The following is a 224678-nucleotide window of genomic DNA, read 5'->3' as shown; positions in this document are numbered from 1 at the left end:
CGACCGGCTCGGCCGCGACATCACCTACGTGCGCCGCGCCGACTACTGGGGCGCCGACCTGCCGGTGCGCAGGGGCCTCTTCAATTTCGACCGCGTCGCCTACAAGGTCTACCTGGACGAGACCGCGCGCTTCGAGGGCCTCAAAGCCGGCGAGTTCGACTTCATGCGCGAATTCACCTCCCGCAACTGGGCGCGCCAGTACAAGGGCAAGCAGTTCGACAGCGGCGAGATCGTCAAGCGTGCGTTCGAGAACCAGAACCCCGGCGATTTCCAGGGCTACATCTTCAATACCCGCCGCGACAAGTTCAAGGACGTGCGCGTGCGCCGCGCCATCGGCCTGGCGATGGATTTCGAATGGCTCAACCGGCAGCTGTTCTACGGCATCTACAAGCGCGTGCAGGGCTACTTCCCGAACAGCGAGTTCCATGCCGAAGGCCTGCCCAAGCCCGACGAACTCGCGCTGATGGAGCCGCTGCGCGACAAGCTCCGGCCGGAGGTGTTCGGGCCCGCGGCCGTGCCTGCGAGCACCGAGCCGCCCGGCAGCCTGCGCGACAACCTGCGCCAGGCGAGGGCGCTGCTCGCCGAGGCAGGCTGGACCTACCGCGACGGCGCACTGCGCAACGCGAAGAACGAGCCGTTCACGATCGAGTTCCTCAACGACCAGCCTTCGATGATCCGCGTGGCCACGCCGCTGCAGGGCGCGCTGAAGAAGCTCGGCATCGAGATGAGCTTTCGCACCGTCGACTTCTCGCTCGCGCAGCAGCGCATGGACAACCACGACTTCGACATGACGTCGCGGCGCATTCCGGGCAGCACCGCGCCGGGCGGCGAGCTGTTCGAGCTGTTCGGCGCCAAGGCGGCGGGCACGAACGGATCGGCCAATTCCTGGGGCATCGCCGATCCGGCGGTCGACGCGATCATCGCCAAGGTGGTCGCGGCCACCACGCGGCCCGAGCTCGCCACGGCGATGCGCGTGCTCGACCGCGTGCTGTCGCACGGGCACTATTCGATCCCGATGTACTACGGCGACGCGTTCCTGATCGGCTATCGGCCGGCCGGCGTGGTGCTGCCGCCGACCATCCCGCCGTACTACGATGCCGGCGACTGGGCGCTCTCGACCTGGTGGGCCTCGCCCGCCAACAAGTGAAGAACAGGCATCCTTCCGAATGGCCAGCTACATCCTCAAGCGCCTGCTGCTGATGATCCCGACGCTTCTGGGCGTGCTGCTGGTCACCTTCGCGGTGATCCAGTTCGTGCCGGGCGGCCCGGTCGAGCAGATGGTCGCGCAGCTGCAGGGCCGCGACTCGGGCGGCGAGCGCGCGGCGGCCGGCGGTGCAGGCTATCGCGGCCGCCAGGGCCTGGATCCGCAGCGCATCGAGGAGATCAAGAAGCTCTATGGCTTCGACAAGCCGGCGCACGAGCGCTTCTGGCAGATGCTGCAGTCCTTCGCCCGGCTCGACCTCGGCCAGAGCTTCTACCAGCGCAAGGCCGTGTGGGACCTGGTCAAGGAAAAGCTGCCGGTGTCGATCAGCCTGGGCCTCTGGACCTTCTTCATCAGCTACCTGATCGCGGTGCCGCTCGGCGTCGCGAAGGCGGTGCGCGCGGGGTCGCGCTTCGACTTCGTGACCACGCTGATCGTGCTGATCGGCTATGCCATTCCGGGTTTCGTGCTCGGCGTGGCGCTGCTCGTGGTCTTCGGCGGGCAGCTGCAGTGGTTTCCGCTGCGCGGCCTGACCTCGCCGAACTGGGAGACGCTGAGCTGGGGCGCGAAGATCGTCGACTACCTGTGGCACATCGCCTTGCCGGTGACCGCGATGGTGCTCGGCAGCTTCGCGGTCACGGCCATGCTGACGAAGAACTCCTTCCTCGAGGAGATCCGCAAGCAGTACGTGCTGACCGCGCGCGCCAAGGGCCTCGCGGAGCGGCAGGTGCTCTGGAAGCACATCTTCCGCAATGCGCTGATCCCGATCATCACGGGCTTTCCGGCCGCCTTCATCGGCGCCTTCTTCACCGGATCGCTGCTGATCGAGACGCTGTTCTCGCTCGATGGGCTGGGCCTGCTGAGCTACGAGAGCGTGATCCGGCGCGACTATCCGGTGGTGCTCGGCACGCTGTTCCTGTTCACGCTGATCGGTCTCGTGACCAAGCTGATTTCCGACCTCTGCTACGTCTGGGTCGACCCGAGGGTGAAGTTTGATTGATGCGCCGCCTGTTTCGCTGAGCCCCGGCCGCCGCGCCTGGCGCCGGTTCCGCCGCAATCCGCTGGGCTTCTGGAGCCTGGTGCTGTTCTCCATCCTGGTGGTGCTGAGCCTGTTCGCCGAAGTGCTCTCCACCGACAAGCCGCTCGTGGTGCGCTACGAGGGGCAGACCTACTTCCCGGTGCTGCGCGACTACCCGGAGAAGACCTTCGGCGGCGACTTCGAAACGCCGGCCGACTACCTCGACCCCTTCATCCGCCAGCGCATCACCAGCGGCGACAACTGGGCGCTCTACGCGCCCAACCCCTACGGCCCGCAGACGCTCAACTACTTTGCCAAGTTGCCGAACCCGGCCGCACCGTCGCGCGACAACCTCTTCGGCACCGACGACCGCGGGCGCGACCTGCTGGCCCAGCTGATCTACGGGTTTCGCGTGAGCGTGCTGTTCGCGCTCGCGCTCACTGCCATCGGCGTGGTGCTGGGCATCGCGACCGGCGCGATCCAGGGCTTCTTCGGCGGCAAGACCGACCTCGCGTTCCAGCGTTTCATCGAGATCTGGGGATCGATGCCCGAGCTGTACCTGCTCATCATCTTCAGCGCCATCTTCTCGCCGAGCGTCGCGCTGCTGCTGATCCTGCTGAGCCTGTTCGGCTGGATGGGTTTGTCCGACTACGTGCGCGCCGAGTTCCTGCGCAACCGCCAGATGGACTACGTGCGCGCCGCGCGCGCGCTCGGCGTGGGCAACCTGCAGATCATGTGGCGCCACATCCTGCCCAACAGCATGGTGCCGGTCGTGACCTTCCTGCCGTTCCGCATGAGCGCGGCGATCCTCGCGCTGACCTCGCTCGACTTCCTCGGGCTGGGCGTGCCGCCCGGCACGCCGTCGCTCGGCGAACTGCTGAGCCAGGGCAAGGCCAACATCGACGCCTGGTGGATCTCGCTGTCCACCTTCGGCGTGCTGGTGGTCACGCTGATGCTGCTGACCTTCATGGGCGACGCGCTGCGCGATGCGCTCGATCCGCGAAAGGCCGAGAAATGACGGCGCCTCTACTCGGCACCGGTGAACCCTCGCTGCTGGAGGTGCGCGGCCTGCGCGTTGCCTTCGGCGGCAAGGCGGTGGTGCACGGCATCGATCTCAACATCGCGCCCGGCGAGAAGCTGGCGCTCGTGGGCGAGTCGGGTTCCGGCAAGACGGTCACGGCGCTGTCGCTGCTGCGGCTGGCGCAGAACGCCGAACTGGCCGGCAGCGCGATCCTGTCGGGCGCATCGCCGGGCTCGACGCCGCGCGACCTGCTGTCGCTGCCGGAACGCGAGCTGCGCGGCATCCGCGGCAAGGAGATCGCGATGATCTTCCAGGAGCCGATGACCGCGCTCAACGCGCTCTACACCGTGGGCGACCAGATCGCCGAGGTGCTCGAACTGCACGAAGGCCTCTCGCCGCGCGCCGCCCAGGAGGCCGCCGTGCAACTGCTCGCCGACACCGGCATTCCCGAGCCGGCGCGGCGGGCGAGGGCGTTTCCGCACCAGCTCTCGGGCGGGCAGCGGCAGCGCGCGATGATCGCCATGGCGCTGGCCTGCAAGCCGCGCCTGCTGCTGGCCGACGAGCCGACCACCGCGCTCGACGTCACCGTGCGCGCCCAGATCCTCGAGCTGCTGGCCGATCTGCAGCGCCGCCACGGCATGGCCGTGCTGCTGATCACGCACGACCTGAACCTGGTGCGCCGCTTCGCCGACCGCGTGGCCGTGATGGAGAACGGCCACGTCGTCGAGCATGGCGCGGTGGCAACCGTCTTCGAAGCGCCGCAGCATGCCTACACGCGCAAGCTGATCGACAGCCATCCCGAGCGCCAGGTCGCCCCCGTGGCGGATGCTGGCGCGCGGCCGCTGCTCGAAGCCACCGGCCTGCGCGTGAGCTATCCGGTGCCGCGGCCCGGCGTGGCGGGCTGGTTCCGCAAGGGCGAGTTCGTCGCGGTGCAGGGCGCAGACTTCCGCATCGCGCCCGGCGAGACGCTCGGCGTGGTCGGCGAGTCCGGCTCGGGCAAGTCGACGCTGGCGCTGGCGGCGCTCGGCCTTCTGAAGCACCAGGGCGCGCTCGCGGTCGACGGCAGGGGCTGGGCGGCCGGCCGCAACGCCGACCTCGCGCTGCGCCGCCTGATGCAGGTGGTGTTCCAGGACCCGTTCTCCTCGCTGTCGCCGCGCATGACGATCGAGCAGATCGTCGGCGAGGGGCTGCGCGTGCATGCCCCCGAGCTCGACCGCCGGCAACGCCGCGAACGGGCGCTCGCGGCACTGGCCGACGTGGGGCTCGGCGAGGCGCAGTTTCCCGCGCTGCTCGACCGCTATCCGCACGAATTCTCGGGCGGGCAGCGCCAGCGGCTCGCGATCGCGCGTGCGCTGATCGTCGACCCGCGGCTGCTGGTGCTCGACGAGCCCACGAGCGCACTCGACGTGACGATCCAGAAACAGGTGCTCGGTCTGCTCCAGCGCCTGCAGCGCGAACGCGGACTGAGCTACCTGCTGATCACGCACGACGTCGAGGTGATCCGGGCCATGGCGCACCAGGTCATCGTGATGAAGGACGGCGCCATCCTCGAAGCCGGGCCGGTCGAACGCGTGCTCGACGCGCCCGCGCATCCCTACACGCGCAAGCTGGTGGCCGCCGCGTTGCTGGAATAGAAAAGAAGAACTCCAAAGATGTCGCAGAACGGACAAGGACGGCGCGGTGCCTGGCGCGCGGCGCTGGCCTGCATGGTGACCTTGGCGGTGGCCATGGGGCTGGGGCGCTTCGCGTTCACGCCCATGCTGCCGATCATGCTGCACGAGGGCAAGCTCGAACTCGCGGGCGGCGGGCTGCTCGCTTCGCTCAACTACCTCGGCTACTTCCTCGGCGCCGTCAGCTGTGCCGCGATCGGCATCTCCGCCAAGCGCATGGTGCGCGGCGGCCTCGTCGCCACGGCCCTGCTGCTGGTCGGCATGGGGGTGCTCCACAGCTTCGCGAGCTGGGGCGTGCTGCGCACCGCGGCCGGGGTGATGAGCGCCTGGGTGTTCGTGTTCGCCTCGGGCTGGGGACTGCGGCGGCTGGCGGAAACCCATTCCCCGGCGCTGGCCGGCGTGATCTACACCGGCCCGGGCATCGGCATCGCGATGACCGGCCTGCTGGGCGGCGCGCTGGGGCGCTGGGGCTCGGAAGCGGGCTGGATCGGCCTGGGCGTGCTCGCGGCGGTGCTGGTGGCGGTGATCTGGCGCATCTTCGACGACGGCGAGGCGCCCGCGGCCGGTGCGGCGGGGGGCGCGCCCGCGGCGACGCCGCGTCCGACGGCCTCCGACAGTGCGCGCAGCGATGCGATCTGGCTCGTGGCGCTCTACGGCCTGGCCGGCTTCGGCTACATCATCACCGCCACCTTCCTGCCGGTGATCGCGCGCCAGGCGCTGCCCGGTTCGGTCTGGCCGGACTATTTCTGGCCGCTGTTCGGCCTGGCGATCATTCCCGGCGCGCTGATCGGCGCACGGGCGCCCATGCACTGGGACAACCGGCTGCTGCTGGCGGTGGCGTACGCGCTGCAGGCGCTCGGCGTGGTGCTGTCGGTGGCGTGGCCGACGATCGGGGGCTTCGCGCTCGGCAGCCTGCTGCTCGGCATGCCGTTCACCGCGATCACGCTTTTCGCGATGCGGGACGCCCGCCGCCTGCGCGGCAATGCCGCGGCGGGGCTGATCGGCTACGCCACGGCGTCCTACGGGGTGGGGCAGATCATCGGGCCGCTTTTCGCGGCGCCGCTGGCCCAGCGCACCGGCTCCTTCGAGCTGCCGCTGCTGGTGGCGGCCGGGGCGCTGGCCCTCGGCGCGGCCCTGTTCGCGCTGGTCTGGTCCAGATCCCGGGTGCGGCAGGCATCTTGAGCCGCGGCTGCCCCTTCATTTATCTCGGGAATAGCATATAATTCGAGGCTCACGACCAAACGGGCGGGTACCAACCGCCCGTTTTTTTTGGTCTATCCAATTTCAATGCGTGGCACCCGTGGCGGGCGGGTGGCGCGCATAAGCATTTTTACAAGGCGTCTTCGAACACGTGGCATTGCAGCAGACAGTGGAACAAACCGTTGCCGGACTCGGCTACGACCTGGTCGAGATCGAACGCTCGGCCGGGGGATTGCTGCGCGTGACGATTGATTTGCCCTGGAAAGCCCCCACCTCCGAAGCTGCCGCGGCCGGCGTGCCCGAACCCTTCGTGACGGTCGAGGACTGCGAGAAGGTCACGCGGCAATTGCAGTTCGCGCTCGAGGTGGACGGCGTCGATTACAAGCGGCTCGAGGTTTCCTCGCCGGGTATTGACCGCCCGCTTCGCAATGCGCAGGATTTCGAGCGTTTCGTCGGCGAGGTGATCGACATCACGCTCAAGGCGCCCATGGGTGCCGCGGCGGCAGGGCAGGTGAATGCCAACCGCAAGAAGTTTCGCGGCACGCTCGAGCGTGTCGAGGCGGCCGACGGTGCCGCGGGCTGGCAGATCGTCTGGAGCGATGCGCCCGAGCCCAAGCCAGGACAAAAAGTGAGCAAGAAGCGCGCGCCTGCACCGCTGCATGCGCTCGGCTTCACGCTGGACGAGCTGCGCGAGGCGCGGCTCGCGCCGATCGTGGATTTCAAGGGCCGCAGGGCCAACAAAACCCAGCCGGGTTTTTCGGATATTGATGACGGAACGGCGAACGTTCCGGACTGACTGAAGGAGTGGTGGCATGAATCGCGAAATGTTGATGTTGGTGGATGCGATCTCGCGCGAGAAGAACGTCGAGCGCGACGTGGTCTTCGGCGCGGTCGAATCCGCGCTGGCGCAAGCCACCAAGAAGCTCCACCAGGGCGACGTGGACATCCGCGTCTCGGTCGACCGCGAGAGCGGCGACTATGAAACCTTCCGCCGCTGGCACGTCGTCCCCGACGAGGCCGGCCTGCAGCTGCCCGACCAGGAGATCCTGCTGTTCGAGGCGCGCGAGGAAATGCCCGACATCGAGGTCGACGAGTACATCGAGGAAGCGGTCGAGTCCGTGCCGATCGGCCGGATCGGCGCGATGGCGGCCAAGCAGGTCATCCTGCAGAAGATCCGCGATGCGGAGCGCGAGATGCTGCTCAACGACTTCATGTCGCGCGGCGACAAGATCTTCGTCGGCACCGTCAAGCGCCTCGACAAGGGCGACATCATCGTGGAGGCCGGCCGCGTCGAAGGGCGCCTGCGCCGCAGCGAGATGATCGCCAAGGAAAACCTGCGCAACGGAGACCGCGTGCGCGCCATGATCATGGAGGTCGACCTGACGCTGCGCGGCGCGCCGATCATCCTGTCGCGCGCGGCGCCCGAGTTCATGATCGAGCTGTTCCGCCAGGAAGTGCCCGAGATCGAGCAGGGCCTGCTCGAGATCAAGAGCTGCGCCCGCGACCCCGGCTCGCGCGCCAAGATCGCCGTGCTCTCGCACGACAAGCGGGTCGACCCGATCGGCACCTGCGTCGGCGTGCGCGGCACCCGCGTGAACGCCGTGACCAACGAACTCGCGGGCGAGCGCGTCGACATCGTGCTCTGGAGCGAGGACCCGGCCCAGTTCGTGATCGGTGCGCTCGCGCCGGCCAACGTGTCGTCGATCGTGGTCGACGAGGAGAAGCACGCCATGGACGTGGTGGTCGACGAGGAGAACCTCGCGATCGCCATCGGCCGCGGCGGCCAGAACGTGCGCCTCGCTTCCGAGCTCACGGGCTGGAAGATCAACATCATGGACGCCAACGAGTCGGCCCAGAAGCAGGCGAGCGAAACCGACGCCAGCCGCCGGCTCTTCATGGAAAAGCTCGACGTCGACGAGGAAATCGCCGACATCCTCATTTCCGAGGGCTTCACCAGCCTCGAGGAAGTGGCCTACGTGCCGATCTCCGAAATGCTGGAGATCGAGGCTTTCGACGAAGACACCATCAACGAGCTTCGTTCGCGCGCCAAGGATGCGCTGCTGACCATGGAAATCGCCAAGGAAGAGGGCGTCGAGACCGTCTCGCAGAATCTGCGCGACCTCGAAGGCCTGGACCCCGAGCTGATTCCCAAGCTGGCCGAGGCGGGTGTGCACACCCGTGACGACCTGGCCGACCTCGCGGTCGATGAACTCACCGAGATCACCGGCCACAGCGCCGATGACGCCAAAGCCCTCATCTTGAAAGCCCGCGAACACTGGTTCGCCGGCCAAGAGTGACGGTCATGGAGGCACGAAACCAATATGTCCAGTACCACTGTCGCCGAGTTCGCGCACGAGCTCAAGAAGACTCCCGAAACCCTGCTTGACCAGCTCAAGAGCGCAGGCGTGCCCAAGGCGGCCGCCACCGATGCGCTCACCGAGGCCGACAAGCAGCGCCTGCTCGGCTTCCTCAAGGCCAGCCACGGCACCGCCGAGCCCGAGCGCAAGAAGATCACGCTGACCAAGAAGTCGACCAGCGAGATCAAGCAGGCCGACGCCACCGGCCGCGCCCGCACCATCCAGGTCGAGGTGCGCAAGAAGCGCACCTTCATCCAGCGCGACGACGGCCACCTGGCCGCGCCCGAAGCGCCGCCGGCTGCCGAGGCGCCCGCCGCGGCACCCGCCGCGCCGCGCATCGACGAGGCCGAACTCGCCCGCCGCGAGGAAGAAGCGCGCCGCCAGGCCGAGCTGATCCGCCGCCAGGAAGAGGAACTCGCCGAGAAGCGCCGCCAGCGCGAGGAAGCCGAGGCCCGCGCCCGCGAACAGGCCGAGAAGGCCGAGCGCGCCGAACAGGCCGAGCAGGAAGCCGCGCGTATCGCCGCCGAGAAGAAGGCCGCTGCCGCGGCAGCCGCCGCACCCGCGAAGGAAGCGGCGGCCAAGCCGGCCGCCGCGCCTGCCGCCGATGCGGCCGCAGCCGCTGCCGAGCAGCAGGCTGCCGACAGCAAGCTCGCCGCCCAGGCCGCCGCGAACCAGGCCAAGGAAGACGCCAAGGCCAAGGCCGCCGCCGAATCCAAGGCCCGCGCCGACGAAGAGGCTGCGCGCGCCCGCGATCTGGACGAGCGCCGCCGCAAGGCCCTGGCCGAAGCCGAGGCCATCCGCGCCATGATGAACGCACCGGCCCGCGTGCTGGTGCCGCACAAGGCGCCCGAGAAGCCGCAGCCCGAGAAGGCCGCGGTCAAGGGCACGCTGCACAAGCCGGCCGCGCCCGCTGCGCGTGCCGGTGCGCCGGCCGCACCGGGCGCCGCGGCGCCCGCGGGCGGCGCCGGCGGCAAGGAAGTCAAGTCGGCCAAGCTCTCGTCGAGCTGGGCGGGCGACCCGGCCGCCAAGAAGAAGGAAATCAAGACCCGCGGCGATGCCAGCGGCGGCGTCGGCCGCGGCAACTGGCGCGGCGGCCCGCGCGGCCGGCGCGGCAACGACCGCGGCGGCCACGAGGAGCAGCACGTCCAGGCCGCACCGGTCGAGGCGCGCGTGCTCGAAGTACACGTGCCCGAGACCATCACGGTGGCCGAGCTCGCCCACAAGATGGCCGTCAAGGCGCAGGAAGTCATCAAGCAGCTCATGAAGCTGGGCCAGATGGCGACCATCAACCAGTCGCTCGACCAGGACACCGCGATGATCCTGGTGGAGGAAATGGGCCACAACGCGGTGGTTGCCGCGCTGGACGATCCCGAAGCCTTCACCGACGAGGACGTGTCGGCGCAGACCGCCGAGGCGCTGCCGCGTGCACCGGTCGTGACCGTCATGGGTCACGTCGACCACGGCAAGACCTCGCTGCTCGACTACATCCGCCGCGCCAAGGTCGCCGCGGGCGAAGCCGGCGGCATCACGCAGCACATCGGCGCCTACCACGTCGAAACCGAACGCGGCATGGTGTCCTTCCTCGACACCCCGGGTCACGAGGCCTTCACGGCCATGCGTGCCCGCGGTGCGCAGGCCACCGACATCGTCATCCTGGTGGTGGCGGCCGACGACGGCGTCATGCCGCAGACCAAGGAAGCCATCAAGCACGCGAAGGCGGCGGGTGTGCCGATCGTGGTCGCGATCAACAAGATCGACAAGCCCGATGCCAGCCCCGACCGCGTGAAGCAGGAGCTGGTGGCCGAAGAAGTGGTGCCCGAGGAGTACGGCGGCGACGTGCCGTTCGTGCCGGTGTCGGCCAAGACCGGCCAGGGTATCGACGACCTGCTCGAACAGGTGCTGCTGCAGGCCGAAGTGCTCGAACTCAAGGCGCCGGTGGATGCCGCCGCCAAGGGTCTGGTGATCGAAGCCCAGCTCGACAAGGGCCGCGGCCCGGTCGCGACCGTGCTGGTTCAGTCCGGCACGCTCAAGACCGGCGACGTGGTGCTGGCAGGCTCGACCTACGGCCGGGTGCGCGCCATGCTCGACGAAGACGGCAAGCCGACCAAGGCCGCCGGTCCCTCGATCCCGGTCGAGATCCAGGGCCTGACCGAAGTGCCGCAGGCAGGCGACGAGTTCATGGTGATGGGCGACGAGCGCCGGGCGCGCGAAATCGCGACCTACCGTGCAGGCAAGTTCCGCAACACCAAGCTGGCCAAGCAGCAGGCTGCGAACCTGCAGAACATGTTCACCGACCTCTCGGCCGGCGAAGTGCAGACGCTGCGCATCATCATCAAGGCCGACGTGCAGGGCTCGCAGGAAGCGCTGGCCCAGTCGCTGCTCAAGCTGGCGACGGACGAGGTCAAGGTGCAGATCGTGTACGCCGGCGTGGGCGGCATCAGCGAAAGCGACATCAACCTCGCGATCGCCTCGAAGGCCATCGTGATCGGCTTCAACGTGCGCGCCGACGCCGGTGCGCGCAAGCTGGCCGAAGGCAACGGCGTGCAGCTGAACTACTACAGCATCATTTACGACGCCGTCGACGAGATCAAGGTCGCGATGTCGGGCATGCTGGCACCGGAGCGCCGCGAGGAAGTCATCGGCTCGGCCGAGATCCGCACGGTGTTCGTGGCCTCGAAGATCGGCACGGTCGCGGGTTCGTACATCACCTCGGGTTCGGTCAACCGCAGCGCGCATTTCCGCCTGCTGCGCGACAACGTGGTGATCTACACGGGCGAGATCGACTCGCTGAAGCGCATGAAGGACGACGTTCGCGAAGTCCGCGAAGGCTTCGAGTGCGGTATCAAGCTCAAGAACTACAACGACATCAAAGAGGGCGACCAGCTCGAGTTCTTCGAAATCAAGGAGATTGCACGGACGCTGTGATACGGGCAGCCGAACGCAGAAGTCGCAAAGATTTCGCAGAAGTCGCGGAAGAAGAAAAAGTTCTTTTGCCTTCCTTTCGCGATCTCTGCGCAACTTTCGCGGCCTCTGCGTTCTGAACCCGTTTCCGCTCCCGCATTCCTCACATGCCCAAGAGAAAAGCCGCCGCCCCCAACCGCGCCTTCAAGGTCGCCGATCAGATCCAGCGTGATCTGACGGAGCTGATCGCGCGCGAGTTGAAGGATCCGCGCGTGGGCATGGTCACGATCCAGGCGGTCGAGGTCACGCCCGACTATGCGCATGCGAAGGTGTTCTTCAGCCTGCTCACCGGCGACGTGGCCGAGACCACCGAGGCGCTCAACCAGGCCGCGGGCTTCCTGCGCAACGGGCTGTTCAAGCGCCTGCACATCCACACCGTGCCCACGCTGCACTTCCTGTTCGACCGCACCACCGAGCGTGCGGCCGACATGAATGCGCTCATCGCGCAGGCCGTCGCTTCGCGTTCGAAAGACGACTGACGATGAACGCGCCACGCACACGGGTGCAGCGGCGCCCTGTGCATGGGGTGTTGCTGCTCGACAAACCGCTCGGACTTTCCAGCAACCAGGCGTTGCAGAAGGCCAAGTGGCTGCTGCGCGCCGAGAAGGCGGGCCACACCGGCACGCTCGACCCGCTCGCCACCGGCGTGCTGCCGCTGTGCTTCGGCGCGGCCACCAAGTTCAGCCAGCTGCACCTCGACGCCGACAAGACCTACGAGGCCACGGCCCGCCTGGGTGTGCGCACCGCCACCGGTGACGCCGAGGGCGAGGTGATCGCCGAGCGTCCGGTGCAGGTCACGGCCGACGACCTGGCACGCGTCGAGGCACGGTTCACCGGCCCGATCCGGCAGGTGCCGCCGATGCACAGCGCGCTCAAGAAGGACGGCAAGGCGCTGTACGAATACGCGCGCGAAGGCGTGGAGGTCGAACGCGCGCCGCGCGACGTGGTGATCCACGCGCTGCGGCTCGAACGCACCGGCGATGCCGAAGTGCGCATCGTCGCCACCGTGAGCAAGGGCACCTACATCCGCACGCTCGGCGAGGACATCGGCGAGGCGCTCGGCTGCGGTGCGCATCTGCGCGCGCTGCGCCGCACCGCCACCGGCGGCTTCGTGGAGGCGCAGTGCGTCACGCTCGAGGCGCTCGAAGCCATGGACGAGGACGAACGCCTGGCCCGGCTGCTGCCGGCCGAGTCGCTGGTGGACGGCCACAGCCGCGTCACGCTCGGCACGGAAGATGCGGCACGCTTTCTTTCGGGGCTGCGCCGCCGCGGCGACTGGGCCGACGCCGCGCAGGTGGCGGTGTTCGGCACCGCGCCGCCGGCCTTCCTGGGCACGGCCCATGTCACGGCCAACGAACTGATCCCGGGGCGCTTGCTGAACCCCATCGAAATCCAGCAAATTCTTTTGAACGCACAACAGACCGAAGCGACACCATGAGTACCAACAAGCAAATCCGCAATATCGCCATCATTGCCCACGTGGACCATGGCAAGACCACGATGGTGGACCAGTTGCTGCGCCAGTCGGGCACCTTCGCCGAACACGAGAAGGTGGTCGACACCGTGATGGACAACAACGCGATCGAAAAGGAACGCGGCATCACGATCCTGGCGAAGAACTGCGCCGTGAGCTGGAAGGGCACGCACATCAACATCGTCGACACCCCCGGCCACGCGGACTTCGGCGGCGAAGTGGAGCGTGCGCTGAGCATGGTCGACGGCGTGCTGCTGCTGATCGACGCGCAGGAAGGCCCGATGCCGCAGACGCGCTTCGTGACCAAGAAGGCGCTGGCCCTGGGCCTGAAGCCGATCGTGGTGGTGAACAAGGTCGACAAGCCGGGCGCCAATCCCGACAAGGTGGTGAATGCCGCCTTCGACCTGTTCGACAAGCTCGGCGCCACCGACGAGCAGCTCGACTTTCCCGTGGTGTACGCCTCGGGCATCAACGGCTGGTCCTCGATGGAAGAGGGCGCGCCCGGCGAGCAGTGGGGCCCCGACATGTCGGCGCTGTTCGACACCATCCTGAAGCACGTGCCGTCGCAGAAGGGCGATCCCGATGCGCCGCTGCAGCTGCAGATCTCGGCGCTCGACTTCTCCACCTTCGTGGGCCGCATCGGCGTGGGCCGCATCAGCCAGGGCACGCTCAAGCCCATGATGGACGTGCTGGTGATGGAAGGCCCGGACGGCAAGTCCGTGAAGGGTCGCGTCAACCAGGTGCTGACCTTCCAGGGCCTGGACCGCGTGCAGGCCACCGAAGCCGGCCCGGGCGAGATCGTGCTGATCAACGGCATCGCCGACATCGGCATCGGCGTGACCGTGACCGATCCGGCCAACCCGGCGCCGCTGCCGATGCTCAAGGTCGACGAGCCCACGCTGACGATGAACTTCTGCGTCAACACCAGCCCGCTGGCCGGCCGCGAAGGCAAGTTCGTCACCAGCCGCCAGATCTGGGACCGGCTGCAGAAGGAACTGCAGCACAACGTGGCGCTGCGCGTGAACGAGACCGACGAGGAAGGCGTGTTCGAAGTGATGGGTCGCGGCGAACTGCACCTGACCATCCTGCTGGAGAACATGCGCCGCGAAGGCTATGAGATGGCAGTGTCGAAGCCGCGCGTGGTGTTCCGCACCATCGACGGCGAGAAGCACGAGCCGATCGAGCTCGTCACGGCCGACATCGAGGAAGCCCACCAGGGCGGCGTGATGCAGGCGCTCGGCGAGCGCAAGGGCGAGCTCGTCAACATGGAACCGGACGGCCGCGGCCGCGTGCGCCTCGAATACCGCATTCCGGCGCGGGGCCTGATCGGCTTCACCAACGAATTCCTGAACCTGACGCGCGGCTCGGGCCTCATCAGCAACATCTTCGACAGCTACGAGCCGCACAAGGGCGACATCGGCGGCCGCAAGAACGGCGTGCTGATCTCGATGGACGACGGCGAAATCTTCACCTATGCGCTCGGCAAGCTCGACGACCGCGGCCGCATGTTCGTGAAGGCCAACGATCCGGTGTACGAAGGCATGATCGTCGGCATCCACAGCCGCGACAACGACCTGGTGGTGAACGCCACGCGCACCAAGCAGCTGACGAACTTCCGCGTCTCGGGCAAGGAAGACGCGATCAAGATCACGCCGCCGATCGAACTCACGCTCGAATACGGCGTGGAATTCATCGAGGACGACGAGCTGGTCGAGATCACGCCCAAGAGCGTGCGCCTGCGCAAGCGCTTCCTGAAGGAGCACGAGCGCAAGCGGGCGAGCCGCGAAACGGCCGCCTGATCGTGGCGGGCCTGCGATGCGCCTGACGCACGGCGCCGCCGTGTGGCTGATGGTCGCCGTCACCCTGATGTGGGGGACGGCGGGCGTGGTCACGCGGCATCTGACGCAGGCCCACAGCTTCGAGGTCACTTTCTGGCGCAGCTTCTTCACGATGCTCGCGCTGCTGGTGATCCTGCCGGTCTGGCGCGGTCCGGCCGTGTTCGCGCAGATCCGCCACGGCGGCCGTGCGCTCTGGATCTCCGGCGCCTGCTGGACCGTGATGTTCACGGCCTTCATGGTGGCGCTCACGCTGGCATCGACGGCGAGCGTGCTGGTCACGCTGTCGCTCGGGCCGCTGTTCACCGCGCTCGCAGCGCGCTTCTTCATCGGCCACCGGCTGCCCGCACGCACCTGGATCGCGATCCTGGTGGCCGGGCTCGGCATCGCCTGGATGTACGGCTCGCGGCTCGCGGGCGGCGCGGGCGGCGACTGGCTGCTCGGCACGCTGGTGGCGCTGTGCGTGCCGATCGCGGGCGCGACCAACTGGACCGTGGTGCAGCATGCCCACGCCCAGGGCAACGAGGTCGACCTGGTGCCCGCGGTGCTGATCGGTGCCGTGCTCAGCACGCTGGTCACGCTGCCGCTGTCGCTGCCGTTCCAGGCGAGCACGCGCGATCTCGGCCTGCTGGCCTTCCTCGGCGTGTTCCAGCTGGCGATTCCCTGCGTGCTCTCGGTGCTGTGCGCGCGGGTGCTCAAGGCGCCCGAGGTCGCGCTGCTGGCGCTGCTCGAGGTGATCTTCGGCATCGCGCTGGCCTGGATCGGCGCGGGCGAGCAGCCGGCCCTGAGCGTGCTGACGGGCGGGGCGCTGGTGATCGGCGCGCTGGTGTTCAACGAGCTGCTGGCGCTGCGGGCACGCCGCACGCCCGCGCCCGACGAGGTGCTGCCGGGCGCCCACTGACCGACCGGCCGCAGACGCACGAAAAAAAGCCCCGGCAGCTTGCCGGGGCCTTCGGAGCGGTCAGCGGATCAGGCGATCAGGGACGGGCCACCTTCCAGGCGCCGTTCAGCACGCCGTCGCCGGTCTTGTCGCCCGGCTTGGCATCCTTCGACCAGTAGTAGAGCGGCCAGCCCTTGTAGGCCCACTGGCGCTTGCCGTCTTCGCGCACGATGATGGTGTAGCCGCCCATCGGCCGGGCGGTGTCGGCCACCGGCAGCGGCGGCCAGTTGGTGGCGCATTGGCCGTTGCATGCGGAAGTGCCCGCGCCGGCGGTGTCGCGCGCGAAGGTGTAGAGCGTCATCCCGTTCGGCCCGACCAGCACGCCGTCGGCGGTGCGCGTCGGGGTGTCGGGTGCGCTGGCGGTCTTGTTGGACATGCTGCCGCAGCCGGCAAGCAGTGCGGCCGCGAGGATCGAGGCGCTGAGCAATTTCATGCAGTTTCTCCTTCAGTTGAAAAATCGTCCAAGCAAAGATGGAAGTTGCTTCGGGCGACGCCGGCAGTGTATGCCGGGGTCAAGACAAATCCCGGTAGGCGAGGGTCGCGAGTTTCAGCAGAACCTCGCGTGGCAGCCTGCCCGCGAGCGCATAGCCGAAGCCGTGGTCGATCCAGTAGAAGCTGGGCACCGGACCGTCCGCGGTGAAGCGGAAGGCGGTCTCGCGCGCCGCGGCGGATCCTTCGAGGGTGCCCACGTAGAACGTGACGCGCTCCCCGGCGCCGTTCTCGAACATGAACTGCGCGCGCGCGCCGGTCTCGCCGGGCAGCAGCCGGCCGCCCACCAGCGCGTACCCCATCGGCCCCAGGTCGGGCACCTTGAGCGGCCGGTCGAGCCGCTTCGAGAGCCATTGCACCAGGTGCTGCTGCTCGTTCGCAGCGACCTCGACCGGATGCCGCTTCTCAGGCGCGTACACGGCGTGCGCGACCGAGGCGTCTCGCACGAACTCACGCAGCGCGGGCGCCCGCGCGAGCCGGCCATCGGAAGGGTGCAGCGCGGTCCAGCGGGCATTGCCGAGCCAGCCTGCCGCGAAGGCGACGAGCACGCCGGCCGCGAGGCCACCCCAGCGCGTCCAGCGGTCGCGCCACGCGTGGCGCGGCCGGCGGCGCGCCAGGGTGTCGGTGAGCGAGGCGGGCGGCGGCTCGGCGAGCAGTTCGCCATGCAGCCGTCGCAGCGCGTCGCGCTGGCCCTGCCAGGCGGCCACGCGCGCCGCGAGGGCCGGGTCGCGCGCGAGCGCCTGCTCGACCGCCGTGCGGCGCGCGGGCGCGAGCCGGCCGTCGACCAGCGCATGCAGTTCGTCGTCGGTGGGAGGCGGTGCGGTGCGGTTCATGGGACAGGGCGGTGGTTCTTCACTTGAGGCGGCGCAGGCCCGGGCGCTGCGGGGCGGCGGCGCCGTCGAGCAGCTCCTGCAGCCGGACGCGCGCACGCGAGAGGCGCGACATCACGGTGCCGGCCGGGACGCCGAGCACCTTCGCCACTTCGGCATAGGACAGGTCCTCGAGCGTCACGAGCAGCAGCACGGCGCGCTGCTCCTCGGGCAAGCGCATCAGGCAGCGCTGGAGGTCGAGCGCGGCACCGGGCTCGCGCCCCGGGTCGATGCCGCCGTGCAGCGCGTGGTCAGTGTCGTCGAGCGACACCACGCTGTGCGGTGCCGGCGCGCGCCGCACCTGGCTGGCGAAGATGTTGTGCATGACGGTGAACAGCCAGGCGCGCAGGTCGCTGCCCACCACCCACAGCCGCCATTTGCTGCAGGCGCGTTCGAGCGTGTCCTGCACCAGGTCGTCGGCCGCCCAGGCGTTGCCCGTGAGCGCGCGCGCATAGCGGCGCAGGCTGGGGATGTGGTCGGCGAGCAGGCGGGTGTCCATGGGAAAGGTTCGGCCATCGGCCAAGTCCGATGACACCGCACAAACGCCCGCCGAGGGCGGTTTATTCCATGGCCGCCGAAAAAATCAGCGGTTGCGGCTCTTCATCGCGCGCTCCACCTCGCGCTTGCCTTCGCGGTCCTTGATGGTGTCGCGCTTGTCGTGCTCGGCCTTGCCCTTGGCCAGCGCGATCTCGCATTTCACCTTGCCCGCCTTCCAGTGCAGGTTGAGCGGCACCAGCGTGTAGCCCTTTTGTTCGACCTTGCCGACGAGGCGCCGGATTTCTTCCTTGTGCAGCAGCAACTTCTTGGTGCGGATCGAGTCAGGGTTGACGTGGGTCGAGGCACTCTTGAGCGGATTGATCTGCAGGCCCACGACGAACAGCTCGCCGTCGCGGATCACCACGTAGCCGTCGGTCAGCTGGACCTTGCCTTCGCGCAGCGACTTGACTTCCCAGCCTTCGAGCACGATGCCCGCCTCGAAGCGTTCTTCGAAGAAGTAGTTGTACGCGGCCTTCTTGTTGTCGGCGATGCGGGAGGAGGTATCTTGTTTCTTGGTGGCCATGGCTCGGAGATATGGGGACGCATGGCTTCAATACAATCCGTCGCGCACGCTGTCCCGATTCTATGAAAACAGTCAACAAGTCCGTCCTCATCTGGTACAGCGCCGAAGAGATGTATGCGCTGGTCACCGACGTGGAGAAGTATCCGCAGTTCCTGCCCTGGTGCGACAAGGCCCGCGTCATCGAGGAGGACGAGGCCGGCATGACGGCCGAGGTGGGCCTGGCCTTCGCCGGCCTGCACCAGAGCTTCACGACCCGCAACACGCACCTGCCGGGGCGCGAGGTGCAGCTCAAGCTCGTGGACGGCCCCTTCTCGAACCTCGACGGCATCTGGAAGTTCACGCCCGTGGGCGAGCCCGGCGAGCGTGCCTGCCGCGTCGAGCTGCACATGAGCTACGGCTTCAGCAACTTCGCGCTGCAGGCGCTCGTGGGACCAGTGTTCGACACCGTCGCATCGAGCCTGGTCGAGGCCTTCGTCAAGCGCGCGGAACAGGTCTACGGCGCGACCTGAGGACGATGATCGAGGTCACGCTGAGCTGCTCGACCGCGCCGCGCGAGGTGTTCGAGCAGGTCCTGCAGCTTGCGCCCGGTGCCACGGTGGCCGATGCGGTGCATGCGAGCGAACTCGCCGCGCGTTTCCCACAGCTGGACTGGCGCCATGCGATGACGCCGGGCGTCTGGGGCCGGGAGGCCGCATGGGAGCAGCCGCTCAAGGACGGCGACCGCGTCGAACTCTGCCGGCCGCTGGCCGTCGATCCGAAGGTGGCGCGCCGCGAGCGCTTCCAGCGGCAGGGCGCCCGCGGCACCGGGCTGTTCGCGAACCGGCGCAAGGGCGGCAAGGCGGGCTACTGAGGAGCGGCCCGCGGCGCTCGCGCTACTTGCAGTCGCTCTGGATGATCGACTGAAGGCGCTTCTGTTCCGCCGCGCGTGCGCTGTCGTCGAGGATCTCGCGCTCGCCGCTGGCGTTCACCCGCGCGACGCGGATGCCGCTGTCGAAAGTGGCCTTGGCCTGCCGCGCGCGGTCGCAGTTCTCGGCACGGGCCTTGGCGTTCTTCTCGGCCTCGGCGGCCTGCTTGGCTTTTTCCTCGGCCTGCGCCTTCTTGGCCTTTTCCTCGAGTTCCTTGTCGACGCCAGCGGCCTTCGGTGCAGCGGCTTCGCGCGGCTTGGGCGCGGCGGCGGCCGCCTCGGGTGCCGCTTCGCTGTCGGCCGGCGCCGTCACCGTGGCGCCGCGCGAGGGCGGCATGCCGGCGCGGCGCAGGATGTTCTTCTCGGGCACGTCGGGCGGCGGCGCCTGGTCGCTGAAGACCTTCTTGCCGTTCTTGTCGATCCACTGCCACTGGGCGCTCGCCGTCAGCGGCAGCAGGCAAACCCATCCCAGTACGAGCCAATGCGCGAATTTCATAGCGGCCGAGTTTAGCTGCCCTTACGTTTTGCAACACCGAGGGCGGAGGCTCCGATGACGCCGAGTGGGGAATTGGCGACGTTCACGCGCCTGCGGACCGCGTCTGTGGCCCGCCGAAGCCCTGCGCGCTGCGGGTAAGTACCCGGCGTCGTTACAATCCTTCTTTTGGAGCTTCACCCATGCGCCTTCTCGGCAAAGCGCTCACCTTCGACGATGTGTTGTTGGTGCCAGCGTTCTCCCAGGTCCTGCCCAAGGACACCTCCCTCGCGACCAAACTCTCCCGCAACATCACGCTGAACCTGCCGCTCGTCTCCGCGGCGATGGACACCGTGACCGAAGCCCGCCTCGCGATCGCCATCGCGCAGGAGGGCGGCATCGGGATCGTGCACAAGAACCTCACCGCGCAGCAGCAGGCCGCCGAAGTGGCCCGGGTCAAGCGCTACGAGTCGGGCGTGCTGCGCGATCCGGTGGTCATCACCCCCACGCACACCGTGCTGCAGGTCATGCAGCTGTCCGAGGAGCTCGGCGTCTCGGGCTTCCCGGTGGTCGACGGCGGCAAGGTGGTGGGCATCGTCACCAGCCGCGACCTGCGCTTCGAGACCCGCTACGACGTGCCGGTCAGCGAGATCATGACGCCGCGCGAGAAGCTCGTGACCGTGAAGGAGGGCGCCACGCCCGCCGAGGCCAAGGCGCTGCTCAACAAGTACAAGCTCGAACGCCTGCTCGTCATCGACGATGCCTTCGTGCTCAAGGGCCTGATCACCGTCAAGGACATCACCAAGCAGACCAGCTTCCCCAACGCCGCGCGCGACCCCTCGGGCCGCCTGCGCGTGGGCGCGGCGGTGGGCGTGGGCGAGGGCACCGAGGAGCGCGTCGAGGCGCTCGTGAAGGCCGGCGTCGATGCGATCGTGGTCGACACCGCCCACGGCCACAGCAAGGGCGTGATCGACCGCGTGCGCTGGGTCAAGCAGAACTATCCGCAGGTCGACGTGATCGGCGGCAACATCGCCACCGGCGACGCGGCGCGCGCGCTCGCCGATGCGGGCGCCGACGCGGTCAAGGTCGGCATCGGCCCCGGCTCGATCTGCACCACCCGCATCGTGGCCGGCGTGGGCGTGCCGCAGATCATGGCGGTCGACAGCGTGGCCACCGCGCTGCAGGGCACGGGCGTGCCGCTGATCGCCGACGGCGGCATCCGCTACTCGGGCGACATCGCCAAGGCCATCGCCGCGGGCGCGAGCACCGTGATGATGGGCGGCATGTTCGCCGGCACCGAAGAAGCGCCGGGCGAGATCGTGCTGTTCCAGGGCCGCAGCTACAAGAGCTACCGCGGCATGGGCTCGATCGGTGCCATGCAGCAGGGCAGCGCCGACCGCTACTTCCAGGAATCGACCACCGGCAATCCCAATGCCGACAAGCTGGTGCCCGAAGGCATCGAAGGCCGCGTGCCCTACAAGGGCTCGATGGTCTCCATCGTCTACCAGATGGCCGGCGGCCTGCGCGCGAGCATGGGCTACTGCGGCTGCGCCACCATCGAAGAGATGAAGAACAAGGCCGAGTTCGTCGAGATCACCACGGCCGGCATCCGCGAGAGCCACGTGCACGACGTGCAGATCACCAAGGAAGCGCCGAACTACCGGGCCGAGTGATTCTGGCTAGTTTGAAGATTCAGGCCAAATTTGTATAATTTGGCCTGTTTTTGTTTTCTGGCCAGACCATGCAGACCATCCCCGTTCACCAGGCGAAGGATCGCTTCTCGGCCCTGCTCCAGGCGGTGGAGGCGGGCGAAGAAGTGGTCATCACGCGGCATGGCAAGAAGATCGCACGCATCGTGCGAGAGGCCGATGCGCTGCCCTCCGGCAGCGAACGCGAGCGCCTGCGGCAGGAAGCGCTCGAACAGCTGCGCGCCTTCCAGGCGCGGGTGAAGCCCGACCCCGACTACAAGCCCGGCGACTGGAAGACGTACCGTGATGAAGGGCGGCGCTAGGCCATGAAGCCGATCGTCATCGACGCCTCGGCCGCCGCGCCCTGGTTCATTCCGGAAGAGCGCTCGGCCGTCTCCGAGCAGATCTACGCCGACGTCGCGACCTCGTCGGGCCAGTTCCGCGCGCCGTCGCTGTGGGCTCTGGGAAACGAGCAACATCCTGCTCACGGCCTTCAGGCGCCGTCGCATGTCGCAGGACGAGTTCGACGCCGGCCTGGCCTTGCTCGACGCCTGCCCGATCGAGTTCGAGCCGGTCCCCAATCTCCACTACCGTTCGCAGACCCTGCGGCTGGCCCAGGCCCATGGCCTGAGCTTCTACGACGCGAGCTACCTGGAGCTGGCGCTCCGCCTCAACGGCCAGCTCGCATCGCTCGACCGTGCCCTGGTCACCGCCGCGAAGAACTGCGGCATCCCTTGCCTCGACTTCTGACACCATGCAACACGACAAGATCCTCATCCTCGATTTCGGCTCGCAGGTCACCCAGCTCATCGCGCGCCGCGTGCGCGAGGCCCACGTGCTCAGCGAAGTGCATCCCTGCGACGTCAGCGACGAATGGGTGCGCGAATACGCGGCCGACGGCCATCTGAAGGGCGTGATCCTCTCGGGCAGCCATGCCAGCGTCTACGAGGAGACCACCGACAAGGCACCGCAGGCCGTGTTCGACCTCGGCGTGCCGGTGCTCGGCATCTGCTACGGCATGCAGACCATGGCGCACCAGCTCGGCGGCAAGGTCGAGGGCGGCCACAAGCGCGAGTTCGGCTTCGCGGCCGTGCGCGCCCACGGCCACACCGCGCTGCTCAAGGACATCGCCGACTTCACCACGCCCGAAGGCCACGGCATGCTCAACGTCTGGATGAGCCATGGCGACAAGGTCACCACGCTGCCGCCGGGCTTCAAGCTCATGGCCTCGACCGAGAGCTGCCCGATCGCCGGCATGGCCGACGAGGCGCGCCGCTACTACGCGCTGCAGTTCCATCCCGAGGTCACGCACACCGTGCAGGGCAAGGCGATCCTCGAGCGCTTCGTGCTCGGCATCTGCGGCGCCAGGCCCGACTGGATCATGCGCGACCACATCGCCGAAGCCGTCGAGAAGATCCGCGAGCAGGTCGGCGACGAGGAAGTGATCCTCGGCCTCTCGGGCGGCGTTGATTCCAGCGTGGCCGCCGCGCTGATCCACCGCGCCATCGGCGACCAGCTGACCTGCGTGTTCGTCGACCACGGCCTGCTGCGCCTGAACGAGGGCGACATGGTGATGGAGATGTTCGAGGGCAAGCTGCACGCCAAGGTGATCCGCGTCGACGCCAGCGATCTGTTCCTCGGCAAGCTCGCCGGCGTGAGCGACCCCGAAGCCAAGCGCAAGATCATCGGCGGCGAGTTCGTCACCGTGTTCAAGCAGGAGGCCGCGAAGCTCAAGGCGGGCGGCGGCGGCCACAAGGGCGCCACCTTCCTCGCGCAGGGCACCATCTATCCCGACGTCATCGAATCGGGCGGCGCCAAGAGCAAGAAGGCCGTCACCATCAAGAGCCACCACAACGTCGGCGGCCTGCCCGAGCAGCTCGGCCTCAAGCTGCTCGAGCCGCTGCGCGACCTGTTCAAGGACGAGGTGCGCGAGCTCGGCGTGGCGCTCGGCCTGCCGCCCGAGATGGTGTACCGCCACCCGTTCCCCGGCCCGGGCCTGGGCGTGCGCATCCTCGGCGAGGTCAAGAAGGAATACGCCGACCTGCTGCGCCGCGCCGACGCGATCTTCATCGAGGAACTGCGCAACTTCACCGACCCCGCCACCGGCAAGAGCTGGTACGACCTCACGAGCCAGGCCTTCACCGTGTTCCTGCCCGTCAAGAGCGTGGGCGTGATGGGCGACGGCCGCACCTACGACTACGTGGTCGCGCTGCGCGCCGTGCAGACCAGTGACTTCATGACCGCCGACTGGGCCGAGCTGCCGTATGCGCTGCTCAAGAAGGTGTCGGGGCGCATCATCAACGAGGTGCGCGGCATCAACCGCGTGACCTACGACGTGTCGAGCAAGCCGCCGGCGACGATCGAGTGGGAGTGACCGGCCCTCATACCCGCCGCTTCGCGAGCCGCCGCAGGCGCTGAACGGCGTCCTCCACCAGCCCCGAGCGCCTGCGCCCATCGCGGAACACCGCGAGCGGCAGCCGCAGCGCCTCGGGGTGCGGCCTGATCGGCACGCGCACCGTGCCTTCCACCCGCAGCCCGCGCGACTGCAGCGGGGCCAGGCCCACGCCCAGGCCCGCCGCCACCAGCGAGCATTGGCTGTGCAGCCGGCTCGCGGTCTGCGCGACCACCAGCGCATGGCCCGCGATGCGGCATTGGTCGCGGATGGCGGCGTGGAGCGCGGGCCCCTGCGCCTCGGGGAACAGCACGAAGGGATGCGCCGCGAGCTGCGCGAACGAGACGCTGCGCTTGCGCGCGAGCGCATGGTCCGCGGGCAGCAGCGCGTCGAAGCGGTCCTCGAACAGCAGCTCGCTCTCGATGCGGCCGCGGCCCGCGACCGGCGGATGGCCGAGGCCGAGATCGAGTTCGCCGCGCGCGAGCCGGTCGAACTGCTCCTCGGTGGAGAGCTCCGCGAGCTGCGGCTGCAAGTGCTGGTGCGCCGCACGCAGTTCGCGCAGCAGGGCGGGCAGCAGGTGGTAGAGCGCGGCCGAGACGAAGCCGATGCGGAGCGACCGGCTGTCCTCTGCCGCCGCGGCGCGGGCCAGTGCGCCGGCGCGCTCCCGGCCCCGCAACAGCTCGAGCGCCTCGGCGCGAAAGGCCTCGCCGGCCGCGGTGAGCTGCACCTTGCGGCTGGTGCGCGCGAACAGGCGCACGCCGAGTTCGTTCTCCAGGCGCGCGATCGCACGGCTCAGGTGCGGCTGGGCGACGCCGAGCTGCTCGGCGGCGCGTCCGTAGTGCAGGGTCTCGGCCACGGCGAGGAAATGACGCAGTTGAGTGAATTCCATCGATGCACGTCCTTGCATTGATCGATGCCGATCGATGACATTGATTGCATCACAACCGGCGCCTACGCTCGATGCCATCCAACAGATGGACCAAAGCGAATGAACCTGCAGATGAAATGGACGGCCGCCTGCGTAGGCCTTCTGCTCGCGCTGCCCGCGGCGGCGGAAGTGGTGCGCAAGGACTTCAGCGTGCGCAGCGAGGACGGCCTCTCGATCTTCGTGCGCGAGCTGCGCGACACCGCCGCGCCGGCGGACCGCGGCCCGATGCTCATGGTCCATGGCGGGCGCTCGGGCGTGCTCGCGAGCTGGGACGTCGATGCGCCCGGCAGTTCGGCGGCCGAGGAGATCGCCAAGGCCGGGCACCGGGTCTACCTGATGGACGTGCGCGGCTTCGGCCGTTCCGCATTCCCGCGCGAGATGCGAGATGCGCCCGAGGCGCTCGCCGGTCCGGTGGCCGTGCGCTCGAACGAGGCCGTGCGCGACATCGCGGCCGTGGTGGACGAGATCCGGCGCCGCCATCCGGGCGAGGCGCGGCTCGCCGCCATCGGCTGGGCGACGGGCTCTCAGTGGCTCGGCCACTATGCGTCGCTTCATCCCGAGAAGCTGTCGCACCTCGTCTACTACAACGCGGCCTACGGCGGGCCGGCCGGCGGCTGGGCGCTGCAGGCGGAGTTCGGCGATCCGCAGCGGCCCGCCGAACTCGACCGGGCGCGGCACGGCGCCTACCGCCTCGCCACGGCCGACAACCTCGTGGGCCGCTGGCGCAGCGAGGGCGTGGATGCCGCCTTCCTCGCGCGCTATGTCCAGCTGTCGATGGAAGGCGATGCGAGCGCGGGCGCGCGCCAGCCGCCGAGCTTCCGCTTCCCCTCGGGGCCGACGGCCGACACGCTCAAGCTGGTCAACGGGCGCCAGCTCTTCGACGCCTCGTTCATCCGCGCCCACGTGCTGATCCTGCGCTCGGAGCGCGACTTCTGGTCGCGGCCCGTCGACGTGGCGACGCTGCGCGAACACCTCACGAGCGCGGCCTCGGTGACCGCCGTCGAACTGCGCGGCGCCTCGCACTATGCGCACCTGCAGCCGGGTGCCGAGCGCGCGCGCTTCCTGGCCGCCGTGCTGGCGTTCACCGCGCCGCGGCGGCCGTCATCGGGCGCACCGTGAGCCGAAGGGAAGCGGCGCTCAGGCCTCGACCACGATCGGGAACCGCACCTGCAGCCCGTCGGCGCCGCGTTCGAAGGGCACGGTGAGCGCCTCGCGTGCCGCGGGCGCGAGGTTGCGCCAGAGGTAGTCGCGTGCGTTCCCCGGATCGCCTGCCACGTAGAGCTGGGTGGTCAGCAGTTCGCGCGAGCCGAGCTTCACCTTGACGTGGATGTGCGGCGTGCGGCCCGTGTAGGGCACCGGGCGGATGGTGCGGAAGCGGTAGCGGCCGTCGTCGCCGACCGCGACGCGGCCGAAGCCCTGGAAGGCCGCATCGGCGCGCCCGCCGTCGCCGGGGTGGTGGTAGTGGCCGTTGTGGTCGCACTGCCAGATCTCGACCTGCGCGCCGCGCAGCGGCCGGCCGGCGAGGTCGGTCACGCTGCCCTCGACCCAGGCCGGCTGGCCCTGGCCGTAGTGCAGGCTGCCGTTTCGCAGCAGGTCATGGTCGGTGTCCTGCGGCAGGCGCACGGGGTAGAACGGGCCTTCGGTCTGCGATGGCGTGGCGATGCGCGGGGAGGGCGCCTGTGCGCGGGCGCCGAGCCAAAGCGCCGGGGCGGCGACCACGGCCGCGGCCACGACGGTGCGCCGGGCGAGGCCGGGCGTCCCGGATCCGGTCGGGCGGAGGGCTGGCTCTCTGGCGGCGCGCATGGCGGTGAGAGCCGCGCGGCTCAGGCCGAGTTCCGCGGCCGCTTGAAACTGCCGCGCGCCCGGTCCACCTTCGCGCGAATCACGCAGCCTTCGGCATGGTCGTTGATCAGCCCCATCGCCTGCATGAACGCATACACCGTCGTCGGGCCGACGAATTTCCAGCCCAGCTTCTTGAGCGTCTTCGACAGCGCGATCGAGGCCTCCGAGGTCGACAGCGTCTGCGGCGTGCCGAGCGTCGCGGCATCGGGTTCGTGGCGCCAGAAGAAGGCGGCGAGCGAGCCTTCGCGCGCGACCATCTCCTGCGCGCGCGCGGCGTTGTGGATCACGGCTTCGATCTTGCCGCGGTGGCGCACGATGCCCGGGTCCTGCAGCAGGCGCTCCACGTCCTTCTGGCCGAAGCGCGCGACCTTGTCGAAGTCGAAGCCGTGGAAGGCGGCGCGGAAGTTCTCGCGCTTCGCGAGGATGGTGCGCCAGCTCAGGCCGGACTGGAAACCTTCGAGGCTGATCTTCTCGAACAGGCGATGGTCGTCGGCGACCGGATGGCCCCATTCGTCGTCGTGGTAGCCGAGGAACTCGGGCGCCGAGGCGCACCAGCGGCAGCGGGGTTGGCCATCGGGGCCGTCGATCAGTGGCGTGGTCATGCGAAGGAGGCGAGGGATGAGGCGTCGCATTGTGCCAAGATCGAGCGTTTGGCCGGCTGCGGGACTTTGGTTTCGCATCCGGTGCCCGACACGCCTCATGCCCGAACAGCTCCTTCTTCCCGGCATCGATCCGCCGCCGGCGCCCTTGCGCCGCGCGCGCGGCGCCGCCAAACCCCGGGAGCGCCTGCCTCGCTCGCTCTTCTTCGCGATCCTGCCGCCGCCCGCGGTGGCCGAGGCCGTCGCGGCGCTGGCCGCGCAGCTCGACGGCGCGCATTCGCTTAAGGCCAAGCTGACCGATCCGGAGCGCCTGCATGTCACGCTGCATCACCTGGGCGACTACACGGCCGTGCCGCGCAAGGTGCTGCAGGCCGCGCTCGACGCCGCCGCCACGGTGGCACCGCCTGCGTTCGAGATCGCGTTCGACGAGGCGCTGCGCTTCGACAAGAGCCGCGCCTTCGTGCTCGCGAGCGGCCAGCCGGCGGGCACGGCCGCGCTCGTGGCCTTTCGCCAGCGGCTCGGCGAAGCGCTCGCCGACGCCGGCTTCAAGCCCGAGCGCGGCTTCACGCCGCACATGACGCTCGGCTACACGCCGCGCAAGGTCGCGCTGCAGCCGGTCGCGCCCGCGCTGCGCTGGCATGCCGATGCCTTCGTGCTGCTCGAAAGCCACGTCGGCGAACACATCTACGAACCGCGGGGAAAGTGGCCGGCCTGAGGCTTCAGCCCGCATCCGCGAACTTGTCGAACAACAGCCCGCGCAGCCACTGGTTGCCCGGATCGCGGTGCACCTTGGCGTGCCAGAACAGGTTGATCGCGATCTGCGGCAGCGCCACGGGGTGGGGGCGCCACACCAGCCCGAAAGGCTCGGCGATGCTCTGGGCGAGCCGCTCGGGCACGGTCGCGATCATGTCGCTCGAACGCAGGATGTGGCCGATGGCGACGAAGTGCGGCACCCGCAGCCGGATGCGCCGCTGGATGCCCTGCGCGGCCATCACGTCGTCGGCCTTGCCGTGGCCGGTGCCGGCGGCCTGCACCAGCAGATGGTCGGCCGCGACGAAGTCCTTCAGCGAGACGCTGCGCTTCTGCGCCAGCGGATGCGCGCCCGAGAACAGGCACACGTAGCGCTGCAGGAACAGCCGGCGCTGGAACACGCCGGCCTTGAGCTGCGGCAGCAGGCCGATCGCGATGTCCACGTGCCCGGATTCGAGCTCGTCGCGCAGGCTGGCGGTGCTGTTGCTGTTGTTGCGCACCGTGCTGATCGTCACGCCGGGCGCGGCCTGGGAGAGCAGGTCCATGAGCCGCGGCGTGAAGTAGATCTCGCCGATGTCGGTCATCGCGAGCGTGAAGCTGCGCGTGCTGGTGGCCGGGTCGAACACCACCTGCTGGTTGAGCGCGGTGTGCAGCGCACCCATGGCGTAGGCCACCGGCTCGGCGAGCTGCAGCGCGAACGGCGTTGGCTCCATGCCGCGCGCGGTGCGCAGGAACAGTTCGTCGCCCAGCAGCCGGCGCAGCCGCGCCAGCGCATTGCTGATCGCGGGCTGCGAGAGGCCCAGCGATTCGGCCACGGCCGAGACGCGCTTCTCGGCCAGCATGCGGTCGAACACCAGCAGCAGGTTGAGGTCGATGTCCTTGAGTTGCATGGCCGGGCTTTATTCACGGCAGTGATGTGGCCGATTCACGGGATTCTATTGGTCAATCGGGCAGGGGCGCGCATCATCGCCGCCAGAGAGACAGGCCGGCCGCCCGCCGCCGGCACCCAGAAAGAGCCCACCGATGGACCTGCACATCCACCCGCTTGCCCGCACCCTCGAGGTCCGCCCCGGCGCGAACCTGCTCGAGGTGCTGCGCGAGCACCATGTGCCGGTGTCGTACAGCTGCATGTCGGGGCGCTGCGGCACCTGCCGCTGCAAGGTGGTTTCCGGCCAGGTGCTCGACGCCGGGCAGGATGCGATCCGCCCCGACGGCCCGGCCGAGCGCTACGTGCTGGCCTGCCAGAGCACCCTGACCGAAAGCTGCGCGATCGAGATTCCCGAGCCCGACGAGGTGGTGGTGCATCCTGCGCGCATCCTCAAGGCCACGGTCACGGGCATCGACGTGCTCACGCACGACATCCGCCGGCTGCGGCTCAAGCCGAACAAGCCGCTGGCGTTTTCGCCGGGCCAGTACGCGCAGCTGCAGTTCGCGCCCGATCTCGCGCGACCCTATTCGATGGCCGGTCTGAGCCGCGACGCGGAACTCGAATTCCATGTCCGCCGCGTGCCCGGCGGCCGCGTCACGGCCCATGTGTTCGAGCAGTTGCGCGTCGGCGATGCGGTGCGCGTGAGCGGGCCGCTGGGCACCGCCTACCTGCGCACCAGGCACCGCGGGCCGATGCTCTGCGCGGCGGGCGGCACGGGCCTGGCGCCGATCCTCTCGATCGTGCGCGGCGCGATCGCGGCGGACCTGATGCAGCCGATCCACCTGTACCTCGGCGTGCGCTCGGAAGCCGACGTGTACGGCCTGGAAGAACTGCGCGCGCTGCAGGCGCTGCACCCGGGCCTGAAGGTGCAGGTGGTCGTGGTCACCGGTCCGGCGCGCGAAGGCTGGCGCACGGGCCTCATCACCGACGCGATCCGCGCCGACTGGCCCGCCGGCCCCGAAGGCTGGCGCGCCTACCTCTGCGGCTCGCCGCCGATGGTGGAGGCCGTGACGCAGCTCGTGCGCGCGCGCGGCCTCGCGCCCGAACAGATCCATGCCGATGCCTTTTACCTGCAAGGCACCTGAATACCAAAGAAGAAGCAAAGGAGACCCGCGATGACCACGCAGACCGTGTTCCCCGTCGAACTCAGATGGGAGAGCGACAAGACCAGCCGCATCCCGTTCATGGCCTACACCGACGAGGCGCTGCACCGGAAGGAGCTGCAGCGCTTCTTCTACGAGAAGCACTGGTGCTACGTGGGCCTCGAAGCCGAGATTCCGAACCCTGGCGACTTCAAGCGCACCGCGATCGGCGAGCGCTCAGTGGTGATGGCGCGCGACGAGGCGGGCGCGATCCACGTGTTCGAGAACGTCTGCGCCCACCGCGGCATGCAGTTCTGCCGCGAGCGCCACGGCAACCGCAAGGAGTTCGTCTGCCCTTACCACCAGTGGAACTACACCTTGAAAGGCGACCTGCAGGGCGTGCCGTTCCGCCGCGGCGTGAAGCAGGACGGCAAGGTCAACGGCGGCATGCCGGGCGATTTCAGGACCGAGGAGCACGGGCTGACCAAGCTCAAGGTCGCGACGCGCGGCGGCGTGGTGTTCGCCTCGTTCGACCATGAGGTCGAGTCGTTCGAGGACTTTCTCGGCCCCGACATCCTGCATTACTTCGACCGCCTGTTCGACGGCCGCAAGCTCACCATCCTGGGCTACAGCCGCCAGCGCATCCCGGGCAACTGGAAGCTGATGCAGGAGAACATCAAGGACCCGTACCACCCGGGCCTGCTGCACACCTGGTTCGTCACCTTCGGACTCTGGCGCGCCGACAACAAATCCGAGCTCAAGATGGACGCGCGCGGCCGCCACGCCGCGATGATCTCCACGCGCGGCAGCGCGGGCAAGGCGGCGCAGGTCACGCAGGTGTCGAGCTTCAAGGAGAGCATGCAGCTCAAGGACCCGCGCTTCCTCGACATCGTGCCCGAGCCCTGGTGGGGCGGGCCGACCGCGGTGATGATGACGCTGTTTCCGAGCCTGATCCTGCAGCAGCAGGTCAACAGCGTCTCGACGCGCCACATCCAGCCCGCGGGCCACGATGCCTTCGACTTCGTCTGGACGCACTTCGGCTTCGAGGACGACACCGAGGAGATGACCCAGCGCCGCCTGCGCCAGGCCAACCTGTTCGGGCCCGCGGGCTTCGTCTCGGCCGACGACGGCGAGGTGATCGAGTTCTCGCAGGAAGGCTTCGAGCAGAAACCCGGCCACCGCACGCTGGCCGAGCTCGGCGGCCGGGAGGTCGAGAACACCGACCACATGGTGACCGAGACGCTGATCCGCGGCATGTACCGCTACTGGCGCGAAGTGATGGAGGCGGCATGACGAACAAGCTCGATGCCGACGGCTATCTCGAACTCGCGGCGCTCTACAGCGCCTACGCCCAGGCGGTCGATTCGGGCCGATGGGAACGCTGGCCCGGCTTCTTCACCGAGCAGTGCAGCTACCGCCTGCAGCCGCGCGAGAACCACGAGCGCGGCCTGCCGCTCGCCACGCTCTCGTTCGAGAGCCGCGGCATGCTCGAAGACCGGGTCTATGGCATCCAGGAGACCCTGTTTCACGACCCGTACTACCAGCGCCACGTGGTCGGGCTGCCGCTGGTGCATGCGGTCGATGCCGACGGCACGATCCACAGCGAGGCCAATTACGCGGTGTTCCGCACCAAGCTCGACGGCCCCTCGACGGTGTTCAACGTCGGCCGCTACATCGACCGCGTGGTGCGCACGCCCGAAGGCCTGAAGTTCGCCGCGCGGCTGTGCGTGTTCGACAGCGAAATGATCCCCAACTCCATCATTTACCCCATCTGAACCATGCCCGAAGAAAAAAGAGAACCCGAGACACACGGCGCAGCGTTGCGCCGCTTCACCGATCCCGCCTACGTGCCGCTGTGCGCCAACCTCGCCGAGGTGCGCGAGAACATCGACCGCCTCGACCGCCAGATCGTCGCGCTGCTGGCCGAGCGCGGCCGCTACGTGAAGGACGCGGCGCGCTTCAAGCGCGATGCCTTCCAGGTCTCGGCGCCGCAGCGCCAGCAGGAGGTGATCGACAAGGTGAGGGCGCTGGCCGAGAAGGAGGGCGCCTACCCGGAGGTGGTCGAGGCGGCCTACCGCGCGCTCATCGCGGGCTTCATCGCGCGCGAGCAGCAGGACCACCAGGGCATGGTCGACGTGGAGGCGAAGCCATGAGGCGCGTTCGTCTCGCATTGGCCTTCGCCGCATCGGCACTGGCCATCGCGGCCCACGCCCAGGGCGAGTGGCCGCAGCGCCCGGTGCGCATCGTGGTGCCGTTCGCGGCCGGCTCCTCGCCCGACATCCTCGCGCGCATCGTCAACGACAAGCTCGCCGCGCGCATCGGCCAGCCGCTCGTCGTCGACAACAAGCCCGGCGCGGGCGGCAACAGCGGCACCGACCAGGCCAGCAAGTCGGCGCCCGACGGCCAGACCTTCCTGCTCTCGGTCAACGCGCCGCTGGTCTACAACACCATCCTCTACAAGAACCTGCCCTACGACCCGTTCAAGGACCTCGTGCCGGTGTCGCTCGCGGCCACCACGCCCAACGTGTGCGCGGTGTCGAACAGCATGAACGTCGATTCGGTCCGCGGCTGGCTCGCGGCGATGAAGCAGAACCCCGGCAGGTTCAACTTCGCCTCCACCGGCAACGGCTCGATCTCGCACCTGGGCGTGGAGCTCGTCAAGCTCAAGACCCACTCGTTCGCGGTGCACATTCCCTACGCGTCCTCGGGCCAGGCGGTCACCGCGCTGGTGCAGGGCGACGTGCAGTACGCCTGCCTGCCGCCCGTCACCGTGATGCCGCAGGTCCGGGCGGGCCGGCTCAAGGCGCTGGCCGTCACTTCGGCCGAGCGTTCGGCGCTGCTGCCCGAGCTGCCCACGCTGCGCGAATCGGGCCTGCCGGACATCCAGGCCGTGCCGTGGTTCGCCTACATGGCGCCCAGGGGCACGCCCGACGCGATCGTGCAGCGCATGAGCCGCGAGATCGCGGCCGTGCTCCAGGACCCCGAAACGCAGAAGCGGCTGCAGACCGCGTACTTCGACCCCGTGGGCAGCACGCCCGAGGCGCTCGCGAAGTTCATGCAGGAAGAGCGCACGCGCTGGAAGCCCGTGATCGAACGTGCCGGCCTCAAGCCCGACAACTGAAGCGCCCCGCGCCACACCCACGAAAGCAAGAAGACATGAGCACCACCACCTGGGTCGACGCCGCGGCGGTCGGCGACGTTCCCGCCGACGACGTGATCGGCATCGAGGTGCAGGGCCGCGACATCGCGCTCTACGGCACCGAGGACGGCATCCACGCCACCGACAACATCTGCACCCACGGCCACGCGCGGCTGTGCGACGGCTTCCTCGAAGGCCACGAGATCGAATGCCCGCTGCACCAGGGCCGCTTCGACGTGCGCACCGGCAAGGCGATGTGCGCGCCGCTGACCGAGGACCTGCGCAGCTATCCGGTGAAGATCGAGGGCGGGCGGGTGTACCTAGCGCTCGAGGGCTGAAGCCCCGGCCTCAGGGCGCCCGCTGCTTGGCGGCCGCGGCGACGATGTCTTGCGCGAGCGAGGCGATCGTCAGCGGCGCGCAACCCTCGGCGTTGTTGCTGACCGTGACGTAGGCGCGCTGCCCCGCGCCCGTGGTGCCCGCGATCACGCGCGCGAGCGCCTCGCGCGTCTCGGGATCGGAATCGACGATGCGGTCGAACGGGCCGTAGAGCTTCTCGGCGTCCTCGTAGCCGAAGCGGCCGTGGCGGCGGTGCAGGTTCCAGCGGCAGACCAGCGGTCCGGGCCAGAGCGCGCGCAGCATCGGCAGCTGCGCTTCGATCGGCGGCATCTTGGCATGCAGCCCCATGCAGAAGGTGGCGCCGGCATCGCGCAGCATGGTGGCGAAGGCGGGGCAGAGCAGTTGCGGGTCGCGTACCTCGACCGCGATCACCGCCTCGGGCGCCGTCGGCTGCAGCGCGGGCAGCGATGCGAGCATGGCCCCGATGCGCGCCAGCAGCGCGTCCTGGTCGGCCAGCAGCTGTGAAGGGATCGGGCTCAGCTGGAACACCAGCGCGCCGATGCGGTGGCCCAGGCCCTCGAGCGCGGGCTGCACGAATTCCTGGATCGCGATCTCGCTGTTCAGGAACACCGGATTGGGTTCGGTGCCGCGCCCGCTCTCGTCGCGCACCGTCGCATCGGTCACGAGGCTGGGCGCCTTCACGACGAAGCGGAAGTCGTCGGGCACCATGGCCGCATAGCGCGCGTACTGGCTGGCCGTGAGCGCGCGGTAGAAATTGCGGTCCAGGCTCACGGTGCGAAAGAGCGGATGCCGCGCAAGCGCCGCGAGCCCGTGCTTCGACAGCACCGACTCGGCATGCTCGCCCTCCCACACGAGGCCGGCCCAGCCCGGATAGCTCCACGACGAGGTGCCGAGCCGCAGGCCGGGCGGCAGCGCGGCAGCCAGTTCGACGAGTGCGGGATGGGGGGGCACGGGCGCGACCGTGGCGGTGCGCGGCTTCTTCGGCGCGGCGGGCGCTTCGTCCGGCGGGGGCGCGGCGCGCGGCGCCTCGGGCAGAGGCGGGAGGTCGGGGAAAAGAGAGTCCTGCAGTTCCGTCATGTCTGGGCCCGCATTCTGGGCCAAGGCCGGCGCCCGCGTGGCGCGCGGGCCCAATCCGCGCCATGAAACAGTGGTTGCGTGCGCAGGGTGTCTGGTGGCTGGCGTGGCTGGCGCTCACCGGCGCGGGCGCGGTGTGGCTCGCGCGCGCCGAGCTGACGCAGCTGCAGCAGGCCTTCGAGACCGACGTGCGCATCGCGCACCGGCTCATGAGCCAGCAGATGGTGCAGTACGACGCGGTGCTCGCCACGCTCGCGCTGCTCGAGCCCGGCGCCGGCGCCGAGCATCCCGAGCAGCGCCTGCCCTCGGTCTATCCCTCGATCCTGCGCGTGCAGCGGCGCGAGCGCGATGCCTCCTGGCCCGACGGCGCCCAGGCCGGCGCGCTGGCCGCCGCCGAGGCGCGCTCGCGCAGCCAGCGCCGTGCGGAACTGGCCGCGGTCGACCTCGCGCGCGGCCGCTACCAGCTCGTGATCGGTGCCACGCCGTTCAGCTATGCGCTGGAGATCGACCTGGCCGGTTCGGTGCCGTGGCGCGACTGGCCGATGGACCCGAAGCGCAGCCCGGTCGCGTTGCGGCTGCAGCGCGACGGCCAGCAGTTGCAGATCCAGCCCGGGCAGCCGGCCGCGGGCGGCTGGCGCTTCGAGCTCGCCAAGGCGCTGGCCTCGCCGAGCCAGCCGTTCGAACTGGTGGCGGTGCGCGAGGTCGGCTGGCGCGAGCTGCCGTGGCGCCGCATCGTGCTCTGGTCCGCCGCCGTGGCGCTGCTGCTCGCGGGGCTCTGGGCCGCGCAGCGGCAGCGCGTGGCGCGGCGCCGCGCGGAAGAGCTGCTGCGTCTCGGGCAGGTGGCGCGGCTCAATGCGCTGGGCGAACTCTCGGCGGGGCTCGCGCACGAGCTCAACCAGCCGCTCACTGCCGTGCTCGCCAACGCGCAGGCCGCGCGCCGGCTGCTCGACGACGACCCGCCCGACCTCGCCACCGCGCGCGACGCGATGGGGCAGGCGGTCGAGCAGGCGCGCCGGGCCGCGGGCGTGGTCGGCCGGCTGCGCCGCGTGATCGAGCGGCCCGAGGCCGCGGGCGAGGTCCGGCCGCTGGTGCTGCAGGAGCTGGTGCGCAGCGCCATGCACCTGCTCGCACCCGAGTTCGAGAAGCGCGCGGTCGCGGCGCAGTTCGATGCCGCCGCGCAGGCGCCGGTGCGCGTGCAGGCCGACGCGGTGGCGCTCGAGCAGATCGTCCACAACCTGCTGATGAATGCGCTGCAGGCGCTCGAACGGGTGCCGGCGGCCGAGCGGCGGCTCGCGGTCGCGGTCGGACGCAACGGGGAGGAGGGCGTGCTGACCGTCACCGACAACGGCGGAGGCATTTCGCCCGAGGCCCTGCCGCGGCTCTTCGAGCCCTTCTTCAGCACCCGCGAGGGCGGCCTCGGACTCGGACTGAGCCTGAGCGAGACCCTCGCGAGCGGTATGGGCGGCAGCCTCAGCGCGGCCAACGTCGCGCCGCGCGGCGCGCGCTTCACGCTGCTGCTGCCGCTGGTGGCGGCACCGACGCCGGAGCGTGCGGCATGAGCGGCCCCGTGATCCATCCGCCGCAGTCGCCGCTGATCCACCTGATCGACGACGACCGTGCGGTGCGCGAGAGCCTGGCGCTGCTGATCGGCACTGTCGGCCTGCGGGTGCAGGAATGGGCCGATCCGCAGGCCTTCATCGACGGCTTCGACCGCGCCGGGGTGGGCGCCATCGTGCTCGACGTGCGCATGCCCGGCATCAGCGGGCTCACGGTGCTCGACCGGCTGGTGGCGCAGGGCGTGGACCAGCCCGTCATCATGCTGACCGGCCACGGCACGGTCGAGATGTGCCGCCGCGCCTTCAAGGCCGGCGCGGCCGAGTTCCTCGAGAAGCCGGTGGACGACGAGCAGCTGCTCGAGGCGCTGCAGCAGGCGGTGCGCCGGCACGTGCGCTCGCGCGAACGCGCGCAGGCCGACCAGGCGGCGCGCGAGCGCGTGGCGCAGCTGTCGGAGCGCGAGCGCGAGGTGCTGGCCTTCATCGTGGCCGGGCTCACCAACAAGGAGATCGCGCGCCGGCTCGCGCTGTCGCCGCGCACGGTCGAGACGCACCGCGCCAACCTGTTCGCCAAGCTCGAATGCGATTCGCTCGCGCAACTGATCCGGCGCTATGCGGTGCTGGTGGACGCCGAGGGCTGATCGCCCGCCGGCTCCGTAGAACTACGGAGCGCCGCGCGTAGCCGTACGAATGGCCGCGGCGGCCGGCGTTTTCTACACTGGCACAGCCGCCGGCAACCCGCCGGCGCGATCAACCGCATCACTGGAGAACAACGAACATGCGTTCCATCCTTCGCCTCGGCGCCATCGCCGCGCTGCTCGCCGCCACCGCCGTCCAGGCCCAGACGCCCGCCGCCGCCGCGGTGCGCACCGAGAAGAACATCTCGCTCGCGCTCGCCAACCAGATCGCCGCCGAGGCGGTGGCCGCCTGCGCCGCCAACGGCTACAACGTGGCCGCCACCGTGGTCGACCGCGCCGGCACCGTGCGCGCGGTGCAGCGTGCCGACAATGCCGGCCCGCACACCCTGGCCTCGAGCGAACGCAAGGCATGGACCTCGGCCTCGGCCAAGGCGCCCACGCAGGCCATGATGGAAGGTTCGCAGAAGAACCCCGGCGGCGCGAACCTGGTCTACCTGCCGGGCTTCCTGCTGCTCGGCGGCGGCGTGCCGGTGAAGTCGGGCAACGAAGTGATCGGCGCCGTGGGCGTGGGCGGTGCGCCGGGCGGCCACCTCGACGAGCAGTGCGCCAACGCCGCGCTCGAGAAGGTCAAGAGCCTGCTCTGATGACCGACCGGCGCCGCCTCCTGCTGCTCGGCTTGCTGGCGCTCGCGCCGTTCGCGCGCGCCCAGGTGCCGCCGCAGCCCGCCGAGGCCCAGGCCTACCAGGGCCTGCACCGCGCGGCGTGGCTGGGCGATCTCGCGAAGATGAAGGCGCTGATCGCGGCCGGCGCCGACCTCGAGGCACGCGATGCGCACGGCCGCACGCCGCTGCACGTGGCGGCGCATGCGCGGCAGCGCGGCGCGATCGAACTGCTCGCCAAGGCCGGCGCCCGGCTCGACGCGCTCGAGGTCGACCGCTACGACGCCGTCACGATCGCGGCGGTGGCCGACGACGTGCCGACGCTCGCGCTGCTGCTCTCTCTCGGCGCGAGCGCGAGCCAGGTCACGAGCCGCTATGACGGCACCGCGCTGATCGCCGCCGCGCACCTGGGCCACGACGAGGTGGTGCGCCGGCTGATCGCCGCGGGCGCGCCGCTCGACCACGTCAACAACCTGCACTGGACGGCCGCGATCGAGGCCATCGTGCTCGGCGACGGCGGGCCGCGCCACCAGCGCACGCTGGCCGCGCTCGTCGATGCCGGTGCGAACCTCGCGCTCACCGACCGCCAGGGCAACACGCCGCTGCAGCTCGCGAAGGCGCGCGGCTACACGGCGATGGTGCAGTTGCTCGAGGCCAGGCGCGCGAAGCCGTAGCGGACAGGGCCGGCTCGGGGACAATCGGACCTCGCCACGAGGAAACCGCCCCATGTACATGCCCCCGCAGTTCAATGCCAAGGACCCGGCCATCGCGCTGGACCTGATGCGCTCGCATCCCTTCGCGAGCCTGATCTCGAACGACGACGACGGCCTGCCCTTCGTCACGCACCTGCCGCTGGTGGCCGAACGCCGCGCCGACGGCGAGCTGGTGCTGCTGGGGCACTGCGCCAAGCCCAATCCGCACTGGCGCTACCTGCAGGCGCGGCCGCAGGCGGTCGCCACCTTCCTCGGGCCGCACGCCTACCTGTCGCCCTCGGTCTATCCCGACCTCGCGCGCGTGCCGACCTGGAACTACCTTGCGGTGCACTGCACGGTGGAAGCGCGGCTGATCGAGGAGCCCATGGCCAAGGACGCGCTGCTCAAGAAGCTCATCGGCGAGCATGAGCCCGCCTACGCGCAGCAGTGGCGCGACCTCGGCGAAGAGTTCCAGCACAAGATGCTCGCGGGCATCATGGGCTTCGAGCTGCAGGTGCGCGCGCTGCAATGCAAGGTCAAGCTCAACCAGCATCGGCGCGAATCCCATGCCGCGATGCATGCCGTCTACGGCGCCGGCACGAGCGACGAAAAGGCGCTCGCCGCATGGATGGAGCGCCTCGGCCTGATGGCCGATGCACCCGCGGCCGAAGGACGCTGAGATGCGCATGGTCGGACTGCTCGGCCTGGTGCTGGCGCTCGTGGTCGTCGGGCTGCTCGCGAAGAAGCAGCTCGCCCCCGCCGCGCCCGCGCGCGAGGGGGTCGGCGTCGGCGCGGCGGCCGATCCGCGGCTGCAGGCACGGCAGGCCGAACAGCAGGTCAAGGACGCGCTCGACGCCGCGGCGAAGGCGCGCAGGATGCCCGATGACGAGTGACGCCGTGCCACCCGCGCAGCCTGCGGGCGACGCGCACTGGATGGCGCTCGCGCTCGAGCAGGCGCGGCGCGCGGCCGAGGCGGGCGAGGTGCCGGTCGGCGCGGTGCTCGTGAAGGACGGCCAGCTGGTCGCCAGCGGCCGCAACATGCCCGTGGCACGCCACGACCCGAGCGCCCACGCCGAGATCGACGCGCTGCGCGCCGGCGCCGCCGCCCTCGGCAACTACCGGCTCGACGGCTGCGAGCTCTTCGTCACGCTCGAGCCCTGCGCGATGTGCGCCGGCGCCATGCTGCATGCGCGGCTCGCCCGCGTGGTGTTCGGCGCGCCCGATCCCAAGACCGGCGCCGCGGGCTCGGTGCTCGATCTCTTCGCCGAGCCGCGGCTCAACCACCGCACGCAGGTGTCGGGCGGCGTGCTTGCGGATGAATGCGCGGCGCTGCTGCAGGCCTTCTTCCGCGAGCGCCGCGAGGCCGCCCGCGAGCAGGCCGAGCCGCTGCGCGACGATGCGCTGCGCACGCCGGCGGCGCGCTTCGAGGCGCTCGGCGACTATCCCTTCGCGGCGCATTACGTGCAGGACCTGCCGGCGCTGCAGGGCTGGCGCATGCACTACCTCGACGAAGGGCCGGCCGACGCGCCGCTCGCCCTGTGCCTGCACGGCCCCGGCGAATGGAGCTACTTCTTCCGGCATCTCGCGCGCACGCCCGGGCTGCGCATGCTGGCGCCCGACCTGATCGGCTTCGGCAAGAGCGACAAGCCCAAGCGCGACGCCGTGCACCGGCTCGCATGGCACTGCGAGGTGCTGGTCGAATGGCTCGACCGCATCGGCCCCGCGCCCGCGGTGCTGGTGCACAGCGCCGCCGCCGGTGCGCTCGCGGCGCTGCTGCAGGCCGCGCGGCCGGGACGCTTCGCGGCGGTGCTGTGCGCACCCGATGGCGGCGAGCCGGCGGGCGACGCATGGCGTGCGCCGTTCCCGGACCGCGGCTTCCAGGCCGCGCTGCGTGCGCTCGGCCCCGTGGCGCCGTCGAACGTCTCGGGCCCGAGCGCCGCGCAGGCCGCCGCGCTCGCCCGGCAGGTGCACGACGCGATGGGATACTCGGCGGCGTGACCAAACACATCTACATCTATTCCCCTTCGAGCGCGATCCGCGACAAGGCCGCCTTCCGCCGCGGCGTGAAGCGGCTCCAGGCCCTTGGCCACGAGGTCGAGATCGACGAAGCCGCGCTCTCGGTGCACCAGCGCTTCGCGGGCGACGACGCCACGCGGCTCGCCTCGATCGCACGGGCCGCGGCCAGCGGCGCCGACATCGCGCTGATCGCGCGCGGCGGCTACGGCCTCACGCGCATCCTCGACGCCATTCCCTACAAGGCCATCGCCAAGGCGATCGGCCGCGGCACCGAGTTCGTCGGCCTCAGCGACTTCACCGCGCTGCAGAGCGCGCTGCTCGCCAAGACCGGGGCCGTGAGCTGGGCCGGCCCCGCGGTCGGCGAGGACTTCGGCGCCGAGGGCGGTGCCGACGACATCATGGAGGCCTGCTTCGACGATCTCCTGAGCGGGCAGGGCGAAGGCACCGGCTGGCGCATGCCCGCGCGCGATGCCGAGCTGAAGTTCAAGCCCGTGCACGGCGCCACGCTGTGGGGCGGCAACCTCTGCGTGCTCACGAGCCTGCTCGGCACGCCGTACTTTCCGCAGGTGGAGAAGGGCGTGCTCTTCATCGAGGACGTGAACGAGCATCCCTACCGCGTCGAGCGCATGCTCGACCAGCTGCGCATGGCCGGCGTGCTCGCGCGCCAGCGCGCCATTGTCTTCGGCCAGTTCACCGGCATGCGCAAGGTGCCGGGCTACGACCGCGGCTTCGGCTTCGAGAGCGTGGTCGACCGGCTGCGCCACCTCCTCAAGGTCCCTGTGCTCACCGGCCTTCCTTTCGGCCACGTGCCCACCAAGATCCTGCTCCCCGTCGGCGCCCAGGTCGAACTCGCCGCCGACGGCCGCGATGTCTTCATGGTCTGGGGCCATCGCCACGCGCACGACCACCACGACCACGCCTAAGGAGGCCCCTCCAAAACCGGGAAACACCGCGGAACCGGCTTCGCCGGGCCGCTGGTGTTGCCCCCTCGAGGGGGGAGTCGAGCGACACGAAGTGCGCGAGGGACGGGGGTGGGTCAGTAACTGCGTTGATGGGTGCGAGGGCCCATCGAGCCGGGCAATCCGCCCTTGAACATGCTGTTGATGGCTTTCATCTGCCGCCGCGCGGCGGCCTCGCCGTCGATGGCGCTCAGGGCCACCATCACGTCCTGGCGCAGGTACCAGAGCGATTCCACGTCGTTGGCAAAGCGCACGCGCTGCGCCACCCGCTGCACCGAATGTCCGCCGTGGGCCTGCAGCACCGACAGCATGGCCGACCGGATCCGGCCCAGCTGATGCTCTCCCACCCGCGGGGATCCGAGACCGGGAACTCCGAGAAGCCGGAGAAAGCGACGGAAGAACGACATGGAAGGCAGGAAGCGCAAGGGCCGAGAGGACAGACGATTGCTACCTTAAGCCTCACCCATGTAAATCACAAGTCGGCAAACACTGCTTCTTGTTTGTAAACAACAAACTTTACGTTGCATCTGAAGTAAAACTGCAACAGTTAAACCGAAAGTAATCACAACGCCGGGCCGGGAGCGCGATCGCCACACGCCGCGCGACTCATCAGGGGAAAATGGCCGCTCACCCACTCACTCATCCAATGGACGTCCATCCCACCGTCGTTTTCGCAGACCTGACCGACAGCTCACGGATCTTCGAAGCCATGGGCAATGCGCGGGCAACGGAAACGGTGACGCGGCTCATCCAGTGGATCGGCGGCATCTGCCAGGCGCATGGCGGACGGGTCGTGAAGTCGCTCGGCGACGGCGTGTTCGCGATCTTCTCGAACGCCGCGCCGGCCACCCATGCGGTGATCGAGCTGCAGCGCTACCACCAGAAGCGCCTCATGGCCTGGCCCGCGCCGCTGCGCATGGCGCTGCAGATCGGCGTGGCGAGCGGCGAGGTGGTCGAGGTCGAGGGCGACTGCTTCGGCGACGCGGTGAACCTGGCCTCGCGCCTGAGCGACCTGGCCGGGCCGGGACAGATCTGGGCCACCGACGCGGTGATCGCGCAGCTCAGCGAGGCCGGCGTGCGCCACCGCGACCTGGGGCTGATCACCATCCGCGGACGCAGCGAGATGTCGGCGGTGCACCGCATCGACTGGCAGGAGGAACTGACGGCCTTTCTCACGGTGCCGGCCTCGCTCACGCCGATGCGCATGCCCGATTCGTCGTTCGGGCGCATCGAACTGGCCTGGCTCGACGTGCGCTCCACCTTCCGCACGGACCAGCTGCCGATCCACCTCGGTCGCGTGAACGACGCGCAGTTCGTGGTCAGCGATCCGCGCGTGTCGCGGCTGCATGCGCGCATCGAGCTGCGCCACGGCAGCTGCGTGCTGACCGACCTGAGCACCTACGGCACCTGGGTGCGCTTCCACGGCAACGGCGCGCCGAGCCAGGAGATCGCGCTGCGGCGCGAGGAATGCGTGCTGCACGGCCGCGGCGAGATCGGCCTGGGCGCCCCGCTGAGCGACTTCACCGCGCCCACCATCGCCTTCGATACCGCGGGCGCCGAGGTGGAGCTGTCGCGCCGCGAGCCGGCGCGCTGAACCACGCCGCCGGCTCAGCGCGCGGCGGCCAGGATGCTGGTGAGCTGGCCGATGTCGATCGGCTTCTGCAGGTGGTGGTCGAACAGGTTGCGCGCGGCCGCGCCGGGCGCGTCGTCGGCCGAGAAGCCCGAGATCGCCACCAGCAGGCGCGGCCGGTCCTGCGACGGCTCGGCGCGCAGCCGGCGCGCCACCTCGGTGCCTGGGAAGTCGGGCAGCGTGAGGTCGATCAGCGCCGCGTCGAAGCGTTCCGCCGCCGCGGCGTCGAGTGCCTGCTGCGCGGTGTAGGTGCAGCGGGCGGTGTGGTCCTGCAGGGTCAGCAGTTCTCGAAGCAGGTCTGCGGCAGCTTCGTTGTCGTCGACGATCAGCACGTTCACGGAGGCGGTTTCCAATCAGGCGGAAGAAGACCCCGCAGTATCCCGGCCCGCGGCGCCCGCGGCCGTAGGAGGGCGCCTACGGTTGCGCGGTTTCCGCCACGCGGGCGTCGGCATGCAGGGGCAGCACCACGCGGAACAGCGCACCCTCGCCGGGCGTGCTTTCCACCTCGATGCGCCCGCCGTGCAGGCCCACGATGCGGCGCGTGATGTAGAGCCCGAGGCCGAGGCCGGGCGCGTGCTTGCGGCTGTCGTCGGTGCGCTCGAACTGTTCGAAGATGCGCGCCTGGTCCTCGGGCGCGATGCCGATACCCTGGTCGCGCACCGCGATGTGCGCCATGCCCTCGGCCTCGCGCAGCACCATGTGCACGGGCTTGCCGCTGCCGTAGCGCAGTGCGTTGGTCAACAGGTTGGTCAGCACCTGTTCGATGCGGAACTCGTCCCATACGCCGTGCAGCGCGTGCGGCGCCTCCAGCGCGATGGACGAGCCCGCGGCGTCGGCCTGCTGCCGCAGCCCTTCGACCACCGCGCGGGCGAGCGCCGCCAGGTCCACGGGCTTGGGCCGGATCGACAGCGCATCGCGGCGCAGCCGCGTCACGTCGAGCATGTCGTCGATCAGCCGCACCATGTTGCGGATCTGCCGCTGGTCGCGCTCGATCATCGCGGGCAGGCGGTCGGCCGCGAAGGATTCGAGGTTGCCCTTGGCCACGTGCAGCTGGCGCAGCTGGGTCTCGAGGTAGAGCGTGTTGAGCGGCGTGCGCAGCTCGTGCGAGACCATGGACATGAAGTCGTCGCGCATGCGCACCGCATGCTCCAGCTCGCGCTGCGTGTGGCGCAGCCGGCACACCAGCTCTTCCTGCTTCTGGTTGGCGGCCGCGAGCGCGTCGCGCTCGTGCCGCAGCGCCTTGCGGTGGCGATGCAGGTCGACGAACACGCTGACCTTGCTCGCGACCACGTGCGGATCGAGCGGCTTGTGCAGGAAGTCGACCGCGCCGCTTTCGTAGCCCTGGAAGGCGTAGTTGAGCTCGCGGCCCGCGGCGCTCACGAAGATGATCGGGATGTGCCGCGTGCGCTCGGTGCCGCGCATCAGCTCGGCCAGCTCGAAGCCGTTCATGCCGGGCATCTGCACGTCGAGGATGGCGAGCGCGAACTCGTGGTCGAGCAGCAGCGCCAGGGCTTCCTCGGCCGAGGTGGCGCGGTGCACCGCGCGGCCCGGGCCGCGGATCAGCGCTTCGAGCGCGAGCAGGTTCTCGGGCAGGTCATCGACGATCAGCAGCTTGCTTTCGACGTCAATGGGCATGGGCGGACTCCAGTTGCAAGAGCAGCGCGCGCAGTTCGCGCAGGGAAAGCACGTGATCGGGGCGGTGCAGGGCGATGGCCGCTTCGGGCATGGTGGGAACCTGTGCGTCGTGAGGGGCCTGGACGGCGGTGAGCCCGCCGGCCAAGTAGATGCGGTGCAGGCCCTCGGCGCCGTCGTCGTTGGCGCCGGTGAGCAGCACGCCGGCGAGCGCGCTGCCGTAGGCGTCGGCGGCCGAGGCCATCAGCACGTCGATCGAGGGCCGCGAGAAGCGCACCGGCGGCTCGCAGCTCAGCGAGAAGCAGCGGTTGCGCTCGATCGACAGGTGATAGCCGGGCGGCGCGAAATACACGGCGCCCGCGCCCACCGGCATCTTGTCGGCGGCCTCGTGCACCGGCACCTGCAGCCGCTCGGCGAAGATCTCGGCGAGGTGGCTCTCGTGGCCTTCGGGCAGGTGCAGCACGATCACCACCGGCAGGCGCCAGGGCGGCGCGAGGCCGTCGAGCAGCGCCAGCAGCGCCTCGATGCCGCCGGCCGAGGCGCCGAGCACGACGGCTTCGATGCGCCGTTCGGAAAGGAAGGTGGCCTTCGGCGTCATGAGGCCTTGCGGTAGATGCGCTCGGGCCGCGAATGGGCCTCGAAGCGCTCGGCGTAGCTCGAGAAGTCGATGCTCTCCTTGGCGCCCAGGCCCAGGAAGCCGCGGTGGCAGAGCGATTCGTGGAACAGCCCGAGCGCGCGGTCCTGCAGCTCGCGGTTGAAGTAGATCAGCACGTTGCGGCAGGAGACCAGCTGCGTCTCGGCGAACACGCTGTCGGTCGCGAGGCTGTGGTCGGCAAAGATCACGTCGGCGCAAAGCGCCGGGTCGAAGCGGGCGGCGTCGTAGGCGGCCGTGTAGTAGTCCGAGAACGAACCGAGCCCGCCCGCGCGCTGGTAGTTGGCCGTGTAGCCGCGGATCGCGTCGATCGGGAAGATGCCCTGGCGCGCCTTCTCGAGCGAGGCGGGGTTGATGTCGGTGGCATAGATCTGGGTGCGCGCGAGCAGGCCTTCCTCGCGCAGCAGGATCGCGAGCGAGAACACTTCCTCGCCGGTGCTGCAGCCCGCCACCCAGACCTTCACCGAGGGATAGGTGTGCAGGATCGGCACCACGTGCCGCCGGAGCGCGAGGAAGTACGCCGGGTCGCGGAACATCTCGCTGACCGGGATCGTCAGGTACTGCAGCAGCCGGCCGAACAGCATCGGGTCGCGCAGCACCTTCTCCTGCAGCGCCGAGATGCTCGGCAGCCCGAGCTGCGCGAGCGCATGCAGCACGCGGCGCTTCTGCGAGGCCAGCGTGTAGTTGCGGAAGTCGTAGCTGTACTTGAGGTAGATCGCCTCCATCAGCAGCCGCAGCTCGATCTCCGTGTTGCTCAGCACGGCGGGCAGGGGCGGTGGCGTGGCGGCGGGCTTCACAGCCGCTCCATCTTCGGCATCCACACGCGCAGCAGCGAGAACAGGCGCTCCAGGTCCACGGGCTTGGCGAGGTAGTCGCTCGCGCCCGCGGCCAGGCACTGCTCGCGGTCGTCGCGCGTGGCCTTGGCGGTGATCGCGATCACCGGCAGCTTCTCGAAGCGCGGATCGGCACGCAGCCGGCGCGTGGCTTCGAGGCCGTCCATCTCCGGCATCATCACGTCCATCAGCACCAGGTCGATCTCGCGCACCTGCTCGAGCTTGTCGAGCGCCTCGCGGCCGTTGCGGCCGATCTCGACCGCGGCGCCGCGCTGCTCCAGCGCGCTGGTGAGCGCGAAGATGTTGCGCACGTCGTCGTCCACCAGCAGCACGGTGCGGCCCTCGAAGATGCGGTCGCGCCCGCGCGCGGCCTTGAGCATGCCCTGGCGCTCGCTCGACAGCTCGGCCTCCACCTTGTGCAGGAACAGCGTCACCTCGTCGAGCAGGCGCTCGGGCGAACGTGCGCCCTTGATGATGATCGAGCGCGAGTAGCGCTGCAGCTCCGCCTCCTCGTCGCGCGTGAGGTTGCGGCCGGTGTAGACGATCACGGGCGGGAACGAGACGATCTCCTCCGCCGCCATCCGCTTGAGCAGCTCGCTGCCCTGCATGTCCGGCAGGTGCAGGTCGGTGATCATGCAGTCGAACACGCGCTGGCGCAGCAGCGCGAGCGCCTCTTCGCCCGAGCCGACGGCGACGATCTCGATGTCCTCGTCGCCGATGAGCCGGATCACGCTCTCGCGCTGCAGCTCGTCGTCCTCCACCAGCAGCACGGTCTTGACCTTCTGCGTGAGCTTCTCCTCCAGCCGCGCGAACACCTGCATCAGCTCGGCCCGCGTGGCCGGCTTCTGCGCGTAGCCGATCGCGCCCATGTGCAGCGCGGCGGCCTGCGCGTTCTCGGCCGCCGACACCACGTGGATCGGGATGTGCCGGGTCTGGGGCGAATCCTTGAGGCGCTGCAGCAGGTCCAGCCCGGTGCTGTCGGGCAGGCGCATGTCGAGCAGGATGGCATCGGGCACGAACTGCTGTGCCAGCTCGAAGCCGTCGGCCGCGCCGTGCGCCACCAGGCAGCGGTAGCCGAGCTCGTGCGCGAGGTCGTAGAGGATGTGCGCGAACTGCGGCTCGTCCTCGATCACCAGCACGCGGCGCACCTGGTCGGCCGGCAGCGCGCGGTCGTCGGCGAAGAGCGGCGCCGGCACGGGCGCGCGCGGCGCCGGTGCGGCGGGGACCTGCGGGGCAGGGGAGGCCGCACGCGGCGCCGCCGGCCGGATGGGCAGCGCGGGCGCCGCCGGAGCCGGGACGGGTGCGGGCGCCAGGCCCTGCGGCGCCACGGCCGGCAGCTGCAGCGTGAAGGTGCTGCCGCGCCCCAGTTCGCTCTGCACCGAGAGCGTGCCGCCGAGCAGCTGCGTGAGGTCGCGCGAGATCGACAGGCCCAGGCCGGTGCCGCCGTAGCGCCGGCTCGTGGTGCCGTCGGCCTGGTGGAAGGCCTCGAAGATCAGCGCCTGCTGCTCCGGCGCGATGCCGATGCCGGAATCGGAGACGGCGAAGGCCGCACCGCCGTCGGGCGCGGCCGAGACCACCACCGAGACCTCGCCGCCGTCGGTGAACTTGAGTGCGTTCGACAGCAGGTTCTTCAGGATCTGCTCGACGCGGTGCCGGTCGGTGACCAGCGTGGCCGGCACGTCGGGCTGCAGTTCCATGCGGAAGCCCAGGCGCTTGTCGGCGGCCAGCGGCCGGAAGGTGTCGTCGAGGCCCTGCACCAGCCTGTCGAGCGCCACCTCCTCGACCACCACCTCGAGCTTGCCGGCCTCGACCTTGGAGATGTCGAGGATGTCGTTGATCAGCGTCAGCAGGTCGTTGCCCGCGGCGTAGATCGATTCGGCGAACTTCACCTGCTCGGCGCTCAGGTTGCCCTGCGGGTTGTCGCCGAGCAGCTTGGCGAGGATCAGCGCGCTGTTGAGCGGCGTGCGCAGCTCGTGCGACATGTTGGCGAGGAACTCCGACTTGTAGCGGCTCGCCCGCTGCAGCTCGTCGGCGCGGTCCTCGAGGTCGCGCTGCGCGCGGCGCAGCGCGGCATTGCGCTGGTCGAGCGCCTCGGTGCGCTCCGAGAGCTGGCTGTTCGTCTGCTCGAGCTCGGCCTGCTGGTTCTCGAGCATCGCCTGCGAGGCGCGCAGCGCGCGCGACTGCTCCTCGAGCTCCTCGTTCGCGGTGCGCAGTTCCTCCTGCTGCACCTGCAGTTCCTCGTTGAGCTGCTGCGTCTCGGTCAGCGCGTCCTGCAGCTGCTCGCGGTAGCGGGCCGCCGCCAGCGAGGCGCCGATGTCCTCGGTCACCAGGTCGAGCAGGTCGTTGGTCCGCCCATCGGGCGCGCGCGGCAGGCCGAGCTCGACCACGCCGTTGACCAGGCCGTCGCTCACGAGCGGCACCAGCAGCACGGCCGAGGGCGACATCTCGCCCAGGCCGGAGTTCACCTTCAGGTAGTCGGCCTGGATCGGCTCCACCAGCATGCGGCGGCGCTCGGCGGCGGCCTGGCCGACCAGGCTCTGGGTGGGCGAGAACACCTGCGGCGAGGCCTCGGCCTCCATCGAGAAGCCGTAGCTCGCCGCGCGGCGCAGGCTGCCGTGGCGCTCGCGCACGTAGAGCGCGCCCACCGCGCTGCCGAGGTGGCGCGAGAAGAAGGCCAGCACCTTGCGGCCCACGTCGCTGGCGCTCAGTTCGCCGACCAGCTCGCCCACGAGCTCGGTCTGCAGGCTGCGCAGCCAGGCCTGCTGCGCGAGCCGCTCGGCGTGGTTGGCCTGTTCCTGCAGCACCACGTCGTAGCTCTGCGACAGCCGCATCAGCTGCCGGCGGCCGAAGTAGGCCACCAGGCCGGTGAAGACCACCGTGAAGAACAGGAACACGCCGACCACCATCCAGCTGGTGCGGTTCGCCTCCTCGTTGCGCTGGAAGCGCAGGCCCTGCTCGGTGTCCATGAAGGCGGCGAACTCGGCGCGCACGCCGTCGCTGATCTGCTTGCCGCGGCCCTCGCGCACCGCCTGCTGGTAGTCGGCGCCGGCGCGGCGCGCGGCGATCTGCTCCTGCGCGAAGCGGTTCCAGTCCTCCTGCAGCGCCGCGATGCGCTCCACCCGCTCGGCCTGCTGGCGGTTGTCGGACACCAGCTTGCGCAGCGCATCGATGTCGCCCTTGATCCGGGGCAGTGCGCTCTGGTAGGGGTCGAGGAACCGGTCCTCGCCCGTGAGCAGGAAGCCGCGCAGCCCGCTTTCCATGTCGGTGCTGCGGCGCTGCAGCTCGCTCGCGGCCCGGGTGACGCGGTCGCTGTGCTCGACCCAGCGGATGGTGGAGAGCAGGAACACGATCAGCCCCGTGAACACCAGGGCGCCGATCAGGCCGCCGAGCAGCGGGAGCTTGAGGTTCCGGCTGAGCAGGCGGTCGAAGTCGTCCGGGTCGATCGCGGTCGGGGTTTTCATTCGTTGGCTATTTGTAAAGGCTATTTGTAAGCAAAACCTTTGAAGTCTGGCCGAAATGGCCGCGGCACCGTGTCGGAGAAGGCGCCGACCCGGCTCGGGGGCGAAGGAGCGGTTGATATACTGTTGTTTTGTACAGCATTCCCGTGGCCACGGTTCCTTCCACAACGCTGCCGAATCCGCCGCCCGACGCGGCGGCCGAAGGCCGAACCGTGTCCGTCAAGGCGCTGTGCGCCTTCGCCGCCAAGGCCGGCGACCTCGACCTGCGCTTCGTGCCCGCGCCCAGCGCGCAGGAGGGCATGGCCGGCCACGCGCTGGTGCAGGACCGGCGCGGCGAGGGCTACCTGAGCGAAGTGCCGCTCGTCTCGCGCTGCGGCACGCTGCGGGTGCGCGGCCGCGCCGACGGGCACGACCCGCGCGAACCGCGCGTGGAGGAGATCAAGACCTTCCGCGGCGACTTCGACGCCATCCGCGCCAACCACCGCGCGCTGCACTGGGCCCAGGCACGCACCTACGGCTGGATGCTCTGCGAGCAGCACGGCTACGAACGCCTCACGGTCGCGCTGGTGTACCTCGACCTCGGCAGCGGCGAGGAAACCGTGCTCGAAGAGCCGCACAGCCGCGCCGAGCTGCAGGCGCACTTCGAGGCGCTGTGCGGGCGCTATGCCGCCTGGGCCGACAGCGAGGCCGCGCACCATGCCGCGCTCGGCGGGGCGCTGGCGCGGCTGGCGTTCCCGCACGGCGCCTTCCGTGCCGGCCAGCGCGAACTGGCCGAGGCGGTCTACCGCGCGGCGGTGAACGGGCGCTGCCTGATGGCGCAGGCGCCCACGGGCATCGGCAAGACGCTCGCCACCCTCTTTCCGCTGCTCAAGGCGCGCGCCGCCGGGAAGATCGACAAGATTTTCTTCCTCACCGCCAAGACCTCGGGGCGCGCCGTGGCAATCGATGCGCTGCGCCTGCTCGACGGCGGCTGCGCGCCGGCGCGGGTGCTCGAACTCGCCGCGCGCGAGAAGGTCTGCGAATACCCCGACCGCGCCTGCCACGGCGAGGCCTGCCCACTCGCCAAGGGCTTCTACGACCGCCTGCCGGCCGCGCGCGAGGAGGCGGCGCGCGCCTTGCGGCTCGACCGCGCGGCGCTGCGGCGCATCGCGCTCGCGCACGGCGTGTGCCCCTATTTCCTGGCGCAGGAGATGGCGCACTGGTCCGACGTGATCGTGGGCGACTACAACTACTACTTCGACGGCAGCGCCTTCCTGTTCGCCACCATGAAGGAGTCCGATTGGCGCGTGGCGGTGCTGGTGGACGAGGCGCACAACCTGCTGGAGCGTGCGCGCGGCATGTACAGCGCCGAACTCGACGGCCCCGCGCTCGAGGAGGCCCACCGCGCCGCCCCCGCGGCCGTGCGCGGCGCGCTCGCGCGGCTCTACCGCGAGTGGGACACGGTGCAGCAGGCGCAGACCGAGCCCTACGACACCTGCGACGAGATTCCCGAACGCTTCGCGCGCACCCTGCAGGCGGCCAACGTGGCGATGGGCGAGTACTTCGCCGCCACGCCCGATGCCGCGCAGGGGCCGCTGCAGCGCTTCTTCTTCGATGCGCTGCAGTTCGCGCGGCTGGCCGAAGCCTTCGGCGACCATTCGGTGTTCGAACGCACCCTCGGCCCGGCCATCGACCGGCAGCAGCGCAGCCTGTCGATCCGCAACCTCGTGCCCGCGCCGTTCCTGGAGGCGCGCTTCGCCGATGCGGCCTCGGTCGCCTGCTTCTCGGGCACGCTGTCGCCGTTCGCGTTCTACCGCGATGCGCTCGGGCTGCCGGCGGAGACCGCGCTGCTCGACGTGGCCTCGCCGTTCGCGAGCGAGCAGCTGCACGTGGAAGTGGCAACGCACGTGTCGACGCGCTTTCGCGATCGTGCGGGCTCGCTGCGCCGCGTGACCGCCATCATCGCGGCGCAGTTCGAGCGCCGGCCGGGCAACTACCTCGCGTTCTTCAGCAGCTTCGACTACCTCGAGCAGGCCTTCGCGGCCTTCCACGCGCGGCACCCGGGCGTGCCGGCCTGGGCGCAGACGCGCGGCATGGCCGAGGCCGACCGGCGCGATTTCGTCGCGCGCTTCGAGGAGGGCGGCCACGGCATCGGCTTCGCGGTGCTCGGCGGCGCGTTCGGCGAAGGCATCGACCTGCCAGGCAGCCGGCTCATCGGCGCCTTCATCGCGAGCCTGGGCCTGCCGCAGTACAACGCGCTGAACGAGATCACGCGCGAGCGCATGCAGGCGCGCTTCGGCAAGGGCTACGAATACACCTACCTCTACCCCGGGCTGCAGAAGGTGGTCCAGGCCGCCGGCCGCGTGATCCGCACCGAACAGGACACCGGCGTGCTGCATCTGCTCGACGACCGCTTCGCGCGCGCCGAGATCCGCGAGCTGCTGCCGCGCTGGTGGACGCTGCGGCTCGGCGATGCGCCAGCCGACATGGCACGGGGAGGCGCCGATGCGCGCCGCTAGGCAGGTCCGGCTCGCCGACCAGGCGGACCTGTTCGGCGAGGCACCGGCGACCGCCATCGAAGGCCTGCGCTACGAGCGCGAATTCCTGAGCCGCGAGGAAGAGGCCGCGCTGCTGGCCATTGCGCAGGGCTTCGAGCTGCGCGAGATGCGCTACAAGGCCTACACCGCGCGCCGCCGCGGCATCGGCTTCGGCGGCAGCTACGACTTCGACAACCACCGGCTGCGCCCGGGCCCGCCGCTGCCCGAATCGCTGCATCCGCTGCGTGCGCGCGTGGCGGCCTGGATCGGCATGGCGCCCGAGGACTTCGCGCATGCGCTGCTGTCCGAGTACCGGCCCGGCACGCCGCTCGGCTGGCACCGCGACGTGCCGGAGTTCGAGGACATCGTGGGCGTGTCGCTCCACGGCCCGGCCGTGCTGCAGCTGCGGCCGTATCCGCCGTCCAGCGCCAGCGCGCCCGCGAGCCTGCAATTGCTGATCGAGCCGCGCTCCATCTACATGCTGCGCGGTCCGGCGCGCTGGGCCTGGCAGCACAGCATCGCGCCGACCGAGGGGCTGCGCTATTCCATCACCATGCGCACGCGACGGCGCGCGTGAGCGGCGGCCGCGGGGCGCCTGGCGGGCGATTCCGCCGCGGTCTCGTCCTTCCTGTTCTTCATCAGCGGCGAGGCGACGCGCAGGTCGGCGAGCCAGGCCTTCCATGCGGCCTCGCGCTGTTCGGGGTCGCCGCGCAGCAGTGCCGAAGGATGCAGGGTCACCAGCACGCGGCGGCCCTGCGCGTCGTCATGCCACTGGCCGCGTGCCTTCATCACCGGCACCGGGCGCCCGAGCAGCGCGCGCGCGGCCGTGGCGCCGAGCGCGATGAAGGCATGCGGCTGCACATGCTCGATCTCGCTTTCCAGCCAGTGGTGGCAGGCCTCGACCTCGCGCTGGCCTGGGGTCTTGTGGATGCGGCGCTTGCCGCGCAGCTCGTACTTGAAGTGCTTCACCGCATTGGTCACGTACAGCCGCTCGCGCGACCAGCCGAGCTCGGCCACCGCGCGGTCGAACAGCTTGCCGGCGGGCCCGATGAAAGGCCGGCCCGCCAGGTCCTCCTTGTCGCCGGGCTGCTCGCCCACCACCATCAGCACCGCGCCCACCGGGCCTTCGCCGAAGACCGACTGCGTGGCATGCGCACCCAGCGGGCATTCCCGGCAGGCGTCGGTGGCGATGCTCAGGGCCTTGAGCGCGGCGGTGGCTTCGTTGCGGTGCGACATGGCGTCGTGGCGGTAGGCTGGAACTCTGTTTGTCCGCGCCGTGCCTCGCCGCCGATGTGGGAATAGACCCACGGCCCGCGTCGTCCAAGCCGGGCGCGCGGGGCGCCGCGGCCCGGGTAATTTCTGCAGCCATGCAGACATCCATCCATTTCCCCTTCGGCCCGGCCGTCGCGCGGAGGCGGCCATGAGGCACGTGGTCCTGGGCGCCACCGGGCATGTCGGCTCCGCGCTGGTCTCGGCGCTGCTCGCGCGCGGCGAGGCGGTGACCGCCGTCACGCGCGATGCGGGCCATGCCGAGGCGCTACGCCGGCAGGGCGCCGCCATCGCCGAGGCCGACGTGTTCGACGTGCCGGCGCTGCGCCGCGCGATCGAAGGCGCCCAGCGCCTGTTCCTGCTCAACCCGCCCGCGCCGCCCGACACCGACACCTCGGCCGAGGAGCGCCGCAGCCTGCGCTGCATCCTCGGTGCGATCGAGGGCCTGCCGCTCGAGAAGATCGTGGCCGAATCGACCTACGGCGCGCAGCCGGGCGACCGGCTCGGCGACCTCGACGTGCTGTACGACATGGAGCAGGCGCTCGCGGAGCAGCCGGTCCCTGTGAGCGTGATCCGCGCCGCCTACTACATGAGCAACTGGGATGCCGCGCTCGCGGGCGCGCAAGGCGAGGGCGTGGTGGAGAGCCTGTTTCCCGGCGACTTCGAACTGCCGATGGTCGCGCCCGAGGACCTCGGCCGCTATGCGGCGCGGCTGATGTTCGGCGCCGCGGAATCCTCGGGCCCGCACTACGTCGAAGGCCCCGAGCGCTGCACCACCGCCGACGTGGCCGCGGCCTTCGAGGCGGCGCTCGGGCGCCCGGTGCGGCTGGTCGAGGTGCCGCCCGCGCAGTGGGAGGACTGGTTCCGTCGCGCGGGCTTCTCGGCGGCCGGGGCGGCATCGTATGCCGCGATGACGCGCGCCACGCTCGACAACCCCGCGCGGCCCGCCGCGCCGGAGCGCGGCAGCGTGTCGCTGAAGGACTACGTCGCGGCGCTGGTGCGCAGGCAGGCGGGCTGAACGAGGCGGACCTTCACCGCGCCGTCACGCGCGATCCCTAGCATCCGGCGCTTCGTTCCACAGCGCTGCGCCCGATGCCCACCCCGTCTGCAACTTCCCCGACATCCTCCTTCATCCGCACCCTGGTCGCCGGCGGCTGCGCCGTTGCCATCGGCGCCGCGCTGCACGGCTGCGGCGGCGGCAGCGACCCGGCCGTGCTGCCGCCGCTGCTGCCGGTCGCACCGGCGCCTGCCCCCGCACCCGCACCCGCGCCCGCGCCCGCACCGACCCCCGCGCCGCCCGCGGAGCGCAGCGTCCAGAGCGTGCGCCTCATCGGCGAGAAGGTGCTGGCCAACGACATCCGCATCGACGGCGTGCTCGTCGGCGGGCTCTCGGCGGTCGACTACGACCCGGCCACGCAAATCTGGTACTTCCTGAGCGACGACCGCAGCGCCTCGCGCTTCCACACGGCGGAGCTGCAGTACGACGCCGCCGGGTTCCACGCGGTGCGTTTCCGCTCGACCGTGGCCTTGAAGGACCTGGGCGGCAAGCCCTATCCGAGCAGCGACCCGGCGCCCGGCGGCACGTCGGCCGACCCCGAATCCTTCCGCATCGATCCGCAGGGCGGCGGTCTCTGGTGGGGCAGCGAGGGCGATCGCGCCCGCGGCCTCGATCCCTTCGTCGCGCGCATGGGCGCCGACGGTCAGGCCCAGGCGATCCTGCCGACGCCGGCCATGTTCAGGATGTCGCCCGCGCAGCCGCAGGGCTCGCGCAACAACGCCACCTACGAGGCGCTGAGCTTCTCGGCGGACGGCAAGAGCCTCTGGGTCGGCATGGAGGCGCCGATCCACGAGGACGGTCCGCTGCCCACGCCGACGAGCGGCGCCGTCTCGCGCCTCACCGAATACGACCGCAGCGGCACCGTGCTGCGGCAGCTCGCGTACCCGGTCGATGCGATCCCCGCGGCGCCGGCGGCCGGCAGGAACGCCGACAACGGCGTGACCGAGATGCTCGCCATCAACGACCACCAGTTCCTGGTGATCGAGCGCGCGGGCGTGCAGGGCGCCGACGGCAACTACGCCAACTACATCCGGCTCTACGAGATCGAGACCGAGGGTGCCACCGACGTGCGCGGCCTCGCGAGCCGCGCGGGCGCGAGCTACCAGCCGGTGCGCAAGCGCCTGGTGCTCGACCTGAACACGCTCGGCCTCGCCAGGATCGACAACATCGAAGGCATGAGCTGGGGGCCGAAGCTGCCGAACGGCAACGACACGCTGGTGCTGGTGTCGGACAACAACTTCAACACCGCCAGCCAGATCAACCAGGTGCTGGCCTTCGAGGTCGCGCCCAGGAAGTAGGGCGCCTGCGGCTCAGCCGCGCCTGAGCGCCTCGGCCAGCTTCTGCGCGCGGTTGCCGCCCTGGCGCTCGAGCATCCAGCCGGGGTACTCGGAAGGCAGGGCGCTGACCTTGTCGATCGCCGCCAGTTCCTCGGCCGTGAGCCGGATCGACGCGGCGGCGATGTTGTCGTCGAGCTGCGCCACGCGCTTGGCGCCGACGATCACGCTGGTCACCACCGGCTGGTGCAGCAGCCACGCGAGCGCGATCTGCGCCACCGAGACCTCGCGCGCCTCGGCCAGGCCGCGCATCACGTCGATGCAGTCGTAGGCGCGCTCCACGTTCACCGGCGGAAAGTCGAAGGTGGTGCGGCGGCTGCCTTGCTCGGCCTCGGTGTTGCGGCCGTACTTGCCGCTCAGCAGGCCGCCCGCGAGCGGGCTCCAGACCATCAGGCCCACGTTCTCGCTGCGCAGCATCGGCACCAGCTCGCGTTCCAGGTCGCGGCCCGCGACGGTGTAGTAGGCCTGCAGCGACTCGAAGCGCGCGAGCCCCTCGCGCTCGGCGATGCCCAGCGCCTTCATGATCTGCCAGGCGGCCCAGTTCGAGACGCCCACGTAGCGCACGTGGCCCTGCTGCACCAGGTTGTCGAGCGCGCGCACGGTCTCCTCGATCGGCGTCACCGGGTCGAAGCCGTGGATCTGGTAGAGGTCGATGTGGTCGAGCTGCAGGCGCCGCAGGCTGGCCTTCACGCCGTCCATGATGTGGTAGCGCGAGGCGCCGGCCGAGTTCGGGCTCTTGCCGGTCTCGCCGAGCACCTTGGTCGCCACGACCACGTTCTCGCGCGGCACCTTGAGGTTGCGCAGCGCCTGGCCGGTGATGGTTTCGGAGCGTCCCTCCGAGTACACGTCCGCGGTGTCGATGAAGTTGATGCCGGCGTCGATCGCGCGGCCGATCAGGCCTTCGGCCTCCGACTGTTCCAGGTTGCCGATGTGGCCCCAGATGCCGCTGGAGCCGCCGAAGGTCATGGTGCCGAGGCAGAGCTCGGAGACGAACAGGCCGGTGCGGCCGAACTTGCGGTATTGCATGGAGGTTTCCTTTGCGTGGTATGGGCAAAAGTATCCCGCCGCGGTCTTTGGCGCCGCGAGCGCGTTCCTGCAAAGTATTTGCCTGATTCTCCAGACCTCCGGCAGGGGCACTGCGAAGCGGCGGGTGCGGCGCTAAGCTTCGGGCACCCGATCCTCCGTGGCGCCCGCCGCCATGGTTTCATCCGTCACAAGGCTGGAACATGTCCGACAAAACACCCGAAACCGCCGCCGCCATCGCCCCGCCGATGCCGCTGGAGCCCGAGCTCGACGAGGCCAGGAAGGAACTGGTCGCGCTGATCGAGCACATCACGCGCGGGCAGGACGGCAGCATCGAAACCCCCGTGCCCGGCCTGTACGTGCACTGCATCAGCAAGCCCGACGGTCCCAAGCATGCGCTGCAGACGCCGGCCTTCGGCCTGATCGCGCAGGGCTCCAAGCGCGTGATGGTGGGCGACGAGATCTACGTCTACGACCCGATGCACTACCTGGTCAGCTCGGTCGACCTGCCGGTGTGCGGCCAGGTGCGGCTGACGCCCGACAACAAGCCCTACCTGGGCGTGCGCCTCGATCTCTCGCTCGACGAGATCGGCGACCTGATCCGCGACGAGAAGCTGCCTGCCAAGGCGAATGCGCCCGCGTCGCGCGGCGTGTACGTGAGCCGCATCGCGATGCCGGTGCTCGAGCCGGTGCTGCGCCTGCTGCGGCTGCTCGAGACGCCCGAGGACATCCCGATCATGGCGCCGATGATCAAGCGCGAGATCTTCTACCGCCTGCTGGTCAACGGCGAGGGCGCGCGGCTGCGCCAGATCGCGCTGCAGGACAGCCACACCCAGCGCATCGCCAAGGCGATCAGCGCGCTGCGCGTCAACTATGCGCAGTCGCTGCGCATCGAGGACATGGCGCGCGCGGTGCACATGAGCGTGTCGTCGTTCCACCACCATTTCAAGGCGGTGACGGCGATGAGCCCGCTGCAGTACCAGAAGCAGCTGCGCCTGCAGGAGGCGCGGCGCCAGATGCTGATGGCCGGTGCCGACGTGGCGAGCGCCGCGCACAGCGTGGGCTACGAGAGCCCCTCGCAGTTCGCGCGCGAGTACGGCCGGATGTTCGGCGTGCCGCCGCTGCGCGACAAGCGGCGCTGGCTCGCCGAGGTCGAGGCGCAGAACGATGCGCTCGGCGCCGCCTCCCAGGCGGCCTGACAACGGCCACCGACGAAGCGCCGCTCAGCGCAGCACGAGCACCGGGAGCTTCGACTCGGCCAGCACATGCTGCGTCTCGCTGCCGAGCAGCAGCCGCTGGATGCCCTTGCGGCCGTGCGAGGCCATCACGATCAGGTCGGCGCGGTGCTTGCGCGCTGCCGCGATGATCGATTCGGCCACGCGGTCGGAATTGGCGACCACCGCCTTCAGCTGCACGCCCGCCGCCGTGGCGCGGGTCTCGATGCCGTCGAGCATCGCCTGCGCCTTGTCGGCCCACTGCTTCTCGACCCGCGCGATGTCCTCGGGGGAGAAGGCCATCGCGCCGTCGAGATAGCTCTTCGGATAGCGCGGCACCACGGTGAGCGCGACCAGTCCGGCCTCGTGCGCGGCGGCCAGTTCGATGGCGCTGGCCACCGCCTTCTTCGAGAGCGTGGAGCCGTCGGTGGCCACGAGGATGCGCTTGAACATGGGTTTCTCCAGCAAAGGTGTGCCGTGAGCTTAGGCAGCGCGGCAGGCCGGGCGCTTGATGCAGATCAAACCGGCGCCGTGCGGGCCGCCTTAGCCTTGCGCGATGCAAGCTGCGCTCGCTTCTTCCTTTTCCCCGTCCGCTCCCGCACCGGCGCCTGCGCCTGCGTCGCGCGAGGCCTGGCAGGTGCTCGACGACCCGGCCGAATGGCCGGCCTTCGGCCGCGCGCTGGACGACGGTCCGCCCGCCGCGGCCGGCTGGGAGTCGCAGGTCGCGGTCGAGGGCATGCACTGCGCGACCTGCAGCCTGGCGATCGAGGAGGCGCTGCAGCGCGTGCCGGGCGTGCGCGAGGTGCAGGTCAATGCCGCCAGCCGGCGCGCCCGCGTGCGCTGGTCGGCGGCGCAGACGCGCCCCTCGCAATGGTTCGAGGCGGCCGAAGCGGCCGGCTACCGGCTCGTGCCCGCGGTCGACAGCTCGGCGCGCGAGCGCCGCGCGCGCGAACTTCGGCTGGCGCTGTGGCGCTGGCTGGTGGCGGGCTTCTGCATGATGCAGGTGATGATGTACGCCTACCCGGCCTACATCGCCGAACCCGGCGAGATGACGGCCGATGCCGCGCAGCTGCTGCGCTGGGCCTCGTGGGTGCTCACGCTGCCGGTGCTGTTCTTCTCCTGCGGGCCTTTCTTCCGCAGCGCCTGGCGCGACCTGCGCCACGGCCGCATCGGCATGGACCTGCCGGTCGCGTTCGGCATCGCGATCGCCTTCGCCGTCAGCAGCGCCGCCACCTTCGACGGCGAAGGCGTGCTGGGCCGCGAGGTGTACTTCGACTCGCTGACCATGTTCGTCTTCTTCCTGCTGACCGGGCGCTGGCTCGAGGCGCGCCTGCGCGACCGCACGGCCGGCTCGCTCGAGGCGGTGCTGAACCGGCTGCCCGACAGCGTGGAGCGCCTTGGCGCGGACGGCGCCTGGGCGCGCGTCTCGGTGCGGCGGCTCGCGGCCGGCGACGTGGTGCGCGTGCGCCCCGGCGAAGCCTTTCCGGCCGACGGCGTGCTGCTCGACGGCGGCACCAGCACCGACGAGGCGCTGCTCACGGGCGAATCGCGCCCGGTGCCGCGCGCCCGCGGCGAACGCGTGCTCGCCGGCAGCCACAACCTGTCGTCGACGGTGCAGGTGCGCATCGTCTCGGTGGGCGAGGGCACGCGCTTCGCGCAGATCGTGCGGCTGATGGAGAACGCCGCGCTCGGCAAGCCGCGCTGGGCGCTGCTCGCCGACCGCATCGCGCGGCCGTTCCTGGTGCTGGTGCTGGCATCGGCCGTCGGCGCCGCGGCGGTCTGGTGGCAGGTCGATCCTGGCCGGGCGCTGATGGTGGCGGTGGCGGTGCTGATCGCGACCTGTCCCTGCGCGCTGTCGCTCGCCACGCCGGCCGCGATGCTCGCGAGCGCGGGCGCACTGGCGCGCGGCGGCGTGCTGACCGCGAACCTGCAGGCGCTCGAGGCGCTGGCCGCGGTCGACACGGTGGTGTTCGACAAGACGGGCACGCTCACCGGCGACACGCCCCGCCTCGACCGCGTGTACTGCCGCCAGGGCCTGCGCCCGGGCGACGCGCTGGAGATCGGCGCCGCGCTCGGGGCGCATTCGCTGCATCCGGGCGCCCGCGCACTCGTGGCCGCCTGGCAGGCGCAGTTCCGCGCGCCGCCCGCCTGGGAGGTCGCCGAGCCGACCGAATCCGCGGGCCTGGGGCTCGAGGCCCGCATGCGCCGCAGCCCGGACGATGCCGGTGGCTGGCGCCGCGTGCGCCTCGGCGCCGCGGGGCATTGCGGCGTGGCGCCGCTGGAGATTGAGGCGCCGCAGGTGCACCTCGCCGACGAACAGGGCTGGCTCGCGAGCTTCGTGCTCGCGGAGGAACTGCGCCCCGACGCCGCCGCCGCGGTGGCGGCGCTCGAGGCCGAGGGCATCACGGTGCGGCTGCTCTCGGGCGACCGCGACGGCGCGGCGCGCGAGATCGCGGCGCAGGCGGGCATCGCCTTCGCGCAGGGCGGCTGCACGCCGGAGGACAAGCTCGACGTGCTGTGGCGGCTGCAGGCCGAAGGCCGGCAGGTCGCGATGGTCGGCGACGGCCTCAACGACGGACCTTCGATCGCGCGCGCGAACGCCTCGTTCGCCTTCGGGCATGCGGTGCCGCTCTCGCGGGCGCGGGCGGACTTCGTGGTGCCCGGCGATGCGCTCTCGGCGATCCCGCGCACCATCGCGCAGGCGCGGCGAACGGTGCGCGTGGTGCGGCAGAACCTCGCCTGGGCGGCCAGCTACAACGCGCTGTGCGTGCCGCTCGCCGTGGCGGGCTGGCTTCCCGCCTGGCTGGCGGGACTCGGCATGGCCGCGAGCTCGCTCGTGGTGGTGCTCAACGCGGCGCGGCTCGCGGCGCGGCAACCGGAAAGCGCAGGCGCCTGATGGACATCCTCTTTCTCCTGATACCGCTCTCGGTGGCGCTGGTGCTCGCCATCCTCGCCGGCCTGTGGTGGGCCATCGAGCGTGGGCAGTTCGACGACATCGAGATCGAAGGCGACCGCATCCTGCGAAGCGATTGATCTGCATCAAACCCGCGCCGGGGTGGCGCGGGGAAACTGCCTCCATCCACCAAGAGGCAGCACGATGCAACAACCCAATTCCCCCGCGGCGATCTACGACGACACCGCCGTCCGGCAGTTGACCCTCATGTCCGTGGTCTGGGGCGTGGTCGGCATGCTCGTCGGCGTTTTCATCGCCGCCGAACTCGCCTGGCCCGACCTCAACCTCGGCATTCCCTGGCTCAGCTACGGCCGCCTGCGGCCGCTGCACACCAACGCGGTGATCTTCGCGTTCGGCGGCTGCGCGCTCATGGCCACCAGCTTCCACGTGGTCCAGCGCACCTGCCAGGTGCGGCTGTTCGCGCCCCGGCTCGCGTCCTTCGTGTTCTGGGGCTGGCAGGCGGTGATCGTGGCGGCGGCGATCAGCCTGCCGCTGGGCTACACCACCGGCAAGGAATACGCCGAACTCGAATGGCCGATCGACATCCTGATCACGCTGGTCTGGGTGGCGTATGCGATCGTGTTCTTCGGCACCGTCGGCATGCGCCGGGTGCGCCACATCTACGTGGCCAACTGGTTCTACGGCGCCTTCATCATCGCGGTGGCGCTGCTGCACCTGGTCAACAGCGCCGAGATTCCGGCCGGCTGGATGAAGAGCTACTCGGCCTATGCCGGCGTGCAGGACGCCATGGTGCAGTGGTGGTACGGCCACAACGCGGTCGGCTTCTTCCTCACCGCCGGCTTCCTCGGGATGATGTACTACTACATCCCCAAGCAGGCCGAGCGGCCGGTGTATTCGTACCGGCTCTCCATCGTCCACTTCTGGGCGCTGATCTTCACCTACATGTGGGCGGGCCCGCACCACCTGCACTACACCGCGCTGCCCGACTGGACCCAGTCGCTCGGCATGGTGTTCTCGCTGATCCTGCTCGCGCCGAGCTGGGGCGGCATGATCAACGGCGTGATGACGCTATCGGGCGCCTGGCACAAGCTGCGCACCGACCCGATCCTGCGATTCCTGATCGTGGCGCTGTCGTTCTACGGCATGTCGACCTTCGAGGGTCCGATGATGTCCGTGAAGACCGTCAACGCGCTGAGCCACTACACCGACTGGACCGTCGGCCACGTGCATGCCGGCGCGCTGGGCTGGGTGGGCTTCATCACCATGGGCTCGCTGTACTACCTGGTGCCGCGCATGTACGGCCGGACCACGATGTTCAGCATCAAGGCCATCGAGGCGCATTTCTGGATGGCGACCATCGGCATCGTGCTCTACATCGCCGCGATGTGGATCGCCGGCGTGATGCAGGGCCTGATGTGGCGCGCGATCAACCCCGACGGCACGCTCACCTACACCTTCGTCGAGAGCGTGAAGGCCACCTTCCCGTTCTACGTGGTGCGGCTCGCCGGCGGCCTGCTGTACCTGGCCGGCATGCTGGTGATGGCCTGGAACGTGTGGATGACCGTCATCTCCGGCCGCTCGGTGCAGGCCGCGATCCCGCCCGCCGCCATGGCTCACGCCTGAGGAAGAACAGACCATGAATGCAAGACCCGACGACAACCGCGGCTTCACCCACGAGAAGGTGGAGACCAACAACCTGCTGATGATCGTGCTCATTCTCGTGGTGGTCGCCATCGGCGGCCTGGTCGAGATCGTGCCGCTGTTCTTCCAGAAGTCGACCACCGAGCCGATCCAGGGCCTGAAGCCGCCCACCGCGCTGCAGCTCGCGGGCCGCGATGTCTATCTGCGCGAGGGTTGCTACAACTGCCACTCGCAGATGATCCGCCCGTTCCGCTCGGAGACGCTGCGCTACGGCCACTACTCGGTGGCGGGCGAATTCGTCTACGACCATCCCTTCCAGTGGGGCAGCAAGCGCACCGGACCCGACCTGCACCGCGTGGGCGGCAAGTACAGCGACGAGTGGCACCGCATCCACCTGAACAACCCGCGCGACCTGGTGCCGGAATCGAACATGCCGGCCTACGCCTGGCTCGAGAAGAACACCGTCGACGCCGAGGCGATCCCGCGCCACATGCGCGCGCTGCGCCAGGTCGGCGTGCCCTACACGGACGAGGAGATCGCCCGTGCCGCCGATGACGTCCGCGGCAAGACCGAGATGGACGCGACGGTGGCGTACCTGCAATCGCTGGGCCTCGGGCTCAAGTAAGGAGCAACGGACATGATCGACCTCACCACCCTGCGCATCGCCGCGACGCTCGCCTGCTTCGCGCTCTTCCTCGGCATCGTCGGCTGGGCCTGTGCCCGGCGCAACGCCGCGCGCTTCGAGGAAGCCGCCCGCCTGCCGCTCGAGCAGGACTAGACCGAAGAAGGAAAGAGGGACCCACGATGAGCGATTTCATCAGCGACTTCTGGTCGAACTACATTGCCGCGGTCACGGTGCTGAGCATCCTGGGCTGCATGCTGCTGCTGTGGCTCACGGCGCGCAAGCGCGTGCCGTCGGACGCGGACAACACCACCGGCCACGTCTGGGACGAGGACCTGCGCGAAGCCAACAACCCGCTGCCGATGTGGTGGGTGGGGCTGTTCGTGCTGACCATCGTCTTCTCGGTCGGCTACCTGGTGGTGTTCCCGGGCCTCGGGAGCTTCGACGGCCAGGCCGACTGGAGCGCGAAATCCGAGTACGAGGCCGAGCTGGCCAAGGCCGCGCGCGCGCTCGAGCCCGTGTATGCGGGCTACGCCGACATGGCGCCGGAAGACATCGCCCGCGAGCCCAGGGCCATGGCCATCGGCGAGCGGCTCTTCATGAACAACTGCTCGCAGTGCCACGGCTCCGATGCGCGCGGCAGCAAGGGCTTTCCGAACCTCACCGACAAGGACTGGCTGCACGGCGGCACCCCCGAGAAGATCGTCGAGTCGATCACCAAGGGCCGCGTCGGCGTGATGCCGCCGATGGCCGCCGCGGTGGGTTCGCAGGACGACGTGAAGAACCTCGCGAACTACGTGCTGAGCCTTTCGGGCGCGCCGCACGATTCGCTGCGCGCGGGCCTGGGCAAGTCCAAGTTCACCGCCTGCGCTGCATGCCACGGCATCGGCGGCGTGGGCAACCAGGCGGTGGGGGCGCCCAGCCTCGCCGACAAGGTCTGGCTGCACGGCTACGGCGAGGCGGCCATCGTGCAGATCGTCAACCAGGGCAAGCACAGCGAGATGCCGGCGCAGGAAGGGCGGCTCACCGAGGCGCAGATCAAGCTGCTCGCGTCCTACGTGTGGGGCCTGTCGAACGCGCCCGTGGCCGGGCCCTGAGCGAGGAAGAAAGCGCATCATGAGTTCGTCCGCGCCCCGCAAGACCATTCCCATCGTGCCCGTGCCGGCCGAAGGCGGGGGTGAAGCGGTGGGGCTCTACCAGGCCTCGAAGAAGATCCATCCGCGCTCGATCCAGGGGGTGTTCGCGCGCTGGCGCTGGGCGCTGGTGTTCCTGACCCAGCTCGTGTTCTACGGCATGCCGTGGATCGAGTGGGGCGAGCGGCAGCTGGTGCTGTTCGACCTGGCCGCGCGCCGCTTCTACATCTTCGGGCTGGTGCTCTATCCGCAGGACCTGATCTATCTCTCGGGCCTGCTGGTCATCAGCGCGATGTCGCTGTTCCTCTTCACCGCGGTGGCGGGGCGGCTGTGGTGCGGCTACGCCTGCCCGCAGACGGTCTACACCGAGATCTTCCTGTGGGTGGAGCAGAAGATCGAAGGCAACCGCTCGGCGCGCATCCGGCTCGATGCCGACGCCATGTCGCTCGAGAAGCTGGTGAAGAAGTGGTTCAAGCACCTGGTCTGGATCGGCATCGCGCTGTGGACCGGCTTCACCTTCGTGGGCTACTTCACGCCGATCCGCGAGCTGGGCATGGCCTTCCTGCAGACGCACATGGGCTCGTGGGAGGTGTTCTGGGTCTTCTTCTACGGTTTCGCGACCTACGGCAACGCGGGCTTCATGCGCGAGCAGGTGTGCAAGTACATGTGCCCCTATGCGCGCTTCCAGAGCGCGATGTTCGACCGCGACACGCTGATCGTCAGCTACGACCCGCAGCGCGGCGAGCCGCGCGCGCCGCGCCGCAAGGACGCCGATCCGAAGCGCCTGGCGCTCGGCGACTGCATCGACTGCGGCCTGTGCGTGCAGGTGTGCCCGACCGGCATCGACATCCGCCAGGGGCTGCAGTACGAATGCATCGGCTGCGGCCTGTGCGTGGACGCCTGCGACACGGTGATGCGCAAGATGGGCTATGCGCCGCGGTTGATCCGCTACGACACGCAGAACGGCATGGAGGCCGGCTGGTCGCGGCGGCAGCTGCTGCGCCGCGTGCTGCGCCCGCGCGTGCTTGCCTACGCGGCGATCCTCGCGCTGCTGGTGGCGGGGCTGCTCGCGAGCCTGGTGGTGCGCACGCCGCTCAAGGTCGACGTGGTGCGCGACCGCGCCTCGCTCGCGCGCATCGTCGAGGGCGGGCGGCTCGAGAACGTCTACCGGCTGCAGATCATGAACGCCACCGAGGCGGCGCACAGCTACCGCATCGCCGCGCACGGGCTCGACGGCCTGGCCGTCGCGTCGGACGACCGCGTGACGGTCGGCCCGGCCCAGTCGCGCTGGGTGGCGGTGCGCCTGCAGCTGCCCTACGGTGCGGCGCCCGCGGGTTCGCACCCGGTGCACTTCGACATCCGGGAAGAGGGAGACAGCGGCGTGCAGGTGTCGGAGAAGGCGGTCTTCCTGGTGCCGCGCTGAAGCAATAAGGAGAAATGCAATGAACGCAACGATCGATGGCGGCAACGCCCCCGCGGCAACGGCCCCGGCCGACGCATGGTGGCGGCATCCGCTGCTCTGGATGGTGATCGCCGGCCCGGCGCTGGTGGTGGTGGCGAGCTTCGTGACGCTCTGGTATGCGCTCGCGACGCCCGATCCGCTGGTGTCGGCCGACTACTACCGGCGCGGCATCGAGATCAACCGCACGCTGGCCGACAAGAAGCTGATGCCGGCGGTGGCGGGCCGCAACCATGCGACCACGCCGGTCGAGGCGGTGCCGCTGCCGCGCCCGGAGGCCGGGCGATGACCTCCGCGCGCCAGCTCATCGGCATCCTGTGGCCGGCGTTCCTGCTGGCCTGCGTGCTCGAGATCCTGGTCTTCTCGCTGGTCGACCCGGCCGACCTGCACTGGGGCGGCGATGCGCTGCGCCTGTCGCGCCAGGGCGTCTACAGCGTGGCCTTCTTCGTCTTCTGGGCGCTGGCCGCCGCATCGAGCGCCTTCACCGCGCTGCTCGCGATGCCGCTCGCGGGCGAGAGGCCGGAGCATCCGCAGTGAGCCGCGGCTCCGCGCCAAGTTGAAACCATGCAGACCGCACTTTCCGCCGCCGCGCTGCTGATGGGCCTCGCGGCCGGGCCGCACTGCGTGGCGATGTGCGGTGCCGCGTCGGCTGCCGTGATCCGCATCGTGCCGGTGCGGGCCCTGGCGGGAGCGCAGGCCGCGGGCGGCACGGCGCCCGGTGCGCTGGCCGCCTTCCATCTGAGCCGCATCGCGAGCTATGCCGTCGCGGGCGCGCTGGCGGCCGCGAGCGTGAACGGGCTCGCGCAGGCCGGCACGCAGGTGGCCGCGCTGCGGCCGCTGTGGATGCTGCTGCATGTGTTCGTGTTCTCCTGGGGCGCGATGCTGGCGCTGGCCGGACGCCAGCCGGTGTGGACGCAGCGCATCGGCCGCATGCTGGAGGCACGGCTGCGTCCGCTCGGTGCGGCCACGCCGCTCGGCGTGCTCGCCACCGGCGCGCTCTGGATCGCCATGCCCTGCGGGCTGCTGCACTCGGCGCTGCTGCTCGCGAGCCTCGGCAACGGCCCCTGGCAGGGCGGGTTCGCGATGGTGCTGTTCGCTGCCGGCAGCGGGCTGTCGCTGGTGCTCGGGCCCTGGCTCTGGCAGCGGCTGCGCTGGGGCGGCAGCGGTGCGGTGCAGGCCTGGGGCGCGCGGCTCGCCGGCCTGCTGCTGGCCGCGGTGGCGCTGCAGGCGCTCTGGGCCGACCTGGGCCCGCGCATCGACGCCTGGTGCCGCTGAGCGGCGGCGGCTCAGGCGATGCTGCCCAGCAGCAGCGCCTGCAGCACGAAGCGCCGGTTGTCCGACGGCGAGGTCCGGTCGTCGAGGCGGTCGGCGAGCCGGGCGATGGGATGCGACGCCTCCGCCGCGCCGTCGTACACCGGAATGCCGGCATGCCTGCCGATCTGGCGCACCGTCTCGGGCGGCAGGCCCAGGCACTCCACCGCATCGTAGAAGCGGCCGAGCATGCGCGCGGCGTGCGCGATCTCGTCGGGATGGCCGGGGTTGGAGAACGCCGGGCGGATGGTCGCCACCTGCGCGCCGAGCTCGGCCGCGGCGCGCTCGAACAGGGCGCGGCCCTCGCGCGTCGCCTCGCCGTCGCCGCAGAGCATGCCCAGGTTCTTTCCCTTGAGCCGGGGCAGGGGCGCCGCCCGCAGCGAAGCCGCCTGCAGCAGGCGGGCGGCATTCAGCAGGGCCGCTTCCTCCTGCGGAGAGAGCTGCTGGAAGGCCGAGGCATTGTGGATCTGGAAGGAAAGCATGGATCTCCCGATGAGACCCCGCAAGGCTAGACGCGCCGCGCCGTCCGGGCTTGATGCGGATCAAGCCGCGGCGCGCAAAGCCATGCCCTTACACGCCGGACACAGAGCGTTCACCGAGCGTTACCGAGCGATGCCGGCCGTTGTCACTGTGTTCTTGCGCAATTTTTAACATTTGCGCATCAAAAACGTGAGAAGCCCGCAGGAGTTTTCAAAATGCTCGACCCGATCCGCACCACCGCCACGCCCGCCGCAGCACCGTCGCTCCATGGCTTTGCCACCCGCCGCGAACTGCCGCCCGTGAGCGCTCCGGGCCACGAGCGCGCGAGCCAGAAGCTCGCCGAAACGCAGAAGCTGCTGCAGGAGCGCCTCGCGCCGCAGCGCCGCGTGGTGCATGCGGGCGAGGTGATCTACCAGGCGGGCGAGCGCTTCGGCAACCTCTACATCCTGAACTCGGGCTTCTTCAAGATCGTCAACCTCTCGGCCGACGGCCGCGAGCAGGTGGTGGGCCTCAAGTTCCGCGGCGACTGGCTGGGCTTCGACGGGCTGGCGCGCAACCACTACGGCTGCGATGCGGTGGCCATGGACACGAGCGAGGTCTGGGTGGTGTCGTACGCGTCGCTGCTCGCGGCCTGCCTGGCCGAGCCGGCGCTGCTGCAGGTGTTCCACACCGCCATGAGCCGCGAGATCGCGCACGACCGCGATTCGCTGATGTCGGTCTGCACGCTGCCGGCCGACGCGCGGGTGGCCGACTTCCTGCGCTACTGGGCCGAGTCGCTGGCCGAGCGCGGCATGCGCGCCGACCAGATCACGCTGCGCATGACGCGCGCGGAGATCGGCAACTACCTGGGCATGACGCTCGAGAGCGTGAGCCGCGCGCTGTCGCGGCTGGCGCGCGACAAAGTGATCGAGTTCGTGGAGAAGGGCCGCCGCGACGTGCAGATCCCCGACGTGGGCGCGCTCTCGGCCTTCGTGCAGCGCTGCCTCGCGCCGGCGCCCGCGATGCTGCAGTGAACCTGCCTCAGGCGCGCGCGGGAAGCACCCGCGCCAGCGCACGTGCGAGTTCGGCCCGCGTGTAGGGCTTGCGCAGCAGTTCCCAGCCCTGCAGGGCGTCGCGATCGGCTTCGAGCAGTTCCGACGAGAAGCCCGACATCAGCAGGATGGCGAGGTCCGGAAAGCGCCGCTCGGCCTCGGCCGCGAGCCGGGTGCCGCGCATGCCGGAACCGAGCGCGATGTCGCTCAGCAGCACGTCGAAGCCAACGCCGTCGGCTTCCATGGCGAGCAGCGCCTCCTCGGCGTTGGCGGCCGAAGTGACGCTGCAGCCCAGCGCGGCCAGGAAGGCCTGCACCACCTTGCGCACCTCGGCGTCGTCCTCGACCAGCATCACGCGCACGCCGGGGCGCAGGCTGTGGTCGCCGGGCGCTTCCTCGGCGGGCGGCGCCGCCGCGTCGTCGAGCTGCGGCAGGTAGAGCGTCACCGTGGTGCCGGCGCCCGGACGCGTGGCGATCGCCACCGCGCCCTTCGACTGCTTGGCGAAGCCATAGACGGTGCTCAGGCCCAGGCCGGTGCCGCGGCCGGTGTCCTTGGTGGTGAAGAAGGGCTCGAAGGCGCGCTCCTTCACTTCCTCGGTCATGCCGGTGCCGCTGTCGGCGATGGCGATCGCGACGAAGCGGCCGTGCGCGTCGCGGCCGCTCAGCTCGTTGCGCACCTCGGGCGGCAGCGCGGCGCAGGCCTCGGTGCGGAAATGCAGCGTGCCGCCTTCGGGCATCGCGTCGCGCGCATTGATGGCGATGTTCAGCAGCGCGGATTCGAGCTGCCCCGGGTCGGCCAGCACCGGCGGACAGTCGGGCGCGGCGTCGATGGTGATCGCGATGCGCTGGTCGAGCGTGCGGCGCAGCATGTCGGCCAGCGACTGGAGCAGCGCCTGCGTGTCGACCGCATTGGGCTGCAGCATCTGGCGGCGCGAGAACGCGAGCAGCTTGCCGGTGAGCTCGGCGCCGCGCCGGGAAGCGCGCGCGGCGGCGGCCACGAGCTGCTGCGCATAGGCGTCCTGCGCGAGGCCGGGCAGATCCTCGAGCACCTGCAGGTTGCCCTGGATGATGGTGAGCAGGTTGTTGAAGTCGTGCGCGATGCCGCCCGTGAGCTGGCCGACGCTCTCCAGCCGCTGGGCGTGGTTGAGCGCCTCTTCGGTCTGCACCCGCTGCAGGCTGGTGGCGAGCAGGTTCGAGAGCGACTCCAGGAAGCGCAGTTCCTCGTCGCCGAAGCGCTTGGCCTCGCGCGAGCGCACGGTCAGCACGCCGGTGAAGCGGCCGCGGTCGTAGAAGGGCACCGCCAGCGCGCTGACCAGCCCCGCATCGAGGTACGCCTGCGGCACGGCGAAGCGCCGCTCCTCGCGGTAGTCCGACACCACCACCGGCCGGCCCTCGGCGAACACGAAGCCCGGCGGCGTGTGCGGATGGCTGGGCAGCCGGGCGCCGATCTCTTCGCCCGGCATCAGGCCGACGCCGCTGGCGACGCGGAATTCGAGCCGGCTGCTTTCGAGCAGCAGCACCATCGCCAGGTCGACCTCGAGCGCCTCGGCGGCGATGGCCGGCACATGGTCGAGCACCACCTGCAGGTCGCGCGTGTCCACGGCCAGCCGGCCGAGCTGCGCGAGGTAGTCGCTGTAGCGTGCGCGCTGCAGCGCCTGCTTCACGCGCGGGTAGGCGCCGATGTCTCGGATCGCGGCCACCACGAAGGGCAGGCCCTGGTTCTGCAGCGGGCTCAGGGCGATCTCCACCATCACCTCGCTGCCGTCCTTGCGCTTGGCGACCAGTTCCATCTGCGTGCCCATGGGCCGCGCGCGCGGCGCCTGGCCGTAGGCTTCGCGGTAGGAGGCATGGCGCGGGCGGATGCTGTCGGGCACCAGCGCATCCACGCTCAGGCCCGTGAGTTCCTCGACCGTGTAGCCCAGCAGCGTGGCCGCCGAGGGATTGGCCAGCACGATGCCGCCGGCCTGGTCGACCAGAAGCAGCGCATCGGGGTAGGCGATGAAGAGCGAGCGGAAGACGCTGCTTTCCTCGATGCCGGAAGGCAGGCCGGGGAGGGCGGCGGTACCGGGCGTCATCGCATCAGCCCGGGGCGACCGGCGGAACGAGGATGTAGCCGGCGCCGCGCACGGACTTGATGATCTGCGGATCGTCGGCGTCGGCCTCGATCTTGCGGCGCAGCCGGCCGACCTGCACGTCGATCGTGCGGTCGAAGGGCGCGGCCTCGCGGCCGCGCGTCTGCTCCAGCAGGAAGTCGCGCGAGAGCACGCGCCCCGGGTGGCGCGCGAAGGCGCACAGCAGGTCGAACTCGCCGCCCGTGAGCGCCACGTCCTGCCCCTGCGGGTTCGACAGGCTGCGCGCGGCGGTGTCGAGCCGCCAGCCGGCAAAGACCAGCCGCGTGGCGGCGCCGGCCGGCGCGGGCGACGGAGCGGCGGCGGTGGCAGGCGCGGATGCCGCAGCGGCGGCTAGAACGCCCTCTGGCGCCAGGCGGCGCAGCACGGCCTTGATGCGCGCGACCAGCTCGCGCAGGTCGAAGGGCTTGGTCACGTAGTCGTCGGCGCCCACCTCCAGCCCCACGATCTTGTCCACCGCGTCGCCGCGGCCGGTGACGATCACCAGCCCGCAGCGCCAGGTCTCGCGCATGCGGCGCGCGATCGCGAAGCCGTCCTCGCCCGGCAGGCCCAGGTCGAGCAGCACGAGGTCGGCCGGATCGGTGTTCATCAGCGCGGTCAGGGCGCGGCCGTCGTGCAGCTGCGTCACCCGGAAGCCGTGGCCTTGCAGGTAGTTGGCCAGCAGCAGCGTGATGTCGACCTCGTCGTCGAGAACCGCGATGTGGAAGGCGGAAGTCATTCAGGAAAGCAGGAGTGGGGCGCGTGCCGGCGCGGGGGGCGCAGGCACCGTGTAAGCGTATCACGCACCAATCAGGGGTTTTTACCTTCAGCGCCCCAGCGCCAGTCCTCGATCTCGGGCATGTCCTTGCCGTGCACCGTGATGTAGGCGCGGTGCGCTTCGAGCCGCTCGCGCAGGTGCTGCTGCGCGGGCGCGGCGCGCTCGCCCAGGCGCCCGGCGCGGGCGATCGCGTCGGCGGCGAGATGGAAGCGGTCGAGCCGGTTGAGCACCGTCATGTCGAAGGGCGTGGTGGTGGTGCCTTCCTCGCAGTAGCCGTGCACGTGGAAGTTGGGGTGGTTGCGGCGCTTGTAGGCCAGCCGGTGGATCAGCGAGGGATAGCCGTGGAAGGCGAAGACCACGGGCCTGTCGGCGGTGAAGACGGCGTCGAAGTCGGCATCGGCGAGGCCGTGCGGATGCGCGTCGGGCGACTGCAGCGCCATCAGGTCGACCACGTTCACCACGCGCACCCTGAGCTCGGGCACCAGCCGGCGCAGCAGGTCGACGGCGGCCAGGGTCTCGAGCGTGGGCACGTCGCCGGCGCAGGCCATCACCACGTCGGGCGGGGTGCCGTCGTCCTCGTTGCCGGCCCAGTGCCAGATGCCGAGGCCGGCCGCGCAGTGGCGCGCGGCCGCCTCGATGTCGAGCCACTGCGGCCCGGGCTGCTTGCCCGCGACGATCACGTTCACGTAGTTGCGGCTGCGCAGGCAGTGGTCGACCACCGACAGCAGGGTGTTGGCATCGGGCGGCAGGTACATGCGCACCACCTCGGCCTTCTTGTTGGCCACATGGTCGAGGAAGCCTGGGTCCTGGTGGCTGAAGCCGTTGTGGTCCTGCCGCCAGACGTGGCTGGTGAGCAGGTAGTTGAGCGAGGCGATGGGCGCGCGCCAGCCGATGCCGCGGGCCACCTTGAGCCACTTGGCATGCTGGTTGAACATCGAGTCGACGATGTGGATGAAGGCCTCGTAGCACGAGAAGAAGCCATGCCGGCCGGTGAGCAGATAGCCTTCGAGCCAGCCCTGGCACAGATGCTCGCTGAGCACTTCCATCACCCGGCCGTCGGGCGAGACGTGGTCGTCGCCGGGCAGCAGTTCGGCCACGGAGGTGCGCGTGGTCACCTCGAAGAGCGCGCCGAGCCGGTTCGAGGTGGTCTCGTCGGGGCCCATCACGCGGAAGTTGCGCGCGGCCGCGTTGCGCTGCATCACGTCGCGCAGGAACAGGCCGGCGACGCGCGTGGCCTCGGCATCGACGGCGCCGGGAGCCTCGACCGCCACGGCATGCGCGCGGAAGGGCGGCATGTCGAGCGGCTTGAGCAGCCGCCCGCCGTTGGCATGCGGACTGGCGCTCATGCGCTTCTCGCCGCGCGGCGCGAGCGCGGCGATCTCGGCGCGCAGGGCGCCGTCCGCGTCGAACAGTTCCTCGGGCCGGTAGCTGCGCAGCCACGCTTCGAGCAGGCCGACGTGCGCCGGGTTCTTCGCGAAGCCGGTGAGCGGCACCTGGTGGGCGCGGAAAGTGCCTTCCACCGGCGTGCCGTCGACCTGCTTCGGGCCGGTCCAGCCCTTGGGCGAGCGCAGCACGATCATCGGCCAGCGCGGGCGCTCGCGGAAACCGTCCCGGCGCGCGGCGGACTGGATCGCGCGGATGCCGTCGAGCGCGCGGTCGAGCGCGGCGGCCATGGCTCGGTGCATCGCGGCCGGCTCGTCGCCGCTCACGAAGTACGGTTCATGGCCGTAGCCGCGCAGCAGCTGCGTGAGCTCCTCCTCGCCGATGCGCGCGAGCACCGTCGGCCCGGCGATCTTGTAGCCGTTGAGATGCAGGATCGGCAGCACGGCGCCGTCGGTCGCCGGATTCAGGAACTTGTTGGAATGCCAGCTCGCGGCGAGCGCGCCGGTCTCGGCCTCGCCGTCGCCGACCACGCAGCAGGCGAGCAGGCCGGGGTTGTCGAACACCGCGCCGTAGGCATGCAGCAGCGAGTAGCCGAGCTCGCCGCCCTCGTGGATCGAACCGGGCGTCTCCGGCGCCACATGGCTCGGGATGCCGCCCGGGAACGAGAACTGCGTGAACAGCCGCTTGAGCCCCGCGGCGTCGCGGCCGACCTCGGGATAGACCTCGCTGTAGGTGCCTTCGAGGTAGGTGTTGGCGACGGCCGCCGGGCCGCCATGGCCGGGGCCGGCGATGAAGATCGCGTCGAGATCGCGCGCGTTGATCGCGCGGTTCATGTGCGCATAGATGAAATTGAGCCCCGGGGTGGTGCCCCAGTGGCCGAGCAGCCGCGGCTTGATGTGCGGGAGCTGGAGCTTCTCGCGCAGCAGCGGGTTGTCCATCAGGTAGATCTGCCCGACCGAGAGGTAGTTGGCCGCGCGCCACCAGGCGTCGAGGCGCTCGAATTCGGGGTCGACCCGGGTCGGGGAGGGCACGGCGGACATCGGCTTTCCTTCCTGCATCACGCCGCGGCCGTCAGGCGGTTCACCACCGGGCCGATGCCTTCGGCACGGCGCACGGCGCGCTCGACGGCGGCCTTGAGCGCCTCGCTCGCGAGCCGGCCGGACAGCGTGACGACGCCGTCCTTCACGCTCACGTCCACGTCGCAGCCGCAGACGGCCGGGTCCCAGTTGAGCTGGGCGAAGACCTCGTGCCTGAGCTGCACGTCGGGGGGCATGTCGGGGTTCATTTCAGACCTTCCTTCCGGGGGAAAAGGGGGTTCCGCCAGCGTCGCGCGCATGCAGGCGCCCGGGCCCGCACGGCCGTGTTGTTCCACATCTTCGGCGCGGGTGCTGTCGGTGGGTGCCCCATTCTTCGGCCGGCTGGCTGCAGCGGGCTTGCGCTGCATCAAGGCCGCGGGCGGCGCCGCTTCGCAGAATCCGGCGATCGCGTTCCAAAGGTGCCTATGCCGTCTTCGTTGTTCTTTTCCGGTGTTTTCGATCTTCCCTGGTGGGGGCTGGTGCTGGTGGCGCTCGCGCTGACGCACGTCACCATCGCCTCGGTCACCATCTTCCTGCACCGCCACCAGGCGCACCGGGCGCTCGACCTGCATCCGCTGGCGAGCCATTTCTTCCGCTTCTGGCTCTGGCTCACCACCGGCATGGTGACGAAGGAGTGGGCGGCGGTGCACCGCAAGCACCATGCGAAATGCGACACGCCCGAAGACCCGCACAGCCCGCAGGTGCTGGGCATCCAGCGGGTGCTGTGGCGCGGCGTGTTCCTGTACGTGCGCGAGGCGCGCAAGCCCGAGACCATCGTGCGTTACGGCCACGGCACGCCGGACGACTGGATCGAGCGCCACGTGTATTCGCGCCACAAGATCCTCGGCATCGTGGCGATGGGCGTGCTGGACATGCTGCTCTTCGGCGTGCTGCCGGGCGCGCTGATCCTGCTGGTGCAGATCGTGTGGATCCCGTTCTGGGCCGCGGGCGTGGTCAACGGCATCGGCCACTACTGGGGCTACCGCAACTGGCCGGCGCCCGACGCCAGCACGAACATCTCGCCGATCGGCATCCTGATCGGTGGCGAGGAACTGCACAACAACCACCATGCCTTCCCGTCGTCGGCCAGGCTGTCGTACAAGTGGTACGAGTTCGACGTGGGCTGGCTCTACATCCGCGTGCTGCAGGCGCTCGGCCTCGCGACGGTGAAGCACGTGGCGCCGACGCCGCGCTTCACGGCGGCGCCGCGGCCCGTGGTGGACCCCGACACCGTGCAGGCGGTGATCCGCTGCCACTACGACGTGCTCACGCGCTACGGCCGCTCGCTGAAGCAGGCCTACGCCGAGGAGCTGGGCCGGCTGCGCCGCGTGGCGCCCGAGGATGCGCGTGCGCTGCGCGGCGTGCGGCGCTGGCTGGTGCGCGACGAGCGTGCGCTCGACGCCTCGCGCCGCGAGCGGCTCGCACGCGCACTGCGCGGCTCGAAGGCGCTGGACACCATGTATGCGATGCGCGGCGAACTCACGGCACTGTGGTCGCGCTCCAGCGCCACGGGCGAACAGCTCGCGCGCCAGCTGCAGGACTGGTGCCAGCGCGCCGAGGCGAGCGGCATCGCACCGCTGGCGGCGTTCTCGCGGCGGCTGCGCTGCTATGCATGACCTTGCCGCGGCCGCGGCGGCAGGTGACAGCGCGCGCGGGCGGTGATCGAATGGCGCCTGCGCCGCAGATCCTTCTTTTCCTTCCCTCCTTCTTCCTTCCACCCCATCCGAAAGGAGAACACATGGCCAGCAATGCTCCCGTGGCACCGACGTGGTTCGACACCTACCTTCGTTCGCTGCTCGACTGGCAGGCCGCCTGCAGCGCGAGCGTGCTGCAGGCGCAGCAGTACCAGTGGGGCATGCTGGCCGCCTGCCAGCAGTCGGCCAAGGCCGTGCAGCAGGAACTGTGGGACGAATGGACCTGCCGCTTCGGCGGCGGCGTGCCGCTCGACGGCTGAACGCCCGCCCGCCCGCCGGCGGGCAGGCCGCCTACTGGCTGGCCACGGCGCCGCGCGGCATCGCGAAGCGCTCCGCATCCGCCCGCGCATGGTGCTCGGGCGCGCGCACGAGCAGCACCGGCACGGGCGCGGTGCGCAAGATCTTTTCCGCGCTGCTGCCCATGACGAAGCGGCCGAGGCCGCGGCGCCCGTGCGTGCCGAGCACGATCAGCTCGGCCGGCCATGCGGCCGCCTCGGCCGCGACGCGCTCGGGGACGGCGCCGCGGAAGTTCTCGCACAGCACCGCCTCGGCCGTCACGCCCTCGGCGGCGGCACGCGCCTTGGCCTCTTCGAGCAGGTGGGTGGCTTCGGCGCGCATTTCCTCGAGCCAGTCGCCGGCGCGGCCCGCGTAGGCGTCCATGGTCAGCGCGAAGGAGAGTTCGTCGATCACGTGCATCAGGCGCAGCCGGCCGCCGGTGACCTTCGCGAGGCGGATGGCTTCGGCCAGGCCATGGCCGGAAGTCGAACTTCCATCGATGGGCACAAGAATCTGCTGGTACATGGCGTCCTCGCTTTCCTGGAGTGGGTGGAGCGGACCAGTATGCGGACGGCGGGCGCGCCGGACTTGATCTGCCGCAAGCCCACGGGCGGCGGAATTTGAGACCCTTGGCGCCTGCACAGGAGCTCTCATGACACACGCCACCATCCGCATCATTCGCCAGGAGCACGCGGCACTCGCCGCGATGCTGCGTTCCGTCATCATGCTGCTCGACCAGTACCGCCGCAAGGGAAGCCCGCCCGACTTCGCGGCCTTGCGCGCCATGCTTTTCTACGTCGACGAGTTCCCCGAGAAGCGCCACCACCGCAAGGAGAGCGAGCTGCTGTTTCCGAAGCTGCGGGCCCGCACGCCGATCTCGCGCGAACTGATGGATCGGCTCGACAACGACCATGCCTGGGGCGAGCGCAGGATCCGCCACGTCGAGCATGCGCTGCTGGCCTACGAGATGCTGGGCAATGCGCGCCGGGCCGCGTTCGAACGCGCCATGGGCGAGTACGTCGATTTCTACCTCGACCACATGGCGATGGAAGAACGCGAGATCCTTCCGCTTGCCGAGAAGGTGCTGACGCGGGACGACTGGGAAGAGCTCGACGAGGCCTTCGGCCGCAACCGCGATCCGCTCACCGGGCATGCGCCGGAGCGCGAGTACGAAGCGCTCTTCACGCGCATCGTGAACATCGTGCCGGCGCCGATCGGGCTGGGCGCGGCCGCCTGAGCGCGGCGCCGCCGCTCAGCGCCGGCCGGTGGAGGGCTGTTCGAAGCTCACGCGGCGGGCGATCAGCACGCCTTGGACCACCGCGTCGCCCACGACGCTGACGCGGCGGCCGTTGCCCAGGTCGGCGACCGTGCCGTTCTCGAACACGGTGAAGGGACCGCCGGCGTTCACCGCCCGGCCCTGGACCATGAAATTGGATGCCGACTGGTAGCTGCCGATGGCGCCGATCAGCGTGAAGTCGACCGGCCCGCCCACGCCGGGAATGTTGCGGATGCGCAGCTTCTTCGCCACCAGCACGCCGCCGGTCATGATGCCGTCGACCTCGACCTTGACGCCGTTGCCGACGGAGCTCGGCAGCCCGCCGGTGACGAGCGCGCCCGAGGCGTCGACCGGCGTGCCCAGCAACCTGAAGCTGCCGAGCCCGGCGTAGTCGGTGACGACGCCCGCGAGCTGCACCGCCGCGGCATTCTGCTTCGGCACGGCATACCAGCCCTGCACCCGGCTGGCGTCGAAGATGCCGAGCACCGGGGCGGTGGCGCCGCGTACGCGCACGATCGCGCCGTCGGCCAGCGTGCTTTCGTCGATGCCGCCCGAGAAGGCGGCGCCGGCGTAGCGAACGGTGAGTCCGCCGAGCGTGAAGGTCTTGCCAATGCGGTCGAGGCTGCTCACCGCGCCGGTGGCCAGCGGCTCGGACAGGGCGGGGCGCAGTTCCACCCGGGTGGCGCGCAGCGTGCCCGGCGCCGACGGCAGGCCCCAGACCTGCACGGTGGTGCCGTCTACGGCCTGCGCGAGTCCGGCGGCATCGCCCCAGACGGTGGCGTTGTCGGTGCTGACCGCGGTGCCCATGACCATGAAGCTGCCGGACGCCAGGTTGATGGCCGAGATGGCGCCGCGCAGCTCGGCCGCGGAGGTCACGCTCTGCGCCGTGGCGGTGGTGAATTCGCTGTCGATGTCGCCGGCGATGCGCACGCTCATGCCGATCTGCAGTTCGGTGGTGTCCTCAATGCTGCGGTTCGCCGTGTCGGTGTTGTAGCGCACGCCGTTGAGGATCACGCTGCCGATGCCGCCGACCGAGCCGATGCCCGCGTCGGCGCTCACGCCGGTGCCGCCCGAACCCACGCCGGAGCCGTCGCCGGTGCCGTTGCCCGCGGTCGAGGTGCCGTCGCCGCTGCCGCCACCCCCGGTACCCGTGCCGGTGCCGGTGCCGCTAGAACCCCCGTCGCCTCCGCCCCCGCCATCGGCGGTGCCGGTGCTGCCGCCTGCGCCGGTGCTGTCGCCGCCCACGCTGGCGGCCGTGCCGCCACCCACGCCCAGGCCGCCCGCGGAGCCGCCGCCACCCCCGCCGCCGCACGAAAGCAGCAGCGCCATCGCTCCGGCGAGCAGGATGCCGCGCATCCAGGGTTGAGGGGCTTTCATCGTGTTCCTTCTTTGCGCCGTGGGGCCGCGGCCGCCGTCGGCACCGCAGGCGTCGACTCGTCTTCGTAATAAGTGTAAATGCCAACGCGGATCCGGCCCTTGCCGCCGCTGGGCGCCCGGTTGACGGCGCGGGTCATTTCGCCGGTCAGCTCGAGGTGCAGGGTGGACCAGCGCTCGCGCACGAGCTGGTGGATCTTTTCGCAATCCTCCAGGCTGAGGCCGCGCGCATACACCGCGCGTTCGAGCAACCTGGGCTGCTCGCCGAGGGTGTTGGAGACCGCGGCCAGCAGGTGGTCCCGGCCGTTGTCACCGAGGAAGGCGAGCATCGACCGCAGGTCGTCCGCCGGCACGAAGCCGTCGACCTTGAGCTCCGCGCAGCCGTCCTGCTCGGCCACCATGTTCAGGCGCACCAGCTCGTCGAGGATGGTCCGGTGGTGCACGTTGCCGCGGCTGCCCAGCCGGGCGACGGTCTCGAACGACGGGGCGTCCTCGCCCTCGGCCGTGATCGGCAGGCGCTGGAAGGCCTGGTTCTCGGACACCATCTGCAGCCAGAGCGTGAAGGTCTTGGCGGCGGCCGAGAGTTCGGTGTGGGGCAGGGCGTCCGCGGTGTCGCGGACCTTGGCGGTCACGGCCTTGCGGTTCAGGCCGGTGGTGACCGAGAGCTGGCTGATGTTGGGCTTGGCCACGCCCTGGCGGCGCCAGGAGCGGACGGCTTCCTCGAGCAGCACATCGCGCAGCAGCACCTCGAGGTGGGGATGCTTCACCCCCATCGCCAGGGCGAGCCTGACCATCGGCCGCAGGATGCGGGCGCAGGCGGCGAGGGCCCAGTCGAGCTGGTTTTCCATGGAGTGAAGCGTTTCTACTACTGATCTATCGCTGCGAAGGAGCGGCCTGGGCCGGCGTGCCGGGAGCCGGCGCAGTGCACTATTGTCCTCGCGGCCGAGGATCGCACAAAAAAGGTCTCATCAGGTGGTGCCACAAGTGCCGGTTGCCGTCTTGGCGATCGAGCTCCGCCCGGTGGCGCTGATCTTGACCACCCGCTCCTGCGAGCCCACGGGACTGGCGCGGCAGACCGTGAAGCTCGCCGCGGTGGCGCCGACGCCGGTGCCCTCGAAGCGCAGCGCACTCAGGCCTGCGCCGTCGCGGATGCGATAGCCGCTCGCGGCGGCGGATTGGCGCTGGATCACCTGGGTGCCGCTGATGACGATCCAGCCGGCCTCCCACTGGCCGTCGCCGGCGCAACTGGTGCCGTTGGCCGATGCGCACAGCGTCACGGCCGCATTGCGCTTGATGGCCTCGCTGCGGGCGAGCTGGCTGCCCGCGACCAGGTCGGTCGCGTAGGCGCCCAGCCGGTTCGACAGCCGCACGTTGTCGAAGGACGGCACGGCGATCATCGCGAGCACGACCATCACCGCGATGGTGACCATCAGCTCGACGAGCGTGAAACCGCGGTGGTCGCGCATGGCTGCCAGGGATCGCTGCTGCACCGGCGCGCCTTACTTCTGGATGAACCAGTAGACCCGGCCCTTGGGCTGGGTGAACGCGGACTTGACCGCCGCGCCCTTCGGGCTCAGGAACGAGTCGGGGTTGGCGCCGATCACCACGTCGCGATAGGTGTTGCCCACCTGCACGCGCCCGACCACGGGCGAGGGCGCGAGGCCGCCGCCCACCACGTTCTGGAAGCGGGTGCCGTTCTGGCCGGTGGCATTGAGGTAGGACACGTTGTAGACGTTGGCCGTGCCCAGGTCGGCGCGGCAGGACTGGCGCACCGCCGGATCGGTCGGGGTGTGGGTGTTGAAGGTGGTGTTGCCGTAGGCGGTGACCGAGGAGGTCACGACCTGCTCGCCGGGCGCGAGCACGAGGTACCAGCCCTTCTTGGCCGCCAGGTCGGCGGCCGACGGCGTGGCGGTACCGGTGATGCCGAGCAGCGATCCGTGGCAGAGCACGTTCGCGCCGTCGCAATGGCTGGCCTCCGAACTGAGCCAGGTGGCGTCGTTCGGCTTGTCGACCATCATGTAGAAGCGGTTCGAGACGCCCAGCGCGCCGCCATAGCTGCGCAGCGGCTTCTCGCGGTCGCCAGAACCGATCAGCAGGACGTACAGGCCGTTGTCCTCGACGACGTCGGGACCGAACATGAACTTGCGGTTGGGCGTGCAGGTCGCCGTTGCCGTGTCGCAGCCGAGCGCCGCGATGCGGGTCATGGTCCAGCTCTCGGGCGCCGCGCCGCCGATCGCGATGCGGTAGACGTTGCCGCCGAGGTCGGCTGCGTAGGCGATCTTGGCCAGCCCGGCGCTGTCGTTCACCACCGTCACTTCGCCCGTGACGCCGCGCGCGGTCGTGAAGGTGTTGAGGATGGTGCCGCTGTCGGCGTCCATCACGTAGATCCTGTTGCCCTTCGCGCCCGTTCCGCAGGCCTGGTTGGGATTCGTGGTGTCGACGTCCTCGCACTTGTCGTAGCCGCCGCCGAACATCAGGAGCGGCGTGGCGCCCGCACCGTAGCCGCTGGCCTTGACGATCTTCGGCGCCGACCAGGTCTGGCCGATACCCGACAGGCCGGTGTCGCAGCCGGTGTCGTTGTCCTGGTTGGGGCAGCCTTTGCGCCACTTCAGGCTCGGCGCGGCGGGGTTGGACACGTCGAAGGCATAGACCAGGCGGCCGCCGCGACGCATCGTGGCATAGAGCCAGGCGGTGTTGCCCTGGCGGTAGGCGGCCATCGGGCCGTCCATGCCGTAGGGCTTGGGGGCGGTGGCACCCACGCTGACCGGGATGTTGGGGAAGTTGATGCGCGTGCTGTTGTCGTACAGCCGTTTGATGCTGCCGTAGAACTCCGGCGGCACGAAGGCCCAGAGTTCGCTGCCGGGCGCGGCAGCGCCGATGGCGGTGGTCTGGTTGCCGTTGACCGCGCGCAGCACGCCGTCGTTGGCGCCGTAGAAGACCACGACCTGGGGGTCCCTGTCGGTGCCGTAGTTGACCGCCACCGGCCGCGAGTGCACCACGTCGCCGTGCACCGAGGGTCGCATCGCGGTCGAGGTCAGCGGGTTGCCCGCCGCATCCCTGCGCTCGTCGCCCTTGTTGTCCAGGCCGCGCAGCCAGTTGATCAGCGCGGTGCGCTCGGTGGTGGTCTGCGCGCCGAGGGCGGTCGAGGTGATGTCCGCATTGCCGTCGGTGAAGCTGGTCAGTGCGGTGCAGGCGCCGGGCGTGCAGGTCTTGACGTTGCGATCCGCCACCGCGAGCTGCCGCAGCATGTAGCCTTGCGCGCCTTTTTCCACCACGTTGCCGTCGGGGCTTTCGGCCGCCTCCTTGCCCAGGCAGTCGCCGGACTTCCGGAAGCTCCAGTAGGTGTCGTTGTCGCTGGGCAGCGGCGTCCAGAAACTTCGGGCGCAGGGCGCGATGAAGCCGGTCTGGTTGTTGACGGCGTTCTTGTCCGCGGCATCCTGCAGGATCAGCTGGTTGTTGCCGTCCAGGCCGAGCTTGTATTGCTTGAGGTTGCCGTTCCAGCGCGGATAGGCGCCATCGTCCGGCCGGAACATGCCGACGAACACCTGGTTCAGGTAGGTGCCCTGGGTGTTCACGCTCACCGGCAGGCTCACGGAAGAGAACACGCTGTTGACCGACTGGATCTTGCTGAAGATGTCGTCGAGCGCGCCGCGCAGCGCCGCGCCCAGGTTCACCTCGGCGGTGATGTCGTAGTACTCGCCCTTGCTCTGCGTCGCCATGCTGTTGAGCAGCGCACTCCAGCCCGGACCCTGTCCGCCGGTGGCCTTGGCGGCCTCGATCGTGTAGACCTTCACGCCCATGCTGGTCTGCAGGAACTTGGCCCATTCGTCGGCCATGTTGTCCTGCGAGCCGCTCGGGTTCAGCGGGATGGTGGTGGTGCTGCCGCCGGCATCGCGCAGGGCGCCGGCCGAGATGGTGGTGTCGCTGCTGTTGTCCTGCGCGGCGCCGTTGCTGATGTAGATGACGTAGGTGCCGATGCAGTTGGTGGTGTTCGGGCCGTTGTAGCGGGTGCTGTTGACGGCCGAGAGCGCATTGCCCGGCAGCGCGTAGATCGCCTTCGACTCGGGGGTGCCGAAGACGTTGCCGGCGTAGTCGGCCTTCGCCTTGTTGTTGCCACCGATCGGCGCGCCGCTCGCGAGGTAGCGGTAGACCTCGGCCATCATCTTGCCGGCCTTGCCCCCGTTGGACTTGTCGCCGTTGACGTTGAAGCTCTGGATCAGGTCGCGGTACTTGAGTTTGGTGGCATCGTCGAGCATGCGCACGCCCGCGCGGAGGTAGGCGCCGTCGATGTTCGAGTTGCCGCCGCCGGTCTCGCTGAACAGCATCACGCCGACCTTGAATTTGTTGGTGGGCAGACTTTCGAAGGCCGCGGCCAGCGCATTCATCTCGGCCGCGAACAGCGGCGTCCAGTTGGCGGTGTTGTCCACCACGAACAGCACGTTCGGCGCATCCGTCGCGGTCTGGTTGTAGCCCACGAACAGGTCGATGTCCTCCGCCTGCGCGGTGGAAAACAGCCCGAGCGCCAGCATCGCGGCGGTGCAGAAGGAACGAAAGATGTTCTTTTTCATGGTGCGATCCGTTCGTTGGTCGTCGTGATCGTTAGGGGGTGGCGCACAGCGCCTCGAACTGTTCCTTGCTCATCAACGCGCGCACGCCCTGGCGCACCGCCGTGGTGGTACCGCTCTTGGTATCGACCACCGAGGTGCTGATGTCCCACACGGCGTTGTATTGATCCGGCAGGGCATTGAGGCCCGAGCCGGTGGTCGACGAGCCGCCGCCGATGCCGCCCGGACCGCCCGTGCCCGTGCCGCCGGTGCCGGTGGCCTTGGTGGCGCGCACGCAGGTCGGCGGGGCGACCTGCACCTCGTAGTCGGTCGTGCCGTCGTTGTCGATGTCGACCCGGCTCACCGTGCGCTGCGGCATCGCGAGCGACGGAGAACCGTCCGCGCCCGGCAGCAGCAGCGAGCTCGCGACTTCCTCGATCGCGCGGTTGGCCGCGGCCACGGCCTCGTTGCGGTTCTGCATGTTGCCCACTGACTTGAGGTTGGTGTTGCTGAGCGTGAAGCCGGCGGTCACGGCCAGCGTGATCAGCACCAGCATGATCAGCCCGACGATCAGCGCCGCGCCGCGCTCGCGCGCGCGCATGGAAAGCGTCGATGGCTTCACGGCGTCTCCCTGCGTCCGGCGACGTTGACCATGCGCACCGTGGTGGTGAACGCGTGCCGCTTGTAGCGGTCGTTGAAGGGGCCGAGGGTGGCCGAACCGAGGTTGTAGGTGCGGGTGTCGGTGTGGCCGGGCGAGGTCTCCAGGCTGCGCGCCACCACGTAGAGCTTGACCGTGACCACGTTGATCAACTGGTCCGCGGTGCAGGGCGAGGCAGTGCTGCAGTGGACGAAGTTGCCGTCGGGGCTGCCGTCGCCGCGATTGGTGGGCGTGGAATGGTTGGCCGGGTCGGCCCAGCTGATCGCGGCGGCGTAGTTCACCGCCGCGCCGGTCTTGCCGAGCGTGTCGAGGCCGAGTTCGACGCGGAAGCCCTCCACGCCTTCGATCAGCGGCACCGGCGGCTGCTGGGCGAGGCCGGTGGGCAGGAGGTCGAAGCGCGAGCGCGCCAGCGTCGGGATGCCGTCGCCCACCGTTTCGGCGTAGTCGCGCACGTAGTAGATGTCGGAGACGAACTTGCGCTTGGGCGAGCGCGTGGTGCAGTCCTTGCCGGTCATGTTGGTGAAGCCGGCAGTCGAGAGGTCGAAGTCCGACGGCTTCTGCGTGCCGCAGAACGACGACTGGAAATACAGCTTGCCGGCGATGTCGGCTTCGCAGTTCGGCGTGCCCGGCAGGCAGGTCTCGGCATGGCGCACCACCAGCACGTCGGTGTTGGCCTTCTTGTTCGTGAGCAGGCCGGCGCAGCTCGCCGGCACGGCGTCGTAGGCCTGCACGGGGATGTCGAGCAGGCTGCGCTTGTAGTCGTCGGTCCAGTTCGCGGCGGAGTAGGGCAGGCAGGGATCGGGCGCGGCGCCGGTCGGCACCTTCTCGGGCACGCCGCCGACCGTGAGGTCGTCGAACTGGGGCATGTAGTTTTCCCAGAAGCCGGCGTGCGAGACCTCGTTCTCGAGCACGAAGACGCTCAGGCGCCCGCCCTCGATCTGGCGGTTGACCTTGACCATCTCGCGCTGGGTGCCGTTCACGTTGAGGAAGAGCGCGATCAGGGCGGCCAGCACGATCAGCATGATCGTGACGGACACCATCAGCTCGATCAGCGTCAGGCCGCGCTGCCGGAACGATGCGCTGCGCACCCGGGTCATGAAAGCGTCCCGATGCGGACCAGCGTGGTCACGGTGCGGCGGCACCTGTCGGCCGAGCAGGGCGGCGCCGGCACCGAAGCGGTGGGCGCCACGTCGTACAGGTCCTTGCCGCAGCTCACGCCCTCGGGCGGCGCGGCAATGGGCACCAGCCCCTGCCAGGCCACGGTGACGAGGTATTCGTTGTTGCCGAGGTCCTGCACGCAGCCGCGTCCGCCGATCATCGCGCCGAGCTTGGTGTCGCCCGAGGTTTCGGCCGCGCCCTGCAGCGCGTTGCACCACTCCATCGCATCGATCTGCTGGCGCGTCGCCGTGCCGGTCGGGCAGGCGGTGCTGCCGCCGAGCGGCGTGGCGGTCACGTAGCTCGACGCCATGCGGCGGTTGATGGCGATGCGGTTCGCCATGTCGTTGAGCAGGATCAGCGCCTGCGAGCGCTGATAAGACTCCATCTCGGACGACTGCATCCGCGCCTGCAGGCCCACCAGCCCGAACAGCCCGAAGGCGACGATCAGCAGCGTGACCAGCACTTCGATCAGCGTGGTGCCGCGCTGCGCACGGGCGGTGCCGGCGCGACGGCGGGGGGCGGTCACCATTTGTCGGCCGGCGTCTTCACGCCCTGGTTGTCGAGGGTGAGGGGGCCGTCCGGCTGTTGCGAGCCCGTTGGCGTGAAGGTCAGCAGGTAGCCCGGGACTTCCGTGGCGGCCGGCAGCGTGATCGTGTAGCCGTAGTTGGCCGCGACGTCGGCGGGCAGCGCATAGCCGCTGGCGGTGAGCATGTCCTTGTCCGCATAGCGCCGGTTGGCCATCAGGAACTGCTGCTGCCGGTTCGCGATTTCCATCATCTGCGACTGGGCAGCGGAGCGCTTGGCGCGCATCACGTAGCGGGAATAGCTCGGGATCGCGATCGCAGCCAGGATCGCGACGATGACGACCGTGATCATCACTTCGATCAGCGTGAAGCCATTGCGCTTTTGCAAAAATGAAGTATTTTTCATTCAGCCGAGCCCGTTGTTGAATGTTTCATATTGTTATAAATGTGAATTTATCACATCAGAACGCGCCGTAGTGGACTGCGTGCGGAACTTCCGCATTGCCGCGCCGCAACCGTTGCGCGCCCGCGAAACCGGTGCCTCGACGGATTCAACACCCGCCTCGCAGGCGAGGGGCGAGGATGCTTCCGACTAACGGACGCTGGCGCCGTCCTACGCCGGGTCCGGGCGGCGCACCCAGAATCGATTCATTCTTCGACCATGCGCTTCGACGCGCAGGAGCCAGACGACATGAGCAGAGCACCCGGAAACATCGGTTCAGGCGACGGCACCCGTCCCACCACGGACGGCGGCGTGGACAACATCGGCGCCGGCGAGAAATTCGCGACGGGGTCCTCCGCGGCCGGCGAGCCGGATTCGGCGCCAGCGCCCGCGGAACGCATGGCCGGCAAGCGCAAGAACGCCGAGGCTTCCCGGCACGACGGCTCCGCGGCCTTCGGGCTTCGGGAGAACTTCGAATCCGAAACCAATCAGGAGCCGTCCAAGCCCTAGGAGGAGCCCGCATGACCACCGAAAAGACCTCGGAAAAAGCCTTTCCCTTTCCCACCGCCGAGAACCACGCCAAGCAGCCGGCCGAGCCCGCCAAGCCGACCGAGCAGGCGCCGAGCGAAGAGGCCCTGGACAGCGGCGTGGAGGAATCCTTTCCCGCCAGCGACCCGGTCTCCGTGACCGTGACCAAGGTCAAGCTGCCGAAAAATCCCGAGGACGAGAAGCGCACGAGCGACGGATCGGCCACGGGTGGCCAGTCCTCGTAGCGCGCGTGCGCGCCCGGCTCGGGCGCTTTTGAGAAATAAGTCTCATCGACGGAGCCTTGCGATGTAACTCGCGTTGAATGAGTCGCGAACTAGCAGTCGACCGCGCAATCCGTGCGGTTGCATGTTCAACACTCATCTTCGGAGCTCATCCATGATCAACCGTCCCCTCGCCATCACCGCTCTCGCGCTCGGCGCCCTCTCTGCAGGTGCAGCCATCGCGCAAGACAAGCCGATGGCCGACAAAATGGCCAAGATGGAGAAGTGCTACGGCGTCTCGCTGGCCGGCAAGAACGACTGTGCCGCCGGTCCCGGCACCACCTGCGCAGGCACCTCCAAGGTCGACTACCAGGGCAACGCATGGAAGAACGTGCCCGCGGGCACCTGCACCACGATCAAGACGCCGAAGGGCATGGGTTCGCTGGCACCGATCAAGTCCTGATCGGAGCCGCGCCGCCATGTCGAACGTTCTCACGGCCGGTGTCGGGCTGAAGCCGGCGCACTACGAGTCCGCCCTGGGCGCACGCGCCGAGGGCCTGTGGTTCGAGGTGCATCCCGAGAACTACATGGTGGCCGGCGGCCCCCGGCTCGCATGGCTCGAAGCCATCCGGGCCCGGCATCCGCTGTCGCTGCACGGCGTCTCGCTCTCGCTCGCAGGCGAAGCCGAACCCGATGCCGCGCATCTGCAGCGGCTTGCCGAACTGGCCCGGCGCATCGGGCCCGCGCTGATCTCCGAACACCTCGCCTGGTCGGCATGGGACGGGCGCTATTTCCCCGACCTGCTGCCTTTTCCACGCACCACGGCCGCGCTGCGCCGCACGGCCGCCAACATCGCGCGCACGCAGGATGCGCTCGGCACTTCCATCGCGATCGAGAACCCGTCGCACTACCTGCGCATCGACGGGCATGAATGGGACGAGATCGATTTCCTGCGCGAGCTCGCGCGCCGGACCGGCTGCACGCTGCTGCTCGACGTCAACAACGTCTACGTGTCCGCGCGCAACCTCGGGTTCTCGGCCGATGCGTGGATCGACCGCTTTCCGACGGCGCTCGTGAGCGAAGTGCACCTGGCGGGGCACAGCTGCGATCCGGCGCTGGGCGATGCCTTGCTGATCGATTCCCACGATGCGCCGATCGACGCCGAGGTCTGGCAGCTCTACCGCCGCTTCATCCAACGCGCCGGGCCGCGGCCCACGCTGATCGAGCGCGACGGCAATGTGCCGTCCTTCGAGGAGCTGATGGCCGAGCGCGCACAGGCCCTCGCCGAATCGGCGCCCCGCGTGCGCGAGGAAGCCCTTGCATGAACGCACCCCGCGAACGATTCCACCAAGCCTTCGCCGAAGCCCTGTTCGCACCGCCGGAGCGCATGCCGACCGCGATGCGCGCGCTGGCGAGCCAACCCGCATTCGCGGTGTACCGCAATACCGTCATGAAGGCCTGCATCGACACGCTGCAGGCGAATTTCCCCGCCGTGGCGCGTCTCGTGGGCGAGGACTGGTTCCGCGCCGCCGCCGCGCTGTACGCGGCGCAGGAGCCGCCGCGCGACGGGCGTCTGCTGCACTACGGCGAGGGCTTTGCCGAGTTCCTGCGCAGTTTCGAACCGGCCGCCGAACTCGTCTACCTGCCCGGCGTGGCGCAGCTCGATGCCCTTTGGCGCGAAGCCCATGCGGCCGCCGATGCGCCCGTGGCCGACGCCGGATGGGTCGCCAGCCGCGATCTTGCGACGCTGGTGCTGCGGCCGCATCCGGCCACGCGCTGGGCCTGGTTCGGCGAGCTGCCGGTCTACGGCATCTGGTCGCGCAACCGCACGCAGGCGCCCGTCGACGAGGAACTGGTCTGGCACGGCGAGGGCGCCTTGCTCACGCGGCCGGATGGCGCCGTGCGGTGGCAGGAGATCCACCAGGCCGACTGCGTCTTTCTGGATGCCTGCGCCCAGGGCGCCAACCTGGCCGATGCCGCCGAGCGCGCCTTGCTGGCCGACCCCGGCGCGGACATCGCCGCCACCTTCGGCAGCCTGCTGCGTGCGGGCGCATTCGCCAGCAGCGCGTTGCCATCGCCCACTCTCGAACGGAGCACACCATGAACACCCGCACCCGACCCCATGCCACGCCTGCTTCTCCCAACCAGGCCGGCGGCCTGCGCGAACGGTGGAACGTGATGACCGAGCACCTGGATCGCATCGTTGCGCACGACCTGCTGGCGCTCGCCGTGCGCGTGGCCATCGCAGCGATCTTCTTCCTGTCGGGCCGCACCAAGGTCGAGGGCTTCCTGTCGCTGACCGACAGTGCCTACGATCTCTTCAGAACCGAATACAAGCTTCCGCTGATCCCGCCCGCACTGGCGGCCCACCTGGCGGCCTATGCGGAGCATCTGTTCCCGCTGCTGCTGGTGCTGGGCCTGTTCACGCGCCTGTCGGCGCTGGCGCTGCTGTGCATGACGCTGGTGATCCAGGTCTTCGTCTACCCCGACGCATGGCCGACCCATCTCTCGTGGGCCGCGCTCACGCTGTACTTGGTCGGACGCGGCGGTGGCCGGTTCTCGCTCGACCACGCACTCGGCATCCGCTGAGACCCTCGCTCAGCCGCGCAGGCTGATCACGCCGAGCAGCGCGATGAGCGCGAGGCTCGACGCCAGCGTCGCGCATTTCCAGAACATCAGCGGGTTCTTCTCGACGAGCGGCGTGCCGCGCCGATTCAGAAACTCCGCGCGCGGCCGCCGCAGGTCCTCGACGAACTCCGACAGCGCCTGGTGGCGCTTGAGCGGGCTGGGATGCAGCGCCTTGCGCAGCACCTCGTCGATCCATGCGGGTACGGGCCGCTGCGGATCGCCGAGCGCCGAGCGGTACTGCAGCCGGCGCAGGTCCGCCCGCGTGCGCACCGTGCGCGCGACCTCGGCACCGTAGGGCAGGCGCCCGGTCAGCATCTGGTAGACGATGACCGCGAGCGAGAACAGGTCCGAGCGCGCCGAGCCGCCTTCGCCGAGGAAGTATTCGGGCGCGGTGTACTGCACCGTGCCGAGGATGCGCCCCGGATCGGCCGGCGTGCGCTCGTCGAGGCCCGCCACCCACGCCGAGCCGAAGTCGATGATCCGCACCGTGCCCGTGTGGTCGATCATCACGTTCTCCGGCCGCAGGTCCTGGTGCAGCATCTCGAGGCGGTGGAAGGCCTGCAGGCCGCGGGCGAGCTGCTCGACGATGCCGCGCACCGTCTCCAGCGTGGGCCGCGGGTTGTCGACCATCCATTGCGCCAGCGTCTGTCCGTCGACGAACTCCATCGCCACGTAGAGGTGGTTGCGCCTGCGCGGCGGCACGTGCGGCTTGAGCACGTGCGCGCTGTCGATGCGCCGCGCGACCCAGTCTTCGAGCAGGAAGCGGTCGAGCAGCGCTTCGTCGTTCTGCAGGTCCACCGACGGCGTCTTGAGCACCACGGCCTCGCCCGTGTCGTCGTCCACCGCCAGGCAGATGTGGCTGCGGTGGCTGTGATGCAGTTCGCGCACGATGGTGTAGCCGTCGAAGCGCATGCGCGGCGCGAGCTGCGGCGGCCATGGCAGCGCGGCGCGCTGCGCCTGGAGCTCGTCGAGCTCGCCCTCGGGCAGCGCATCGATGCGGACGATCTGGACCGTGAGGTTGTCGGGGCTGCCGCGCTGCAGCGCCGCTTCGACGATCGCCCACGCCGCCGCGTCGAGGTCGTCCGGGTGCGCCGCGAGCGCGGCGCCGATGGCGGCGGCGTCCACATGCTCATGGACGCCGTCGGAGCTCAGCAGGAAGACGTCGCCGCGCTCGACCGCCACGGCGCGGTAGTCGATCTCCACATGCGCGCCCATGCCCAGCGCACGCGCCAGGTAGCTCTGGCCGCCGCCGATCCAGACGCGGTGGTCTTCGGTGAGCGGCTCGAGGCCCGACGAATGCCAGCGGCACACGCGCGTGTCGCCCACGTGGAAGACGTGCGCGGTGGTCGAGCGGAGGACCAGCGCGCTGAAGGTGCAGACGTAGCCGCGGTCCTTGTCGAAGCGGCCGCTGCCGCGCTGCGTCTGCGCGTGCAGCCAGGCGTTGGCGGCCGTCAGCACGCGCTGCGCCGAGCGGCTCACGCTCCATGCGTCCGAGGTGCAGTAGTAGTCGGTGAGAAAGCTCCGCACCGCGGCTTCGCTGGCCGCATGGCTCACCTCGCTGCTGCTGATGCCGTCGGCGACCGCGAGGGCCACGCCCTTGGCCGCGAGGCCCGGCGCGTCCGGCAGGGCGGCGCCGTGGAAGTCCTGGTTGGCCGCCTTGCGTCCCTTGTCGGAGTGCTGGCCGATCGAGACCGCGAGGCCGGAACGCATCGTGGCGGGCGGTTCAGCGCACGGCGCGCTTGGGCGCGGTCCTCACGTGCGTGGCGTAGAGCGTCAGGCCGGTGAACGACAGGCCGCCGATCAGGTTGCCGAGCACGGTCGGGATCTCGTTCCAGATGATGTAGTCCATGATCGAGAAGTTGCCGCCCATGAGCAGGGCCGACGGGAACAGGAACATGTTGACCACCGAGTGTTCGAACACCATGAAGAAGAACACCATGATCGGCATCCACATGGCGATGACCTTGCCGGAGACCGAGGTCGAGATCATCGCACCGACCACGCCGGTCGAGACCATCCAGTTGCACAGCATGCCGCGCACGAAGAGCGTGAGCATGCCCGCCGCACCGTGGTCCGAGTAGCCCACGGTGCGCGCTTCGCCGATGGACGCGATCACGAGGCCGACCTTGTCGGGCGGGCTCGTGAAGCCGAAGGTGAAGACGATCGCCATCAGCACCGCCACGGTGAACGCGCCGAGAAAGTTGCCCACGAACACCAGGCCCCAGTTGCGCAGCACGCCGCCGATGGTGACGCCGGGGCGCTTGTCGATCAGCGCCAGCGGCGTCAGCACGAACACGCCGGTCAGCAGGTCGAAGCCCAGCAGGTACAGGATGCAGAAGCCCACGGGAAAGAGCGCCGCGCCGATGATCGAGTAGCCCGTCTGCACGTTCACCGTGACCGCGAACACCGCGGCGAGCGCCAGGATCGCGCCCGCCATGAAGCCGCGGATGAGCGTGTCGCGCGTGGACATGAAGATCTTGGATTCGCCGGCGTCGACCATCTTGGTGACGAATTCGGAAGGCTGCAGGTAGGCCATGGGTGGTGTGCTCTGGATGAAGGAAAGAGGAGGGGAGAAGAAGAGGAGAAGCGACGCCGCTTCAGGCCGCGCGTGCCAGCGGGGGCTGCGCGTGGGCAGGCGCGCGTGGCGACGCGGCGGCAGCGAGCCCTTGCAGGACGTCGCCGACGACGATCACCGAAGGGCTGCCGAGCGCGTGCTCGGCGATCGTGCGCTGCAGCGTCGCGAGCGTTCCGACCGCGTGCCGCTGCGAGGGCAGGCTGGCGTTCTGGATCACGGCGATGGGTGTCGCGGGCGGCAGCCCGGCCAGCAGCTCCTGCTCGATCGCGCCGGCGCTCGACACGCCCATGTAGATCACCAGCGTGAGCCGCGCCGCATGCGCCGTGGCGGCGAGCGTGCGCCAGTCGGGTGCGGGCGCGCCGGGCTTCGCATGCCCGGTGACGAACACCACCCCCTGCGCATGCGCGCGATGCGTCAGCGGCACCCCGAGCGAGCTCAGGCCCGCGAGCCCGGCCGTGATGCCGTTGACCACCTCGACCTGGATGCCGGCTTGCGCGAGGTGCTCGACCTCTTCGCCGCCGCGGCCGAAGATGAAGGGATCGCCGCCCTTGAGCCGCACCACGTGTTCGCCTTCGCGCACGGCCATGATCATCAGGCGCTCGATGAAGCTCTGCGGCGTGCTCTTGCAGCCGCCGCGCTTGCCGACATGGATCACGCGCGCGGCGGGCGCGGCCATGGCGACGATCTCGTCGGACACCAGGTCGTCGACGAGCAGCACGGTGGCGGACTGGATGGCCTTGAGCGCCTTGAGCGTGAGCAGCTCGGGGTCGCCCGGCCCGGCGCCGACGAGCGTGCAGCGGCCCTGAACGGGCGTGGCGGCCGGCTTCGTTGCAGGCACGAAAGGCGCCGGGGTGGCGGAGGAGGGGGTGAGTGTCAGATGCATGTCGGCTCGCTCGTTCAGACCAGCGCGTCTTCGGAGGGCTCGCAGGCGCGGCCCGAGGGTCCGGCGGCGGGCCGCTCCAGCTCCACTGCATGCGTCGCAAGCTCGTTCGGGTCCATCCACACCTGCCCCTCCCGCACCTTCACCGCGAACCTCGGCGTGCAGCCCTCGTCGGGCGACTTCGCGCAGCCGTCGTCCAGCCCGATCGCCCAGTTGTGCAGCGGGCAGGCCACGCTGGTGCCGAACACGATCCCCTGGGAGAGCGGCCCGCCCTTGTGCGGGCACCGGTCCAGCAGCGCGAAGACCTGATCCTCCGCATTGCGGAACACCGCCACGTCCACCCCCACCGGCCGCGCCACCCGGCGCGCACCGAGCTTCGGAATGTCCTCCACCCGGCAGATCACCTGCCAGCCGTGGTTGTTGTTGCTGTCGTTGTTGCTGTTGTTCATCGTTCGCTCCTTGTGCTTGTCACGCCGTCTGCGGCTCCACCACCGCCACCGGCGTGAACTGCCGCACGTCCACCGACGCCTCCGCCGAGGCGAACCACGGATCGGGCTCCCCGTCCAGCGCGAACTGCAGCCGCTCCCACAGCGCCTTGCGCCCGGCCTCATCCTCCAGGATCTTCTTCTTCACGTAGTCCAGCCCCACGCGCCCGATGTAGTGCACCGTGCGCTCCAGGTACCAGCCCTCCTCGCGGTAGAGCTGCAGGAAGGCCCCCGAGTACTCCATCACCTCCGCGGCCGTCTTCACCTTCACCAGGAACTGCGCCACCTCGGTCTTGATCCCGCCGTTGCCGCCCACGTACAGCTCCCAGCCCGAATCCACCCCGATCACGCCCACGTCCTTGATGCCCGCCTCCGCGCAGTTGCGCGGGCAGCCCGAGACCGCCAGCTTCACCTTGTGCGGCGCGTACATCGCCCACAGCGCGCGCTCCAGGTCCTTGCCCATCTGCGTGGAGTCCTGCGTGCCGAAGCGGCACCACTCGCTGCCCACGCAGGTCTTCACCGTGCGCAGGCTCTTCGCGTACGCGAAGCCCGAGGGCATGCCGATGTCCTTCCACACCCCGGCCAGGTCCTCCTTCTTCACCCCCAAGAGGTCGATGCGCTGGCCGCCCGTCACCTTCACCGTCGGAATCTTGTATTTGTCGGCCGCATCCGCGATGCGGCGCAGCTCGTCGGGCGTGGTGTGGCCGCCCCACATGCGCGGGATCACCGAGTAGGTGCCGTCCTTCTGGATGTTCGCGTGGCTGCGCTCGTTGACGAAGCGGCTCTGCGGATCGTCCTTCGCCTCCTTGGGCCAGGTGCTGATCAGGTAGTAGTTGATCGCCGGGCGGCAGGTCGCGCAGCCGTCCGGGGTGCGCCAGCCCATGCCGCGGTACACCGCCTCGTGGGTGAGCCAGTGCTCGCGGCGGATCGCCTCGCGCACGTCCTGGTGGCTCGCATCGGTGCAGCCGCAGACCGCCTTCTTCTTCGGCGTGGCCGAGTAGTCGCCGCCGGCGGTGAACATCAGGATCTGCTCCACCAGCCCGGTGCAGGAGCCGCAGCTCGCGCTCGCCTTGGTGTGCTTCTTCACCTCGTCGAGCGTGAAGAGGCCCTTCTCCTTGATCGCCTTGCAGATCGTGCCCTTGGTCACACCGTTGCAGCCGCACACCTCGGCCTCGTCGGGCATGCTGGCGGCCTTGTTGTGGCCCTCGTGGCCGGTGTCGCCGATGTTCGACTCGCCGAACATCAGCTTGTCGCGGATGTCGCTCACGCTGCGCCCGTCGCGCAGGAGCTTGAAGTACCAGCTGCCGTCCACCGTGTCGCCGTACAGGCAGGCGCCCACGAGCTTGTCGTCCTTGATGACGAGCTTCTTGTAGACCCCGCCGAAGGGGTCGCTCATGACGATCTCCTCGGTGCCTTCGCCGCCCATGAACTCGCCCGCGGAGAAGAGGTCGATGCCCGTGACCTTGAGCTTGGTGGAGGTGAGCGAGCCCAGGTAGCGGCCGATGCCGAACTGCGCGAGGTGATTGGCTGCGACCTTGGCCTGCTCGAAGAGCGGGGCGACGAGCCCGTAGGCGATCCCGCGGTGGGCGGCGCATTCGCCGACCGAGTAGATGCGCGCATCGGTCACGGTCTGCATGGTGTCGGTGACGACGATGCCGCGGTTGCAGTGCAGCCGCATCTTCTCGGCGAGTTCGGTGTTGGGGCGGATGCCCACGGCCATGACGACGAGGTCGGCGGGCAGCTCGGTGCCGTCCTTGAAGCGGATGGCCTTGACGCGGCCGTCCTCGCCACCCACCAGCTCCTGCGTCTGCGCACCCATCATGAACTTCAGGCCGCGGTCCTCGAGCGACTTCTGCAGCAGCCGGCCCGCGACGTCGTCGAGCTGGCGCTCCATGAGCCAGGGCATGACGTGCACGACGGTGACGTTCATGCCGCGCAGCATGAGGCCGTTGGCGGCTTCGAGGCCGAGCAGGCCACCGCCGATGACGACGGCGTTCTTGTGGGTGCGCGCGGCCTCGATCATGTAGTCGGTGTCGGCGATGTCGCGGTAGGCGATGACGCCCTTCAGGTCGCGGCCGGGCACGGGCAGCATGAAGGGGTTGGAGCCGGTGCACAGCAGCAGGCGGTCGTAGGCGGCCTCGGTGACGGCGCCTTCGGCGTCCACGGCGCGCACGATCCGCCTGACGCGGTCGACCTCGACGACCTTCTTGCCCGCATGCAGGGTGATGCCGTTGTCGCGGTACCAGGCCCAGTCGTTGAGCACGATCTCGTCGAGGGTCTGCTCGCCCGCGAGCACGGGCGACAGGAGGATGCGGTTGTAGTTGGGATGCGGCTCGGCACCGAAGACGGTGATGTCGTAGAGCTCGGGCGCGAGCTTGAGCAGCTCCTCCAGCGTGCGCACGCCGGCCATGCCGTTGCCGACCATCACGAGCTTGAGCTTTTGAGTCATGGGGTGGGGCCTTTCGAAGGGAATCGGTCGAGTCGGATCTGAATGCAATGCCGCGACGCAGCCTGCGGCGCATCGAGGGACGGGTTCTGGGGGGAGGGGGCCTCAAGAGGCGGAAGCTGCCGACGTTCTCCACGCCGGTCCGCGGAGCCGCGGAACTTCACCAAAACGGTGCTTCGTTACACCGCGCTGGCAGGCACATGCAAAGAGCATGCCTGCCGATGAATGGCGCGCGGCTTTACACGCGCGCCCAGGTGCGCGCACCGCGTCGGCATCGTTGAGGAGCGGCTACGGCGAACGGCCGGCCGCAGGTGGCTGCAGCGCCAAGCCGGCTCGAGCCCGACGTGCATCGATCGCGGTCGGGCAATGCGCGCCGCTGTTCTCGCCGGGCGCGCAATCGGCGGGAGCGGCTATTCGAGCGTGAACCCGATCTTGACCGTCACCTGCCAGTGCGCGACCTTGCCATCGACCACATGGCCGCGCGTCTCGCAGACGCTGAACCACTGGATGTTGCGCACCGTCTCGTGCGCCTTGGCGATCGCGGTCTGCACCGCATCCTCGATGCCGATCGGCGACGAGCCCGTGAGTTCGAGCGACTTGTAGACGTGGTTCGACATGGCTTTTGCTCCTGAAGGTGCCGGGCCTGCCAGCGTAGTCGATGCGCGGGCAGGGCGCTTGCCTGCTTTCCCGCGCACCCGCCGACGCTACGAACCGATGAGGTGCGCCACCACCTGCCGCCGGTGCGGCCGGCTGCGGTGCTCCCACAGGTAGACGCCCTGCCAGGTGCCGAGCGCCATGCGGCCATCGAGGACCGGGATCGACAGCTGCACGGCCGTGAGCGCTGCGCGCACGTGCGCCGGCATGTCGTCCGGGCCTTCGTCGCGGTGCCTGAATAGCGGATCGCCATCGGGCACGAGCCGCGCGAAGAAGCGCTCGAGATCGGCCTGGACCTCCGGATCGGCGTTCTCCTGGATCAGCAGGCTCGCCGAGGTGTGGCGCACGAACAGCGTGAGCAGGCCGGTCTGCAGGCCGGTGCGTTCGATCCAGCGGGCGACGGCGGGAGTGATCTCCTGCAGGCCGCGGCCGGGGGTGTCGATGTCGAGGGTGGTGGTTTTCTGGTCAAGCATCGACGGGCCTCCGGCGGGTACATGCATCAGTCATTTAACATAATGCACATTGTGTTCCGCAGGGGCGGCAGAGCTAGGCAGCGGGATCATCGAAAAAATCGCCAGTGCGACGGCTCCAACGAAACCGCCTACCGCGCCAATCGCTAGCGAAGGCTTTCCCAAGGCGCGCATCAGCTTGTCACCCATGGCAGTGCCTTCATGCTTCTCCACGAGCGCGCGTGCGGCAACCTGTTGTGCGTCGAAGCCTGCGATTGCGGCCATGAGGACCTGATGTTCTGGCGGGCATGGTCGGGTGCCCTTGCGCCAGTCGCTGACGTTGCCTCTGCTGGCGCCGAGTGCAAGGGCAAGTTTTGCATCGCTTCCCGCAATCGCGCTGGCAGCGTCGATTAGCAAATTCAATTCCTGCAAGTGTTTCATTCTGTTCTCACTGTGAGTACTATCGTAACGTTCTCAATTTGAGAACTTTACCGCCCCGTTGGGCATAGGAGCACATTTTGAACGCAACCAGCAAAATCCAAATCCTCAAGGTCGGTCCCGTCCTCGACAAGAGCTATGACGGCCGCTCGTATCAGGTCCAAGAGGCCGAGTGCGTCATGCTGAATGACGACGGCTCGGTCGAAGGCGTGGCGGTGCTGCGCCTCGGCGAGAAGATGCGCGGCGACAACGCGCCCAAGCCGGGTTTCTTCACGGCGGCTTTCACCTTGCGTGCGAACCCCAAGGATCGCCGCCTCGAAGCGTCGCTCGCCGGCCTCACGCCCTTCGAAGTCAAGACCGCCCGCCCGGCCGCCTGACCATGCTCGTTGATGGCGTGATGGGGTTCCTCTCGACCCTGGGGCTGTTCGGCGGCATCGCGGCCGTCGTGGCCCTGGTGCTGTGGATCGATGCGCATGCCCGCCGCGGCGAGCGCATCTACCGCGCCCGCCACCGCGACCACTCCAAAGTTCCTCCGATCAAGTGATTTCAGCGGATAGCTCTCCAGCGTCGCGAGACGTCGAGGGTCTTCCGGTGCAATCCCGCACCGACAACCGGAGTTGATCCACATGAACCGCAAGAACCTCGCGCTGCGTCTCGCAGCTCTCCCCACCGTCGCCCTGGCCGCCATCGGCACGGCCCACGCAGCGCTGCCCGAAAACGTCAGCACGGCCGTCACGGCCTACCAGACCGACGCGACCACCGCCATCGGCCTCATCATGGCCGCAGGCGTGACCATCTGGGGCCTGATGAAGCTGGCCTCCAAGCTCGGCTGGCGCTAAGCGCAAGGGGGCAAGCATGGCCGAGCAAACCATCGAGTGCGGCGCGCAATGCGCGGTCACTGTCCAGCTTGCCCCCGCCCCGCCTTCGTCCGACAACATCACGGACATAGGGCTTGTCTTCTCCCTCTTTCTCGGTGCAGCGGTTGTCGTGTTCTGCGCCCGCGCGCTGCTCGATCTCTTCCGGGCGCCCGATGAGAAATAACCATGCCCTCTTCCATCGAACTCATGTTCGCGCTTGGCTCGTTGCTGCTGCTCTGGGTGGCCTTTCGCTGACCCTCGGCGCGGCGCCGATAAACAAGAACAACATCGGCCGCGCTGGTATCACGCAGACCGGTCGCACCACTACGATCACGCCGGGCGCGCCGCCAACCAACAGCGGCGGCAGCACGATTCCGATCTCGCCGAACATGGGTGGTTGGACGCAGGCCGGCAACTACGGCATGCCCCCTACACCAACGGGCCAGACAGTTGGGCACGTGGGATTCAATGGCGGCTTCGTGGTCGGCGGCTCCGGTGCTGTGAAGTACCCCGTTTCGGGTAGCTATCAAATTCCGTGGGGCACCGTTGCACCGGTCGCGGCCGGCATCGTGTGCGCCGTCGCAACTGCGGGTTGGTGTGGCATCGCGAGCGGGGTTGCTGCTGCTTCGCCGTACATCATCGATTGGATGGGGCGCGCAGGCATGACGCGCAACCCAGCGACGGGCAACATTGAGCGGCCGGACGTTGACCCAAGTTGGCCTCAGTCCGATGGGTGGATGTACTACACCACCGGGTTGCAGCCAAAGACGACGCGCGAGGATTCGTGCCGGCAGTACGTTGCTTACCAAGAGGCGTCAGGCAACACCGTCTATCGCTATGAGTATTCGCATGTCACGACAACTGGCGGGTCGGGCAATGTCGGTTACTGCTGGTACAGGCAGATTCGGAAGTCGAACGGCGTGGTGGAGAACACCTACGGCGAGACGCTCTACAAAGGCACCGCGTCGAACTGTCCGGCGACGTGGTGGGTCACGTCGAACGGCTGTGTGTCCGGTGCCAATCTGCCCAAGGTCAACGTGCCCGCCTCGGAGATTCCCGGCCGGCTCGGCTCGGTGGTTCCCGATCCGCGTGTGTGGGGCGAGGTCATCGACAAGGGCGGCACGATCGAGATGCCGAACCCGACTGTCAGCGGCCCCACATCGATCCAGGGCCCGGAGACCGTGAAGCAAAACCAGGACGGTACTCGCGAGGTCTCGCGCACCACCTACAACTTCACCACCAACGGCAATACGGTCACCAACACGACGAACGTCACGACGACGAATTACTACAACAGTTCGAACGTCCAGACCGGCACCAGCACGACCACCACCACACCGAGCGACAGCACGCCAGGCGCGACGACAAGCGAGGAACCGGAGGACGCCTGCACCAAGCATCCCGAGGCGCTCGGCTGTCAGAAGATCGATTTCGACACCCCGGACGGCGAGATTCCGCGCGAGTCGAAGGACGTGACGTTCCAAGAGGAAAGCGTGCTCGGCGGTGGAAGCTGCCCGGCCGATGCCTACGCGAGTTTCGGCAGCACGGGCCAGACCCTCAAGGTGTGGGACTGGCAGGCCACGTGCAGCTACTTCCTGCCGATCCGATTCATCCTCATGGCCCTGGCTGCGTTCTCGGCCGTCCTCATCATCCTGCCCGGAGGGAAAGACGCATGAAGTTCGGCACGTTTCTGCTGTCGCTCGCGCAACCGATCCTCGCGAAGATCCTGCTCGCGCTTGGCTTCTCCGTCATCACGGTGGTCGGCGTCGAGGCGGCGATCACGCAGGTCAAGAATCTGTTTATCGCCAACCTCGCGGCGCTGCCGGCCGACATGCTCAACCTCGCGCTGTACCTCTGGGTTGGCAAGGCGGTGGGCATCATCTTTGGCGCGGTGGCCACGAAGCTGCTGCTGTGGTCGATCCAGAACGCGACCAGCATCATCGGGAAGTCGCCGCAGTGATCACCGTCATCACAGGCACGCCAGGGGCCGGCAAGACCCTGTACACCGTCAGCAAGCTCTTGCTGTCGCTTGTCGGCACGACGATCAAGCAGGAAGTCGATGGCGAGGTGGTCGAGTACCCGCGCACCATCTACACCAACATTCGGGGGCTGATGATCGATCACGAGTTGATCGATGGCTCGGCCAGCGGTGGGCTGCGCAACTGGCACGAGTGGGCAAAGCCCGGCTCGGTCATCGTGTTCGATGAGATTCAGAAGGTGTGGGAGCCGCGCGCCAACGGCTCGAAGGTGCCCGACGACATCAAGGCGCTCGAGACGCACCGGCACATGGGCGTTGACTTCATTCTCATCACGCAGGGGCTGATGCTCACCGAGCGAAACCTCGCAATGCTCTGCAACCGCCACTTGCACGTGCGGCGGGTCGGCAACATGCCGTTCGCCATCGTTTACGAGTGGGACCATGCGAGCCGCACGCTGATGTACAGCAAGGCCATCACGAAGGCCCCGTGGCGCTACGACAAGAAGGTCTTCAAGCTCTACAAGAGCGCGGACCTCCATACGAAGCAAAAGCGCAGCATCCCCACGCTGCTCTACTTCGTGCTGGCCGGCGTCGCCGCCTTCGCCATCCTCGCGCCGACGCTCAAGGCCCGCATGAGCGAGCGATTCGGTGACCCGAAGGCTGTCCAGTCCTCGGCCGCAAAGCCCGGTGCGCCGGCGACCATGGCGCATCCGGCCGCCGCGCAGGCCGACGCCGGCAAAGCCGATGCCACGAAGGCCGGCCCGCCGATCGATGACACGAAGGATTGGGTGCCGCGCGATCCTCTGCGCCCGGAGAGCGCGCCGGTCTACGACAGCCTGCGCCGTGTGGCCGTCATGCCGGTCCTCGTCGGTTGCATGTCGATGGGCAAGCGCGCCCAGTGCTACACCCAGCAGGGCACGGTGGTCGAGGTGCACCCGGACATGGCGCGCTCGCTGATGGATCGCCCGCGCTTCGATCCCTATGAGCCGCAGAAACGGCCCGAGGCCACTACCCCCTTGCCCTCGCCCCAAAACGCGCCTGACGGGCTCGCAGCGCCCCGGCTCGTGGTCATTGATGGCCCGGGCTGGCGCGACCCGCAGGGCATGCAGTCTGCGCAAGGGGGCAGGCGGTGATTCGGGCCTACAGCGGCATGAACGCCTCCGCGATGCAGCTCACGTGCCCCTGCCTCTGCGCTCGCACTACTGCTAAGCAAACGCCGGAGCGAAGCGCAGGCACGTCTCGGACTGGCGTGGTGTGGTTACGTGCCCCGGCGACAGTGCCCAACGTGAAGGAAGACGCACGCGGCCGCGTGCTCCTGGCTGTGGTGCTGCATGAGGGTCGATTCGGTACCGCGTTGTGCGGGCCGCAGGCGGGCAAGCTTGCGCCGCACGCCGCAGGCCCGCGCGCAGCGCGGCCTCAATTTATTACTAAGACACATCACGACAAGTCCCTCTGTCGCTACCTTTTCTTTCGGGGTTGTATGGGCTATTTGAATCCTCTTTTGAAGTTGCCCGCTGTCGATGACCTCATCGCCAAAGGCCGTGCTCTTTCACCTGGTGAACGCGAGTTCTTGATTGACTTGTTCACGCAGATCCGTCACCAGGCCAACCGCGAAGCTGAGTCCTCGTGGAAGCGGCGAAAGGGGCCGCTTGCCTTGTACTGGCGTTGGGCATCGACGTATGCCCGCCATATCGCTCACCTGGTCAAGCAATTGAATTGTTGACCTGGTGAAAAAGAAAGACCCGGCGCAGCCTGCCAGCCGCCCGGGTCGTGATCACTGCCTTATCTTTGGGGAACAGCGATGCAGCGCATTGTGGACGGGATTGCCTATGAGGGCAAATACATCGAGAACGCATTCGATGTTCGGGTGTGGGAGTGCAACGGCCATCGGGAGATTTCCGCGCAACGTGTAGTCGAATGGCGCGAGGTCGGTCCCGCGCCCGACTGGTCGCACCTTGCCGACGAAGCGAAGCGTGCCGAGTGGGCAGAGCTCGATGAGGCCGAGCGGAAGGAGAAGAACCTGCGTCGTGCCGCGCTGCGCGCCAAGACGGCCTGTAGGCGCTTCATCAAGTCGATGGGCTTCGATGAACTGGCCACCCTTACCTACCGCGAGAACCAGACCGATGAGGCGCTCGCAAAGGAGCATTTCTCGAAGTGGGTCCGTCGCATGTCCGACCTGATTCCGGGCTTCGCCTACTGCGCCGGGTTCGAGCCGCAGACCCGTGGCGCGTGGCACGTGCATGCAGCCATCTACCGCCTCCCACAGCACGTTGAAATGAAGAAGCGCATGCCTGGGGGTGAGTGGCGCACGTTTCGCGTCCGTGGGCGCGATATCGGGACTGTCGTGTGGCGCGGCATCGTTGGGAAGGACAACGGCCTGTGCTTCATCGGCGGCAAGAAGAAGATCCGCCACTCGCCGGCGAAGATGGCCGGCTACGTCTCGAAGTACATCACGAAGCACTATGAGCTCGTGCCCGAGGGCAAGAAGCGCTACACCCACTCCGAGGGCGTTGCGGTGCCCAAGTGCGTCGTGGAGCGGTTCGTGGGCCTGAGCCTCGCCGAGTTGATCGGCCGATGCTTCTGGCTCGATGACGGTGAGGATGTGGTGCAGCACCGCGTCGGCCGGTGGAAGGACAGCTACTACCTCAGCACCGAGTTACAGCCACCTGGGGGCGATGGGCCTATAGGCCTAGCAGGCGAATCAGCATGATCGCGAGCACTGCGATGGCGAGCCACACCAGCAGCTGGAGGCTCCAGTGCCAGTCGGCGCCGATGAGCTTTGGTGGGCCGCCCTCGCCTGCTGCTCGGCGCTGCTTGCGACTCGTGTTGGCGTTAGCTTCCTCGCGGGCCTTGCGCTTGACTTCCTCGCGGTACCAGTCTCGATCTTGAATTCCCATGAAAAAGGCCTCTGTGGTGAAGGCCTGATTGTGTCTGGTAGTCTTACCCGGAATTACAAAAAATCAAGCAGGAAACGCTTGACATAAGTCCCGTTGTATCTCCTGAATTTGGGCTTATGCACATTGTGTTCTTCAAATGGAGGTCGACCAGGGAGCGCCAGACCCTCAGGACCCCATCGGACTGACCGAAGCCATCGTTGGATCAAAATCCGCTTCCACGCGCCCCACGTCAGGCACCCGCGGATACCGCAGCACGCGGTAGCCGGCTTCGATCAGCAGCGCGTGCTTGTCGGCATCGCGCTGCGACGGCTTGCCCTTGCCGCCGTTCTTGTCGCCGAGCTCGACCACGGCGACGACCTTGAAGGAACGGTCGCAGACCACGAAGTCGGCGATCTTGCGGCTGAACGAACTGCGCGCGGCACGGGTGCGGGCCGTGAGCAAGGCGCCGAAGCTGACCTGCGGCAGCACCACGAGGTCGGGCAAGGTCTGGACCAGACGGTTGTACATGGCCTGCTCGCGCGGCGTGAGCGGCGGCCTGGCCTTGGGCTTGTCGACGAAGCCGCTGGTGCTGCGCTGCGATCTCCGGCCGGCGGCAAACCAGAGCGCGAGGCCGCCGATGGCCAGCAAAACGACCATGAGTAGGAACGTATTCATCTCTGCTTCTCCTTCTCCACGGAGTCTCGCACGAGTGCCGGCGCGCGCATTCCGGGCGTTTCCCGGAGCCGGCTGACGCAGGTGGACCAGCCCTCAGCCGGTCACCATTTGCCGTCCTTGGGGATCGGCTTGGGGCCGTTCTTCGCCCCGCTCGCAGCCGCGATCAGCTGCGCGGCTTCGGCGCGGTTGGCCTTGGTCGCGAAATCGACCGCGGTCATGCCGAGCTGGTTCTTCATCGCCGTGTCGGCGCCTTCGGCCAGCAGCAGCTTCACCGCCTCGGTCGAGCCGTACATCGCCGCCATCATGAGCGGCGTGGTGCCGTTGGGCGACTGCGCGTCGATGAACGCATGCTGGTCGAGCAGCACCTTCATGATGCTCAGCTGTCCGCTCGTGGCCGCATAGTGCAGCGGGGTCCAGCCGGTCTTGTTGACCGCGGCGTCGCGCTTGAGCAGCTGATTCACCACGTCCTGCTGGCCCTTGATGGCGGCCAGCATCAGCGGCGTCTCGTCCTTGGCGTTGGCGATGTCGACGTCGGTCTGCGGCGATTCGAGCAGCACCTGGATCACCTTCGGCGACGGCTCGCGCAGCGCGATGATCAGCCCGGTCTGGCCGTGTTCGTCGCGCGTGTTGGGGTCGAATCCGCGGTTCAGCAGGGTTCGCACGCCGCTCGCATTGTCGGCCCGCACAGCGCGGAAGAAGTCCTCGAACGAACCGGCGTGGGCAGCAAAAATTGCTGCTGCGACAGCGAGATACAGGAACTTCTTGATGTAATTTCTCATGTTTTGACTCCCTGGAACAACGTTTCGAAATTGGCGCTCGTGGCCTCGGCGACCGCCTCGATCGGCAAGCCGCGCAGTTCGGCGATCTGCTTCGCGACGAAGGGCACGTACGACGGGTTGTTGGTCTTGCCGCGGTACGGCACCGGCGCGAGGTACGGGCTGTCGGTCTCGATCAGCATCCGGTCCATCGGCACGAAGGCCGCGACCTCGCGCAGTTCCTGGGCCTTCTTGAAGGTCAGGATGCCCGAGAAGGAGATGTAGAAGCCCAGGTCGAGCGCCGCGCGCGCCACCTCGGCGGTCTCGGTGAAGCAATGGAACACGCCCCCGGCCGCCCTGCCGCTGCCGTCCTCGCCCTCCTCCTTCAGGATCGCGAGCGTGTCGGCCGAGGCTTCGCGCGTGTGGATGACCAGTGGTAGGCGCGTCTGCTGCGCGGCGCGGATGTGCACCCGAAAGCGGTCGCGCTGCCATTCGAGGTCAGCCACGCTGCGCCCGCCCTTGCGCTCTTCCATCTGGTAGTAGTCGAGCCCGGTCTCGCCGATCGCCACCACCCGCGGCAAGGCGGCGCGCCGCACCAAGTCGTCGAGCGTCGGCTCGGCGATGTCCTCGTTGTCCGGATGCACGCCCACGCTGGCCCAGAAGTTGTCATAACGCGCCGCGAGCGCCTGAACGTCGTCGAATTCCTCGAGCTTGGTGCAGATGCACAACGCCCGGTCGACCTTCGCCTCGGCCATGGCCGCGCGGATCTGCGGCATCTGGTCCGCGAATTCGGGAAAAGTAAGGTGGCAGTGGGAATCGGTGAACATGAAGTCTCAAAAAGACAACGGCCCACGCCAGAGATACCGCGGAACCGGCTCCGCCGGTCCGCCGGTATCGCCCCCGGTAGGGGGTTGGCGAAGCGACACGCAGTGCGCGCAGCCTGGGGGCGAGCCTAGATCGTTTGGGTCGGCCGGTCGGAAGCCATCGAACCGCCCAGCGCCGCTTCGATGCGGGCCTTGAGCTGGCGCGACTTCTCGTCGGACGGAAAGCGGATGCCCACGCCCGGTGCCCGGTTGCCGGCGGCGCGCGGCGGCGTGATCCAGGCGACCTTGCCGGCCACCGGATAGCGCTGCGGGTCTTCGGGCAGCGTCAGCAGCACGTAGACGTCGTCGCCCAGGCGGTATTCGCGCGTGGTGGGAATGAAGATCCCACCTTCCGCGAACAGCGGAATGTAGGCGGCGTAGAGCGCGCCCTTTTCCTTGATGGCGAGCTGGATCACGCTCGGCCGTTGAGGCGTTGCGGCGGCGGCGGCAGGTGCGGCGGGTTGGTTCATGGGCGGCGAGGGGCAGAGTTTAGGGTGGTTCGCGCTTCGCTCACAAGCGCTTCCAGCATGAGCCCCGCGTTGAAGGGGTGTTCGGCGGTGCGGGCCGCGGTCGAGAGCGACTTCGACCAGCGCGCCAGTGCGAGGTGCGAAGGCACGGCCGCGGGCAGGTCGGCGGCCTCGAAGAAGCGCGGCGGTGCGCCGCTGCCCACGGCCATGAGGTCGTGGCAGAGCTTCTGCAGCGCACCGATGGCCTGCGACGGCGGCTGATCGGCCAGCGCGGCGACCTCGCCGCGCGCGATGGCCTTGGGCAGCAGCGACCACGCCTTGGGCGACTGGCCGGCGCGCGCGAGCCGCAGGGCGTCGCTCGGCCGTCCGCCGGCCGCGCGCAGCAGCGCAGCGGCGTCCGCGGCGGGCACGTCCTGGGCAGCGAGCCAGGCTTCGGCGTCGGCCGTCGCGGGCCACGGCAGCGTGAAGCCCAGGCAGCGGCTGCGGATGGTGGGCAGCAGTTGCCAGGCCGCTTCGCTGGCCAGCACGAAGCGCACGTCGCCGACGGGTTCCTCGAGCGTCTTGAGCAGCGCATTGGCCGTGATGGTGTTCATGCGCTCGGCGGGATACACCAGCACCACCTTGCCGCGGCCGCGCGCGCTGGTGCGCTGCGCAAAGCCGACGGCCTCGCGCATCGCCTCGACGCGGATCTCGCGGCTGGGCTTGCGCTTCTTGTCGTCGATGTCGGCCTGGGCCTTCTCGTCGAGCGGCCAGCCGAGCTCCTGCATCGCCACTTCGGGCATCAGCACGCAGAGGTCGGCATGGGTGCGCACCTCGATGGCGTGGCAGCTCGGGCAGTGGCCGCAGGCGGTGCCGCCCTCTTCCGACGGCTGCTCGCAGAGCCAGGCCGCCGCCAGCGCGAGCGCGAGTTCGTACTGGCCGAGGCCCGAAGGCCCCTGCAGCAGCCAGGCATGGCCGCGCTGGCGCAGCAACTCGGCGAGCGGCCGGCGCAGCCAGGGCGACAGCGAGGGGGCTGCGCTCATGGTGCGGCTCCGGTCGTCGCGAGCGCGAACGCCCCGCGCGCCACCAGCGCGGCTTCGACCTGCTGCCAGACGTCTTCGCGCGTCCGGCTCGCATCGATGCGCACGAAGCGCGCCGCATCGGCCGCCGCGCGCACCGCGTAACCGCTCGCCACGCGCCGGAAGAACTCGACCGGCTGCGATTCGAACTTGTCCGGCAGCCGCGCACCGGCCAGGCGCTCGGCCGCGATCTCGGGCGCGAGGTCGAACCAGAGCGTGACCTGCGGCTGCAGCAGGCCTGCCACTCCCCTGCCCTGCACCCACGTTTCGAGCGTCGAGAGCACGGCGGCGTCGAAGCCGCGGCCGGCGCCCTGGTAGGCGAAGGTCGCGTCCGTGAAGCGGTCGCAGAGCACCACGTCGCCGCGCGCGAGCGCGGGTTCGATGACGCGCGTCACATGGTCGCGCCGGGCGGCGAACACCAGCAGCGATTCGGTCAGCGGGTCCATCGGCTGCTCGAGCACGAGGCCGCGCAGGGTCTCGGCCAGCGGCGTGCCGCCCGGTTCGCGCGTGCGCACCACCGTGCGACCGGCCGCCTGGAAGCGCGCCTCGATCGCATCGAGGTGGCTCGACTTGCCGGCGCCGTCGATGCCCTCGAGCGTGAGAAACAGGCCTTCGAGGCTCATTGGGCCACTTTCGGTTTGGGCTCGCCGCCGCCGCGCTGGTAGCGGTTGACGGCGCGGTTGTGGTCGTCGAGCGAATTGCTGAACTGGCTGGTGCCGTCGCCGCGCGACACGAAGTACAGCGACTTGCTCTGCGCCGGCTGTACCGCCGCCAGCAGCGCGGCCTTGCCCGGCATCGCGATCGGCGTGGGCGGCAGGCCGCCGCGGGTGTAGGTGTTCCAGGGCGTGTCGGTCTGCAGGTCCTTCTTGCGCAGGTTGCCGTCGTAGGCCGTGCCCAGGCCGTAGATCACGGTCGGATCGGTCTGCAGCGGCATGCCCACGCGCAGGCGGTTCACGAACACGGCCGAGATCTCGGCGCGGTCCTGGGCCTTGCCTGTCTCCTTTTCGACAATGCTGGCCAGAATCAATGCCTCATCGGCCGATTTGAGCGGCAGGTCGGACGCTCGCGCGGCCCAGGCGGCCTCGAGCTTCTTGTCCATGGCCCGCATCGCGCGCTGCAGCAGCGCGAGGTCGGTCGAGCCCTTCGAGTAGGTGTAGGTGTCGGGGAAGAAGCGGCCCTCGGGGTGCATGCCCGGCCGGCCGAGCTTGGCCATCAGGGCGTCGTCGGGCAGGCCGATGGTCTCGGGCTTGAGCTGCTCGGCCTTGGCGAGCGCGGCGCGCACCTGGCGGATGTTCCAGCCTTCGACCAGCACCAGGCTGCGCGTGGCCTCCTCGCCGCGCACCAGCACGTTGAGCAGCGTCTTGGGCGTGATGCCGCGCTCCAGCTCGTAGCTGCCGGCGCGGATCTGCCGGTCCTGCCCCGACAGGCGGAACCAGAGATAGAGCAGCTGCGGCTCCACGTCGGCGCCGGCGTCGGCCACGGCCTGCGCGACGCCGCGCGGCGTGGTGCCGGGCTCCACCGACAGGTCGAGGCTGGGCGCGCGCAGCTTGAGCGGCTGGTGCACCCACCAGAGTCCGGCAGCGCCGAGGCCGAGCGCGGCCAGGGCGGCGAGCAGAAAAAGCGTAAGGAAGAAGCGGCGCACGGGTCCGTGGAAATAGCGGGACTTGGAAAACGGTTCAGGATGGTCGGCCAGTGGCCCTGCGGGAACCGGGGCGGGATTTCCTGCGGGCCGGACGAAACGGCCGCGACCATGATAATTCAGCGATGACCCCTGTCGTTCTCAATGGTGTTACCGCTCTTTCACACCTCGGCGTGATCCGCGCCGAGGGTCCCGACGCCGCCAGCTTCCTGCATGGCCAGCTCACGCAGGACTTCGCGCTGCTCGGCGCCGCCGAGGCCCGGCTTGCGGCGCTGTGCACCGCCAAGGGCCGCGCGATCGCGAGCTTCATCGGCATCCGGCCGCAGCCCGAACTGGTGCTGCTGGTCTGCAGCCGCGACATCCTGGCCGCGACGCTCAAGCGGCTCTCGATGTACGTGCTGCGCGCCAAGCTCAAGCTCAGCGATGCCACCGGGCAGTTCGCGCTGTACGGTCTCGCCGGCACCGCGCTGGCAGCCAACGGCCTCGACGCCGCGGCGCCCTCGGGCCAGCGCACCGCCATCGGCGAGGCCACGAGCGCGGTCTCGCTCTACCCGGCCGACGGCGTGCCGCGCGCGCTCTGGATCGCGCCGGAAGGCAGCCCCGCGCCCACCGGGCCGGCGCTCGATCCGGCGCTCTGGCTCTGGAGCGAGGTGCGCAGCGGCATCGTGACGCTGACCACGCCCGTGATCGAGGCCTTCGTGCCGCAGATGATCAATTACGAATCGGTGGGCGGCGTCAACTTCAAGAAGGGCTGCTATCCGGGCCAGGAAGTGGTGGCGCGCAGCCAGTTCCGCGGCACGCTGAAGCGCCGCACGTACCTCGTGCAGGCCGACGGCCCGGTCACCGCGGGCCAGGAGGTGTTCGCCGCAGGCGATGCCGAGCAGCCCGTGGGCACGGTGGCGCAGGCGGCCGAGGCGCCCGGCGGCGGCTGGGCGGCGCTGGTCTCGATCCAGATCTCGGCGCTCGATGCGGGCGGCCTGCGCGCCGGTGCGGCCGACGGGCCGGCGCTCACGGTCGAGCCGCTGCCCTATCCGCTGCTCGAGGACATCTAGGTTTTTCTCCGACCCCCGGCGTCCGAACGGACGCTTGGCGCTGCCTTGCAAGGGGCAGCGCCATTTTTTTTGCGCGCGTCAAACCCCGTCCGAACCACCGGCCCGTAGAAGCCCGACCGATCCACTCCGGCCAAGGAAAGACACCATGCAGCGCAGACACTTCTTCTCGACCGCCATCGCCCTCGCCTCGCTCGCGGCGTGCGCGGACAGCCCGGCGCGCCCTTTCGCGACGCCGTCGCCGCAGGACCGCATCGGCGCGCTGATGCAGGTCAGCGTGATCGACCGCGCGAGCGGCCGCGAACTGCCGCTCTACCGCCACCGCGGCGAATACTGGGTGGCCGGTCGGCCCGGCGCCCGCTACGCGATCCGCGTGCGCCATCCGGGCGGCGAACGCATCATGGCCGTGATGTCGGTCGACGGCATCAACATCGTCACCGGCGAAACCGCGGGCGTGCTGCAGAACGGCTATGTGTTCTCGGACGGCGAGCGCAGCGACATCGCGGGCTGGCGCAAGAGCGATTCGCAGATCGCGGCCTTCGAGTTCACCTCGGTCGGCCAGTCGTATGCGAACCGCACCGGCCGGCCCGACGACGCGGGCGTGATCGGCGTCGCGATGTTCCGCGAGCGCCGGCCGTCACCGCCGATCGCATTTCCGCGCCGCGACCTGGAACAGCGGCGCGGCGAAGCGCCAGCCGCCGCGGCCGAGTCGTCCGCCGTGCCCCAGTCTCGTTCGGCCGACAGCGCCGCCGAAGCCGCCCCGCCCGGCGCATCGGCCAAGGGCAGCCTCGCGCGGCAGGCGCCGAGCCTCGGCACGGGGCACGGCCGGCGCGAGACCTCGCACGTGGGCCACACCACCTTCGAGCGCGCGCAGTCCACGCCCGACGAGGTGGTGCGCATCCGCTACGACAGCCGCGAGAACCTCGTCGCGGCCGGCGTGATTCCCGTCCCACCGCCGCCGCCGCGCTGGCCGCGGCCCGAAGGGCCCTCGGCATTCCCCGGCTCGGAGGCGGGCTACGTGCCCGATCCGCCGCCGCGCTACTGAAGAAGAACGGCGCGGCTCAGCCGAGCGCGCGCCGCATCTCGATGTGCGGGATGCCGGCTTCCTCGAAGGGCTCGCCGTGCACCTGGTAGCCGAGCCGCGCATAGAAGCGCTCGGCGCTGCGCTGCGCATGCAGGCCGATCTCGCGGTCGCCGCGCGCGCGGGCCGCCTCTTCGAGGGCCTGCATCACCGCCGCGCCGTGCCCGCCGCTGCGCAGTGCGCGGTGCACCGCCATGCGACCGAGCATCGCGGTGCCGTCGACCGCATTCAGCAGGCGCCCGGTCGCGATCACCTGCCCGAGCCGGTTGCGCGCCACCGCATGCAGCACCACTTCGTCGTGCGCGTCCCATTCGAGTTCCTTCGGGATGTTCTGCTCCTCGATGAAGACCGCGCGGCGCAGTGCGCTCGCGCCTTCGCCGAGCGTCTGCCAATTGCCGGTCTCGACCGTGCGCATCGGCTCGCCGGCCTCGAAGCCGAGCAGGATCTCGCGCAGTGCCGCCGGCACCGGCTTCGAGGTCTGGGTGGCCGGATCGGCGAACACGTAGACCAGTTCGCAGCCCACCAGGTACTGGTCCTGGCGGAACAGCGCGCCTTCGAACACGATCGACGAGTTGCCGATGCGCGCGCATTTCATGCCCACGTCGATCACGTCGTCCATGCGCGCCGAGGCGCGGAAGTCCACCGTTGCCTTGCGCACGTACAAGTCGCCGCCGAGTGCATGCATCGCCTCCTCGTAAGGCAGCGCGAGTGCGCGCCAGTAGTCGGCGATGGCGGTGTCGAAGTACATCAGGTAGTGCGCGTTGAACACGATCTTCTGCATGTCGACCTCGGCCCAGCGCACGCGCAGGCGGTGGAAGAAGCGGAAGTCCTGGCGTCGGGGAATGGCTGTCTCTGTCATGGTCTCAGTGCTTCATGGAGTGCGCGCGCGGCATCGTCCTGCGCCTGCAGCGCTTCGGGAATGGCGCGACCCATCTTGAGGAACTCATGGATCACGCCGCGGTAGATCTCCAGCTCGACCGGCACGCCCGCGGCGCGCAGCTTGTCGGCATAGGCGATGCCTTCGTCGACCACCGGATCGCATTCGGCCAGGCCGATCCAGGCCGGCGCCACGCCGTCGACGTCGTCGGCCAGGAGCGGCGCGAAGCGCCAGTCGTCGCGGTCGGCCGGGGTGCGCACGTACTGGCCGAAGAAATAGTCGATCAGCGCCTTGGTCAGCAGCGGGCCGTCGGCAAAGCGGCGGTGCGAATCGGTGTCCTGGTGCGCCGCGGTGCCGGGATAGATCAGCAACTGCAATGACAGCGGCAGCCCGGCGTCGCGCGCGAGGATGGCGCACACCGCCGCCAGCGTGCCGCCCGCGCTGTCGCCGCCCACCGCGAGCCGGCCGGCGTCGATGCCCAGCCGCGCGCCCTCCTTCGCGACGAAGGCGAAGGCATCCCAGGCATCGTTCGACGCGGTGGGAAACCTGTGCGCCGGCGCCAGCCGGTAGTCGACCGAGATCACCGCGCAGCCGCTCTTCGCGCTCAGCACCCGGCACAGCGTGTCGTGCGTGCGGATGTTGCCGACCGTGAAGCCGCCGCCGTGGAAGTAGATGAGCGCAGGCAGCGTCGCCGACGAGGGCGCATAGAGCCGCGCGGGCAGCGCGGCGCCGTCGCGCGCGGCGATGGTGAAGTCCTCGATGCGCGCGAGTTCGGGCTTGGGCACTTCGAGCACGCCGGCGCCCTTCTCGTAAGCGGCCTTCGCTTCCTCGGGCGTGAGCTGGTCCAGGCCCGGATGCCCCGCGCGCGCCATGCGTTCCACGACGCCGGCCATCTTCGCGGTCAGCGATGTGCCGGACGCGACACCGCCAAGGGTTTTGTTCATGTGCAAGACTGTGTGCTCTTGTTAGATTCGACGGTCGGCAATCGTACTGCCCCACGCATCCACGCCCATGGCCCTCATCCAATACCTCACCCAGATCCAGTTCGAATTCGGCGCGATCCAGCTGCTTTCCGGCGAGTGCGCGCGCATCGGCATCCAGCGCCCGCTGATCGTCACCGACGCCGGCGTGCGCGCGGCCGGCGTGCTGCAGAAGGCGCTCGACGCGATCGCCGATCTCGAGGTCGCGGTGTTCGACCAGACGCCCTCCAACCCGACCGAGGCCGCGGTGCGCGCGGCCGTCGAGCTCTACCGCAGCGGGCGCTGCGACGGGCTGATCGCCGTGGGCGGCGGCTCGGCGATCGACTGCGCCAAGGGCGTGGCGATCGCGGCCACGCACGAGGGCCCGCTCAAGACCTACGCCACCATCGAGGGCGGCTCGCCGAAGATCACCGAGCGCGTGGTGCCGCTCGTCGCGGTGCCCACCACCAGCGGCACCGGCAGCGAAGTCGCGCGCGGCGCGATCGTGATCGTGGACGACCACCGCAAGCTGGGCTTCCACAGCTGGTTCCTGATGCCGAAGGCCGCGATCTGCGATCCCGAGCTCACGCTCGGCCTGCCGCCGCGGCTCACGGCCGCCACCGGCATGGACGCGATCGCGCACTGCATGGAGACCTTCATGTCGGCCGCCTTCAACCCGCCGGCGGACGGCATCGCGCTGGACGGCCTCGAGCGCGCCTGGGGCCACATCGAGCGCGCCACCAGGGACGGCAGCGACCGCGAGGCGCGCCTCAACCTCATGAGCGCCTCGATGCAGGGCGCGATGGCATTTCAGAAGGGCCTGGGCTGCGTGCATTCGCTGAGCCACAGCCTCGGCGGCGTCGATCCACGGCTGCACCACGGCACGCTCAACGCCCTCTTCCTGCCCGCGGTGATCCGCTTCAACGCCGGCGCCGAGTCGGTGCAGAAGGAGCAGCGGCTGCAGCGCATGGCGCAGGCCATGCACCTCGACTCGGCCGGCGACCTCGGCGAGGCGATCCGTGACATGAACGCGCGCCTCGGCATGCCCAAGGGCCTGGCGGAAGTCGGCGTGACGCCGGCGATGTTCGAGAAGATCATCGACGGCGCGATGGCCGACCACTGCCACAAGACCAATCCGCGGCTGGCCACGCGCGACGACTACAAGGCCATGCTCGAAGCCTCGATATAGCCCCCGCGCCAGAGGGGCGGCACCCCTCGCGTCATGTATATGACATAAGCAGTTTCTAAACTGTTACCGAAGGCGCTGCGATCGCAGACGCCCTAAACAGTGTCAGGGAAACTCGAATGACGCGCACCGTCCAGGTCCACACCGTCCTGTCCGCCGAGCAGCTCAGGTTCCGCGCGATGCGGGGGCACGAAGGACTCTCGCAGCTGTTCGAGTTCGAGGTCGACATGGTCAGCACCAGCTTCAACCTCGACCTGAAGCAGCTGCTCGGCACCTCGCTCAGCATCGAGATCACCGACGGCAGCACGCCGCGCTTCCTCAACGGCACCGTGGTGCGCTTCGAGCTTCTGGGCCGCGCCAACGAGACCGCCCGCCACTACGTGTACCGTGCGCTCGTGCAGCCCTGGCTCTGGTACCTCACGCGCACCACCGACTGCCGCATCTTCCAGAACAAGAGCGTGCCCGAGGTGCTCGACGAGGTGCTCGGCAAGTACGGCTTCGAGTTCGAGAAGCGCCTCACGGGCAGCTACCGGCCCTGGGAGTACTGCGTGCAGTACCAGGAGAGCGACTTCGCCTTCGTGAGCCGGCTCATGGAGCACGAAGGCATCGCCTACCACTTCGAGCATTCGAAGAACTCGCACCTGCTCGTGCTGGCCGACGACAGCGGCAGCTACGCCAAGCTGCCGGGCTATCCGAGCATCGCCTACCGCCCGCGCGACCGCGTGCTGAATGCAATGGAGCCTTGCATCGACCGCTGGCGCGTGGCCGAGCAGATCACCTCCGGGCGCGTGATGCTCGACGACTTCGACTTCAGGAAGTCGCGCGCCTCGCTGCAGAGCGTGCGCCAGGATCCGAAGCCGCACGACCATTCGACCTACGAGGTCTACGAATGGCTCGGCGGCTACAGCGACCACGGACAGGGCGACGCCTACGCGAAGATCCGCCTGCAGGAACTGCAGTGCGCGCACGAGCTCGCCGCAGGCCACACCAACGTGGTCGGCATGGCGCCCGGCTACCTGTTCGAGATGACGCACTGCCCGCGCGAATCGGACAACCGCGAGTACCTCGTCACCGAAACGCGCTACGACCTGCAGGAACCCGACTACTCCACGGGCGCGACGGAGTCCGTCTGCCAGTTCGACTTCACCGTGCTGCCCTCGGCCGTGCCGTTCCGCCCCGCGCGCAGGACGCCTAAGCCGCGCACCAGCGGCCCGCAGACCGCCACCGTGGTCGGCCCCGAGGAGATCTGGACCGACCGCTTCGGCCGCGTGAAGCTGCAGTTCCGCTGGGACCGCTACGGCCAGGCCGACGAGAACAGTTCGTGCTGGGTGCGCGTGTCGAGCAGCTGGGCCGGCGCCAACTTCGGCACCATGCACATGCCGCGCGTGGGCCAGGAAGTGATCGTCGATTTCATCGGCGGCGAGCCCGACCGGCCGATCGTCACCGGCCGCGTCTACAACAACGACCAGATGCCGCCCTGGGAACTGCCGGCCAACGCGACCGCGAGCGGCATCCTCACGCGTTCGAGCAGCGGCGGCGCGGCCAACCAGGCCAACATGCTGCGCTTCGAGGACCGCACCGGCGCCGAGCAGATCCTGCTGCATGCCGAGCGCAACTTCGACGTCGAGGTCGAGGCCGACGAGACCCACACCACCGACGGCACCCGCACCACCCTGATCAAGGGCCACGAATCGGCCACCTACCAGAGCGGCGAGACGCGTGACATCACCGCAGGCGCGAGGGAAACCATCACCGGCGGCGACACGCGCGACGTGACCGGCGGCTTCAGCGAGACCGTGAGCGGCGGCGTCACGCAGACGATCACGGGCGGCAAGACGCGCACGCTCAGCGGCGGCCTGAACGACACCATCACCGGCGGCGTCAACCTCGCGATCACGGGCGGCTTCCACGGCACGATCGACGGCCAGGAGATCCGCTTCGTGAGCGGCGGGCGCAACGACACCATCAACACGATCAACAACGTGACGGTCAACGGCCCGTCGAACACGATCGTGACGGGCCCGACGGTGCACACCTCGCCCGACGTGACCTTCAACACCACGAACCACATCCACAACACGACGCAGCACGTCATCAACACGAACGTCTACAACACCACTTCGAACACCTACAACAACACGACCAACAACTACACCAACAACTCCACGGTCTACAACAACAACTACGCCACCAGCGGCGACTGGCGGCTCTACCGCTCGGGCGGCGTGGGCTTCCGGCTCAGCCTGGTGGGCATGTCGCTCGACGTGTGGGGCGCGCGGCTGCAGTACTACGCGGCGCTCAATGCCCAGATCGCCACCGTGAAGATCGACGTGGCGGTGTTCTCGCTCAAGAACAAGCCGCTCGAGGTCAGCGCCAAGGGCCTGGCGATCGCGAACAAGGGCATGCTGATCGCCACCGGCGGCCTGGCGGCGAAGTTCAAGGTGCTGACGCTGGTGGCCTGAAGCGGCAACGATGGAAATCATCCTGTGGATCGTCTTCGCGGTGCTGATGGGCTCGATGCTGGTGGTGGCCGCATCGGTCGTGATCGTCGCCACGCGCGAGAACCGCATCTATTCGGCCGAGGAAAAGACCTGGAAGCGCCTCGCCCGGACCGGCGTGCCGGCCGAGGCGGTGGTCGAGTCGCTCAAGCGTTCGGAGAACGAGCTCTCGCGCGGCGGCTCGCAGGGCCAGACCGTGTACGCCGTCGAGCTGGCGCTGCGCATCGTCGATGCGGGCACCCCGCCGGCTGAGCGCCCCGCCATCGTGCGAACCCTGATCGACGAGAGCCTGGTGCCGCAGTTCGCGGTGCCCGGCAAGCCGGTGCATCTGCTGCGCGACCCGCACGACGCCTCGGTGCTCGCCATCGACCGCTCGCGCACGCCGCTCGAAATTCCCCGCGCCTCCGCGTGAAAACCGTCAAACCCTTGCGGCTGAGCGTGATCACGCGGCCGTTCCTTCGCAGCGGCCATCAGCGCCTGGCGCTCACGGTGATGGGCATGGTCTCGATGGACGCGGCACCGGTGCTGCTGCCCGAGACCGAGTTCTGGAAGACGGTGTCCGAGGAGCTCGGCCCCACCGGCGCCATCGACCTCGGCATGCCCAAGCCCTGCGCCGAGTTCCTCGCCACCGGCCATGCCTACACCCGGCACCAGGACGAGAAGACGGCCTGCGCGGTGTCGTTGCGCGTGGGCGCGCTCGAGCGGCAGTTCGTGGTGTTCGGCGACCGCTACTGGATCGACGGCCGCGCGAGCGCGCCGCAGCCCTTCGAGTCGATGCGCCTCGACTGGACGCGCGCCTACGGCGGGCCGGCCTTCGCCGAGAACCCGCTCGGCATCGGCCACCAGCCCGAGCGCGTCAACGGCCTGCAGGTGCAGCGGCTGCCGAACGTGGAGCATCCGAATCGCCGCATCGACCATCCCGGCCGTGTGCCCGAGCCGGCCTGCCCCGGCGCCATCGACGTGAGCTGGCCCCAGCGCATGCGCCTGATCGGCAGCGACTACGGCGCCCACTGGCGCGAAAACCTGTTTCCGGGCTTCGCCGAGGACATGGACTGGCGGCTTTTCAATGCCGCGCCGCCCGCGCAGCGCTGGGCCGAGGCCGACCGCATTCCCGGCGGCACGCCGTACGAGATCTGGAACATGCATCCGGACCAGCCCGTGCAGCGCGGCCAGTTGCCCGACTGGCGCGCGCGCGGCTTCATCGCGCGCAAAGTCGGCGGCGGCAGCGCCGAGCCCGAGCGCTTCGAGGAGGTCGAGCTGCGCCTGACCACCGCATGGTTCTTTCCGCACCGCGCGCAGATCGCGCTGATCTTCCACGGCGAGACCGCGATCGCCGAGGACGACGCCGCCGACGTGACGCACGTCATGCCCGCGATCGAGCACGCGGCCGAGCCGCCGCGCGCACTCGGGCACTACTTCGAGATCCTGCAGCGCCGCTGCGACACCGAGTCCGGGGCGCTGCACGCCTTCCGCGACGAGCAGCTGCTGCCCGCGGAGAGCATCGGACCCTGGATCGACCAGATCGAAGACGAAGAAGACGAATCGCCGCGCCTGCGCAACATGCGCGAACGCGCACGCCTGCTGCGCGAGGAGATCGCGCAGCAGGGCATCGCCGCAGGCCGCAAGCCGCGCCATTTCAAGGAACGCCCGGTGCCCGAGCCGTTCACGCGCATGCCCACGCTCGCCGAGCTGCCCGAGTTCATCGAGCGCACCAAGGCCTACGAGCGCGAGCAGATGCAGAAGCTCGAGGAAGGCCGCGGCGAGCTGGCCCGGCTCGGCGAAGCCAATGCGGTCGAATCGCGCAAGGTGGGCTTCGACACCGGCCGCATGGTGGGCGACGCGCAGCGCACCGAGGTCAAGGGGCCGCCCGCCTTCGATGCGAAGACGGTGATGCAGGGCATGCTCGGCATCGCGCCCGCCACGCGCAGCCCGCAGATGCCGCCCGAGCAGCAGCGCGAGCTCGAAAAAGCCGCCGAGAACGGCCGGCGCGGCCTGATCGACATGTACCGCCTCGGCGCGCAACACCAGGCCGCGGCCGACACGCTCGACGGCGAACGCGCCGCCGAGCTGCGCGAAAAGGTGCGCGGGATCATGGCCGGCACGCGCGACCTTTCGGGCATGGACCTGACGGGCGCGGATCTCTCGGGCCTCGACCTGCGCCGCGCATCGATGCGGCGCACCCTGCTCGAAAGCGCGAAGCTCGCGGGCGCACGCCTCGACGGCGCCGATGCGACCGAGGCCGTGCTGGTGCGCGCCGACCTGTCGCAGGCCTCGCTCGCCGGCTGCACGCTGCACCGCGCCAACCTGAGCCTCGCGCACTGCGCGCACACCGACTTCGCCGGCGCCGCCTTCGAGGAAACCACGATCGAGAAGACCCGCTTTGCGCATTGCAGCTTCGAGGGCGCGACGCTCGCGCAGCTGAATCTCTTCGGCATGCACTTCGAGGCCTGCCGCTTCGACGGCGCGCGTCTCGACTACGTGACGCTGCTCGAAGGCACCCGCCTCGTCGGCTGCAGCTTCCGCGGCGCCACGCTGCACAAGTTCGGCTTGATCTCGTGCGAGGTCGAGCGGCTCGACTTCTCCGGGGCCTCGCTCGAAGCCTGTGCCTGGGTCCACACCGCCGGCGACAGCGGCGTGGTGTTTCGCGATGCCGCGCTGCGCACCAGCTGCTTCGTCGGCAGCAGCAGCCTGCGCGACGCCGACTTCGAGGGCGCCACCCTGCACCACTGCAGCCTGCGCGAGATGCCGCTCGAAGGCGCGCGCTTCGTGCGGGCCACGCTCGACACCTGCGACCTGTCGTCCTGCCTGCTCGTGGGCGCCGACCTGGGCGCCATCGACGCACCCGACAGCCTCTTCATCCGCGCCGACTTCACGCAGGCGTCGCTGCGGGGCGCGAACTTGATGAATGCGCATCTGCAGAAATCCCGCTTCGTCGGCACCGACCTGCGCGAAGCCAACCTGTTCCGCGCCGACGTCTCGCAATCGACGATCGACACCGTCACCGAGACGCACGGCGCCTACCTCGAACAGGCCAAGACCCTTCCGCGCCGCCTGGCGGACCCGGTGCAATGACGCCGGAGACGCTCGCGCAGAAACTCCGCACCGGCGAACACATCCAGGGGCAGGACTTCCAGGGCATGAACTTCGACGGTCTCGACCTGCGCGGCGGCGCGCTGCGCGAATGCGACTTCTCGCAGGCCAGCCTGCGCGGCGCGCAACTGGGCGAGTCGGCCTTCGATACCTGCCGCTTCGACGGCGCGGACCTCGAAGGCGCGGACCTGCAGCGCGCCGCGTTCCATCTGTGCAGCCTCCGGGCTGCACGCTTGCGCGGCGCCGCGATGGGCCGCGTGGCCTTCAGCGCCTGCGATCTGCGCGAGGCCGACTTCGACGAGGCGCAGGCCGGGCTCGCGGCCTTCCACCAGAGCCGGCTCGACGATGCGCATTTCGCGCGCGCGGATCTCACGAAGGCGGTGTTCGGCGAATCGCAGCTCGCCGGCACCCGCTTCGACGCGGTGGCGCTGGACACCACGGTCTACTACCGGGCCGCGCTGCGCGGTGCGCATTTCAGGAACGCGCGCTTCCACAACGTGATCTTCAGCGAGGCCGACCTGGCCGGGCAGGATTTCTCGGGCCATTTCTTCCTGCGCTGCCAGTTCATCGACGCCGACCTGCGCGGCTGCAATTTCGATCGCGCGCACCTCGCGCAGTGCAACTTCAAGGGCGCGAAGCTCGAAGGCGCGGCGCTCACGGCCGTCGAGGCGCCGCAATGCCTCTTTCCGGAGGCCGACCTGCGCCGCGCCGACGGCCGCGGCGGGCGCTTCGACCAGAGCCTGTGGATCGACGCGCGGCTCGACGAGGCCGACTTCTCCGGCGCGCGGCTCGAACAGTGCGTCTTCCACCGCGCCCGATGCCGGCGCACCTCGTTCGCGCGCAGCCATCTGGTCTATGCCGATTTCTCGTATGCCGACCTCGGCGATGCCGACCTGCGCGGCGCCACCTTCCAGCGCACGCAGACCCACCGCGCGCTGCAGGCGGGGACGCGCTGGAGCGACCGCATCGGCGTGCTCGATGGCGACCCGGCGCTGTTCGAGGCCGAGCGCTTCTCGGCCGCGCGCAGCCTGCGGCCGCAGCGCGAGGGCCGCGACACTTTCGGCCGGCCGCTGCCGCCGGCCCCTTCCGAGGACACCCGCCCATGAAACAACGCGCCGCTCCGCCGCAAGATGCCGGCACGTCCGACGCCATCGCAGGGCCGCACGAGATGCACGCCCTGCTCCACCGGCCGCTGCCCGCCGCGCCCGCCGCCTGGAGCGGCAGCGCGATCGGCGTCGTCGTGCAGGCGCTCGCCGACGACGTGTTCATCGTCGAACCGCAGGCAGGCGGCGAGCGCTGGCGCTGCATGCGCGCCGCGAGCTGCCTGCTGCAGCCGGGCGTCGGCGACACGGTGCTCGTGGCCGGGCCGCAGCGCGATCACGTCTACCTGATCGCGGTCGTCACCCAGGCCGACCCCGCGCATGCGCAGCTCGTGGTGAACGGCGACCTGACGCTGCGCACGCGCCAGGGCGGCATCGCGATCGAGGCCGGCACGCGGCTCGCGCTGCGATCGCCCGAACTGGCGCTGCAGGCGCAGAAGGCGCAGGTCGAGATCGCCGACATGGACTACCGCGGCGCCGAGGTGCGCGTGACCACGCTGGTGGCGCGCTTCGTCGGCCGCACGCTCGAGACGGTGCTCGACCGGCTCAGCGTGCTCGCGCGCTCCACCTTCCGCATGACCGAGGAGGTCGAGCAGGTGCGCGCGGGCCAGATCGACATGCAGGCTCGCGAGACCCTGCGCCTGCATGCGAAGAACACGCTCGTCACGAGCAAGGCGATCGTCAAGGTCGATGCCGAGCAGATCCACATGGGCTGAGGCCCGCACGCAAAGAAGGAACCCCCCGATGTTCGCCAATGCACAGATGATGGGCGTGGACCTCGCCTTCCCCGACGTCTGCAAGACGCCGCCCGCGCTGCCCATCCCCTACCCCAACTTCGCCCTCGGCCCCACGGCCATTCCCAACGCCTGGAACATCCTCTACGGCGGCACGCCGGCGCACAACATGGCGACCACCACGCCGATCACCAACGGCGACAACGCGGGCGTGCTGATGGGCGTGGTGTCGCAGACGGTGATGGGCCCCTCGCGCCACATCACCGGCGCCTTCACGGTGCTGCTCAAGGGCACGCCGTGCACGCGCATGACCAGCCTGTCGGTGCAGAACCGCTGCAACATCGTCGGCATGCGGATCGTGCCGAGCCAATTCAAGGTGCTGGTGCTCGCCGCCTAGCTATTCGAGCTTCACGCCCGCGGTGCGGATCACCTTGGCCCACTTGGCGGTTTCGGCGGTGATGAAGGCATCGAATTCCTCGGGCGTGCTGCCTGCGGGGATGGTGCCCATGGCGTCGAGCTTGGCGCGGGTCTCGTCGCTCTTGATGATGCGCGCCACCTCGTCGGACATGCGCTTGACGATCTCGCGCGGCGTGCCCGCGGGCGCGATCATGCCGGCCCAGGTGCTGCCGGTGAAGCCGGCGAAGCCCTGCTCGATGAAGGTCGGCACCTCGGGCGCGGCCGCGAGGCGCCTGTCGCCCGCCACGCCGATCAGCCGCACCTTGCCGGCCTTGGCCTGGTTGATGAGGCCCGTCGGCGCATCGAAGAAGAGCTGGATCTGCCCGCCCATCAGGTCCGTGAGCGCGGGCGCGGCGCCGCGGTACGGGATGTGGATCATGTAGGTCTGCGTGAGCGACTTCCAGAGCTCGGTCGTCAGGTGCGCGGCCGAGCCGTTGCCCGAGGAACCGAAGCTCACCTTGCCCGGGTGGGCGCGCGCATAGGCGATCAGCTCGCGCGCGTTCTTGAACGGCGCATCGACGTTGATCGCGGCCAGCAGCGGCGACACGCCCATCAGCGACACGCCCGTCAGGTCCTTCTGCGGGTCGTAAGGCAGCTTGGGATAGAGCGTGGTGTTGGCGGCATAGGCCGCGATCACCACGCCGAAGGTGCTGCCGTCGGGCGCGGCCTTGGCCACCGCGTCGACGCCGATCAGGCTGTTGGCGCCGGGCTTGTTGTCGATCAGCACCGGCTGGCCGAGCCGCGCCTGCAGGCCGGCCTGCACCAGCCGCGCCATCTGGTCGGTGAAGCCGCCCGGCGTGTAGGGCACGACCACGCGGATCGGCCTGGTCGGCCAGCCGCCCTGTGCGAACGACGGAAGGGCCAGGCTGCCCGCTGCGGCAGCCGTGGCGAGCGTGAAGTGGCGGCGTGAGATGCGGGTCTGCGGCATGAAGGCGGCTTTCTCTGCGTGAGCGGGAATGAGCGGCTCATTCTCGAAGCGCCCGCGCGCCGCGGAGGTCAGGGTTTGCCCCCGCGGCTTCAGAGCGGAAGAATCTCGCGCGCGCGGTCCGGGCCCGCATCGAGCCAGGCCTCGAACTCGTCCGACAGCCGCTGGGCCTCGCGCGTCGCGCGGCTCCATGCCCTGATGCGCGCCGGCGCGTCGTTCGCGAAGTGGATGAAGTCCTTGCGGTCGGGCAGCTTGCCGTTGGGCAGCGACCGCACCCACTCGGGGTCGGGTGCGAGCACCACCATGCGGTCGAGGAAGCCGGTCGAGCGGTGGCGCCAGCGCAGGCCCTTGTCGAGCCAGCCGGGCACCACCGCGCGCTGAAAATGCGGGTACAGCACGATGCCTTCGCCGCTCGGCTGGTAGTCGAGGTGCAGGTGGTAGTCGGTGATGCCGCCGTCCCAGTAGGCGCCGCGCGGCGCGCCCGGAATGTCGTGCACCGCGGCGAGCAGGAACGGGATCGAGCACGAGGCCTGCAGCACCAGGTTGAAGTTCTCTTCGCTCAGCGCATGCTGGCGCGTGCGGAAGTCGCGCGTGCCGAAAGGCAGCGGCGCGCCCGGCGTGGAGAACACGCAGCGCTCCAGCCACGCACCCAGGCCCTTGCGGTAGACGCTGTTGGTGGCGAAGGCGCCCAGGTAGCCGAAGGGCGTGCGCGCCCTGCCCTCGCGCCCGAGGATGTGGCGCCCGCGCGAGGTCACCACGTGGAGCCGGTAGCGCGGATGCGCGAGCACCTCGCCGATGCGCCCCCCGTAGAAATCGACCAGGCTCTGCGCGAAGCGTTCGCTCAGCTGCTGCGGGCTGAGCCGCTTCTGCCCCGGCGGCACTTCGAACTGCTGGCGCACGTAGTCGTGCTCGAAGCGCTCGAAGGCCTTCTGCGGATCGGCCAGGCAGGCCGTCGAGAGCCGCCATGCGCCGATCGACGCGCCGACCAGGTGCACCGGCTGGCTCGAGCGCGGCAGCCAGCGGCCGAAGATGAAGCGGTCGAGCGCGCCCAGGATCAGGCCCTTGGGGCCGCCCGCCGCGCCGGGGATGGTGCGCACGTCCTGCGGCTGCAGGCCGTGCTGTTCGATGTGCCGGCGGGCCGAAGGGCCGGCGTAGATGCGCAGTGCTTTCATTGACCGCTCGATTGTGCAGGAGAGACCGTCATGAAGCACCGGCCCGCGGCCCGGCGGCACTTACGCCTTCACGAGCGCCGCCGCATTGATGCAGTAGCGCAGGCCGCTGGGCTCCGGTCCGTCGGGGAACACATGCCCGAGGTGGGCGTCGCAGACGTTGCAGGTGGTCTCGACGCGGCGCATGCCGTGGCTGTCGTCCTGGTGGTAGGCCACCACGCCGGGCGCCAGCGGCCGATGGAAGCTCGGCCAGCCGCTGCCGCTCCTGAACTTGCTGTCCGCATCGAACAGCGCGGTGCCGCAGCACACGCAGTGGTAGCGCCCGGGTTCGAACAGCGCACACATGGACGAGCTGTGCGCGCGCTCGGTGCCCTTCTGGCGGGTGATGCGGTACTGCTCCGGCGTCAGGCGTTCACGCCAGGCGGCATCGTCGCGTTCGACGCGGCGCGGGGGCGGCGGATTGCCGTCGCGCGCGAGCTTCAGCACGCCGCCCCAGTCGAGCGTTTCGCCCGCCTCGCGCGAAGGCGATGCGGCCGCGGCTTCGAGCCTCTGCGTCAGCCAGTTGGCATCGACGTGGAAGCCGTTGAAGATCACCACGCCCTGCGGATCGATCAGGATGAACCACGGCGTGCCGCCGTTGCGGAAGCGCTGCATCAGCACCGAGCCGTGGTCGGGACGGCCCTCGCCCGCGTCGTGGCCGAAGACGATCGGCAGCGCATAGCGGCGCTGGTCGGCGCGCATGTTGTCGTAGCTGTTGGCCTCGAAGTCCTCGAAGACCGTCTGCACGGCCGCGAAGCCGACGATGTCGCTGCCTCGGAACCGGTCGATCAGCTTCGACAGCGTGGGAAAGCCGCGGACGTGGCAGCCCGGGCAGGCGTGCTGGAAGCAGAACACGAGCTTGTAGCGGCCCTCGATCTGCTTCCAGTCGAAGCTGGCGAGCGGTGCGCCCGATGCGTCGACCCATTGCCGCACGCCCAGTTCGGGCGCCAGGCGATCCAGGATGCCCGGCTCGCCCTCGAAATCTTCAGTCATGTGGTGCTCCCCTTTTTGCGCCGCTCATTGTGGTTGCGGCTCGGCGGAGGCACCAGGACAAACCGCACGCTTGCGGCCGTCGTGGCGGCGGCGGAAGCTTTCGCCCTATGACTTGCGCAAGTCCTGCAGCTTGGCGAAGGCATTCGCCATCTGCCCCGCCGGCTGCGGCGCGTTGTTGCGGCGCTGTGCATGCTGGCCCTGGCCTGCGCCTTCGAAGCGGTTGTCGCGCGGACCGTCGCGGCGCGCGGGTGCGGCGTCGAGCTTCATCGACAGGCCGATGCGCTTGCGCGCGACGTCGACCTCCATCACCTTGACCTTGACGATGTCGCCGGTCTTCACCACCTCGCGCGCGTCGTTCACGAACTTGTGGCTCAGCTGGCTCACGTGGACCAGGCCGTCCTGGTGCACGCCCAGGTCGACGAAGGCGCCGAACTGCGCCACGTTGCTCACGGTGCCTTCGAGGATCATGCCCTCGACCAGGTCGGCGATGTCGTCCACGCCGTCGTTGAAGCGCGCCACCTTGAAGTCGGGGCGCGGGTCGCGGCCGGGCTTCTCGAGTTCGCCGAGGATGTCCTTCACCGTGATGACGCCGAACTTCTCGTTCGCGAACAGCTCGGGCTTGAGCGTCTTGAGCATGTCGGCGCGGCCCATCAGCTCGGCGATGGGCTTGCCGGTCTTGACGATGATCTGCTCCACGAGCGGATAGGTCTCGGGATGCACGCCGGTGATGTCCAGCGGATCGGCGCCGCCGCGGATGCGCAGGAAGCCCGCGCTCTGTTCGAAGGCCTTGGGGCCGAAGCCCGTCACCTCGAGCAGCTGCTTGCGCGTGGAGAAGGCGCCGTTGGCCTCACGCCAGCGCACCACTGCCTTGGCCACGCTGGCCGACAGGCCCGAGACGCGGCTCAGGAGCGGCACGCTCGCGGTGTTGAGGTCCACGCCCACCGAGTTCACGCAGTCTTCCACCACCGCCTGCAGCGTGCGTGCGAGTTCGCTCTGGTTCACGTCGTGCTGGTACTGGCCCACGCCGATGCTCTTCGGGTCGATCTTCACGAGCTCCGCGAGCGGGTCCTGCAGCCGGCGCGCGATGGAGGCCGCGCCGCGCAGGCTCACGTCCACGTCGGGCATCTCCTGCGAGGCGAACTCGCTGGCCGAATACACCGAGGCGCCGGCCTCGCTGACCACCACCTTTTCGACCTTGATCTCGGGCGCGCCGGCCTGGGCGGCCATCTTCGCGAGCAGCTTGATCAGGTCGGCCGCGAGCTTGTCGGTCTCGCGGCTCGCGGTGCCGTTGCCGATCGCGATCAGGTTCACGCCGTGCTTGGCGCAGAGCTTGCCGAGCGTGTGCAGCGAGCCTTCCCAGTCCTTGCGCGGCTCGTGCGGGAACACGGTCGCGGTCTCGACCAGCTTGCCCGTGGCATCGACCACGGCCACCTTCACGCCGGTGCGGATGCCGGGGTCCAGGCCCATGACCACGCGCGGACCGGCGGGCGCGGCGAGCAGCAGGTCGCGCAGGTTGTCGGCGAAGACCTTGATCGCGACCTTCTCGGCCTCTTCGCGCAGCCGCGTGAAAAGGTCGCGCTCGGTCGAGAGCGCGAGCTTCACGCGCCACGTCCAGGCCACGCACTTGCGGATCAGGTCGTCGGCCGGCCGGCCTGCATGGCTCCAGCCCAGGTGCAGCGCGATGCGGCCCTCGGCGATGCTCGGCTTGCCCGGCTCGGGCTCGACCGGCAGCGCGAGCTTGGCATCGAGGATCTCGAGCGCGCGGCCGCGGAACACCGCGAGCGCGCGGTGCGAGGGCACGCGGCCGATGGGTTCGTCGTAGTCGAAGTAGTCGCGGAACTTGGCCACGTCGGCGTTGTTCTCGTCCTTGCCGGCCATCAGGCTGGACTTGAGCAGGCCCTCGTTCCAGAGCCATTCGCGCAGGCTCTGCACCAGCACGGCGTCCTCGGCCCAGCGCTCGGAGAGGATGTCGCGCACGCCGTCGAGCACCGCGGGCACGGTCGAGAAATCGGGGCCCGGCTTGCCGTCGTCGAGCGTGGTCGCGGGCTGCAGGAAGGCCTTGGCCTCCACCGCGGGATCGAGCGTGGGGTCGGCCAGCAGCTTGTCGGCCAGCGGCTCGATGCCGAACTCGCGCGCGATCTGGCCCTTGGTGCGGCGCTTCTGCTTGAACGGCAGGTACAGGTCTTCGAGCTCCTGCTTGGTGGGCGCGAATTCGATCGCGGCGCGCAGTTCGGGCGTGAGCTTGCCCTGCTCGTCGATGGCCTTGATCACCGCCACGCGGCGGTCTTCGAGTTCGCGCAGGTAGGCCAGGCGCGCTTCGAGTTCGCGCAGCTGGGTGTCGTCGAGCCCGTCGGTGGCTTCCTTGCGGTAGCGGGCGATGAACGGAACCGTGGCGCCGCCGTCGAGCAGCTCGACGGCGGCCTTCACCTGATGCTCGCCCACTTTGATCTCGGCGGCGAGCTGGCGAATGATTTTCTGCATTGCTGAGTGGCGTCCCTGTCGCTGCAACCGGCCCGGCCGGTCGCGTTGGTCGAATGAAGCGCGGGAGTTTGCCATAGGGGCACGAGGCGCCCGGCCGCGTTCTTTTTACCCGGGTATATTGCGAATTCCTATTTGATCCGGGTAAAATGCGGCGATGCCTGCTTCGCCCTTTGCCTTCCTGTTCCTTGCGGCACAAGAAAATTCAGGTCGACTTCATTTTTCCCGGGTAAATTACCGCTCCCCCACGATGACTTCCGAACATATTCAGGCCCCCGCTGCCGCCGCCTCGGCGGCTGGCGCACCCGCCACCCTGACCGCGTTTGCCGGCTTCCGGCGCATCGCGCGCGGTTCGCGCGCCGAGCTGATCGCCGCGCTGCGCGCGCGCACGGACGACGCACCCTGCCTCGTGTTCGACGACCGCACCGGCATGCAGGTGGACCTCGACCTGCGCGATGCGCCACCGCCCGCGGCCGCCGCGTCCGACGAGCCACCGCGTGGCGTCGGGCGGCCGAAGCTGGGCGTGGTCGCGCGCGAGGTCACGCTGCTGCCGCGCCAGTGGGAATGGCTCGCGCGCCAGCCCGGCGGCGCGTCGGTCGCGCTGCGCCGGCTGGTCGACGAGGCGCGGCGCGTCCATGCCGGGCGCGACGCCGCGCGCGCGGCACGCGAAGCCGCCTATGGCGTGATGACCGCGCTCGCCGGCAATCTGCCGGGCTTCGAGGAAGCGGCCCGTGCGCTCTTCGCGGCCGACCGGGCAGGCTTCGAGGAACGGCTGGCTGCCTGGCCCGAGGATCTGCGGGCCCACCTCCACGAACTGGCCGGCGCAAGCTGGCCCACCCCGGAATGAACGACAACACGAACACCGCCCCCCGCCCCAGCGGCCTCCAGGGCACGCCCGTCGCGCCGGTCGGCGCGCCGCGCGCACTGTGGAAGACCTTCCTGTTCTTCCTCGCGCCGATGCTGCTCAGCAACATCCTGCAGTCGCTCTCGGGCACCATCAACAACATCTACATCGGGCAGATGATCGGCGTCGGCGCGCTGGCCGCGGTGTCGAGCTTCTTCCCGGTGCTGTTCTTCTTCATCGCCTTCGTCATCGGCCTGGGCGCCGGCGCTTCGGTGCTGATCGGCCAGGCCTGGGGCGCGCGCGACGCGGCCAAGGCCAGGGCCGTGGCGGGCACCACGCTGACGGTCGGCATCCTGATGGGGCTGGTGATCGCGGTGTTCGGCGGCGCCTTCACCACGCCGATGCTGGCCGCGCTGGGCACGCCGCCCGACGTGCTGGCCGATGCCACGCGCTACGCCCGCATCATGCTGATCGCAATGCCGGGACTCTTCGTGTTCCTGCTCTCCACGGCCATGCTGCGCGGCGTCGGCGACACCATCACGCCGCTGCTCACGCTGATCATCTCCACCGCGACCGGGCTCGTGGTCACGCCCGCGCTGATCCGCGGCTGGGGCGGGCTGCCGCAGCTCGGCGTGGCGAGCGGCGCCTGGGCCAGCGTGCTGGCCTTCGTGCTGGCCACGCTGTGGCTCGGCTGGCGCCTGCACCGCCGCGGCAGCCCGCTCGCACCCGACAGGGCCTTCCTGCGCAGCATGCGCATCGATCCGAAGCTGCTGAAGGCCGTGCTCAAGGTCGGCGTGCCCACGGGCGTGCAGATGATCGTGGTCGCGCTGTCCGAGGTGGTGCTGCTGTCGCTGGTCAACGGCTACGGTTCGAGCGCCACCGCGGCCTACGGCGCGGTCAACCAGGTGGTGGCCTACGTGCAGTTCCCGGCCATCTCGATCGCGATCACCGCCTCGATCCTCGGCGCGCAGGCCATCGGCGCGGGCCGTGCCGACCGCCTCGGCGCCATCGCGAAGACGGCGCTGATGATGAACCTCGCGCTCACCGGCGGGCTGGTGCTGCTCGGCTACCTGTTCTCGCGCCCGCTGATGGGCTTCTTCATCACCAGCGCGCCGGTGATCGAGGTCGCACAGACGCTGCTGCACATCATGCTGTGGAGCCTGGTGATCTTCGGCATGGCCTCGGCCCTCTCGGGGATCATGCGCGCGAGCGGATCGGTGCTGGTGCCCACGGCGATCTCCATCGTCTGCCTGATCGGCGTCGAGGTGCCGGTGGCCTGGTTCATGAGCCACCGCATCGGGCTGAACGGCATCTGGTATGCGTACCCGGTCACCTTCGGCGCGATGCTGCTGCTGCAGACGGCCTACTACCGCCTCGTGTGGCGCAGGAAGGCGATCCGGCGGCTGGTGTAGCGGCGGCGGCTGGGGTCAGGCGCCGTCGAAGGCCTTCTGCACGGCGGCCAGGTCGAGCTTGACCATCTCCATCATCGCCCGCATCGCGCGCGCGGCCTTGGCCGGGTCCTTGTCCTGGAACATCCGGATCATGGCCGTGGGCACCACCTGCCACGACACGCCGAAGCGGTCGGTGAGCCAGCCGCACTGCACCGGCTGGCCGCCGCCTTCGAGCAGCTTCTCCCAGTAGCGGTCGACCTCGGCCTGGTCCTTGCAGTGCACGAGCATCGAGATCGCCGGCGTGAACTTGTACTGCGGCCCGCCGTTCAGCACCATGAACGACTGGCCGTCGAGTTCGAAGGTGGCGGTGAGCAGCGAGCCCTTGAGGCTGGGGTTCTCGTCGCCCCAGAGCTGGGTCTCGGTCACGCGCGAGTTCGGAAAGATCGCGGTGTAGAACCTGAGCGCATCCTCGCCGTTGCGGTCGAACCAGAGGCAGGGAACGATCTTCTGCATGGGCATCTCCTGGGTTTTATGTTGAACCTGTGAGTTCAGTATCGAGGTGCCCCGGGGTGCCTGTCAACCCCCGTCCGGCTTCGCACCGCCGCGGCGATCGATCATCAGCCAGGCGCTGGCGGCACTGAGCGCGGCCAGCCCGGCGCAGATCAGCATTACCCAGCGGAAGCCCGCGACGAAGGACTCGGCCACCGCGCGTTTCAGCACCGCGGCGGCCGCCGCATCGGCGCCCGGCGGGAGCGCGGCGCCCGCGAGCTTGCTGCGCTCGGCCTCGAGGAACGCCGTGACCTCGGCCGAGGCACCCATGTCGTGCAGCCGCTCGGCCAGCACCGCATCGAAGACCCGCGCCATGACCACGCCGAAGACCGCGATCGCCAGCACCGCGGCCGCGCGCGAGACCGCGTTGTTGACGCCCGAGGCCACGCCCGCCTGCTCGGGGCCGACGGCGTTCATCACGGTGGTGGTGAGCGGCGCCACCGTCACCGTCATGCCGAAGCCCAGCACCACCACCGCCGGCAGGAAACCGCTCCAGTAGCTCGCGCCCACGCCCGGCAGCGCGAACAGCGCGAAGCCCGCGGCCGCGATGGCCGGGCCGACGACCAGCGGCAGCCGCGGCCCGAAGCGGTCGACCAGCTGGCCGGCCCAGCCCGAGAGCGCGAACATGATCAGGATGAACGGCAGCAGCGCCGCGCCCGCGACCGTGGCCGAGTAGCCCTGCACCTGGATCAGGTTGAGCGGAAAGAAATACAGCCCGCCGCCGAGCGCCGCATACAGCAGCAGCGTCAGCAGGTTGGCGCCGCTGAAGTTGCGGATGCGCAGCAGTTCCAGCGGCAGCATCGGCGTGCGCGCCCGGCGCTCGACCGCGAGGAAGCCCGCGCTCGCGGCGATGCCGATGGCCAGCGCCGACAGCACTGCGGGCGAGCGCCAGTGCTGCGTGGGCGCCTCGATGAAGGCGTAGACGATGCCGCCCAGGCCCGCGGTCGCGAGCAGCGCGCCGTAGACGTCGAGCCCGCCGCTCGCGGCGGAACCGCGGCTCTCCGGCACGTGGCGCCAGGCGATCCACAGCACCAGCAGCGCCATCGGCACGTTGATGTAGAAGGCCCAGGTCCACGAGAAATGGTCGACCAGGAAGCCGCCGAGCACCGGCCCGACCGCGGCCGTGATGCCGCTGAAGCCCGACCAGGTGCCGATGGCCTTGCCGCGCTCCTTCTCCGGAAACGAGGCGCTGATCAGCGCGAGGCTGCCGGGCACCAGCAAGGCGCCGCCGATGCCCTGCACCGCGCGCGCCGCGATCAGCTGCTGCACGCTGGCCGCGAGACCGCAGGCCACCGAGGCGATCGCGAACAGGCCGACGCCGAGCGCGAACATGCGGCGCCGCCCGAAGTGGTCGCCGAGCGCACCCCCCACCAGCAGCAGCGCGGCCAGCAGCAAGGCATAGGACTCGACCACCCACTGGGCCTGGAAGGCGGTGGCGCCGAGGTCGCGCTGGATGGCGGGCAGCGCGACGTTGACGACGGTGCCGTCGATGAAGGCCATGCTCGAGCCGACGATGGCCGCGGCCAGCACCCAGGGCTTGGAGGCTTCGGGGCAGGCTGCTTCATCCGCCTTCGCGCCATGGAGGATCAGCGCGTTGTCGCAGGGCGGCTTGCCGATCTGGGTCATCGGAGGTCTCCGGTTTTTCTCCTTCCCCCGCTGGGGGAAGGTCGGGATGGGGGCTGCCCGATTGTGAGGCGGACGGTCGGCGTCGCCCAGGCCGCCGTGCCCCCACCCCTGCCCTCCCCCGGCGGGGGAGGGAGAAAGAAGTTCAGAGCGCGCAGGCGGTGGCCGCCGCATTCGCCTGCGCGGCGCTCACGCTGCGCGCGATGGCGGCGGCCGCGGCGGCGGTGACGCGCTGCGCACCCTGCGCGAGCGCATCGATGCCGCGTGCGACCGGCTCGCCGACGTTCAGCTGGCACGACAGGATGCGCGCCTCGTCGGCACGCCGCAGCGTCCAGCTGAAACCCGCCTCCACGCGGCCGCCGTCGACCGCGTCGAACTGCCGCACCTGCACCGCGATGCGCCACACCGGCTGCGCGCCGGGCCGGCCGGCCTTGGTGACGTCGATCGCGCCGAGCCGCTCGGCGATGCCGCTCGAAAGCGCATCGCGCAGCTCGTTCTCGAACGACGCGGCCCAGCGGTGCTGCTCGAGCACGTCGACCTGCACGCCGCCGCTCGCACGGCCCACCACCATCTGCGGCCGCGCCAGCCGCTCGGGCACGGCCACGGGCGCGAGTTCGATGTAGATCGGCGCGGCGCCCGCGGCCGGCGGTGCGGCCTCGGCCACCGGGCTTGCGAGCGTGTAGTAGTTGTCGGGCTGGCTCGCGCAGCCCGCGAGCGCCAGCAGCGCCGCCGCGGCGGCCGGCGCCCAGGCCGGGGGGAACCCCGTCGTTGTCTTCTGATTCATTTCTTCCTGTCGTCCGGTTTGCCGCGCAAGAGCGATTCGGGATGGCGCTCGAGGTAGTCGGTCAGCACGCGCACCGAACCCGCGGCGCGCGTGAGTTCGCGCAGCGTCTGGCGCATGTCCTGCTGCAGCGGCGAATCGTCGGCCAAGGTGCGCTCGGCATTGTTCACGGTCTTGCGCACGTCCTTCATGGCCGCGGCCAGCTCGGGCGTGACGTCGTTGTTGATCCGGCTCACCGCCTGCTCGGCGGTCGCGAGCGTCTTGTTGAGCGTGTTGAGCGTGGTGCGCAGGTCGGCCGCGATCTGCTCGTAGGGCACCTTGTTGAGCTTGCTCGCGATCTCCTGCACCTGCGACTGGATCTCGTCGAGGCTGTTGGGCATGGTGGGCAGCTCGACCGGGTTCTTGGTCACGTCGATCTTCGCGGGCGGCGCCTTGGGGAAGAAATCGAGCGCCACGTACACCTGCCCGGTCAGCAGGTTGCCGTTGCGCAGCTGGGCCCGCAGCCCCTTCTCCGCGAGGAAGCGCAGGCGCTCCTGCTGCGTGGCGTGCGACTCGGTGCCGCGCTCGCCGGCGCGGCGGCGCAGCCGGTCCGGGTAGACCTGCACCAGCACCGGCATGCGGAACTCGCGCTCGGCGCGGTCGAACTCGACGCCGATCGACTTCACCTCGCCGATCACCACGCCGCGGAAGTCCACCGGCGCGCCCGGCGTCAATCCGCGCAGCGACTGGTTGAAGTACATCAGCAGGGTCTGCGGCGGACCGTCCGGTTCCTTCATGGCCGTGGTCTCGTCACCCGCGAGCACGAAGGCCGCGTTCTCCGCTGCGCGCGGGCCCATCGCGTCGTCCGGGGCGCCGAAGGCGATGCCGCCGAGCAGGATGGTGGCGAGCGACTGCGTGCGCAGCGTGAAGCCGCTCGCGCTGAGCTGCGCGTCGATGCCGCTCGCCTGCCAGAAGCGCGTGTTGACGCCGACGAACTTGTCGTAGGGCGCGTTGATGAAGACGCGCAGCGTCACGCCGCGGCCGTCGCCGTCGAGCTCGTAGGCCGCCAGCTGGCCCACCTTGATGCGGCGGAAATAGATCGGCGAGCCGACGTCGAGCGAGCCGACGTCGGTGGCGCGCAGCAGGAACTGCCGGCCGTTCGCGTCGCGGGTCACGATGGGCGGGTCTTCCAGGCCCTTGAACTCACTCGCGGTCTCCTTCGACACGCCCGCGTCGGCGCCGATGTAGGCGCCCGACAGCAGCGTGCCCAGTCCCGAGATGCCCGAGGTGTCGAGCCGCGGCCGCACCACCCAGAAGCGCGAGTCCTCGGCGGTGAAGCTCTCGGCATCCTTGTTGAGCTGCACCGTCACGCGCACGTGCGAGCGGTCGCGCGCGAGCCGCAGGCTCTGCACGGTGCCGATCTGCACGTCCTTGTACTTGACGGCGGTCTTGTTGGCTTCGAGGCCTTCGGCCGTGTTGAAGGTGAGCACGATCTCGGGACCGCGCTCCATCAGGATGCGCACCACCAGCATCACGCCGACCAGGGCCGCCACGATCGGGATCAGCCAGATTAGCGAGGGCAGCCACTCGCGCCGCCGCACCACGCGCGGCGCGGGCAGCTCCGGCGGCGCCGGCTTGTCGTTGGGGTTGGCTTCGTCGTCACTCATGCTGGTTTGGCTTCCCTGTCGTCACTCGATGGTTGTTCCCGTCGCTCGCGCTCCGCCTGCTGTTGCGCCCTGCCGTCCCAGGTGAGCCTCGGGTCGAAGCTCAGCGAGGCCAGCATGGTGAGCACCACGACCGAGCCGAAGGCCGCGATGCCCACGCCCGCGTGGATCACCGCGAAGCCCTGGATCTGCACCAGCCCGGTGAGCAGCGAGACCACGAACACGTCGAGCATCGACCAGCGGCCGATGATCTCGACGATGTGATAGAGCTTCGCCCGCTCGGGCCGGCGCCAGTCGCTGCCGCGCTGGGCCAGCAGCGCGAGCAGGATCAGCACCGTGAGCTTGAACAGCGGCACCAGGAAGCTCGCGATGAAGATGATCGCCGCCAGCCCGTAGGCGCCCGAGACCCAGAAGTAGATCACGCCGCTCAGGATGGTGTCGTACTGCGCGCCGAACAGCGTGCGCGTGATCATCACCGGCAGCAGGTTGGCCGGGATGTACATGATGCAGGCCGCGATCAGGAAGGCCCAGGTGCGGCTCAGGCTGTAGGGCTTGCGCGCGTAGAGGCGGGTGCCGCAGCGGCCGCAGGGCTCGCCGTCGGCCGCGTCGCGCCAGACGGCGTCGCAGTGCGGGCAGGCCAGCAGGCCGAGCGCGGCGGCGGTGGGCAGCGGCGCGTCGCCATTCTCGGCCTCGTGGCCGTGCGCATGCCAGGGGCCGATCACGCGCCCTCCTCCTTCGGCTCGCCGGGCGGGCGGAAGGTCATTTCCCAGAAGGCGTTCGGGTTGAACGAGAGCACCGCGGTGAGCATCACCGTGAGCGCCATGAAGGCCCAGAGCGCGGGGCCGGCCACCACCGTCGCCATGCTCGAGAGCTTGACGATCGCCACCAGCACGCCGAGCAGGAACACCTCGATCATTCCCCACGGGCGCAGCATCTGCATCGACCGCACCAGGATCGCGAAGCCCGGCGCCCGGCGCTCCTGCCGCAGCGGCACCAGCAGGTAGGCCAGGATGCATAGCTGCAGCAGCGGGAACAGCAGCGTAGTCGCCAGCACCAGCAGCGCCACCACCGACATGCCCTCGCGGCTCAGCACCACCACCGCGCCCGCCAGCGTGGTCTGGCTGCGCAGGCCCTGGAGCTCGATCTCGACGATCGGGAACAGGTTGGCGATGGCGAACATGATCAGGCAGGCGAGCGTCAGCGGCAGGATGCTGCGCTGCAGGTCGCCCGGGTGGCGGTAGAGCTCGGTACCGCAGCGGGCGCAGCACGAGACCTCGCGCCGCGCGAGCGGTGCGCGGCTGAAGACCGCGTCGCAGCCCGGACAAACCACGGTTTCAGGTACTTCCGTCATGGGGCCGTACCCTAACCGATTCAGCCGTGGTGCCCCGTCGTCCGGAGCCGCAGACTGCTGAAAACTGCCGCCACCCCGGCGAAACAGGCCGCCAGCACCAGCGCCACCACCGGCCCATGCCCGCCGTGCGGGCTCCAGACGCTGAACACCCCCGCCAGCACCACCGCGCCCAGGGTCTGGCCCGTGAGGCGCGCGGTGCCGAGCATGCCGCTGGCCGCGCCGCTGCGGTGCGCGGGCGGCGAAGTCACGATCGTGTGGTTGTTGGGCGACTGAAAGAGCCCGAAGCCCAGGCCGCACAGCGCCATGCGCCAGGCGATGTCGGCATTGCCCGGATGCGCCGGCAGCGCGGCCAGCAGCGCCAGGCCGGTCGCGAGCAGCGCCAGCCCGATGCCGCCGAGCAGCCCGTCGGGGTAGCGGCCGATCAGCCGGCCGGCGACCGGCGCCATCGCGACGATCGCGAGCGGCCAGGCGGTGATCAGCAGCCCGGCCTCGATGTGGCTGCGGCCGTACACCTCCAGCAGCAGGAAGGGCAGCGCGATGTAGGCCAGCATCTGCGCGCAGAAGGCGGCCACCGAAGTGCCCATCGACAGCGCGAACACCGGGATGCGCAGCAGGTCGATCGGGAACACCGGCACCGCGAGCCGGCGCTGCCGCCGCAGGTAGACGAAGCCCACGGCCACGCCGGCCAGCAGGATCGCCCAGGCCGACCACGGCGCGCCGGCACCCGCCGCCGCCGGGTCGCGCACGCCGAGCCGGTCGACGCCGAGGAACACCAGCGCGAACATCAGCACGTTGAGCGCCACGTCCACCGGCGAGAAGCGCAGCCCCGCCGCGGGCGGCACGCGGTTGAACGGCAGCGCCTTCATGCCGAGCGCGAAGACCAGCAGCCCGAGCGGCACGTTGATCGCGAACAGCCACGGCCACGAGGCCACCGACAGGATCGCCGCCGCCACGGACGGCCCGGCCACCGAGGAGGTGGCCACCACCATCGAGTTGATCGCCATGCCGCGCCCCAGCAGCGCCGCCGGAAAGGTCAGGCGCACCAGCGCGGCGTTCACGCTCATGATGCCGGCCGCGCCCAGGCCCTGGAAGGTGCGCGCCGCGATCAGCGTGCCGAGCGAGTTGGCGAAGGTCGCGCCGATCGAGGCCACGGTGAACACCGCCATGCCCACGAGGTACACGCGCCGGTAGCCGACCAGGTCGCCGAGCGAAGCCAGCGGCAAGAGCATCACCAGCGTGGCGATCTGGTAGGCGTTGACCACCCAGATCGCATGCGAGGCGCTGGCCTGCAGCTCGCGCGCGATGCCCGGCAGCGCGAGGTTGACGATGGTGCCGTCGAGCACCGCCACCATGATGCCGAGGATGATCACCAGCATCGCGCGCTGCCGCGCGGGCTGCGGCAGGCCGTCCATCGGCTGCCCTGCCCCGCCGCCTGCGCCGGCCGGGCTTGCGCCGCCGGGTCCGAAGTCCGTGGTGGCTCTCACGCCCGCTGCGCCCCGCGGCCGGGCTGGGAGCGCACGCGGCCCAGCGTGAGCCAGGTGAGCGCCAGCGAGACGAAGGCGCCCGCGGCCATGCCGGTCACCATCGGCAGCGGGCGGCCGTCGGAGAAGAAGCCCACCACCGCCATCGCCAGCGCGCCGGTCAGCATCTGCAGCGTGCCGAGCAGCGCCGAGGCGGTGCCCGCGATCGCGCCGTGCATCTCGAGCGCGAGCACGCCGGTGGTCGGGATCACGAGGCCCATGAAGCCCGAGGCGATGAAGTACAGCACGACGAGCACCCAGAGCGCGTCGCCGCCGCCCGCGAAGTACGCGAACATCGCCAGCATCGTGAGGCTGGAGGCCACCACGCCGAACTTCACCAGGCCCACCAGGCCGTAGCGCTCGCCCAGCGGCCCGGTGAACTGCGAAGCGCCGATGAAGGCCGCCGCGTTCACGCCGAAGGCCACGCTGTACATCGCGGGCGACAGGCCGTAGTGGTCGATCATCACGAACGACGAATTGGCCAGGTAGGTGAAGAAGCCCGCCATCGCGAAGCCGCCGATGAACACCAGCCCGAGGTAGTGCCAGTCGCGCAGCAGCAGCGCGTACGCGGACAGCGCACTGCCGAGGCTGCTCTCGACGCGCTCCGCCGGCGGGCGCGTTTCCTCGAGCTGCATGGCCATCATCGCGAGGCCCGCGGCGGCGGCGATCGTCACCGCCCAGAACACGCCGCGCCAGCCCGCAACCGCGATCACCGCGCTGCCCGCGAGCGGCGCGAGGATCGGCGACACGCTGAACACCAGGATCAGCAGCGACATCAGCCGCGCCGCGTCGGTGCCGGTGTGCAGGTCGCGCACGACGGCGCGCGGGATCGCCATGCCGGCCGCCGCGCCCAGGCCCTGCACGAAGCGCAGCGCGATCAGCGTGTGGATGTCGGTGGCGAGCGCGCAGCCCACGCTCGCGGCCGCGAACAGCGCCAGCCCGGCATAGAGCGGCGGCTTGCGCCCGACCATGTCGGATACCGGACCGAACAGCAGCTGGCCCGCGCCCAGCGAGAGGAAGAAGGCCGTGAGGCTCATCTGCACCGCGCCGATGTCGGCGTTGAGCGTCTGGCCGATGGCCGGCAGCGCCGGCAGGTACATGTCGATGGCGAACGGGCCGATGGCGGAAAGCAGGCCCAGCAGCAGGGCCATCCTGAAGAACGGGGAAGAAGAACGCATCGCGTCGATTGTCGCCAAGGGCGCCTTTCGGTGCAGGCGTGGGGTCGACGGCGCGCATCGGCTTACGAACTTCGTATTCATGCCTGCGACAAAGCGCGGTCGAGGACGCGAATTCGCGTGCACGGCGCCGCGGTCGGCCGCTACGCTACGGCCTCCGGAGAGTTCCATACAACGACCACAACAGGCTTCGAGGAGTAGCAAGACCATGGCCCCTGCACGCACGATCCACGGCGATCTCTTTCGCGTGTTCCTTCTGACACTGGTGTCGCTGTTCGCCATTCCGGCGGCGACGCTGGCCTTCACCACCTATGCGCAGCGCACCCAGGACGCCGATTTCCTGCGGACGATCGAGGCGCGCATCGCCGCCGACGCGCGGCTCTCGGCCAACGACAAGGCCGAGGCCGCGGCCTTCTACCGCAGCCATCCGCTGTCGCAGGCCTGCACGGCCACCGCGCCGGAGGACAAGGACTTCCACGACCAGGTGTGCGAGCCCTACGGCATGCATTGGCAGTTCCACTGGGCGGAGCGCGCGGCCGTCGGCACCCTGCTTCTGGGCGCGGCGCTGCTCGCGGCGGCGCTGGTGCTGGGCGCGCTCGCCTTCGTGAACCGCGGGCTGCGCTACGCGAGCTTCGTCGCGGGCTGGCGCCTGATGACGGTGTCGAGCGCGGCCGAGGTAGTGCTGCAGAGCGCGATGCTGGTGTGGCTCTCGTTCTGGCTCACCGCGTATTTCTGGCACAGCTACTACGTCAAGCTGATCGCGCTCGCGGGCATCATGGCCGCGGCGGCGGTGTTCTACGCGGTCTACACGCTCTTCAAGAAGCTGCCCTCGGGCTGGGAGATCGAAGGCGAACTCGTGGCCGAGGCCGACGCGCCGCGCCTCTGGGCGCGCGTGCGCCAGCTCGCGGCCCGCGTGAAGACCGCGCCGCCGGACCAGATCATGGCCGGCATCGACACCAACTTCTTCGTCACCGAAGCGCCCTGCGAGGTGGCCGGCCGCGCGCTGCAGGGCCGCACCCTGTTCGTGAGCATTCCGCTGCTGCGCGTGCTCGACCAGTCGGAGGCCGACGCGGTGCTCGCGCACGAACTCGCGCACCTGGGCGGCGGGGACACCCGCAGCAGCGCCCTGCTCGGTCCGAAGCTGCAGCAGTTCGATGCCTACACCTGGCAGATGCGCAGCGGCGGCCTGACCATCGTGGCGCACTACCTGCTGCGGCTCTACCGGATGATCTTCGCCTTCGCGCTGGCACGCGACAGCCGCGAGCGCGAGTACCTGGCCGACCGCGTGGCCGCGGGCCTCACGGCGCCCGGCGCCATCGTGCAGTCGCTGATCAAGATCTCGGCCTATGCGCGCTACCGCAACGACGTGGAGCGCAGCCTCTTCGCCCACGACCGCCAGCATGCCGGCGCGCTCGGCATCGCCGGCTTCGTGGCCGAGGGCCTGTCGCCCTACGCCCTGTCGGAAGCCTTCCTCGAAAGCATGAAGACCGCCGACGTGCCGCATCCCTACGACAGCCATCCGCCGCTGGCCGAGCGCATGCGCAACGTCGGCCACCACGTGCCGGAGAGCGCCTACGGCAGCATCGTCGCGGCCGCGCCGCGGGCCTCGTGGGCCGACGAGATCGAAACCGCGCCGGACATCGAGCAGCGGCTCTGGAGCGCCTACGAGCAGCGCTTCGTGCAGAACCACGAGCTGAGCCTCGCCTACCGCTACGAGCCCGCCACCGAGGAGGAGCGCGAGGTGGTGCTGCGCCATTTCCCGCCGCTCGCCTTCGCGCTGAAGGACGGCGAGCGCATCGAGGTCAGCCACGAAGGCCTGCGCACCAGCGCCGAGGGCGGCTCCGCCGTTGCATGGGACGAGGTCAAGAACCTCAGCTACCAGGACAACACCTTCGGCGACTTCCTGACCGTCACACACCACGACAAGGGCATGCTCGGCGCGCGCACCACCAAGCTCAAGCTCAAGGGCATCGGCAAGCAGAAGGAAGACTTCAAGGCCGTGCTCGGGCGCTACTGGCAGCGGCACCAGATCATGCGCGCGCAGCAGCAGGCCGAACAGGCCGCGCCCGCCTGAGGGCGCCGCCGCGCAGCCGCCGCCGTTTCAGTACAGCGTGGCGCGCTGCCGCGCCGGCAGCGCGCGGTCGTAGCCTTCGCCGTCGAAGGCCGCGTCGGTCAGCGCCGACAGGATGGCGCCCGGCGTCGGTACCGGCCGTGGCCCCTGGGGCACGGGCGCCCACAGCTGCGAGCGCTGGATCGCACGCGCGCACTGGAAGAACACCGTCTCGACCGCGATCTCGATCACGCACTGGGGCGGCTTGCCCTCGACCGCGAAGCGCGCGAGCAGTTCGGGCGTGGCCCTGATGCGCGCGCGGCCGTTCACGCGCAGCGTCTCGCCCACGCCCGGAATGAGGAACAGCAGCGCCACGCGCGGATCGGCCACGATGTTGCGCAGGCTGTCGATGCGGTTGTTGCCGCGGCGCTCGGGCAGCAGCAGGGTCTTCTCGTCCTGCACCGCCACGAAGCCCGGCGGATCGCCGCGCGGCGAGGCATCGAGCCCGCCGGGCCCGAGGGTGGCGAGCACCGCGAAAGGCGACGCAGCGATCAGCGCTTGGTAAGTCGGATGCAGGTACGGCACCTCCTTCTTCAACGAGGCTTCGCCCGGCTGGCCGAACAGCGCTTCGAGCTGCGCGAGGGTCTGGATGGCATGCGGATCGTCGGTCATGGCGGAATGGCGGAAGAAAGGTGATCGAAACAACGCGGAATCGGACAGGAACACGCGCGCATCAGTCGGCGGCACGGACCGCGCGCGAAGCGCTCCGGCCGCAGCCCAGGGCGGCCGCCGCGAGCAGCAGCGCGGCCGCACCGTAGATCCATGCGGCCGGCGCCACCGGCAGCAGCAGGCCCGCGAGCATCGGCCCGGCGCCGGCGCCGATGTCGCGCCAGGTCGAGCGCGCCGCCAGCGCCTGCAGGCGTTGCGGCCCCGGTGTGCGGTGCGCGACGATCGGCGCCACCAGCGGCAGCTGCAGTGCGCGCAGCACCACGATCATTGCCGCGCAGCTCCAGAGCCAGCCGAGGCCGAAGCCCACGAGCGCGATCGCCGTCGCGAGCGACAGGCCGACCAGCAGCCGCTCGGCGCCGAAGCGCTCGGCCATGCGGCCGCCGGCCGGGCTCAACGCGATCTCCGACAGGTAGCGCATGGCCATGAGCAGCCCGGCCACCACCACCGCCGAACCCGGCAGCAGGTCTTTGCCGAGGTACGACAGGCCGACGATGAACAGCCCGTCGAGCGCGAGGCCCTCCATGAACGACCAGCCGTCGAGGCTGTTGGGCCGCTGGAAGCGCCGCACCGGCGCCGCGACCGAATGCGGCGTGGCCGGCAGCCGCCGCGCCGCGACCAGGCCGAGCAGCGCCGACACCGTGAGCAGCCAGAAGATCGCGCGCGGTCCGCTCCACTGCGCGAGCAGCGCGCCGAGCGGCAGCGCCAGCACCGGCCCCATCGCGATGAAGGCGCGCGAGCGTCCGCTGCGGCGCGCGACGCCGATCGGGTCGGCGGTCGCCAGCGCCTGCGTCGAGAGATTGAAGGCCGCGAAGCACAGCCCCCAGAGCAGCCGCAGCGGCAGCAGCGCCCAGAAGCCCGAGAGCACCGCATAGCCCAGCCCGCAGCCCACCGCGCCCGCGACCGCCAGCGTGCAGGTGCGGCGGTCGCCGTGGCGCGCATAGAAGTCGGCCACCCAGCCGTAGCCCGCGATGCGCACCAGCCGGTTGGCCGCCAGCAGCACGCCGGCCTCGGCCAGCGTCACGCCGAACTGCGGCGCGTACATCGGCAGCAGCAGGTAGAGCAGCACGTCGGTCGGCAATGCGAGGCCGAGCGCGAGCGCGGCGTGGCGGGAATGGCGGTCGGTCGGATCGGGCGGCATCGGCACGCATCGTGCGCCCTGCGCGCGGCGCCGACAAACGACATTCGCGCGCGGCACGCGTGAGAAAATCGAACGCATGCCGCCTCGCGAGCCTCCCCTGAACGCCGTGCGCGCCTTTGCCGCGGCGGCGCGCCACCTGAGCTTCACGCGCGCGGCGCACGAACTCCATGTCACGCACAGCGCGATCAGCCGGCAGGTGAAAAGCCTCGAGGACTTCCTCGGCGCCGCGCTGTTCGAGCGCCGCGTGCGCCAGGTGGCGCTCACGGCCGAGGGCCAGCAGTTCTTCGCCGAGGTCGAGCCCGCGCTCGCGCAGGTCGGCGCCGCGGCGCGGGCGCTGCGTGCCGAGACGCCCGCGCGCGCCGTGCGCATCGACGTGCGGCCCTCGTTCGCGGTGCGCTGGCTGATTCCGCGCCTGCCTTCCTTCGCGCTGCACTGCCCCGGCATCGAGCCGCGCGTGGTGACCAGCACCGTGCCGCCCGGCCAGGCGGCCGAGGGCTTCGACATCGCCGTGCGGCGCGGGCGCGAGGGCTGGCCGGCGTCGATGCGGCCGCATCCCTTTCTGGAGGACGAGGTGCTGGTGGTCGGCGCGCCCGCGCTCTTCGCCGCCAAGCCGCTCGACACGCTGAAGGCATTGCCGGCGCACGTTCTGCTCTCGGCCCGCACGCGCAGGGACGACTGGGACGCCTGGAAGAAACAGGTCGGCGCCCCGCGCGCGCGGCCCGCCGGGCGGCTGCAGTTCGATCACCTGCATTTCGTGCTCCAGGCCGCGATCGACGGGCTCGGCATCGCGCTCGCGCCCACGTCGCTGCTGGCGCACGACCTCGCATCGGGCCGGCTGCAGTCGCCGCTGCCCGCCCTGCGCATGCCGCTGGCGCGCTACTACTACGGCCTCTCGCCCGATGCCTCGCCCGAGGCGCGGCAGGTGGCGGCGTGGTTCGAGCAGATGGGTCGCGGCGCAGGCTAGAAGAGCGGCAGCGTCCCGCCCGGCGTCGCGCCTTCGATGTCGAGCATCTTCAGCTTCGTCAGCGCACCGCCGCCCGCCGAAAAGCCGCCGGGCTTGTTGCCCGCCGCGAGCACGCGGTGGCAGGGCACCACGGGCGCGAAGGGGTTCAGGCCCATGGCCTGGCCGACTGCGCGCGACAGGCCGAGGTCGCGGAGCTCGGCCGCGATCTCGCCGTAGGTGCGCGTCTGCCCCGGCGGGATGCGGCGCGCGATCTCGTAGACGCGGCGATGGAAGTCGGAGACGCCGCGCATGTCGAGCATGATGTGGCGCAGGTCGTCGTGCGTGCCGTCGAGCAGCGCGCGCACCGCGTCGATGGCATGTCGGGCGCTTGCGGGCGGCGTGGTTTCGGCCAGCGCGGGAAAGCGCTGCCGCATGCGGCGCCGCGTGGCCTCGGCATCGGGCACGTCCTGCGGCAGCTGCACGCCGACCAGGCCGTGCGGTCCCCATGCGAGGCCGCACACGCCGATGGCGGTGTCGAACACGGCGAAGCCGGCGTCCGGTTGGTGGTCCGGCGGCGACGAAGCGGCGTTCATGGAGGCGGTCATGGCGCCATTCTCATACGGCTTGCCGCAGCGCGCGCTGGCGCGAGGCCAGCAGCGCCCCGGCCCACAGCACGACGGCCGAGGCCACGAGGCCGCGCGCGAGGCCGCCGGGCCCATCGGAGATCCAGCCCGTGGCCGTGGGCCCGACGATCTGCCCGAGCGCGAACACGATGGTGAAGGCGCTGATGCCCTGCGCCCATTGCACGCTCGGCAGGTTGTGGCGCACCAGCGCCGTGGTCGAGGCCACGACCGAGAGGAACACCGCGCCGAACAGCAGCCCCGAGACCAGCGCCACGCCCGCCGATGCGTTCAGCACCGGCAAGAGCGTCGCGATGCCGAGCAATCCGTTGAGCAGCGCCTGCGGCTGGCCGCCGCGGTAGCGGTCGAGCAGCCCGGCCCACAGCCGCGAGGACGCGATGCAGGCGATGCCCAGCAAGGCGTAGAACAGCGTGACGAACGCGGTGCTCGCGCCCTGCTCGCGCAGCAGCGCGATCACGAAGGTCATGTAGCCGATGTAGCCGACGCCGAACAGCGCATAGCCCGCGAGCGCCCAGCCGAAGCGGCGCAGCGCCACGGCGCCGCCGGCCGTGCCCGCGCCGCCCGGGGAAGCGACCGCGGCCGGTGCCGGCATCGCGCGCGCCGCCCAGCCCAGCAGCCAGGTCGCCGCCACGCTCGCGAGCGCCAGCGCCCACCAAGCCCAGGCCCAGCCGTGCGGCCGGTCCGCGGCGGCGCCGAGCACCTGCGGCACCAGCAGCGCCGACAGCAGGATGCCGAAGCCCGTGCCGCCGTAGTAGATGCCGAGCAGCAGCCCGCCGCGCGAACCGGCCGCCTCGCCGAGCCGCGCCGCCATCAGCCCGCCGGCGACGAAGACCCAGGCGCTCGCGATGCCCGCCAGCAGCCGCTGCAGCAGCAGCGCCGGCGCGGCGGTCACGAAGCCGCTGCCCGCCATGAACACGCTCGCGAGCACCGCACCGACCATCAGCAGCCGCGTCGCGCCGAAGCGGCGCATCAATGCCGGCGTGACCAGCGCGCCGAGCAGGTAGCCGACCGCGTTCGCGGTGTTCATGCCGCCGGCCAGCGCATAGCTCCAGCCGAGGTCGGCGCGCATCGGCGGCAGCAGCAGCGCGTACGAGAAGCGCGTGATGCCGAGCGACACGGCCGCGCCCATCGAGAGCGCGAAGGCGAGCCGCAGCGCCGTCGGTGCGGAGGGGGAAAGTGCGGAGGTGGTCGACATCGATGCAGGCCCACGGCCGGCGGCCATTCTGGCGCAGCGGCCGCACGGCTGCCCGCGGGCCGCCGATTCACCCCGCGGCGGTCTGCGCCTCGGGCTTCTTCAGCAGATGCCGGTCGAGCAGCACCGCCACGTGCACCGCCTCGCGCGCCGCGCCGTCGGCGATCTGGTGGCGGCAGCTGGTGCCGTCGGCCACCACGACCGCGTCGGGCCGGGCACGGATCGCGGGCAGCAGGCTGGCCTCGGCCATCTGCATCGACACCTCGATGTGGCGCGCCTCGTAGCCGAAGCTGCCGGCCATGCCGCAGCACGAGCTCTCGATCAGCTCGGGCTCGGCGCCCGGAATGAGCCGCAGCACCTCGAGCACCGGGCTCACCGCGCCGAAGGCCTTCTGGTGGCAGTGGCCGTGCAGCAGGATCGGCGTGGTGGCGGGCGCGAGTGCGAGCGCGAAGCGGCCCGCCTTGCACTCGCGCGCGATGAATTCCTCGAACAACAGCGCCTGGCGCGCGACGGCCTCGGCCTTCCTGCCGAGGCCCATCACCAGCGCCTCGTCGCGCAGCGTCAGCAGGCACGAGGGCTCGAGCCCGACGACCGCAATGCCGGCCTCGGCGAAGGGCTGCAGTGCATCGATCAGCGCACCGGCGCGCTGCTTCGCCTGGTCGACCATGCCGCTCGCGAGGAAGGTGCGGCCGCAGCAGTGGTGCCCGCCGCCCTTCTCCACCGTGTGCAGCGTGTAGCCCGCGGCCTTGAGCACGCGCGCCGCGGCCAGCGCGTTCCCGCTCTCGAAGGTGCCGTTGAAGGTGTCGACGAACAGCACGGCAGCCTTGCCGCCGCTGGCCTGCACCGACAGCACCGCCTCGCGGCTCGCGAACAGGCCCGGGCTGTCGGCCTTGATGCGCCAGAAGGTGTCGGTGCGCCATTCGGGCAGCGAGCGCTTTGCCGAGAAGCCGAGCAGCTTCTCGCCGAGCCAGGCCGCACCGGGCAGGCTGTTGCGCAGGTTCAGCAGCCAGGGCACGCGGCTCGCGCGGTGCGCGTAGTCGGGCAGGCGCGCCACCAGCCTGTCCTTCAGCGTGTGGCCGTGGCGCTTCTTGTAGTGGTCGAGGAACTCGATCTTCATCTTCGCCATGTCCACGCCCGTCGGGCAGTCGCGCTTGCAGCCCTTGCAGGCCACGCACAGGTCCATGGTCTCGTGCATCTCCTCGCTGGTGAAGGCGTCGGCGCCGAGCTGGCCCGAGAGCGCGAGCCGCAGCGTGTTGGCGCGGCCGCGCGTGAGGTGCTGTTCGTCGCGCGTCACGCGGTAGCTCGGGCACATGGTGCCGGCGTCGAACTTGCGGCAGTGGCCGTTGTTGTTGCACATCTCCACCGCCTTGGCGAAGCCGCCGGTCACGTCGCCGCCGGTGCCGGGCGCGCTGGTCTGCTCGGTCACCGGGTCGGCATTCACGTTCCAGGCCGACCAGTCGAGCACCGGCTTGAGTTCGATGCGGCGATAGGGCTTCGGCGCATCGGGCGGCGCGAAGCGGAACAGCGCGGCATCGTCCATGCGCGGCGGATCGACGATCTTGCCGGGGTTGAAGAGCCCGGCGGGGTCGAGCTTCTGCTTGATGGCGCGGAAGGCCTCGTTGATCGCCGGCCCGAACTGCCATTCGATCCATTCGCCGCGGCACAGGCCGTCGCCATGCTCGCCGCTGAAGGCGCCCTTGTACTTGCGCACCAGCGCCGCGGCCTCCTCGGCGATCGCGCGCATCTTGGCGGCGCCGTCGGTGCGCATGTCGAGGATCGGCCGCACGTGCAGCGTGCCGACCGAGGCGTGGGCGTACCAGGTGCCGCGGCTGCCGTGGCGCGCGAACACCTCGGTCAATGCATCGGTGTACGCGGCCAGGTGCTCGAGCGGCACCGCGCAGTCCTCGATGAAGCTCACCGGCTTGCCGTCGCCCTTGAGGCTCATCATGATGTTCAGGCCGGCCTTGCGCACTTCCCAGAGGTTCTTCTGCCGCGCCTCGTCGGGCATCTCGACCACGCTGCCGGGCAGGCCCAGGTCGCCCATCAGCTCGACCAGCCGCTTCAGCTGCGGCAGCAGCGACGCCTTCTCGGCCCCCGCGAACTCCACGAGCAGGATCGCCGCCGGCTTGCCGATCAGCGCCGTCTGCACCGTGGGCTTGAAGGCCGGGTTGGCGAGGCTCAGCTCGATCATCGTGCGATCGACCAGCTCCACCGCCGTCGGCCCGAGCTTGACGATGTGCTGGGCCGCGTCCATGGCCGAATGGAAGGTCGGGAAGTTCACGATGCCGAGCACCTTGGCGCGCGGCAGCGGCGCGAGCTGGAGCTTGAGGCTCTTCGTGTAGGCCAGCGTGCCCTCGGCGCCGATCAGCAGGTGCGCGAGGTTGACGCTGCCGTCGGCGGTGTAGGGCCGCTCGTTCTGGTTGTCGAAGATGTCGAGGTTGTAGCCCGCCACGCGGCGCAGCACCTTGGGCCAGTGCGCGCGGATCTGTTCGCGGTGCGCCTGCGCGAGCCCGTGCACGAACTGCGCGATGCCGGCCGCGCGCGCATCGAGCGAAGCCACCGGCCCGAAATCCACCAGCTCGCCGCTCGAAAGCCAGGCGCTCGCGCCGAGCACGTTGTGCACCATGTTGCCGTAGGCGATGGAACGCGAACCGCAGGAGTTGTTGCCCGCCATGCCGCCGAGCGTCGCCTGCGCACTGGTCGACACGTCGACCGGAAACCACAGGCCGTGCGGCTTGAGCTGCGCGTTCAGGTGGTCGAGCACCAGTCCGGGCTCGACCGTGGCCGTGCCCTCCTCCAAGTTCACGTCGAGCACGCGGCGGAAATGCTTGCTGTTGTCGATCACCAGCGCCGCGCCCGTGGTCTGGCCGCACTGACTGGTGCCGCCGCCGCGCGCGAGCACCGGCACCTTCAGGTCGCGCGCGATGTCGATGGCGGTGGCGATGTCGCGCTCGTTCGTCGGCACGAAGGCGCCCACGGGCATGATCTGGTAGATCGAGGCGTCGGTGGCATAGCGACCGCGCGAGCCGCTGTCGAACAGCACCTCGCCCTCGGTCTCGGCGCGCAGCCGGCGCGCCAGCGCTTCGCAGGTCTCGTTCGGCGGCAGGACGGTGCCGGCCGGCTGGATGTGGCTCGCGGGATCGATGCGCATGAAGGCCTCAGCTCGAACTGGCTTGGGGATAGATCTCGCCGGCGCGCATGAGCGCCAGCACCGTGTCGCGCTTGCGCATCAGGTGCGAGACCAGCACCTTGCGCATCGCGGCCGCGTCGCGCGCGGTCAGCGCCGCGATCATCTGCTCGTGTTCCTCGACGGCGTGCTTCCACTTCGCGTCGTCCTGGTTGGTGCGAAAGCGCAGCGACTGCACGCGCGCGTTGATCGAGCGGTAGGTGGCCGACAGCACCGGGTTGCCCGCCGCGTCGTTGATGGCGCTGTGGATGCGCGCATTGAGCCGGTAGTAGCCCGAGAGGTCGTGCCGCGCGAAGCAGGCCAGCATCTCGTAGTGCAGCGCGCGAACTTCGGCCAGCGCCTCCTCGGTGATGCGCTTGGCCGCGAGCTCGCCCGACATGCCCTCGAGCATCGCGAGCACCTCGAAGGTGTCGAGCACGTCGGCCTCGGTCAGCTTCACGGCCACCGCGCCGCGGTTGGGCAGCAGGTCGACCAGCCCCTCGGCCGCGAGCAGCTTGATCGCCTCGCGCAGCGGCGTGCGCGAGACGCGCAGCTGTTCGCACAGCGCGCGCTCGTTGAGCTTGGCGCCGGGCGCGATGTGGCCCTCCACCAGCATGGTGCGCAGGCGCGCCGCGACCTGGTCGTGCAGCGCGAGGCGCGAGATCTCGATGATGTCAGCGGTCATGTTCGTTTCCCTTGAATGCATTTTGAATGCAAAAAACAACAGCAACAACCGCTCTTATTAAGGGTAAACCATTACGACAAATTCTATTTTGAATGCAAAACTGGAAGCGAAAGGACAGTCCATGCTGCAACTCGACATCCATCCCACCGGCCGCCACTTCCTCCAGATCCCCGGCCCGAGCCCGGTGCCCGATCGCATCCTGCGGGCGATGAGCCTGCCCACCATCGACCACCGCGGGCCGGAGTTCGGCACGCTCGGCCTGAAGGTGCTCGGCGGCATCCAGCAGATCTTCAAGACGCGGCATCCGGTCGCGATCTATCCGGCCTCCGGCACCGGCGCCTGGGAGGCCGCGCTCGCCAACACGCTGAGCCCGGGCGACCATGTGCTGATGTACGAGACCGGCCACTTCGCCTCGCTGTGGCAGAAGATGGCGACGCGGCTCGGCCTCTCGACCGAGTTCCTCGCCTGGTCCGGCAAGGACGAGCACCTGCCCGCGGCGGCAGGCTGGCGCCGTGGCGTGCAGGCCGACCAGATCGAGGCGCGCCTGCGCCGCGACACCGAGAAGAAGATCAAGGCCGTGTGCGTGGTGCACAACGAAACCTCCACCGGCGTCACCTCCGACATCGCCGCGGTGCGCCGCGCCATCGACGCCGCGGGCCACCCCGCCCTGCTGATGGTCGACAGCATCTCGGGCCTCGCGAGCGCCGATTTCCGCCACGACGAATGGGGCGTGGACGTGACCGTGAGCGGTTCGCAGAAGGGCCTGATGCTGCCGCCCGGCATCAGCTTCAACGCCCTCTCGCCGCGCGCGCTCGAGGCCTCGAAGACCGCGAAGCTGCCGAAGGCCTTCTGGGCCTGGGACGAGATCGTCGCGATGAACAAGGACGGCTACTGGCCCTACACGCCCAACACCAACCTGCTCTACGGTCTGTCGGAGTCGCTCGACATGCTGCTCGGCGAAGGGCTCGACAACGTCTTCGCGCGCCACCAGCGCTGGGCGGCCGGCGTGCGCGCCGCCGTCAACGCCTGGGGCCTGCCGATCCAGTGCGCCGATCCGGCCGTGTACTCGCCGGTGCTCACCGGCGTGATCACGCCCGAAGGCGTCGATGCCGACGCGCTGCGCCGGCTGATCCACCAGCGCTTCGACCTCTCGCTCGGCACGGGCCTGGGCAAGCTCAAGGGCCGCATGTTCCGCATGGGCCACCTCGGCGACAGCAACGACCTCACGCTCGTGGCGATGGTCGCGGGCGTCGAGATGGGCATGAAGCTCTCGGGCATCAAGCTCGCCGGCAGCGGCGTGCAGGCCGCCATGGACCATTTCGCGAGTCATGCCGCGCCGGCGGCCTTGGAGCAGGCGGCCTAGCCGCCACCGCACCTGCACGGCACTCGCACCGCGGCCGCAGCGCATCGCTCGAACGATGCGGCGGCCGCTCCCGCATCGGACCCCCAACCCACTCGGAGACAAAGATGATGCAGAGACGTTCCCTCCTCCAGGCCGCGGGCGCCGCGGCCGCCACGCTGGGCATGCCCCGGCTCCACGCGCAGGACTGGCCCAGCGGGCCGGTGCGCATCGTGGTGGGCTTTCCACCGGGCGGCGGCACCGACGCGCTCGCGCGCGTGGTGGCGCAGAAGCTCACCGTGATGTGGAACCAGCAGGTCATCGTCGAGAACAAGGGCGGCGTGGCCGGCGTGCTGGCCGCCGAGTACGTCTCGCAGCAGCCGAGCGACGGCAGCACGCTGCTGATGGCGCACATCAACAGCCATGCGCTCGCGCCCAGCCTGCAACCGAAGCTGCGTTACAGCGTGGAGCGCGACTTCGTGCCGATCGTGCTGGTGGGCGTCACGCCCAACCTGCTGATCGCGAGCCCGGCGCAGAAGGCGCTCACCACCCGGGACATCGTCGCGCTGTGCAAGGCCGCACCCGGCACGGTGAGCTTCGGCTCGGCCGGTGCGGGCTCGGCGCAGCACCTGGCGCTCGAGATGTTCAAGCTGCAGGCCAAGGTCGATGCGCTGCACGTGCCCTACAAGGGCAGCGGCCCGCTGCTGGCCGACCTGATGGGCGGCCAGATCCAGTACAGCTTCGAGACCATGACCGCGGCCACGCCGCACGTGAAGAGCGGCCGCGTGCTCGCGGTGGCGCAGACGCGCGCGAAGCGCGCCAAGGGCCACCCGAACGTGCCGACGATGCAGGAACAGGGCTTCGCAGGCTTCGAGGCCACCACCTGGTACGGCTTGGCGGGCCCGGGCAAGCTGCCGCAGGCGGTGGCCGACAAGGTCAACCGTGACGTGAACACGGTGCTGGCGATGCCCGACGTGCAGGAGAAGCTCGACACCTACGGCGCGGAGGACGGCGGCGGCTCGCAGGACAAGTTCAAGCAGTTCATCGCGAGCGAGATTGCCAAGTGGGGCAAGGTGGTCAAGGACGGGAAGGTGCACGTCGATACCTGACGCATTTTTGCTCCTGCGGCTTCTTTGGGGCGCGCTCGTTCGGGGCGCGCTCCCGCCGACGGTGGGCTCCCCTCCGCGAATGTCCCCCGGCCTGCGGCCTCCTCCTTTATTTCGCTGCGGGGAGCCCACCATCGACGGGAGCGGATCAGAGCACTGGTTGATCGGCCGCAAACCACGAGCGTGCCCTGTGCACAGGGCACCGGGTGCTCCCCGCAGCGAAATAAAGGAGGAGCCGAAGGCGGGGGACATTCGCGGAGGGGAGTACCCGGTGGCCTGTGCACACGCCCCGAACAACCGCCCCGAACAACCGCCTCGAAACAAGCACCCCGAAACAAGCACCGAACAACACAAAGAACCCAACGAAGACAATCCCCCAATGACCCCTTCAACGACAGCCCTCGCCGAAGCGCTCGCAAACGCGCGCCGCACCCACCAGACCCTCGACGCCACGCCCTGGCTCGCCACGCTCGAGAACGCCGACCAGGCCTACCAAGTGCAGGACGCCGTCGCCGCGTCGCTCGGCTGGTTTGCCGATGAAAGCGCACCGCGGACCTGGAAATCCGGCGGCGCATCGCGCAACGCGGTCCTCACGCATGCGCCGCTGCCGCCCGCCGGCGTGCGCGCCGCGCCGGCCGATTTCAGCGACCTCGTCTTCCATGTGCCCGGCATCGAGTCGGAGATCGCATTGCGCCTCGGCCGCGAGGTCACGCCCGCCATGGCCGCCGCGCTCGACCATGCCGATGCCGCAGCGCTCGTCGACGCCATGGCCGTCTCGGTCGAGATCGTCGATTCGCGCTGGCAGGACCTCGCCGCCACGCCCGCGCTGCTGCGCCTGGCCGATTCGCAGGTGCATGGCGCGCTGGCCATCGGCGAATGGAAGCCCTATGCCGCCATCGACTGGACCTCGCAGCGCTGCGAGACGCGCATCGGCAGCGCCGAACCCGTGGTGCGCCAGGGCACCCACCCCATGGGCGATCCTGCCTGGCTGCTGCCGGTCTGGCTGCGCCACCTCACGCGCCATGGCCGCACCGTGCCCGCGGGCACCGTGGTCACCACCGGCTCCTGGGTCGGCATCCTGCCTTGCCGGCGCGGCGATCAGGTGACGGTGGCCTTCGACGGCATCGGCGCGCTGCGCCTGAGCGTGTAGCGCCCGCCGCCCACGCCGGAATTCGCCACCAGGAAGTCGAGCACCGCGCGCACCCGCGCGGGCAGCGTGCCGGCCTTGCCGATGTACACCGCGTGGATCGGCTCCACCTCGCCCGGATTGAATTCGTCGAGCAGCGGCACCAGCCGCCCGGCGTCGATGTCGGCCTGCACGTGGTAGAGCGAGAGCCGCGCGATGCCCGCACCCGCGAGCGCGAGATGGCGCAGCGTTTCGCCATCGGCCGCGCGCACCGGGCCGGCGACCGGCAGCCCGATCGTCCGTCCGTCCACGCAGAGCGGCCAGTCGGGCGTGTTGCGGCGGTAGCTCCAGCCCAGGCGGTTGTGGGCTTCCAGCTCCTGGGGCGTGTGCGGCGTGCCGTATTTCGCCAGATAGGCCGGTGAGGCGACGATCGCCTGGCTGGTCTCGCCCAGGCGGCGCGCCACCAGGTCGGACGGCGGCAGCTGGCCCCAGCGGATCGCGATGTCGGCGCGCTCGTCCATCAGGTCGACGATGCGATCGGTGAGCGCGATGTCGAGCGTGATCTGCGGATGCGCCTCGAGCAGCTTCGGCACCAGCGGCACGAGCCGGTGCTGGCCGAAGGACACGCTGGCGTTGATGCTCACGCGCCCGCGCGGCGCGGCGCCCGCGGCGGCGCAGCGCTCGGCCTCTTCCATGTCGGCCAGCACGCGCGTGCTGCGCTCGTAGAAATGCAGCCCCTCAGGCGTGAGCTGCAGCTTGCGCGTGGAGCGGTGCACCAGCTGCACGCCGAGCCGCTGCTCGAGCCGCGCCACCAGCTTGCTCACGGCCGAAGGCGTCATGTCGAGCAGCCGCGCCGCGGCCGAGAAGCCACCGGCCTCGACCACCTGGACGAAGGCTTCCATCTCGCCCGAACGGTTCACATCGAAGCGCGGCATGGCGATCTCCTAGCGTGATTTTGTGTGAATTGAATTCACAGGTGAATGTCCGGGCGGCATTCTAGTCATCGAACGGGTTCGCCGCCAAAGTACAGGGCATGCCCATCGCCCTTCTTGCCCTCACCGCCGGTGCCTTCGGAATAGGCACCACCGAATTCGTCATCATGGGCCTGCTGCTGCAGGTCTCGGCGGATCTTCACGTCTCCATCACGGCCGCCGGCCTGCTGATCTCGGGCTATGCGCTCGGGGTCGCGGTCGGCGCGCCGCTGCTCACCATCGCCACCCGCGGCCTGCCGCGCAAGACGGTGCTGCTTGCGCTGATGGCGATCTTCACGCTCGGCAACCTCGCCTGCGCGCTGGCGCCCAGCTACGAGCTGCTGATGGCCGCGCGCGTGGTCACCTCGCTCGCACACGGCACCTTCTTCGGCGTCGGCTCGGTGGTGGCCACCGGCCTGGTGGCGCCCGAGCGCCGCGCCTCGGCGATCGCGATCATGTTCACCGGCCTCACCGCCGCCACGCTGCTCGGCGTGCCGGCCGGCGCCTGGCTGGGCCTGCATTTCGGCTGGCGCGCCGCCTTCTGGGCCGTGACGCTGATCGGCGTGCTGGCGTTCGCGGTGCTGGCGCTCTTCGTGCCGCGCGTCGAGGGCGAAGGCAAGCCCGCGCCGCTCGGCGAGGAGATCGCCGTGCTCGGCCGGCCGCAGGTGCTGCTCGGCCTGGCGATGACGGTGCTCGGCTATGCCGGCGTGTTCGTGGTCTTCACCTACATCCAGCCGATCCTGACGCGGCTCACCGGGCTGTCCGAAGCGGCCGTGTCGCCGATCCTGCTGGTGTTCGGCGGCGGGCTCGCGGTGGGCAACATCCTGGGCGGCCGGCTGGCCGACCGGGCGGTGATGCCCGCGGTGCTCGGCACGCTGCTGGCGCTGGCCGTGGTGCTCGGCGCGATGCAGTTCGCCATCGGCACGCCGGTCGCGGCCGTGGTCTTCGTCGGCCTGCTCGGCATTGCCGCGTTCGCCACGGTGGCGCCCATGCAGCTGCGCGTGCTCGAGAAGGCCGCGGGCGCGGGCCAGAACCTCGCCTCCAGCCTCAACATCGCGGCCTTCAACCTCGGCAACGCACTCGGCGCCTGGGTCGGCGGCGCTGTGATCGACCATGGCCCAGGCCTGCGCGCCCTCGGCTGGGTGGCGGCACTGCTCACGCTCGCGGGCCTTGCGATCGCGCTCTGGAGCCGTGCGCTCGACCGGCGCGAAGGCCGCGGCAAGGCCGCGAGCGCCGACTGCGCCTCGGCACGGGCCTGATCCTTTTTCTTTTCTTCTTCTTCCTCCTCACTCGAAAGACAACACCATGGAACAACGCTTTCTGGGCCGCTCCGGCTTCAAGGTTCCCGCACTCGGCTTCGGCGCCGGCACCTTCGGCGGGCAGGGCCCGCTCTTCAGCGCCTGGGGCAACACCGACGTCGAAGGCGCGCGCAGCATCGTCGACCTCGCGCTCAACGCGGGCGTGACGCTGTTCGACACCGCCGACGTCTACTCGAACGGCGCTTCCGAATCGATCCTCGGCGCAGCCCTCAAGGGCCGGCGCGACAAGGCCATCATCTCGACCAAGCTCGCGCTGCGCGCGGGCGACGGGCCCAATGACGTCGGCGCCTCGCGGCACCACCTGATCGCCGCCACCGAGGCCGCGCTCAAGCGCCTGGACACCGACTACATCGACATCCTGCAGCTGCATGCCTTCGATGCGATGACGCCGGTCGAGATGGTGCTCGACACGCTCGACGACCTGGTGCGCGCGGGCAAGGTGCGGCTGATCGGCGCGTCGAACTTCTCGGGCTGGCAGCTGATGAAATCGCTCGCCGCCTCCGACCGGCTCGGCCTGCAGCGCTTCGTGGCCAACCAGACCTACTACTCGCTGATCGGCCGCGACTACGAGTTCGAGCTGATGCCGCTCGGCATCGACCAGGGCCTGGGCGCGATCGTCTGGAGCCCGCTGGGCTGGGGCCGGCTCACCGGAAAGATCCGCCGCGGCCAGCCGCTGCCCGAAGGCAGCCGCCTGCACGAGACCGCGGGCTTCGCGCCGCCGGTGGACGACGAGCGCCTCTACCGCGTGGTCGACGCGATGGACGCGGTGGCGGAAGAAACCGGCAAGACCCTGCCGCAGATCGCGCTCAACTGGCTGCTGCAGCGGCCCACGGTGTCGAGCGTGCTGATCGGCGCGCGCAACGAGGCGCAGCTCGAACAGAACCTCGGCGCACTCGGCTGGCAGCTGAGCCCGGCGCAGATCGCGCGGCTCGATGCGGCCAGCGCCGTGACGCCGCCCTACCCCTACTACCCGTACTGGAACGGGCAGTTCGCGGAGCGCAGCCCGGTGGCCGTGGCCACCTGATCAGAAATCGCTCAGCACGCCAAAGTCGCTGTCGCTCTGCTGCACCGCGTTCACCAGCTGCACGCGGTTGCGCGCTGCGAAGCGGCGGCGCAGCTGGCGCATGTGGTAGTCGACCGTATGCGCCGAGAGGTCGAGGTGGTTGGCGATCTCCTTGTCGCTGCGGCCCTGCAGCAGGTGCTGCAGGATCGACTGCTGGGTGCTCGAGATCTCGATGCGCGCCGCCGCGCCCGCCTCGCTCGGCATGCGCGAATGCCGCGACAGGTACTCGTGCAGGCTCAGGCCGAGCGTGAGCGCATGGCCCACCACGTCGTCGGTGATCCAGCGGCGGCCCGGCTCGCTCGACTGCAGGCTGATGACCGTGTACAGGTTCACCTGCGTCGGTGATGCGAGGCGGAACATCAGTCCGCTGTGGATGCCGCTCAGCCGCAGGTCGTCGACGAAGCGCTGCCGCAGGCCCGCCGGATCTTCCGCCGCCGAAGTGGCTGCGGACACGGGCATGGCCTCGATCTGCTCGACGTCCCACACCAGCGGCAGGCTGGACGCCGGCACGCCCGGCTGGCGCAGGTCCATCTCGTAGAGGCGGTGCGAAAAGTAGCGCTGCGTCCATTCCGGGTTGGCGTGCGCGGTGTAGAAGCTCAGCGGCCACCAGCGCCCGCGCAGGTAGGTGACGGTGCCGTAGGCGAGCCAGTCGAAGCCGAGCGCATCGAGCAGGTCCTGCACGAGCTCGCGCCGCGCCTCGGCGTCGCGCGCATCGAGCAGGTCGCCGACGATGCCAGGCGCACCGTCGGCGCGCCGGTCCGCGGAGGGCGGCAGGTACAGCTGCTCTTCCGAATAGAGCTGCGGAAAGGGGCCGTCGAGCGGCAGCTCGGCCGACTGCCTCGGCGGCAGCGCCGGGTCGATATCGCGCGCGTCCGGCAGCGATGCCGCCGCGTCCAATGGCAACAGGTTCGAAGAAATCATGAGAGGGCTCGTGGAGATGCCGCGCGCCGCGTTCCACAACGCTGCCGCGGGCAGTGGCCCAAGCTACCAAAGGGCTGCGATGCCGCCTTGTAGATTCTTAGCTTCGGAGGCCTGGGGAGCCAGGAAGAAAGGCCCCCGCATACCGCGCCGAGGCCCGACTGAGTACCTTTGGATGAAGTTTGCACCCGGTGCTCGCCGCGCCGCATGAGGGACACTCGGACAAACAGATCGCGCACTGGCATGCGGCTTGCAGCCCTGCGCACGACAACATTCGAGGGACACCGCTTTTGATCGAACTCCTGGGCACCCGCTACTGGCGCGACGCCGATCTCACCGGCCTGCAGCTGACCTCGAACCGCCTGTCGGAGCGCGAGATCCGTCCGCACCGGCACGTCGGCTACACGCTCGCAGTGTCCGATGCCGAGCTGCATGTCCGCACCAGCGGCAACCGCGTGAGCGTCGTGCCGCCGGGCACGCTGCTGCGCATCGCGCCGCAGGTCTGGCATTCGGTGCAGGCCCGCAGCACGCCCTGGCGCGAGGACGCGATGTACTGCAGCCCGGCCGTGGCGCGCTGCATCAGCGCCGCGCACGAGAGCACGCCGCTCGCGCGCGTGGAGGACGACGACGGCGTCGCGGTCTTCCTCGACCAGGCCGAGGCGCGCGACTTCCTCGAATGCCACCGGCTGCTGTCGGAGCCCACCGGCATCGGCCGCGACGACGACACCGAGGAGAGCGCCGCCGGCCGCGCGCTGCTGCGGCAACGCCTCGCGCGCTGGATTCCGCTCGCGCCGCAGCCCGCTCGCAGGCTCGACGGCGGCGACGACCGCATGAACCGGCTCTACGCGCTCATCGCCTCGGGCTTTCAGCAGCGCCTCACGCTCGACAGCCTCTCGGCCGCGGCCGGCCTGCATCCGGTGCATGTGCAGCGGCGCTTCAAGGGCGCCTTCGGCTTCACGCCGCACGAGATGCTGGTGGGCCACCGCATCGAGTACGCACGCGACCTCATCGCCGGCGGCGCGCGCGTGACCTATGCGGCGCACGCGGCGGGTTTCACCGACCAGAGCCATCTGCACAAGACCTTTCTCGGCACCTATGCGGTGATGCCGGGCGACTACCGCAGGCTGTCTGCGCTCGATGCGTTGCAGCCGGCTTCGGCGAGGAATGGCATCAGCGGCTAGCACGGCACGGGGGCTTCGCATCGCAGGCTACCCCTTCTTCAGTTGCAGCTTCACGTGCGCCGCCACGGCGCCGATCGTGGACTCGAGGCACTGCTGCAACGGCGCAAAGCCGTCGTTCGGTTCGCGCGTCTTTTCGTTCATGTAGATCGGCCGGCGGATCTCGATCTGAAGGCTGTGCCGCCGCTTGGCCGGATTGCCGATCTCGGCGATCAGCGCCACGCCCTTGTACGGGTCGTTGCGCGCCACCGTGTAGCCGTGCGCACGCACCGAGGCTTCCACCACGTTCAGCAGCGCGGGCTCGCAGGTCGTGCCTTCCCGGTCGCCGAGCACGAAGTCCGCGAGCGGCCGGGTCGATGCGATGCGCAGCTTCTCATAGGCATTGCCCGGCATCGAATGCAGGTTGAGATGCCACAGCGCACCGAAATCGGTCAACGCGCGCTGCACCGCGGTGGAAAGCGCCGCGTGGTACGGTTTCCAGAACCGGTCGATGCGCCATTGCACCGCGGACGGCGCAAGGGGCTGGTCGTACAGCGGCTGGTCGGCCGCGATGCGGCTCCACACCAGACCGTAGCCCAGACGCGATTTTTCGCCCGGCTTCAGCGGGGACGGCCACGGGCCGTCGAGCAGCTCGGGATCGAGGTCGTCGATCGCGCGGTTGGGATCGATGTAGGCGCGAGGAAACTGCGCGCTCACCAAGGTCGCGCCGTGCCGCGGCGCGGCGGCCCAGAGCGCGGCAACGTGCGTGTCTTCAGCCTGGCGCAGTTGCGCGAACGGCACACGGGTGACGAAGTCCGCCGGGTAGCGGGTGCCGCTGTGCGGCGAATCGCACACCAGCGGCAACCGGGCCACGTCGCTCGGAGGATCGGCGACAACGACGACGGGGTCGGTGTCCTGCATGTGGTGCGGGCCCGTCACAGCTTGATGTTCGCCACCTTGGCGATGCGTGCGTACTTGTCCATCATTTCGCGGATCTGCTGCGCGAACTGCGCCGGCGTGTTGGCCATGGGCACGCCCGAGATGTCGATCGTGCGCTGCTTGAACGCCGGGTCCTGCATGGCCTGGTGCGCGCTGGTCATGAGCTTCTCGATCACCGGTGCGGGAACGCCCGCCGGGGCGACCAGCCCGAACCAGCCGCCTTCGCTCATCGATTCGAAGCCGAGTTCCCGGTAGGTCGGCACGTCGGGCAGGAGCGGCGAACGCTCCGGTGACAGAACCGCCAGCGCACGCAGCTTGCCCGACTTGATGTGCGGCAGCGACGACGGCAGGTTGTCGGTCATCGCGTCGACGGTGCCCGCCAATGCGTCGGCAGCCGCCTGCCCCGCGCCCTTGTACGGCACGTGCGTGAGCCGGATGCCCGCGAGGTCCATGAACTGCTCGACGTTGACGTGGCCGAGCGAGCCGTTTCCGGGCGAAGCGAAAGTGAGCTTGCCCGGCGAGGACTTGGCGAGCGCGATGAACTCCTTCATGTTCTTCACCGGCAGCTTGGGACTCACGACGAACACGCTGGGCACCGACATCACGTTGGTGATCGGCTGGAAGTCCTTCACCGGGTCATAGGGCAGCTTGCTGTAGACGGCCGGGTTCGCGCCGTGCGTGCTCACCGTGGCCATGCCGATGGTGTAGCCGTCGGGCTCGGCGCGCGCCACCGCCGAAATGCCGATGGTGCCGCCCGCGCCACCGCGGTTCTCCACCACCACCTGCTGCCCCAGAACCACCGACATCTTCTCGGCAAGCAGCCGCGCGACGAGGTCGGTCGAGCCGCCCGGCGGGAACGGCACGATGAGCTTGATGGGCCTGTCGGGAAAGGCCGAAGAAGCATGCGCATCGGTGCTCGCCATCGGCAGCCCGAAGGCGACGGCGGTAATGGCCAGCAGGAGGTCTCGGCGGTTGTTCATTGCGATTAAGTCGAAAGGAATATCCAGGTGGACGATGCGCACGGAAGTGCCCCAAAAGTGCGGCGATTATGTGAAGCGCCCTCTGGTCTTTGGGGTGACAATTGCGCCGCCTGCTATGACCAGTGCGCATAGCAAGCCACCACACCCTCCATGCGAATCCGTTCACCGTCGCTGCATGAGCTGCATGCCTTTGCCAGCACTGCGCGCCTGGGCAGCTTCTCGAAAGCGGCCGAGGAGCTGTGCGTCACCCAAGGGGCGGTCAGCCGCGCGGTGGCACGGCTCGAAGCGGAACTGGGCGTGCGATTGCTGGACCGCCACGGCCGCCTCAGCACGCTGACCGAGGCGGGCCGTGCCTATCTCGACAACGTCGCGCCGGCACTGCAGCAGCTCGAGGCGGCCGCCAATGCCGCGGGCGCGCAGCACGGGCCGCACACCTTGCGCCTGTCGGTACCGCCGACGCTGGCCACCAAGTGGCTCATTCCACGGCTGCCCGACTTCCGCCGGCGCCATCCGGACGTCGCCATCTCGTTCGCGCCCTACCGCCGCGACGATCCGCTGGACATGCCCGACATCGACGGCTGGATTCGCGTGCGCACCGGCGACACGGCGTGGCATCCGGCGGGCATCCAGTCCGACTACCTCGTGGGCCGCGAGATCGTGCCGATCTGCCGCCCCGAGGACCTGCGCGGCCCGCGTGCATTGCACACGCCGCGCGACCTGCTGCAGCGGCCGCTGCTGTTCCACGCGAACTACCCTGACAACTGGCGCCTGTGGTTCGACACCCAGGGCGTGCCCGACGCCAACCCGCGCCCCGCAGCCGACTTCGACCAGGTCGTGATGCTGGTGCAGGGCGTGATCTCGGGCCTCGGCCTCGCGGTGGTGCAACGCTGCCTGATCGAGGACGAGCTCGCCGCCGGCCGCATCGCGATCCCGATCGACCAGGCTGCGCTGACGCCGCGCGGCTACTACGTCTGCGCGCCGAAGGGACGGCGCGAGACGCGGGGGATGCGGGTGTTCAGGGACTGGGTGCTGGCGCAGGCGGCTGCGCCAGCACCGTCTGCCCCCGCGGCCTAGGTACTCGCCGCGCCCTTGCTCGAGCCCGGGTCGTCCCTCTTCCGCCCGAGCTTGCTCAGATCGATGAGGCCTTCGGGAATCTGCCGGCCGGGCCCACCGCTGCTCGCGCGAAAACGCACCGTGGAATCGGCGGTGAAGCGGCCGAACGCGTCGACCTGCCGCCCGGCAAGAATGGACGCCAACGGGATCGTGCGCGAGCCGTCCGCGGCCACCTGTACGCTTTCGCCTTCGGTCGTGTAGACGTAGGCAGCGCTCTCGGTCCCGTCGCGCTCGAACGGTGCCGGCATGGGTTCGATCGCAGCCCACTTGGCACCGGCCACCGTGGCATGAACGCCACCGGGGCCCGGCACTTCCAGCCCGCCCGCCTCGATGACGCGCTCGGGTGCAGGCCCGGCCACGAACTGCACCCTGCCCGCGTCGGGCCTGTCGGGCGCCGGCCGCTGGGCGGCGTTCTGGCGGCCGGTGCGCGCCAGCTTGAGTGCTTCGCCCTCGTGATAATTCCGGGCCAACTCTCCGCTGGATACTTCGAGCGGATCGAATCCGATCACCGATCCATCCGGCTCGATCAGGTGTTGCGGATCGCCCGGGAATCTGTCCACGGCATTCAGGCGCTCGGTGAGAGCGCCCGCGGTCCGCGCGGTACGTTCGTTGAGCAGTTCGCTGCCTTCCCCCGAATAGGTTCGCGTGTCCAGGTCCAGTTCGAGCCTGTTGCCCGCGAACGGATGCCGGGGCATCACCAGCGCCAGGCGGTCGCCCACCAGGAACGGTCCCTTGACGCTGACGAACGCCGACTCGCCTGCCGCGCCTTGGAGCGCCCTCACCGCACGCACTTCGCTCGCCGCGGTCGCCATGCGCGGATGGATCTCAGCACCGTCGGGCAGTTCAACGAGCAGATGCGACTGGTCCGGGTCGGGCTCGCGGGAGTTGCGGTAGATTTTGATCACCTGTCCTTCGCCGAACGGGTAGACGTCGGCGGAACTGCCGCGACCCAGCAGGTCGGGCCCCGTCATGCGGAGCACCTCCGCCCCGGTCATCGGCCGCCGCGTGCCGTCGGGCTCGGTCACCATCAGTCGGTGGACGGAGAGTCGCTCCCCGTCGCTCGTTCTCACCGCGACCGGTTGCGCGTCCTCGAAATCGATCGTGGGATGCTGCGCCGCGTTCTTGCTCGCATCCACCCCCATGTCCGCCTCGGTGAAGATGCGGTCCAGCGTTCTGCCGGGCAGCGTCTCGGCATACCCCATGTGCATGCCGACGCCTTTCTCGCCGGCGCGCTTGGGGTGCGGGATGTCCGCCAGCCCGTGCGCCCTCGCATAGTCCGCGATGCGCCGCCCGGCCGCGTCGAGCGCACCGCGCAAGCTCGCCTCGTCGATCTGCCCCACCACCGCCGCAGCCAGTTCGTCGCCGCCGGTGCGCAGCGGAACAACAGTGGCGCCGGTGCTCGAAAGCGCATCGGCCAGCAGCGTCGCCATGGCCTTGAAATGCACGTTGGCCCGTTCGGCCACGTTGCCCATCGCGTGGTTCAGTCCGCCCAGGTTGGCGATGTCGGCGGACACGTAGAAGCCGTTGTCGTCCGAGTTGGCGACGAGGTCCTGCATCCGGCGCACCGTGTCGGCTTTCACGCCGGATTGGCGCGCGTCGTAGAAGCCGGTCACGCTGTCCTTCGGCGAGATGCCGTAGTGCAGCAGGCCGGTGAACTGCTCGGTGTTGAGGCCTGCTTGGTGGGCCGCGGCGGCAAAGTCCTGCTTCCTGACCGCGTCAGGATCGATGGTCGCGTGTTCGTGCGAACCGGTGGCGAAGCGCGTGGGGTGGTCCGGCGTCAGGACTTCGGCGGCGTCTGCCCGCGACGCGCCGCGCGCTGGGCCTCGAGCGCCGCCTTCGCCTGCTGGCGTTCCTGGTCGATTTCCTGTTGCAGTTGCTGCAGGCGTTGCTTGCGCTGTGCCGGGTTCAGCCCCGTCAACCCCAGTCGTTCGTCCCTCGTCTGTTGTGACATGTTGCTTGCTCCTGTCGACGCCTTGGTCGGCCTCGGTAAAGATGTGGTCCAGGGTCTTGTCGGGCGACACCGATGTATACCCGATGTGCAGGCCGACGCCGCGCTGGTCGCCGTGCTTGGGATGTGGAATGTGGTCCAGGCCGTGCGTCTGCGCGTATTGCGCGACCTGCCGTTGCGTCGCCTCGACGGCGCCCGCCAGCGTGGGTCCGTCGATGCCCGCGACCACCGCGCCGAGCTCGTCGCCGCCGGTGCGCATCGGCACCACCGTGGCGCCGGTGGCATCCAGCTGCGTGGCGAGGATCTCGGCGAGTCCGCGGAAGTGGACATTGGCCGCCTCGGCCACGTTGTTCATCGCCGCGTTGAGTCCACCCAGGTTGCCGATGTCGGCCGATACGTAATGTGCGTCGTCGCCGCTGTCGGCGACATGCGCCTGCGTGCGCGTCACGGTCTCGGCCTTCAGGCCCGACAGCCGCGCATCGTAGAAGCCGGTCACCGCATCGCGAGGCGCCGTCGTCCAGCCGCGCATGGCATCGGCCTGCGCATCGGTCAGGCCCAGTTCGCGTGCGAGTGCGTCGTAGCTCTCGCGGGCGATGCTGTCCGGGTCGATGGCGGGCGCGCTTCGCGAAGGAAGGTCTGCGCTCGCGGCGGCACGGCTCACGGTCGGACCGGATGCGCCCGTGTCCTGCGCCGCCCCCAGCCACGAACCCGGGTCCGGGTGATCGTCGATCAGCTTCTGGATATCGGCTGTCCATTTCTCCCGCCCCGGCCCACCGGGCAGGTAGAGCCCGCGGTCGGTCTCGAAGATCAGCACATAGCGGTCGGCGCCGCCGGTCACCGGCGAGCCCTGTTCCAGGCCCACCGCGATGGGGCCCCGCCGCGCCATCGATTCCTGGCCGAACAGGCTGGGTATGTTGGGTTCGACGTGCGGTGCCATCAACACCAGTGGCCCGCCGCCGTGCACCCGCGCATAGAAGGCCAGGATCTCCTCGCCGCGCCGCTGGCCCTCGGCCGCCGCCTCCTCGATGGTCAGCATCTTGCCGGCCTTGTTGGTGCCCGGCACCTGCTTCGCGTCGGCGTTGAGGTAGGTCGAGAACTGCCAGACGTCGCCGCGTGCGAGCAGGTCTTCGCGCGACACCTCGCCGGCCTCGAACTTGCCTGCGCGGTAGTACGACGCGGGCAGCGTCTTCACGTACTTGTCGTCGATCAGCGCCTCGCGATGGAGCGCGATGATGCCCAGCGGCTTCTGGCCCAGCGGCGAACCTTCGGCCGGGTAGACGACGTAGGCCATACGGGTGCCGTCGGCCATCTCCTGCTGCCATTTGCGCGCCATGCCTTCCGGCCCGAGGCTGTTGAAGTCGGGGCTGACGGCAAGCTGCCTGGTCAGCGAGGCCAGCACCGCCGGCGCGTTGCGATCGCCGAACTGCTCCAGCCGCACCACGCGCTCCTCGATGCCGAGCACCATCGGGTCGATCCAGTTGCCCTCGCCGACGCGCGCGCCCATGTTGCGCACTTCCGCGCCGAAGGGGGCATCGACCCGCTCGCCGCGGCCATTGGGCGCGAGCCAGTAGCGCTGCTGCGCATCGAAGTTCTCGCCCGGGCGCATGCCGCCGTTCGAGACGTCGATCAGCGGCAGCTTCGGCTGCGCGGTGCCGACGCGGCCTTCGCCGAGTTCGATCTTCGCGCCCAGCGTGATGGTGCCTTCCACGGCATGCACGCGCGCACCCAGCATGTCGCCGAGCTGCGACGCCACCGATTGCGGCACGGGCGCCGACGGGTCGTCCGTCTTGAGGCCGAAGCAGAAGCACAGCGCCACCTCCTGCCCGTCCGTGTAGCCGGCGGCGCGCATGTCGGCGGCCAACTGGTGCAGGTTGGGCAGTTGTGCCGCTTCGGCCATGACGGTGAACGCCTTCTCGGGCACCGCCACCTGGATCAGGCTTGCCGGCACCGGGCGGCCGTTCACCATGGCATCGCCCTGCAGATAGTTCAGATCGGCGAGGCGGTGCACCAGCGGCTTGCCTTGCCACTCTTTCGGCGCGAGCCAGGGCTCCGACGGGTACTTGCTCGCCTGGGCCTCGATCAGCGAGCGGTAGGCGGCCGTGCCGCCACCGTCTTCGGCATAGAGGCCCACCGGCGTCTCGAAAATGGCGACGTAGCGGGTGGGCGTGGTGCCGTCCTCGAGCGGCGGTCCCTTTTCGTGCACCACGGCCACCGGCCCGCTGTCGGCCATGCGGGCCTGGCTGTTGAGGCTGTTTGCGTTGGCGGTCTTCGGCCAGCCGAGCGCGGGCACAGCCTCGGGCGCGCCGGCGTGCACCCGCGCATAGAAGGCGTCGATGGGCTCGCCGCGGCGCGCCAGTTCGGCCATCGCGGCATCCATCACCTGCTTCTTGGCGGCCGAATTCACCACGCCGCCGGGGAACGACGAATCCGGCGACTTAGTCGATGTCCGGGCCCCGATCAGGTAGGTCGAGAACTGCCACACCTCGCCACGCTGCAGCAGTGCCTCCTTGCTGGCCGCACCGGCCGGCTTCTCGCCGGCGTAGTGGGCGGGGGCCAGCGTCTCGATGTAGTTGTCGCCGACCAGCGGTTCCTTGTGCACGGCGATGATGCCCAGCGGCCGCCGCTCGGCCGCCGAGCCGGAAGCCGGATAGATCACGAAGGCCATGCGCGTGCCGTCGTTGATCTGATCGATCCATTTCCTGGTCATGCCCTCGGCCTTCAGCTGCATGAAGTCGGGGCTGTACTTCAACTCCTTGGTCAGGTGTGGCAGCACGTCGCGTGCGTGCTGCGCGTCGAACGGCACCAGTTCCACCGAGCGGTCCTCGATGCCGGGCCGCGGCGAGGTCGATGGTCCTGTCTCCCACCGCCGTCCCCTGGTCGAGCACCTTCTGCGAGAACGGCGCCTGCGCTTCCTGCGTGCGGCCGCCCGGCGCGAGCCAGAAGCGCTTCTGCGCATCGAAGTCCGCATCGGTCACCGGGTGCGGCGCGTTCTGCGAAACGTCCGTCAACGGCAGGTTCGGCCGCTGCACCACCGGCGTTCCGCGCGCGGTGTTCCGCGGGCCGAGTCCGACGTCGCCGTCCACCACATGCACGCGCGATCCGCGCAGGTTGCCCAGTTCGCGCGCCAGCGCCTCGGGCGTCGGCGTGCCCGGCCGGACCGACGGTTCGCCCTTGAAAAGATAGAGCGCCACGTCCTTGCCTTCCGGGTGGCCGGCCGCGCGCAGGTCGGCGGCAATGCGCTCGGCACTCGGCGGATTGCCGTGCTCGGCCACCACCAGGATGCTGTCCGGCGGTACCGCCAGTTCGATCTCGGCTGCCGGCATCGGGCGGCCGTTGACCATCACTTCGCCCACCAGGTAGTTCTTGTCCGCCGTGCGCATCGGCGACAGCAGGCTGCGCGAGCCGGGCACCTTGTCGAAGGCCTCTTCGATCTTGCTGCGCCACTTCAGCGTGCCCTTGCCCTCCGGCCCGTAGAGGCTCGCATCGGTCTCGTAGATGTAGATGTGGCGCGCCGGCTCTCCGTCCGGATAGTCGGGGCTCTTGAACGGCGAACTGTCTTCATAGCCGACGGCGATCGGTCCGCGGCCGACCGTCTGCGATTCCTGGCTGAAGGAGCTCGCCACGTTGAACTCGTGGCCCTTGAGCAGGACCGTGACGCCGTTCGAATCGGTGATGAACGGCGCGCCGCCGCTCACGCGCGAATAGAACGCCTCCACCGGCGCGCCCTTGGCGGCCTCCTGCCGCATCACGTCCTTCATGAACTGCATGCGCGCGGCCTTGTTGATCACGCCGCCCGGATAGCGGTTCTTGTTCGAGCCCAGGTAGGTCGAGAACTGCCAGACCTCGCCGCGGGCCTGCAACGCCTCCTTGCTCGTCTCGCCCGCCGGCTTGCTGCCGCGGTAGAGGGCCGCGGGCAAGGTGTTGCGATAGCTCTCCCCGAGCAGCGCCTCCTTGTGGACCGAGATCAGGCCGATGGGCGCGTCGGAGACCGGCGTCGAGCCGGGCGCCGGATAGATGACGCGCGCGTAGCGCGTGCCGGCGGCGATCTCGCCGAGCCACTTGTCGATCATGCCCTCCGCGCCGAGCGCGTTGTACTCGGGGCTGACGCCCATCTGCCGGACCAGCAGCGGGAACACCTCGCGTGCGTTCTGCGCGGTCATCGGACGCATGTCGACCACGCGGTCCTCGATGCCCAGGTGCAGCGGGTCGATGGACTTGTCGCCCACTTTCGCGCCCTGGTCGAGCACCTTCGGCGAGAACGGCGCCTGGGCCTCCTGCGTGCGCCCGCCCGGCGCGAGCCAGAAGCGCTGCTGCGCGTCGAAGTCCGCATCGGCCGCCACCGGGTGCGGCGCCTTCTGCGACACGTCGGTCAGCGGCAGGTTCGGCCGCTGCACCACCGGGGCGCCGTCGACCGTGGTCCTGGCGCCGAGCACGATGTCGCCGTCCACCGCATGCACGCGAGCGCCGAGCCTGTTGCTCAGCTCGCGCGCCAGCGACGCGGGCACCGGCGCGTCGGCCCGCGCCGGCGTCGCGCCTTCGCAGAGGTACAGCACCACGTCCTTGCCCTCGGGATGGCCGGCCGCGCGCAGGTCCGCCGCGATGCGCTCCGCGCTCGGCGGGTTGCCGCGCTCGGCCAGCACCAGGATGCTGTCGGGCGGCACCGCCAGCTCGATGTCGCGCGCCGGGACCGGCCGGCCGTTCACCGTCGCCTCGCCTTCGAGGTAGTTCAGGTCCGCCGGGCGCATGCCGGCCGTCCGTGCCGCGGCCGGCGCGGCGAGCGGCGCTGATTCGCCGGGCTGCCCGGCCAGCAGCGGACGCGAGCCGGGCTTGGCGCCGGGCTTCAGTCCCACCAGCAGGCTCACGATGTCCTCGGCCACCGGCTGGCGCAGGAACTTCCCGTCGCCGACGGCAGCGTCCTTGCCGGTCATGTGCTTCTCGCGCAGCGCCGTGAGCGCCGCGCCATCCTCGGCGCCCAGGTGGGTCTGCAGCTTGTCGAGGAAGGTGGTGAGCTGCGCGGTCCCGCCCTTGGGCACCACCGGGGTCGCGCCTGTCAGGGAGCGTTCGAGCAGCTTGGGGAACCACTGGGGCACGTCCACGGTGCGGGTGTCGTCCGGCGACACCTTGAAGTCCTGCATCCTGCCCTTCCTGACCGACTTGGCGGCCGAAGGCGCATCCAGCCCGAGCTGCACGCGGAACTCCACGCTGGTGCCCAGCACCCCCACGTCGAACAGTGTGGGCAGCGCGGCCACCGCGGTGAGGCGCCTGGAGCTGTCGGCGTTGGGCCGGCCCCTGCCGCCCGTCATGGCATCGATCAGGTTGCCCGTGCCCACCAGGTGGTGCGGCGATGGCGCGGAACGCTGCAGGCCGGCGGGCAAGGCGCCGTAGACGACCTTCTTCACGCCGTAGATGCCCCGCTGCAGCGTGCGTTCGAGCCCGTTGTCGGCAAAGATGATCCAGACGTTGCTGGTCGACTTGTTGGGCACGCGGCGCTCCTTGCCCGTCAAGTCGGTGAAGGCTTCCGTGAGCGGCTTGCCGGGCACCGACGTGCGGTGATGATTGCCGCCGCGGTTGGGCACGAAGAACAGCGCCTTGTCAGGATCGGCACTCACGTAACCGTGTTCGACCAGCGCCTTGAACCCGGCCACGTCGGGCTTGGCGAGGAAGTTGCGAACCGCGGTCGCGGCCGGGTCGCGGCCGAAGCCGGGCAGGCGGTCGGGCACCACCACCTGCACGCGGTACTTCGCATCGCCGAAGGTCTTCCTGAACTGCTCGAAGAAGCGCGTGGGCACCACGTCGCCCGCGCCGATCACGTCGTTCAGCAGCATCTGCGAACGCCGCTCCACCGAGGGCGTCACCGGCAACGGATTGCCCACCAGCTTCTTGACGATCGGCAGCAGCGGCGCGATGCGGAAGTCCTCGATGACGCGGTCGAACATGAGGCTGCTGGGAACCTTCACGTGGCCATCGGGCGAACTCGACGCCTTGCCGCCGAAGAAGTCCTTCTCTCCTTCGGCCAGCTGGACCTTCTCGCCGTCGAGCTTGACGCTGATCTCCAGCTCGACCACCCGGCCGGAGCCGTCGGCAGCCGGTCCGATGTCCGTGGCCGAACGCACGTTGACGCCGTAGCCGGGGGTTCCCTCCTTGCCGAACAGTTCGGTCTTGGCGGTGTTGATCAGGTCCTTCGCGAACACGGTGAAGATGGTGTCGCGCGACATCGGGCTCACGCCCCACTGCAGCATGCTGGTGCGCCGGTACTCGTCGGGCCGCACGGCCACCGACAGCTCGCGGCCCAGCGCGTCGCGGATCGGCACCGTGGAGCGCCAGCGGATGCTGTCCATGACGCCCGTGGCGATGGCGCGCAGGTTGGAGCGGGTGCCGATCCCGGTGCTCACCGACTGGAGGGTCGGCGACGCCAGCGGCGCGTACTCGCCCACGTTCAGGCGCCCGCGCGCGGTGACGCCGAGGCGCATGTCGGTGCGGGCCGAGCGCGCAGCCGCACGGTCGGCCGCCACCGCAACGGGGTCGGGCCGGGTGCCGGAGCCGTACAGCGCCACCATCTCGGCGCCGCTCAGGTACGACATGCGCTGGTCGTAGCCGTCGTAGGCCGGCCGCAGCAGCGTGTCGCCAGACAGGGGTGCCTTCAGCGGCTTGGTGCCAGTGACGACGATCTCGGGCTGCGCCTGCCCGTCGGCGCCCGGCTTGCGCGCGATCTTGACGTTGTCGAAGCCCGCAGCGCGCATCCGCACCTGGATGGCGGCGTCCTGCGCGGCCTCGACATCCTTGGTTTCCTGCGCATCGTCGCCCTTGCGCCGCACGCCGCCGTCGTTGTCGCTTTCGCTCGAACGCTTGCCGGTGCCGGCGGTCCTGCCCCGGGTGTTGCCGGCACCGCTGGCGGCCACGCCCTCGGCGGCCGATGCCACGGCCTTCTGGGTGTCGATCGCCACACGGAACTCGACCTCGCCGCCCGGCGCCGTTGCTTCCGAAGCACGGGTCTGCACGTCCAGGCCATTCGTCAGATCGTCGAGCTTCACGCCGCCCACCCGCAGCGTGGTGGCATCGCGGCCCGCAAGCCCTGGCAACGCATCCACCGGCGCATCGATCTTCACCGGCTCCAGCGCCACCGGCTTCACATCCGGCGTGCCGCGCCCTGCCGTGGGCGGCGGCTGCCGGTTGGCCGCATCGTTGCCTGCCTGCGCCCGTGCGCGCGCCGCCATCATCGGATGCAGTGCGATGTTGTTGAGCGTGCCGGGCAAGGCCTGCAGCGAGGCGGCGATGAACTCGCCCTTGTTCATTCCCCGGCCTTCGTTCAGGTACGAAATGAGCTGGCCGGTGCCGATCGACCCCGCGCCGTCGGTCACGAACTGGCCGGAGAAGCCGGCGTAGGACATCTTCTGCGTGCCTGCGGTGGTGCTGGAGGCGGTGTTCGCCGCCGCGCTCGTCGCCGCACTGCTGGCCGCGCTTGTCGTCGCATTGGTGGCGGCGTCCGTCGTCGCATTGGCGGCCGCGTTCGTCGTCGCATTGGCGGCCGCGTTCGTCGTCGCATTGGCGGCCGCGTTCGTCGTCGCGTTGGCAGCCGCGTTCGTCGTCGCATTGGCGGCCGCGTTCGCCGTCGCATTGGCGGCCGCGTTCGCCGTCGCGTTGGCGGCCGCGTTCGCCGTCGCGTTGGCGGCCGCGTTCGCCGTCGCGTTGGCAGCCGCGTTCGCCGTCGCGTTGGCAGCCGCATTCGTCGTCGCGTTGGCGACCGCGTTCGTGGTCGCATTGGCGGCCGCATTCAACGTCGCGCTGGCGGCCACGTTCGTCACCGCATCGGCAGCCACGTTCGTTGTCGCGTCGGCGGCGGCATTCGTCGTCGCGTTGGCAGCCGCATTCGTCGTTGCGTTGGCAGCCGCATTCGTCGTTGCGTTGGCAGCCGCATTCGTCGTCGCGTTGGCAGCCGCATTCGTCGTCGCGTTGGCAGCCGCATTCGTCGTCGCGTTGGCAGCCGCATTCGTCGTCGCGTTGGCAGCCGCATTCGTCGTCGCGTTGGCAGCCGCATTCGTCGTCGCGTTGGCAGCCGCGTTTGTCGTTGCGTTGGCAGCCGCGTTTGTCGTTGCGTTGGCAGCCGCGTTCGTCGTCCCGCTGCTGGCGGCGGCCGGTGCGACCTTCCACAGGGGGATCGCACCCGAGGCGCCACCCGTGAGCGGTGCGCTGACGAGCCCGGCCGCGGAACTGACGAAGGTGGCGCCGATGCGCTTGTTGCCCTCCTCGGTGCCCCACTTTCCGTCGAGGCCGACGCGTCCGCTTTCCACCGTCACGCGGCCCACTCCGTCCACGGCTTGCGAAGTGATGCCGGCGCGGGCGCCGACCAGCGCGCGGCCGCCGAGGTTGAGCACGCCCTCGCTCTTGACGAACGCCTCCTTGGCCAGCAGCCGCGTACTCACCGCGGCACTGGTCTTGATGCCGGCGCCCACGCCGGTGGCCGTCACGATGTTGCTCGCCGCGTCGATCGCCTCGTCCTTCAGCGTGAACTTGACGTCTTCCCAGCTCGCATTGCCGGTCAGCGCCTTGCCCTCGAGCGTCCAGAGCGAGGTGTGGCCGTCGGCGTAGATATCGCGCCCCTGCGCGGCGGCGACGACGTCGCCCGTGGTGTCCCAGACTTCGCTCACGAGCATCGCCGTGCCGAAGCCCACCGCCACGTTGCCGCCCGAGGCGATGGTGGCGGCAATGCCTGCCGCGGCGGTGACCGTCATGCGCACCGCTTCGTCGACCACGCTCCAGGTGCCATCGGCGTCCTGCACCTTCTGCGCCAGCTCGGCCGACTTCACGTCGTAGCCGTCCATCAGGGCGTCTTCCTCGGTCGAGTACTTCGACACGGAGATCTTCCCCGCGGCAAGGTCCTTGCGCAGTTGATCCGATTTGGCGAGTCGATCCTCGGTGTAGTCCTTCGCCTCGTCAGCCGAGTCGCCGAACATCGCGCCCCAGGCGTCGCGCACGAAGGTGTGCTTCTCGATGCCTTGGTTGATGCCCTCCAGGTCCTTGCTGATCTGCGCGCTGTCGTTGTCGCCCACGCCCATGTACTCGCCCTTGACGGCGTAGTTCATGTCCATGGCGGACAGCCGCTGCCGCCCCTGCTCGCTGGCCGACAACAGCGATCTGATCTGGTCGCTGCGGTATTCCGCAGCGCGGAGGCTGCGCTGGTCCTGGTCGGTCCCCAGCGCATCGAGCTTGCGCTTGAGGTCCGGATTGCGTTCCTCCCAGTCCTTGATGTAGGCATCGACGGCCTGCGCCCTGTCGTCCAGGGCCTGGCCGGACAGGTCCTTGATCTTCGCCTTCAGCTGGACGTTGAAGTCGCTGTTGTCCTTCGCGTAGGCCTCGTCGGCCTCCTTCATCGCCTCGGGGTCGGCCCGGTCGGCCGCGGACATGTCTTGCAGGTGCTGCGTGTACTTTCTGTCCGCGCCGATCTGCAGGTCCTTGATCTTTCCGTCGGCCACGCCCTTTTGCAGCAGGTCGAGCGTTGCCTGGTTCTCCTTCTCGCCGGGGCCCTGGAAGTTCAGCGAGAACAGCGTCGGGTTGGCCTTGATCCAGGCATCCTTCTTCTGCTGCAGGCGGTCGAGGTCGCCCTGCGTCAGGTGGGTGCCGGCTCGGGTGCTGGCGCTCAGCGCGTCGTTGTAGCGCAGGTCGCTGGCCACCGCGTCGTCGCTGGTCCTGTTGCGCGCCAGCCAGGCATTGCGCGCGGGACGCTCCTCGGGCGTGAGGTAGTCGTCGCCGTACTTGTCCATGTCCGTCTGCTGGGAGACGAAGGCTTCCCAGGCCGCGTCGTTCTCCTGCTTCATGTCGGGGTACATGCGCATCGTGGGCACCTGGCCCTCGGCCTTCATCTTGTCGGCCGTCTTCTTGTCGATGCCCTGCCACATCCAGACGTCGTCCTTCCATTTCTGGAATTGGGTCTGCAGGTCGGCGTCGGCGTTGGCCTTGGCGGTGTCCTTGATCTGCTTGTCGAGTCCGGCCTTGGCGAGCGTCACGTCCTTGTTGGCGAGGTCGACCAGCCGATCGACGTTGTCCAGCGCCGCAAGCTTGATGTCCAGCACGGCGGCCGCATCGGCCTTCTCCTGGCTGCCCGGGCGTGCATAGGAATGGTTCTGGTAGGCGATGGCGGCCTGCTTGTCGAGCACCACCTGCTGGTTCTTGGTGAGCGCGGCGGTGTATTGCGCGCCGGCGACCGTCGCCTCGCCCTTGGCGGCGTCCTGCTTCTCCACCAGCGCCTTGCGCTCGGCGCGCAGATCGGTCGTCGATTCGCCCATGCGGTTGTACAGGCGGATGTTCTTGTCGATGTTCGCGATCTGGGTGCCGTAGCCGGCGGCAAAAGTCGGCCTTGTCCTCGGCCTGCTTCTGCAGGTAGGCCAGCCCGCCGCTCTTTTCCACGGTCACCGGCTGCTTGGTTTTGGGGTCCGTGTCGTGGACCTGGTAGGTGGACTTCTCGTCGATGACCTGCACGCTCACGTGGTCGTGCTGCCAGTCGTGCGACTCGACCACCACGCGGTCGGTGACCGGGTCGTACATCGTGCGCGTCTGGACATCCCCGTTGTCGGAGGTGGGCTCGGTCACCTCGACGGTCCCCTCGGGCAGCGCGGCCAGCACCTGTTCCTCGCTCAGCCCCATGCTCCTGGCCACTTCGGCCAGCGGCTTCCGGTCTTCGAAGATCGCCTTGCGCGCGGTCTCGCCCGGGCCGCTGCGGTCGTCCGGCTTGCCTTCGAGCACCGTGCGGCGCCCGCTGGCCGAGGTCGCCACCGCCTGCACCGAGCCGTCGCTGGCAACGGTCCGTTCCAGCGTGGTGCCGTCCTTGTTGTAGGTCTTCACGGTGGTGGTCACGTCCGACACCACCAGCTCCTGGCCGGGTTCGAGCGGCTTGCCGTAGTCCACCGTGGGATTCAGCGTGAACAGCTGCTCGGGCGTGCGCCCCACGGCCTTGGCGAATTCCAGGTAGCCCTCGCGCTCGCCCACGGGACGCGTGATCTTCGCGCCGGTCAGCGAGGTGGTGGTGTCGACGCGCAGGCCGTTCTTGTCGACCACGCTCTCGGTCCGGGTGCCGGCCTGGGGGTCGATCGTGACGGTAGTGGTCGTGCCTGCCTTCTCATCCTTGGACACACGGCTGTAGCGCCCCTTGCCGTCTTCCGTCGCCTCGAAGGTCTTCCTGCCGCCGGGCGCAGTAGGGTCGGCGATGTCGCCCTTCACCGTGAGGGTGTCCTTCTTCGCGTCGTGCGTGTAGGAGAGCGATGAGTCGCCCTTCTTCACCGTCGTGACCTGCGCATCGCCGCCGGGCTTGCCCGACTCGATGCGAATGCCCGCCGCATTGGCCTCGGCGATCACCTTGTCGACGCCGATGTGGCGGTCCTTTGCGATCTGGTCGACGGTCTTTCCGTCGGCGATGGCGCTCAGCGTCTTCGAGACCTCGGGCGTCACCGCCGCCGGCTTGGGCTGGAACAGCCCGTTCAGCGGCGCGGTGGACGAATTGCCGCCCGTGCCGAGCGCCGGCCCGTTCAGGGTCGAGGGGAAGGTGGTCGGTCCGTGCAGCGGAGCGTTCGGTGCGGTCAGTGTCAGCGAGGTCAGCGGCAGGTTGTTGGTGGTGCCGGCGATGGCGTCCAGCCCGGAGCGCGGCTGCACCTGCAGCAGCTGCAACAGCGGCGAATGCAGCGGATCGGTGGGCATCGGCGGCGTCGCCTGCACCGTGGGGAACGGCTGCGTCACGGCCTGGCTCGGCGGCGAACTGCCGTAGAACTCGGTCTGCGCATCGGTACCGACAGCGTCGGCGAATTTCGTGTGCGCTGCGTCGGCCTCCCCGCGCAGCTTGGTGGCGGCGGTCTGCGCGTCGGAAAGGTCTGTGCGCTCCTTGTCGGTGATGACGGACTGCGGCTTGCCGGGGGGCGGCGTCAGCTCGACCACCTTGGCCTCGGCATCCTGCGCCTTGCTCTCCTTTTCCTGCGCGTCGAGATTGAGCTTCGAGAGCTCGTTGGTCTTCTGCGCCTGGTCGCGCTCGCCCTGCGCGTCGGCCACCTTCTTGTCGCCGGCGGCCGAGGCCTTCGCCTCGGGGCTCTTCTTCTGTTCGCGCTTCTGCTCGATCTGCGCATTGAGCAGCGTGACGTCCTTGTCCTTCAGGTCGGCCTGGGCGCTCGCCTCCTTGGCGCGTGCATCTTCGAGCTTGGCCTCCTGCTGCGCCTTCCTGGCCTTGTTGGCCTCGGCGAGGTCCTTGGTCTTCTGGGCCTGCGCCTCCATCTTCTCGGCATGCTCGCGGGCCTCGCGCGCCTTGCGCTGCGCCTCGATCGCGCGCTTGCGGGCTTCCTCGGCCTGGCGCTGCGCCTCGCGCAATTTCTCGAGCAGGGCTTCGAGCTGGCGCTGCAGTTCGCGCGCGCGCGCCGCGGCGTCCGACTCGGCCGATGCCGCCGCGGGCTGCGGCGTCTGTTTCACGGGGTTGGGTACGTTCACCGGCACGCGTGCGCTGCCGCCACCATCCGCAATCAACATGGCTCGTTCCTTTCGATCATCGGTTTCACTCGCCGCCCTGCGCCCAGCGCAGCAGCTTGGCCACGGGGGCGTAGAGCGCCCGCGGAATCGGCTGGTCCTCGGGCACCTCGTCGTAGAGGCGCTCGGCCAGCGCGGGCTCGAATTCGGTGGGCACCAGGCCCTCGCCGGCAAAGCGGCGGATCTGCGCGGCCACGTCGCCCTCGCCGCGCGCGATCACGCGCGGCAGATCGGTCTCGCCCAGGTATTGCAGCGCCACGGCCACACGCGGCGAATGGATCACGGCCGAGGCGGCGCGCACGCGGTCGTTCAGGCTCGCATACACGGCCTCGAAATGGGCCGAGCGCCGGCGCGAGCGGTTGATGGGGTCGCCCTCCATCTCCTTGTATTCCTGCCGCACTTCCTGGATGGACATGCGCTGCTGCTTCATGAACTCGTGGTGCTCGTGCGCGTAGTCGACCATGGCCATCACCGCGTAGATCAGCACCGCCCAGCCGAACGCGACCAGCACCATGTGGGCCGCGGCCGTCATGATTGCCTCGGGCCGCGCGTAGCCGAGCTTGAGCGCGGTGTCGACGAACCCGCGCACCACCACGAACATCAGCACCGCGAGCAGCGCCGTCTTGGTGCTCATCTTGAGCAGGTTGATGAGGTTGCGGCTCGAGAAGATGCGCTTCAGGCCCTCGGCCGGGTTCATGCGGTTCACGTCGGGTGCGAGGCGCTCCCAGGCCGCCACCCCACCGACCTGGAACAGCGAGCCCACGATGCCGGCCGCGGCCGTGATCGCCATGATCGGCAGCGTGCCCCAGAGCAGCGTCTCGCCCGTGTGCAGCAGCAGCTCGACGAAACGGTCGTCCGGTGCGGTGAGCAGCGTGGTGCTGGTCGCATGCAGCCAGAGTTCGCGCAACAGGTTGTAGACCAGCTGCCCGCCCAGCCACAGCGAGACCACGACCACCACGAACACCACGGTCGAGGCCACGTCGGTGCTGAACACCACCTCGCCGCGCTTGCGCGCATCGCGCAGGCGCTTGGCGGTGGGGGCCTGGTCCTTCTCCGCCATGGGCTACAGCGTCGAGCGCAGGAAGTCGAGCACCCCGTTCTCGGGGCGCAGGAAGTCCTGCAGCGACTCGTACACGAAGAACAGGAACAGCAGCATCATCAGATGGGCCAGCAGGCTCTTGAGCGGCTGCGCGAAGACGAACACGTTGAGCTGCGGCGCCACGCGGCCCACCAGGCCCACGCCGAGCTCCACCAGCAGCAGCACCACGATGACCGGCGAGGCCAGCTTCACGATCCAGAGGAACAGCGTGTCGCCCTGGCGGATGGCGAACTGCTCGAGCACCAGGCCGAGATTCGGAAAGAAGGAGCCGACCGGCCAGAGGCGGTAGGAGTCGACGATCACGCCGAGCATCGCCAGCAGGCCGCCCGCCGACACGAAGAGCGTGATGACCATCCAGCCCAGGAACTCGCTGGTGGCGCCGTTCTCGTGCCCGGCCACGGGGTCGAAGAAGGAGGCGTTGCTCGACCCGGTCTGGAAGTCGATCAGGTCGCCCACGCTCTGGATCGCCCAGATGAAGATGCCGAAGCCCAGGCCCAGCAGCACGCCGATCAGCGCCTCCTTGCCGGCGATGAACACCCAGGTCGCCATCGATGCCGCCGGCACGTCGCCCGCGACCGGCGACATGAAGATCGCGAGCATCAGCAGGATGCCGTTGCGCACCGTGCCGGTGATCATGCCGCCCGAGAGGAAAGGCACCACCGCGAAGATCGCGAACAGCCGCGGCAGCGTGAGCACCACCGCCGAGAAGAACTGCTCCATGTTGCCGAGTTCGAAGCTTTCCATGGCGAATCCCTTCGCAGCTTCTCAGGCCGGCCGGCGCATGGCCCAGGCCTGCGCGGTGCGCTCTTCGTTGCCGTCTTCGAGCCGCTGTTCCTGCAGCTGCAGGCGCTCGCTGCGTGCGCGCTGCTGCATCTGCTGCGCCTTCTCGAGCTCGCCGTGGGCGGCGCGCAGCTGGCGGCGGCTCTGGTCGAGCACCTGCTCGCGCTCGGCATGCGCCTGCGCAGCCTCTGCGGCGGTCTGGCCGGCCTGGGCGATCTGCGCATCGAGCGCGCCGCTCCAGGCGCCGGCGTGGCGGAACTCGGCCACGCTGAGCTGGCCGCCCGAGAGCGCGCCGCGCGTGGCTTCCCAGTGCTGCGCCTTGTTCTGCACCTGCTGCTGCCGGGCAGCCTCGGCCTCGCGCCATTGCGCCTGGCTGTGCTCGGCCGCGGCGCGGTCGCGTGCGACCACGCCCATCGCCACGGTCTTCTGCCGTTCGCGCACGTCGGCCAGCAGCTTCCAGTCGATGCTCATGCCGGCCTCCTCGCTGCCGGCGTGCAGCGCAGCAGCGCCGCCAGCGATTGCGCGAAGTCCTCGCTCGTGCCCGGCGGCTGCGCGAGGAAGTCCAGCATCGCGGGCCGCGCGCCGATCGCTTCGTCGGCGAGCGCATCGCTGCCCGGCCGGTACTCGCCGATCTGCACCAGCAACTCCATCTCCTGGTACTTGGCGAGCAGGCTGCGAAAGCGCGCCGCCGCCGCGCCGTGCTCGGCCGTCGTCACCAGCGGCATCACGCGGCTGATGCTCGCGAGCACGTCGATCGCCGGATAGCGGTTGGCCGCCGCGATCTTGCGCGACAGCACGATGTGGCCGTCGAGGATCGAGCGCACCTCCTCGGCGATCGGGTCGTTCTCTTCGTCGCCCTCGGTCAGCACCGAGTACACGGCGGTGATGGAGCCGGTCCTGCCCTGCCCCGCGCGCTCCAGCAGCTGCGGCAGCATCGAGAAGATCGAGGGCGGATAGCTGCGGCGCGTGGGCGGCTCGCCGCTGGCCAGGCCGATCTCGCGCTGCGCGCGCGCGAAGCGCGTGAGCGAATCGACCAGCAGCAGCACCTTCTTGCCCTGGTCGCGGAAATGCTCGGCGATGGTGGTCGCCACGTAGGCCGACTTGATGCGCTCCATCGGCGGGCGGTCGGAGGTCGAGACGACCATCACCGTCCGGGCCAGGCCCTCGGCGCCGAGGTTGTGCTCGAGGAATTCCTTCACCTCGCGCCCGCGCTCGCCAATCAGCGCGATCACGTTCACGTCGGCCGTCGAACCGCGCGCGAGCATGCCGAGCAAGGTGCTCTTGCCGACGCCGGGCGGTGCGAACACGCCGATGCGCTGACCTTCGCCCACGGTCAGCAGCGCATCGACCGCGCGGATGCCGGTGGCCATCGGCGCATCGATCATGCGGCGCGCCAGCGGGCTCACGGGCTCGCGATGCACCGGCAGCCGCGTGTGGACCGCCAGCGGGCCGAGCGCGTCGATCGGCTGGCCCAGCGCATCGAGCACGCGGCCCAGCAGTTGAGCGCCCACCGGGCAGGCATGGCCGCGTCCGGTGGGCACCACCTCGGTCAGCGCCGAGATGCCGGTGATGGACCCCAGCGGCGTGAGGATGGCCGTGTTGCCGCGGAAGCCCACCACCTCGGCGAGCAGCGGCGGCTCGCCCGGCGTGACCAGCTCGCAGAGTTCGCCCACGTGCGCCTGGATGCCGGTGGCGTCGATCAGCATGCCGACCGCCTTGCTGACGCGCCCGCGCATCGCCACAGGGGTGACGTGCGCAAAGGCCGCCTCCAGTTCGGCGACGATGTCGAGCGCCGCGTCGGACATGCCCGCGCCCTGCATGGCCGTGGCCGGCGGGTTCATCGGCTTCTCCCCGGCACCGGCATGCCGCCCTGCTCCACCGCACGACGGAAGGCCTCCAGCTGGGCGTCGACGCCGATCTCCAGCACCCCGGTGGAGGTCTGCACCAGGCAGGCGCCGGCCGGCAGCTCGGGATCCGGCGTGAGGGTCATCGCCATGGTCCAGTTGGCGTCGGTGCGCAGCCGGTGCAGGGTCTCGCGCATGTGCGCCTCCTGCGCCGGCGCCACGCGCACGGTGATGAACGACTCGGCGCGCAGCAGCGCCTCGACGCGCTCCAGTGCCGAACGGAACAGCACCGCGGGATCGGCCTCGGCCAGGAACTGGCCCACCGCCTTGACGACGATCTGCGCCATGGACGTGCGCAATGCGTGCAGCTGCCGCTCGACCGCCATGCCCTGCGAGACGAGCTGCGTCGCGTACTCGGCGCGTGCCTGCGCGAGCCCTTCCTCGTAGCCCTTGCGGCGGCTCGCCTCGGCACCGGCCTCGGCGCTCGCGGCGATGCGCGCGGCCTCGCGGCGCACCGTGTCCAGCACCGCCGATGCATCCAGCAGCGCCGCGTACTCGTTCTCCTTCAGCACCTTGCGCTCGCTCAGCAGCTGCAGGTTGTCGGTCGTGATCAGAAAAGCCAGTCCCATTGCGGCAGTCTTTCGGGAACGATGCAGGAGAGCATCAGTTCATGGAGTTGCAGCGTCTGGCGCGGTGCCAGCGCCGGCACGCTCAGGGCGGAGATGCGCCGCGGCAGCTTGTGCTGCAGGCGCTGGCGCAACAGCGCCCCTTCGGGCGCGGCGGCGCCGAGCAGCAGCCGGTAGCCGCGGTCCAGCACCACGCGGCCGGTGGCCAGCGGCCGCGCCTGCACGGCGGTGCTGTCCATGTGCAGCGCGGTGAGCTGCGGCACGCGGTCGAGCACGAAGTCGACCGCATCGCGGTCGAAGCGGCGCGCCTGGCGCCGGATCTGCGCGCCTGCGCCGCCGCGCAGCCTGAACAGCGGCAGGTGCGCGCAGAAACCGAGGTAGGCCGCGAGGCGGCGCAGCGAGGCGGCATCGAGCAGCGCGAGGCGCTTGAGCCGCGAATCGAAGTTGTAGTCGCCCCCCGCGCGCAGCGGCTGCAGCTGGCTGCGCGCCTGCTGCTCGCGCAGCATCGCGGCCAGCACCGCGCGCCCCGCGGGGCCCAGGCGTGCCACCGAACGATGGTGCGCCGGCCAGTGGGCGGGCAGCCAGCTCGGATGCAGGCCCTCTTCCGGATGGAGGTTGAAGCGCATCACCAGCCGCACCAGGTCCATCGGGCCGGGCACGGCGGCACGCGGTGAGGTGGCTTCGGCGGCGGCTGCGGGCATCGTCGGGTCGGCGCTCGCTCAGCGCTTGTTGTGCAGCACCTGGCGCCGCATCCAGGTGCGCCAGTCCTGGCCCTGGCGGCGCAGCAGCGCCGGCAGCGCCATGAGGCAGACGGCCGCCAGCAGCAGCAGGCCCAACAGCACCATGGCGGTCTGCTGCGGCAGCACGCCGAGCACCAGCGGCGCGCCGCCCGGCTGCCCGGCCGGAACCGCGGCCGCGGTGCGCCGCGCCTCGAACAGCGACAGCGAGACCTGGTCGTGCGTGAGGCCCTCGATGCTGTGGGCGACCATGTCCTTCACCGCGGGCGCCAGCAGGCGCAGGTCGACGTCGGGCCGGTGCTTGATGAACACCGCCGCCGACGAGGGCCGGATCTTCTCGCTCAGCGGATCGTTGGCCGGAATGACCACGTGCACGCGCGCCGACACCACGCCGTCGACGTTGCGCAGGGTCTGCGACAGCTCCTGCGAGATGGCGTAGATGTAGCGCATGCGCTCCTCGGACGGCGTGGACACCAGGCCCTGCTTCTGGAACACCTCGCCCATGCTCACGTAGCGCTCGGCCGGCAGGCCCTGCACGCGCAGCACGTCGAGCGCCTGGCTCAGGCGGTCTTCCTCCACCTCGACCTGCCAGGTGCTGCCTTCGAGCCGGGTCTTGGCCGCGCCGATGCCTTCGGCCGACAGCGCCGCGACGATCTCGTTGGCCTCCTGCTCCTTCAGGTTCGAATAGAGCGCGACCTTGCAGCCGGAAAGCGCCAGCAGCAGCGCCAGCATCAGAAGCCAGCGCGAACGTGGGTATGACGCGCTCATTGCTGGTTCTTCAGCAGGCTGCCGAACAGGCTGGTGGCGGCGCTGGCCAGCCCGGTCGAGATGTGCATGCGCGCGAACATCATGTTGGCTTCCATGGCGTGATCGGTCATCACGAACATGGTCTTGATCGGGTCCGCGAAATCGATGGACTCGAGCATGCTCTTGCGCATGTCCTCGATGGAGCGCACGTTGCCCGAGAGCTGCGCGGCCAGCGACTTGGCGGCGTCGCCGATCGCGCTCGGCGCGGCGGTGCCGCCCGTGGCCTGCATGCCCTGCATCATGTTGGCGAACATGCGCGTCTCGCCCGGATCGAACTGCGACGGACCCGCGGAGGGCGGCGCCGCGGCCGACGGGGCTGCCGTGGCGGCCGATGCGGCTTCGGGCGGCAGCGCGCCGGCGGCAGCCGACGATGCGACGGGATCGGTCATGTTTCACACTCCTCGAAAAGAAAAAAGGGCCGCGCGCGAAACCCGTGGGGCCGCGCGCGGGGCCTCCCCGTCAGTTCTGCTTGGCGGACTGGCGGATGTCGTTGCCGGTGGACTTCGCCACTTCGGTGCCGGCGGCATTGGCGCCGTTGACCGTCTGGGCGGTGGCCGCGGCGCCGGAGATGGTGGCGCCCGCCGCCATGCTGACGCTCATCAGGCGCGCCTGGTCGGCCGCGGCTTGCTGCATTTGCTGGATCGAGGTGTCGACTGCGCTCATGGGAAACTCCTGTCAAAGGTTGGTTGAGGTTTTTCGCTTGCGGATCAAAGCGCTCCGTCTCCGGCGTGGAAGACGAAGCCATTCCACGCGCCGCACCGGTGGCGTCGGCGCATGAAATCGGGTCGGCGAGGCAGCAGGCGGCTCGGCACGCTGCTCACCTCGCGGGTTTTCTCTGGTTGTTGGGCACGCCGCCGCTCAGGACGAGTCCGTCGGCGTCAATGCGCTTGAGTTCCGCGCCCGAGCGCAGCACCGAGCCCTCGTAGTAGCGGTTGCCGTTCGACAGCTGGATGTGGCGCAGGCCTTCGCCGTCCTCGGTGATGCTCACCATGCGCGCGGGCAGCACGCTCTGCCAGGCGTCCCACTGGGCGCGCACGTCGGTGGTCTCGGGCTCGGCCTTCGGCTTTTCGCGGTACTGCACCTTGTCGGACACCAGCACCGACGGATGCAGGTCTTCGCCGAGGCGCTGGATCTTGCGGCGCACGCTCTCGTCCTCCACCGTGCCGCTCAGCACCAGGCGGCCCTGGCCGGTGTAGGTCACGGCCACGCCCGGGTCGCCCACGTAGCGGCGCGCCTGCTCGACCATGTCCTCGGCCGCATGCACGTTGACGCTGACCTTGCTGCCGAAGCGCGCCATCGCATCCTCCAGCGTCTTGCGGCGCTGCTTCGATTCGACATAGCCCTTGACGCCGAACTGCCCGCCGGGCGCCGCGATGACTTCGACTTCGGGGAAAGGCACCAGCGCCTTCTCCACCTCGGCGAGGTTCACGCTGCCGCCCCCTGCGGCGCCGGTGCCACTGCCGCCGAGCGACACGGCCGCGAGGCCGAGCACCGCCAGCAGCGCGAACACGCCGCCCACCCAGAGGCCGAGCCGCTGCGCCGGCGAGGCCGGCGGCCGCGCGAGCGCCTCGCCCTCGGGCAGCGCGCCGTGCGCGGGCGCGAACATGCGGTCTTCCTGCGGGCTCGCGGGATAGGTGCGGTCGAGCTGGATGTCGATCTGGCCGACGCTCACGATGTCGCCCGCCACCACGCTCTTGCGCGGCTGCTGCATCTCCTCGCCGTTCAGGCGCGCCGAGGCGGTGCCCAGCCGCTGCATCGACACCACCAGTTCGCCCACGGTGAACGCCAGGTGGCGCGGCAGCACGTCGCCGCCCGGCAGCATCACCTCGCACTCGCCGCCCGAGCCCAGCACGTTGATGCCGGGCCGCAGCACGATGGTGCGGCCCTTCACCGCGCCGCTCAGGAAGCGCAGGCACCAGCCGGCGGCCTGTGCGTGCGCGTGCGGCGCATCGGCCGCGGCGCGCGCGCCGCTGGCGTCGTCGGCGCTGCTGCCGTCGACTTCCTCGTTGTCGCGGTCGAACGGAATCTCGGCGTCCATGCTCAACCTCCGGGCTCCGGCAGCGGCAGCATCGGCACCGAGGCCGTGGAGCCGGGCGTCACGAGGCGCGGCGTCAGCAGGTAGAAGCGCTCCATGTTGGCCTGCTTCTTGTCGGTGTACCTGAAGAGTCCGCCCACGCCCGGAATGTCCTTGAGCAGCGGCACGCCGGTGATCGCGTTGCTCTTCTCCTCCGACGAGTAGCCAGCGATCAGCAGGCTCGCGCCCTCGTCCACCAGCGCCTGCGTGTTGACCGTGCGGCGCCGCACGATCGGAATGCGGTCCACCGACTGCGTGCTCAGGTCGCCGTCGACGATGTCGATCGACATCATCACGCCGCGGCTCGCCTTCTCGTCGATGATCAGCGGCGTCACGCGCACCGCGGTGCCGGCGGTGATGCTGAAGAGGCCGGCATCCTGGAAGCCGTCCACGCGCACATAGAACTCGCTCAGGTTCTCGAGCACGGCCTCGGTGTTGTCGAGCGTCATCACCTTGGGGCGGGCCACGAAGTTCGCGCTGCCGTTGGTGGCGAGCGCGGTCACGCGGGCCAGCAGGTAGTTGCGCGCGCTGTTGCCGATGGCCGCGGTGAACATGCCGCCCAGCGGCGTGAGCGGATTGCCCGAGGTGTCGGTGCTGCCGATCTGGCCGGCCTCGCTGCCGGTGCCGCCCCAGGTCAGCGGACCGCGGTCGCCGCGGCCGGTCTGGAAGTCGGCATGCCGGCCGTGCAGCCGCCAGTCCACGCCCAGGCTGCTGAGCGTGTCGGAGCTGATGTCCATGATGGTCACCTCGATCTCCACCAGCCGCGGGCGGGTGTCCATCGATTCGATCAGCTTCGCGTACTGCGCCATCTTGTCGGGCATGTCGCGCACCAGCACGGCGTTCAGGCGCGTGTCGGCCTGGAACTGCGGCAGCTCGTTGCCGACGAGGCTCGACATGCCGCCGAGCGTGGTGGTGTCGGTGGAGCCCGCGCCCGCGATGTCGATCTTGGGCGCGTTGATGGTCTCGCCGCTGCGCAGCTTGATCTGCCGGTTCGGCCCCACCGAGAGCGTGCCGTTGCTGCCCCGCGCGCCTCCGCCGCCGCCAGGCGACGCGGCATTGCCGCCGCGGCCGTAGAGGCTGCGCAGCACGTTCGCCACGCCGGGAATCACGGTCTCCTTGCCCGATCGGTTGATGCGGAAGTCGGACGCCCAGGCGTACTTGAGCGGGAACAGCCGGATCTCGGCGCCCTCGGCCATCGCGGTTTTCTGGTCGGCCAGCTTGACGGCCTGGCGCACCATCTCGACGTAGCGGCGCGGGCCGGTCACGTACACGCTCGCGTCGCGCTCGCTGATGCTGAGCGGATAGCGTTCGTCCGAGATGTGCAGCCGCACCAGCGTCTCCGCGATGCGCCCGGCGTTCTCCGGCGCGATGGGAAGCACTTCGCTCTTGGCATCGGCCGCGAGGTCGACGAACAGGAAGGCGCCGTCGTAGTACCAGGTGAGCCCGTTGACCGCGCACACGCTGTTGAGGATGTTCTTCGCCGGCCCGTCGAACTTGCCGCTGATGACGCCGTTCACCTTGGGATCGATCACCGCGGTGATGCCCTGCGAGGACGCGAGCTCGCGCAGGAAGTCGCCGAGCGGCTTCTCGTTGGCGATGATCTGGAACGGCCGGTTCTGCCAGCGGAACTCCGCCGCCATGCCTTGCTGCACGAAGAGCAGCATCAGCACGGCCGCGCCGAGCCGCATGAAGGCCTGGCGCCGCGCGAGAACAACACGTGCAAGCGTCGTCATCGCGGCGCTCATGACAGCGAGGTGAGCGAGAGGAAGGCCCGCTCGGCGAAGCGCATCACGTCGCGGCCGAGCCAGCCGGCGGTGGCGATGATCGCCACCATCACCGCGATCAGGCGCACCGACTGGCCGATGCTCTGGTCCTGCACCTGCGTCACCGCCTGCAGCACCGCCACCACCAGCGACGACAGCGTCGCCACCACCACCACGGGCAGCGAGATCCACAGCACGAGCAGCAGGCCCTCGCGCGTGATGTCCAGGATGTTCTGCGGTGTCATGGCTGGCTTCGGCTCCCTCGGGAAACAGGTCGTTGTCGTGGTCGGCGTTCATCAATGCGCCTGGGGGTTGGTGATCCAGCCCACCGGCTGCAGGGCCACGTCGTCGTCGATCTCCTGGTAGGAGAGCACCGCCATCTGCGGCGCCACCGGCTCGATCAGGTTCTTGATGTAGCGGCGCACGTCCGACGAGGCGATGGCCACCACGCGCTGCGCGGTCGAGCCGAGGATGCGGCGCAGCTGTTCGCGGATGTCCTGCGTGACGGCCGGGCTCAGCAGCAGCAGGTTGCCGCGCGGCGAGCGCTCGATGGCGTTCTGCACGCGGTCGAGCAGGCTCGACTCGAACAGGATCGCTTCCAGCTGCCGGTTCGGCCCCACGTAGCGGCTCGTGATGTAGCGCCCGAGGTGGATGCGCACCAGCTCGGTCAGCGCAATGCCGTCCTGCTCCTTGGCGGCCCACATCGTCAGGCTCTCGAAGATCGCGTGCAGGTTGCGGATCGGAATGCCCTCCTGCAGCAGCCGGCGCAGCACCTCGGCGATGCGCTGGGCCGAGGCCACGCGCAGCACCTCGACCGCGAGTTCGGGCGCATCGCGCTGCACCGAATGCAGAAGGCGCTGCACCTCCTGCAGGCCGATCAGGTCCTTCACGTGGCGCCGGACGGTGTGGTCCACATGCAAGCCCACCACCTCCGCGCCGGTCCATGCCGTCATGCCGGGCTCCGCGCCCGGCACCCACACCACGCGCGGGAACGGGCCGAAGGGCTCGGCCACCTCGGCGCCCGGCGGCGGGGTCACGGCCTGTGCCGGGTCGAGCAGCAGCCAACCGGGCTTGAGCGCGCCGCGCGCCACCGCCACGTCGTGCACCAGCACCTGGTACTCGTTGGCCGCGAGGCTGTCGACGTAGTGCAGTTGCAGCCGCGGGAAGATCGGCCCGAGGTCGGACTCGACCGCGTTCTTGACCTGCGAGAGGTGCTGGTCGAGCACGAAGCGATCGACCGGCATGCGCAGGCTCGAGGACAGGCGCACCGCGAGCGGCGCGGCGATCGCATGGTCGGTGTCGGTCTCTTCCGAGGCCACGCCGTCGCCGTGCGAGATCCAGCCCGGCGTGTTGCGCTGCTTGCGCAGCATGCGCATGGCCAGGCCCAGGCCGAGCAGGATCGCCGCCAGCAGGCCGAACACCCATTTGGGAAAGCCCGGCACCACGAGGAAGCTCGCGACCGCGATGCCCGCGATGATGAGCGCGCGCGGATGCGCCATCAGCTGATCGCCGATCTGCTGCGCGAGCTGCGCGTCGCGGCGGTCCCCGGTGCTCACGCGCGTGATGACGATGCCCGCGGCGATCGACACCAGCAGCGACGGGATCTGCGACACCATGCCGTCGCCCACCGTGAGGATGGCGTAGCGCTGCAGCGCGCCGCCCAGCGTCATGTCGTGCATCAGCGTGCCGATGGCGATGCCCGCGAGGATGTTGACCAGCGCGATGACGATGCTCGCGATGGCATCGCCCTTGACGAACTTCATCGCGCCATCCATCGCGCCATGCAGCTGGCATTCCTGCTCGAGCTGCTGGCGCCGCTTCTGCGCCTTGGCCGACGAAAGCACGCCGGCGCGCACTTCGGCGTCGATGCTCATCTGCTTGCCCGGCATCGCGTCGAGCGCAAAGCGCGCGGCCACCTCGGCCACGCGCTCCGAGCCCTTGGCGATCACGATGAACTGCACGATCGCGATGATCAGGAACACCACGCCGCCCACCACCACGTTGTTGCCGACGATCAGCTTGCCGAAGGTGTCGATGATGTGGCCCGCATGCGCCTGCAGCAGGATGAGCTTGGTCGATGCGATGTTGAGCGCCAGGCGGAACAGCGTGGTGAACAGCAGCAGCGAAGGAAAGGTCGAGAGCGACAGCGCCGAGGGCACGTACATCGCGACGATCAGCAGCACCAGGCTGATGGCCAGATTGCTCGCGATCAGCAGGTCGAGCAGCGGCGTCGGCAGCGGCAGCACGAACAGCGCCACCACCACCACGAGCAGGCCCGCGAGCAGCAGGTCGTTGTAGCGGCCGGCACTGCTCAGCAGGTCGCGAAAACTGCCGCGGTACGTCTGAAAAAGAGGCCCTGGGGAACTCGCCATTGCGTCCTTGTCGGGGTGAATTTCTTGGTGTTGTTGTGAGAGCCGCCGCAATGCCATCGCACTGCGCGCCGCACACCGGACGTGAGGAAGCACACGTCGCGGTGGACTCTAAGCGTCGCCCTCCTTTCACGGCAACCACGAGTTCTCGTAAGTCCAGGGCGCTTGTGGCGTGCGCGGCACTACGCTTTTGCGTACTACCTGCGAAGAGCCCCTTTCGCTAAGCTGCGCCGACCCCGATGTGCAGGTCCTCGCATTGCTTCAAGGTATGTAGACAGTGACAAGACGTAGCAGTTGTTCAGACGAAAGCATGCATGCCCGCGCACGCTGCTGACGTGGTGACGGAACTCGGCGAGGCCCGCGCATTGCCTCGCGCCGATGCAGCCAACGTGCGTGCGCTCAACCGCCTGTATGCGCGCGTACCGCTCGACGGCGTGTCGGCCCTGGGCACGACATACCGGCTCGCATGGCAGCACGACGAGGCCTTCGCCCGCACCTCGCGCGAGCGCTACAGCTTCAGGCTCGGCGCGCACGTCGGCCATCTCGCGATGGATGCGCCCAGCATGCAGGCACTGCTCGGCGAACGCCGCATCGACCTGCTGCCGCGCGACCTGCGCTACATCCTGCTGGCCGATGCGCTGCATCCGGTGATCGACGCGCTAGAGAAGGCGCTGCGCCTGCACTTCGAATGGCAGCCCGCGGAGGCCGAAGGCGTCGAGCGGCCGCGCGAGCAGGCGCTCGTGCATTGCGACCCCGAGCGCGCCGCCTTCTTCGTGGCCACGCCTTCCGATGGCGGCGCGATGCTGCGCGGTTTCGTGCAGTTCGAGGACGCGGCGACGCTCGATGCGCTCGTTCCCGCCGCCACCGGGCCCCGTCATGCGGCACGCACGAGCGGCGCCTTCGATGCCCTGCGCATGCCGGTGAGCTTCCGGCTCGGCAGCACGCCGATCCAGCTGCGCGAGATCGGCAGCATCCGCCCCGGCGACATCGTGAGCATCGAGCAATGGAGTTCTTCGGGTGCCGCGATCGTCGTCACCGCCGAGCTGGGCGGCCCTGCCGGCCTGCACATTTCCGCGGTGGCCGAAGGCTCGCGCATCACCGTTCAGCAATCGAGAGACAGCGCCATGAAGCCAGACACGCCCGCCGATCCCACCGCGTCCGCCGCGGCGGAGAACCTCAACCTGCCGATCGACCGGCTCGATGCGCTCGAGGTGACGCTGCGCTTCGAGGTCGGCGAGCTGTCGCTCTCGCTCGGCGAGCTCAAGAGCATCCGCGCGGGCCATGTGTTCGACCTGGCGCAGCCGCTCAACCGCAGTCCGGTGCGCATCCTGGCGCACGGCAACGTGCTCGGCAAGGGCTACCTGGTGGCGGTGGGCGACCGCCTCGGCGTGCGCGTGTCGGAGTTCGCCCCGGGCGAAGTCTGAGCCGCGACCACGCAAGCAAGCAGCAGACAAGCGAGCAGCACATGCAAGGCGGCATACCGGAGCCACTCACACTCGTCGCGGTCATGGTCGCGTTCGGCTTCGCGACCTTCGCGGCGCTGATGGTCACGAGCTACACCAAGCTGGTCATCGTGTTCGGCCTGCTGCGCACCGCGCTCGGCCTGCAGCAGACGCCGCCGAACATGGTGCTCAACGGCATCGCGGTGATCCTCACGGTCTACATCATGGCGCCCGTGGGCATGGACATCGGCGACACGCTGCGCAACCGCAGCTTCGGCGCCAAGGGCGAGAGCATGGGCGACATCATGGCGGTGATCGATGCCGCCAAGGTGCCGGTGAAGGAGTTCCTGCAGAAGCACACGCACGAGCGCGAGCGGCAGTTCTTTCTGAAGTCGGCCTCCAACATCTGGCCCAAGGCACGCGCCGAGCAGCTGCGCGACGACGACTTCATGGTGCTGGTGCCGAGCTTCACGCTGACCGAGCTCACGCGCGCGTTCCAGATCGGCTTCATCATCTACCTGGTGTTCGTGGTGGTGGACCTGATCGTCGCCACCGTGCTGCTGGCGCTCGGCATGTCGATGATCGCGCCCACCACCATCTCGCTGCCGTTCAAGCTGCTGCTGTTCGTGATGCTGGACGGCTGGACGCGGCTGGTGCACGGGCTGGTGCTGTCGTACCGCTGAGTTCATCCACCAGCCGGTCGACCGCCTGCTCCGCACGCGCGAGCGACTGCGCGAGCTGCTCGCCGCCGAATTCGTCGCACTCCACGGCGGCTTCGTGCACCTCGGTGATGCCGATGTAGCCGAACACGGCGCGCACGCTGCTTTCGGTGTGGTTGAGGTGGGCGATGCGGCCGCCGGGGTCGTAGCCGTGGTCGCCGCGCGCGCCCAGCAGCACCATGCGCTTGCCCGCATCGGCGAGCATCGGCCAGTACGGCACCGCGCCGCGCGCACGGTCGAAGCCGAAGGTGCGGCCCACGCGCACGATGTTGTCGATGTACGCCTTGAACTGCGCGGGCACGCTGAAGTTGTACATCGGCAGACCCACCACGATCAGGTCCGCGGCCACGAGCTGGTCGACCAGCCGGTCGCTTTCGGCCAGCGCCTCGGCCATCCAGGGTTCGCGCGCGGCGGGCGGCGTGAAGGCGGCATGGATCCAGCGCGCATCCACGTGCGCGGGCGGATGCTGTCCCACGTCGAGGTGGTCGATGCGGTCGTCGGGCCGGGCCGCGCGCCAGCGTTCGACGAAACGCGCCGAGAGGCGGCGCGTGTGGGAGCCGTGCGGGTCGATGCCCGAGCGGCCCGGACGGGCGCTGGCGTCGATGTGGAGAAGGTTCAATGTCGGCTTGTTCATGGATGAGATTTCCTGATTCGTCGGGCGCTGCCACAATGGCTGCGCAGGCCTTGAATCTAGGGATGAAGGCCGCTGCCCACAAACGATCATTTCTCCTTTCATGCAAGAGCCTGGCTCATCCGTCCGCCCTGCCCGCCGGCTGCCGCCGCTGCTCGGCCTGCGCGCCTTCGAGGCCGCCGCCGCGCACCTGAGCTTCCAGCGCGCCGCGTCGGAACTCTCGGTCACCCCGTCGGCGATCAGCCATCAGGTGCGCGCACTCGAGGACGCGCTGGGCCAGCCGCTGTTCCGCCGCCTCACGCGGCAACTGGTGCTCACGCCCGCGGGGCACCGCCTCTTCGACGACCTGCGCATGGGCTTCGACCTGATCGAGGCCGGCGTCGACCGGCTGCGCCGGCCCGCCGCCTCCAAGGCCGTGACGCTGACCACCAACACCGCCTTCGCCGCGCGCTGGGTGCTGCCGCGCATGGAGGCCTTCCGCAAGGCCTGCCCCGACGTCGAGCTGCGGCTGCATGCGGGCGACAGGCTGGTCGATCTCGCGCGCGGTGATGCCGACATCGCCATTCGTTCGGGCCGCGGCGAATGGCCCGGGCTGGTGACGCGCGAGCTGATGCGCGAGCGCTACGCGCCGCTGTGCAGCCCGATGCTGGGCCTGAAGCGCGTCGCCGACCTGCCGAAGCACCAGCTCATCCACTGCGACTGGCAGCCGCATGCGCTCGCGCCCGCGGTGTGGCCGCGCTGGTTCCGCGAGGCCGGCATCGCGCCGCCGCGCGGCCGCGCGATGAAGTCGCCGGGCCTGTCGTTCTCCGACGAGACGCACGCGATGCTCGCCGCGCTGGGCGGCCACGGCGTCGCGCTGCTGAGCCTCACGCTCGCGGCCGAGGAGATCGCCAGCGGCGCGCTGGTGCAGCCCTTCGGGCCGGCGCTCGACACGGGCAGCTATTTCCTCGCGGTGGCCGAAGGGCGCGAGAACGAGCCGGCGATCCGCGCGGTGTGGGCGTGGATCGCGGCGCAAGCAGTTGCCGGTTGAGGCGGCGGCGCGTCGCGCGTACCGCCTGCCGCCCCCGCGGTAGCGAATGCGGCTACCACGCACGATTTCGGTTCCGATGAACGCACGACCAGCGCGGAGAATGGCGCCCGCCGCAATCCTTCTTCCATCTCATGAACCTCCGACTTGCACTCTACGACCTGGCGCGTGCCCACCACCTGCCCCCACCACGCATGCGGGCGCTGTTCGCCCTTGTTGAACTGGATGCACCGCCGCAGCACCTGCCGCAGCGCTTCTGGCGCATCGTCGCGCTGCTGGCCGCAGGGCTGGGCGGCTTCGGCATCGTGATGTGGATCGCGGCCAACTGGGACGACCTGGGCCGCGCGGGAAAGTTTGCGCTGCTGCAGGGCTGGGTGCTGCTCACGGCGCTCGCGGCCTGGCGCAGCGCGGCCCTGCGGGCACCGATGGGCCTGCTGTGCCTGATGGGCACGGGTGCGTTGTTCGCCTTCTACGGCCAGACCTACCAGACCGGCGCGGATGCGTGGCAGCTCTTCGCGCTGTGGGCGTTGCTCACCCTGCCCCTGTGCCTGGGGGTGCGCAGCGACGTGTTGTGGTTCCCGTGGGTGATGGTGGCCAGCAGCGCGATCGGCCTTTGGGCCCATGCGCATGCGGGATACCGCTGGGCGGCGGACAGCCGCGACCTGCCGGTCCACCTGGCGAGCTGGGCCTTGGGCGCATTGCTCGTGCTCGCGTTGAGCCCGTGGACCCAGCGATGGGTCGGAACCGCGCACTGGGCGCGCCGGCTCGCGCTCCTGGTGATGGCCACGAGCGTGACGCTGGCCGCACTCGGCGGCCTCTTCCTGGGCACCGGCGGCATGCCGCATTACGTCCTCGCGCTCGCACTGCTCGGCGCCGCGAGCGGCCTGCTGATGCAGCGGCGCTGGTTCGACATCGTGGGCTTGAGCATCGTGATGCTGTGCGTCGACACCCTGCTCGTGGCTGGCCTGGCGCGCCTTCTTTTCGAGAGCTCCGGCGACGCGATCGGCCGCCTGCTGCTAATCGGCCTGGTGGCGGCCGGAATACTGGCGGCCTCCGTGGCCTGGGTCATGCGGCGCCAGACCGCAGTGCTCGCGGCTGCGCCGCGCGGAGAAGGCGCGTGAGCACCCCGTCGCAACTGATGCGCCGCGCGGTCGACCAGGGGCTGCTGCCGCCGGATGCCCAATGGCCGGCCGAAGCGGCCCGCCCCTGGCCCGTGCTGCTGCTGACCGCGCTGGGTGCCTGGCTCGCCGTGCTGCCGCTGCTCATCGTGGTGGGCCTGGCCTTCGGCGAAGCGCTGCTGCGCGAGGGACTTGCGCTGTACGTTCTCGGCCTCGGCCTGTTGGCGGTGAGCGTGCTCGTCCTGCGCCAGCGCGCCATGGGGCCGTTCTTCGAGCAGCTGTGCCTGCCGGTCATGGCGCTGGGTCTTTGCTGCCCGGGGTGGGCGCTGTTCCGCGACGCATCGATGGTGACGGCCGCCCTCGCGATGTGCGTCGTCAGCGTCGCGCTGGCCGGGCTCGTGCCCTTGCACTGGTTGCGCGCACTGATGGGCCTGACGCTGGGCCTGTTCCTGCTCGTCGCCACGATCGGCGGGTCGAACGGCGACAAGGCGTTCTGGGACCTGTTCTGGCTCCCGCGCATGCACTCGACCTGGTGGCTCTACGCCCATGCCGGCATGGCCGTGTGGCTCGCGCTGCTGTATCTGCTGCCGCGGCTGCCGGGCGCGCGCATCGGCAGCCTGCTGACGGCCCTGGCCGACGGCTGGTGCGTGCAATTGCTGATGACGCTGGTGCTGGTGTCGGGCGCCACCTTCATGCTGGGCGGCATGGTGCCAGGCAGCGACATCGGACAGGACTTCGCAACTGCGGGCCCAGGCACCGTCGACAGGCTCCGGACCGTTGTGTCGGCGCTGGGCGCGGTGGGCGCGGCCGTGCTGCTGGGCCGCTGCTGGCCCGCACTGCGCCAGTCACCCGTCCTCGGCCTGGGTGTGGCGCTGCTGCTGGTGCTGCTGTGCGCATTCGTGCCCACCCTCGGCGCGGCCTGCCTCTGCACCGCGGCACTGGCCGTGACGCGGCGCTGGCGACTCGCCGGCCTGGGATGCGCGGCGAGCCTGTGGATCGTGGGCAGCTTTTATTACCAGCTCGCGTGGCCGCTGGCGGACAAGGCACTGCTGCTGGTTGCCATCGGTGCGGCGCTGGGCGCGCTGGCCTGGGTGGCTTCACGCAAGGCATCGGCGGCGCATGCCTCCGACGCGCCCGATCCGTCGGCTGCCGGCCGCGCGAAGAAGAACTGGCAGCGCGCCGGCATCGTGCTGACGGGCGTGGCCGCGTTGATGGTGGCCAACGGCGCGATCTACGACAAGGAGAACGTCATTCGCCATGGCCAGCCGGTCTTCGTGCGGCTGGCGCCGGTCGATCCGCGATCGCTCATGCAGGGCGACTACATGCGGCTCGACTTCGCGCTGCCGGACGCATGCTGCCGAGAGGACTCAGCGGATCGCGGGCCCCGCCCGACCGTGCTGGTGCGCCCCGATCCGGCTCGCCCCTCGACCTACACCTTGCATCTGCCCTCGGCCGGCGAAGCACGCCGCGCCGGCGAACTCGAAGTCCCGCTCAGCGCTAAGGACGGCGGCTGGGTCTTCGTCACCGATGCCTGGTTCTTCAAGGAAGGCGACGCGCAGAAGTTTTCGCATGCGCGGTACGGCGAGTTCCGCATCCTGCCCAACGGCGCGGCCCTGCTGGTGGGCATGGCCGATGCGCAGTTGCAGCCGATCCGCTAGGCGCCTGCGCGGCGGTCGGCGCAGCGCTTCGAGGCTCAGCCCGCGCGCAGCTGCTCGCGCAGCTTCTGCCCGATCTCGGGCCGTTCGAGAAAGGGATCGGCCGGGTTCGTGATGGAGACGATGTTCTCCATGCGGCTCTTCACGTTGCCCAGCGCCTTCGGGTGGCTGAAGACGTAGAACTGGTTGGCGCTGATCGCGTCGAACACCATCGCGGCGACTTCGGCGGCGCTGATCTTGCCGCTGCTCACGGCCTTGTTGCTCATGGCCTGGCCGATCAGCTGGCTCTTGGTGAGTTCGCTCTCCTTGGGCGCGTTGGGGCGGTTGCGCTCGCTGCTGGTGATGCCGGTGGGCACGAAGTACGGGCATAGCAGGCTCGCGCCGATCTGGTCGGTCACGAGGTTCAGGTCCTGGTAGAGCGTTTCGGTCAGGCTCACGACCGCCGCCTTGGCGGCGTTGTAGATGCCCATGTTGGGCGGCGTGAGCAGGCCGGCCATGCTGGCGGTGTTGGTGATGTGGCCGCGCCAGGCCGGGTCCTTGGCGGCGGCCTCGAGCATCATCGGCGTGAACAGGCGCACGCCGTGGATCACGCCCCAGAGGTCGACGCCGAGCACCCATTCCCAGTCGGCCACGGTGTTCTCCCACACCAGGCCGCCCGCGCCCACGCCGGCGTTGTTGAACACGAAGTGCGGCGCGCCGAAGCGTTCCTTCACGGCGGCTGCGAGGGCCTCCATCTGCGCGGCATCGGACACGTCGACCTTGCGCGCCATCACCTGCGCGCCGGCGGCTTCCATCTCGGCCTGCGCGCGGTCGAGCGCGTCCTGCTGCACGTCGACCAGCACGAGGTTCATGCCGCGCGCGGCGCCGATGCGCGCGCATTCGAGGCCGAAGCCCGAACCCGCGCCGGTGAGAACGGCGGTCTTGCCCTTGAAGTCCTGAATCATCGAATGCTTTCCTTTGGGTTGGCTCTGCGCCGCCATTAGAGCGCCTTGCGCGGAGGCGGTCTGTCGTTCGCGCGACGCGCGGCGAAACCGTCGCGCCGCTGTCTCCGACGCTACACACAAGCTCCCTATAAACGCCGGCTGTCGATCCGTCCCGTTGAGCTTTTGTTCTTACACATTTCAGGAAGCCACGCATGATCCATCCGGCATCGAAGCCTCTCCGGCTCCCCCAGACCCTGGCGCTGGCCATGGTCGTCGCGCTGTCAGCCTGCGGCGGTGGCGGCAACGGCGGCGGCGGCGGCTTTGCGCTCGTCCCGCCCGTCGCCGGCACCGCGTCGCCGGAACCCACGCCACCTGCCGCCACGCCACCGGAGACGACGCCGCCCGCCACGCCACCGGAGACCCCACCCGTCACCCCGCCCGTGACGCAGCCGCTGCCCACCTGCACCACCGCCGTGCCGGCCCTGGCGCCGCTGACCGCGATCCCGGCGATCCAGGGCACGGGCCATCTGAGCCCGATGGCCACGCAGGCCGTGACGGTGCGCGGCGTGGTGGTCGGCGATTTCCAGAACACGGGCACCACGAGCGTGAAGCTCAACGGCTTCTTCGTGCAGGAACCCGTGCCCGATGCCGATCCGATGACCTCCGAAGGCATCTTCGTCTATGCGCCGGACAACGCCACCCGCGTGTCGGTCGGCGACTTCGTCCAGGTCACGGGCACGGTGAGCGAGTTCGGCCAGACCGCCGGTGCCGGCGCCGCGCCCGACAGCCTCACGCAGATCACCGGCAAGACCGGCGAGCCCGTCGCCATCTCCATCTGCGGCAGCGGCATCGCGCTCGCGCCGACGCCGATCTCGCTGCCGGTGGCCGACGCATCGACGCTCGAGCGTTACGAAGGCATGCTGGTCGAGATCGCGCAGCCGCTCGCGGTGACCGAGCTGTTCGAGCTCGGGCGCTACGGCCAGATGGTGCTCGCGCTCAACGGCCGCCAGTTCAACCCCACCAACGGCAACGCGGCGGCCACGCATGCGCAGAACCTGCTCTCGCGCATCGTGCTCGACGACGGTTCCTCGCGCCAGAACCCCAACCCGATCCCCTACCTGAGCGCCGCCGGCACCGAGGGCACGCGGCGCATGGGCGACACGACGCAGAAGCTCACCGGCGTGCTGAGCCACAACTTCGGCGCCTACCGCATCCAGCCGACGGTGGCGCCCATGTTCGCGCAGGCCAATCCGCGCCAGCCCGCCGCGCCGGCGGTGGCCGGGTCGCTGAAGGTGGCGAGCTTCAACGTGCTCAACTACTTCACCACCTTCCAGGACGGCACCAACGCCGCGGGCCAGACCGGCCAGGGCTGCTCGTTCGGCACCGGCCCCGCATCGGCGGCCAACTGCCGCGGCGCGAACAACCGCGCGGAGTTCGATCGCCAGCAGGCCAAGATCGTGGCCGCGATCGCTGGCCTCGATGCCGACGTGGTGGGGCTGATGGAGATCCAGAACACCGACATCGCGACGCAAAACCTCGTGGCGGCGCTCAACGCCAGGCTCGGCGCCAACACCTATGCCGCCGTCCACAGCGGCGTGTTCGGCACCGACGCGATCAAGGTCGACATCCTCTACAAGCCCGCGAAGGTCCAGCGCGTGGGCAACACGGTGCTCCCGACCGGCAGCGACCTGAGCGACTACACCGCCGCGAGCGGGCGCCCGCCGCTGGCCCAGCGCTTCAGCGCGGTCGGCAACAACGGCGGCTTCTGGTTCGTGGTCAACCATTTCAAGAGCAAGGGCAGCTGCCCCACGTCGGGTGACGTGGACATGGGCCAGGGCTGCTTCAACCTCGCGCGCACCCAGCAGGCGAAGGCGCTGAACAGCTTCGTGGCCAAGCTCAAGCAGACGGGCGAGCCGGACGTGCTGATGATGGGCGACTTCAACAGCTACCTGCTCGAAGACCCGACCAAGGAACTCGAAAGCGCGGGCAACGAGAGCCTGCTCAAGCGCATGCCCGCCGGCGACCGCTACACCTACGTGTTCGGCGGCGAGACCGGCGCGCTCGACCATGCCTATGCCTCCTCGACGCTGGCCGCACAGGTCGGCGGCGTGGGCGTGTGGCACATCAACGCCGACGAACCCACCGCCCTCGACTACAACACCGACTTCACGACCGACGACCGCTATGCGCCGACGCCGTTCCGCGCCTCGGACCACGACCCGGTGCTGGTCGGCCTCACGCTCGCGGCCGATGCCGCCGTGACGATGCCGATCGTCAACGCGACGATCCCCGCGAGCGCGAAGGCGGGCGAAAGCTACAGCGTGGAGATCGTCGAAGCCGAGCCGGGCGGCTCGACCACGGTGGCCTCGCTCTCGGTCGACTGGGGCGACGGCACGCCGCCGACCTCGGCCTCGGGCACCGGTCCGGTCATGCACACCTATGCCGCGGCGGGCAGCTTCCAGGTGGTGGTCACGCTGACCAACTCCAGCGGCCAGACCGCGGCGGAATCAGGCAGCGTGAACGTCGGCGGCCCCGTGGTGGTGGTGCCGCCGGGCGGCCCGGAGCTGTTCTTCAGCGAATACATCGAAGGCAGCTCGAACAACAAGGCGATCGAGATCTACAACCCGACCGCGTCGGCGGTGGATCTGGGCCTCTACACCGTGCGACTGTATGCCAACGGCGCGGCCACGGCGACGGCGACGCAGGTGCTCAGCGGCACGCTGGCGCCCGGCGAGGTGGTGGTGCTCGCGAACGGCAGCGCTGCCGCGGCGTTCCGGCCTGCGGGCAGCGTCGTGAGCGGCGTTGCCAACTTCAACGGCGACGATGCGCTGACGCTCGAGAAATCGGGGGTGGTGATCGACCGCTTCGGCCAGCGCGGCGTGGACCCGGGCAGCTACTGGTCCGGCGGCAGCATCCGCACCCAGGACCAGACGCTGCGCCGCAAGGCGGGCATCACCTCGGGCGACGCGGACGCCGACGCGGCCTTCGATCCGTCGGTGCAGTGGGACGGCTTCCCGATCGACACCGCCGACGGGCTGGGCATGCACGCGGTCCACTGACCGCCGCGCCGGGGGCGCAGCAGCGGCCTCAGCCGCCCTCGGCCTTCTTCAGCACGTAGCCGATGCGCGGGAAGTGCACGTGCACCGTGCCCACGCGCTCGCTGCTGCGTTCGAGCGTGTAGTGGGTGCGCGTGGCGGCCACCAGCGTGCCGGGCGTTTCCTCGACGCCGAAGCTCTCGGCGCGGATGGTGACGGCGCTGCCGAGCGGAATGCCGTGGTCGTCCTGGAAGGTGCTGTCGGTCAGCAGCGTGTGCGGGACGGCGGCCTTGGCGACGGCAATCGCCTCCTCGGCGCTGAACTTCTCGATCTCGCCGTGGCCGATGGCGGCCATGCGGTCCATCCAGTCGAGCACCGCGGGCGTCAGGTCGAGGATGGTGCGGACCGACTCGACGCGGCGCGTGTACCAGAGCGGGTGGTAGACGGAGAAGTCGGCGATGCACGGCACCTCGCCGAGCAGGAAGGGCTTGTCGTCGAGCATGTCCGAGAGCCGGCGCAGGTACGACTTGTAGGCGCTGGTGGCATCGGCCGGGCGCAGCCGCGTCATGTTGCCTGCGCTCATCTTGGCGCGGTCCTCGCCGAAGGCCTTGGCGGCCTCGGGCGGCGCCTTGGCGAACACCTCGGCCGCGCCGCGCGGCTGCAGGTTCCAGGCCATCGCGGCCCAGAACAGCGTGGTGTCGGCCCACTGCGCGAGGATGCGCGACATGCCCTTCTCGGGCTCGGGATAGAGCGTCGCCTCGGGCTGCAGGTGCTCGAGCACGTCGGCGATCAGCGCGCTGTCGCAGTACACGTCGGCGCCGATCTGCAGGAACGGCGTCTTGCGGTAGCCGCCCGTGAGCGCCTCCACCTCGGGCTTGGGCATGATGGCCGGGATCAGCACCGACTTCCACGGCAGCTTCTTGGCGCCGAGGATGAGCCGCACCTTCTCGGAGAACGGCGAGGTGTTGTAGTGATGAAGGATGAGTTCGGCCATTGGCGTCCTTGTGGTTCCTGGTTGAAGGGGGCGTGCCGCGCTCAGCGCGGGCGGGCGCGTTCGATGATCGCGTCGAAGCCGGTGCCCGCGCCCAGCGTGCCGAAGGCATGCCCCCAGTCGCCGCCGAGCCGCGAATTGCAGAAGGCGCCGGCCACCTCGGGCGGTGCGGTCTGCACCAGGAGCGCAGCCTGGACCGCGAGCGCGACGTCCTGTGCCAGACGGCGCGCCTCGGCCTCGGAGGCCATTGCCTCGACGCGCGCGGGCAGCGCATCGGCCAGGCGGTCGAGCGCGGCATGCTGGCCGCGCGCCGGCGCGAGCTCGGCCGCGAGCGCGGCCACCGCGTCGCCCTTGCGCAGGCCGCGCAGCAGGTCGAGCGCCATGATGTTGCCCGCGCCCTCCCAGATCGAGTTGAGCGGCATCTCGCGGTAGATGCGCGCCATCGTGCCCTCGCCGCCCTCCTCCACGTAGCCGTTGCCGCCAAGGCATTCCATCGCCTCCTGCGCCAGGTGGCTGCCGCGCTTGCAGATCCAGAACTTGGCGACCGGCGTGAGCAGGCGCGCCATCAGGCGCTCGTGTTCGTCGTGCGGCCGGTCGAAGGCGCGCGCGAGGCGGACCGCGAGCGCCGTGGCGGCCTCGCTCTCGAGCGCGAGGTCGGCCAGCACGTTCTTCATCAGCGGCTGCGCGATCAGCGGCTTGCCGAAGGCGCTGCGCTGCGCGGTGTGGTCGATGGCGAGCGCGAGCGCCTGGCGCATCAGGCCGCTGGTGCCGAGCGCGCAGTCGAGCCGCGTCATCGTGCCCATCTCGAGGATCTGCGGGATGCCGCGGCCCTCCTCGCCCACGAGCCATGCGGTGGCGCCGTGGAACTCGACCTCGGAGCTCGCGTTGGCCTTGTTGCCGAGCTTGTCCTTCAGGCGCTGGATGCGGATTGCGTTGCGGCTGCCGTCGGGCCGCACGCGCGGCAGGAAGAAGCAGCTCAGGCCCGCGGGCGCCTGCGCGAGCACCAGGAAGGCGTCGCACATCGGCGCCGAGAAGAACCACTTGTGGCCGGTGAGCGCATAGCGCCCGCCCCAGGCATCGCTGCCGTCGCGCACCGCCTGCGTGGTGTTCGCGCGCACGTCGGAGCCGCCCTGCTTCTCGGTCATGCCCATGCCCATGGTCACGCCGGGCTTGTCGGCGACGAAGCGCAGCACCGGGTCGTAGTCGCGGCTGCCGAGCTTCGCGCCCCAGTCGGCGTACACGGCCGCATTGCCGCGCAGCGCGGGCGTGGCGGCGTAGGTCATCGAGATCGGGCACAGGATCGAAGGCTCGAGCTCGGTGAAGAGCATGAAGCCCGCGGCGCGCAGCACGTGCGGCGAGGCCGATCCGCCGAGCCACGGCGTGCCGTGCAGCCCGGCGCCCACGGCCGCGGCCATCAGCGCGTGGTAGCTCGGATGGAACTCGACCTCGTCGATGCGGCGGCCGTAGCGGTCGTGCGTGTGGAGCGCGGGCGTGTGCGTGTTCGCGAGCCGCGCATGGGCCTGCATGTCGGCCGTGCCGGCGATGGCGCCCAGCGCCTGCAGCGGCGCGGTGTCGAGCGCGGGCGCGTTGAAGGTCAGCGCGTCGCGCAGCGGCCGGTGGGTTTCGAAGAGGTTGTAGCCCGTGAGGGGTGCGGGCTGGTTGAACACCTCGTGGGTCGCATCCATTCGGTACCTCCGTATGTCGCGGCCGCCTTGCCGCGCGGGTTCAGACGAGCTTGACGAGCTGCTTGCCGAAATTCTTGCCCTTGAGCAAACCCAGGAAGGCTTCAGGGGCGGACTCGATGCCCTGCGCCACCGATTCGCGCGGCCGCAGCTTGCCGCTCGCGACCAGCGCGCCGAGCTCGGCCAGCGCCTCGGGCCAGACCTCCATGTGCTCGCTGACGATGAAGCCCTCGATCTTCATGCGGTTGATGAGGATCAGCGCGGGGTTCGCAAGCGGCAGCGGCTGGCCGTCGTAGCCCGCGATCATGCCGCACAGCGCGACGCGCGCGAAGGCGTTGGCGCGCAGCAGCACCGCGTCGAAGATGTAGCCGCCGACGTTCTCGAAGTAGCCGTCGATGCCCTTCGGGCAGGCTTCCTTGAGCGCCGCGCTCATGCTCTTCACGTCGGGATGGGCGCGGTAGTCGATGCAGGCGTCGAAGCCGAGCTCCTCGGTCACGTAGCGGCACTTCTCGGCGCCGCCCGCGATGCCGACCACGCGGCAGCCGCGCGCCTTGGCGAGCGCGCCGAAGGCGCTGCCCACGGCACCGCTCGCGGCGGTGACGACCAGGGTCTCGCCGGCCTTCGGCGCGATGATCTTCACCAGGCCGTACCAGGCGGTCACGCCCGGCATGCCGACGGCGCCCAGGTAGTGCGACAGCGGCACCTGCGTGGTGTCGACCTTCTTGAGCGCGCCGGGCTGCGAGGCATCGACCACGCTGTACTCCTGCCAGCCGCCGAAGCCCACCACCTTGTCGCCCACGGCGTACTTGGGATGGCGGCTCTCGACCACCTCGCCGGCCGTGCCGCCCTGCATCACCTGGCCCAGCGGCTGCGGCTGGGCGTAGCTCTTGGCGTCGTTCATGCGCCCGCGCATGTAGGGGTCGAGGCTCATGTAGTGGTGGCGCACCAGCACCTGGTTCTCGGCCAGCGGCGGCGTCTCGGCGCTCACGAGCTTGAAGTTGCTCGCGACGGCTTCGCCCTCGGGGCGGTTGTCGAGGTGGATCTGCTTGTTGACGGGCATGGGGATCTCCGTGGGATCAGTCGGTGGACGGCGGCCGCATCGCGTTGGCGCTGGCGGGGCCGGTGGGCAGGCGGCGCTTCACGTACTTGAAGGTGCCGGTGGCATGGGCGCAGACGCGCTCCTGTTCGTCGTAGATCTTCGCCTCGGTGAAGGCCAGCGTGGCGGTGCGGTGGATCAGCGTGCCGCGCGCATGCAGCGGGCCGACCGAGGGCTGCATGAAGCTGGTCTTCATCTCGATGGTCACCACGCCGGTCTCGGGCGCCACGCTGCGTGCGGCCGCGGCCATGGTGATGTCGAGCAGCGTCATGCAGGCGCCGCCGTGCGTCACGTCGAAGGTGTTGAGGTGCTCGGGCTTCGCGGTGTAGCGGATCTCGGACTCGCCACCCTCGAACTTCGTGAGCTCGAAGCCGAGGTGGCGCGCGAAGGGAATCTGGCTCGTGTAGGAGCGGATGTTGATGTCGTCGGAAGGTTCGGTCATAGGTGGTTCAGGCCGCGCCGAGTACGACGCTCACGCCGCCGTCCACCGCGAGCCACTGGCCCGTGATGTGCTTGCCGGCATCGCTCGCGTAGAGCAGCGCCACGCCCTTGAGGTCTTCGTCGTCGCCGAGGCGGCCGAGCGGCGCCTGCGCGGCCATCTTGTCCTCGCCGAGCGACTTGATGAGCCCGGCGGCCATCTTCGTCATGAAGAAGCCGGGGCAGATCGCGTTCACGTTGATGCCGTGGCGGCCCCATTCGGCCGCGAGCGTGCGCGTGAAGCCGATCACCGCGGTCTTGGAGGTGTTGTAGGCCAGCGTGCGCATCTCGGGCGGGTTGCCGTTCAGGCCTGCGATCGAGGCGATGTTGATGATGCGGCCGGCTTTCTTCGGGATCATGTACTTGTTGGCCACCTGCTGCGACAGGATGAAGTAGCCGCGCACGTTGAGGTTCATCACCTTGTCCCAGGCCTCGACCGGATGGCTCTCGGCCGGTGCGCCCCAGCTCGCGCCTGCGTTGTTCACGAGGATGTCGATCGCGCCCATGCGCGCCAGCGTTTCGTCGGCGAGGCGGCGCGTCTCTTCCTCCCTGGCGCAGTCGGCCGCGATCCAGCGCGCGTCGATGCCCGCGGCCTGCAGTTCGGCCGCGGCCTGCTCGAGGTCTTCGGCCTTGCGCGAACTCAGCATGATCTTCGCGCCCGCCTCGCCGAGCGCATGCGCCATCTGCAGGCCGAGGCCGCGCGAGCCGCCGGTGATCAGGGCGGTCTTGCCCTTGAGGTCGAAGAGTTGCTGGACGGTGCGTGCGGTCATGGCGAGAGGTCTCCTGTGGGCGCTGGTTTTTCAGGTCGGGGAATGCCGCGGAACCGGCTTTGCCGGGCCGCAGGCGTTGCCCCCTGCAAGGGGGTTGGCGAAGCGACACGAAGTGCGCGCAGCCTGGGGGTGAGTCATGCCACGTAGTCCATGCACTGGCGCGCTTCGCGGACGGCGCCGATGAAGGGCTTGAGCGCGACGTGCTGCGGATGGTCGGCATAGTCCGCGAGCGCGGCGGCGTCGGTGAATTCCGAATAGAGCACCAGGTCGTAGGTGGCCTCCAGCCCGGGCTGGGCGATGGCGACCTCGAACTTCAGCGTGCCGGGCGAGAGCTTCGCGCAGGCGTCGAGTAGCGCCTTGGCCTTGCGCAGGTTGGTGGCCTTGTCGGCGCCCTCGGCATGTTCCTTGAACTTCCACATCACGATGTGCTTGAGCATGGTCGGTCTCCTGGCGTCTGGCCTACTTGAGTCGGGAACGCACGTAGATGAGCACGAAGCCCACCAGCGCGGCCACGCCGCCGGGCGTGGCGATCGACCAGCCGAGCGCCGGTTCGGTGCGGCCGGTGGCGATGCCGAGGATCACGGCGAACAGGCCGCCGTAGATCAGGATCCAGATCCATTTCTCGAGCCGCGCATGCGGCTTGGGCGTATCGGCGGAAGGGTTGCTGGGGGTGTCGGGGTTGGCGTCGGCCATTGTCAGAAAGCGTCCTCGGGCAAAGCGGTACAGGTGGGGTCGCGGCTTTCGACCACGTTGAGCCAGGCGCCGATCTTCGGCAGCTCGTAGTGGAAGAAGTAATCCGTGGCGCCTATCTTGCCAGCAGTGACCGCCCTCGCCTTCAGCGCGTCGATTTCGAGCGCGCGCACGGCCACGTCGAGCCAAATCCAGGCCAGCACCGTGTGGCCGAAGGCCTGCATGTACGGCACGGCATTGGCGAGCGCCTCGGCGGGGTCGCCGGTGGACCACGCGGCCTCGGTGGCGCTGCCGATGCGCTGCAGCGCGGCGCCGAGCGCCCGGGCATGCGGCGCGAGCGCCGGCACCTTGCCCGCGCGGCCGATGGTCTCGCCCATGCGGCCGGCCAGCAGCTGCAGGCCGCGGCCCTTTTCCATCAGCACCTTGCGCCCCAGCAGGTCGGCCGCCTGGATGCCGTGCGTGCCCTCGTGGATCATGTTCAGGCGGTTGTCGCGCCAGTACTGCTCGACCGGGAAGTCGCGCGTGTAGCCGTAGCCGCCGTGCACCTGGATCGCGAGCGAATTGGCCTCCAGGCACCATTCGCTGGGCCAGCTCTTGGCGATCGGCGTGAGCACTTCCAGCAGCAGGCGCGCGTCGTCGGCGGCCTGCGCGTCGCCGGTCTTCTGCTCGTCGACCAGTCGCGCGCAGTACAGCTCGAGCGCGAGCGCGCCTTCGCAATAGGCCTTCTGCGCGAGCAGCATGCGGCGCACGTCGGCATGTTCGATGATGCGCACCTGCGGGCCGGCCGAGTCCTTGACCACCTTGGCATCGCCGGCCGCGCTGTCGGGCTTCTTCACCAGACGGCCCTGCGGCCGCGTCTTCGCATACTCGAGCGAGGCGTGGTAGCCGGCCATGCCGAGCATGGTCGCCGCCGTGCCGACGCCGATGCGCGCCTCGTTCATCATGTGGAACATGCAGTGCAGCCCCTTGCCCGGCGCGCCGACCAGGTAGCCGACCGCGCCGGCCTTGCCGTCCACCGGATAGCGGCCCTCGCCGAAATTGAGCAGCGTATTGGTGGTGCCGCGCCAGCCGAGCTTGTGGTTGAGGCCCGCGAGCGCCACGTCGTTGCGCTGGCCGGTGAGCTCGCCCTGGGTGTTCACCATGCGCTTGGGCACGATGAAGAGCGAGATGCCGCGCGTGCCGGGCACGAGCCGGCCGTTCTCGTCGGGGATCTTCGCGAGCACGATGTGCACGATGTTCTCGGTGAGCTCATGGTCGCCCGAGGAGATCCACATCTTGTTGCCGGTGAGCCGGTAGCGCGGCCCGAGCGGATCGCTCTGGAAATCGTCGCCGTCGGGCACCGCGCGCGTCGCCACGTCGCTGAGCGAGGAGCCGGCCTGCGGCTCCGACAGGCACATGGTGCCGGCCCAGCGGCCGGAAAACTCGTTCTTCGCGAACACCTCCTTCTGCATCTCGGTGCCGTGCACCATCAGCAGGTTGGCGTTGCCGCTCGTGAGCATGTTCGAGCCGATGCTGACCGAGGCCATCGCGAAGAAGCTGTTGGCCGCGGCCTGCAGCGTGTAGGGCAGCTGCATGCCGCCGATCTCGTAGTCCTGCGCGGCGCTCATCATGCCGGACTCGACGAAGGCCTTGTGGGCGTCATGCGTGGCCTGCGGCAGGATCACCTTCTCGCCGTCGAAGTGCGGCTCCTGGGTGTCGACGGTGCGGTTGAACGGCGCGTACTTCTCGCGCGCGATGCGCTCGCAGGTGTCGAGCACCGCATCGAAGGTCTCGCGCGAATGGTCGGCAAAGCGCGTGCGCTGGTTGAGCGACTCGGCGTCGAGCCAGTCGTAGAGCAGGAAGTCGAGGGTGGAACGAAGGCTCATGGGGTTCTCCGAGGAATCGGGATCGGACAGCCGAACGCAGAAGAAATACAAAAGCGACGCAAAAGTCGCAGAGAAAAACCAACAAGGATTCTGGTTTCCCTTCTGCGACTTCTGCGTAATCTTCGCGACTTCTGCGTTCGGAAGTCCGACTTCAGCGGCTCAGGAGATCAGAGCACTTCGAACACGCCCGCGGCACCCATGCCGCCGCCGATGCACATCGTCACCACGACCTTCTTCGCGCCGCGGCGCTTGCCTTCGATCAGCGCGTGGCCGGTGAGGCGCTGGCCGCTCACGCCGTAGGGGTGGCCGACGGCGATCGCGCCGCCGTTGACGTTGAGGCGGTCGCCCGGGATGCCGAGCTTGTCGCGGCAGTAGATCACCTGCACCGCGAAGGCTTCGTTGAGTTCCCAGAGGTCGATGTCGCCGACCTTGAGGCCGAGCTTGTTGAGCACCTTCGGCACCGCGAAGACCGGGCCGATGCCCATCTCGTCGGGCTCGCAGCCGGCGACGGCGAAGCCGAGGAAGCGGCCGAGCGGCTTCAGGCCCTTGCGTTCGGCGTAGGTCTCGTCGACCACCACGCAGGCGCCGCCGCCGTCGGAGAACTGGCTCGCGTTGCCGGCCGAGATCAGGCCGCCGGGCAGCGCGGAGCGGATGCCGCTGATGCCTTCCTTGGTGGTACCCGGGCGGATGCCTTCGTCGTTCTCGACCGTGACTTCCTTGGTGCGCAGGCCCATCACCGGGTCGGCCACGCCGGCCAGCACGGTGATCGGCGCGATCTCGTCCTTGAACTTGCCGGCTTCGAGCGCGGCGGTGGCGCGCTGCTGGCTGGCGGCGCCGTACTCGTCCATCGCGTCGCGGCCGATGTTGTAGCGCTTGGCGACCTGCTCGGCGGTCTGCAGCATGTTCCAGTAGATCTCGGGCTTGTGCTTCACGAGCCACGGGTCGGCCAGCATGTGCTTGTTGGCCTCGTTCTGCACGCAGGAGATGCTCTCGACGCCGCCGGCCACGTACACCTCGCCCTCGCCCGCGATGATGCGCTGCGAGGCGGTGGCGATGGTCTGCAGGCCCGAGGAACAGAAGCGGTTGATGGTCATGCCCGAGGTCGTGATCGGGCAGCCGGCGCGCAGCGCGATCTGGCGCGCGATGTTGGAGCCGGTGGCGCCCTCGGGCGTGGCGCAGCCCATGATCACGTCGTCGACCTCGGCCGCCTCGATGCCGGCGCGCGAGATCGCATGCTGCACCGCATGGCCGCCGAGCGTGGCGCCATGCGTCATGTTGAAGGCACCCTTCCAGCTCTTGGCGAGCGGCGTGCGGGCGGTGGAAACGATGACGGCGCTGGTCATGGTGAAGTCCTTTGAAGATGGAAGGGAAACGGTGGTGTCGTCATTGCGCCGGCGCAGCGTGGGTGTTGCGCAGGAGCTGGTGGTAGAAGCCGATCATCTCGCCGTAGTTGGCGATCGCGAGGCGCTCGTTGTTGCCGTGGAAGCGCGCGAGGTCCTCGCTCTTCATGCGGTAGGGCGAGAAGCGGAACACCGCGTCGCTCACGAGGCTGAAGTGGCGCGAGTCGGTGGCCGCGGTCATCAGGCCGGGCGCCACGAGCACGTCGGGGAACGACTGCCGCACCGCCTGCGCGATCGCGCGGTAGCCGGTGCTGTCGGTCGGCGAGACCGGCGAGGCCTCGGAGTTGCCTGGGTAGCGCTTGATCTTGATCTCGTCGTCGCCGAGCTGCTTTCGCAGGTGCGCCTCGACGCTGTCGATGGTGTCGCCCGGCAGCACGCGGAAATTGACCGCCGCCTCGGCGCGGCCGGGCAGCACGTTGTCCTTGTTGCCGGCGCGCACGATGGTCAGCGCGGTGGTGGTGCGCAGCATCGCGTTGCTGCTCGGGCTCTTCTCGAGCTGGGCGCGCACCAGCGGCTCGGTGAGCCAGAGGTTGGACAGCATCACGCGGTTGACGCCGCTCATCTCGGGCGCGAGCGTGCCGAACATCTCGCCGGCCACGCCGCGGATGCCGCCGGGCATCGGGTTCGCCTCCAGCCGTGCGAGCGCGGCGCTCAGGCGGCCGATGGCGCTCTTCGCGGGCGGCATCGACGAATGGCCGGGCGCGGTGTCGAGCGAGAGGAAGAAGGTCGCATAGCCCTTCTCGGCCAGGCCGATCAGCGCCGCGGGCTTGCCGAGCCCGGGCAGCACGCCGTCGAGCACGAGCAGGCCCTCGTCGAGCACCCATTCGAGCCGCACGCCGCGCGACTTGAGCAGCTCGGCGATCGGCTGCGCGCCGCGCAGGCCGCTGACTTCCTCGTCGTCGCCCATCACGAGGTAGACGGTCTGCCGCGGCTGGAAGCCGCTCGTAACCAGCAGCTCGACGGCTTCCATCTGCGCGAACAGGTTGCCCTTGTTGTCGAGCGTGCCGCGGCCCCAGACGAAGCCGTCCTTGATCTCGCCCGAGAACGGGTCGACGCTCCAGGCCTTCTCGGTGCCCGGCGCGATCGGCACCATGTCCTGGTGCGCCATCAGTGCGATCGGCATCGCCTTGGGGTCGCTGCCGGTCCAGGTGTAGAGCAGCGCCTTCTGGCCCACCACCTCGCGCTGGAGCGTGGCATGGAGCTTAGGGAACTGCTGCTGCAGGTAGGCGTGCAGCTTGTCGAACTCGGCCAGGTTGGCGGCCGGATCGTCGAGGCTCGAGACGGTGCGGATCGGGATCGCGCCTGCGAGCCGTTTCGCGGCGGCCTGCAGGTCGATCTCGGGCTTCGGCGCGGGCGCCACCGCGAGCTGGCGCGAGGGCGTGGTCCAGGTCTTGACCGCCACGGCCGCCACCAGCGCGACGAGCACCAGCAGCAGCCCCAGGAGGATGCGTTTCAACATGGGCGGCCGTGGCTCCGGTCGGTCAGCTGAAGGACTTACCTTCGGCCACGAGCTTCTGGATCAGCGGCGCGGGCTGCCAGAAGGCCGCGTCGTCGCGCGGGTTCTTCGCGAAGCGCTTCATGGTCTCGGCCACGTTGTAGAGGCCGACCTGCGAGGCGTAGTGCATCGGGCCGCCGCGCCACACCGGGAAGCCGTAGCCCGTGAGGTAGACCATGTCGATGTCGCCGGCCTTCGAAGCGATGCCGTCCTCGAGGATGTGCGCGCCTTCGTTCACCAGCGCGTAGACCAGGCGCTGCACGATCTCCTCGTCCGAGATCTTGCGCGGCGTGATGCCGAGTTCCTTGCGGTGGTCCTCGATCATCTTGTTGACCAGTTCCGACGGGATCGCATCGCGCTTGCCGGCCTGGTAGTCGTACCACCCTGCCCCGGTCTTCTGGCCGAAGCGGCCGAGCTCGCAGAGCTTGTCGGCGGTGCGGCTGTACTTCATGTCGGGGTGCTCGACCGCGCGGCGCTTGCGGATCGCCCAGCCGATGTCGTTGCCCGCGAGGTCGCCCATGCGGAACGGGCCCATCGCGAAGCCGAACTTCTCGATCGCCTTGTCGACCTGCTGCGGCGTCGCGCCTTCGTCGAGCAGGAAGCCGGCCTGGCGGCTGTACTGCTCGATCATGCGGTTGCCGATGAAGCCGTCGCACACGCCCGACACCACGGCCGTCTTCTTGATCTTCTTGGCGATGTCCATCACGGTCGCCAGCACGTCCTTGCCGGTCTGCTTGCCGCGCACCACCTCGAGCAGCTTCATCACGTTGGCCGGGCTGAAGAAGTGCATGCCGACCACGTCCTGCGGACGCTTCGTGAAGGCGGCGATCTTGTCCACGTCGAGCGTGGAGGTGTTCGAGGCCAGGATCGCACCCTGCTTCGCGACTTCGTCGAGCTGCTTGAACACCTTCTCCTTCACGCCGAGTTCCTCGAACACGGCCTCGATGATCAGGTCGGCGTCCTTCAGGTCGTTGTAGTCCAGCGTGGTGCTCAAGAGCGCCATGCGCTGCTCGTACTTGTCCTGCTTGAGCTTGCCCTTCTTGATCTGGCCTTCGTAGTTCTTGCGGATGGTGGCGATGCCGCGGTCGAGCGCCTCCTGCTTCATCTCGAGGATCTTCACCGGGATCCCGGCGTTGAGGAAGTTCATCGAGATGCCGCCGCCCATGGTGCCGGCGCCGATCACGCCGACCGACCTGATCTCGCGCTTGGGCGTGTCCTCGGGCACGTCGGGAATCTTGGAGGCGGCGCGCTCGGCCATGAACAGGTGGCGCAGCGCCAGCGATTCGGGCGTGAACATCAGCGCGGTGAAGATGCGGCGCTCCTCGGCCATGCCGTCGTCGAACTTCATCCTGGTGGCGGCCTGCACCGCGTCGACGCACTGCAACGGCGCCGGATAGTTCTTCGACATGCCGCCGACCATGTTGCGCGCGAACTGGAAGTAGGCGTCGCCCTGCGGATGCTTGCACGGCAGGTTGCGCACCAGCGGCAGTTCGCCTTCCTTGCCGGCAACCGACTTCGCGAAGGCCACAGCCTCCTCGAACACCGATTCGGGCGAGGCCGCGAGGCGGTCGAACAGCTTCTGGCCCGGCAGCGAGGCCAGCAGTTCGCTCTTCACCGGTTCGCCGCTCACGATCATGTTGAGCGCGGTTTCCACGCCCAGCACGCGCGGCAGCCGCTGCGTGCCGCCGGCGCCCGGGATCAGGCCGAGCTTGACCTCGGGCAGCGCGACGTTGGTGCCGGGCGCGGCCACGCGGTAATGGCAGCCGAGCGCGAGTTCGAGCCCGCCGCCCATGCACACCGAATGGATGGCCGCCACGATGGGCTTGGCCGAGGCTTCGAGCGCGAGGATCACGCTCAGCAGGTTGGGCTCCTGCAGCGCCTTGGGCGTGCCGAATTCCTTGATGTCCGCACCGCCCGAGAACGCCTTGCCGGCACCGGTGATGACGATGGCCTTGACGGCATCGTCGGCATTGGCCTTCGACAGCCCATCGGTGATGCCGATGCGGGTCGAGAAACCGAGACCGTTGACCGGGGGATTGGTCATGGTGATCACGGCGACATCGCCGAGCACTTTGTATTCAGCCGTCATGCTGCATTCCTTGGTGGATGAAGAAAGATACGAAAAAGCACGAGTGTTCTTTTCCGGCGGATTCTAGGCGTTTGGCGCACCGCAACAATGGCACGCAGTCGCTGTAGAGACAAGGGGTGGAAGCGGGTTCAGAACGCAGAGGGCGCGAAGGTTCCGCAGAGGTCGCAGAAGGGAAAACCAAAAAAAATTGTTCTGGGTCTGTTCTGCGACTTCTGCGTAACTTTTGTCTTCCTTCTGCGTTCGGCTGTCCGGCTTCTACGGCCTCAAACCTCCAGCCACTCCTTGCGCGTGCCCGCATCGGCGCGCAGGCTGTCGGGCGTGCCGTCGAAGACGATGCTGCCGTGGCCCATGACGAGCGCGCGGTCGGAGATCTGCATCGCGATGGTGAGCTTCTGCTCGATCAGCAGCACCGAGATGCCCTTGTCCTTGAGCGTCTTGAGGTACTGGCCCACGAGTTCGACGATCTTCGGCGCGAGGCCCTCGGTGGGCTCGTCGATGATGATCAGGTCGGGGTCGCCCATCAGCGTGCGGCACAGCGTCAGCATCTGCTGCTCGCCGCCCGAGAGCACGCCGGCCTCGGTGTGCTGACGCTCCTTGAGGCGCGGGAACATGCCGTACATGTCGTCGAAGGACCAGCGGCTGTCCTTGCCCGATCCCTTCTGCCCCAGCAGCAGGTTCTGGTGCACCGTGAGCTTGGGGAAGATGTCGCGGTTCTCGGGCACGTAGCCGATGCCCAGGTGCGCGATCTCGTAGGCCTTGCGGCGCAGGATGTCCTCGTCCTTCCAGCGCAGCGTGCCCTCGGCATGGACCAGGCCCATGATGGCCTTGGCCGTGGTCGAACGGCCCGAGCCGTTGCGCCCGAGCAGCGCGACGATCTCGCCGGGTCCGACGGTGAACGAAACGCCATGCAGCACATGGCTCTTGCCGTAGTAGGCGTGGATGTCGTGAAGCTTCAGCATGTCAAATACCCAATTCGGACGTCCGAACGCAGAGGACGCGAAGGTTTCGCAGAAGTCGCAGAAGGGAGAACCAGAAATGTTCCATGTCTTTTTCTGCGACCTCTGCGTCGCTTTTGTCTTTCTTCTGCGTTCGGCTGTCCGGTTTCAATGCCCCGCCTGCGCGTCGGCGACGGTGGAGCCCAGGTAGGCTTCCTGCACGCGCGCGTTCGAGCGCACGGCCGCGGGGGTGTCGAACGCGATCACCTCGCCGTAGACCACCACCGCGATCTTGTCGGCCAGGCCGAAGACCACGCCCATGTCGTGCTCCACCGTGAGCAGCGTCTTGCCGGTGGTGACCTGCTTGATCAGCGCGATGAAGTGGGCGGTCTCGGTCTTGCTCATGCCGGCCGTGGGCTCGTCGAGCAGGATCACGCCCGCGCCGCCCGCGATCGTCACGCCGATCTCGAGCGCGCGCTGCTCGGCGTAGGTGAGGTTCACCGCCTGCACGTCGCGCTTGCGCTCCAGGCCGATCTGGCGCAGCAGCTCCTCGGTGCGCGCATTGGCGTCGTCGAGGTTCGAGAGGAAGCGCAGGAAGGTGTACTTGTAGCCCAGGCTCCAGAGCACGCCGCAGCGCAGGTTCTCGAACACGCTGAGCTTGGGGAAGATGTTGGTGATCTGGAAGCTGCGCGAAAGGCCCAGCCGGTTGATCTCGTAGGGCTTCTTGCCGTCGATGCGCTGGCCGTTCAGCAGCACCTCGCCGCTCGATGGCGCAAGGCGCCCGCTGATCAGGTTGAACAGCGTCGACTTGCCCGCGCCGTTGGGGCCGATGATGGCGATGCGCTCGCCGGCCTTCACGGCCAGGTCGACGCCGCGGATGATCTCGGTCTTGCCGAAGGCCTTGCGCAGCGCCTTCAGTTCCAGTGCGTATTGCGCGCTCATTTATGCGGCCTCCCGGCGCTTGATTTCGGCTTCGATCTCTTCCTGGGCCTGTCCCCAGACGCGGACGAAGCGGCGCCGCGCCACTTCGAGCGCGGCCACGCCCACGGCGAGGATCGCGGCGGCGCCGATCCAGCTCGTGGCCGTCGAGGTGTCGAGCGCCACGCCGAAGAAATTGAGCTGCGGGCCGAGCGCCGCATTGAGCTGGATGTGGTAGATCATCTCGATCAGCGCCGCGGCGCCGATCACCACCGGCACCAGTGCGACGGCGAGCGCGACGTACAGCAGCCAGAGCCGGTTGAACTTGCCGAACTTCGCGACGCGCAGGTTCATCATCACCAGGCTCGCGATGCCGCCGGGCGCGAACATCACCATGAAGACGAACACGAGGCCGAAGTAGAGCTGCCAGGCTTTGGACAGTTCAGAGAGCAGGATCGAGGCGAACACCAGCAGCACCGCGCCGATGATCGGACCGAAGAAGAACACCGCCCCGCCGAGGAAGGTGAACAGCAGGTAGCCGCCCGAGCGGATGGCGCTCAGGCTGTCGGCCGCGTTCACGATCTCGAAGTTGATGGCCGCCAGCCCGCCGCCGATGCCCGCGAAGAAGCCCGCGATGATGAAGGCGAAGTAGCGCACGCGCTGCGTGTTGTAGCCGACGAACTCCACCCGCTCCGGGTTGTCGCGCACCGCGTTGAGCATGCGACCCAGCGGCGTGCCGGTGAAGGCGAACATCAGCGCCGTGCAGACGAAGCAATAGGCGGCGATCAGGTAGTAGACCTGGATCTGCGGACCGAAATCGAAGCCGAAGAACTTGCCGCCGTAGACGCGGTTGGTGGTGATGCCGCCCTCGCCGCCGAAGAAGCTCGGGAACATCAACGCCATCGCGGCGACGAGCTCGCCGATGCCGAGCGTGATCATCGCGAAGGTGGTGCCCGACTTCTTGGTGGTGACGAAGCCGAACAGGATCGCGAAGAACATGCCGGCCAGGCCGCCCACGAGCGGGATCAGCACCAGCGGCACCGGCAGCGCGCCCTTGCCCGCGAGGTTCATCGCATGGATCGCGATGAACGAGCCGAGGCCGACGTACACCGCATGGCCGAAGCTCAGCATGCCGCCCTGGCCGAGCAGGATGTTGTAGCTCAGGCAGATGATGATGAGATAGCCCATCTGCGAGAGCATGGTCAGCGCCAGGCTGCTCTTGAACAGGTGCGGCGAGACGATCAGCGCGATCGCGAACAGCGACCAGATCAGGAAGCGCCCGATGTTCCAGGGCTTGAAGCGGTAGTAGCGGGTGGTGGTGGGCACGGTGGTGGCGGTCATGCGTCAGTCCTCCCGCGTGCCGAGAAGGCCCTTGGGCCGGAAGATGAGGATCAGCACCAGGAACAGGTACGGCAGGATGGGCGCCACCTGCGAGATCGTGAGCTTGAGCAGTTCGTAGCCGAAGGTCTGATCGGTCACCTGGACGCCGAGCATCTGCAGCCCGCCCGCGAACGAGTTGTCCATCGCGACCGCGAAGGTCTGGATGATCCCGATCAGCAGCGACGCGAGGAAGGCCCCGGCCAGCGACCCCATGCCGCCGACCACCACGACCACGAAGATGATCGAGCCGACCGAGGCCGCCATCGCGGGCTCGGTGACGTAGGTGTTGCCGCCGACCACGCCCGCGAGGCCCGCGAGCGCCGCGCCGCCGCCGAAGACGAGCATGAAGACGCGCGGCACGTTGTGGCCCAGCGCCTCCACCATCTCGGGATGCTTGAGCGCCGCCTGGATCACCAGGCCGATGCGCGTGCGCGTGAGCAGCAACCACACCGAGATCAGCATCAGCACCGCCACCAGCATGATGAAGGAGCGCGACTTCGGGAACTGCGTGCCGTAGAGCGTGAAGAGCGGCCCCTGCAGCTGCGTCGGCAGGCCGTAGGGCACCGTCGAGCGGCCCCAGGCGAGCTGGACCAGTTCGAGGATCAGGTACGAAAGGCCGAAGGTCACGAGCAGTTCGGGCACGTGGCCGAACTTGTGCACGCGGCGCAGGCTGTAGCGCTCGAAGGCGGCGCCGAGCAGGCCCACCAGCAGCGGCGCGATGAAGAGCGCGGGCCAGAAGCCCACGATGCCCGACAGCGTGTAGGCGATGTAGGCACCGAGCATGTAGAAGCTCGCGTGCGCGAAGTTCAGCACGCCCATCATGCTGAAGATCAGCGTGAGGCCGGAGCTCAGCATGAACAGCAGCAGCCCGTAGCTGACGCCGTTGAGCAGCGAGATGACGAAGAATTCGACGTTCATCGGTCTTTCGTGGCAGGGGGAAAAGAAAAAGGCCCGAGCGGTGAAGTCGGGCCTTGACCAGTCAGGGCTCGAATCAGGAGTTCGGCCGCTTCATCTGGCAGGTCGTGGGCGTGCTCGCCACGTAGGCCTCGTAGAACTTCACCGGTGCCAGGGTGTAGCCGGTGTTCTCGGGGCTGTAGGGGTTCTTGGCATCGGCCTTCTGCCAGCGCGTGATCCACAGGCCCTGCTGCAGCTGGTGGTCGGCCTTGCGCATCTCGACGTCGCCGTTGAAGCTCTTGAACTTCATGCCTTCCATCGCGGCCGCGACCTTGACCGGATCGGTCGACTTGGTGCGCACGAAGGCTTCGCTCAGCATGGCGTACACCGTGTAGATGTCGGTGGTGTACATGTCGTCGTTGAACTTCTTCTTGAACTCGTTCATGAGCGGCTGCACGGGGCCCGGGGCGTTGTAGTGGCTGTAGCCCACCTGGTAGACCTTGCCGTCGGAGGCCGCGCCCATGGCGGTGGGCGTGCCGTTGGTGACCGCGTAGTAGGTGTAGAACTTGACGTTCAGCCCCGAGTCGTTGGCCGACTTGATGAGCAGCGCGAGGTCGGAACCCCAGTTGCCGGTGATGACCGAGTCGGCGCCCGAGGCCTTGATCTTGGCGATGTACGGCGAGAAGTCGCGCACCTGGGCGAGCGGATGCAGGTCGTCGCCGACGATCTCGACGTCGGGGCGCTTGGCCTTGAGGTTGTCCTTCGCGAACTTCGAGACCTGCTGGCCGTGCGAGTAGTTCTGGTTGATCAGGTAGACCTTCTTGATCTCGGGCTGGTCCTTCATGAAGGTGGTCAGCGCCTCCATCTTCATCGAGGTGTCGGCATCGAGGCGGAAGTGCCAGTAGCTGCACTTGCTGTTGGTCAGGTCGGGATCGACGGCCGCGTAGTTGATGTAGACCACTTCCTTGCCGGGATTGCGCGCGTTGTGCTTCTCGAGCGCATCGATGATCGCGAGTGCGGGGCCGGAGCCGTTGCCCTGCACCACGTAGCGCGCGCCCTGGTCCATGGCCGAGCGCAGTGCGGCGGTGGTCTCCTGCGGGCTGAGCTTGTTGTCGATGCCGATGATCTCGAACTTCACGCCGGCCGCGTTCTTCTTGTTGAACTCCTCGGCCAGGAACTGGAAGGTCTTGAGCTGGTTGGTGCCGACCGCGGCCATCAGGCCCGAGAGCGGATCGAGCCAGGCGATCTTCACGGTTTCACCCTTCTGGGCCAGGGCGCCAGTGGCGGCGGCGGAAAGAATGGCTGCAGTAGCGATTTTGAGAGCGAACTTCACGATCTATTTCTCCTGATCAAACCGATTCAAAGGCCGCACGAGAGTACAAGCGTTTAGACCCCCTCCCCTCAGGGAATGCCCGTAAGGAGGCGGCCGCAGGGCCCGTTTCTATCGCGCAGGTGACACTGGAAAACCCAGGTTGCTACCGGCGGGTAGGCTTCTTTCTACCCGCCGGTAGGAAACGCATTGCGCATGAAGCTCACGGACGCTTCATCTGGCAGGTGGTGGGCGTGCTGGCCACATACGATTCGTAGTACTTCACGGGCGCGAGCGTGTAGCCCGTGTTCTCGGCGTCGTAGGGAAACTTGCCGCCCGCCTTCTGCCACTTGGTGATGAAGAGGCCCTGCTGGAGCTGGTGATCGGACTTGCGCATCTCGACGTCGCCGTTGAAGCTCTTGAACTTCATGCCTTCCATCGCAGCCGCGACCTTCACGGGGTCGGTCGAGCGGGTTCTCGCGAAGGCGGTGTCGAGCATGGCGAAGACGGTATAGATCGAGGTCTGCACCATGTCGTCGCCCATCTTCTTCTTGTACTCGCCCATGATCCGCTGGATGTCGCCGCCCATGTTGTAGTGGCCGTAGCCGACGGTGTAGACGCGGCCGTCGGCGCCGGTGCCCATGGCGGTCGGCGCGCCGGTGCCGTAGGCGTAGTAGGTGAAGAACTTGACGTTAAGCCCTGCGTCGTTGGCCGACTTGATGAGCAGCGCGAGGTCGGAGCCCCAGTTGCCGGTGATGACCGAGTCGGCGCCCGAGGCCTTGATCTTCGCGATGTAGGGCGAGAAGTCGCGCACCTGGGCGAGCGGATGCAGGTCGTCGCCGACGATCTCGATGTCGGGGCGCTTGGCCTTGAGGTTGTCCTTCGCGAACTTAGAGACCTGCTGGCCGTGCGAATAGTTCTGTCCCAGGATGTAGACCTTCTTGATCTCGGGCTGCTCCTTCATGAAGGTGGTCAGCACCTCCATCTTCATCGAGGTGTCGGCATCGAGGCGGAAGTGCCAGTAGCTGCACTTGCTGTTGGTCAGGTCCGGATCGACGGCCGCGTAGTTGATGTAGACCAGTTCCTTGCCGGGATTGCGGGCGTTGTGCTTCTCGAGCGCATCGATGATCGCGAGCGCGGGGCCGGAGCCGTTGCCCTGGATCACGTAGCGCGCGCCCTGGTCCATCGCCGAGCGCAGCGCGCTGCTGGTCTCCTGCGGGCTCAGCTTGTTGTCGATGGCGATGAGCTCGAACTTCACGCCCGAGGCGTTCTTCCTGTTGAATTCCTCGAGCAGCACCTGCGTGGTCTTGAGCTGGTTGGTGCCGACCGCGGCCATGAGCCCGGAGAGCGGATCGAGCCAGGCGATCTTCACGGTCTCGCCCTTCTGGGCGAAGGACGCCGCGGCGCCGAGCAGCATGGCACAGGAGGCGACTGACTTGATCACAGCATGCATGAGGAGGTCTCCGGTTGGGTTGAGCCGCAGCGTACAAGCGCCCATTTCTTCGCCGCACAGGGAATGCCCGCAAGAAAGACCGCGCAGGCGGCCTTCCTATCGCCTGCGCGACAGCCGCGGCTCAGGGCGCGGCTGTCGGCAGCTTGTAGTCCTTCAGCGTCTCCCGCAGCCGCGTCTTGAGGATCTTGCCGGTGGCGCCGATCGGGATCGCCTCGACGAAGACCACGTCGTCCGGGATCTGCCACTTGGCCGTCTTGCCCTCGTAGAAGCCGAGCAGTTCCTCGCGCGTGAGTTCGGCATTGGGCTTCTTCACCACGGCGACGATGGGCCGCTCGTCCCACTTGGGATGCGGCACGCCGATGCACGCGGCCATCGCCACGGCCGGATGGGCGACGGCGATGTTCTCGATGTCGATCGAGCTGATCCATTCGCCACCGGACTTGATCACGTCCTTGCTGCGGTCGGTGATCTGCAGGTAGCCGTCGGGATCGATGGTGGCGACGTCGCCCGTGGGGAACCAGCCGCGGCCCTGCGCGTCTTGCACGAGCGGATCGCCGCCCTCGCCCTTGAAGTACTCCTTCACCACCCAGGGGCCCTTGACCAGCAGGTCGCCGAAGGCCTTGCCGTCCCAGGGCAGTTCCTCGCCCTCGCCGTCGACGATCTTCATGTCGACGCCGAAGATCGCGCGGCCCTGCTTCTGGCGGATCGCGACCTGCGCCTCGGCGGGCATGGTGAGGTGCTTGTTCTTGAGCGTGCACAGCGTGCCGAGCGGGCTCATCTCGGTCATGCCCCAGGCATGCAGCACCTCGACCTTGTACAGGTCCTGGAAGGCGCGGATCATGGCCGGCGGGCAGGCCGAGCCGCCGATCACGGTGCGGTCGAGCGTGGAGAACTTCAGGTCGTTGGCCTGCATGTGGCCGAGCATCATCTGCCACACCGTCGGCACGCCGGCCGCGAAGGTGACACCCTCGGACTCGATCAGCTCGAACACCGACTTGCCGTCGAGCGCCGGGCCGGGGAACACGATCTTCGCGCCCGCGAGCGCCGCCGAGTACGGGATGCCCCAGGCGTTGACGTGGAACATCGGCACCACGGGCAGCACCGCGTCGCGCGCGGAGATGCGCATCACGTCGGGCAGCGCGGCGGCATAGGCATGCAGCAGCGTGGAGCGGTGGCTGTAGAGCGCGGCCTTGGGGTTGCCGGTGGTGCCGCTCGTGTAGCACATGCTCGAGGCGGAGTTCTCGTCGAAGCTCGGCCAGTCGTAGCTGTCGGGCTGGCCGCCGATCCAGTCCTCGTAGCTCACCAGGCCCGGAATGCCGCTGTCGGCGGGCAGCCGGTCGGCGTCGCACAGCGCGACCCATTTGCGCACGGTGCCGCACCGGGCGTGCACCGCCTGCACCAGCGGCAGGAAAGTCAGGTCGAAGCAGAGGATCTGGTCCTCGGCGTGGTTGGCGATCCAGGCGATCTGGTCGGGATGCAGCCGCGGGTTGATGGTGTGCAGCACCCGGCCGGTGCCGCTCACGCCGTAGTAGAGCTCCAGATGGCGGTAGCCGTTCCAGGCCAGGGTGGCGACGCGGTCGCTGAAGAGCAGCTGCTCGCCGTCGAGCGCATTGGCCACCTGGCGCGCCCGCGCCGCGATCCGGCCCCACGAGCTCCGGTGGACATCGCCCTCGACACGGCGCGAGACGATTTCGGCGTCGCCGTGGTGGCGCTCGGCGAACTCGATCAGCGACGAGATCAAAAGCGGTTGGTCTTGCATCAAACCCAGCATCTGGCGGCTCCTTCTTTCAACGATTTCAGCGGTTTCGAACAGTACGGCGATTCACGCAATGTTCGTGGGTTCGCACAATGACAGAAACCCGCACTGGCCGGCGCCGCGGCTGTCATGCGCACGACAGCCGCGGCGGAGCGTCGTTGCCTGCACCTGCCCTCCTCCGCACCGGGTTAACCGGAATTCCTGGGTCTGTTCCCGGCGCCCATACTGCGGCGCGCCGAACCCGAGGAAAAATTCTAGGAACGGGTGGCCCATTCCCAGCTATCGCAAGCGAGCCAATCGAATGACTTCAGGAGCCTCCCACCCTCGACCCCTGCGCCGGCCGCTGCGCCGCCCGGGCTGCATGCCGCAACCCGAACTGCGCACCAGTTCGGCCGCCTGGCTCGAAGGCGTGCTCTCGATGTTCGAGGCCGAGGGGCTGGACGTTCCCTCGCTGCTGCGGGACGCCGGTTTCGATCCCGACTCGCTGCACCGGCAGAACGCCCGCATCCCGGTGGACGAGGTCAGCGTGCTCTGGCAGCTCGCGGTGGCGCGCGCCGGCCGGCCGACGCTGGGCCTGCACCGCGACCTTGCCGCCACCCACAGCAAGCTCGGCACCGTCGGCCATGCGATGGCCTGCAGCGCCGACCTGGGCGCCGCGCTCGCGCGGCTCGCGCGCTACATGCCGGTGATCTCCGATGCGACCGGCTTCTCAGTGCAGCCCGAGGCGCGCGGCGCCTGGATGGTGATGGAACACACCGGCGGCCGGCTGCCCATTCCGCGCCAGCGCGTCGAATACGCCCTCCTGACCATGCTGATGCAGTGCCGGTGGCTCACGCGCCGGGCGCTGCAGCCGCTCGCGATGGAATTCGCCTATCCCGCGCCCGCCGACGCGCGCCTGCATCGCGAGGCCTTCGGCTGCGAGGTGCGCTTCGACGCGCCGGCCAACCGCATGCTGATCGCCGCCGCCGACCTCGGGACGCCGCTGCCGACGCACCATCCCGAACTCGGCGGCATGCAGGAACAACTGCTCGACAGCCAGCTCGACCGGCTCGGCCAGACCACCACCAGTTCGCTGGTGTGCGCCGAGATCGCGCGCCGCCTGCCGCAGGGCGAACCACGGCGCCAGGACGTGGCCGCGGGCCTGGGCCTCGCCGAACGCACGCTGCAGCGCCGGCTGCAGGAGGAGTCGGTGTCCTTCCAGGCGCTGCTCGACCGCACCCGGCGCGAACTCGCGCAGCAGTACCTCGCCCAGCAGCGCCACACGCTGACCGACGTGGCCGACCTGCTCGGCTTCGTCGACAGCAGCAACTTCTTCCGCGCCTGCAAGCGCTGGTTCGGCGTGCCGCCGGCGCAATACCGCACCCGGCTCTGGCGCGCGGACTCCGCGGCCGTACCGCGGCTCCCCGCCGCCGCCTAGCGGGCCGAGGCCCCCCGGCAGAAGGGGTCTCGCACTCTGCCGGACAATCGGTGCATGACGCCCACGAGCCTGCCCGCCGACGAGACCGGCACCGAGACCTCCGCCGACATCGCCGACCTGGGCCTGGCATGGGTGCCCGGCTTCTCGACGCTGGGTCCCCGCTTCTTCACCGAACTGCGCCCCACCCCGCTGAGTTCGCCCACGCCGCCGTACTGGGTCGGCCACAGCGAGCGCGTCGCGCGCGAACTGGGATTGCCCGCGGACTGGCGCACCGATGCGGTGCTCGAGGCGCTGAGCGGCAACATCCCGGTCGCGGGCACCACGCCCCTGGCCACGGTCTACAGCGGCCACCAGTTCGGCGTGTGGGCGGGCCAGCTCGGCGACGGCCGCGCCATCCTGCTTGGCGAGACCGCGGGCGGGCTCGAAGTGCAGCTCAAGGGCGCGGGCCGCACGCCGTATTCGCGCATGGGCGACGGCCGCGCGGTGCTGCGTTCGAGCATCCGCGAATTCCTCTGCAGCGAGGCCATGCACGGCCTGGGCATCCCGACCACGCGCGCACTCTGCGTGACCGGCTCCGACGCGCGCGTGCGCCGCGAGGAGATCGAGACCGCGGCCGTGGTCACGCGGGTGGCGCCGAGCTTCATCCGCTTCGGCCATTTCGAGCATTTCGCGGCCAACGGCCAGGAGGATGCGCTGCGCGCCCTGGCCGACTACGTGATCGACCGCTACTACCCCGCCTGCCGCGCGACGGAGCGCTTCGGCGGCAATGCCTACGCGGCCCTGCTCGAAGCCGTGAGCGAGCGCACGGCCGCGCTGCTGGCGCAATGGCAGGCGGTGGGCTTCTGCCATGGCGTGATGAACACCGACAACATGAGCATCCTGGGGCTCACCATCGACTACGGGCCGTTCCAGTTCCTCGACGGCTTCGATCCGCGCCACATCTGCAACCACAGCGACACTTCCGGCCGCTATGCCTTCAACCAGCAGCCCAACGTCGCCTACTGGAACCTGTTCTGCCTCGCCCAGGCGCTGCTGCCGCTGATCGGCGACGAGGAGCTCGCCGTCGCCGCGCTGGCGTCGTACAAGACGGTGTTCCCGGCCGCGTTCGAGGGCCGCATGCGCGCCAAGCTCGGGCTGACCAGCCCCGACGAGGGCGACCGCGCGCTGATCGAGGGCGTGCTGAAGCTGCTCGCGGCCGAGAAGGTCGACTACACGATCTTCTGGCGCCGGCTCTCGCACTGCCTGGCCGACGGCAACGCCGAGCCGGTGCGCGACCTGTTCCTCGACCGTGCCGGCTTCGATGCCTGGCTGCTCTCTTTTTGGGAGCGCCATGCGCAGGTTCCGCGTGCGGAAGCGGCCGACAAGATGCGCCTCTCGAATCCGAAGTTCGTGCTGCGGAACCACCTGGGCCAGCAGGCCATCGAAGCGGCAGCCGGGGGCGACTTCTCGGGTGTGGCAACCTTGCTGGCCCTGCTCGAGACCCCATTTGAAGAACATCCCGGCGCCGATGCCTATGCCGGGTTCCCGCCCGACTGGGCCTCCACGATCGAAATCAGCTGCTCATCATGACCACTCCCATTGCCAAGTCCGACGCCGAATGGAAGGCGCTGCTCGCCGAAAAGGGCGCCGAGCCCGCGGCCTTCGAAGTCACGCGCCATGCGGCCACCGAACGCCCCTTCACCGGCAAGTACGAGGCGCACTGGGAGGACGGCACCTACCACTGCATCTGCTGCGGCGCGAAGCTCTTCGAGTCCTCGGCCAAGTTCGACGCCGGCTGCGGCTGGCCCAGCTTCTCGGAAGCGGCCGTGCCGGGCGCCATCCGCAACATCGTCGACCGCTCGCACGGCATGGTGCGCACCGAGAACGTGTGCGCGAATTGCGGCGCCCACCTGGGCCATGTGTTCCCCGACGGTCCCACCGAGACCGGACTGCGCTACTGCATGAACTCGGCCTCGCTCGATTTCCAGAAGAAATAATGAAACTGCTGCTCGACTTCTTTCCGATCCTGCTGTTCTTCGGCGCCTACAAGCTCGCCGACATCTACACCGCCACCGGCGTGCTGATGGCCGCCACGGTGGTGCAGATGGCCGTCATCTATGCCACCGAGCGCAAGCTGCAGGCGATGCAGAAGGCCACGCTGGTGCTGATCCTGCTGTTCGGCACGCTCACGCTGGTGCTGCACGACGACCGCTTCATCAAGTGGAAGCCGACGGTGCTCTACGGGGCGATGGCCGTCGCGCTGGCAGTGGCGCTCTGGGCGCTCAAGAAGAACTTCCTCAAGATGCTGCTGGGCACGCAGCTGCAGCTGCCGGACCGCATCTGGCAGCGGCTCAACGTGGCATGGATCGGCTATTGCGTCTTCATGGCGGTGATCAACGGCTACGTGGCGGCCTACTTCAGCACCGAGGCCTGGGTCGACTTCAAGCTCTGGGGCTACGTCTTCCCGGTGGTGTTCCTGGTGGCACAGGGGCTCTACATCTCGCCGCACCTGAAGAACGACGACACGCCCGCCGCATGACGACGACGAACACCCCGCCGACCGCGCAGGCGCTCGAAGCGGCGCTGCGCGAAGCGCTTGCACCCACCGTGCTCGAGGTGATCGACGAAAGCGCCGCCCATGCGGGCCATGCGGGCGCCAACGCGGAGGGCTACGGCACGCATTTCCGCGTCCGCATCGCCTCCCCGCGCTTCGAAGGAAAGCCCCGGGTCGTGCGCCATCGCCTTGTGTATGATGCCCTCCAAGTTTTTATCGCCCAGGGTCTGCACGCCATCGCCATCGAGGTGCTCTGAGTCGTCCGATTTCACCGGTCATGCCGCGGTCGCGGCCGGCTCCCTTCCTTCCTTTCCTTCCGTCCTGCCTTTCCCTTCACGCGCCCTTTTTCCGAGCGCATTTCCTTCCAGCTGATATTCATTCCATGAAAAAACAACTCTTGCAGGCCGTCGCGGCCGCAGCGCTGATCGGTGCCATCCCCATGGCGGCAATGGCACAGAACGCAGCCATCGTCAACGGCAAGCCGGTGCCCAAGGCGCGCATGGACGTGCTGGCGCAGCAGCTGGCAGCGGCCGGCCGCCCGGTGACGCCCGAGATGCAGGGCCAGCTGCGCGAGGAAGTCGTCGCGCGCGAAGTGTTCATGCAGGAAGCGCAGAAGCAGGGCCTCGACGCCACCGAGGACTACAAGAACCAGCTCGAACTCGCCCGCCAGGCCATCCTGATCCGCGCGCTGTTCGAGAACTACCGCAAGACCAACGCGGTGTCCGACGCCGACGTGAAGGCCGAGTACGACAAGTTCGTCGCGGCCAACGGCGGCAAGGAGTTCAAGGCCCGCCACATCCTGGTCGAGACCGAGGACCAGGCCAAGAAGATCCTGGCCGACCTCAAGAAGGGCGGCAAGTTCGAGGACATCGCCAAGAAGCAGAGCAAGGACCCCGGATCGGGCGCCAACGGCGGCGACCTCGACTGGGCCAACCCCGCGAGCTTCGTGCCCGAGTTCTCCGAAGCGATGATCAAGCTCAAGAAGGGCGAGACCACCGCGGCTCCCGTCAAGACCCAGTTCGGCTACCACATCATCCGCGTGGACGACATCCGCCAGGCCCAGCTGCCGGCGATGGAAGAGGTCAAGCCGCAGATCACGCAGCAGCTCCAGCAGCAGCGCCTGCAGAAGTACCAGGAAGATCTGCGCGCCAAGGCGAAGATCGAGTAAGCGGCTCGCTGGGCTCGCAAAGCAAAAAGAAACGGCCCTCGGGGCCGTTTTTTTGTTTGGGGGGGACCGTTCAGCGCAGGTATTCGCCCGCCGCCTCGGGCTGGTAGGGCAGCGCCACCACGCGCGCCGCGCCCTGGCTGCCGCCCGGCCCGCGCCACTGCACCGTCTGTCCCACGCGGGCGCCGAGCAGGCTCGCGCCGACCGGCGACATCACCGACACCTCCCCTTCGGCCGGCTTGGCATCGTGCGGATAGCGCAGCGTGACGGTCGAGCGCGTGCGGCTCGCGGGATCTTCGAGCTCGACGCGGGAATTCATCGTCACGAGGTCGGGCGCAGCCTCCTGCGGGGGCACGACTTCGCTGCAGTCCAGCACCTCGTCGAGCGCCTGCGCGATCGGATCGGCGGCGCCGCGCGACTGCAATGCATGGGCCGCGAGCTTGCGCAGGCGGGCGTGGTCCAGTTGGGTGAGGGTCCGTTCGAGTCCGATCGAAGGGGTGGCGGTTTGCATGATGGGTTCGCTCCAGGAAGAAGAGGGATCGCGGCATGCCGCTGCGCGCCCGGCCGTCGATCGGACCGGGGCGTTACGGACATGCCAGTGCGCGGGCTTGAGGGCGGCCCGGCGATCGGTGGTGCGCGAAGAAAGAGGAGGAAGGAAAGATCGCCGGGCTCAGGAATGCCAGGGCGATCGGCGCTTGAGCGCCGTCATTTGCGCCGCGCGATGCCCGCCGCGCACCGGTGCGCGCGGCAGGGCCGGCACGGGACGCAGGATCGGAAAGAGGCGGGACATGCCGCGAGTCTAGACCACCCTCGGCGAAGGCCGGCGGCGAATGGCCCCACCGCCGTTGCCGGATTGGCGGCCCCCGCGCCGCCGGCCTCAGCCCACCCAGCGGCGCGCGTTGCGCCAGATCTGCATCCAGGGGCTGAGTTCGCTGCGGTCGCCCGGGGTCCAGCTCATCTGGATGTTGCGGAACACGCGCTCCGGATGCGGCATCACCGCGGTGAAGCGGCCGTCGGCCGTGGTCACCGAGGTCAGGCCGCCGGCGCTGCCGTTCGGGTTGAACGGGTATTGCTCGGTCGGCTGGCCGTGGTTGTCGACGAAGCGCATCGCGGCAATGGCCTTGGCCGCATCGCCGCGGTGCTTGAAGTTGGCATAGCCCTCGCCGTGCGCCACCGCGATCGGCAGCCGGCTGCCGGCCATGCCCGCGAAGAAGATGCTCGGCGAGTCGAGCACCTCGACCATCGACAGCCGCGCCTCGAAGCGCTCGCTCTGGTTGGTGGTGAAGCGCGGCCAGGCTTCCGCGCCCGGGATGATGTCGGCCAGCTCGGCGAACATCTGGCAGCCGTTGCACACGCCCAGGCCGAAGGTGTCGGCGCGGCCGAAGAAGGCCTTGAACTGCTCGGCGAGCCGCGGGTTGAAGGTGATGCTGCGTGCCCAGCCGATGCC

213 protein-coding genes (2 of these 213 cut by a window edge) are annotated in these 224678 nt (G+C 69.5%); 104 read left to right on the top strand and 109 right to left on the bottom strand.

Annotated features, from left to right (window positions below):
• The 12 genes from M2165_RS21815 to M2165_RS21760 form a co-directional block, all read left to right on the top strand.
• Positions 1–1147, top strand: partial view of an extracellular solute-binding protein gene (locus M2165_RS21815; protein ID WP_280816673.1) — the 3' portion only. The gene continues 650 nt to the left of window position 1, outside the view; the window shows 1147 of its 1797 coding nt (coding positions 651–1797); its start codon lies off the left edge, out of view; it ends in the stop codon at positions 1145–1147.
• Between the two features lie 19 nt (positions 1148–1166).
• Positions 1167–2201, top strand: coding sequence for a microcin C ABC transporter permease YejB (gene yejB, locus M2165_RS21810; protein ID WP_280816672.1), 1035 nt, complete (start codon positions 1167–1169; stop codon positions 2199–2201).
• Positions 2194–3237 (top strand): ABC transporter permease, encoded by a 1044-nt coding sequence (locus M2165_RS21805; RefSeq protein WP_280816671.1) that lies wholly within the window; start codon positions 2194–2196, stop codon positions 3235–3237. The genes yejB and M2165_RS21805 overlap by 8 nt, the downstream gene beginning before the upstream one ends.
• Positions 3234–4874 carry a dipeptide ABC transporter ATP-binding protein gene (locus M2165_RS21800; protein WP_280816670.1) on the top strand — a complete coding sequence of 547 codons (1641 nt, stop codon included), beginning with the start codon at positions 3234–3236 and terminating at the stop codon, positions 4872–4874. Before M2165_RS21805 ends, M2165_RS21800 begins: the two co-directional genes overlap by 4 nt.
• Positions 4875–4892: 18 nt before the next feature.
• Positions 4893–6092, top strand: coding sequence for a YbfB/YjiJ family MFS transporter (locus tag M2165_RS21795; protein ID WP_280816669.1), 1200 nt, complete (start codon positions 4893–4895; stop codon positions 6090–6092).
• A 169-nt stretch (positions 6093–6261) separates the two neighbouring features.
• Positions 6262–6906 (top strand): ribosome maturation factor RimP, encoded by a 645-nt coding sequence (gene rimP / locus M2165_RS21790; RefSeq protein WP_280816668.1) that lies wholly within the window; start codon positions 6262–6264, stop codon positions 6904–6906.
• 16 nt (positions 6907–6922) lie between these two features.
• Positions 6923–8407, top strand: a complete 1485-nt coding sequence (gene nusA / locus M2165_RS21785) for a transcription termination factor NusA (RefSeq protein WP_280816667.1) — start codon at positions 6923–6925, stop codon at positions 8405–8407.
• A gap of 24 nt (positions 8408–8431) precedes the next feature.
• Positions 8432–11392, top strand: coding sequence for a translation initiation factor IF-2 (infB, locus tag M2165_RS21780; RefSeq protein WP_280816666.1), 2961 nt, complete (start codon positions 8432–8434; stop codon positions 11390–11392).
• Positions 11393–11535: 143 nt separating this feature from the next.
• A complete protein-coding gene (gene rbfA / locus M2165_RS21775) occupies positions 11536–11907 on the top strand; it encodes a 30S ribosome-binding factor RbfA (protein ID WP_070060772.1) in 372 nt (123 codons plus the stop codon).
• Between the two features lie 2 nt (positions 11908–11909).
• Complete coding sequence (truB, locus tag M2165_RS21770) at positions 11910–12866, top strand: tRNA pseudouridine(55) synthase TruB (RefSeq protein WP_280816665.1); 957 nt, start codon at positions 11910–11912, stop codon at positions 12864–12866.
• The gene (gene typA, locus M2165_RS21765) at positions 12863–14701 is read left to right on the top strand and encodes a translational GTPase TypA (protein ID WP_280816664.1); all 1839 of its coding nucleotides are present in this window, start codon (positions 12863–12865) and stop codon (positions 14699–14701) included. Before truB ends, typA begins: the two co-directional genes overlap by 4 nt.
• A 16-nt stretch (positions 14702–14717) precedes the next feature.
• On the top strand, positions 14718–15638 hold the full coding sequence (locus M2165_RS21760; protein ID WP_280816663.1) for a DMT family transporter: 921 nt from the start codon (positions 14718–14720) through the stop codon (positions 15636–15638).
• Positions 15639–15714: 76 nt separating this feature from the next.
• On the opposite strand, the gene M2165_RS21755 is transcribed toward M2165_RS21760, so the two are convergent.
• From M2165_RS21755 to smpB, 4 genes are all read right to left on the bottom strand, one after another.
• Complete coding sequence (locus M2165_RS21755; RefSeq protein ID WP_280816662.1) at positions 15715–16110, bottom strand: ATP-binding protein; 396 nt, start codon at positions 16108–16110, stop codon at positions 15715–15717.
• 79 nt (positions 16111–16189) lie between these two features.
• On the bottom strand, positions 16190–16999 hold the full coding sequence (locus tag M2165_RS21750) for an anti-sigma factor (RefSeq protein ID WP_280816661.1): 810 nt from the start codon (positions 16997–16999) through the stop codon (positions 16190–16192).
• A 19-nt stretch (positions 17000–17018) separates the two neighbouring features.
• A complete protein-coding gene (locus M2165_RS21745; protein WP_280816660.1) occupies positions 17019–17534 on the bottom strand; it encodes a sigma-70 family RNA polymerase sigma factor in 516 nt (171 codons plus the stop codon).
• Between the two features lie 84 nt (positions 17535–17618).
• The gene (gene smpB, locus M2165_RS21740) at positions 17619–18095 is read right to left on the bottom strand and encodes an SsrA-binding protein SmpB (RefSeq protein WP_280816659.1); all 477 of its coding nucleotides are present in this window, start codon (positions 18093–18095) and stop codon (positions 17619–17621) included.
• Positions 18096–18157: 62 nt separating this feature from the next.
• On the opposite strand from smpB, the gene M2165_RS21735 reads away from it, so the two are divergent.
• The gene (locus M2165_RS21735; protein WP_280816658.1) at positions 18158–18604 is read left to right on the top strand and encodes a type II toxin-antitoxin system RatA family toxin; all 447 of its coding nucleotides are present in this window, start codon (positions 18158–18160) and stop codon (positions 18602–18604) included.
• 5 nt (positions 18605–18609) lie between these two features.
• Positions 18610–18945 carry an RnfH family protein gene (locus M2165_RS21730; RefSeq protein ID WP_280816657.1) on the top strand — a complete coding sequence of 112 codons (336 nt, stop codon included), beginning with the start codon at positions 18610–18612 and terminating at the stop codon, positions 18943–18945.
• Between the two features lie 22 nt (positions 18946–18967).
• Here M2165_RS21730 and M2165_RS21725 read toward each other — a convergent pair whose 3' ends face one another.
• The gene (locus M2165_RS21725; RefSeq protein ID WP_280816656.1) at positions 18968–19495 is read right to left on the bottom strand and encodes a DUF4124 domain-containing protein; all 528 of its coding nucleotides are present in this window, start codon (positions 19493–19495) and stop codon (positions 18968–18970) included.
• A gap of 179 nt (positions 19496–19674) precedes the next feature.
• Between M2165_RS21725 and guaB the strand changes: the two genes are divergently transcribed.
• From guaB to guaA, 4 genes are all read left to right on the top strand, one after another.
• On the top strand, positions 19675–21144 hold the full coding sequence (gene guaB, locus M2165_RS21720) for an IMP dehydrogenase (RefSeq protein ID WP_280816655.1): 1470 nt from the start codon (positions 19675–19677) through the stop codon (positions 21142–21144).
• Positions 21145–21212: 68 nt separating this feature from the next.
• Positions 21213–21482, top strand: a complete 270-nt coding sequence (locus M2165_RS21715) for a type II toxin-antitoxin system prevent-host-death family antitoxin (protein WP_280816654.1) — start codon at positions 21213–21215, stop codon at positions 21480–21482.
• A 184-nt stretch (positions 21483–21666) separates the two neighbouring features.
• Positions 21667–21909 carry a type II toxin-antitoxin system VapC family toxin gene (locus tag M2165_RS21710; RefSeq protein WP_280816653.1) on the top strand — a complete coding sequence of 81 codons (243 nt, stop codon included), beginning with the start codon at positions 21667–21669 and terminating at the stop codon, positions 21907–21909.
• A gap of 4 nt (positions 21910–21913) precedes the next feature.
• Positions 21914–23533 (top strand): glutamine-hydrolyzing GMP synthase, encoded by a 1620-nt coding sequence (gene guaA, locus M2165_RS21705; protein WP_280816652.1) that lies wholly within the window; start codon positions 21914–21916, stop codon positions 23531–23533.
• Positions 23534–23540: 7 nt separating this feature from the next.
• On the opposite strand, the gene M2165_RS21700 is transcribed toward guaA, so the two are convergent.
• Positions 23541–24440, bottom strand: a complete 900-nt coding sequence (locus M2165_RS21700; protein WP_280816651.1) for a LysR family transcriptional regulator — start codon at positions 24438–24440, stop codon at positions 23541–23543.
• 99 nt (positions 24441–24539) lie between these two features.
• On the opposite strand from M2165_RS21700, the gene M2165_RS21695 reads away from it, so the two are divergent.
• Complete coding sequence (locus M2165_RS21695; RefSeq protein WP_280816650.1) at positions 24540–25598, top strand: alpha/beta hydrolase; 1059 nt, start codon at positions 24540–24542, stop codon at positions 25596–25598.
• 18 nt (positions 25599–25616) lie between these two features.
• On the opposite strand, the gene M2165_RS21690 is transcribed toward M2165_RS21695, so the two are convergent.
• Together M2165_RS21690 and M2165_RS21685 are read right to left on the bottom strand one after the other, a co-directional pair.
• Positions 25617–26282 (bottom strand): protocatechuate 3,4-dioxygenase, encoded by a 666-nt coding sequence (locus M2165_RS21690; protein WP_280816649.1) that lies wholly within the window; start codon positions 26280–26282, stop codon positions 25617–25619.
• 20 nt (positions 26283–26302) lie between these two features.
• Complete coding sequence (locus M2165_RS21685) at positions 26303–26923, bottom strand: DNA-3-methyladenine glycosylase I (RefSeq protein WP_280816648.1); 621 nt, start codon at positions 26921–26923, stop codon at positions 26303–26305.
• 97 nt (positions 26924–27020) lie between these two features.
• On the opposite strand from M2165_RS21685, the gene thpR reads away from it, so the two are divergent.
• Complete coding sequence (gene thpR / locus M2165_RS21680) at positions 27021–27635, top strand: RNA 2',3'-cyclic phosphodiesterase (protein WP_280816647.1); 615 nt, start codon at positions 27021–27023, stop codon at positions 27633–27635.
• 4 nt (positions 27636–27639) lie between these two features.
• Here the strand turns inward: thpR and M2165_RS21675 are convergent, their stop codons facing one another.
• Positions 27640–28560: a LysR family transcriptional regulator gene (locus tag M2165_RS21675; protein ID WP_280816646.1), complete on the bottom strand. Its 921-nt coding sequence runs from the start codon at positions 28558–28560 to the stop codon at positions 27640–27642.
• Positions 28561–28693: 133 nt separating this feature from the next.
• Between M2165_RS21675 and M2165_RS21670 the strand changes: the two genes are divergently transcribed.
• The 6 genes from M2165_RS21670 to M2165_RS21645 are packed head-to-tail and all read left to right on the top strand — an operon-like array spanning position 28694 to position 33157.
• Positions 28694–29683: a 2Fe-2S iron-sulfur cluster-binding protein gene (locus tag M2165_RS21670; RefSeq protein WP_280816645.1), complete on the top strand. Its 990-nt coding sequence runs from the start codon at positions 28694–28696 to the stop codon at positions 29681–29683.
• 30 nt (positions 29684–29713) lie between these two features.
• Positions 29714–30973, top strand: a complete 1260-nt coding sequence (locus tag M2165_RS21665) for an aromatic ring-hydroxylating dioxygenase subunit alpha (protein ID WP_280816644.1) — start codon at positions 29714–29716, stop codon at positions 30971–30973.
• Positions 30970–31455 (top strand): aromatic-ring-hydroxylating dioxygenase subunit beta, encoded by a 486-nt coding sequence (locus M2165_RS21660; protein WP_280816643.1) that lies wholly within the window; start codon positions 30970–30972, stop codon positions 31453–31455. The genes M2165_RS21665 and M2165_RS21660 overlap by 4 nt, the downstream gene beginning before the upstream one ends.
• Positions 31456–31458: 3 nt before the next feature.
• The gene (locus tag M2165_RS21655; RefSeq protein ID WP_280816642.1) at positions 31459–31833 is read left to right on the top strand and encodes a chorismate mutase; all 375 of its coding nucleotides are present in this window, start codon (positions 31459–31461) and stop codon (positions 31831–31833) included.
• Positions 31830–32801 carry a tripartite tricarboxylate transporter substrate binding protein gene (locus tag M2165_RS21650; RefSeq protein ID WP_280816641.1) on the top strand — a complete coding sequence of 324 codons (972 nt, stop codon included), beginning with the start codon at positions 31830–31832 and terminating at the stop codon, positions 32799–32801. Before M2165_RS21655 ends, M2165_RS21650 begins: the two co-directional genes overlap by 4 nt.
• Before the next feature lie 35 nt (positions 32802–32836).
• Positions 32837–33157 (top strand): non-heme iron oxygenase ferredoxin subunit, encoded by a 321-nt coding sequence (locus M2165_RS21645; protein ID WP_280816640.1) that lies wholly within the window; start codon positions 32837–32839, stop codon positions 33155–33157.
• 10 nt (positions 33158–33167) lie between these two features.
• On the opposite strand, the gene M2165_RS21640 is transcribed toward M2165_RS21645, so the two are convergent.
• Positions 33168–34253: a DUF72 domain-containing protein gene (locus M2165_RS21640; protein ID WP_280816639.1), complete on the bottom strand. Its 1086-nt coding sequence runs from the start codon at positions 34251–34253 to the stop codon at positions 33168–33170.
• Between the two features lie 62 nt (positions 34254–34315).
• On the opposite strand from M2165_RS21640, the gene M2165_RS21635 reads away from it, so the two are divergent.
• The 8 genes from M2165_RS21635 to M2165_RS21600 all read left to right on the top strand — a co-directional run bounded on the left by M2165_RS21635 (position 34316) and on the right by M2165_RS21600 (position 40731).
• Positions 34316–35809 (top strand): ATP-binding protein, encoded by a 1494-nt coding sequence (locus tag M2165_RS21635; protein ID WP_280816638.1) that lies wholly within the window; start codon positions 34316–34318, stop codon positions 35807–35809.
• Positions 35806–36444: a response regulator gene (locus M2165_RS21630; RefSeq protein WP_280816637.1), complete on the top strand. Its 639-nt coding sequence runs from the start codon at positions 35806–35808 to the stop codon at positions 36442–36444. Before M2165_RS21635 ends, M2165_RS21630 begins: the two co-directional genes overlap by 4 nt.
• A 137-nt stretch (positions 36445–36581) precedes the next feature.
• On the top strand, positions 36582–37085 hold the full coding sequence (locus M2165_RS21625; protein WP_280816636.1) for a heme-binding protein: 504 nt from the start codon (positions 36582–36584) through the stop codon (positions 37083–37085).
• On the top strand, positions 37085–37774 hold the full coding sequence (locus M2165_RS21620) for an ankyrin repeat domain-containing protein (RefSeq protein ID WP_280816635.1): 690 nt from the start codon (positions 37085–37087) through the stop codon (positions 37772–37774). The genes M2165_RS21625 and M2165_RS21620 overlap by 1 nt, the downstream gene beginning before the upstream one ends.
• A gap of 52 nt (positions 37775–37826) precedes the next feature.
• A complete protein-coding gene (locus M2165_RS21615; RefSeq protein ID WP_280816634.1) occupies positions 37827–38471 on the top strand; it encodes an FMN-binding negative transcriptional regulator in 645 nt (214 codons plus the stop codon).
• A 1-nt stretch (position 38472) separates the two neighbouring features.
• On the top strand, positions 38473–38685 hold the full coding sequence (locus tag M2165_RS21610; protein WP_280816633.1) for a hypothetical protein: 213 nt from the start codon (positions 38473–38475) through the stop codon (positions 38683–38685).
• Complete coding sequence (gene tadA / locus M2165_RS21605) at positions 38675–39790, top strand: tRNA adenosine(34) deaminase TadA (RefSeq protein ID WP_280816632.1); 1116 nt, start codon at positions 38675–38677, stop codon at positions 39788–39790. Before M2165_RS21610 ends, tadA begins: the two co-directional genes overlap by 11 nt.
• Positions 39787–40731, top strand: a complete 945-nt coding sequence (locus tag M2165_RS21600; protein ID WP_280816631.1) for an LD-carboxypeptidase — start codon at positions 39787–39789, stop codon at positions 40729–40731. The genes tadA and M2165_RS21600 overlap by 4 nt, the downstream gene beginning before the upstream one ends.
• A 113-nt stretch (positions 40732–40844) precedes the next feature.
• On the opposite strand, the gene M2165_RS21595 is transcribed toward M2165_RS21600, so the two are convergent.
• The gene (locus M2165_RS21595; RefSeq protein ID WP_280816630.1) at positions 40845–41078 is read right to left on the bottom strand and encodes a hypothetical protein; all 234 of its coding nucleotides are present in this window, start codon (positions 41076–41078) and stop codon (positions 40845–40847) included.
• Between the two features lie 335 nt (positions 41079–41413).
• Here M2165_RS21595 and M2165_RS21590 point away from each other — a divergent pair, with 335 nt between their 5' ends.
• Entirely contained in the window at positions 41414–42361 is a 948-nt protein-coding gene (locus M2165_RS21590) for an adenylate/guanylate cyclase domain-containing protein (RefSeq protein ID WP_280816629.1), read from the top strand.
• 14 nt (positions 42362–42375) lie between these two features.
• Here the strand turns inward: M2165_RS21590 and M2165_RS21585 are convergent, their stop codons facing one another.
• The 5 genes from M2165_RS21585 to M2165_RS21565 all read right to left on the bottom strand — a co-directional run bounded on the left by M2165_RS21585 (position 42376) and on the right by M2165_RS21565 (position 48975).
• Positions 42376–42750: a response regulator gene (locus M2165_RS21585; protein ID WP_280816628.1), complete on the bottom strand. Its 375-nt coding sequence runs from the start codon at positions 42748–42750 to the stop codon at positions 42376–42378.
• Between the two features lie 61 nt (positions 42751–42811).
• Positions 42812–44032 (bottom strand): hybrid sensor histidine kinase/response regulator, encoded by a 1221-nt coding sequence (locus tag M2165_RS21580; RefSeq protein WP_280816627.1) that lies wholly within the window; start codon positions 44030–44032, stop codon positions 42812–42814.
• A complete protein-coding gene (locus M2165_RS21575; RefSeq protein ID WP_280816626.1) occupies positions 44022–44627 on the bottom strand; it encodes a chemotaxis protein CheB in 606 nt (201 codons plus the stop codon). Before M2165_RS21575 ends, M2165_RS21580 begins: the two co-directional genes overlap by 11 nt.
• Entirely contained in the window at positions 44624–45478 is an 855-nt protein-coding gene (locus M2165_RS21570) for a protein-glutamate O-methyltransferase CheR (RefSeq protein ID WP_280816625.1), read from the bottom strand. Before M2165_RS21570 ends, M2165_RS21575 begins: the two co-directional genes overlap by 4 nt.
• Positions 45475–48975 carry a response regulator gene (locus M2165_RS21565; protein WP_280816624.1) on the bottom strand — a complete coding sequence of 1167 codons (3501 nt, stop codon included), beginning with the start codon at positions 48973–48975 and terminating at the stop codon, positions 45475–45477. The genes M2165_RS21570 and M2165_RS21565 overlap by 4 nt, the downstream gene beginning before the upstream one ends.
• 209 nt (positions 48976–49184) lie before the next feature.
• On the opposite strand from M2165_RS21565, the gene M2165_RS21560 reads away from it, so the two are divergent.
• Both M2165_RS21560 and M2165_RS21555 read left to right on the top strand, forming a co-directional pair.
• Positions 49185–51470: a helicase C-terminal domain-containing protein gene (locus M2165_RS21560; protein ID WP_280817595.1), complete on the top strand. Its 2286-nt coding sequence runs from the start codon at positions 49185–49187 to the stop codon at positions 51468–51470.
• Positions 51457–52065, top strand: coding sequence for an alpha-ketoglutarate-dependent dioxygenase AlkB (locus M2165_RS21555; RefSeq protein WP_280816623.1), 609 nt, complete (start codon positions 51457–51459; stop codon positions 52063–52065). Before M2165_RS21560 ends, M2165_RS21555 begins: the two co-directional genes overlap by 14 nt.
• Here M2165_RS21555 and M2165_RS21550 read toward each other — a convergent pair.
• Complete coding sequence (locus M2165_RS21550; protein WP_280816622.1) at positions 52029–52724, bottom strand: UdgX family uracil-DNA binding protein; 696 nt, start codon at positions 52722–52724, stop codon at positions 52029–52031. The genes M2165_RS21555 and M2165_RS21550 overlap by 37 nt on opposite strands.
• 184 nt (positions 52725–52908) lie before the next feature.
• On the opposite strand from M2165_RS21550, the gene M2165_RS21545 reads away from it, so the two are divergent.
• Both M2165_RS21545 and M2165_RS21540 read left to right on the top strand, forming a co-directional pair.
• Complete coding sequence (locus tag M2165_RS21545) at positions 52909–53775, top strand: NmrA family NAD(P)-binding protein (protein WP_280816621.1); 867 nt, start codon at positions 52909–52911, stop codon at positions 53773–53775.
• A gap of 74 nt (positions 53776–53849) precedes the next feature.
• The gene (locus M2165_RS21540; protein WP_280816620.1) at positions 53850–55112 is read left to right on the top strand and encodes an esterase-like activity of phytase family protein; all 1263 of its coding nucleotides are present in this window, start codon (positions 53850–53852) and stop codon (positions 55110–55112) included.
• Positions 55113–55124: 12 nt separating this feature from the next.
• On the opposite strand, the gene M2165_RS21535 is transcribed toward M2165_RS21540, so the two are convergent.
• On the bottom strand, positions 55125–56174 hold the full coding sequence (locus M2165_RS21535) for an aldo/keto reductase (RefSeq protein WP_280816619.1): 1050 nt from the start codon (positions 56172–56174) through the stop codon (positions 55125–55127).
• Positions 56175–56374: 200 nt separating this feature from the next.
• On the opposite strand from M2165_RS21535, the gene M2165_RS21530 reads away from it, so the two are divergent.
• Positions 56375–57370 carry an AraC family transcriptional regulator gene (locus M2165_RS21530; RefSeq protein ID WP_280816618.1) on the top strand — a complete coding sequence of 332 codons (996 nt, stop codon included), beginning with the start codon at positions 56375–56377 and terminating at the stop codon, positions 57368–57370.
• A gap of 24 nt (positions 57371–57394) precedes the next feature.
• On the opposite strand, the gene M2165_RS21525 is transcribed toward M2165_RS21530, so the two are convergent.
• The gene (locus M2165_RS21525) at positions 57395–57838 is read right to left on the bottom strand and encodes a universal stress protein (protein WP_280816617.1); all 444 of its coding nucleotides are present in this window, start codon (positions 57836–57838) and stop codon (positions 57395–57397) included.
• A gap of 103 nt (positions 57839–57941) precedes the next feature.
• On the opposite strand from M2165_RS21525, the gene M2165_RS21520 reads away from it, so the two are divergent.
• The 10 genes from M2165_RS21520 (at position 57942) to M2165_RS21475 (ending at position 66429) form a co-directional block, all read left to right on the top strand.
• The gene (locus tag M2165_RS21520; RefSeq protein ID WP_280816616.1) at positions 57942–60281 is read left to right on the top strand and encodes a cation-translocating P-type ATPase; all 2340 of its coding nucleotides are present in this window, start codon (positions 57942–57944) and stop codon (positions 60279–60281) included.
• Positions 60281–60418 carry a cbb3-type cytochrome oxidase assembly protein CcoS gene (gene ccoS / locus M2165_RS21515; protein ID WP_280816615.1) on the top strand — a complete coding sequence of 46 codons (138 nt, stop codon included), beginning with the start codon at positions 60281–60283 and terminating at the stop codon, positions 60416–60418. The genes M2165_RS21520 and ccoS overlap by 1 nt, the downstream gene beginning before the upstream one ends.
• Before the next feature lie 64 nt (positions 60419–60482).
• Positions 60483–61922: a cytochrome-c oxidase, cbb3-type subunit I gene (gene ccoN, locus M2165_RS21510; RefSeq protein WP_280816614.1), complete on the top strand. Its 1440-nt coding sequence runs from the start codon at positions 60483–60485 to the stop codon at positions 61920–61922.
• A 13-nt stretch (positions 61923–61935) separates the two neighbouring features.
• Positions 61936–62565, top strand: a complete 630-nt coding sequence (gene ccoO, locus M2165_RS21505; RefSeq protein WP_280816613.1) for a cytochrome-c oxidase, cbb3-type subunit II — start codon at positions 61936–61938, stop codon at positions 62563–62565.
• Between the two features lie 15 nt (positions 62566–62580).
• The gene (locus M2165_RS21500) at positions 62581–62718 is read left to right on the top strand and encodes a cbb3-type cytochrome c oxidase subunit 3 (protein WP_280817594.1); all 138 of its coding nucleotides are present in this window, start codon (positions 62581–62583) and stop codon (positions 62716–62718) included.
• A 26-nt stretch (positions 62719–62744) separates the two neighbouring features.
• Positions 62745–63659 (top strand): cytochrome-c oxidase, cbb3-type subunit III, encoded by a 915-nt coding sequence (gene ccoP / locus M2165_RS21495; RefSeq protein WP_280816612.1) that lies wholly within the window; start codon positions 62745–62747, stop codon positions 63657–63659.
• Positions 63660–63678: 19 nt separating this feature from the next.
• Entirely contained in the window at positions 63679–65118 is a 1440-nt protein-coding gene (ccoG, locus tag M2165_RS21490; protein WP_280816611.1) for a cytochrome c oxidase accessory protein CcoG, read from the top strand.
• A 19-nt stretch (positions 65119–65137) separates the two neighbouring features.
• Positions 65138–65443, top strand: a complete 306-nt coding sequence (locus M2165_RS21485; RefSeq protein ID WP_280816610.1) for a FixH family protein — start codon at positions 65138–65140, stop codon at positions 65441–65443.
• Positions 65440–65691, top strand: coding sequence for a hypothetical protein (locus tag M2165_RS21480; RefSeq protein WP_280816609.1), 252 nt, complete (start codon positions 65440–65442; stop codon positions 65689–65691). Before M2165_RS21485 ends, M2165_RS21480 begins: the two co-directional genes overlap by 4 nt.
• A gap of 27 nt (positions 65692–65718) precedes the next feature.
• Entirely contained in the window at positions 65719–66429 is a 711-nt protein-coding gene (locus M2165_RS21475; RefSeq protein ID WP_280816608.1) for a sulfite exporter TauE/SafE family protein, read from the top strand.
• Between the two features lie 11 nt (positions 66430–66440).
• Here the strand turns inward: M2165_RS21475 and M2165_RS21470 are convergent, their stop codons facing one another.
• Positions 66441–66947 (bottom strand): ornithine carbamoyltransferase, encoded by a 507-nt coding sequence (locus tag M2165_RS21470; RefSeq protein WP_280816607.1) that lies wholly within the window; start codon positions 66945–66947, stop codon positions 66441–66443.
• A 213-nt stretch (positions 66948–67160) separates the two neighbouring features.
• Here M2165_RS21470 and M2165_RS21465 point away from each other — a divergent pair, with 213 nt between their 5' ends.
• A complete protein-coding gene (locus M2165_RS21465; protein WP_280816606.1) occupies positions 67161–67958 on the top strand; it encodes a Crp/Fnr family transcriptional regulator in 798 nt (265 codons plus the stop codon).
• A 7-nt stretch (positions 67959–67965) separates the two neighbouring features.
• Here M2165_RS21465 and M2165_RS21460 read toward each other — a convergent pair whose 3' ends face one another.
• The 4 genes from M2165_RS21460 to M2165_RS21445 form a co-directional block, all read right to left on the bottom strand.
• Positions 67966–70050, bottom strand: a complete 2085-nt coding sequence (locus tag M2165_RS21460) for a PAS domain S-box protein (RefSeq protein ID WP_280816605.1) — start codon at positions 70048–70050, stop codon at positions 67966–67968.
• Between the two features lie 4 nt (positions 70051–70054).
• On the bottom strand, positions 70055–70822 hold the full coding sequence (locus tag M2165_RS21455) for a response regulator transcription factor (RefSeq protein ID WP_280816604.1): 768 nt from the start codon (positions 70820–70822) through the stop codon (positions 70055–70057).
• Positions 70823–70893: 71 nt separating this feature from the next.
• Positions 70894–73284, bottom strand: a complete 2391-nt coding sequence (locus tag M2165_RS21450; protein ID WP_280816603.1) for a phosphoketolase family protein — start codon at positions 73282–73284, stop codon at positions 70894–70896.
• 17 nt (positions 73285–73301) lie between these two features.
• The gene (locus tag M2165_RS21445) at positions 73302–73529 is read right to left on the bottom strand and encodes a BON domain-containing protein (protein ID WP_280816602.1); all 228 of its coding nucleotides are present in this window, start codon (positions 73527–73529) and stop codon (positions 73302–73304) included.
• A 216-nt stretch (positions 73530–73745) separates the two neighbouring features.
• Here M2165_RS21445 and M2165_RS21440 point away from each other — a divergent pair, with 216 nt between their 5' ends.
• On the top strand, positions 73746–74936 hold the full coding sequence (locus M2165_RS21440; RefSeq protein WP_280816601.1) for a fatty acid desaturase: 1191 nt from the start codon (positions 73746–73748) through the stop codon (positions 74934–74936).
• Positions 74937–75058: 122 nt separating this feature from the next.
• Positions 75059–75274: a hypothetical protein gene (locus tag M2165_RS21435; RefSeq protein WP_280816600.1), complete on the top strand. Its 216-nt coding sequence runs from the start codon at positions 75059–75061 to the stop codon at positions 75272–75274.
• A 31-nt stretch (positions 75275–75305) separates the two neighbouring features.
• On the opposite strand, the gene M2165_RS21430 is transcribed toward M2165_RS21435, so the two are convergent.
• Positions 75306–75815 (bottom strand): universal stress protein, encoded by a 510-nt coding sequence (locus M2165_RS21430; RefSeq protein ID WP_280816599.1) that lies wholly within the window; start codon positions 75813–75815, stop codon positions 75306–75308.
• Positions 75816–75942: 127 nt separating this feature from the next.
• On the opposite strand from M2165_RS21430, the gene M2165_RS21425 reads away from it, so the two are divergent.
• Positions 75943–76527 carry a hemerythrin domain-containing protein gene (locus tag M2165_RS21425; RefSeq protein WP_280816598.1) on the top strand — a complete coding sequence of 195 codons (585 nt, stop codon included), beginning with the start codon at positions 75943–75945 and terminating at the stop codon, positions 76525–76527.
• A 15-nt stretch (positions 76528–76542) separates the two neighbouring features.
• On the opposite strand, the gene M2165_RS21420 is transcribed toward M2165_RS21425, so the two are convergent.
• The 8 genes from M2165_RS21420 to M2165_RS21385 all read right to left on the bottom strand — a co-directional run bounded on the left by M2165_RS21420 (position 76543) and on the right by M2165_RS21385 (position 85230).
• A complete protein-coding gene (locus M2165_RS21420; protein WP_280816597.1) occupies positions 76543–77943 on the bottom strand; it encodes a DUF5666 domain-containing protein in 1401 nt (466 codons plus the stop codon).
• Positions 77940–78788, bottom strand: coding sequence for a DUF6502 family protein (locus M2165_RS21415; RefSeq protein ID WP_280816596.1), 849 nt, complete (start codon positions 78786–78788; stop codon positions 77940–77942). The genes M2165_RS21420 and M2165_RS21415 overlap by 4 nt, the downstream gene beginning before the upstream one ends.
• Positions 78789–78908: 120 nt before the next feature.
• On the bottom strand, positions 78909–79430 hold the full coding sequence (locus M2165_RS21410) for a GspH/FimT family pseudopilin (RefSeq protein ID WP_280816595.1): 522 nt from the start codon (positions 79428–79430) through the stop codon (positions 78909–78911).
• A gap of 9 nt (positions 79431–79439) precedes the next feature.
• A complete protein-coding gene (locus M2165_RS21405) occupies positions 79440–82508 on the bottom strand; it encodes a PilC/PilY family type IV pilus protein (protein WP_280816594.1) in 3069 nt (1022 codons plus the stop codon).
• Positions 82509–82539: 31 nt separating this feature from the next.
• Positions 82540–83106, bottom strand: coding sequence for a hypothetical protein (locus M2165_RS21400; protein WP_280816593.1), 567 nt, complete (start codon positions 83104–83106; stop codon positions 82540–82542).
• Entirely contained in the window at positions 83103–84239 is a 1137-nt protein-coding gene (locus M2165_RS21395) for a PilW family protein (RefSeq protein WP_280816592.1), read from the bottom strand. Before M2165_RS21395 ends, M2165_RS21400 begins: the two co-directional genes overlap by 4 nt.
• Positions 84236–84829 carry a type IV pilus modification protein PilV gene (gene pilV / locus M2165_RS21390; protein ID WP_280816591.1) on the bottom strand — a complete coding sequence of 198 codons (594 nt, stop codon included), beginning with the start codon at positions 84827–84829 and terminating at the stop codon, positions 84236–84238. The genes M2165_RS21395 and pilV overlap by 4 nt, the downstream gene beginning before the upstream one ends.
• Positions 84823–85230 (bottom strand): type IV pilin protein, encoded by a 408-nt coding sequence (locus M2165_RS21385; protein WP_280816590.1) that lies wholly within the window; start codon positions 85228–85230, stop codon positions 84823–84825. The genes pilV and M2165_RS21385 overlap by 7 nt, the downstream gene beginning before the upstream one ends.
• Here M2165_RS21385 and M2165_RS21380 point away from each other — a divergent pair.
• From M2165_RS21380 to M2165_RS21350, 7 genes are all read left to right on the top strand, one after another.
• A complete protein-coding gene (locus M2165_RS21380) occupies positions 85160–85420 on the top strand; it encodes a hypothetical protein (protein ID WP_280817622.1) in 261 nt (86 codons plus the stop codon). The genes M2165_RS21385 and M2165_RS21380 overlap by 71 nt on opposite strands.
• A 95-nt stretch (positions 85421–85515) precedes the next feature.
• Positions 85516–85776 (top strand): hypothetical protein, encoded by a 261-nt coding sequence (locus M2165_RS21375; RefSeq protein WP_280816589.1) that lies wholly within the window; start codon positions 85516–85518, stop codon positions 85774–85776.
• Between the two features lie 11 nt (positions 85777–85787).
• Positions 85788–86039, top strand: coding sequence for a hypothetical protein (locus M2165_RS21370; protein WP_280816588.1), 252 nt, complete (start codon positions 85788–85790; stop codon positions 86037–86039).
• A 151-nt stretch (positions 86040–86190) separates the two neighbouring features.
• A complete protein-coding gene (locus M2165_RS21365) occupies positions 86191–86478 on the top strand; it encodes a DUF2282 domain-containing protein (protein WP_280816587.1) in 288 nt (95 codons plus the stop codon).
• A 16-nt stretch (positions 86479–86494) separates the two neighbouring features.
• A complete protein-coding gene (locus M2165_RS21360) occupies positions 86495–87340 on the top strand; it encodes a DUF692 domain-containing protein (RefSeq protein WP_280816586.1) in 846 nt (281 codons plus the stop codon).
• Positions 87337–88119, top strand: coding sequence for a DNA-binding domain-containing protein (locus M2165_RS21355; protein WP_280816585.1), 783 nt, complete (start codon positions 87337–87339; stop codon positions 88117–88119). The genes M2165_RS21360 and M2165_RS21355 overlap by 4 nt, the downstream gene beginning before the upstream one ends.
• Complete coding sequence (locus tag M2165_RS21350; protein ID WP_280816584.1) at positions 88116–88604, top strand: DoxX family protein; 489 nt, start codon at positions 88116–88118, stop codon at positions 88602–88604. Before M2165_RS21355 ends, M2165_RS21350 begins: the two co-directional genes overlap by 4 nt.
• Positions 88605–88613: 9 nt before the next feature.
• Here M2165_RS21350 and M2165_RS21345 read toward each other — a convergent pair whose 3' ends face one another.
• The 8 genes from M2165_RS21345 to M2165_RS21310 all read right to left on the bottom strand — a co-directional run bounded on the left by M2165_RS21345 (position 88614) and on the right by M2165_RS21310 (position 96573).
• Positions 88614–90353, bottom strand: a complete 1740-nt coding sequence (locus M2165_RS21345) for a bifunctional protein-serine/threonine kinase/phosphatase (RefSeq protein ID WP_280816583.1) — start codon at positions 90351–90353, stop codon at positions 88614–88616.
• 13 nt (positions 90354–90366) lie between these two features.
• A complete protein-coding gene (locus M2165_RS21340; protein ID WP_280816582.1) occupies positions 90367–91179 on the bottom strand; it encodes a formate/nitrite transporter family protein in 813 nt (270 codons plus the stop codon).
• A gap of 61 nt (positions 91180–91240) precedes the next feature.
• Positions 91241–92101, bottom strand: a complete 861-nt coding sequence (gene cobA, locus M2165_RS21335; RefSeq protein WP_280816581.1) for a uroporphyrinogen-III C-methyltransferase — start codon at positions 92099–92101, stop codon at positions 91241–91243.
• Positions 92102–92115: 14 nt separating this feature from the next.
• Positions 92116–92547 (bottom strand): nitrite reductase small subunit NirD, encoded by a 432-nt coding sequence (nirD, locus tag M2165_RS21330; RefSeq protein ID WP_280816580.1) that lies wholly within the window; start codon positions 92545–92547, stop codon positions 92116–92118.
• A gap of 19 nt (positions 92548–92566) precedes the next feature.
• A complete protein-coding gene (gene nirB, locus M2165_RS21325) occupies positions 92567–95032 on the bottom strand; it encodes a nitrite reductase large subunit NirB (RefSeq protein WP_280816579.1) in 2466 nt (821 codons plus the stop codon).
• Positions 95033–95439: 407 nt separating this feature from the next.
• Complete coding sequence (locus tag M2165_RS21320; protein WP_280816578.1) at positions 95440–95646, bottom strand: dodecin; 207 nt, start codon at positions 95644–95646, stop codon at positions 95440–95442.
• Between the two features lie 87 nt (positions 95647–95733).
• On the bottom strand, positions 95734–96156 hold the full coding sequence (locus M2165_RS21315; protein ID WP_280816577.1) for a secondary thiamine-phosphate synthase enzyme YjbQ: 423 nt from the start codon (positions 96154–96156) through the stop codon (positions 95734–95736).
• A 30-nt stretch (positions 96157–96186) separates the two neighbouring features.
• Positions 96187–96573, bottom strand: a complete 387-nt coding sequence (locus tag M2165_RS21310) for a YdaS family helix-turn-helix protein (protein WP_280816576.1) — start codon at positions 96571–96573, stop codon at positions 96187–96189.
• Positions 96574–96650: 77 nt separating this feature from the next.
• Between M2165_RS21310 and M2165_RS21305 the strand changes: the two genes are divergently transcribed.
• The 9 genes from M2165_RS21305 to M2165_RS21265 all read left to right on the top strand — a co-directional run bounded on the left by M2165_RS21305 (position 96651) and on the right by M2165_RS21265 (position 102115).
• Complete coding sequence (locus tag M2165_RS21305; RefSeq protein ID WP_280816575.1) at positions 96651–96947, top strand: hypothetical protein; 297 nt, start codon at positions 96651–96653, stop codon at positions 96945–96947.
• A gap of 2 nt (positions 96948–96949) precedes the next feature.
• Complete coding sequence (locus M2165_RS21300) at positions 96950–97114, top strand: hypothetical protein (protein ID WP_280816574.1); 165 nt, start codon at positions 96950–96952, stop codon at positions 97112–97114.
• An 82-nt stretch (positions 97115–97196) separates the two neighbouring features.
• Entirely contained in the window at positions 97197–97409 is a 213-nt protein-coding gene (locus M2165_RS21295) for a hypothetical protein (RefSeq protein ID WP_280816573.1), read from the top strand.
• Positions 97410–97425: 16 nt separating this feature from the next.
• A complete protein-coding gene (locus M2165_RS21290) occupies positions 97426–97611 on the top strand; it encodes a hypothetical protein (RefSeq protein ID WP_280816572.1) in 186 nt (61 codons plus the stop codon).
• Positions 97601–99103: a hypothetical protein gene (locus tag M2165_RS21285; protein ID WP_280816571.1), complete on the top strand. Its 1503-nt coding sequence runs from the start codon at positions 97601–97603 to the stop codon at positions 99101–99103. The genes M2165_RS21290 and M2165_RS21285 overlap by 11 nt, the downstream gene beginning before the upstream one ends.
• Positions 99100–99387 (top strand): DUF2523 family protein, encoded by a 288-nt coding sequence (locus M2165_RS21280; RefSeq protein WP_280816570.1) that lies wholly within the window; start codon positions 99100–99102, stop codon positions 99385–99387. The genes M2165_RS21285 and M2165_RS21280 overlap by 4 nt, the downstream gene beginning before the upstream one ends.
• Positions 99384–100538 (top strand): zonular occludens toxin domain-containing protein, encoded by a 1155-nt coding sequence (locus M2165_RS21275; protein WP_280816569.1) that lies wholly within the window; start codon positions 99384–99386, stop codon positions 100536–100538. The genes M2165_RS21280 and M2165_RS21275 overlap by 4 nt, the downstream gene beginning before the upstream one ends.
• Before the next feature lie 152 nt (positions 100539–100690).
• A complete protein-coding gene (locus M2165_RS21270; RefSeq protein WP_280816568.1) occupies positions 100691–101128 on the top strand; it encodes a hypothetical protein in 438 nt (145 codons plus the stop codon).
• A 78-nt stretch (positions 101129–101206) separates the two neighbouring features.
• Positions 101207–102115 carry a hypothetical protein gene (locus M2165_RS21265; RefSeq protein WP_280816567.1) on the top strand — a complete coding sequence of 303 codons (909 nt, stop codon included), beginning with the start codon at positions 101207–101209 and terminating at the stop codon, positions 102113–102115.
• Here M2165_RS21265 and M2165_RS21260 read toward each other — a convergent pair.
• The 8 genes from M2165_RS21260 to mltG form a co-directional block, all read right to left on the bottom strand.
• A complete protein-coding gene (locus tag M2165_RS21260) occupies positions 102087–102302 on the bottom strand; it encodes a hypothetical protein (RefSeq protein WP_280816566.1) in 216 nt (71 codons plus the stop codon). The genes M2165_RS21265 and M2165_RS21260 overlap by 29 nt on opposite strands.
• A 165-nt stretch (positions 102303–102467) precedes the next feature.
• Entirely contained in the window at positions 102468–102956 is a 489-nt protein-coding gene (locus M2165_RS21255) for a DUF2726 domain-containing protein (RefSeq protein ID WP_280816565.1), read from the bottom strand.
• Between the two features lie 101 nt (positions 102957–103057).
• Positions 103058–103735 carry an ankyrin repeat domain-containing protein gene (locus M2165_RS21250; RefSeq protein ID WP_280816564.1) on the bottom strand — a complete coding sequence of 226 codons (678 nt, stop codon included), beginning with the start codon at positions 103733–103735 and terminating at the stop codon, positions 103058–103060.
• Positions 103732–104538 (bottom strand): TatD family hydrolase, encoded by an 807-nt coding sequence (locus M2165_RS21245; protein WP_280816563.1) that lies wholly within the window; start codon positions 104536–104538, stop codon positions 103732–103734. Before M2165_RS21245 ends, M2165_RS21250 begins: the two co-directional genes overlap by 4 nt.
• A gap of 125 nt (positions 104539–104663) precedes the next feature.
• On the bottom strand, positions 104664–105044 hold the full coding sequence (locus M2165_RS21240; RefSeq protein WP_280816562.1) for a PilZ domain-containing protein: 381 nt from the start codon (positions 105042–105044) through the stop codon (positions 104664–104666).
• The gene (locus tag M2165_RS21235; RefSeq protein WP_280816561.1) at positions 105041–106063 is read right to left on the bottom strand and encodes a DNA polymerase III subunit delta'; all 1023 of its coding nucleotides are present in this window, start codon (positions 106061–106063) and stop codon (positions 105041–105043) included. The genes M2165_RS21240 and M2165_RS21235 overlap by 4 nt, the downstream gene beginning before the upstream one ends.
• On the bottom strand, positions 106060–106722 hold the full coding sequence (tmk, locus tag M2165_RS21230) for a dTMP kinase (protein ID WP_280816560.1): 663 nt from the start codon (positions 106720–106722) through the stop codon (positions 106060–106062). The genes M2165_RS21235 and tmk overlap by 4 nt, the downstream gene beginning before the upstream one ends.
• Positions 106719–107741 (bottom strand): endolytic transglycosylase MltG, encoded by a 1023-nt coding sequence (mltG, locus tag M2165_RS21225; protein WP_280816559.1) that lies wholly within the window; start codon positions 107739–107741, stop codon positions 106719–106721. Before mltG ends, tmk begins: the two co-directional genes overlap by 4 nt.
• Positions 107742–107863: 122 nt before the next feature.
• Here mltG and M2165_RS21220 point away from each other — a divergent pair, with 122 nt between their 5' ends.
• Together M2165_RS21220 and M2165_RS21215 are read left to right on the top strand one after the other, a co-directional pair.
• Entirely contained in the window at positions 107864–108790 is a 927-nt protein-coding gene (locus M2165_RS21220) for a folate-binding protein (protein ID WP_280816558.1), read from the top strand.
• 145 nt (positions 108791–108935) lie between these two features.
• On the top strand, positions 108936–109832 hold the full coding sequence (locus M2165_RS21215) for a hypothetical protein (protein ID WP_280816557.1): 897 nt from the start codon (positions 108936–108938) through the stop codon (positions 109830–109832).
• Positions 109833–109848: 16 nt separating this feature from the next.
• Here the strand turns inward: M2165_RS21215 and M2165_RS21210 are convergent, their stop codons facing one another.
• A complete protein-coding gene (locus M2165_RS21210; RefSeq protein WP_280816556.1) occupies positions 109849–110727 on the bottom strand; it encodes a YbgC/FadM family acyl-CoA thioesterase in 879 nt (292 codons plus the stop codon).
• Entirely contained in the window at positions 110724–111689 is a 966-nt protein-coding gene (locus M2165_RS21205; RefSeq protein WP_280816555.1) for an alpha/beta hydrolase, read from the bottom strand. Before M2165_RS21205 ends, M2165_RS21210 begins: the two co-directional genes overlap by 4 nt.
• Before the next feature lie 67 nt (positions 111690–111756).
• On the opposite strand from M2165_RS21205, the gene M2165_RS21200 reads away from it, so the two are divergent.
• From M2165_RS21200 to M2165_RS21170, 7 genes are all read left to right on the top strand, one after another.
• Positions 111757–112893 (top strand): iron-containing alcohol dehydrogenase, encoded by a 1137-nt coding sequence (locus M2165_RS21200; RefSeq protein WP_280816554.1) that lies wholly within the window; start codon positions 111757–111759, stop codon positions 112891–112893.
• A 116-nt stretch (positions 112894–113009) separates the two neighbouring features.
• Complete coding sequence (gene tssI, locus M2165_RS21195; protein ID WP_280816553.1) at positions 113010–115352, top strand: type VI secretion system tip protein TssI/VgrG; 2343 nt, start codon at positions 113010–113012, stop codon at positions 115350–115352.
• Positions 115353–115362: 10 nt separating this feature from the next.
• Positions 115363–115800, top strand: coding sequence for a hypothetical protein (locus M2165_RS21190; protein WP_280816552.1), 438 nt, complete (start codon positions 115363–115365; stop codon positions 115798–115800).
• Positions 115797–118460: a DUF2169 domain-containing protein gene (locus tag M2165_RS21185; RefSeq protein ID WP_280816551.1), complete on the top strand. Its 2664-nt coding sequence runs from the start codon at positions 115797–115799 to the stop codon at positions 118458–118460. Before M2165_RS21190 ends, M2165_RS21185 begins: the two co-directional genes overlap by 4 nt.
• On the top strand, positions 118457–119584 hold the full coding sequence (locus M2165_RS21180; protein WP_280816550.1) for a pentapeptide repeat-containing protein: 1128 nt from the start codon (positions 118457–118459) through the stop codon (positions 119582–119584). Before M2165_RS21185 ends, M2165_RS21180 begins: the two co-directional genes overlap by 4 nt.
• A complete protein-coding gene (locus tag M2165_RS21175; protein WP_280816549.1) occupies positions 119581–120294 on the top strand; it encodes a DUF3540 domain-containing protein in 714 nt (237 codons plus the stop codon). Before M2165_RS21180 ends, M2165_RS21175 begins: the two co-directional genes overlap by 4 nt.
• A 28-nt stretch (positions 120295–120322) precedes the next feature.
• Complete coding sequence (locus tag M2165_RS21170; protein WP_198783764.1) at positions 120323–120709, top strand: DUF4150 domain-containing protein; 387 nt, start codon at positions 120323–120325, stop codon at positions 120707–120709.
• Here M2165_RS21170 and M2165_RS21165 read toward each other — a convergent pair whose 3' ends face one another.
• The 4 genes from M2165_RS21165 to M2165_RS21150 all read right to left on the bottom strand — a co-directional run bounded on the left by M2165_RS21165 (position 120710) and on the right by M2165_RS21150 (position 126375).
• On the bottom strand, positions 120710–121696 hold the full coding sequence (locus tag M2165_RS21165; protein WP_280816548.1) for a tripartite tricarboxylate transporter substrate binding protein: 987 nt from the start codon (positions 121694–121696) through the stop codon (positions 120710–120712).
• Positions 121697–121785: 89 nt separating this feature from the next.
• A complete protein-coding gene (locus M2165_RS21160; RefSeq protein ID WP_280816547.1) occupies positions 121786–122865 on the bottom strand; it encodes a patatin-like phospholipase family protein in 1080 nt (359 codons plus the stop codon).
• A gap of 60 nt (positions 122866–122925) precedes the next feature.
• Positions 122926–123345, bottom strand: a complete 420-nt coding sequence (msrB, locus tag M2165_RS21155; RefSeq protein WP_280817593.1) for a peptide-methionine (R)-S-oxide reductase MsrB — start codon at positions 123343–123345, stop codon at positions 122926–122928.
• A 654-nt stretch (positions 123346–123999) separates the two neighbouring features.
• Positions 124000–126375 (bottom strand): Tex family protein, encoded by a 2376-nt coding sequence (locus tag M2165_RS21150; protein ID WP_280816546.1) that lies wholly within the window; start codon positions 126373–126375, stop codon positions 124000–124002.
• Positions 126376–126622: 247 nt separating this feature from the next.
• Here M2165_RS21150 and M2165_RS21145 point away from each other — a divergent pair, with 247 nt between their 5' ends.
• Both M2165_RS21145 and M2165_RS21140 read left to right on the top strand, forming a co-directional pair.
• Complete coding sequence (locus M2165_RS21145; RefSeq protein WP_280816545.1) at positions 126623–127219, top strand: DUF2239 family protein; 597 nt, start codon at positions 126623–126625, stop codon at positions 127217–127219.
• 110 nt (positions 127220–127329) lie between these two features.
• Positions 127330–128628, top strand: a complete 1299-nt coding sequence (locus M2165_RS21140; RefSeq protein WP_348541062.1) for an MATE family efflux transporter — start codon at positions 127330–127332, stop codon at positions 128626–128628.
• 15 nt (positions 128629–128643) lie between these two features.
• Here the strand turns inward: M2165_RS21140 and M2165_RS21135 are convergent, their stop codons facing one another.
• The 8 genes from M2165_RS21135 to M2165_RS21100 form a co-directional block, all read right to left on the bottom strand.
• Positions 128644–129120: a VOC family protein gene (locus tag M2165_RS21135; RefSeq protein WP_280816543.1), complete on the bottom strand. Its 477-nt coding sequence runs from the start codon at positions 129118–129120 to the stop codon at positions 128644–128646.
• 63 nt (positions 129121–129183) lie between these two features.
• Positions 129184–130782, bottom strand: coding sequence for an MFS transporter (locus tag M2165_RS21130; protein ID WP_280816542.1), 1599 nt, complete (start codon positions 130780–130782; stop codon positions 129184–129186).
• 142 nt (positions 130783–130924) lie between these two features.
• Positions 130925–131563, bottom strand: coding sequence for a PqiC family protein (locus M2165_RS21125; protein ID WP_280816541.1), 639 nt, complete (start codon positions 131561–131563; stop codon positions 130925–130927).
• Entirely contained in the window at positions 131560–133206 is a 1647-nt protein-coding gene (locus tag M2165_RS21120) for an MlaD family protein (RefSeq protein WP_280816540.1), read from the bottom strand. The genes M2165_RS21125 and M2165_RS21120 overlap by 4 nt, the downstream gene beginning before the upstream one ends.
• Positions 133203–133925, bottom strand: a complete 723-nt coding sequence (locus tag M2165_RS21115) for a paraquat-inducible protein A (protein ID WP_280816539.1) — start codon at positions 133923–133925, stop codon at positions 133203–133205. The genes M2165_RS21120 and M2165_RS21115 overlap by 4 nt, the downstream gene beginning before the upstream one ends.
• A complete protein-coding gene (locus M2165_RS21110; RefSeq protein WP_280816538.1) occupies positions 133922–134554 on the bottom strand; it encodes a paraquat-inducible protein A in 633 nt (210 codons plus the stop codon). Before M2165_RS21110 ends, M2165_RS21115 begins: the two co-directional genes overlap by 4 nt.
• Positions 134555–134574: 20 nt before the next feature.
• Positions 134575–135966, bottom strand: a complete 1392-nt coding sequence (locus M2165_RS21105; RefSeq protein WP_280817592.1) for an MFS transporter — start codon at positions 135964–135966, stop codon at positions 134575–134577.
• Positions 135967–136034: 68 nt separating this feature from the next.
• Entirely contained in the window at positions 136035–137252 is a 1218-nt protein-coding gene (locus M2165_RS21100) for a multidrug effflux MFS transporter (RefSeq protein WP_280816537.1), read from the bottom strand.
• Between the two features lie 205 nt (positions 137253–137457).
• Here M2165_RS21100 and M2165_RS21095 point away from each other — a divergent pair, with 205 nt between their 5' ends.
• A complete protein-coding gene (locus M2165_RS21095; RefSeq protein WP_280816536.1) occupies positions 137458–139323 on the top strand; it encodes a M48 family metallopeptidase in 1866 nt (621 codons plus the stop codon).
• A 27-nt stretch (positions 139324–139350) separates the two neighbouring features.
• On the opposite strand, the gene M2165_RS21090 is transcribed toward M2165_RS21095, so the two are convergent.
• On the bottom strand, positions 139351–139971 hold the full coding sequence (locus tag M2165_RS21090; RefSeq protein WP_280816535.1) for a pyridoxamine 5'-phosphate oxidase family protein: 621 nt from the start codon (positions 139969–139971) through the stop codon (positions 139351–139353).
• 61 nt (positions 139972–140032) lie between these two features.
• Complete coding sequence (locus M2165_RS21085) at positions 140033–141166, bottom strand: MFS transporter (RefSeq protein ID WP_280816534.1); 1134 nt, start codon at positions 141164–141166, stop codon at positions 140033–140035.
• 76 nt (positions 141167–141242) lie between these two features.
• On the opposite strand from M2165_RS21085, the gene M2165_RS21080 reads away from it, so the two are divergent.
• The gene (locus tag M2165_RS21080) at positions 141243–142130 is read left to right on the top strand and encodes a LysR substrate-binding domain-containing protein (protein ID WP_280816533.1); all 888 of its coding nucleotides are present in this window, start codon (positions 141243–141245) and stop codon (positions 142128–142130) included.
• Here M2165_RS21080 and M2165_RS21075 read toward each other — a convergent pair.
• From M2165_RS21075 to M2165_RS21060, 4 genes are all read right to left on the bottom strand, one after another.
• Entirely contained in the window at positions 142127–142714 is a 588-nt protein-coding gene (locus M2165_RS21075) for a methylated-DNA--[protein]-cysteine S-methyltransferase (RefSeq protein WP_280816532.1), read from the bottom strand. The two genes, M2165_RS21080 and M2165_RS21075, sit on opposite strands and share 4 nt — an antisense overlap.
• A 10-nt stretch (positions 142715–142724) precedes the next feature.
• Positions 142725–143945: a YbfB/YjiJ family MFS transporter gene (locus M2165_RS21070; RefSeq protein ID WP_280816531.1), complete on the bottom strand. Its 1221-nt coding sequence runs from the start codon at positions 143943–143945 to the stop codon at positions 142725–142727.
• A 67-nt stretch (positions 143946–144012) separates the two neighbouring features.
• Positions 144013–147093 (bottom strand): FAD-binding and (Fe-S)-binding domain-containing protein, encoded by a 3081-nt coding sequence (locus M2165_RS21065; RefSeq protein WP_280816530.1) that lies wholly within the window; start codon positions 147091–147093, stop codon positions 144013–144015.
• 7 nt (positions 147094–147100) lie between these two features.
• Positions 147101–147793 carry a GntR family transcriptional regulator gene (locus M2165_RS21060; protein WP_280816529.1) on the bottom strand — a complete coding sequence of 231 codons (693 nt, stop codon included), beginning with the start codon at positions 147791–147793 and terminating at the stop codon, positions 147101–147103.
• 121 nt (positions 147794–147914) lie between these two features.
• On the opposite strand from M2165_RS21060, the gene M2165_RS21055 reads away from it, so the two are divergent.
• The 3 genes from M2165_RS21055 (at position 147915) to M2165_RS21045 (ending at position 151388) form a co-directional block, all read left to right on the top strand.
• The gene (locus M2165_RS21055; protein ID WP_280816528.1) at positions 147915–149156 is read left to right on the top strand and encodes an aminotransferase class V-fold PLP-dependent enzyme; all 1242 of its coding nucleotides are present in this window, start codon (positions 147915–147917) and stop codon (positions 149154–149156) included.
• Positions 149157–149263: 107 nt separating this feature from the next.
• Positions 149264–150241 carry a tripartite tricarboxylate transporter substrate binding protein gene (locus M2165_RS21050; RefSeq protein ID WP_280816527.1) on the top strand — a complete coding sequence of 326 codons (978 nt, stop codon included), beginning with the start codon at positions 149264–149266 and terminating at the stop codon, positions 150239–150241.
• A gap of 376 nt (positions 150242–150617) precedes the next feature.
• Complete coding sequence (locus tag M2165_RS21045) at positions 150618–151388, top strand: fumarylacetoacetate hydrolase family protein (RefSeq protein ID WP_280816526.1); 771 nt, start codon at positions 150618–150620, stop codon at positions 151386–151388.
• Here the strand turns inward: M2165_RS21045 and M2165_RS21040 are convergent.
• Positions 151337–152299 (bottom strand): LysR substrate-binding domain-containing protein, encoded by a 963-nt coding sequence (locus tag M2165_RS21040; protein WP_280816525.1) that lies wholly within the window; start codon positions 152297–152299, stop codon positions 151337–151339. The two genes, M2165_RS21045 and M2165_RS21040, sit on opposite strands and share 52 nt — an antisense overlap.
• Before the next feature lie 98 nt (positions 152300–152397).
• Between M2165_RS21040 and M2165_RS21035 the strand changes: the two genes are divergently transcribed.
• Both M2165_RS21035 and M2165_RS21030 read left to right on the top strand, forming a co-directional pair.
• A complete protein-coding gene (locus M2165_RS21035; RefSeq protein ID WP_280816524.1) occupies positions 152398–153594 on the top strand; it encodes an MFS transporter in 1197 nt (398 codons plus the stop codon).
• Between the two features lie 46 nt (positions 153595–153640).
• Positions 153641–154678 carry an aldo/keto reductase gene (locus M2165_RS21030; RefSeq protein WP_280816523.1) on the top strand — a complete coding sequence of 346 codons (1038 nt, stop codon included), beginning with the start codon at positions 153641–153643 and terminating at the stop codon, positions 154676–154678.
• On the opposite strand, the gene M2165_RS21025 is transcribed toward M2165_RS21030, so the two are convergent.
• Complete coding sequence (locus tag M2165_RS21025) at positions 154679–155638, bottom strand: LuxR family transcriptional regulator (protein WP_280816522.1); 960 nt, start codon at positions 155636–155638, stop codon at positions 154679–154681. It lies immediately after the preceding gene.
• A 287-nt stretch (positions 155639–155925) separates the two neighbouring features.
• Here M2165_RS21025 and M2165_RS21020 point away from each other — a divergent pair, with 287 nt between their 5' ends.
• The gene (locus M2165_RS21020; RefSeq protein ID WP_280816521.1) at positions 155926–156816 is read left to right on the top strand and encodes an AraC family transcriptional regulator; all 891 of its coding nucleotides are present in this window, start codon (positions 155926–155928) and stop codon (positions 156814–156816) included.
• Positions 156817–156843: 27 nt separating this feature from the next.
• Here M2165_RS21020 and M2165_RS21015 read toward each other — a convergent pair whose 3' ends face one another.
• Together M2165_RS21015 and M2165_RS21010 are read right to left on the bottom strand one after the other, a co-directional pair.
• Positions 156844–157713 carry an N-formylglutamate amidohydrolase gene (locus M2165_RS21015; RefSeq protein ID WP_280816520.1) on the bottom strand — a complete coding sequence of 290 codons (870 nt, stop codon included), beginning with the start codon at positions 157711–157713 and terminating at the stop codon, positions 156844–156846.
• 14 nt (positions 157714–157727) lie between these two features.
• Positions 157728–158711: a tripartite tricarboxylate transporter substrate binding protein BugE gene (locus tag M2165_RS21010; protein WP_280816519.1), complete on the bottom strand. Its 984-nt coding sequence runs from the start codon at positions 158709–158711 to the stop codon at positions 157728–157730.
• A 150-nt stretch (positions 158712–158861) separates the two neighbouring features.
• Between M2165_RS21010 and M2165_RS21005 the strand changes: the two genes are divergently transcribed.
• Complete coding sequence (locus M2165_RS21005) at positions 158862–159785, top strand: LysR substrate-binding domain-containing protein (RefSeq protein WP_280816518.1); 924 nt, start codon at positions 158862–158864, stop codon at positions 159783–159785.
• Between the two features lie 4422 nt (positions 159786–164207).
• On the opposite strand, the gene M2165_RS21000 is transcribed toward M2165_RS21005, so the two are convergent.
• Positions 164208–172052, bottom strand: a complete 7845-nt coding sequence (locus M2165_RS21000; RefSeq protein ID WP_280816517.1) for a hypothetical protein — start codon at positions 172050–172052, stop codon at positions 164208–164210.
• Positions 172053–172294: 242 nt separating this feature from the next.
• On the opposite strand from M2165_RS21000, the gene M2165_RS20995 reads away from it, so the two are divergent.
• The gene (locus M2165_RS20995) at positions 172295–172600 is read left to right on the top strand and encodes a hypothetical protein (RefSeq protein ID WP_280816516.1); all 306 of its coding nucleotides are present in this window, start codon (positions 172295–172297) and stop codon (positions 172598–172600) included.
• A gap of 489 nt (positions 172601–173089) precedes the next feature.
• On the top strand, positions 173090–173524 hold the full coding sequence (locus M2165_RS20990) for a hypothetical protein (protein ID WP_280816515.1): 435 nt from the start codon (positions 173090–173092) through the stop codon (positions 173522–173524).
• A gap of 771 nt (positions 173525–174295) precedes the next feature.
• Here M2165_RS20990 and M2165_RS20985 read toward each other — a convergent pair.
• The 13 genes from M2165_RS20985 to sctV all read right to left on the bottom strand — a co-directional run bounded on the left by M2165_RS20985 (position 174296) and on the right by sctV (position 186369).
• A complete protein-coding gene (locus M2165_RS20985) occupies positions 174296–175327 on the bottom strand; it encodes an EscU/YscU/HrcU family type III secretion system export apparatus switch protein (protein WP_280816514.1) in 1032 nt (343 codons plus the stop codon).
• A 3-nt stretch (positions 175328–175330) separates the two neighbouring features.
• Complete coding sequence (gene sctT, locus M2165_RS20980; protein ID WP_280816513.1) at positions 175331–176110, bottom strand: type III secretion system export apparatus subunit SctT; 780 nt, start codon at positions 176108–176110, stop codon at positions 175331–175333.
• A 21-nt stretch (positions 176111–176131) separates the two neighbouring features.
• Positions 176132–176617, bottom strand: coding sequence for a serine kinase (locus M2165_RS20975; RefSeq protein WP_280816512.1), 486 nt, complete (start codon positions 176615–176617; stop codon positions 176132–176134).
• Positions 176614–177987, bottom strand: coding sequence for a FliI/YscN family ATPase (locus tag M2165_RS20970; protein WP_280816511.1), 1374 nt, complete (start codon positions 177985–177987; stop codon positions 176614–176616). Before M2165_RS20970 ends, M2165_RS20975 begins: the two co-directional genes overlap by 4 nt.
• Positions 177984–178619, bottom strand: coding sequence for a type III secretion system stator protein SctL (gene sctL / locus M2165_RS20965; RefSeq protein ID WP_280816510.1), 636 nt, complete (start codon positions 178617–178619; stop codon positions 177984–177986). The genes M2165_RS20970 and sctL overlap by 4 nt, the downstream gene beginning before the upstream one ends.
• Positions 178601–179317 carry a SctK family type III secretion system sorting platform protein gene (locus tag M2165_RS20960; protein ID WP_280816509.1) on the bottom strand — a complete coding sequence of 239 codons (717 nt, stop codon included), beginning with the start codon at positions 179315–179317 and terminating at the stop codon, positions 178601–178603. The genes sctL and M2165_RS20960 overlap by 19 nt, the downstream gene beginning before the upstream one ends.
• 18 nt (positions 179318–179335) lie before the next feature.
• Positions 179336–180121 carry a type III secretion inner membrane ring lipoprotein SctJ gene (gene sctJ, locus M2165_RS20955; RefSeq protein WP_280816508.1) on the bottom strand — a complete coding sequence of 262 codons (786 nt, stop codon included), beginning with the start codon at positions 180119–180121 and terminating at the stop codon, positions 179336–179338.
• Positions 180118–180549 (bottom strand): hypothetical protein, encoded by a 432-nt coding sequence (locus M2165_RS20950; protein ID WP_280816507.1) that lies wholly within the window; start codon positions 180547–180549, stop codon positions 180118–180120. Before M2165_RS20950 ends, sctJ begins: the two co-directional genes overlap by 4 nt.
• Before the next feature lie 70 nt (positions 180550–180619).
• Entirely contained in the window at positions 180620–180823 is a 204-nt protein-coding gene (locus M2165_RS20945) for a hypothetical protein (RefSeq protein ID WP_007834711.1), read from the bottom strand.
• A gap of 154 nt (positions 180824–180977) precedes the next feature.
• Positions 180978–182198, bottom strand: a complete 1221-nt coding sequence (locus M2165_RS20940) for a forkhead-associated protein (RefSeq protein ID WP_280816506.1) — start codon at positions 182196–182198, stop codon at positions 180978–180980.
• Between the two features lie 2 nt (positions 182199–182200).
• Positions 182201–183967: a type III secretion system outer membrane ring subunit SctC gene (sctC, locus tag M2165_RS20935; RefSeq protein ID WP_280816505.1), complete on the bottom strand. Its 1767-nt coding sequence runs from the start codon at positions 183965–183967 to the stop codon at positions 182201–182203.
• Between the two features lie 8 nt (positions 183968–183975).
• Positions 183976–184242 carry a type III secretion system export apparatus subunit SctS gene (gene sctS / locus M2165_RS20930; protein WP_280816504.1) on the bottom strand — a complete coding sequence of 89 codons (267 nt, stop codon included), beginning with the start codon at positions 184240–184242 and terminating at the stop codon, positions 183976–183978.
• Between the two features lie 51 nt (positions 184243–184293).
• The gene (sctV, locus tag M2165_RS20925; RefSeq protein WP_280816503.1) at positions 184294–186369 is read right to left on the bottom strand and encodes a type III secretion system export apparatus subunit SctV; all 2076 of its coding nucleotides are present in this window, start codon (positions 186367–186369) and stop codon (positions 184294–184296) included.
• A 311-nt stretch (positions 186370–186680) separates the two neighbouring features.
• Between sctV and sctQ the strand changes: the two genes are divergently transcribed.
• Together sctQ and sctR are read left to right on the top strand one after the other, a co-directional pair.
• Positions 186681–187790 carry a type III secretion system cytoplasmic ring protein SctQ gene (gene sctQ / locus M2165_RS20920; RefSeq protein ID WP_280816502.1) on the top strand — a complete coding sequence of 370 codons (1110 nt, stop codon included), beginning with the start codon at positions 186681–186683 and terminating at the stop codon, positions 187788–187790.
• 41 nt (positions 187791–187831) lie between these two features.
• Positions 187832–188491, top strand: a complete 660-nt coding sequence (sctR, locus tag M2165_RS20915; protein ID WP_280816501.1) for a type III secretion system export apparatus subunit SctR — start codon at positions 187832–187834, stop codon at positions 188489–188491.
• Here the strand turns inward: sctR and M2165_RS20910 are convergent.
• Positions 188418–189161 carry an NAD(P)H-dependent oxidoreductase gene (locus M2165_RS20910; protein WP_280816500.1) on the bottom strand — a complete coding sequence of 248 codons (744 nt, stop codon included), beginning with the start codon at positions 189159–189161 and terminating at the stop codon, positions 188418–188420. The two genes, sctR and M2165_RS20910, sit on opposite strands and share 74 nt — an antisense overlap.
• 100 nt (positions 189162–189261) lie before the next feature.
• Here M2165_RS20910 and M2165_RS20905 point away from each other — a divergent pair, with 100 nt between their 5' ends.
• The 3 genes from M2165_RS20905 to M2165_RS20895 all read left to right on the top strand — a co-directional run bounded on the left by M2165_RS20905 (position 189262) and on the right by M2165_RS20895 (position 192961).
• A complete protein-coding gene (locus tag M2165_RS20905) occupies positions 189262–190188 on the top strand; it encodes a LysR substrate-binding domain-containing protein (protein WP_280816499.1) in 927 nt (308 codons plus the stop codon).
• A 131-nt stretch (positions 190189–190319) separates the two neighbouring features.
• A complete protein-coding gene (locus tag M2165_RS20900) occupies positions 190320–191306 on the top strand; it encodes a DUF2157 domain-containing protein (RefSeq protein WP_280816498.1) in 987 nt (328 codons plus the stop codon).
• Entirely contained in the window at positions 191303–192961 is a 1659-nt protein-coding gene (locus M2165_RS20895) for a GDYXXLXY domain-containing protein (RefSeq protein WP_280816497.1), read from the top strand. The genes M2165_RS20900 and M2165_RS20895 overlap by 4 nt, the downstream gene beginning before the upstream one ends.
• Positions 192962–192996: 35 nt before the next feature.
• Here the strand turns inward: M2165_RS20895 and M2165_RS20890 are convergent, their stop codons facing one another.
• Complete coding sequence (locus M2165_RS20890) at positions 192997–193902, bottom strand: SDR family oxidoreductase (RefSeq protein WP_280816496.1); 906 nt, start codon at positions 193900–193902, stop codon at positions 192997–192999.
• Between the two features lie 191 nt (positions 193903–194093).
• Between M2165_RS20890 and M2165_RS20885 the strand changes: the two genes are divergently transcribed.
• Positions 194094–196940 (top strand): ExeM/NucH family extracellular endonuclease, encoded by a 2847-nt coding sequence (locus M2165_RS20885; protein WP_280816495.1) that lies wholly within the window; start codon positions 194094–194096, stop codon positions 196938–196940.
• Positions 196941–196968: 28 nt separating this feature from the next.
• On the opposite strand, the gene M2165_RS20880 is transcribed toward M2165_RS20885, so the two are convergent.
• The 18 genes from M2165_RS20880 to M2165_RS20795 form a co-directional block, all read right to left on the bottom strand.
• Positions 196969–197910: a glutathione S-transferase family protein gene (locus tag M2165_RS20880; protein ID WP_280816494.1), complete on the bottom strand. Its 942-nt coding sequence runs from the start codon at positions 197908–197910 to the stop codon at positions 196969–196971.
• A 41-nt stretch (positions 197911–197951) separates the two neighbouring features.
• Entirely contained in the window at positions 197952–199592 is a 1641-nt protein-coding gene (locus M2165_RS20875; RefSeq protein ID WP_280816493.1) for an isovaleryl-CoA dehydrogenase, read from the bottom strand.
• Between the two features lie 40 nt (positions 199593–199632).
• Positions 199633–200649, bottom strand: coding sequence for an NADP-dependent oxidoreductase (locus M2165_RS20870; protein ID WP_280816492.1), 1017 nt, complete (start codon positions 200647–200649; stop codon positions 199633–199635).
• 16 nt (positions 200650–200665) lie between these two features.
• On the bottom strand, positions 200666–201127 hold the full coding sequence (locus tag M2165_RS20865) for a PaaI family thioesterase (RefSeq protein WP_280816491.1): 462 nt from the start codon (positions 201125–201127) through the stop codon (positions 200666–200668).
• A gap of 7 nt (positions 201128–201134) precedes the next feature.
• The gene (locus M2165_RS20860) at positions 201135–201932 is read right to left on the bottom strand and encodes an SDR family oxidoreductase (RefSeq protein ID WP_280816490.1); all 798 of its coding nucleotides are present in this window, start codon (positions 201930–201932) and stop codon (positions 201135–201137) included.
• Between the two features lie 134 nt (positions 201933–202066).
• A complete protein-coding gene (locus M2165_RS20855) occupies positions 202067–202369 on the bottom strand; it encodes a Dabb family protein (RefSeq protein WP_280816489.1) in 303 nt (100 codons plus the stop codon).
• A 22-nt stretch (positions 202370–202391) separates the two neighbouring features.
• Positions 202392–202625, bottom strand: coding sequence for a hypothetical protein (locus M2165_RS20850; RefSeq protein WP_280816488.1), 234 nt, complete (start codon positions 202623–202625; stop codon positions 202392–202394).
• A gap of 2 nt (positions 202626–202627) precedes the next feature.
• Complete coding sequence (locus tag M2165_RS20845; RefSeq protein ID WP_280816487.1) at positions 202628–204487, bottom strand: acyl-CoA dehydrogenase; 1860 nt, start codon at positions 204485–204487, stop codon at positions 202628–202630.
• Positions 204488–204654: 167 nt separating this feature from the next.
• Complete coding sequence (locus tag M2165_RS20840; protein ID WP_280816486.1) at positions 204655–205830, bottom strand: acetyl-CoA C-acyltransferase; 1176 nt, start codon at positions 205828–205830, stop codon at positions 204655–204657.
• 40 nt (positions 205831–205870) lie between these two features.
• Positions 205871–207346, bottom strand: a complete 1476-nt coding sequence (locus M2165_RS20835; protein ID WP_280816485.1) for a M20 family peptidase — start codon at positions 207344–207346, stop codon at positions 205871–205873.
• Positions 207347–207368: 22 nt separating this feature from the next.
• Positions 207369–209471, bottom strand: coding sequence for a 3-hydroxyacyl-CoA dehydrogenase NAD-binding domain-containing protein (locus M2165_RS20830; protein ID WP_280816484.1), 2103 nt, complete (start codon positions 209469–209471; stop codon positions 207369–207371).
• Positions 209472–209734: 263 nt separating this feature from the next.
• Positions 209735–210430 (bottom strand): ABC transporter ATP-binding protein, encoded by a 696-nt coding sequence (locus tag M2165_RS20825; protein WP_280816483.1) that lies wholly within the window; start codon positions 210428–210430, stop codon positions 209735–209737.
• Between the two features lie 144 nt (positions 210431–210574).
• Entirely contained in the window at positions 210575–211348 is a 774-nt protein-coding gene (locus M2165_RS20820) for an ABC transporter ATP-binding protein (RefSeq protein ID WP_280816482.1), read from the bottom strand.
• Positions 211349–212665 (bottom strand): branched-chain amino acid ABC transporter permease, encoded by a 1317-nt coding sequence (locus M2165_RS20815; RefSeq protein ID WP_280816481.1) that lies wholly within the window; start codon positions 212663–212665, stop codon positions 211349–211351.
• 3 nt (positions 212666–212668) lie between these two features.
• The gene (locus M2165_RS20810; protein ID WP_280816480.1) at positions 212669–213622 is read right to left on the bottom strand and encodes a branched-chain amino acid ABC transporter permease; all 954 of its coding nucleotides are present in this window, start codon (positions 213620–213622) and stop codon (positions 212669–212671) included.
• 73 nt (positions 213623–213695) lie between these two features.
• The gene (locus tag M2165_RS20805; protein WP_280816479.1) at positions 213696–214931 is read right to left on the bottom strand and encodes a branched-chain amino acid ABC transporter substrate-binding protein; all 1236 of its coding nucleotides are present in this window, start codon (positions 214929–214931) and stop codon (positions 213696–213698) included.
• A 199-nt stretch (positions 214932–215130) separates the two neighbouring features.
• Entirely contained in the window at positions 215131–216360 is a 1230-nt protein-coding gene (locus M2165_RS20800; protein ID WP_280816478.1) for a branched-chain amino acid ABC transporter substrate-binding protein, read from the bottom strand.
• Between the two features lie 121 nt (positions 216361–216481).
• Entirely contained in the window at positions 216482–218131 is a 1650-nt protein-coding gene (locus M2165_RS20795; RefSeq protein WP_280816477.1) for a 3-(methylthio)propionyl-CoA ligase, read from the bottom strand.
• Between the two features lie 346 nt (positions 218132–218477).
• Between M2165_RS20795 and M2165_RS20790 the strand changes: the two genes are divergently transcribed.
• From M2165_RS20790 to M2165_RS20765, 6 genes are all read left to right on the top strand, one after another.
• On the top strand, positions 218478–219533 hold the full coding sequence (locus M2165_RS20790; protein ID WP_280816476.1) for an AraC family transcriptional regulator: 1056 nt from the start codon (positions 218478–218480) through the stop codon (positions 219531–219533).
• A 54-nt stretch (positions 219534–219587) separates the two neighbouring features.
• Positions 219588–221102 (top strand): protein adenylyltransferase SelO family protein, encoded by a 1515-nt coding sequence (locus M2165_RS20785; protein ID WP_280816475.1) that lies wholly within the window; start codon positions 219588–219590, stop codon positions 221100–221102.
• Positions 221099–221509, top strand: coding sequence for a peptide-methionine (R)-S-oxide reductase MsrB (gene msrB, locus M2165_RS20780; RefSeq protein WP_280816474.1), 411 nt, complete (start codon positions 221099–221101; stop codon positions 221507–221509). The genes M2165_RS20785 and msrB (M2165_RS20780) overlap by 4 nt, the downstream gene beginning before the upstream one ends.
• Positions 221509–222051, top strand: coding sequence for a septation protein A (locus M2165_RS20775; RefSeq protein WP_280816473.1), 543 nt, complete (start codon positions 221509–221511; stop codon positions 222049–222051). Before msrB (M2165_RS20780) ends, M2165_RS20775 begins: the two co-directional genes overlap by 1 nt.
• On the top strand, positions 222048–222323 hold the full coding sequence (locus M2165_RS20770) for a BolA family protein (protein WP_280816472.1): 276 nt from the start codon (positions 222048–222050) through the stop codon (positions 222321–222323). Before M2165_RS20775 ends, M2165_RS20770 begins: the two co-directional genes overlap by 4 nt.
• A gap of 125 nt (positions 222324–222448) precedes the next feature.
• Entirely contained in the window at positions 222449–223234 is a 786-nt protein-coding gene (locus M2165_RS20765; RefSeq protein WP_280816471.1) for a peptidylprolyl isomerase, read from the top strand.
• 70 nt (positions 223235–223304) lie between these two features.
• Here the strand turns inward: M2165_RS20765 and rnk are convergent, their stop codons facing one another.
• Both rnk and purL read right to left on the bottom strand, forming a co-directional pair.
• Positions 223305–223742: a nucleoside diphosphate kinase regulator gene (rnk, locus tag M2165_RS20760; RefSeq protein WP_280816470.1), complete on the bottom strand. Its 438-nt coding sequence runs from the start codon at positions 223740–223742 to the stop codon at positions 223305–223307.
• Between the two features lie 366 nt (positions 223743–224108).
• Positions 224109–224678, bottom strand: the final stretch of a protein-coding gene (purL, locus tag M2165_RS20755; protein WP_280817591.1) for a phosphoribosylformylglycinamidine synthase. The gene runs 3402 nt beyond the window's last position; only the last 570 of its 3972 coding nucleotides appear in the window; the start codon falls outside the window, past its right edge — the gene reads right to left on this strand; its stop codon occupies positions 224109–224111.

Origin of the sequence: Variovorax sp. TBS-050B (assembly GCF_029893635.1) — a bacterium.
Taxonomy (GTDB): domain Bacteria; phylum Pseudomonadota; class Gammaproteobacteria; order Burkholderiales; family Burkholderiaceae_C; genus Variovorax.
This window is presented reverse-complemented; position numbering and strand designations above follow the sequence as displayed.

What these genes read in the sequence shown, in the direction of transcription:
- M2165_RS21025 (WP_280816522.1), bottom strand. Translation starts at nt 155,638, where the DNA reads ATGATTTCTTCGAACCTGTTGCCATTGGACGCGGCGGCATCGCTGCCG.
- M2165_RS21080 (WP_280816533.1), top strand. Translation starts at nt 141,243, where the DNA reads ATGCCGCCTCGCGAGCCTCCCCTGAACGCCGTGCGCGCCTTTGCCGCG.
- M2165_RS21565 (WP_280816624.1), bottom strand. Translation starts at nt 48,975, where the DNA reads ATGAAAACCCCGACCGCGATCGACCCGGACGACTTCGACCGCCTGCTC.
- msrB (WP_280816474.1), top strand. Translation starts at nt 221,099, where the DNA reads ATGACCACTCCCATTGCCAAGTCCGACGCCGAATGGAAGGCGCTGCTC.
- M2165_RS21290 (WP_280816572.1), top strand. Translation starts at nt 97,426, where the DNA reads ATGGCCGAGCAAACCATCGAGTGCGGCGCGCAATGCGCGGTCACTGTC.
- M2165_RS21085 (WP_280816534.1), bottom strand. Translation starts at nt 141,166, where the DNA reads ATGCCGCCCGATCCGACCGACCGCCATTCCCGCCACGCCGCGCTCGCG.
- M2165_RS20785 (WP_280816475.1), top strand. Translation starts at nt 219,588, where the DNA reads ATGACGCCCACGAGCCTGCCCGCCGACGAGACCGGCACCGAGACCTCC.
- M2165_RS21735 (WP_280816658.1), top strand. Translation starts at nt 18,158, where the DNA reads ATGAAAACAGTCAACAAGTCCGTCCTCATCTGGTACAGCGCCGAAGAG.
- M2165_RS21035 (WP_280816524.1), top strand. Translation starts at nt 152,398, where the DNA reads ATGCCCATCGCCCTTCTTGCCCTCACCGCCGGTGCCTTCGGAATAGGC.
- M2165_RS21675 (WP_280816646.1), bottom strand. Translation starts at nt 28,560, where the DNA reads ATGCAACTCAAGGACATCGACCTCAACCTGCTGCTGGTGTTCGACCGC.
- M2165_RS21105 (WP_280817592.1), bottom strand. Translation starts at nt 135,966, where the DNA reads ATGGACGGCCTGCCGCAGCCCGCGCGGCAGCGCGCGATGCTGGTGATC.
- M2165_RS21005 (WP_280816518.1), top strand. Translation starts at nt 158,862, where the DNA reads ATGCGAATCCGTTCACCGTCGCTGCATGAGCTGCATGCCTTTGCCAGC.
- M2165_RS21285 (WP_280816571.1), top strand. Translation starts at nt 97,601, where the DNA reads ATGAGAAATAACCATGCCCTCTTCCATCGAACTCATGTTCGCGCTTGG.
- M2165_RS21630 (WP_280816637.1), top strand. Translation starts at nt 35,806, where the DNA reads ATGAGCGGCCCCGTGATCCATCCGCCGCAGTCGCCGCTGATCCACCTG.
- M2165_RS21215 (WP_280816557.1), top strand. Translation starts at nt 108,936, where the DNA reads ATGCAGCGCAGACACTTCTTCTCGACCGCCATCGCCCTCGCCTCGCTC.
- M2165_RS20950 (WP_280816507.1), bottom strand. Translation starts at nt 180,549, where the DNA reads ATGACCGATCCCGTCGCATCGTCGGCTGCCGCCGGCGCGCTGCCGCCC.
- M2165_RS21010 (WP_280816519.1), bottom strand. Translation starts at nt 158,711, where the DNA reads ATGAACAACCGCCGAGACCTCCTGCTGGCCATTACCGCCGTCGCCTTC.
- M2165_RS20975 (WP_280816512.1), bottom strand. Translation starts at nt 176,617, where the DNA reads ATGAGCATCGACTGGAAGCTGCTGGCCGACGTGCGCGAACGGCAGAAG.
- M2165_RS20770 (WP_280816472.1), top strand. Translation starts at nt 222,048, where the DNA reads ATGACGACGACGAACACCCCGCCGACCGCGCAGGCGCTCGAAGCGGCG.
- ccoO (WP_280816613.1), top strand. Translation starts at nt 61,936, where the DNA reads ATGAATGCAAGACCCGACGACAACCGCGGCTTCACCCACGAGAAGGTG.
- sctL (WP_280816510.1), bottom strand. Translation starts at nt 178,619, where the DNA reads ATGGGACTGGCTTTTCTGATCACGACCGACAACCTGCAGCTGCTGAGC.
- M2165_RS21640 (WP_280816639.1), bottom strand. Translation starts at nt 34,253, where the DNA reads ATGACGGAACTGCAGGACTCTCTTTTCCCCGACCTCCCGCCTCTGCCC.
- guaA (WP_280816652.1), top strand. Translation starts at nt 21,914, where the DNA reads ATGCAACACGACAAGATCCTCATCCTCGATTTCGGCTCGCAGGTCACC.
- M2165_RS21075 (WP_280816532.1), bottom strand. Translation starts at nt 142,714, where the DNA reads ATGACCGCCTCCATGAACGCCGCTTCGTCGCCGCCGGACCACCAACCG.
- M2165_RS21100 (WP_280816537.1), bottom strand. Translation starts at nt 137,252, where the DNA reads ATGCGTTCTTCTTCCCCGTTCTTCAGGATGGCCCTGCTGCTGGGCCTG.
- rnk (WP_280816470.1), bottom strand. Translation starts at nt 223,742, where the DNA reads ATGCAAACCGCCACCCCTTCGATCGGACTCGAACGGACCCTCACCCAA.
- M2165_RS21665 (WP_280816644.1), top strand. Translation starts at nt 29,714, where the DNA reads ATGACCACGCAGACCGTGTTCCCCGTCGAACTCAGATGGGAGAGCGAC.
- M2165_RS21795 (WP_280816669.1), top strand. Translation starts at nt 4,893, where the DNA reads ATGTCGCAGAACGGACAAGGACGGCGCGGTGCCTGGCGCGCGGCGCTG.
- nirB (WP_280816579.1), bottom strand. Translation starts at nt 95,032, where the DNA reads ATGACTCAAAAGCTCAAGCTCGTGATGGTCGGCAACGGCATGGCCGGC.
- M2165_RS21420 (WP_280816597.1), bottom strand. Translation starts at nt 77,943, where the DNA reads ATGAAAGCCCCTCAACCCTGGATGCGCGGCATCCTGCTCGCCGGAGCG.
- M2165_RS21745 (WP_280816660.1), bottom strand. Translation starts at nt 17,534, where the DNA reads ATGGACACCCGCCTGCTCGCCGACCACATCCCCAGCCTGCGCCGCTAT.
- M2165_RS21430 (WP_280816599.1), bottom strand. Translation starts at nt 75,815, where the DNA reads ATGTACCAGCAGATTCTTGTGCCCATCGATGGAAGTTCGACTTCCGGC.
- M2165_RS21295 (WP_280816573.1), top strand. Translation starts at nt 97,197, where the DNA reads ATGAACCGCAAGAACCTCGCGCTGCGTCTCGCAGCTCTCCCCACCGTC.
- sctR (WP_280816501.1), top strand. Translation starts at nt 187,832, where the DNA reads ATGCAAGGCGGCATACCGGAGCCACTCACACTCGTCGCGGTCATGGTC.
- M2165_RS21700 (WP_280816651.1), bottom strand. Translation starts at nt 24,440, where the DNA reads ATGGAATTCACTCAACTGCGTCATTTCCTCGCCGTGGCCGAGACCCTG.
- M2165_RS20800 (WP_280816478.1), bottom strand. Translation starts at nt 216,360, where the DNA reads ATGCATGCTGTGATCAAGTCAGTCGCCTCCTGTGCCATGCTGCTCGGC.
- M2165_RS21425 (WP_280816598.1), top strand. Translation starts at nt 75,943, where the DNA reads ATGACACACGCCACCATCCGCATCATTCGCCAGGAGCACGCGGCACTC.
- M2165_RS21385 (WP_280816590.1), bottom strand. Translation starts at nt 85,230, where the DNA reads ATGAAAAATACTTCATTTTTGCAAAAGCGCAATGGCTTCACGCTGATC.
- M2165_RS21250 (WP_280816564.1), bottom strand. Translation starts at nt 103,735, where the DNA reads ATGAGAAATTACATCAAGAAGTTCCTGTATCTCGCTGTCGCAGCAGCA.
- M2165_RS21065 (WP_280816530.1), bottom strand. Translation starts at nt 147,093, where the DNA reads ATGCGCATCGATCCCGCGAGCCACATCCAGCCGGCCGGCACCGTCCTG.
- M2165_RS21365 (WP_280816587.1), top strand. Translation starts at nt 86,191, where the DNA reads ATGATCAACCGTCCCCTCGCCATCACCGCTCTCGCGCTCGGCGCCCTC.
- M2165_RS21405 (WP_280816594.1), bottom strand. Translation starts at nt 82,508, where the DNA reads ATGAAAAAGAACATCTTTCGTTCCTTCTGCACCGCCGCGATGCTGGCG.
- M2165_RS20945 (WP_007834711.1), bottom strand. Translation starts at nt 180,823, where the DNA reads ATGAGCGCAGTCGACACCTCGATCCAGCAAATGCAGCAAGCCGCGGCC.
- M2165_RS21615 (WP_280816634.1), top strand. Translation starts at nt 37,827, where the DNA reads ATGTACATGCCCCCGCAGTTCAATGCCAAGGACCCGGCCATCGCGCTG.
- M2165_RS20985 (WP_280816514.1), bottom strand. Translation starts at nt 175,327, where the DNA reads ATGGCGGAGAAGGACCAGGCCCCCACCGCCAAGCGCCTGCGCGATGCG.
- sctJ (WP_280816508.1), bottom strand. Translation starts at nt 180,121, where the DNA reads ATGAGCGCGTCATACCCACGTTCGCGCTGGCTTCTGATGCTGGCGCTG.
- M2165_RS21535 (WP_280816619.1), bottom strand. Translation starts at nt 56,174, where the DNA reads ATGCAATACCGCAAGTTCGGCCGCACCGGCCTGTTCGTCTCCGAGCTC.
- M2165_RS21730 (WP_280816657.1), top strand. Translation starts at nt 18,610, where the DNA reads ATGATCGAGGTCACGCTGAGCTGCTCGACCGCGCCGCGCGAGGTGTTC.
- pilV (WP_280816591.1), bottom strand. Translation starts at nt 84,829, where the DNA reads ATGGTGACCGCCCCCCGCCGTCGCGCCGGCACCGCCCGTGCGCAGCGC.
- M2165_RS21530 (WP_280816618.1), top strand. Translation starts at nt 56,375, where the DNA reads ATGTCCGACAAAACACCCGAAACCGCCGCCGCCATCGCCCCGCCGATG.
- tssI (WP_280816553.1), top strand. Translation starts at nt 113,010, where the DNA reads ATGACGCGCACCGTCCAGGTCCACACCGTCCTGTCCGCCGAGCAGCTC.
- M2165_RS21055 (WP_280816528.1), top strand. Translation starts at nt 147,915, where the DNA reads ATGCTGCAACTCGACATCCATCCCACCGGCCGCCACTTCCTCCAGATC.
- typA (WP_280816664.1), top strand. Translation starts at nt 12,863, where the DNA reads ATGAGTACCAACAAGCAAATCCGCAATATCGCCATCATTGCCCACGTG.
- M2165_RS21395 (WP_280816592.1), bottom strand. Translation starts at nt 84,239, where the DNA reads ATGACCCGGGTGCGCAGCGCATCGTTCCGGCAGCGCGGCCTGACGCTG.
- M2165_RS20795 (WP_280816477.1), bottom strand. Translation starts at nt 218,131, where the DNA reads ATGCTGGGTTTGATGCAAGACCAACCGCTTTTGATCTCGTCGCTGATC.
- sctC (WP_280816505.1), bottom strand. Translation starts at nt 183,967, where the DNA reads ATGACGACGCTTGCACGTGTTGTTCTCGCGCGGCGCCAGGCCTTCATG.
- sctQ (WP_280816502.1), top strand. Translation starts at nt 186,681, where the DNA reads ATGCCCGCGCACGCTGCTGACGTGGTGACGGAACTCGGCGAGGCCCGC.
- M2165_RS21580 (WP_280816627.1), bottom strand. Translation starts at nt 44,032, where the DNA reads ATGCCCATTGACGTCGAAAGCAAGCTGCTGATCGTCGATGACCTGCCC.
- M2165_RS21310 (WP_280816576.1), bottom strand. Translation starts at nt 96,573, where the DNA reads ATGAAACACTTGCAGGAATTGAATTTGCTAATCGACGCTGCCAGCGCG.
- M2165_RS21590 (WP_280816629.1), top strand. Translation starts at nt 41,414, where the DNA reads ATGGACGTCCATCCCACCGTCGTTTTCGCAGACCTGACCGACAGCTCA.
- M2165_RS21755 (WP_280816662.1), bottom strand. Translation starts at nt 16,110, where the DNA reads ATGAAATTGCTCAGCGCCTCGATCCTCGCGGCCGCACTGCTTGCCGGC.
- M2165_RS20855 (WP_280816489.1), bottom strand. Translation starts at nt 202,369, where the DNA reads ATGCTCAAGCACATCGTGATGTGGAAGTTCAAGGAACATGCCGAGGGC.
- M2165_RS21715 (WP_280816654.1), top strand. Translation starts at nt 21,213, where the DNA reads ATGCAGACCATCCCCGTTCACCAGGCGAAGGATCGCTTCTCGGCCCTG.
- M2165_RS21625 (WP_280816636.1), top strand. Translation starts at nt 36,582, where the DNA reads ATGCGTTCCATCCTTCGCCTCGGCGCCATCGCCGCGCTGCTCGCCGCC.
- M2165_RS21725 (WP_280816656.1), bottom strand. Translation starts at nt 19,495, where the DNA reads ATGAAATTCGCGCATTGGCTCGTACTGGGATGGGTTTGCCTGCTGCCG.
- M2165_RS20865 (WP_280816491.1), bottom strand. Translation starts at nt 201,127, where the DNA reads ATGACCGAACCTTCCGACGACATCAACATCCGCTCCTACACGAGCCAG.
- M2165_RS21280 (WP_280816570.1), top strand. Translation starts at nt 99,100, where the DNA reads ATGAAGTTCGGCACGTTTCTGCTGTCGCTCGCGCAACCGATCCTCGCG.
- M2165_RS21360 (WP_280816586.1), top strand. Translation starts at nt 86,495, where the DNA reads ATGTCGAACGTTCTCACGGCCGGTGTCGGGCTGAAGCCGGCGCACTAC.
- M2165_RS21595 (WP_280816630.1), bottom strand. Translation starts at nt 41,078, where the DNA reads ATGCTGTCGGTGCTGCAGGCCCACGGCGGACATTCGGTGCAGCGGGTG.
- yejB (WP_280816672.1), top strand. Translation starts at nt 1,167, where the DNA reads ATGGCCAGCTACATCCTCAAGCGCCTGCTGCTGATGATCCCGACGCTT.
- M2165_RS21160 (WP_280816547.1), bottom strand. Translation starts at nt 122,865, where the DNA reads ATGAAAGCACTGCGCATCTACGCCGGCCCTTCGGCCCGCCGGCACATC.
- M2165_RS20810 (WP_280816480.1), bottom strand. Translation starts at nt 213,622, where the DNA reads ATGAACGTCGAATTCTTCGTCATCTCGCTGCTCAACGGCGTCAGCTAC.
- M2165_RS21685 (WP_280816648.1), bottom strand. Translation starts at nt 26,923, where the DNA reads ATGACCACGCCACTGATCGACGGCCCCGATGGCCAACCCCGCTGCCGC.
- M2165_RS21660 (WP_280816643.1), top strand. Translation starts at nt 30,970, where the DNA reads ATGACGAACAAGCTCGATGCCGACGGCTATCTCGAACTCGCGGCGCTC.
- M2165_RS20860 (WP_280816490.1), bottom strand. Translation starts at nt 201,932, where the DNA reads ATGACCGCACGCACCGTCCAGCAACTCTTCGACCTCAAGGGCAAGACC.
- M2165_RS20880 (WP_280816494.1), bottom strand. Translation starts at nt 197,910, where the DNA reads ATGGCCGAACTCATCCTTCATCACTACAACACCTCGCCGTTCTCCGAG.
- M2165_RS21670 (WP_280816645.1), top strand. Translation starts at nt 28,694, where the DNA reads ATGGACCTGCACATCCACCCGCTTGCCCGCACCCTCGAGGTCCGCCCC.
- M2165_RS21485 (WP_280816610.1), top strand. Translation starts at nt 65,138, where the DNA reads ATGAACGCAACGATCGATGGCGGCAACGCCCCCGCGGCAACGGCCCCG.
- M2165_RS21255 (WP_280816565.1), bottom strand. Translation starts at nt 102,956, where the DNA reads ATGAATACGTTCCTACTCATGGTCGTTTTGCTGGCCATCGGCGGCCTC.
- ccoG (WP_280816611.1), top strand. Translation starts at nt 63,679, where the DNA reads ATGAGTTCGTCCGCGCCCCGCAAGACCATTCCCATCGTGCCCGTGCCG.
- M2165_RS20940 (WP_280816506.1), bottom strand. Translation starts at nt 182,198, where the DNA reads ATGGACGCCGAGATTCCGTTCGACCGCGACAACGAGGAAGTCGACGGC.
- M2165_RS21465 (WP_280816606.1), top strand. Translation starts at nt 67,161, where the DNA reads ATGCTCGACCCGATCCGCACCACCGCCACGCCCGCCGCAGCACCGTCG.
- M2165_RS21260 (WP_280816566.1), bottom strand. Translation starts at nt 102,302, where the DNA reads ATGGGAATTCAAGATCGAGACTGGTACCGCGAGGAAGTCAAGCGCAAG.
- M2165_RS21050 (WP_280816527.1), top strand. Translation starts at nt 149,264, where the DNA reads ATGCAGAGACGTTCCCTCCTCCAGGCCGCGGGCGCCGCGGCCGCCACG.
- M2165_RS21120 (WP_280816540.1), bottom strand. Translation starts at nt 133,206, where the DNA reads ATGAGTGACGACGAAGCCAACCCCAACGACAAGCCGGCGCCGCCGGAG.
- M2165_RS21555 (WP_280816623.1), top strand. Translation starts at nt 51,457, where the DNA reads ATGCGCGCCGCTAGGCAGGTCCGGCTCGCCGACCAGGCGGACCTGTTC.
- M2165_RS21450 (WP_280816603.1), bottom strand. Translation starts at nt 73,284, where the DNA reads ATGTCCGCCGTGCCCTCCCCGACCCGGGTCGACCCCGAATTCGAGCGC.
- M2165_RS20840 (WP_280816486.1), bottom strand. Translation starts at nt 205,830, where the DNA reads ATGACCAGCGCCGTCATCGTTTCCACCGCCCGCACGCCGCTCGCCAAG.
- M2165_RS21525 (WP_280816617.1), bottom strand. Translation starts at nt 57,838, where the DNA reads ATGTTCAAGCGCATCCTCGTGGCCACCGACGGCTCCACGCTCTCGAAG.
- M2165_RS21340 (WP_280816582.1), bottom strand. Translation starts at nt 91,179, where the DNA reads ATGGCCTACCTGCAGCCTTCCGAATTCGTCACCAAGATGGTCGACGCC.
- M2165_RS21655 (WP_280816642.1), top strand. Translation starts at nt 31,459, where the DNA reads ATGCCCGAAGAAAAAAGAGAACCCGAGACACACGGCGCAGCGTTGCGC.
- tadA (WP_280816632.1), top strand. Translation starts at nt 38,675, where the DNA reads ATGACGAGTGACGCCGTGCCACCCGCGCAGCCTGCGGGCGACGCGCAC.
- M2165_RS21695 (WP_280816650.1), top strand. Translation starts at nt 24,540, where the DNA reads ATGAACCTGCAGATGAAATGGACGGCCGCCTGCGTAGGCCTTCTGCTC.
- tmk (WP_280816560.1), bottom strand. Translation starts at nt 106,722, where the DNA reads ATGAGCCTCGAAGGCCTGTTTCTCACGCTCGAGGGCATCGACGGCGCC.
- guaB (WP_280816655.1), top strand. Translation starts at nt 19,675, where the DNA reads ATGCGCCTTCTCGGCAAAGCGCTCACCTTCGACGATGTGTTGTTGGTG.
- M2165_RS21435 (WP_280816600.1), top strand. Translation starts at nt 75,059, where the DNA reads ATGGCCAGCAATGCTCCCGTGGCACCGACGTGGTTCGACACCTACCTT.
- M2165_RS20875 (WP_280816493.1), bottom strand. Translation starts at nt 199,592, where the DNA reads ATGGATGCGACCCACGAGGTGTTCAACCAGCCCGCACCCCTCACGGGC.
- M2165_RS21125 (WP_280816541.1), bottom strand. Translation starts at nt 131,563, where the DNA reads ATGAATCAGAAGACAACGACGGGGTTCCCCCCGGCCTGGGCGCCGGCC.
- M2165_RS21445 (WP_280816602.1), bottom strand. Translation starts at nt 73,529, where the DNA reads ATGAACCCCGACATGCCCCCCGACGTGCAGCTCAGGCACGAGGTCTTC.
- M2165_RS21000 (WP_280816517.1), bottom strand. Translation starts at nt 172,052, where the DNA reads ATGGGCGAATCGACGACCGATCTGCGCGCCGAGCGCAAGGCGCTGGTG.
- M2165_RS21320 (WP_280816578.1), bottom strand. Translation starts at nt 95,646, where the DNA reads ATGTCGAACCACGTCTACAAGTCGCTCGAACTCACGGGCTCGTCGCCG.
- M2165_RS21355 (WP_280816585.1), top strand. Translation starts at nt 87,337, where the DNA reads ATGAACGCACCCCGCGAACGATTCCACCAAGCCTTCGCCGAAGCCCTG.
- M2165_RS21470 (WP_280816607.1), bottom strand. Translation starts at nt 66,947, where the DNA reads ATGCTTTCCTTCCAGATCCACAATGCCTCGGCCTTCCAGCAGCTCTCT.
- M2165_RS21760 (WP_280816663.1), top strand. Translation starts at nt 14,718, where the DNA reads ATGCGCCTGACGCACGGCGCCGCCGTGTGGCTGATGGTCGCCGTCACC.
- M2165_RS21620 (WP_280816635.1), top strand. Translation starts at nt 37,085, where the DNA reads ATGACCGACCGGCGCCGCCTCCTGCTGCTCGGCTTGCTGGCGCTCGCG.
- M2165_RS21645 (WP_280816640.1), top strand. Translation starts at nt 32,837, where the DNA reads ATGAGCACCACCACCTGGGTCGACGCCGCGGCGGTCGGCGACGTTCCC.
- M2165_RS20775 (WP_280816473.1), top strand. Translation starts at nt 221,509, where the DNA reads ATGAAACTGCTGCTCGACTTCTTTCCGATCCTGCTGTTCTTCGGCGCC.
- M2165_RS21300 (WP_280816574.1), top strand. Translation starts at nt 96,950, where the DNA reads ATGCTCGTTGATGGCGTGATGGGGTTCCTCTCGACCCTGGGGCTGTTC.
- M2165_RS21210 (WP_280816556.1), bottom strand. Translation starts at nt 110,727, where the DNA reads ATGACAGAGACAGCCATTCCCCGACGCCAGGACTTCCGCTTCTTCCAC.
- ccoP (WP_280816612.1), top strand. Translation starts at nt 62,745, where the DNA reads ATGAGCGATTTCATCAGCGACTTCTGGTCGAACTACATTGCCGCGGTC.
- M2165_RS21345 (WP_280816583.1), bottom strand. Translation starts at nt 90,353, where the DNA reads ATGCGTTCCGGCCTCGCGGTCTCGATCGGCCAGCACTCCGACAAGGGA.
- M2165_RS20910 (WP_280816500.1), bottom strand. Translation starts at nt 189,161, where the DNA reads ATGAACAAGCCGACATTGAACCTTCTCCACATCGACGCCAGCGCCCGT.
- M2165_RS21045 (WP_280816526.1), top strand. Translation starts at nt 150,618, where the DNA reads ATGACCCCTTCAACGACAGCCCTCGCCGAAGCGCTCGCAAACGCGCGC.
- M2165_RS21370 (WP_280816588.1), top strand. Translation starts at nt 85,788, where the DNA reads ATGACCACCGAAAAGACCTCGGAAAAAGCCTTTCCCTTTCCCACCGCC.
- nirD (WP_280816580.1), bottom strand. Translation starts at nt 92,547, where the DNA reads ATGAACAACAGCAACAACGACAGCAACAACAACCACGGCTGGCAGGTG.
- M2165_RS21040 (WP_280816525.1), bottom strand. Translation starts at nt 152,299, where the DNA reads ATGCCGCGCTTCGATGTGAACCGTTCGGGCGAGATGGAAGCCTTCGTC.
- M2165_RS21130 (WP_280816542.1), bottom strand. Translation starts at nt 130,782, where the DNA reads ATGACCCAGATCGGCAAGCCGCCCTGCGACAACGCGCTGATCCTCCAT.
- M2165_RS21015 (WP_280816520.1), bottom strand. Translation starts at nt 157,713, where the DNA reads ATGCAGGACACCGACCCCGTCGTCGTTGTCGCCGATCCTCCGAGCGAC.
- M2165_RS21455 (WP_280816604.1), bottom strand. Translation starts at nt 70,822, where the DNA reads ATGACTTCCGCCTTCCACATCGCGGTTCTCGACGACGAGGTCGACATC.
- M2165_RS21190 (WP_280816552.1), top strand. Translation starts at nt 115,363, where the DNA reads ATGGAAATCATCCTGTGGATCGTCTTCGCGGTGCTGATGGGCTCGATG.
- M2165_RS21315 (WP_280816577.1), bottom strand. Translation starts at nt 96,156, where the DNA reads ATGCTTGACCAGAAAACCACCACCCTCGACATCGACACCCCCGGCCGC.
- M2165_RS21070 (WP_280816531.1), bottom strand. Translation starts at nt 143,945, where the DNA reads ATGTCGACCACCTCCGCACTTTCCCCCTCCGCACCGACGGCGCTGCGG.
- M2165_RS21520 (WP_280816616.1), top strand. Translation starts at nt 57,942, where the DNA reads ATGCAAGCTGCGCTCGCTTCTTCCTTTTCCCCGTCCGCTCCCGCACCG.
- M2165_RS21475 (WP_280816608.1), top strand. Translation starts at nt 65,719, where the DNA reads ATGCAGACCGCACTTTCCGCCGCCGCGCTGCTGATGGGCCTCGCGGCC.
- thpR (WP_280816647.1), top strand. Translation starts at nt 27,021, where the DNA reads ATGCCCGAACAGCTCCTTCTTCCCGGCATCGATCCGCCGCCGGCGCCC.
- M2165_RS20835 (WP_280816485.1), bottom strand. Translation starts at nt 207,346, where the DNA reads ATGTTGAAACGCATCCTCCTGGGGCTGCTGCTGGTGCTCGTCGCGCTG.
- sctS (WP_280816504.1), bottom strand. Translation starts at nt 184,242, where the DNA reads ATGACACCGCAGAACATCCTGGACATCACGCGCGAGGGCCTGCTGCTC.
- M2165_RS21350 (WP_280816584.1), top strand. Translation starts at nt 88,116, where the DNA reads ATGAACACCCGCACCCGACCCCATGCCACGCCTGCTTCTCCCAACCAG.
- M2165_RS20820 (WP_280816482.1), bottom strand. Translation starts at nt 211,348, where the DNA reads ATGAGCGCGCAATACGCACTGGAACTGAAGGCGCTGCGCAAGGCCTTC.
- M2165_RS21800 (WP_280816670.1), top strand. Translation starts at nt 3,234, where the DNA reads ATGACGGCGCCTCTACTCGGCACCGGTGAACCCTCGCTGCTGGAGGTG.
- M2165_RS20905 (WP_280816499.1), top strand. Translation starts at nt 189,262, where the DNA reads ATGCAAGAGCCTGGCTCATCCGTCCGCCCTGCCCGCCGGCTGCCGCCG.
- M2165_RS21060 (WP_280816529.1), bottom strand. Translation starts at nt 147,793, where the DNA reads ATGACCGCTGACATCATCGAGATCTCGCGCCTCGCGCTGCACGACCAG.
- M2165_RS21610 (WP_280816633.1), top strand. Translation starts at nt 38,473, where the DNA reads ATGCGCATGGTCGGACTGCTCGGCCTGGTGCTGGCGCTCGTGGTCGTC.
- M2165_RS21145 (WP_280816545.1), top strand. Translation starts at nt 126,623, where the DNA reads ATGACTTCCGAACATATTCAGGCCCCCGCTGCCGCCGCCTCGGCGGCT.
- M2165_RS21750 (WP_280816661.1), bottom strand. Translation starts at nt 16,999, where the DNA reads ATGAACCGCACCGCACCGCCTCCCACCGACGACGAACTGCATGCGCTG.
- M2165_RS21150 (WP_280816546.1), bottom strand. Translation starts at nt 126,375, where the DNA reads ATGCAGAAAATCATTCGCCAGCTCGCCGCCGAGATCAAAGTGGGCGAG.
- M2165_RS20825 (WP_280816483.1), bottom strand. Translation starts at nt 210,430, where the DNA reads ATGCTGAAGCTTCACGACATCCACGCCTACTACGGCAAGAGCCATGTG.
- M2165_RS21245 (WP_280816563.1), bottom strand. Translation starts at nt 104,538, where the DNA reads ATGTTCACCGATTCCCACTGCCACCTTACTTTTCCCGAATTCGCGGAC.
- M2165_RS21140 (WP_348541062.1), top strand. Translation starts at nt 127,330, where the DNA reads ATGCTGCTCAGCAACATCCTGCAGTCGCTCTCGGGCACCATCAACAAC.
- M2165_RS21090 (WP_280816535.1), bottom strand. Translation starts at nt 139,971, where the DNA reads ATGACCGACGATCCGCATGCCATCCAGACCCTCGCGCAGCTCGAAGCG.
- M2165_RS20890 (WP_280816496.1), bottom strand. Translation starts at nt 193,902, where the DNA reads ATGATTCAGGACTTCAAGGGCAAGACCGCCGTTCTCACCGGCGCGGGT.
- M2165_RS20850 (WP_280816488.1), bottom strand. Translation starts at nt 202,625, where the DNA reads ATGGCCGACGCCAACCCCGACACCCCCAGCAACCCTTCCGCCGATACG.
- M2165_RS20870 (WP_280816492.1), bottom strand. Translation starts at nt 200,649, where the DNA reads ATGCCCGTCAACAAGCAGATCCACCTCGACAACCGCCCCGAGGGCGAA.
- M2165_RS21240 (WP_280816562.1), bottom strand. Translation starts at nt 105,044, where the DNA reads ATGAACCAACCCGCCGCACCTGCCGCCGCCGCCGCAACGCCTCAACGG.
- M2165_RS21235 (WP_280816561.1), bottom strand. Translation starts at nt 106,063, where the DNA reads ATGAGCGCAGCCCCCTCGCTGTCGCCCTGGCTGCGCCGGCCGCTCGCC.
- M2165_RS21165 (WP_280816548.1), bottom strand. Translation starts at nt 121,696, where the DNA reads ATGCCGCAGACCCGCATCTCACGCCGCCACTTCACGCTCGCCACGGCT.
- M2165_RS21545 (WP_280816621.1), top strand. Translation starts at nt 52,909, where the DNA reads ATGAGGCACGTGGTCCTGGGCGCCACCGGGCATGTCGGCTCCGCGCTG.
- M2165_RS20990 (WP_280816515.1), top strand. Translation starts at nt 173,090, where the DNA reads ATGCCCGCCGCATTGGCCTCGGCGATCACCTTGTCGACGCCGATGTGG.
- M2165_RS20885 (WP_280816495.1), top strand. Translation starts at nt 194,094, where the DNA reads ATGATCCATCCGGCATCGAAGCCTCTCCGGCTCCCCCAGACCCTGGCG.
- M2165_RS21415 (WP_280816596.1), bottom strand. Translation starts at nt 78,788, where the DNA reads ATGGAAAACCAGCTCGACTGGGCCCTCGCCGCCTGCGCCCGCATCCTG.
- M2165_RS21095 (WP_280816536.1), top strand. Translation starts at nt 137,458, where the DNA reads ATGGCCCCTGCACGCACGATCCACGGCGATCTCTTTCGCGTGTTCCTT.
- M2165_RS21650 (WP_280816641.1), top strand. Translation starts at nt 31,830, where the DNA reads ATGAGGCGCGTTCGTCTCGCATTGGCCTTCGCCGCATCGGCACTGGCC.
- M2165_RS20960 (WP_280816509.1), bottom strand. Translation starts at nt 179,317, where the DNA reads ATGCCCGCAGCCGCCGCCGAAGCCACCTCACCGCGTGCCGCCGTGCCC.
- M2165_RS21180 (WP_280816550.1), top strand. Translation starts at nt 118,457, where the DNA reads ATGACGCCGGAGACGCTCGCGCAGAAACTCCGCACCGGCGAACACATC.
- M2165_RS21205 (WP_280816555.1), bottom strand. Translation starts at nt 111,689, where the DNA reads ATGAACAAAACCCTTGGCGGTGTCGCGTCCGGCACATCGCTGACCGCG.
- M2165_RS21220 (WP_280816558.1), top strand. Translation starts at nt 107,864, where the DNA reads ATGACCCCTGTCGTTCTCAATGGTGTTACCGCTCTTTCACACCTCGGC.
- nusA (WP_280816667.1), top strand. Translation starts at nt 6,923, where the DNA reads ATGAATCGCGAAATGTTGATGTTGGTGGATGCGATCTCGCGCGAGAAG.
- sctT (WP_280816513.1), bottom strand. Translation starts at nt 176,110, where the DNA reads ATGGAAAGCTTCGAACTCGGCAACATGGAGCAGTTCTTCTCGGCGGTG.
- M2165_RS21635 (WP_280816638.1), top strand. Translation starts at nt 34,316, where the DNA reads ATGAAACAGTGGTTGCGTGCGCAGGGTGTCTGGTGGCTGGCGTGGCTG.
- ccoN (WP_280816614.1), top strand. Translation starts at nt 60,483, where the DNA reads ATGCAACAACCCAATTCCCCCGCGGCGATCTACGACGACACCGCCGTC.
- M2165_RS21575 (WP_280816626.1), bottom strand. Translation starts at nt 44,627, where the DNA reads ATGACGCCGAAGGCCACCTTCCTTTCCGAACGGCGCATCGAAGCCGTC.
- M2165_RS21175 (WP_280816549.1), top strand. Translation starts at nt 119,581, where the DNA reads ATGAAACAACGCGCCGCTCCGCCGCAAGATGCCGGCACGTCCGACGCC.
- M2165_RS21135 (WP_280816543.1), bottom strand. Translation starts at nt 129,120, where the DNA reads ATGCAGAAGATCGTTCCCTGCCTCTGGTTCGACCGCAACGGCGAGGAT.
- cobA (WP_280816581.1), bottom strand. Translation starts at nt 92,101, where the DNA reads ATGCATCTGACACTCACCCCCTCCTCCGCCACCCCGGCGCCTTTCGTG.
- M2165_RS21550 (WP_280816622.1), bottom strand. Translation starts at nt 52,724, where the DNA reads ATGTCGCACCGCAACGAAGCCACCGCCGCGCTCAAGGCCCTGAGCATC.
- M2165_RS21265 (WP_280816567.1), top strand. Translation starts at nt 101,207, where the DNA reads ATGCAGCGCATTGTGGACGGGATTGCCTATGAGGGCAAATACATCGAG.
- M2165_RS21540 (WP_280816620.1), top strand. Translation starts at nt 53,850, where the DNA reads ATGCCCACCCCGTCTGCAACTTCCCCGACATCCTCCTTCATCCGCACC.
- M2165_RS21710 (WP_280816653.1), top strand. Translation starts at nt 21,667, where the DNA reads ATGTCGCAGGACGAGTTCGACGCCGGCCTGGCCTTGCTCGACGCCTGC.
- M2165_RS20765 (WP_280816471.1), top strand. Translation starts at nt 222,449, where the DNA reads ATGAAAAAACAACTCTTGCAGGCCGTCGCGGCCGCAGCGCTGATCGGT.
- M2165_RS21690 (WP_280816649.1), bottom strand. Translation starts at nt 26,282, where the DNA reads ATGCGCGCCGCCAGAGAGCCAGCCCTCCGCCCGACCGGATCCGGGACG.
- M2165_RS20830 (WP_280816484.1), bottom strand. Translation starts at nt 209,471, where the DNA reads ATGACGGCTGAATACAAAGTGCTCGGCGATGTCGCCGTGATCACCATG.
- M2165_RS21440 (WP_280816601.1), top strand. Translation starts at nt 73,746, where the DNA reads ATGCCGTCTTCGTTGTTCTTTTCCGGTGTTTTCGATCTTCCCTGGTGG.
- ccoS (WP_280816615.1), top strand. Translation starts at nt 60,281, where the DNA reads ATGGACATCCTCTTTCTCCTGATACCGCTCTCGGTGGCGCTGGTGCTC.
- infB (WP_280816666.1), top strand. Translation starts at nt 8,432, where the DNA reads ATGTCCAGTACCACTGTCGCCGAGTTCGCGCACGAGCTCAAGAAGACT.
- sctV (WP_280816503.1), bottom strand. Translation starts at nt 186,369, where the DNA reads ATGGCGAGTTCCCCAGGGCCTCTTTTTCAGACGTACCGCGGCAGTTTT.
- M2165_RS21170 (WP_198783764.1), top strand. Translation starts at nt 120,323, where the DNA reads ATGTTCGCCAATGCACAGATGATGGGCGTGGACCTCGCCTTCCCCGAC.
- rbfA (WP_070060772.1), top strand. Translation starts at nt 11,536, where the DNA reads ATGCCCAAGAGAAAAGCCGCCGCCCCCAACCGCGCCTTCAAGGTCGCC.
- M2165_RS21030 (WP_280816523.1), top strand. Translation starts at nt 153,641, where the DNA reads ATGGAACAACGCTTTCTGGGCCGCTCCGGCTTCAAGGTTCCCGCACTC.
- M2165_RS20790 (WP_280816476.1), top strand. Translation starts at nt 218,478, where the DNA reads ATGCCGCAACCCGAACTGCGCACCAGTTCGGCCGCCTGGCTCGAAGGC.
- M2165_RS20970 (WP_280816511.1), bottom strand. Translation starts at nt 177,987, where the DNA reads ATGAACCCGCCGGCCACGGCCATGCAGGGCGCGGGCATGTCCGACGCG.
- M2165_RS20845 (WP_280816487.1), bottom strand. Translation starts at nt 204,487, where the DNA reads ATGAGCCTTCGTTCCACCCTCGACTTCCTGCTCTACGACTGGCTCGAC.
- M2165_RS21480 (WP_280816609.1), top strand. Translation starts at nt 65,440, where the DNA reads ATGACCTCCGCGCGCCAGCTCATCGGCATCCTGTGGCCGGCGTTCCTG.
- smpB (WP_280816659.1), bottom strand. Translation starts at nt 18,095, where the DNA reads ATGGCCACCAAGAAACAAGATACCTCCTCCCGCATCGCCGACAACAAG.
- truB (WP_280816665.1), top strand. Translation starts at nt 11,910, where the DNA reads ATGAACGCGCCACGCACACGGGTGCAGCGGCGCCCTGTGCATGGGGTG.
- M2165_RS20900 (WP_280816498.1), top strand. Translation starts at nt 190,320, where the DNA reads ATGAACCTCCGACTTGCACTCTACGACCTGGCGCGTGCCCACCACCTG.
- M2165_RS21110 (WP_280816538.1), bottom strand. Translation starts at nt 134,554, where the DNA reads ATGACGGAAGTACCTGAAACCGTGGTTTGTCCGGGCTGCGACGCGGTC.
- M2165_RS21375 (WP_280816589.1), top strand. Translation starts at nt 85,516, where the DNA reads ATGAGCAGAGCACCCGGAAACATCGGTTCAGGCGACGGCACCCGTCCC.
- M2165_RS21380 (WP_280817622.1), top strand. Translation starts at nt 85,160, where the DNA reads ATGACGACCGTGATCATCACTTCGATCAGCGTGAAGCCATTGCGCTTT.
- M2165_RS20815 (WP_280816481.1), bottom strand. Translation starts at nt 212,665, where the DNA reads ATGACCGCCACCACCGTGCCCACCACCACCCGCTACTACCGCTTCAAG.
- M2165_RS21200 (WP_280816554.1), top strand. Translation starts at nt 111,757, where the DNA reads ATGGCCCTCATCCAATACCTCACCCAGATCCAGTTCGAATTCGGCGCG.
- M2165_RS21460 (WP_280816605.1), bottom strand. Translation starts at nt 70,050, where the DNA reads ATGACGCCCGGTACCGCCGCCCTCCCCGGCCTGCCTTCCGGCATCGAG.